At 62.6% G+C, this 228,966-nt stretch carries 196 protein-coding genes, 1 tRNA gene and 1 pseudogene (2 of these 198 only partly in view); 111 read left to right on the top strand and 87 right to left on the bottom strand.

From position 1 onward, the window contains the following. On the top strand, positions 1–2,331 hold the 3' portion of the coding sequence (gene polA / locus F8N82_RS24405; protein WP_038997821.1) for a DNA polymerase I. 432 nt of this gene lie to the left of the window's left edge; only the last 2,331 of its 2,763 coding nucleotides appear in the window; its start codon lies off the left edge, out of view; the stop codon is at positions 2,329–2,331. Positions 2,332–2,633: 302 nt separating this feature from the next. Here polA and yihA read toward each other — a convergent pair whose 3' ends face one another. Then, complete coding sequence (yihA, locus tag F8N82_RS24400) at positions 2,634–3,266, bottom strand: ribosome biogenesis GTP-binding protein YihA/YsxC (protein ID WP_038997820.1); 633 nt, start codon at positions 3,264–3,266, stop codon at positions 2,634–2,636. 193 nt (positions 3,267–3,459) lie between these two features. On the opposite strand from yihA, the gene F8N82_RS24395 reads away from it, so the two are divergent. The 7 genes from F8N82_RS24395 (at position 3,460) to F8N82_RS24365 (ending at position 10,633) form a co-directional block, all read left to right on the top strand. Then, on the top strand, positions 3,460–3,762 hold the full coding sequence (locus tag F8N82_RS24395; protein WP_038997819.1) for a c-type cytochrome: 303 nt from the start codon (positions 3,460–3,462) through the stop codon (positions 3,760–3,762). A 33-nt stretch (positions 3,763–3,795) separates the two neighbouring features. Continuing rightward, the gene (locus tag F8N82_RS24390) at positions 3,796–4,413 is read left to right on the top strand and encodes a c-type cytochrome (protein ID WP_038997818.1); all 618 of its coding nucleotides are present in this window, start codon (positions 3,796–3,798) and stop codon (positions 4,411–4,413) included. Positions 4,414–4,580: 167 nt separating this feature from the next. Then, complete coding sequence (gene dsbA, locus F8N82_RS24385; RefSeq protein ID WP_038997817.1) at positions 4,581–5,210, top strand: thiol:disulfide interchange protein DsbA; 630 nt, start codon at positions 4,581–4,583, stop codon at positions 5,208–5,210. Between the two features lie 12 nt (positions 5,211–5,222). Then, the gene (locus F8N82_RS24380; RefSeq protein WP_038997816.1) at positions 5,223–6,077 is read left to right on the top strand and encodes an endonuclease/exonuclease/phosphatase family protein; all 855 of its coding nucleotides are present in this window, start codon (positions 5,223–5,225) and stop codon (positions 6,075–6,077) included. A gap of 27 nt (positions 6,078–6,104) precedes the next feature. Beyond that, the gene (locus F8N82_RS24375) at positions 6,105–8,099 is read left to right on the top strand and encodes a GGDEF domain-containing protein (protein WP_038997815.1); all 1,995 of its coding nucleotides are present in this window, start codon (positions 6,105–6,107) and stop codon (positions 8,097–8,099) included. A 62-nt stretch (positions 8,100–8,161) separates the two neighbouring features. After that, entirely contained in the window at positions 8,162–8,938 is a 777-nt protein-coding gene (locus F8N82_RS24370; RefSeq protein WP_038997814.1) for an N-acetylmuramoyl-L-alanine amidase, read from the top strand. Between the two features lie 75 nt (positions 8,939–9,013). Further along, positions 9,014–10,633 carry an EAL domain-containing protein gene (locus F8N82_RS24365; protein ID WP_038997813.1) on the top strand — a complete coding sequence of 540 codons (1,620 nt, stop codon included), beginning with the start codon at positions 9,014–9,016 and terminating at the stop codon, positions 10,631–10,633. Positions 10,634–10,645: 12 nt separating this feature from the next. On the opposite strand, the gene F8N82_RS24360 is transcribed toward F8N82_RS24365, so the two are convergent. Further along, on the bottom strand, positions 10,646–12,421 hold the full coding sequence (locus F8N82_RS24360; RefSeq protein WP_095162563.1) for a KinB sensor domain-containing domain: 1,776 nt from the start codon (positions 12,419–12,421) through the stop codon (positions 10,646–10,648). 8 nt (positions 12,422–12,429) lie between these two features. After that, complete coding sequence (gene algB / locus F8N82_RS24355; protein ID WP_038997810.1) at positions 12,430–13,776, bottom strand: sigma-54-dependent response regulator transcription factor AlgB; 1,347 nt, start codon at positions 13,774–13,776, stop codon at positions 12,430–12,432. Between the two features lie 261 nt (positions 13,777–14,037). Here algB and F8N82_RS24350 point away from each other — a divergent pair, with 261 nt between their 5' ends. The 6 genes from F8N82_RS24350 to F8N82_RS24325 all read left to right on the top strand — a co-directional run bounded on the left by F8N82_RS24350 (position 14,038) and on the right by F8N82_RS24325 (position 19,415). Further along, on the top strand, positions 14,038–14,820 hold the full coding sequence (locus F8N82_RS24350) for a BON domain-containing protein (RefSeq protein ID WP_080764868.1): 783 nt from the start codon (positions 14,038–14,040) through the stop codon (positions 14,818–14,820). A 173-nt stretch (positions 14,821–14,993) separates the two neighbouring features. Then, the gene (locus F8N82_RS24345; RefSeq protein ID WP_038997809.1) at positions 14,994–15,278 is read left to right on the top strand and encodes a hypothetical protein; all 285 of its coding nucleotides are present in this window, start codon (positions 14,994–14,996) and stop codon (positions 15,276–15,278) included. 45 nt (positions 15,279–15,323) lie between these two features. Beyond that, positions 15,324–15,488, top strand: a complete 165-nt coding sequence (locus F8N82_RS24340; protein WP_038997808.1) for a DUF1328 domain-containing protein — start codon at positions 15,324–15,326, stop codon at positions 15,486–15,488. 2 nt (positions 15,489–15,490) lie between these two features. Continuing rightward, a complete protein-coding gene (locus tag F8N82_RS24335; RefSeq protein WP_038997807.1) occupies positions 15,491–15,961 on the top strand; it encodes an inhibitor of vertebrate lysozyme family protein in 471 nt (156 codons plus the stop codon). Positions 15,962–16,708: 747 nt separating this feature from the next. Continuing rightward, positions 16,709–18,040: a glutamate/aspartate:proton symporter GltP gene (gltP, locus tag F8N82_RS24330; RefSeq protein ID WP_038997805.1), complete on the top strand. Its 1,332-nt coding sequence runs from the start codon at positions 16,709–16,711 to the stop codon at positions 18,038–18,040. A 145-nt stretch (positions 18,041–18,185) separates the two neighbouring features. After that, entirely contained in the window at positions 18,186–19,415 is a 1,230-nt protein-coding gene (locus tag F8N82_RS24325; protein WP_038997804.1) for a nucleoside recognition domain-containing protein, read from the top strand. Here the strand turns inward: F8N82_RS24325 and F8N82_RS24320 are convergent. From F8N82_RS24320 to F8N82_RS24280, 9 genes are all read right to left on the bottom strand, one after another. After that, the gene (locus tag F8N82_RS24320) at positions 19,397–20,020 is read right to left on the bottom strand and encodes an ABC-type transport auxiliary lipoprotein family protein (RefSeq protein ID WP_038997803.1); all 624 of its coding nucleotides are present in this window, start codon (positions 20,018–20,020) and stop codon (positions 19,397–19,399) included. The two genes, F8N82_RS24325 and F8N82_RS24320, sit on opposite strands and share 19 nt — an antisense overlap. After that, entirely contained in the window at positions 20,017–20,955 is a 939-nt protein-coding gene (locus F8N82_RS24315; protein WP_038997802.1) for an MlaD family protein, read from the bottom strand. Before F8N82_RS24315 ends, F8N82_RS24320 begins: the two co-directional genes overlap by 4 nt. Before the next feature lies 1 nt (position 20,956). Further along, the gene (locus F8N82_RS24310; RefSeq protein WP_371857274.1) at positions 20,957–21,727 is read right to left on the bottom strand and encodes an ABC transporter ATP-binding protein; all 771 of its coding nucleotides are present in this window, start codon (positions 21,725–21,727) and stop codon (positions 20,957–20,959) included. Positions 21,728–21,756: 29 nt separating this feature from the next. After that, positions 21,757–22,902, bottom strand: a complete 1,146-nt coding sequence (locus tag F8N82_RS24305; protein WP_038997800.1) for an ABC transporter permease — start codon at positions 22,900–22,902, stop codon at positions 21,757–21,759. 38 nt (positions 22,903–22,940) lie between these two features. Continuing rightward, complete coding sequence (locus tag F8N82_RS24300; RefSeq protein WP_038997799.1) at positions 22,941–23,960, bottom strand: DUF5924 family protein; 1,020 nt, start codon at positions 23,958–23,960, stop codon at positions 22,941–22,943. Between the two features lie 92 nt (positions 23,961–24,052). Then, positions 24,053–25,429: a M16 family metallopeptidase gene (locus F8N82_RS24295; RefSeq protein ID WP_038997798.1), complete on the bottom strand. Its 1,377-nt coding sequence runs from the start codon at positions 25,427–25,429 to the stop codon at positions 24,053–24,055. A gap of 37 nt (positions 25,430–25,466) precedes the next feature. After that, entirely contained in the window at positions 25,467–27,125 is a 1,659-nt protein-coding gene (locus F8N82_RS24290) for a Na/Pi cotransporter family protein (protein ID WP_038997797.1), read from the bottom strand. A 217-nt stretch (positions 27,126–27,342) separates the two neighbouring features. Beyond that, on the bottom strand, positions 27,343–28,110 hold the full coding sequence (locus F8N82_RS24285; protein ID WP_038997795.1) for a TerC family protein: 768 nt from the start codon (positions 28,108–28,110) through the stop codon (positions 27,343–27,345). Between the two features lie 75 nt (positions 28,111–28,185). Continuing rightward, positions 28,186–29,493 carry a CitMHS family transporter gene (locus F8N82_RS24280; RefSeq protein WP_038997794.1) on the bottom strand — a complete coding sequence of 436 codons (1,308 nt, stop codon included), beginning with the start codon at positions 29,491–29,493 and terminating at the stop codon, positions 28,186–28,188. Between the two features lie 304 nt (positions 29,494–29,797). On the opposite strand from F8N82_RS24280, the gene F8N82_RS24275 reads away from it, so the two are divergent. Further along, entirely contained in the window at positions 29,798–30,199 is a 402-nt protein-coding gene (locus F8N82_RS24275) for a GFA family protein (protein ID WP_038997793.1), read from the top strand. Here the strand turns inward: F8N82_RS24275 and F8N82_RS24270 are convergent, their stop codons facing one another. The 10 genes from F8N82_RS24270 to F8N82_RS24225 form a co-directional block, all read right to left on the bottom strand. Beyond that, positions 30,200–32,158 carry a DUF4105 domain-containing protein gene (locus F8N82_RS24270; protein ID WP_099050699.1) on the bottom strand — a complete coding sequence of 653 codons (1,959 nt, stop codon included), beginning with the start codon at positions 32,156–32,158 and terminating at the stop codon, positions 30,200–30,202. Beyond that, positions 32,155–32,475 (bottom strand): DUF2388 domain-containing protein, encoded by a 321-nt coding sequence (locus F8N82_RS24265; protein ID WP_038997792.1) that lies wholly within the window; start codon positions 32,473–32,475, stop codon positions 32,155–32,157. Before F8N82_RS24265 ends, F8N82_RS24270 begins: the two co-directional genes overlap by 4 nt. Positions 32,476–32,502: 27 nt before the next feature. Beyond that, positions 32,503–32,796 (bottom strand): DUF2388 domain-containing protein, encoded by a 294-nt coding sequence (locus tag F8N82_RS24260; protein WP_038997790.1) that lies wholly within the window; start codon positions 32,794–32,796, stop codon positions 32,503–32,505. A 121-nt stretch (positions 32,797–32,917) separates the two neighbouring features. Next, positions 32,918–33,235, bottom strand: coding sequence for a DUF2388 domain-containing protein (locus tag F8N82_RS24255; RefSeq protein ID WP_150777007.1), 318 nt, complete (start codon positions 33,233–33,235; stop codon positions 32,918–32,920). A 296-nt stretch (positions 33,236–33,531) separates the two neighbouring features. Beyond that, a complete protein-coding gene (locus F8N82_RS24250; protein ID WP_010222590.1) occupies positions 33,532–33,747 on the bottom strand; it encodes a DUF1127 domain-containing protein in 216 nt (71 codons plus the stop codon). 320 nt (positions 33,748–34,067) lie between these two features. Next, positions 34,068–35,561 carry an acetyl-CoA hydrolase/transferase family protein gene (locus F8N82_RS24245; RefSeq protein ID WP_038997788.1) on the bottom strand — a complete coding sequence of 498 codons (1,494 nt, stop codon included), beginning with the start codon at positions 35,559–35,561 and terminating at the stop codon, positions 34,068–34,070. Between the two features lie 178 nt (positions 35,562–35,739). Then, positions 35,740–37,176 (bottom strand): NAD(P)(+) transhydrogenase (Re/Si-specific) subunit beta, encoded by a 1,437-nt coding sequence (locus F8N82_RS24240; protein ID WP_038997787.1) that lies wholly within the window; start codon positions 37,174–37,176, stop codon positions 35,740–35,742. A 2-nt stretch (positions 37,177–37,178) separates the two neighbouring features. After that, on the bottom strand, positions 37,179–37,511 hold the full coding sequence (locus F8N82_RS24235) for an NAD(P) transhydrogenase subunit alpha (protein WP_038997786.1): 333 nt from the start codon (positions 37,509–37,511) through the stop codon (positions 37,179–37,181). Positions 37,512–37,522: 11 nt separating this feature from the next. Beyond that, the gene (locus F8N82_RS24230) at positions 37,523–38,644 is read right to left on the bottom strand and encodes a Re/Si-specific NAD(P)(+) transhydrogenase subunit alpha (RefSeq protein WP_038997785.1); all 1,122 of its coding nucleotides are present in this window, start codon (positions 38,642–38,644) and stop codon (positions 37,523–37,525) included. 406 nt (positions 38,645–39,050) lie between these two features. After that, the gene (locus F8N82_RS24225) at positions 39,051–39,977 is read right to left on the bottom strand and encodes a LysR family transcriptional regulator (protein ID WP_038999662.1); all 927 of its coding nucleotides are present in this window, start codon (positions 39,975–39,977) and stop codon (positions 39,051–39,053) included. A gap of 160 nt (positions 39,978–40,137) precedes the next feature. Between F8N82_RS24225 and F8N82_RS24220 the strand changes: the two genes are divergently transcribed. Together F8N82_RS24220 and F8N82_RS24215 are read left to right on the top strand one after the other, a co-directional pair. Then, on the top strand, positions 40,138–41,319 hold the full coding sequence (locus F8N82_RS24220) for an acyl-CoA dehydrogenase (RefSeq protein ID WP_010222582.1): 1,182 nt from the start codon (positions 40,138–40,140) through the stop codon (positions 41,317–41,319). Positions 41,320–41,332: 13 nt separating this feature from the next. Then, positions 41,333–42,553 carry a CaiB/BaiF CoA transferase family protein gene (locus F8N82_RS24215; RefSeq protein ID WP_038997784.1) on the top strand — a complete coding sequence of 407 codons (1,221 nt, stop codon included), beginning with the start codon at positions 41,333–41,335 and terminating at the stop codon, positions 42,551–42,553. A 233-nt stretch (positions 42,554–42,786) separates the two neighbouring features. Here F8N82_RS24215 and F8N82_RS24210 read toward each other — a convergent pair whose 3' ends face one another. The 10 genes from F8N82_RS24210 to F8N82_RS24165 all read right to left on the bottom strand — a co-directional run bounded on the left by F8N82_RS24210 (position 42,787) and on the right by F8N82_RS24165 (position 55,907). Next, a complete protein-coding gene (locus F8N82_RS24210) occupies positions 42,787–43,965 on the bottom strand; it encodes a PepSY-associated TM helix domain-containing protein (protein ID WP_038997783.1) in 1,179 nt (392 codons plus the stop codon). Between the two features lie 85 nt (positions 43,966–44,050). Beyond that, positions 44,051–46,567 carry a TonB-dependent siderophore receptor gene (locus F8N82_RS24205; protein ID WP_038997782.1) on the bottom strand — a complete coding sequence of 839 codons (2,517 nt, stop codon included), beginning with the start codon at positions 46,565–46,567 and terminating at the stop codon, positions 44,051–44,053. An 89-nt stretch (positions 46,568–46,656) separates the two neighbouring features. Continuing rightward, a complete protein-coding gene (locus F8N82_RS24200) occupies positions 46,657–47,622 on the bottom strand; it encodes a FecR domain-containing protein (protein ID WP_038997781.1) in 966 nt (321 codons plus the stop codon). A gap of 6 nt (positions 47,623–47,628) precedes the next feature. After that, positions 47,629–48,132 carry a sigma-70 family RNA polymerase sigma factor gene (locus F8N82_RS24195; protein ID WP_038997780.1) on the bottom strand — a complete coding sequence of 168 codons (504 nt, stop codon included), beginning with the start codon at positions 48,130–48,132 and terminating at the stop codon, positions 47,629–47,631. A gap of 136 nt (positions 48,133–48,268) precedes the next feature. Then, positions 48,269–48,736, bottom strand: a complete 468-nt coding sequence (locus F8N82_RS24190; RefSeq protein ID WP_038997779.1) for an SRPBCC family protein — start codon at positions 48,734–48,736, stop codon at positions 48,269–48,271. A 28-nt stretch (positions 48,737–48,764) separates the two neighbouring features. Continuing rightward, on the bottom strand, positions 48,765–52,211 hold the full coding sequence (locus tag F8N82_RS24185) for a non-ribosomal peptide synthetase (RefSeq protein ID WP_038997778.1): 3,447 nt from the start codon (positions 52,209–52,211) through the stop codon (positions 48,765–48,767). A 2-nt stretch (positions 52,212–52,213) separates the two neighbouring features. Next, positions 52,214–53,155, bottom strand: a complete 942-nt coding sequence (locus F8N82_RS24180; RefSeq protein ID WP_038997777.1) for a diiron oxygenase — start codon at positions 53,153–53,155, stop codon at positions 52,214–52,216. After that, positions 53,152–53,928, bottom strand: a complete 777-nt coding sequence (locus F8N82_RS24175; RefSeq protein WP_038997776.1) for a DUF3050 domain-containing protein — start codon at positions 53,926–53,928, stop codon at positions 53,152–53,154. The genes F8N82_RS24180 and F8N82_RS24175 overlap by 4 nt, the downstream gene beginning before the upstream one ends. Positions 53,929–54,546: 618 nt before the next feature. Further along, entirely contained in the window at positions 54,547–55,137 is a 591-nt protein-coding gene (locus tag F8N82_RS24170; RefSeq protein WP_038997775.1) for a thioesterase domain-containing protein, read from the bottom strand. Between the two features lie 77 nt (positions 55,138–55,214). Then, on the bottom strand, positions 55,215–55,907 hold the full coding sequence (locus F8N82_RS24165; RefSeq protein WP_038997774.1) for a GntR family transcriptional regulator: 693 nt from the start codon (positions 55,905–55,907) through the stop codon (positions 55,215–55,217). Positions 55,908–56,217: 310 nt separating this feature from the next. On the opposite strand from F8N82_RS24165, the gene lapG reads away from it, so the two are divergent. After that, positions 56,218–56,910: a cysteine protease LapG gene (gene lapG / locus F8N82_RS24160; RefSeq protein ID WP_038997773.1), complete on the top strand. Its 693-nt coding sequence runs from the start codon at positions 56,218–56,220 to the stop codon at positions 56,908–56,910. Positions 56,911–56,920: 10 nt separating this feature from the next. Then, positions 56,921–58,867: a cyclic di-GMP receptor LapD gene (lapD, locus tag F8N82_RS24155; RefSeq protein WP_038997772.1), complete on the top strand. Its 1,947-nt coding sequence runs from the start codon at positions 56,921–56,923 to the stop codon at positions 58,865–58,867. 37 nt (positions 58,868–58,904) lie between these two features. Here lapD and F8N82_RS24150 read toward each other — a convergent pair whose 3' ends face one another. Further along, positions 58,905–59,246 carry a hypothetical protein gene (locus F8N82_RS24150; RefSeq protein WP_038997770.1) on the bottom strand — a complete coding sequence of 114 codons (342 nt, stop codon included), beginning with the start codon at positions 59,244–59,246 and terminating at the stop codon, positions 58,905–58,907. A gap of 158 nt (positions 59,247–59,404) precedes the next feature. Continuing rightward, positions 59,405–74,131 (bottom strand): retention module-containing protein, encoded by a 14,727-nt coding sequence (locus tag F8N82_RS24145; RefSeq protein WP_338918903.1) that lies wholly within the window; start codon positions 74,129–74,131, stop codon positions 59,405–59,407. A gap of 347 nt (positions 74,132–74,478) precedes the next feature. On the opposite strand from F8N82_RS24145, the gene F8N82_RS24140 reads away from it, so the two are divergent. The 7 genes from F8N82_RS24140 to F8N82_RS24110 all read left to right on the top strand — a co-directional run bounded on the left by F8N82_RS24140 (position 74,479) and on the right by F8N82_RS24110 (position 83,312). Then, positions 74,479–75,816, top strand: a complete 1,338-nt coding sequence (locus F8N82_RS24140; protein ID WP_038997767.1) for a TolC family outer membrane protein — start codon at positions 74,479–74,481, stop codon at positions 75,814–75,816. 42 nt (positions 75,817–75,858) lie between these two features. Beyond that, complete coding sequence (locus F8N82_RS24135; protein WP_038997766.1) at positions 75,859–78,015, top strand: type I secretion system permease/ATPase; 2,157 nt, start codon at positions 75,859–75,861, stop codon at positions 78,013–78,015. 1 nt (position 78,016) lies between these two features. Further along, the gene (locus F8N82_RS24130; protein ID WP_167336611.1) at positions 78,017–79,378 is read left to right on the top strand and encodes an HlyD family type I secretion periplasmic adaptor subunit; all 1,362 of its coding nucleotides are present in this window, start codon (positions 78,017–78,019) and stop codon (positions 79,376–79,378) included. 246 nt (positions 79,379–79,624) lie between these two features. Next, positions 79,625–80,524 (top strand): TauD/TfdA dioxygenase family protein, encoded by a 900-nt coding sequence (locus tag F8N82_RS24125; protein WP_038997762.1) that lies wholly within the window; start codon positions 79,625–79,627, stop codon positions 80,522–80,524. Between the two features lie 18 nt (positions 80,525–80,542). Beyond that, positions 80,543–81,562 (top strand): ABC transporter substrate-binding protein, encoded by a 1,020-nt coding sequence (locus F8N82_RS24120; RefSeq protein WP_038997761.1) that lies wholly within the window; start codon positions 80,543–80,545, stop codon positions 81,560–81,562. 5 nt (positions 81,563–81,567) lie between these two features. Beyond that, positions 81,568–82,431 carry an ABC transporter ATP-binding protein gene (locus F8N82_RS24115; protein WP_038997760.1) on the top strand — a complete coding sequence of 288 codons (864 nt, stop codon included), beginning with the start codon at positions 81,568–81,570 and terminating at the stop codon, positions 82,429–82,431. 14 nt (positions 82,432–82,445) lie between these two features. Next, positions 82,446–83,312 carry an ABC transporter permease gene (locus tag F8N82_RS24110; protein WP_038997759.1) on the top strand — a complete coding sequence of 289 codons (867 nt, stop codon included), beginning with the start codon at positions 82,446–82,448 and terminating at the stop codon, positions 83,310–83,312. A 5-nt stretch (positions 83,313–83,317) separates the two neighbouring features. Here the strand turns inward: F8N82_RS24110 and F8N82_RS24105 are convergent, their stop codons facing one another. After that, a complete protein-coding gene (locus F8N82_RS24105; RefSeq protein WP_038997757.1) occupies positions 83,318–84,328 on the bottom strand; it encodes a helix-turn-helix transcriptional regulator in 1,011 nt (336 codons plus the stop codon). A gap of 206 nt (positions 84,329–84,534) precedes the next feature. On the opposite strand from F8N82_RS24105, the gene F8N82_RS24100 reads away from it, so the two are divergent. From F8N82_RS24100 to F8N82_RS24075, 6 genes are all read left to right on the top strand, one after another. Further along, the gene (locus F8N82_RS24100; protein WP_038997756.1) at positions 84,535–85,353 is read left to right on the top strand and encodes a tetratricopeptide repeat protein; all 819 of its coding nucleotides are present in this window, start codon (positions 84,535–84,537) and stop codon (positions 85,351–85,353) included. Between the two features lie 94 nt (positions 85,354–85,447). Then, on the top strand, positions 85,448–85,900 hold the full coding sequence (locus F8N82_RS24095; protein ID WP_038997755.1) for a MarR family winged helix-turn-helix transcriptional regulator: 453 nt from the start codon (positions 85,448–85,450) through the stop codon (positions 85,898–85,900). Continuing rightward, a complete protein-coding gene (locus F8N82_RS24090) occupies positions 85,897–87,978 on the top strand; it encodes an FUSC family protein (RefSeq protein ID WP_038997754.1) in 2,082 nt (693 codons plus the stop codon). Before F8N82_RS24095 ends, F8N82_RS24090 begins: the two co-directional genes overlap by 4 nt. Further along, a complete protein-coding gene (locus F8N82_RS24085) occupies positions 87,975–88,187 on the top strand; it encodes a DUF1656 domain-containing protein (RefSeq protein WP_038997753.1) in 213 nt (70 codons plus the stop codon). The genes F8N82_RS24090 and F8N82_RS24085 overlap by 4 nt, the downstream gene beginning before the upstream one ends. After that, positions 88,184–89,059 carry an efflux RND transporter periplasmic adaptor subunit gene (locus F8N82_RS24080; RefSeq protein WP_038997752.1) on the top strand — a complete coding sequence of 292 codons (876 nt, stop codon included), beginning with the start codon at positions 88,184–88,186 and terminating at the stop codon, positions 89,057–89,059. The genes F8N82_RS24085 and F8N82_RS24080 overlap by 4 nt, the downstream gene beginning before the upstream one ends. Beyond that, positions 89,056–90,456 (top strand): efflux transporter outer membrane subunit, encoded by a 1,401-nt coding sequence (locus F8N82_RS24075; RefSeq protein ID WP_038997750.1) that lies wholly within the window; start codon positions 89,056–89,058, stop codon positions 90,454–90,456. Before F8N82_RS24080 ends, F8N82_RS24075 begins: the two co-directional genes overlap by 4 nt. Before the next feature lie 55 nt (positions 90,457–90,511). Here F8N82_RS24075 and F8N82_RS24070 read toward each other — a convergent pair whose 3' ends face one another. Next, positions 90,512–91,258 (bottom strand): slipin family protein, encoded by a 747-nt coding sequence (locus tag F8N82_RS24070; RefSeq protein ID WP_038997749.1) that lies wholly within the window; start codon positions 91,256–91,258, stop codon positions 90,512–90,514. A 1-nt stretch (position 91,259) separates the two neighbouring features. After that, positions 91,260–92,645 carry an NfeD family protein gene (locus tag F8N82_RS24065; protein WP_038997748.1) on the bottom strand — a complete coding sequence of 462 codons (1,386 nt, stop codon included), beginning with the start codon at positions 92,643–92,645 and terminating at the stop codon, positions 91,260–91,262. A gap of 102 nt (positions 92,646–92,747) precedes the next feature. On the opposite strand from F8N82_RS24065, the gene F8N82_RS24060 reads away from it, so the two are divergent. The 3 genes from F8N82_RS24060 (at position 92,748) to F8N82_RS24050 (ending at position 94,219) form a co-directional block, all read left to right on the top strand. After that, entirely contained in the window at positions 92,748–93,206 is a 459-nt protein-coding gene (locus tag F8N82_RS24060; protein WP_038997747.1) for an aminoacyl-tRNA deacylase, read from the top strand. A 60-nt stretch (positions 93,207–93,266) separates the two neighbouring features. Beyond that, positions 93,267–93,509 (top strand): DUF2789 domain-containing protein, encoded by a 243-nt coding sequence (locus F8N82_RS24055; protein ID WP_038997746.1) that lies wholly within the window; start codon positions 93,267–93,269, stop codon positions 93,507–93,509. Between the two features lie 71 nt (positions 93,510–93,580). After that, complete coding sequence (locus F8N82_RS24050; RefSeq protein ID WP_038997745.1) at positions 93,581–94,219, top strand: hypothetical protein; 639 nt, start codon at positions 93,581–93,583, stop codon at positions 94,217–94,219. A gap of 12 nt (positions 94,220–94,231) precedes the next feature. Here F8N82_RS24050 and F8N82_RS24045 read toward each other — a convergent pair whose 3' ends face one another. The 4 genes from F8N82_RS24045 to F8N82_RS24030 all read right to left on the bottom strand — a co-directional run bounded on the left by F8N82_RS24045 (position 94,232) and on the right by F8N82_RS24030 (position 97,642). Next, a complete protein-coding gene (locus tag F8N82_RS24045; RefSeq protein ID WP_038997744.1) occupies positions 94,232–94,672 on the bottom strand; it encodes a CBS domain-containing protein in 441 nt (146 codons plus the stop codon). Positions 94,673–94,846: 174 nt separating this feature from the next. Continuing rightward, positions 94,847–95,284, bottom strand: coding sequence for a DUF805 domain-containing protein (locus tag F8N82_RS24040; protein WP_176470429.1), 438 nt, complete (start codon positions 95,282–95,284; stop codon positions 94,847–94,849). Positions 95,285–95,300: 16 nt separating this feature from the next. Further along, entirely contained in the window at positions 95,301–95,651 is a 351-nt protein-coding gene (locus F8N82_RS24035) for a hypothetical protein (RefSeq protein ID WP_038997743.1), read from the bottom strand. 134 nt (positions 95,652–95,785) lie between these two features. Next, entirely contained in the window at positions 95,786–97,642 is a 1,857-nt protein-coding gene (locus F8N82_RS24030; protein WP_038997742.1) for a DUF3857 domain-containing transglutaminase family protein, read from the bottom strand. 180 nt (positions 97,643–97,822) lie between these two features. Here F8N82_RS24030 and F8N82_RS24025 point away from each other — a divergent pair, with 180 nt between their 5' ends. After that, entirely contained in the window at positions 97,823–99,796 is a 1,974-nt protein-coding gene (locus F8N82_RS24025) for a TonB-dependent receptor family protein (protein ID WP_224793757.1), read from the top strand. A 178-nt stretch (positions 99,797–99,974) separates the two neighbouring features. On the opposite strand, the gene F8N82_RS24020 is transcribed toward F8N82_RS24025, so the two are convergent. Both F8N82_RS24020 and F8N82_RS24015 read right to left on the bottom strand, forming a co-directional pair. After that, on the bottom strand, positions 99,975–100,277 hold the full coding sequence (locus F8N82_RS24020) for a DUF3077 domain-containing protein (protein ID WP_026001250.1): 303 nt from the start codon (positions 100,275–100,277) through the stop codon (positions 99,975–99,977). 463 nt (positions 100,278–100,740) lie between these two features. Further along, positions 100,741–100,817 (bottom strand) — tRNA-Arg (locus F8N82_RS24015). A gap of 261 nt (positions 100,818–101,078) precedes the next feature. On the opposite strand from F8N82_RS24015, the gene gabD reads away from it, so the two are divergent. From gabD to F8N82_RS24000, 3 genes are all read left to right on the top strand, one after another. After that, complete coding sequence (gene gabD, locus F8N82_RS24010) at positions 101,079–102,521, top strand: NADP-dependent succinate-semialdehyde dehydrogenase (RefSeq protein ID WP_038997740.1); 1,443 nt, start codon at positions 101,079–101,081, stop codon at positions 102,519–102,521. Between the two features lie 184 nt (positions 102,522–102,705). Next, positions 102,706–103,986 carry a 4-aminobutyrate--2-oxoglutarate transaminase gene (gene gabT, locus F8N82_RS24005; protein WP_038997739.1) on the top strand — a complete coding sequence of 427 codons (1,281 nt, stop codon included), beginning with the start codon at positions 102,706–102,708 and terminating at the stop codon, positions 103,984–103,986. A gap of 141 nt (positions 103,987–104,127) precedes the next feature. After that, complete coding sequence (locus tag F8N82_RS24000; protein WP_038997738.1) at positions 104,128–105,336, top strand: response regulator; 1,209 nt, start codon at positions 104,128–104,130, stop codon at positions 105,334–105,336. An 89-nt stretch (positions 105,337–105,425) separates the two neighbouring features. Here the strand turns inward: F8N82_RS24000 and F8N82_RS23995 are convergent, their stop codons facing one another. Together F8N82_RS23995 and desA are read right to left on the bottom strand one after the other, a co-directional pair. Next, a complete protein-coding gene (locus F8N82_RS23995) occupies positions 105,426–106,415 on the bottom strand; it encodes a GGDEF domain-containing protein (protein WP_052251600.1) in 990 nt (329 codons plus the stop codon). Between the two features lie 135 nt (positions 106,416–106,550). Beyond that, positions 106,551–107,735 carry a delta-9 fatty acid desaturase DesA gene (desA, locus tag F8N82_RS23990; RefSeq protein WP_038997735.1) on the bottom strand — a complete coding sequence of 395 codons (1,185 nt, stop codon included), beginning with the start codon at positions 107,733–107,735 and terminating at the stop codon, positions 106,551–106,553. 149 nt (positions 107,736–107,884) lie between these two features. Here desA and dibA point away from each other — a divergent pair, with 149 nt between their 5' ends. From dibA to F8N82_RS23960, 6 genes are all read left to right on the top strand, one after another. Continuing rightward, complete coding sequence (gene dibA / locus F8N82_RS23985) at positions 107,885–109,780, top strand: phosphodiesterase DibA (RefSeq protein ID WP_038997734.1); 1,896 nt, start codon at positions 107,885–107,887, stop codon at positions 109,778–109,780. A gap of 239 nt (positions 109,781–110,019) precedes the next feature. Continuing rightward, positions 110,020–110,202, top strand: a complete 183-nt coding sequence (oscA, locus tag F8N82_RS23980) for a sulfur starvation response protein OscA (RefSeq protein WP_007941032.1) — start codon at positions 110,020–110,022, stop codon at positions 110,200–110,202. 47 nt (positions 110,203–110,249) lie between these two features. Continuing rightward, positions 110,250–111,257: a sulfate ABC transporter substrate-binding protein gene (locus F8N82_RS23975; protein ID WP_038997733.1), complete on the top strand. Its 1,008-nt coding sequence runs from the start codon at positions 110,250–110,252 to the stop codon at positions 111,255–111,257. Between the two features lie 83 nt (positions 111,258–111,340). Further along, on the top strand, positions 111,341–112,159 hold the full coding sequence (gene cysT / locus F8N82_RS23970; protein ID WP_010222098.1) for a sulfate ABC transporter permease subunit CysT: 819 nt from the start codon (positions 111,341–111,343) through the stop codon (positions 112,157–112,159). 14 nt (positions 112,160–112,173) lie between these two features. Next, a complete protein-coding gene (gene cysW, locus F8N82_RS23965; RefSeq protein ID WP_038997732.1) occupies positions 112,174–113,046 on the top strand; it encodes a sulfate ABC transporter permease subunit CysW in 873 nt (290 codons plus the stop codon). 3 nt (positions 113,047–113,049) lie between these two features. Continuing rightward, positions 113,050–114,039, top strand: coding sequence for a sulfate/molybdate ABC transporter ATP-binding protein (locus F8N82_RS23960; protein ID WP_038997731.1), 990 nt, complete (start codon positions 113,050–113,052; stop codon positions 114,037–114,039). 72 nt (positions 114,040–114,111) lie between these two features. On the opposite strand, the gene F8N82_RS23955 is transcribed toward F8N82_RS23960, so the two are convergent. Together F8N82_RS23955 and F8N82_RS23950 are read right to left on the bottom strand one after the other, a co-directional pair. Then, entirely contained in the window at positions 114,112–115,719 is a 1,608-nt protein-coding gene (locus F8N82_RS23955; protein WP_038999659.1) for an alkaline phosphatase family protein, read from the bottom strand. Between the two features lie 100 nt (positions 115,720–115,819). Then, the gene (locus F8N82_RS23950) at positions 115,820–116,770 is read right to left on the bottom strand and encodes a LysR family transcriptional regulator (RefSeq protein ID WP_038997730.1); all 951 of its coding nucleotides are present in this window, start codon (positions 116,768–116,770) and stop codon (positions 115,820–115,822) included. Positions 116,771–116,914: 144 nt separating this feature from the next. Here F8N82_RS23950 and F8N82_RS23945 point away from each other — a divergent pair, with 144 nt between their 5' ends. The 11 genes from F8N82_RS23945 to F8N82_RS23895 all read left to right on the top strand — a co-directional run bounded on the left by F8N82_RS23945 (position 116,915) and on the right by F8N82_RS23895 (position 127,588). Next, a complete protein-coding gene (locus F8N82_RS23945; protein WP_038997729.1) occupies positions 116,915–119,257 on the top strand; it encodes a TonB-dependent receptor in 2,343 nt (780 codons plus the stop codon). Between the two features lie 247 nt (positions 119,258–119,504). Further along, a complete protein-coding gene (locus tag F8N82_RS23940; RefSeq protein WP_038997728.1) occupies positions 119,505–120,299 on the top strand; it encodes an energy transducer TonB in 795 nt (264 codons plus the stop codon). Between the two features lie 28 nt (positions 120,300–120,327). Next, positions 120,328–121,056 carry a MotA/TolQ/ExbB proton channel family protein gene (locus tag F8N82_RS23935; RefSeq protein ID WP_038997727.1) on the top strand — a complete coding sequence of 243 codons (729 nt, stop codon included), beginning with the start codon at positions 120,328–120,330 and terminating at the stop codon, positions 121,054–121,056. A gap of 1 nt (position 121,057) precedes the next feature. Continuing rightward, on the top strand, positions 121,058–121,459 hold the full coding sequence (locus F8N82_RS23930; protein WP_038997725.1) for an ExbD/TolR family protein: 402 nt from the start codon (positions 121,058–121,060) through the stop codon (positions 121,457–121,459). Positions 121,460–121,631: 172 nt separating this feature from the next. Then, positions 121,632–122,213, top strand: coding sequence for an alpha/beta hydrolase (locus tag F8N82_RS23925; RefSeq protein WP_038997723.1), 582 nt, complete (start codon positions 121,632–121,634; stop codon positions 122,211–122,213). Between the two features lie 69 nt (positions 122,214–122,282). Continuing rightward, a complete protein-coding gene (locus tag F8N82_RS23920; protein WP_038997721.1) occupies positions 122,283–123,224 on the top strand; it encodes a sigma 54-interacting transcriptional regulator in 942 nt (313 codons plus the stop codon). Between the two features lie 176 nt (positions 123,225–123,400). Beyond that, a complete protein-coding gene (locus tag F8N82_RS23915) occupies positions 123,401–124,186 on the top strand; it encodes a MetQ/NlpA family ABC transporter substrate-binding protein (RefSeq protein ID WP_038997720.1) in 786 nt (261 codons plus the stop codon). Positions 124,187–124,637: 451 nt separating this feature from the next. Next, positions 124,638–125,303 (top strand): amino acid ABC transporter permease, encoded by a 666-nt coding sequence (locus F8N82_RS23910; RefSeq protein WP_038997719.1) that lies wholly within the window; start codon positions 124,638–124,640, stop codon positions 125,301–125,303. Beyond that, a complete protein-coding gene (locus F8N82_RS23905) occupies positions 125,284–125,943 on the top strand; it encodes an amino acid ABC transporter permease (RefSeq protein WP_038997718.1) in 660 nt (219 codons plus the stop codon). The genes F8N82_RS23910 and F8N82_RS23905 overlap by 20 nt, the downstream gene beginning before the upstream one ends. Then, complete coding sequence (locus F8N82_RS23900; protein ID WP_038997717.1) at positions 125,940–126,713, top strand: amino acid ABC transporter ATP-binding protein; 774 nt, start codon at positions 125,940–125,942, stop codon at positions 126,711–126,713. Before F8N82_RS23905 ends, F8N82_RS23900 begins: the two co-directional genes overlap by 4 nt. Further along, entirely contained in the window at positions 126,710–127,588 is an 879-nt protein-coding gene (locus tag F8N82_RS23895) for a transporter substrate-binding domain-containing protein (protein ID WP_038997716.1), read from the top strand. The genes F8N82_RS23900 and F8N82_RS23895 overlap by 4 nt, the downstream gene beginning before the upstream one ends. A gap of 63 nt (positions 127,589–127,651) precedes the next feature. Here F8N82_RS23895 and F8N82_RS23890 read toward each other — a convergent pair whose 3' ends face one another. Next, a complete protein-coding gene (locus F8N82_RS23890) occupies positions 127,652–130,015 on the bottom strand; it encodes a penicillin acylase family protein (RefSeq protein WP_038997715.1) in 2,364 nt (787 codons plus the stop codon). Between the two features lie 84 nt (positions 130,016–130,099). On the opposite strand from F8N82_RS23890, the gene F8N82_RS23885 reads away from it, so the two are divergent. After that, positions 130,100–130,648 carry a sugar O-acetyltransferase gene (locus F8N82_RS23885; protein ID WP_038997714.1) on the top strand — a complete coding sequence of 183 codons (549 nt, stop codon included), beginning with the start codon at positions 130,100–130,102 and terminating at the stop codon, positions 130,646–130,648. Here F8N82_RS23885 and F8N82_RS23880 read toward each other — a convergent pair. Further along, positions 130,645–131,214 (bottom strand): DUF6436 domain-containing protein, encoded by a 570-nt coding sequence (locus F8N82_RS23880; protein ID WP_052251599.1) that lies wholly within the window; start codon positions 131,212–131,214, stop codon positions 130,645–130,647. The genes F8N82_RS23885 and F8N82_RS23880 overlap by 4 nt on opposite strands. Before the next feature lie 98 nt (positions 131,215–131,312). Here F8N82_RS23880 and F8N82_RS23875 point away from each other — a divergent pair, with 98 nt between their 5' ends. Next, positions 131,313–132,254, top strand: a complete 942-nt coding sequence (locus F8N82_RS23875; RefSeq protein ID WP_038997713.1) for an alpha/beta hydrolase — start codon at positions 131,313–131,315, stop codon at positions 132,252–132,254. On the opposite strand, the gene F8N82_RS23870 is transcribed toward F8N82_RS23875, so the two are convergent. Beyond that, positions 132,255–133,004, bottom strand: a complete 750-nt coding sequence (locus F8N82_RS23870; RefSeq protein WP_038997712.1) for a DUF2059 domain-containing protein — start codon at positions 133,002–133,004, stop codon at positions 132,255–132,257. Between the two features lie 114 nt (positions 133,005–133,118). Between F8N82_RS23870 and F8N82_RS23865 the strand changes: the two genes are divergently transcribed. Both F8N82_RS23865 and F8N82_RS23860 read left to right on the top strand, forming a co-directional pair. After that, positions 133,119–133,751 carry a 2OG-Fe(II) oxygenase gene (locus F8N82_RS23865; RefSeq protein WP_038997711.1) on the top strand — a complete coding sequence of 211 codons (633 nt, stop codon included), beginning with the start codon at positions 133,119–133,121 and terminating at the stop codon, positions 133,749–133,751. A gap of 1 nt (position 133,752) precedes the next feature. Continuing rightward, positions 133,753–134,235, top strand: coding sequence for a DUF523 domain-containing protein (locus tag F8N82_RS23860; protein WP_038997710.1), 483 nt, complete (start codon positions 133,753–133,755; stop codon positions 134,233–134,235). A gap of 105 nt (positions 134,236–134,340) precedes the next feature. Here F8N82_RS23860 and F8N82_RS23855 read toward each other — a convergent pair whose 3' ends face one another. Next, on the bottom strand, positions 134,341–135,111 hold the full coding sequence (locus tag F8N82_RS23855) for a transporter substrate-binding domain-containing protein (RefSeq protein ID WP_038997709.1): 771 nt from the start codon (positions 135,109–135,111) through the stop codon (positions 134,341–134,343). 226 nt (positions 135,112–135,337) lie between these two features. On the opposite strand from F8N82_RS23855, the gene F8N82_RS23850 reads away from it, so the two are divergent. Beyond that, entirely contained in the window at positions 135,338–135,814 is a 477-nt protein-coding gene (locus tag F8N82_RS23850; RefSeq protein WP_038997708.1) for a DUF4399 domain-containing protein, read from the top strand. Between the two features lie 66 nt (positions 135,815–135,880). On the opposite strand, the gene serA is transcribed toward F8N82_RS23850, so the two are convergent. Beyond that, positions 135,881–137,110 (bottom strand): phosphoglycerate dehydrogenase, encoded by a 1,230-nt coding sequence (serA, locus tag F8N82_RS23845; protein ID WP_038997707.1) that lies wholly within the window; start codon positions 137,108–137,110, stop codon positions 135,881–135,883. Positions 137,111–137,282: 172 nt separating this feature from the next. On the opposite strand from serA, the gene F8N82_RS23840 reads away from it, so the two are divergent. From F8N82_RS23840 to F8N82_RS23825, 4 genes are all read left to right on the top strand, one after another. Beyond that, positions 137,283–138,680 (top strand): FAD-binding oxidoreductase, encoded by a 1,398-nt coding sequence (locus F8N82_RS23840; RefSeq protein ID WP_038997706.1) that lies wholly within the window; start codon positions 137,283–137,285, stop codon positions 138,678–138,680. Positions 138,681–138,721: 41 nt separating this feature from the next. Continuing rightward, entirely contained in the window at positions 138,722–139,387 is a 666-nt protein-coding gene (locus F8N82_RS23835; RefSeq protein ID WP_038997705.1) for a fumarylacetoacetate hydrolase family protein, read from the top strand. 150 nt (positions 139,388–139,537) lie between these two features. Next, complete coding sequence (locus tag F8N82_RS23830) at positions 139,538–140,470, top strand: SdiA-regulated domain-containing protein (protein ID WP_038997704.1); 933 nt, start codon at positions 139,538–139,540, stop codon at positions 140,468–140,470. An 86-nt stretch (positions 140,471–140,556) separates the two neighbouring features. Next, on the top strand, positions 140,557–141,468 hold the full coding sequence (locus F8N82_RS23825) for an SdiA-regulated domain-containing protein (RefSeq protein WP_038997703.1): 912 nt from the start codon (positions 140,557–140,559) through the stop codon (positions 141,466–141,468). A 56-nt stretch (positions 141,469–141,524) separates the two neighbouring features. Here F8N82_RS23825 and rpiA read toward each other — a convergent pair whose 3' ends face one another. Next, positions 141,525–142,196: a ribose-5-phosphate isomerase RpiA gene (gene rpiA, locus F8N82_RS23820; RefSeq protein ID WP_010222132.1), complete on the bottom strand. Its 672-nt coding sequence runs from the start codon at positions 142,194–142,196 to the stop codon at positions 141,525–141,527. Positions 142,197–142,332: 136 nt separating this feature from the next. On the opposite strand from rpiA, the gene ilvA reads away from it, so the two are divergent. Together ilvA and F8N82_RS23810 are read left to right on the top strand one after the other, a co-directional pair. Further along, entirely contained in the window at positions 142,333–143,847 is a 1,515-nt protein-coding gene (gene ilvA / locus F8N82_RS23815; protein ID WP_038997702.1) for a threonine ammonia-lyase, biosynthetic, read from the top strand. A gap of 41 nt (positions 143,848–143,888) precedes the next feature. Further along, positions 143,889–144,317 (top strand): DUF2269 family protein, encoded by a 429-nt coding sequence (locus F8N82_RS23810; RefSeq protein WP_038997701.1) that lies wholly within the window; start codon positions 143,889–143,891, stop codon positions 144,315–144,317. Between the two features lie 59 nt (positions 144,318–144,376). Here F8N82_RS23810 and F8N82_RS23805 read toward each other — a convergent pair whose 3' ends face one another. Further along, positions 144,377–145,033, bottom strand: coding sequence for an HAD family hydrolase (locus F8N82_RS23805; protein ID WP_038997700.1), 657 nt, complete (start codon positions 145,031–145,033; stop codon positions 144,377–144,379). Positions 145,034–145,173: 140 nt separating this feature from the next. Here F8N82_RS23805 and F8N82_RS23800 point away from each other — a divergent pair, with 140 nt between their 5' ends. From F8N82_RS23800 to F8N82_RS23790, 3 genes and pseudogenes are all read left to right on the top strand, one after another. Further along, entirely contained in the window at positions 145,174–145,653 is a 480-nt protein-coding gene (locus tag F8N82_RS23800; protein ID WP_010222140.1) for an RNA pyrophosphohydrolase, read from the top strand. 22 nt (positions 145,654–145,675) lie between these two features. Continuing rightward, complete coding sequence (gene ptsP, locus F8N82_RS23795) at positions 145,676–147,955, top strand: phosphoenolpyruvate--protein phosphotransferase (RefSeq protein ID WP_038997699.1); 2,280 nt, start codon at positions 145,676–145,678, stop codon at positions 147,953–147,955. A gap of 35 nt (positions 147,956–147,990) precedes the next feature. Continuing rightward, positions 147,991–148,374: pseudogene (locus F8N82_RS23790) on the top strand (transposase); the annotation flags it as partial. 60 nt (positions 148,375–148,434) lie between these two features. Here the strand turns inward: F8N82_RS23790 and F8N82_RS23785 are convergent. Next, positions 148,435–149,181 (bottom strand): NRDE family protein, encoded by a 747-nt coding sequence (locus F8N82_RS23785; protein ID WP_038997697.1) that lies wholly within the window; start codon positions 149,179–149,181, stop codon positions 148,435–148,437. A 129-nt stretch (positions 149,182–149,310) separates the two neighbouring features. Between F8N82_RS23785 and F8N82_RS23780 the strand changes: the two genes are divergently transcribed. From F8N82_RS23780 to F8N82_RS23770, 3 genes are read left to right on the top strand one after another with little or no spacing between them, the layout of a single operon-like run. Then, entirely contained in the window at positions 149,311–150,093 is a 783-nt protein-coding gene (locus F8N82_RS23780; RefSeq protein ID WP_038997696.1) for a sulfite exporter TauE/SafE family protein, read from the top strand. A gap of 14 nt (positions 150,094–150,107) precedes the next feature. Next, positions 150,108–150,917: a prolipoprotein diacylglyceryl transferase gene (gene lgt / locus F8N82_RS23775; protein WP_038997695.1), complete on the top strand. Its 810-nt coding sequence runs from the start codon at positions 150,108–150,110 to the stop codon at positions 150,915–150,917. A gap of 47 nt (positions 150,918–150,964) precedes the next feature. Next, entirely contained in the window at positions 150,965–151,936 is a 972-nt protein-coding gene (locus F8N82_RS23770) for a thymidylate synthase (RefSeq protein ID WP_038997694.1), read from the top strand. A 110-nt stretch (positions 151,937–152,046) separates the two neighbouring features. Here F8N82_RS23770 and cadR read toward each other — a convergent pair whose 3' ends face one another. Beyond that, complete coding sequence (cadR, locus tag F8N82_RS23765) at positions 152,047–152,490, bottom strand: Cd(II)/Pb(II)-responsive transcriptional regulator (RefSeq protein WP_038997693.1); 444 nt, start codon at positions 152,488–152,490, stop codon at positions 152,047–152,049. Positions 152,491–152,572: 82 nt separating this feature from the next. On the opposite strand from cadR, the gene F8N82_RS23760 reads away from it, so the two are divergent. From F8N82_RS23760 to F8N82_RS23730, 7 genes are all read left to right on the top strand, one after another. Further along, positions 152,573–154,834, top strand: coding sequence for a heavy metal translocating P-type ATPase (locus F8N82_RS23760; protein ID WP_038997692.1), 2,262 nt, complete (start codon positions 152,573–152,575; stop codon positions 154,832–154,834). A gap of 7 nt (positions 154,835–154,841) precedes the next feature. Further along, entirely contained in the window at positions 154,842–155,711 is an 870-nt protein-coding gene (locus tag F8N82_RS23755; RefSeq protein WP_150776883.1) for a LysR family transcriptional regulator, read from the top strand. 157 nt (positions 155,712–155,868) lie between these two features. Further along, a complete protein-coding gene (locus tag F8N82_RS23750; protein ID WP_038997691.1) occupies positions 155,869–156,933 on the top strand; it encodes a putative 2-aminoethylphosphonate ABC transporter ATP-binding protein in 1,065 nt (354 codons plus the stop codon). Between the two features lies 1 nt (position 156,934). Then, the gene (locus F8N82_RS23745; protein ID WP_038997690.1) at positions 156,935–158,659 is read left to right on the top strand and encodes a putative 2-aminoethylphosphonate ABC transporter permease subunit; all 1,725 of its coding nucleotides are present in this window, start codon (positions 156,935–156,937) and stop codon (positions 158,657–158,659) included. 39 nt (positions 158,660–158,698) lie between these two features. Further along, a complete protein-coding gene (locus tag F8N82_RS23740; RefSeq protein WP_038997689.1) occupies positions 158,699–159,724 on the top strand; it encodes a putative 2-aminoethylphosphonate ABC transporter substrate-binding protein in 1,026 nt (341 codons plus the stop codon). A 75-nt stretch (positions 159,725–159,799) separates the two neighbouring features. Further along, a complete protein-coding gene (locus tag F8N82_RS23735; RefSeq protein ID WP_038997688.1) occupies positions 159,800–160,927 on the top strand; it encodes a TIGR03364 family FAD-dependent oxidoreductase in 1,128 nt (375 codons plus the stop codon). 2 nt (positions 160,928–160,929) lie between these two features. After that, positions 160,930–161,484: a phosphonate degradation HD-domain oxygenase gene (locus F8N82_RS23730; RefSeq protein WP_038997687.1), complete on the top strand. Its 555-nt coding sequence runs from the start codon at positions 160,930–160,932 to the stop codon at positions 161,482–161,484. On the opposite strand, the gene F8N82_RS23725 is transcribed toward F8N82_RS23730, so the two are convergent. Together F8N82_RS23725 and F8N82_RS23720 are read right to left on the bottom strand one after the other, a co-directional pair. Next, positions 161,467–162,831 (bottom strand): GTPase/DUF3482 domain-containing protein, encoded by a 1,365-nt coding sequence (locus F8N82_RS23725; protein ID WP_038997686.1) that lies wholly within the window; start codon positions 162,829–162,831, stop codon positions 161,467–161,469. The two genes, F8N82_RS23730 and F8N82_RS23725, sit on opposite strands and share 18 nt — an antisense overlap. Further along, positions 162,824–164,215, bottom strand: coding sequence for a DUF2868 domain-containing protein (locus F8N82_RS23720; protein WP_038997685.1), 1,392 nt, complete (start codon positions 164,213–164,215; stop codon positions 162,824–162,826). The genes F8N82_RS23725 and F8N82_RS23720 overlap by 8 nt, the downstream gene beginning before the upstream one ends. Positions 164,216–164,278: 63 nt before the next feature. On the opposite strand from F8N82_RS23720, the gene F8N82_RS23715 reads away from it, so the two are divergent. After that, positions 164,279–164,800, top strand: a complete 522-nt coding sequence (locus F8N82_RS23715; RefSeq protein WP_338918890.1) for a dihydrofolate reductase — start codon at positions 164,279–164,281, stop codon at positions 164,798–164,800. An 83-nt stretch (positions 164,801–164,883) separates the two neighbouring features. Here F8N82_RS23715 and F8N82_RS23710 read toward each other — a convergent pair whose 3' ends face one another. Then, positions 164,884–166,275 carry an L-cystine transporter gene (locus F8N82_RS23710; protein ID WP_038997683.1) on the bottom strand — a complete coding sequence of 464 codons (1,392 nt, stop codon included), beginning with the start codon at positions 166,273–166,275 and terminating at the stop codon, positions 164,884–164,886. Positions 166,276–166,514: 239 nt separating this feature from the next. Between F8N82_RS23710 and F8N82_RS23705 the strand changes: the two genes are divergently transcribed. The 4 genes from F8N82_RS23705 (at position 166,515) to F8N82_RS23690 (ending at position 171,765) form a co-directional block, all read left to right on the top strand. Next, positions 166,515–167,570 carry a phosphorylcholine phosphatase gene (locus F8N82_RS23705; RefSeq protein WP_038997682.1) on the top strand — a complete coding sequence of 352 codons (1,056 nt, stop codon included), beginning with the start codon at positions 166,515–166,517 and terminating at the stop codon, positions 167,568–167,570. Positions 167,571–167,721: 151 nt separating this feature from the next. Further along, entirely contained in the window at positions 167,722–168,255 is a 534-nt protein-coding gene (locus F8N82_RS23700) for an RNA polymerase sigma factor (protein WP_038997681.1), read from the top strand. 29 nt (positions 168,256–168,284) lie between these two features. Next, positions 168,285–169,229, top strand: coding sequence for a FecR family protein (locus F8N82_RS23695; protein ID WP_038997680.1), 945 nt, complete (start codon positions 168,285–168,287; stop codon positions 169,227–169,229). Between the two features lie 130 nt (positions 169,230–169,359). Continuing rightward, positions 169,360–171,765 carry a TonB-dependent siderophore receptor gene (locus F8N82_RS23690; RefSeq protein ID WP_038997679.1) on the top strand — a complete coding sequence of 802 codons (2,406 nt, stop codon included), beginning with the start codon at positions 169,360–169,362 and terminating at the stop codon, positions 171,763–171,765. A 70-nt stretch (positions 171,766–171,835) separates the two neighbouring features. Here the strand turns inward: F8N82_RS23690 and ilvD are convergent, their stop codons facing one another. Continuing rightward, positions 171,836–173,677 (bottom strand): dihydroxy-acid dehydratase, encoded by a 1,842-nt coding sequence (ilvD, locus tag F8N82_RS23685; RefSeq protein WP_038997678.1) that lies wholly within the window; start codon positions 173,675–173,677, stop codon positions 171,836–171,838. Between the two features lie 315 nt (positions 173,678–173,992). Between ilvD and F8N82_RS23680 the strand changes: the two genes are divergently transcribed. Continuing rightward, positions 173,993–175,666 (top strand): DUF4153 domain-containing protein, encoded by a 1,674-nt coding sequence (locus F8N82_RS23680; protein WP_038997677.1) that lies wholly within the window; start codon positions 173,993–173,995, stop codon positions 175,664–175,666. Between the two features lie 55 nt (positions 175,667–175,721). Here the strand turns inward: F8N82_RS23680 and F8N82_RS23675 are convergent, their stop codons facing one another. Further along, positions 175,722–176,918, bottom strand: a complete 1,197-nt coding sequence (locus F8N82_RS23675) for a class I SAM-dependent rRNA methyltransferase (protein ID WP_010222172.1) — start codon at positions 176,916–176,918, stop codon at positions 175,722–175,724. A 153-nt stretch (positions 176,919–177,071) separates the two neighbouring features. On the opposite strand from F8N82_RS23675, the gene F8N82_RS23670 reads away from it, so the two are divergent. Together F8N82_RS23670 and mutM are read left to right on the top strand one after the other, a co-directional pair. Then, on the top strand, positions 177,072–177,938 hold the full coding sequence (locus F8N82_RS23670; RefSeq protein ID WP_038997676.1) for an HDOD domain-containing protein: 867 nt from the start codon (positions 177,072–177,074) through the stop codon (positions 177,936–177,938). Between the two features lie 3 nt (positions 177,939–177,941). Further along, complete coding sequence (gene mutM / locus F8N82_RS23665) at positions 177,942–178,754, top strand: bifunctional DNA-formamidopyrimidine glycosylase/DNA-(apurinic or apyrimidinic site) lyase (RefSeq protein WP_038997675.1); 813 nt, start codon at positions 177,942–177,944, stop codon at positions 178,752–178,754. 6 nt (positions 178,755–178,760) lie between these two features. Here mutM and ggt read toward each other — a convergent pair whose 3' ends face one another. The 6 genes from ggt to F8N82_RS23635 form a co-directional block, all read right to left on the bottom strand. After that, the gene (ggt, locus tag F8N82_RS23660) at positions 178,761–180,449 is read right to left on the bottom strand and encodes a gamma-glutamyltransferase (RefSeq protein ID WP_176470426.1); all 1,689 of its coding nucleotides are present in this window, start codon (positions 180,447–180,449) and stop codon (positions 178,761–178,763) included. Next, a complete protein-coding gene (locus F8N82_RS23655; protein ID WP_038997674.1) occupies positions 180,449–180,700 on the bottom strand; it encodes a YfhL family 4Fe-4S dicluster ferredoxin in 252 nt (83 codons plus the stop codon). Before F8N82_RS23655 ends, ggt begins: the two co-directional genes overlap by 1 nt. 108 nt (positions 180,701–180,808) lie before the next feature. Then, positions 180,809–181,288 carry a pantetheine-phosphate adenylyltransferase gene (gene coaD / locus F8N82_RS23650; RefSeq protein ID WP_038997673.1) on the bottom strand — a complete coding sequence of 160 codons (480 nt, stop codon included), beginning with the start codon at positions 181,286–181,288 and terminating at the stop codon, positions 180,809–180,811. A 112-nt stretch (positions 181,289–181,400) separates the two neighbouring features. Next, positions 181,401–182,999 (bottom strand): GMC family oxidoreductase, encoded by a 1,599-nt coding sequence (locus tag F8N82_RS23645; protein ID WP_038997672.1) that lies wholly within the window; start codon positions 182,997–182,999, stop codon positions 181,401–181,403. A gap of 27 nt (positions 183,000–183,026) precedes the next feature. Beyond that, the gene (locus F8N82_RS23640) at positions 183,027–183,560 is read right to left on the bottom strand and encodes a hypothetical protein (RefSeq protein ID WP_038997671.1); all 534 of its coding nucleotides are present in this window, start codon (positions 183,558–183,560) and stop codon (positions 183,027–183,029) included. A 24-nt stretch (positions 183,561–183,584) separates the two neighbouring features. Continuing rightward, positions 183,585–185,018, bottom strand: coding sequence for a coniferyl aldehyde dehydrogenase (locus F8N82_RS23635; protein WP_095162136.1), 1,434 nt, complete (start codon positions 185,016–185,018; stop codon positions 183,585–183,587). Between the two features lie 152 nt (positions 185,019–185,170). Here F8N82_RS23635 and F8N82_RS23630 point away from each other — a divergent pair, with 152 nt between their 5' ends. Both F8N82_RS23630 and F8N82_RS23625 read left to right on the top strand, forming a co-directional pair. Beyond that, positions 185,171–185,836: a TetR/AcrR family transcriptional regulator gene (locus F8N82_RS23630; protein WP_038997669.1), complete on the top strand. Its 666-nt coding sequence runs from the start codon at positions 185,171–185,173 to the stop codon at positions 185,834–185,836. A gap of 39 nt (positions 185,837–185,875) precedes the next feature. Continuing rightward, positions 185,876–186,730 (top strand): sulfurtransferase, encoded by an 855-nt coding sequence (locus tag F8N82_RS23625; protein WP_038997668.1) that lies wholly within the window; start codon positions 185,876–185,878, stop codon positions 186,728–186,730. Positions 186,731–186,804: 74 nt separating this feature from the next. Here the strand turns inward: F8N82_RS23625 and F8N82_RS23620 are convergent, their stop codons facing one another. The 5 genes from F8N82_RS23620 to F8N82_RS23600 form a co-directional block, all read right to left on the bottom strand. Next, positions 186,805–187,797 (bottom strand): hydrolase, encoded by a 993-nt coding sequence (locus F8N82_RS23620; protein WP_038997667.1) that lies wholly within the window; start codon positions 187,795–187,797, stop codon positions 186,805–186,807. Between the two features lie 66 nt (positions 187,798–187,863). Then, positions 187,864–188,076 carry a hypothetical protein gene (locus F8N82_RS23615; protein ID WP_038997666.1) on the bottom strand — a complete coding sequence of 71 codons (213 nt, stop codon included), beginning with the start codon at positions 188,074–188,076 and terminating at the stop codon, positions 187,864–187,866. Positions 188,077–188,166: 90 nt separating this feature from the next. Continuing rightward, positions 188,167–188,760: a 16S rRNA (guanine(966)-N(2))-methyltransferase RsmD gene (gene rsmD / locus F8N82_RS23610; protein ID WP_038997665.1), complete on the bottom strand. Its 594-nt coding sequence runs from the start codon at positions 188,758–188,760 to the stop codon at positions 188,167–188,169. After that, a complete protein-coding gene (locus tag F8N82_RS23605; protein ID WP_038997664.1) occupies positions 188,760–190,253 on the bottom strand; it encodes a M16 family metallopeptidase in 1,494 nt (497 codons plus the stop codon). The genes rsmD and F8N82_RS23605 overlap by 1 nt, the downstream gene beginning before the upstream one ends. Beyond that, positions 190,246–191,601 (bottom strand): M16 family metallopeptidase, encoded by a 1,356-nt coding sequence (locus F8N82_RS23600; RefSeq protein WP_038997663.1) that lies wholly within the window; start codon positions 191,599–191,601, stop codon positions 190,246–190,248. The genes F8N82_RS23605 and F8N82_RS23600 overlap by 8 nt, the downstream gene beginning before the upstream one ends. Positions 191,602–191,831: 230 nt before the next feature. Here F8N82_RS23600 and ftsY point away from each other — a divergent pair, with 230 nt between their 5' ends. From ftsY to F8N82_RS23575, 5 genes are all read left to right on the top strand, one after another. Then, positions 191,832–193,352 carry a signal recognition particle-docking protein FtsY gene (ftsY, locus tag F8N82_RS23595; protein ID WP_038997662.1) on the top strand — a complete coding sequence of 507 codons (1,521 nt, stop codon included), beginning with the start codon at positions 191,832–191,834 and terminating at the stop codon, positions 193,350–193,352. After that, positions 193,349–194,020: a cell division ATP-binding protein FtsE gene (ftsE, locus tag F8N82_RS23590; protein ID WP_010222191.1), complete on the top strand. Its 672-nt coding sequence runs from the start codon at positions 193,349–193,351 to the stop codon at positions 194,018–194,020. Before ftsY ends, ftsE begins: the two co-directional genes overlap by 4 nt. After that, positions 194,017–195,045 (top strand): permease-like cell division protein FtsX, encoded by a 1,029-nt coding sequence (gene ftsX, locus F8N82_RS23585; protein WP_038997661.1) that lies wholly within the window; start codon positions 194,017–194,019, stop codon positions 195,043–195,045. Before ftsE ends, ftsX begins: the two co-directional genes overlap by 4 nt. A 112-nt stretch (positions 195,046–195,157) precedes the next feature. After that, positions 195,158–196,012 (top strand): RNA polymerase sigma factor RpoH, encoded by an 855-nt coding sequence (gene rpoH / locus F8N82_RS23580; RefSeq protein ID WP_038997660.1) that lies wholly within the window; start codon positions 195,158–195,160, stop codon positions 196,010–196,012. Between the two features lie 80 nt (positions 196,013–196,092). After that, a complete protein-coding gene (locus F8N82_RS23575; RefSeq protein WP_038997659.1) occupies positions 196,093–196,602 on the top strand; it encodes a DUF1993 domain-containing protein in 510 nt (169 codons plus the stop codon). Positions 196,603–196,665: 63 nt separating this feature from the next. On the opposite strand, the gene mtgA is transcribed toward F8N82_RS23575, so the two are convergent. Then, on the bottom strand, positions 196,666–197,424 hold the full coding sequence (gene mtgA / locus F8N82_RS23570; RefSeq protein ID WP_371857246.1) for a monofunctional biosynthetic peptidoglycan transglycosylase: 759 nt from the start codon (positions 197,422–197,424) through the stop codon (positions 196,666–196,668). A 34-nt stretch (positions 197,425–197,458) separates the two neighbouring features. Here mtgA and F8N82_RS23565 point away from each other — a divergent pair, with 34 nt between their 5' ends. The 4 genes from F8N82_RS23565 to trmB all read left to right on the top strand — a co-directional run bounded on the left by F8N82_RS23565 (position 197,459) and on the right by trmB (position 199,707). Further along, entirely contained in the window at positions 197,459–197,830 is a 372-nt protein-coding gene (locus F8N82_RS23565) for a DUF423 domain-containing protein (protein WP_038997658.1), read from the top strand. Positions 197,831–197,931: 101 nt separating this feature from the next. Next, complete coding sequence (thiS, locus tag F8N82_RS23560) at positions 197,932–198,132, top strand: sulfur carrier protein ThiS (protein ID WP_038999655.1); 201 nt, start codon at positions 197,932–197,934, stop codon at positions 198,130–198,132. Positions 198,133–198,180: 48 nt separating this feature from the next. Then, positions 198,181–198,975: a thiazole synthase gene (locus F8N82_RS23555; RefSeq protein ID WP_038997657.1), complete on the top strand. Its 795-nt coding sequence runs from the start codon at positions 198,181–198,183 to the stop codon at positions 198,973–198,975. Between the two features lie 9 nt (positions 198,976–198,984). Beyond that, positions 198,985–199,707 carry a tRNA (guanosine(46)-N7)-methyltransferase TrmB gene (trmB, locus tag F8N82_RS23550; protein ID WP_038997656.1) on the top strand — a complete coding sequence of 241 codons (723 nt, stop codon included), beginning with the start codon at positions 198,985–198,987 and terminating at the stop codon, positions 199,705–199,707. 75 nt (positions 199,708–199,782) lie between these two features. Here trmB and F8N82_RS23545 read toward each other — a convergent pair whose 3' ends face one another. From F8N82_RS23545 to F8N82_RS23505, 9 genes are all read right to left on the bottom strand, one after another. Next, positions 199,783–200,106 carry a DUF3392 domain-containing protein gene (locus tag F8N82_RS23545; protein WP_010222202.1) on the bottom strand — a complete coding sequence of 108 codons (324 nt, stop codon included), beginning with the start codon at positions 200,104–200,106 and terminating at the stop codon, positions 199,783–199,785. 9 nt (positions 200,107–200,115) lie between these two features. After that, positions 200,116–201,330, bottom strand: a complete 1,215-nt coding sequence (gene hemW, locus F8N82_RS23540) for a radical SAM family heme chaperone HemW (RefSeq protein WP_038997655.1) — start codon at positions 201,328–201,330, stop codon at positions 200,116–200,118. After that, complete coding sequence (gene rdgB / locus F8N82_RS23535) at positions 201,327–201,923, bottom strand: RdgB/HAM1 family non-canonical purine NTP pyrophosphatase (RefSeq protein ID WP_038997654.1); 597 nt, start codon at positions 201,921–201,923, stop codon at positions 201,327–201,329. The genes hemW and rdgB overlap by 4 nt, the downstream gene beginning before the upstream one ends. Continuing rightward, a complete protein-coding gene (locus tag F8N82_RS23530; protein ID WP_038997653.1) occupies positions 201,920–202,354 on the bottom strand; it encodes a DUF4426 domain-containing protein in 435 nt (144 codons plus the stop codon). The genes rdgB and F8N82_RS23530 overlap by 4 nt, the downstream gene beginning before the upstream one ends. Before the next feature lie 24 nt (positions 202,355–202,378). Then, complete coding sequence (gene metW, locus F8N82_RS23525; protein ID WP_038997652.1) at positions 202,379–202,999, bottom strand: methionine biosynthesis protein MetW; 621 nt, start codon at positions 202,997–202,999, stop codon at positions 202,379–202,381. Between the two features lie 7 nt (positions 203,000–203,006). Continuing rightward, on the bottom strand, positions 203,007–204,146 hold the full coding sequence (gene metX, locus F8N82_RS23520; protein ID WP_038997651.1) for a homoserine O-succinyltransferase MetX: 1,140 nt from the start codon (positions 204,144–204,146) through the stop codon (positions 203,007–203,009). A gap of 125 nt (positions 204,147–204,271) precedes the next feature. After that, positions 204,272–204,862, bottom strand: coding sequence for a YggT family protein (locus tag F8N82_RS23515; protein WP_038997650.1), 591 nt, complete (start codon positions 204,860–204,862; stop codon positions 204,272–204,274). Between the two features lie 10 nt (positions 204,863–204,872). After that, positions 204,873–205,691: a pyrroline-5-carboxylate reductase gene (gene proC, locus F8N82_RS23510; protein WP_038997649.1), complete on the bottom strand. Its 819-nt coding sequence runs from the start codon at positions 205,689–205,691 to the stop codon at positions 204,873–204,875. A gap of 38 nt (positions 205,692–205,729) precedes the next feature. After that, positions 205,730–206,416 (bottom strand): YggS family pyridoxal phosphate-dependent enzyme, encoded by a 687-nt coding sequence (locus tag F8N82_RS23505; protein WP_038997648.1) that lies wholly within the window; start codon positions 206,414–206,416, stop codon positions 205,730–205,732. Between the two features lie 66 nt (positions 206,417–206,482). Between F8N82_RS23505 and F8N82_RS23500 the strand changes: the two genes are divergently transcribed. Then, positions 206,483–207,511 (top strand): type IV pilus twitching motility protein PilT, encoded by a 1,029-nt coding sequence (locus tag F8N82_RS23500; protein ID WP_038997647.1) that lies wholly within the window; start codon positions 206,483–206,485, stop codon positions 207,509–207,511. Here the strand turns inward: F8N82_RS23500 and F8N82_RS23495 are convergent. Next, a complete protein-coding gene (locus tag F8N82_RS23495) occupies positions 207,508–208,221 on the bottom strand; it encodes a C40 family peptidase (RefSeq protein WP_371857252.1) in 714 nt (237 codons plus the stop codon). The two genes, F8N82_RS23500 and F8N82_RS23495, sit on opposite strands and share 4 nt — an antisense overlap. 169 nt (positions 208,222–208,390) lie before the next feature. Between F8N82_RS23495 and F8N82_RS23490 the strand changes: the two genes are divergently transcribed. Next, a complete protein-coding gene (locus F8N82_RS23490; protein ID WP_038997645.1) occupies positions 208,391–208,810 on the top strand; it encodes an NINE protein in 420 nt (139 codons plus the stop codon). Positions 208,811–208,859: 49 nt separating this feature from the next. Here F8N82_RS23490 and F8N82_RS23485 read toward each other — a convergent pair whose 3' ends face one another. From F8N82_RS23485 to F8N82_RS23475, 3 genes are all read right to left on the bottom strand, one after another. Continuing rightward, positions 208,860–209,549 carry an SPOR domain-containing protein gene (locus F8N82_RS23485; protein ID WP_038997644.1) on the bottom strand — a complete coding sequence of 230 codons (690 nt, stop codon included), beginning with the start codon at positions 209,547–209,549 and terminating at the stop codon, positions 208,860–208,862. A 1-nt stretch (position 209,550) separates the two neighbouring features. Then, positions 209,551–211,287 (bottom strand): arginine--tRNA ligase, encoded by a 1,737-nt coding sequence (argS, locus tag F8N82_RS23480; RefSeq protein ID WP_038997643.1) that lies wholly within the window; start codon positions 211,285–211,287, stop codon positions 209,551–209,553. Between the two features lie 106 nt (positions 211,288–211,393). After that, a complete protein-coding gene (locus tag F8N82_RS23475) occupies positions 211,394–213,613 on the bottom strand; it encodes a primosomal protein N' (RefSeq protein ID WP_038997642.1) in 2,220 nt (739 codons plus the stop codon). Between the two features lie 171 nt (positions 213,614–213,784). Here F8N82_RS23475 and rpmE point away from each other — a divergent pair, with 171 nt between their 5' ends. The 3 genes from rpmE to F8N82_RS23460 all read left to right on the top strand — a co-directional run bounded on the left by rpmE (position 213,785) and on the right by F8N82_RS23460 (position 216,271). After that, complete coding sequence (gene rpmE, locus F8N82_RS23470; RefSeq protein WP_010222223.1) at positions 213,785–214,000, top strand: 50S ribosomal protein L31; 216 nt, start codon at positions 213,785–213,787, stop codon at positions 213,998–214,000. Between the two features lie 2 nt (positions 214,001–214,002). Continuing rightward, positions 214,003–214,824 carry a thermonuclease family protein gene (locus tag F8N82_RS23465; protein ID WP_038997641.1) on the top strand — a complete coding sequence of 274 codons (822 nt, stop codon included), beginning with the start codon at positions 214,003–214,005 and terminating at the stop codon, positions 214,822–214,824. A gap of 178 nt (positions 214,825–215,002) precedes the next feature. After that, the gene (locus F8N82_RS23460) at positions 215,003–216,271 is read left to right on the top strand and encodes a malic enzyme-like NAD(P)-binding protein (RefSeq protein WP_038997640.1); all 1,269 of its coding nucleotides are present in this window, start codon (positions 215,003–215,005) and stop codon (positions 216,269–216,271) included. 138 nt (positions 216,272–216,409) lie between these two features. Here the strand turns inward: F8N82_RS23460 and F8N82_RS23455 are convergent, their stop codons facing one another. Next, entirely contained in the window at positions 216,410–218,863 is a 2,454-nt protein-coding gene (locus F8N82_RS23455) for a penicillin-binding protein 1A (protein WP_167336610.1), read from the bottom strand. 135 nt (positions 218,864–218,998) lie between these two features. Here F8N82_RS23455 and pilM point away from each other — a divergent pair, with 135 nt between their 5' ends. From pilM to gltB, 7 genes are all read left to right on the top strand, one after another. After that, positions 218,999–220,105, top strand: a complete 1,107-nt coding sequence (pilM, locus tag F8N82_RS23450; protein WP_052251598.1) for a type IV pilus assembly protein PilM — start codon at positions 218,999–219,001, stop codon at positions 220,103–220,105. Further along, positions 220,102–220,956, top strand: a complete 855-nt coding sequence (locus F8N82_RS23445) for a pilus assembly protein PilP (RefSeq protein ID WP_141231046.1) — start codon at positions 220,102–220,104, stop codon at positions 220,954–220,956. The genes pilM and F8N82_RS23445 overlap by 4 nt, the downstream gene beginning before the upstream one ends. Positions 220,957–220,981: 25 nt before the next feature. Beyond that, complete coding sequence (locus tag F8N82_RS23440; protein WP_052251597.1) at positions 220,982–222,223, top strand: type IV pilus secretin PilQ; 1,242 nt, start codon at positions 220,982–220,984, stop codon at positions 222,221–222,223. 4 nt (positions 222,224–222,227) lie between these two features. Then, complete coding sequence (aroK, locus tag F8N82_RS23435; RefSeq protein ID WP_010222231.1) at positions 222,228–222,746, top strand: shikimate kinase AroK; 519 nt, start codon at positions 222,228–222,230, stop codon at positions 222,744–222,746. Positions 222,747–222,845: 99 nt separating this feature from the next. Beyond that, a complete protein-coding gene (gene aroB / locus F8N82_RS23430; RefSeq protein WP_038997637.1) occupies positions 222,846–223,943 on the top strand; it encodes a 3-dehydroquinate synthase in 1,098 nt (365 codons plus the stop codon). Positions 223,944–223,959: 16 nt separating this feature from the next. Next, complete coding sequence (locus F8N82_RS23425) at positions 223,960–225,561, top strand: SPOR domain-containing protein (RefSeq protein WP_038997636.1); 1,602 nt, start codon at positions 223,960–223,962, stop codon at positions 225,559–225,561. A gap of 363 nt (positions 225,562–225,924) precedes the next feature. Continuing rightward, positions 225,925–228,966: the 5' portion of a glutamate synthase large subunit gene (gene gltB / locus F8N82_RS23420; protein ID WP_038997635.1), read on the top strand. The gene runs 1,404 nt beyond the window's last position; the window shows 3,042 of its 4,446 coding nt (coding positions 1–3,042); its start codon is at positions 225,925–225,927; the stop codon falls past the right edge of the window.

Genomic DNA, 228,966 nt, shown 5'->3' with positions numbered 1-228,966 from the left:
CACATTACGCTGGTCAACACCATGACCGGTAGCGTGCTCGACGTTGCTGGCGTGCACGAGAAATTTGGCGTCGGTCCTGAGCACATCATCGATTTCCTCGCCCTGATGGGCGACAAGGTCGACAACATCCCGGGCGTGCCGGGGGTAGGCGAAAAGACTGCGGTGGGCCTGCTGACCGGTATCGGTGGTGGCCTGAGCGACCTGTACCAGAACCTCGACAAAGTCCCGACCCTGGCCATTCGCGGCGCCAAGACCCTGCCGGCCAAGCTTGAAGAGCACCGTGACGCGGCGTTCCTGTCCTACGAGCTGGCAACCATCAAGATCGATGTACCGCTGGACGTCGAAGTCGATGCGCTGGTGTGCGGCGAGCCGGACCGTGACGCGTTGCTGGAGCTGTACACCGAGATGGAGTTCAAGAGCTGGATCGACGAAGTCCAGCGCGACGCCAAGCGGGCCGGCCAGGAAGTCGTGGTCCAAGCGCCGCAGGAAGTGGTCGAGGCTCAGTACGAAACCATCCTCGACCAGGCCCGCTTCGATGCCTGGCTGGAGAAGCTGCGCCAGGCGCCACTGTTTGCCTTCGACACCGAAACCACCGGCCTCGATGCCCAGCAGGCGCAACTGGTCGGCGTGTCGTTCGCGGTTCAGGCCCATGAAGGCGCTTATGTGCCGCTGACCCATTCCTATATGGGCGTGCCCGAGCAGCTCGACCGCGACAGCGTGCTGCTGGCGCTTAAGCCGCTGCTGGAAGACCCGACCAAGGTCAAGGTGGCGCAAAACGCCAAGTACGACATGAACATCCTGGCCAACTGCGCCATCGGTGGCGATCTTGCCAACGGTATCCAGATGCGGGGCGTGGCTTACGACACCATGCTCGAGTCCTACGTGCTCGACTCCACCGCCACCCGTCACGACATGGACAGCCTGGCGCTCAAGTACCTGAACCACACCACCATCGGCTTTACCGACATCGCCGGCAAAGGTGCCAAACAGCTGACCTTCGACCAGATCACCCTGGAACAGGCCGGTCCCTATGCCGCGGAAGACGCCGACGTCACCCTGCGCCTGCACCAGACCCTGCAGAACAAGCTTGCGCAGATTCCGAGCCTGCAATCGGTGCTGGCCGACATCGAGATGCCGCTGGTGCCGGTACTGGCCAAGATCGAGCGCCAGGGCGCGCTGGTCGATGCCAAGCTGCTGGGCGTACAGAGTATCGAGCTGGGCGAGAAAATGGCCGAGCTGGAACGCCAGGCCTTCGAGATCGCCGGCGAGGAGTTCAACCTCGGTTCGCCCAAGCAACTGGGCGTGATCCTCTATGACAAGCTGGGCATGCCGGTGCTCAACAAGACTGCCAAAGGCCAGGCGTCTACCGCCGAAGCGGTGTTGGCGGAATTGGCCGACATGGATTTCCCGCTGCCCAAGGTGCTGATGCAGTACCGTTCCCTGAGCAAGCTCAAGAGTACCTACACCGACCGCCTGCCAGAGCAGATCAACCCGCGCACCGGGCGAATTCACACCTCCTACCATCAGGCGGTCGCAGCCACCGGACGGCTGTCGTCCAGTGACCCGAACCTGCAGAACATCCCGATCCGTACCGCCGAAGGCCGGCGTATCCGCCAGGCCTTCGTCGCCGCACCAGGCTACAAACTGCTGGCGGCGGACTATTCGCAGATTGAACTGCGGATCATGGCTCACCTGGCCCAGGACGAAGGTCTGCTGCACGCCTTCCGCAACGATCTGGACGTGCACCGGGCCACCGCTGCCGAGGTCTTCGGCGTGGAGCTGGAGCAGGTCACCATCGACCAGCGGCGCAGCGCCAAGGCCATCAACTTCGGCCTGATCTATGGCATGAGCGCTTTCGGCCTGGCCAAGCAGATCGGCGTTGACCGTAAACAGTCGCAGGCTTACATCGATCGCTACTTCGCCCGCTACCCAGGCGTATTGGCCTACATGGAGCGCACCCGCGCCCAGGCTGCCGAGCAAGGTTATGTCGAAACCCTGTTTGGCCGGCGCCTGTATCTGCCGGAGATAAACGCCAAGAACCCGGCCCTGCGCAAAGGCGCCGAGCGCACCGCCATCAACGCGCCGATGCAGGGCACGGCGGCCGACATCATCAAGCGCGCCATGGTCGCGGTGGATAACTGGCTGAGCGATTCGGGCCTGGATGCCCGAGTGATCCTGCAAGTGCATGACGAACTGGTGCTGGAAGTGCGCGAAGACCTGGTCGAGCAGGTGCGCGAGCAGATTCGTCCACACATGAGCGGAGCCGCCCAGTTGGATGTACCGCTGCTGGTTGAGGTCGGAGTGGGGTCAAATTGGGACGAAGCGCACTAAAAAAACGCTGAAAATCGGGGAAAAGCTGCGGCATATCGTCGCGGCTTTTGGCCTGGCCTGATGCCGTTAGCGCCGGAAGTTTCCCATCTATCGCAAATAGTTTTTAAACGTCCGGAACTAAACCGGTGAACTGCGACTCAGAGTATCTGAATGGCTGGTGAAGCCCTTCGATGCTCCTATGTTGTGTTAAGTGTTGGCAGATCTCTGGACCCCGCCCTAGCGGTCCGGAACTTGAACCCCGAACTTCCCCCTCCCCATACGAAGTCCGGGGTTTTTTTTGCCCGGCGTTTACCGGGCGGCCCTTATTCTGCGGGCTTGTCCGGCAGTTCCATCCAGCGTGCCAGTACCCCGTAGGCTTCTTCCAGGCCTTGGCGCTTGGGCGCCGAGAACAGCTGGATGGTAATGCTGTCGCCCCAACCTTTGCGGATCTGCGACTGCACTTTGAGCAGGGTGTTCTTGGCCGCGCCAAAGGTCAGCTTGTCGGCTTTGGTCAGCAGGATGTGCATCGGCATGCCGGAGGCGCGCGACCAATCGAGCAGCATCATGTCGAAGTCGGTCATCGGATGGCGCACATCCATCATCAGGATCAAGCCCTTCAAGGCCTCGCGGCTGCCCAGGTAAGCTTCCAGGTGCCGTTGCCAGTGCTGCTTGAGCGGGATTGGCACCTTGGCATAACCGTAGCCCGGCAAGTCGACCAAACGCCGTTCATCGTCCAGACTGAAGAAGTTCAACAGCTGGGTGCGCCCCGGGGTTTTCGAGGTGCGCGCCAGGCTGGCGTGGGTCAGGGTGTTCAGTGCGCTGGACTTGCCAGCGTTGGAGCGGCCGGCAAACGCCACTTCAAAGCCCTGGTCGGGCGGACACTGGTCGACCTTGGCAGCACTGATGGCGAATTTGGCCTGTTGGCAGAGGCCGAGGATGGGGTTTTTGACTTGCATGGGATATCCGGTGTGGGCGTTGCCAGAGGCGGGCTCGGCAAGCGGTGTCGTTTCCGTTTCAGTAACGGGAGTATATAATGCCCCAGATTTTGTGTGCGCATTATCCCAGCGTAGGAGGATGTGCACGGGGGCATCGGATTCAAGCTTGCGCATTAGAACGCAGTGCAGCCCCCAACCCTGAAAGGTCGTTCGCATGACGAAATGGCTGCTTGTTGTCGGTGTCTTGATACCGTTATTCAGCGCTCAGGCTACACAGGATCCCGAGGCGTTGTACAACCGCACGTGTGCGGCTTGTCACGCCGGGCAGCTGCCACAGGCACCGAAAGCGGGTGATCGTGCGGCTTGGGAGCCAAGACTGGCGAAGGGTATGGAGATGCTGGTGGTGCATGTCACCCAGGGTTTCAAGGCTATGCCAATGCGTGGATTGTGCATGGACTGCAGTGCCGAGGACTACCAGGCAATCATCCAGTGGATGAGCCAGAGTCCCGATACATAACTCTTTCACCCTTAGCCGTAGTTGGATTAGCTGATGAACAAACTACTCGTGAGTCTGCTGTTGACCTTGGGCATCACCGGTGCAGCCAATGCCGCAGAGCCTGTCAAAGGGGATGCCGCTGCTGGTCAGGCCAAAACTGCTGTATGTGGCGCTTGTCACAATCCGGACGGCAATAGCCTGGCGCCGAACTTCCCGAAACTTGCAGGCCAGGGTGAGCGCTACCTGTTGAAACAACTGCACGAGATCAAGGACGGCAAGCGCACCGTGCTGGAAATGACCGGCATGCTGACCGCCTTCAATGATCAGGACCTGGCCGACATCGCCGCCTACTTCTCCAGCCAGAAAGGCAGCGTTGGCGCGGCTGATCCGAAGTTGGTCGAGCGTGGCCGCGCCCTGTTCAACGGCGGTGACGTTGAAAAAGGCCTGCCGGCCTGCACCGGCTGCCACTCGCCTAACGGCGCAGGCATTGCCCTGGCCGGCTTCCCGCACTTGGGCGGCCAGCACGCCAGCTATGTAGCCAAGCAACTGACCGACTTCCGCGAAGGCAACCGTACCAACGACGGCGACGCCACCACCATGCGCACCATCGCGGCCAAGCTGAGCAACAAGGACATCGAAGCTTTGTCCAGCTACATCCAGGGTCTGCATTGATCCGCGCTTTAACGCTGGGTTAATACTACGGCGCAAAGATGAAAAGGGTGGCTTCGGCCGCCCTTTTTTGTGCCCGCTGCCGTTACACTAACGAACTCGGGCCTGCCTCGACCTGTCCTACGACCGGTCGCGCCAAGGCGACTCAATAGACTGCTCAGGAGTAAAGCATGCGTAATCTGATTCTCGGCGCCGCGCTGGTCACCGCCAGCCTCTTCGGCATGACTGCCCAGGCCGCCGAACCGGTAGCCTTCGACCAGTATACCGAGCTGAGCAACCCGGTTCCGGTGTCGGTCCCTGGCAAGATCGAAGTGGTCGAGCTGTTCTGGTATGGCTGCCCGCACTGCTACAGCTTCGAGCCTGTGGTCAATCCATGGGTCGAGAAGCTGCCAAAAGACGTCAACTTCAAGCGTATCCCGGCCATGTTCGGCGGCCCTTGGGATGCCCACGGGCAGATGTTCCTGACCCTCGAAGCGATGGGTGTCGAACACAAGGTTCACGCTGCCGTGTTCGAAGCCATTCAGAAGCAGCGCAAGCAACTGACCAAGTTGGACGACATGGCTGATTTCCTCGCCACTCAAGGCGTAGATCCTGACAAGTTTCGCGCCACCTTCAACTCCTTCGCCATCAAGGGCCAGGTCGTCCAGGCCAAAGAGCTGGCCAAGAAGTACGAAATCACAGGCGTACCGAGCATGGTCGTCAACGGCAAGTACCGCTTCGACCTCGGCACCGCCGGTGGGCCGCAAGGCGTGCTGAACGTTGCTGACTACTTGATCGACAAGGAGCGCGCCGCTAAGTAAGCGGCGCCAGCCATGCGCCGCTGGAGAACCGAGCGTGGCGTTGGCCTGCATGACCCGCAGGTCAACGAACATCACCTGCAGGCCAACGGCCTGCCAGAGGACGGTCGGCTGCGGCTGCTCAGTTTCAATATCCAGGTCGGCATCAGCACCGAGCGTTACCGGCACTACCTGACCAAGAGCTGGCAGCACTTGCTGCCGCACACTGGGCGGGCCGGCAACCTGCAGAAGATTGGCGACCTGCTCGCCGACTTCGACCTGGTCGCCCTGCAGGAAGCCGATGGCGGCAGCCTGCGCTCGGGCTACGTCAACCAGGTCGAGCACCTGGCCCAACTCGGCGCTTTCCCTTACTGGTACCAGCAGCTCAACCGCAACCTCGGGCGCCTGGCCCAGCACAGTAACGGTGTGCTCAGCCGCCTGAGGCCGCAACTGCTTGAAGATCATCCCCTGCCCGGCCCGGCTGGACGCGGAGCGATCCTGGTGCGTTTCGGCGAAGGTGAAGACGCCCTGGTCGTGGTGATGATGCACCTGGCCCTGGGCTCCAAGACCCGTGCCCGCCAGCTTGCCTACATTCGCGAACTGATCGGCGGCTACCGCCATCAGGTACTGATGGGTGACATGAACACCCATGCCACTGACCTGCTCGAACACTCGCCGCTGCGCGATCTGGGCCTGATCGCACCCCAGGTTCAAGCCACCTTTCCCAGTTGGCGGCCACAACGCTGCCTTGATCACATTCTGCTCAGTCCAAGCCTGACCCTGGAGCGGGTCGAGGTTCTGGCCCAGCCTATTTCCGATCATCTTCCGGTCGCGGTTGAGATTCGTTTGCCTGATGCCCTTGCTGTGGATACGCTGCCCGCTTTGAGCTAATTGCCATCACCCTCTGCGGACCCAGGCATGACCGACGAAGCCCAGCGCTGGAAAGAAAAATACCTCAAGAGTATCGAACAGCAAGAGAAGCTGGAGCGCCGTTGGGAGGCTCGTCTCGACCTGTTGCGCCGTGGTCTTGTGCGCAGCACCCTGGCCGCCGAAGGCAGCGACCGTGCGGTAGACCAGTGCATGAAGGAAATGCGCGAGGTGATCCGCACCGACAACATGGACGCCGCTCTTGCCGGCTTGATCCCGCGCCTGGAAAAGGCCGTGCTCGATTCCGAGCAGCGCCGGGAGACCCGTATTGCCCAGGTCACCACTGCCCTCACCTCGCTGGTCAGCCAATTGCAGACCCTGCCGTTGCCCAGCGACGTCAGCCGGCCGCTGAAAAAATTTGCCAAGCAGGTCGAGGCCCGTGCCAGCCAATCCCGCGAGATGCCCTTGCTACTGGGCGAGCTGAGCGGTTTGCAGGGCCAGGCGCTGTCGGCGCTGGAGCGGCCGGAAGAGGCGCAGCGCCCCGGCTTGCTGCAGCGTCTGTTCGGTAACCGCGAAGCCGAGGCAGAAACCCTGCAACCGGCGCTCGCAGGCACGGCCGTAGCCGCACCTGAGGTCAGGGAGCAGCCTGCGCCTGTGGTGCATGACCCCCTCGCTATCGATATCGATGAGCTGCAGCCCATGCCGGCTGCTCCAGAGGTACTCACCGAAACAATCGAGCCTGCGTCAGCCGAACCTGAAGTTAGCGAAGTGCCGCAGGTTGAGGCCGTGCTTGAGCCCGAGCCGGTTGCAGAGCGACCAATCGAGCCGGTAGCCGAAGCCGAGCTGCCAGTGCAGGGCGAGCCTGTCCCGCCAGAGACTGAGCAGGATGTACTGGCCTTGCTCGAACACAGCCCTGACGAGCCGCAGACTGACGCGTCAGAAGCCGAGCCCGTGGATGACGAAGAGGCGCAATATGCCCTGCCCGACGGCACCGAGCCAACCTACAGCTCGGTCGCGGCACATATCGAAGACACCCTGCTTGGCCTGCTCGACGACCTGACCCTGCCTGAACGCCACAAGGCCCAGGCGCAGTCGATGCGCGAGCGCCTGGAGCACGGCCTGAACTGGTACGAGCTGCTGCCGGTACTGGATGACCTGGCCGTGCTGATGCTGGCAATCAATGACAGTGGCCAGCACGAATTCGAAGCCTACCTGCAGCAACTCAACGAACGCCTGGAGTCGTTCCAGAGCCATCTGCACGAAGCCAGCGAAGGCCATGCCGACAATACCTCGGCATCCCGCGACCTCGACAGCCAGTTGCGTGAGCAGGTCGATGGTCTGCAAAGCAGTGTGCAGGGCGCGGCTGACCTGGGCAGCCTCAAGCACATCCTCGAAAACCGCCTCGAAGGCTTGCTTGGCACGATGGACGAGCACCAGCAACAGCGCGATCAGCGCGAGCAGGACATGGCCAACCGCCTGCAAGGCCTGGCCGAACGGGTGGCAAGCATGGAGCAGGAAGCCCTGGGCTACCGCGAGCACCTTGAAGAACAGCGCCAGAAAGCCCTCATCGATCCGCTCACCGGCCTGCCCAACCGCGCCGCCTGGTCGGAACGGGTTGATCAGGAAGTGCTGGAATGGCAGGAAAACGGCGGCCATCTGTTAATGGCGATCCTCGACCTCGACCATTTCAAGCGTATCAACGACAGCTATGGCCACCTGGCCGGCGACAAAGTCCTGAAAATTGTCGCCAGCGTGCTGCGCAAGCGCCTGCGCAGCAATGATTTCATCGCCCGTTTTGGCGGTGAAGAATTCGTCCTGCTGATCCCGCAAACCTCGCTGCCTGCCGGCTGCCAGCTGGCGGAAACCTTGCGTGCAGCCATCGAAGCCTGCCCGTTCCACTTCAAGGGTGAGCGGGTGACCATCACCCTGTCCATCGGTATCAGCGCATTTCGCAGCGGTGAACGCAGCGAAGTGGTGCTCAAGCGGGCCGATGAAGCGCTGTACCGGGCGAAACATCTTGGTCGAAATCGCGTCGAACAGGGCTGAGTGGCAAACGCGAGGATACGTTAAGCTTACGCTTTGCAGACTCTCATCACAGTGCCCTCTCCATGAAAGCGTTTTTCACCGCCCTCCTGCTGCTGACGCTGGCAGGTTGCGCCAACGGCTTGCGGATCGACCGCAGCCATACTTCGGTCAACCAGGACGAACGTATCCAGTTCGTCGTCCTGCATTACACCAACGCTTCGCTGGAGCGCTCGCTGGCCTTGCTGACTCACGGCGAGGTCAGCAGCCATTACCTGATTGGCGACTCGCCGGCGACCGTTTATCAACTGGTCGACGAGAGCCGCCGTGCCTGGCATGCCGGTGACAGTCAGTGGGATGGCCGTACCTGGCTCAACTCCACCTCCATTGGTATCGAGATCGTCAACCCCGGCTTTACCGACACGCCAACCGGGCGGGTCTGGCACCCTTATACCGAGGCACAGGTCCAGGCGTTGATCGTCCTGCTCAAGGACATCGTCAAGCGCAACAACATCAAGCCTCGCTACATCATCGGCCACAGCGATATCGCGCCGCTGCGCAAACTCGATCCGGGCCCGATGTTCCCCTGGAAGCGCCTGGCAGACGCGGGGCTTGGGGTCTGGCCGAATGCACAGGCCGTGGCCCAACAGCAGGCGTATTTCAGCGTCAACCCGCCGAGCATCACCTGGTATCAGCAACAGTTGAAGCGCTTTGGCTACGCCATCGAGCAGACCGGTGAGTACGATGTCAGTACCAAACATGTGCTGGCGGCTTTCCAGATGCGCTTTCGCCCGCAGCGATTCGATGGGACGCCGGACGCCCAGACGGCCGCCATGTTGCAGGTGCTCAATAGCCGTCGTTGAGCCCCACCGCCCAACGGGCAGGCTGACTTGACTGGCAGTTGCTATACCTCTTGGTATTCAACTGGATAATTATTGATGTCAGCTGCCCTCTCCGTGCTGCGCCATTTGCTCTATCGTCCCTGGTTACTGGCCACACTCGCGGCTACGGCCAGCGCGGTCCTGCTGCTCACCGCCAGCTTTGGCGTGGCAATGCACCAGATGCAGCAAAGTGAAATCGAGCAGATGAACGCCAAGGGCGAGCGCTTTCTCGCCCGCCTGGAGCAGATATTCGGCCAGCTGCGCGAAGGTGTCGATCAGTTGCAGTCGCAACCGGTGCGAGGTTGCGATGCCAGTATGCTGACGGCGTTGCAGCAGGTCGCCTTCAATTACCGCTTCGTCTACGAGGCCGCTTACGTCGATGGCAACATCGCCTGTTCCAATCGTGTCGGCGAGCGCGCCATCAACCCGCTACGCCCTGCCGATATCCAGGGGCCGACCTACAGTTACTGGCTCAACACGACCACCGAACCCGATGACAACCTGGCGGCGCTGATGCTTGGCCGCGGCAAATTTTTGGTCGCTACTTCCCGCGGGCACATCACCGACGTGGTTGACCTGCCGCCCGAAGGTAGCCTGCTGGTGGTGCTCGACAACGGCACACGAGCGGTACCGGTTCTCGGCCCGCCGCAGGTCTGGCCGCCGTCCGCCGACTGGCCGCCTGCGTCCAGTGGTTCGCTGCTGGAGTTGCCTGACCGGCTGATTTATCGCATGCCGACCAAGTCACCGGACTATCAGCTGGTGCTGATCGCACCCCGCGCGAGCATGCCGCTGAAGATGAACGGCATTCTCTGGTTGCTGTTTCCCGGCAGTCTGGTCCTGGCCTGGTGCATTGGTTGGCTGGTGTTGCAGCTTATTCGACAACGTCGCTCGATGAGTTCAGAGCTGCAAGGTGCGCTGCGTCGTGGCGAGCTGCAGGTGCTCTACCAGCCGATTTTCGAGCTCACCAGCCGCCGCTGTGTCGGGGCTGAAGCCCTGGTGCGCTGGCGTCGCGCGGACGGCACGCTGACCAGCCCGGACCTGTTCATTCCGCTGGCGGAGAACACCGGGCAGATCCGCCAGATCACCGATTTCGTCCTGCAGCGGGTGCTGGAGCAACTGGGCCAGTTGCTGCGCGCCAATCGCCAGTTGTACATCTCGGTCAACCTGGCTGCTTGCGATGTGATGGTGCCGAGAATCGGCCGGGTGGCGGCGCGCTTGCTGGCCTTGCACCATGTCGCAGCCAGCCAGATAGCCTTCGAGGTCACTGAGCGCGGGCTGATCGATGTCGTTGTGGCCCGGGACAACCTGCAAGCCTTGCGCGCTGTTGGGCATCAGGTGCTGATCGACGATTTCGGCACCGGCTATTGCAGCCTGGCCTACCTGCAAACGTTGCCGGTTGATTGCCTGAAGATCGACAAGGCGTTTATCGATGCCCTGGGCCATGATGCGGCCAGCAGCGGGGTGGCGCCGCACATTATCCGCATGGCCCACGCTCTGCAGTTGCGGGTGATTGCCGAAGGCATCGAGTACGAAGACCAGGCCTTGCTGCTCAACAGTGAAGGGGTCAATTACGGTCAGGGCTGGTTGTTCGCCCATCCGCTCAATGCCCGCCAGTTCATCGAACTGATCACCCGCGGCCGGCGTCTCGGGCCCCGACGCATCGACGACGAAGCCTGAGCCGCAGGCGATTCAGACCGGCAAGGCCATATAGAACTGCGTACCCTGGCCGGGTCGTGAATACACACCCATGCGCCCGCCGTGCAGTTGGACAATCTCCTTGCACAGTGCCAGGCCCAGGCCGGCGCCACCCTTTTTGCGTCCGACCTGGACGAACGGCTCGAAGATCCTGCCCTGCTGGCCGTAGGCGATGCCTTCACCGTTGTCTTCGATACTGATGATTACCCGCTCGGCGTGGCGGCGCGCATGCAAGCGGATGCGCCCGGCAGTTGGCGTATGGCGCACGGCGTTGTCGAGCAGGTTGTCCATGACCCGGTCCAACTGCGCCGGGTCGGCCTGGATGCGCGGCAGGGGCGCGGTAAGTTCGACCAGCAGCTCGATCTGCTTGTCGTTGGCCGCAGCGGTAAAACGCTCGCAGGCACGGCCCAGCAATTCGTCGATGGCACAGGGGGTAAGTTCGAGCTTTTGCAGGCCGCTCTGGTAACGGGAGAAGTTCAGCAGGTCATTGATCAACTGGTTCAGGCGCTGCATCTCTTCGCTGATAGTGTCGGACAAGTCCGCTTCCCGCGAGCCAGGGGCAAAGCTCAGGCGCTCGCGCAACAGGCCGAAGGCCATGTGCATGCCGGTTACCGGCGTGCGCAGTTCATGGGAAGCGCGCAGGACGAACTCGCTGCGTACCCGCTCGAAGGCGCGTTGTTCAGTGACGTCGTGCAGCACCATCACTGCGCCGAGGATTTGCCCTTGCGGGTGGCATACCGGGGTCAGGCTGTAGGACAGCAGCCGGGTTTCTTCATCTATTTCCAGGCTGAGGTCGTCGGGTACCCGGTCCAGGGTGCCGCCGCGCAGCACCAGGCGCAGCTGTTCATCCAGCTCCGGGCGTTGCAGCGCATCGCCAAGCCCGGTACCCAGGCGGGTATCTTCCCAGCCCAGCTGGCGCTGGGCGACCGGGTTGAGGTGCTCCAGATGGCCTTGGCGATCGATGATCAGCAAGCCGTCGTCGATACTGTCGAGCACCGCTTGCAAGCGCTGCTGGCCGGCCAGCACTTCGTCGATGTTGGTCGCCTGATGCTTGCGCAAGGCTTCGGCCATCAGGCCAAAGCGACGGGTCAGCTGGTTCAGCTCCAGCGCGTGGGACACCGGCAGGGTGACCTCGAAGTTGCCCTGGCCGATCTGGTCGGCGGCTTTAGCCAGTGCTTCGATCGGTTGGCCGACCCGGCGGGCGATACCATGGGCGGTGACAAAACCGAGAATCAATACTGTCAGGCCAACCAGGCCGAGCAAGCTGCCAATCAGCAGGGCGCGAGCATGGGCTTTCTGCTCGCTTTCGTTGATGTGCTGCAACGCGCGCTTGTGCGACTCGACCAGGTCGGCGCGCAGTAGATTGAAGGCGTGGCCCAGCGGCTGGTCGGCGCCCAGGCTTTGTGCCGGAGCGCTGCTGCTGCGGTAGGCCTGGAGGAACGCCTGGTAATCGATGTTGGCCTTGGCAAAGCCCTGATCGCCAGGGCTGTCATCGTCATGGTTGATGCCTTCGTCCAGCAGTTGCTGGAACTGACTTTGCAAGTTTTCGAGGGCTGGTTTGTCCGGGGCGGCGTCCAGCAGCAGGGTCAATTGCTCGCCCAGGTTCTGCCGCAGCTTCAGGCCCAGGTCGAGGGTTGTCGAGTTTTCTCGCACTAGCGCCTGTTGCGCACTGGCCATTTGCAGCACGCTGACCAGGCCCAGCAGCAAGCCGAACAGGGCGACGGTGATCAATGCTGAAATGCTGAGGAAAAGCCGCGTGCGCAGCTTCATCGCCAGTTTCATAAGTTGTACTGCTTGCGTTTGCGGTACAGGGTCGAGGCGTCGATACCGAGGGTCTTGGCGGCCTGGTCGAGGGTTTCGCTGGTGGCCAGTACCGCACCGATGTGGGCGCGTTCCAGTTCATCCAGGCTCAGCGCTGCGCCAATACGCGGGGCGTTGCTGGCCGGTTGTTCGGCCATGCCCAGGTGGCTGATCTCGACGCGCTCCTGGGCGCAGATGATGCTCGCCCGTTCAACCACGTTGCGCAGCTCGCGGATATTGCCGGGCCAGCGGTAGTTGAGCAGCGCGGCGCGGGCTTCGTCGCTGAATGCGCGGGCCGGGCGTGAGTATTCTTTTACGAAGCGGGCGAGGAAGCGATCGGCCAGGGTGAGGATGTCCTCGCTGCGCTCGCGCAACGGCGGCAGGTGCAGGGTGATGACATTCAGGCGGTACAGCAGGTCTTCACGGAAGCGCCCTTCGCGGACCATGTCCTCGAGGTTGAGGTTGGTCGCGGCCAAAATCCGCACATCGGCGCGGCGGGTTACCGGGTCGCCTACCCGCTCGTATTCCTTGTCCTGAATAAAACGCAGCAGCTTGGGTTGCAGGGTCAGCGGGAAATCGCCGATTTCGTCGAGGAACAAGGTACCGCCGTCGGCCTGGTTGACCCGGCCCAGGGTGCTTTCGCTGGCGCCGGTAAAGGCCCCGCGGCTATGGCCGAATAGCTCGCTTTCCATCAGCTCGGCAGTCAGCGACGGGCAATTGATGGTCACGCAGGCCTTGCGTGCGCGCTTGCTCCAGCCGTGAATGGCGCGGGCCAGTTCACCTTTACCGGTACCGGATTCACCGAGGATGAGGATGTTGGCGTCGGTGGTGGCAACCTGGCGGGCGGTTTCCAGCACCACCATCATCGCCGGGCTGTGCGAGTCGAGGCCGTCCTTGGGTTTGCGCACTTCACCTTCCAGAGCTTCCAGGCGCGCCGACAGCTGACGGACTTCCAGTTGCTTGGCGGTGGCCAGGCGCAACTGATCAGGGCTGCACGGCTTGACCAGGTAATCGGCGGCGCCGGCCTGGATCGCATCCACCGCAGTGTCGACCGCCGAATGTGCGGTGACGATCACCACGCGCATCCACGGCGCCTGAATACGCATCTGCGCCAGTACATCCAGGCCGTTATCTTCACCCAGACGCAGGTCGAGGAAGCACAGGTCGAAGACTTGTCGTTGCAGCAGGGTTTCGGCCTGCGCCGCACTGTTGGCAGTGGCAACGCTGTAGCCTTCGTCTTCAAGACAGTAACGGAAGGTTCGCAGGATGGCGGACTCATCGTCGACCAGCAGAATACGGCCTTGATGCTCCTGGGCTGACTCCATTTCCTACGCTCCTTTAAGAATGATCTAGGTTAGTGTCGGAAAAATCGGGCAAGTTGCATGGTTCATTCTGATTCATTCCGCTGTCTGCATGGTAGCTGTTCGCCCAGTACTTATCTAACTCACTGAAAAACCAGCGGTTGTTGATCTGGAAGGAACTGACACCGGCTCTGCGAGGACAAAAGACTCTGACCCATCGGAGGCTTTTTCATGTCCGCGCCCTATCCGTTGGCAGTCGCTACTGCCCTGTTCCTGCTGCTGCCAATGGTCAGCAGCGCCGCCCAAACGCCTTCTTCCAGCGTGGAGCAGGCGCGCCAGGAAGGTGCCTTGCAAACTGCACTGGCGCTCAACCGTTTGCTCAATCCGTTCAAGATCGAGGTCAAGGTCCTGGGCAGCACGGCGCATTTGCGCGGTGAGGTGGAAAACGAGGTCGAGCGTCAGCTCGCCGAACGCGTGGCCCTGGCCACCCGCGGCATCGAGACAGTGCAGAACGACCTCAAGGTAAATGCCGAACTGATCGAGCAACCGCTGGAGCGGCGCGCCTATGCCCAGCGCCTGGAGGACGCGACCCTCGCCTCGATTATCCGTGCGCGCCTGTTGTGGAGCACCCACACCCAAGCAGCCCCTATAGAAGTGGACAGCCGTGAAGGCGTGGTCACCCTGCGCGGCCAGGTCAGCAGTGCCGAAGCCAAGGAGCTGGCGGGCGTGCTGGCAAGCTCCACCGAGGGTGTTTACCTGGTCAACAACCTGATCAGCCTCAGTGCTGCCGACATGGCCAGGCTGCGCGAAGAGCACCAGGAGCTGATTGCCGATCCGCCGCTTAGCGACGCCTGGATCAACGACAAGGTGCAGACCAGTTTTCTGTATAGCCGCAATCTCGATGGTCCAAACATCAAAGTGGCGACCCAGGATGGCGTGGTGCGCTTGTCTGGCGAGGTGGTCAGCAGTGAGCAGAAGACCATTGCCGTTGAGGTCGCCCGGCAGATTCGCGGTGTGCGCGGGGTGGATGCCGACATGCTCAAGGTGGCCACCAAGGTATCGGGCTGATCATGCAAAACGCACGAGCGCTTGGGCCCGATCGTGCAGGATACGTTTTAGACAGGAACTGACTTTAAAGATAAGTTATTGATTTATAACAATAAAAAATTGTTTCAAAGGCTGGCATGCAGGCTGCAATGACTACACCAAGTCAACAATAAACGCAGCAGGAGGAGCACGGCATGAACCGCCAAACCGCCACCCTAGCGCAGGTTTCCTCGCTTCAGTTGCGCCAGGGCCTGTTTTTCAGCCTGGCGTTGCTGCTGACCCTGATTGCCGGTCAGCTCTATAACAGCTGGGAAAACGCGCGCAGCGCCGAGCAGCTGGTTGCCCAGGCAGCGCTGGTGGCGCAGGTTCAGGCGCAACGCTCCGTTGCCCCGCTGCAGGCCAGGGTCGCACTGTCTACGCCAGTGGCCACCCCTGCCGTTGTTGACACCGCTGCACCACGTGATCGCTGGGTGTTTTAAGCGAGCACCCAAGGACCTCTTCCCAAAACGGTAAGGAGAATCACCATGTTGAGTTGGGCCATCACCTTCCTGATTATCGCCATTGTCGCTGCCGTGCTGGGCTTCGGTGGTATCGCCGGCGCCGCTACCGGTATCGCGAAGATTCTGTTCGTTATCTTCCTGGTGCTGTTCGTGGTGTCCTTCTTCTTTGGTCGCCGCGGTAGGGGCTGAATATGAGCACAACGCTAGGCAGAGCCCTGGTTGCCGCCCTGATCATGGGCGGCAGCGCAGCGGCAATGGCGGCCAATGACGGCCAGGTCCGCGCCAACCAGATTCTTGGCTCGGACCCTGAATACCGGGAAACCTGGCAGGACGTGGTCAAAAACGAAGAGCGCTTGCCCGAATGGGTCCTCAACCTGAGTGGAGCTTCCGAGCAACAGATGTCGGCGGTTGAGGAAGATGGCGAGAAGTATCTGGTCGGACCGTTGTGCGAGTCCGAGCAGAAATGCCTGAACAAGCGTCTGATCGTCGCCTTCAGTTGGGACAAGGACGATGCCTACGGGATGCTGGTGGAAGTGCCCGAAGGCCTGCCGTCCGACAAGTCGCCCACACGCCACGCCGACTACCGTTGGCTGGGCAAGCCGGACGAAGGCATGCAGGCCCTGCTCAAGGAGCAACTCAAGCGTGATCCGAACTGGTACTGAGGTGTTGCTCACACATCAGTACATATATAGAAGCTGAACCTTTTCCCCTTTCAGGCTTCTATGATGCGCCGCCCGAGGAAGGCAGGCGCATGACCAGGGGGCCGGGCTGCTCTGATTGTTTCAGGATCGGAGGGGCCTAGGGGTACAGGGAGTACCTCCGATGAGGGCCGGGTCAGGTGAAGCGGTAGCGGAAGTTCCGGGTCGGGCAACTGCCTTCAGGCAGAAGTGCCCGACCGGACTTCCGTAGCGCTTTTTCAGGCAATCGCCTTATCCCCGCAACAAATTCGTTTTTCCTACCGAAGCTGTCGACGCATATTTTTGCCCGACCGTACATCGATATTTTTTCACCCCGCCGCCCTACCAAAGTCGCAGCGATTTCACGCATTCGGATTGTCGAACAAAGGCCTTTGCCACGCAGGTGGATACCTCTATATCTGCCGGATTATGGCGCTTTGGCCATCGTCGGAATTCCGAACGGTAGGTGAATAACCCATTGTGACGTACGATTTGGCCGATAAACCTCATGCCGATTCGGCATGGGGTAGTCGTTTACGGCATTAGACGGAGCCCCCCCACGTCGGAATAGTTGCGCCTTTTTTCGCTGGCCTGAGCGTTCCTACGCTCGCTTGCGGTGACCTTTTACGATGTCATCGGTAGATAACAACAAACGATACAGATTGCTGGCAACAGCTCTGGGTCGCGGTTATCCGCCTGGTGGCTGTTTCCACTTGAAGAAAAGGTAACGACATGAAGAAGGCAAAGCTAAGCCTCGCCTGGCAGATCCTCATCGGTCTGGTACTGGGGATTGCAATCGGCGCTTTACTGAACCATTTCAGTGCAGAAAAGGCATGGTGGATCAGTAACGTCCTGCAACCTGCCGGTGACATCTTCATTCGCCTGATCAAGATGATCGTCATCCCGATCGTGATTTCGTCGCTGATCGTGGGTATCGCCGGGGTTGGCGACGCGAAAAAACTCGGCAGTATCGGCCTCAAGACCATTATCTACTTCGAGGTGGTGACCACCATCGCCATCGTCGTCGGTCTGGTGCTGGCTAACCTGTTCCACCCGGGCGCCGGCATCGACATGAGCACCCTGGGTACCGTCGACATCTCCAAGTACCAGGCCACCGCAGCCGAGGTTCAGCATGAGCATGCGTTCATCGAGACCATCCTCAACCTGATCCCGTCGAACATCTTCGCAGCGCTGATGCGCGGTGAGATGCTGCCGATCATCTTCTTCTCGGTACTGTTCGGCCTGGGCCTGTCGAGCCTGCAGGCAGACATCCGCGACCCGCTGGTGAAAACCTTCCAGGGCGTCTCCGAAGCCATGTTCAAGGTCACTCACATGATCATGAACTACGCGCCAATCGGTGTGTTCGCGCTGATCGCAGTGACCGTCGCCAACTTCGGTTTCGCTTCGCTGCTGCCGCTGGCCAAGCTGGTGCTGCTGGTGTATTTCGCCATCGCCTTCTTCGCCTTCATGGTCCTTGGCCTGATTGCCCGCCTGTTCGGCTTCTCGGTGATCAAGCTGATGCGCATCTTCAAGGACGAGTTGGTCCTGGCTTACTCCACCGCCAGCTCCGAGACCGTGCTGCCGCGCGTGATCGAGAAGATGGAAGCCTACGGTGCGCCGAAAGCCATCTGCAGCTTCGTGGTCCCGACCGGCTACTCGTTCAACCTTGACGGTTCGACCCTGTACCAGAGCATCGCGGCGATCTTCATCGCCCAGTTGTACGGCATCGACCTGTCGCTGAGCCAGCAGCTGCTGCTGGTGCTGACCCTGATGGTCACCTCCAAAGGCATCGCCGGCGTACCGGGCGTGTCCTTCGTGGTCCTGCTGGCCACCCTGGGCAGCGTGGGTATCCCGCTGGAAGGCCTGGCCTTCATCGCCGGTGTCGACCGCATCATGGACATGGCGCGTACCGCCCTGAACGTGATCGGCAACGCCCTGGCGGTACTGGTAATCGCCCGTTGGGAAGGCATGTACGACGACGCCAAGGGCCAGCGCTACTGGAACTCGCTGCCGCACTGGCGCAGCAAGGAAGCTGTACCGGCTGGCAAGCCTGCCAGCAAGTAAGCGCTAACCTGGCTGTACGAAAAGCCCCGACCTGGTCGGGGCTTTTTTGTTGGACCCGCGATGAAGACGGCGCCTAAGTCGACGTTTATGGCGCGAAGCCAACCCACCCCGCTATCATTTGCGCCATCTTTGGGGGGAATAACGGATGCTCAACGGCCTTTGGCTTGGTTTTTTCATCGTCGCGGCCATCTCGGCCATGGCCCAATGGCTGGTGGGCGGTAACGCCGGGATCTTCGCGGCAATGGTCGAAAGTATCTTCGCCATGGCCAAGCTCTCGGTCGAGGTCATGGTCCTGCTATTCGGTACCCTGACCCTGTGGCTGGGCTTTTTGAAGATTGCCGAACAGGCCGGTATCGTCGAATGGCTGGCCAAGGTCCTCGGCCCGCTGTTCGCCCGGCTGATGCCGGAGGTCCCGCCCGGCCACCCGGCCCTGGGCCTGATCACCCTGAACTTTGCCGCCAACGGCCTGGGCCTGGACAACGCCGCCACGCCCATCGGCCTCAAGGCCATGCGTGCGCTGCAGGAGCTCAACCCCAGCTCGACCACTGCCAGCAACGCGCAGATCCTCTTCCTGGTGCTCAACGCCTCGTCGCTGACCCTGCTGCCGGTGACCATCTTCATGTACCGCGCCCAACAAGGGGCTATGGACCCGACCCTGGTGTTCCTGCCGATCCTGCTCGCCACCAGCGCCTCGACCCTGGTCGGCCTGCTGTCGGTGGCGGTGATGCAGCGTCTGCGTCTGTGGGACCCGGTGGTGCTGGCTTATCTGATCCCGGGCGCCCTGCTGCTGGGCGGCTTCATGGCGTTTCTCGCTACCCTGTCGGCCACTGCGCTGGCGGGCTTGTCGTCGATTCTGGGCAACCTGACCCTGTTCGGTCTGATCATCCTGTTCCTGGTGATCGGCGCGCTGAAGCGGGTGAAGGTCTATGAAACCTTTGTGGAAGGCGCCAAGGAGGGCTTTGACGTCGCCAAGAGCCTGTTGCCCTATCTGGTTGCCATGCTTTGCGCCGTCGGCGTGCTGCGCGCCTCAGGGGCCCTGGAGCTGGCCCTGGACGGCATCCGTCATGCGGTCGCGTGGCTGGGCTGGGATACCCGCTTTGTCGAGGGCCTGCCCACGGCGCTGGTCAAGCCGTTTTCCGGCAGTGCGGCACGGGCGATGCTCATCGAAACCATGCAGACCCACGGCGTGGACAGCTTCCCGGCCCTGGTGGCAGCGACCATCCAGGGCAGCACCGAAACCACCTTCTACGTGCTGGCGGTGTACTTCGGCGCCGTCGGGATCCAGCGCGCCCGCCATGCGGTAGGGTGCGCGCTGCTGGCGGAGCTGGCCGGGGTGATCGCGGCGATCTTCGTCTGCTACTGGTTCTTCGCCTGAAGCTGAGCGGCCTGATTCACCGTCCAGTCGACCAGTTGCTTCATCAACTGGTCGCTGGCTGAGCCGAAGCCGCTGACCACTGCTGCAACCTGCTTTTCGCTCAGCGGCTGGCGTACCTCGAAGCGCTGGCTGGCAAGGATGCGCTGGCTGCGGCCCTGCACCAGGCGGGCGTCGTAGCGGATCACCACGGCCAGGCCATCGGCGCTGTACTCGCTCTGAAAGGCCTGCAGTTCACCGGCAATTTCATAATCGCCTTGCAGGTTGCTGTCGTCGGCGCTCAGGCGCTGCACCCGGCCATCACGCTGGAAGGCATCGAGCATGCGATTGCGCAGCAGCGTCGGCGCCGGGTCGCTCCAGCGCGCGCCTTTGTAGCTGCTGATCAGGTTGCCTTGCGGCACTACGGCGATGCGCGGGCTGTTCAGGGCATCGCTGGCAATCGGCTTGTTGATCCGCAGCGACCACGCTGCGCTGTGCGCCACGCTACGGGTGTTCTGCGCCGAAGGCAGTCGGTAGACATCGGCAGGCTCGGCCTGGGGCAGGATCGAGCAGGCGCTGCTCAGGCTCAGCACAGTGGCGAGGGCAAGGTAGCGGCAGGTACGGCTCATGGCTCGAACTCCTTGTTTTTGTCACGGCCCAGCAGGTAGCCGCTGGGGTTGGCCTCCAGGCGCTGGGAGATACCTTTGAGCGAGGTCAGGGTGTCGCGCAGCTCGCGGATTGCCGGTGCCAGTTGATTGAAGCCCTGGGCGCCGCCGTCGATGGCTTCGCGATTGTCATTGAGCAGCTTGTTGATGGTATCGGTGCTTTGCGCCAGCGACTGCATGGCTTGTTCGGCGCTGCCGAACATCTGCTTGCCCTGGCTGCTGAGCAGGGCGTTGGCGTTGCGCATCAGCTCGCTGGTCTGCTCAAGCATGGCGCCGGCCTGTTTGCCGACCTGGGCCAGTTGCTGGATGCCTTCGCGGATGTCGCCGCGTTGGTCGTTGAACGCACCGGTGGTCTGTTCGAGGTTGCTCAGGGTGTTGCTCAGGCGCGTGACATTGTCCTCGGAGAACAGCTGGTTGGCGTTGTGCACCAGGGCGTTGATGTTGGTCATCAGGTCACTGCTGTCGTCCAGCAGACGCGCGATCGGCGACGGCGAGGCGACGATCACCGGCAGCTTGCCGTCCTTGCCCTTGAGCTCCGGGCTTTGCGGCGTACCACCGCTGAGCTGGATGAACGAGGTGCCGGTGATGCCGGTCAGGGTCAGTTTGGCCTGGGTGTCTTCCTTGACCGGCGTGTCGGCGCTCAGGCGCACCTGGGCCAGGACCCGGCGCGGGTCGTTGGGGTCCAGGCGCAGGCTGGTGACATCGCCAACCTTGATGCCGCTGTACTGCACCGAGCTGCCCCGGGACAAACCGGACACAGCTTCGTTGAAGACCACTTCGTAGTCCTTGAAGGTGCTGTCGACGCTGGACTTGGTCAGCCACAGGCCGAACAGCATGGCGCCGGCCACCACCAGCACGGTGACCAGGCCGATCAGGACATGATGTGCACGGGTTTCCATCTCAGAGCTCCTTGGGCGCTGTAGCGGCCTGGTACGCCGCGCGGCCACGCGGGCCATGAAAGTAGTCGTGAATCCAGGCGTCGTCGGTGTCTTCGACCTGGGCAATGGGCCCGGCCACCAGCACCTTCTTCTGCGACAGTACCGCGACGCGGTCGGTGATGGTGTAGAGGGTGTCCAGGTCGTGGGTGATCAGGAACACGCTCAGGCCCAGGGCGTCGCGCAAGGTCAGGATGAGCTGGTCGAAGGCCGCCGCGCCAATCGGGTCGAGGCCGGCGGTGGGTTCGTCGAGAAACAGGATGTCCGGGTCCAGGGCCAGCGCCCGGGCCAGTGCCGCGCGCTTGATCATGCCGCCGGACAGCGACGACGGGTATTTGTCTGCCGCAGAAATCGGCAACCCGGCCAGGGCCAGCTTGACCCCGGCCAGGTGCTCGGCATCGGCGCGGCTCAGGCCCGCGTGCTCGATCAGCGGCAAGGCGACGTTCTCGGTGACGGTCAGTGACGAGAACAACGCGCCCTTCTGGAACAGCACGCCGAACCGCCGCTCGACCAGCGAACGCTGCTCGTCGCTGGCGTTACTCAGGTCCTGGCCGAAAACCCGCACCTGACCTTCGTTGGGCCGGCGCAAGCCGACGATGCTGCGCAGCAACACCGACTTGCCGCTGCCCGAGCCGCCGACCACGGCGAGGATTTCGCCGCGATAGAGGTCCAGGTCAAGTTGCTCATGCACGCTTTGGGTACCGAAGCGGTTGCAGATGCCCCGGGCTTCGATCACCGCCTCGCGGGCGTTGCTGTTGGCTTCGTTCACCAGCCCATCTCCATGAAGAACAGTGCCGCCACGGCATCCAGCACGATCACCACGAAGATCGACTGGACGACGCTGGAGGTGGTGTGGGCGCCCACCGATTCGGCGCTGCCGCTGACCTTGAAGCCTTCCAGGCAGCCGATGGCGGCGATCAGGAAGGCGAAGAATGGTGCTTTCACCAGGCCGACCAGAAAATGCTGCACGCCAATATCGCTTTGCAACAGCGACAGGAACATCGCCGGCGAGATGCCCAGCGACAGTGCGCAGACCACCGCGCCGCCGATAATGCCGCAGAGCATGGCGACGAAGGTCAGCAACGGCAGGGCGATCAGCAGTGCCAGCACCCGCGGCACTACCAGCAGTTCCACCGGATCCAGACCCAGGGTGCGGATGGCGTCGATCTCTTCGTTGGCCTTCATCGAGCCGATTTGCGCGGTGAAGGCACTGGCGGTACGCCCGGCCATCAGGATCGCGGTCAGCAGCACGCCGAATTCACGCAGGAACGAGAACGCCACCAGGTCGACGGTAAAGATGCTGGCACCAAAGCTTGCCAGTACCGTGGCGCCGAGAAAGGCCACCACCGCACCGACCAGGAAGGTCAGCAAAGCGACGATGGGGGCGGCGTCCAGGCCGGTCTGCTCGATGTGCGCAACCACCGAGGTGACCCGCCAGCGCTGGGGCTGGAACAGGCGCAGAAACAGGGTTTGCAGGATCAGGCCGACAAAGCCGAGGATCTGCAGAGTGTCTTGCCACAGGGTGTCTACCGCGCGGCCGATACGGCTGAGCAACTGGATCAGTACCGAGCGTTCAGGTTGCTTTTGCGGGATGCAGAAGTCCTGCACCGAGCAGTACACCGTCTTGAGCAGCGCCTGGCTGGCAGCCGGCAAATGCGTGGCGGTTTCGGTCAGGCGCGCCAGGCGCTCGGCGCCCAGCAACTCGACCAGCAATGCAGCACCGGCGGTGTCCAGCTTGCCGAGCTGGTCGAGGTCGACCTCGGTAGACGGGTCGTATTGGCCGACCAGGCTGTCGCTGGTGCGCTTGAGGCTGGTGTAGTTGGCCAGGGTCCAGTCACCGACGATTCGCAGCCGTGGCGGGCTGCTTGTGGTGTCCAGGGTGGCGCTGGCGTGTGTAGTCATAGGCTCCATGCAGTCCGACCAACGGTTCGCAGCCTCAGAGCATAGCGTTACTCGGCCGCGGGCGCTTGACCATCGTCAACCACCTTGAAGCGCAGTACGCCGATGACCTGGCCGTCTTCAGTCAGTACCCGCACTTGCCAACGCCCGACCGGGTTGCCGGGGAAGTTCTGCTTGTGGGTCCAGGCCCGATAGCCTTCCTTGCGTCCGCCCTGGATGTCCAGGGCGATGCGGTCGACCTCTTTGCCCTCGAATTGCCAGACGTGGTAGATCCGCTCGTTCAGCCCGCGCGGGGCATTGATCGCGGTAAACGCGTAGAGGCCTGCGCGTATTTCACTGGCCTTGATCTGTTCCAGGCTTTTGCCCGGGGTACGGTTCTCGACCTGGGTGCTGACCGCCACTTCAGTCATCCACAGGGTTGCCGGCGGCACCCAGGAGCGCAGCATCCAGCCGCCGGCACCGACGGCCAGGGTCATCACCACCAGCATGATTCCCCGGCGCCAGTGGCTGATGGGGAAGCTGCTGGCCAGGCTTGGGAACGACAGCAGCATGGCGATGCCCAGGGCCAGCTTGAAGCTCTGCGAGGTGGTCAGGTGCAGGATGATCGGCAGCGCGGTGAGCAGCGCGGCAAACAGGGTCAGGGTGTGCAGCGCCAGGTACAGCCAGCGCCGTGGTGCCAGCCACTTGTAGTACAGCGGGTCGATGATCGAGATCAGCCCGGCTGCGGCGAGGATGCCGGTAAACACCAGTTGGCCGCTGTTCCAGGTGGTGGTGACGAAGAAGAACGGCAGGACGAAGAACAGGCTTTCCTGGTGGATCATCTGCGTCGCGTAGCGCAGCAGCGGCTGGGGGATTTCGCGTTTGAAAACCTTGGCGAAGACCTTGGTGAAGGTGTTTTCCAGCATCAGCCAGATCCAGCTGATGAGCATGACGATGGCAATCCAGCTGGCCAGGCTTTCCTGGCGGTCGACCAGGATGAAGCTGCCGACACCGGAGATGAAACCGCCGAGGGCGATGATCCCAGGGTAGCGCTTGATCAACTCGATCAGGCGCTGGAGGTAAAGAGGCATGAAGGTGTTCGCAAGGTCAGGTAAAAACCTTCACAGGATACTCCATAGCGGGGTTAGTAGAACCTGTAGGACCGGCTTGCCCCACGATGATTTCAGCGGGAACGCCGCCGCCCCCATATCAACACCCCGGCCAACAACACCCCCACCGCCAGCGCCACCCACCCATACAGCTCGTCATAACTGAGCAGCGGCTTCTCGATCCGCACATAGCCAGGCTCGGTCAGCAACTGCTCCAGGGCCCGGTTGGCGTCTGCCAGGCTGATCCTGCGCAACGCCCGCGCCGGATCGGCAAATCGTCCTCCGTCAAAGTCGTTCAAGGCGCCCCAGTAATAATCGGCCAGGGCACTGTTGCCTTGGGTCGACCAGGCTTCGCGGTCGATGGCAGCCTGCTTGATGCGCTGGAAGGTGGCCGGGTCCAGGCCATGTTTGCGCAGGCGTTCGAGCATGGCGGCCAGGGCCTGTTCGGCGGCATCGATATCGGCGCGGTCCAAGTCGGCGCTGAGCACCATCAGCCCGGTATCCCCAAAGCTTTTGCGCTGGCTGAACGGGCCGTAGGAAAACCCGTGCTTGAGCCGCAGCTCGTCGTACAGCGCCCAATCCAGGTAGCGCTGCAGCAGGTCCCAGGTCTGGCCGTGGTCGTTGTCCAGGACGGGCTCGAGGAACAGCCAGTGCAGGCGTGCGCTGTCGCCCAGCCAGCCGCGGGTCAATTCGCGGCGGGTTTCGGCTTTATGCGTGACGCCATCGAGCACCCGCCGCTCACCCGGCTCGACCGCTGCTAGCTCGCCATAGGTGCGTTCCAGGTAGGCTGGCAGCAGACGGTCGAGTCCACCGACGACGATCAGGGTCATGTTGTTGGCCGCGTACCAGTGCTGGCGCAGGTCGTTGACCTCTTCCAGGGTCATGTCCTCGATCGATGAGCGCTCGGCACATTTGAGCCCCAGCTCCACAGCCAGTTGATCGCTGGCCGGGTGGCCGATGTCCTGGCGGTCGAGCCAGCGCTGCAGGTGCGAGTAATGCCCACCGTCTTCGCGCTCGACGATGCGCTTGGACAGCTCCAGGGCCTTTTCATCGATCTGGGTGTCGTTAATTACCGCCAACAGCAGGTCGAGCACCTTGCGCTGGTTGCGCGCCGGCGCTTCGATGACGAAGGTGGTATCGGCGCTGCTGGTATAGGCGTTCCACTCCCCACCCAGGGCTTGCATGCGCTCTTCCAGGCCGCCCTCGCCGCCCTCGTCGATACCGCTGAACAGCAGGTGTTCGAGCAGGTGCGGCAGCTCCTGGCGCTCACAGGGGAAGTCATCGAAGCCGACACCGACCACCAGGCGGATCGACACATGGTTGCGTTCGTAACCTGACTTGAGCACTACCTGCAGGCCGTTGGGCAGCAGGTAGCCTTCGACCTGGGAGCGGTCGAGGGCAAAGCCGGGTGCGCAACCCAGCAGCAGGCATATGAACATCAGGCAACGCATGGCGAGCTTCCTTGCGGGAGTTCTTGGGGTGGAGCAATCACGGTGAATGAGCGTCGTCCGGCACGCTGTCGAGCAGCAGGCCGCCGGTATCGGAGCCGCCCAATACCACATAGGCACTGCTGCAGAACAAGGAGTTCAATCGTTTCATGTCGGCGATCAGTTCCAGGTGCAACGAGCTGGTCTCGATACTCTGCACCACTTTACGTTGCAGTCGGCTGACATGGGCGTGGGCCAGGCGCCGTTCCTGGGCGCGGAAGCGGCGTTTTTCCCGCAGTAGCTGGCGGGCGCTTTCCGGATCGGCACTGAGAAACACTGACAGGCCCAGGCGCAGATTTGCCAGCAACTGGCTGTGCAGGCCGGTAAGTTCTTCCAGGCCAACCTCAGAAAACTCCCGGCGCTGTGAAGTCTTCTGTTGCTGAACTTTGCGCAGCATGCGCTCGATGAGGTCGGCAGCCAGCTTGAGGTTGATCGCCAGTTCAATGATCTCGGCCCAGCGCCGGCTGTCCTGCTCGCTGAGGTCTTCGCGGGGCATTTGCGCCAGGTACAGCTTGATAGCGTTGTACAGCGCCTCGACGTCCTCGCCCAGGCTACGCATCTGCTGGGTCATGGCAGTCTGGGTGCCGCGCAGCACATTGAGCATGGCATCGAGCATGCTGTCGACCAGGTCGCCCATACGCAGGGTTTCGCGCACTGCGTTGGCCAGGGCCAGGCTTGGCGTGGTCAGTGCGGTGGCGTCCAGGTGCCGTGGCCGGGCACGGCCGTTGGTTTCTTCGCGTTCGGGCAGCAGCCAGCGGCACAGGCGGCCCATGGGCGTGACCGTGGGCAGCAGGATCAGGCAGCGCAGGGTGTTGTAGAGCAGGTGAAAGCCGATCACCAGTTCCTGAGGGCTGAAACTCAGGCTGTCCATCCACGCCACCAGCGGATTGAGCACGGGAATGATCAGTACCAGGCCGATCAGCTTGTACAGCAGACTGCCCAGCGCCACCTGGCGGCCGGCGGCGTTCTGCATGCTGGTACTGAGAAAGGCCAGCAGGCCGCTGCCGATGTTGGCGCCGATGACCAGGCCGATGGCCACCGGCAGGCTGATCAGCTCGGCGCCGGCCAGGGTCGCGGTGAGCAACACGGCGGCAAGGCTTGAGTAGGAAATCAGTGCGAACAGGGCGCCAACCAGGGCATCGAGCAGGATATCGCCGGTCAGCGAGGCGAACAGCACTTTCACGCCCTGTGCGTGGGTGATCGGCGCCGCTGCTTCGACGATCAGCTGCAGGGCGAGGATGATCAGGCCCAGGCCGATACCGACACGACCCATTTGCCCGGCGCGGGTCTGCTTGCGGGAAAGAAAGAAGATCACCCCGAGAAAGATCAGCAGCGGTGACAGCCACGACAAGTCAAAGGTCAGCACCCGCGCCATCAGCGCGGTACCGACATCGGCACCGAGCATGATCGCCAGCGCCGGGGTCAGGCCCATCAGGCTCTGGCCGACGAACGAAGTCACCAGCATCGCCGTGGCGTTGCTGCTTTGCACCATTGCTGTGACCAGGATGCCGGCGACAAAGGCCAAAGGTCGCTTGGACATGTTCTGGCTCAGCACCCGGCGCAGGTTCGAGCCGTACACCCGCAGGATACCGGTACGCACGATGTGCGTGCCCCAGATCAGCAACGCCACGGCGGAAAGCAGATTGAGCAGGGTCAGCATTGAAAAGGCCCCCTGTTGAATGTGCCCCAGTGGGGCAAATGGATGATGCCGTGAGCCTGTCCTGCTGCCAGGCGGTTTTTCCCAGTGCTCACTTAAGCTGTAGTCGGCCAATGGCCGTGGCGCCAGCATCGCATAGCCACGGCAGCCTTTGAAATAAAACTGTCATCAAGCCAGATGAAAAAAGGGCCCCGCAGGGCCCTTTTCAACAGCACCGGGATTACTGACCCGGGATGTCCTTGCGAAGTTTCACTGGATCGCTCTGTTGCTTCTTCTTGGCCATGGCCGTGCGCATCTTGATGTTGATCGCTTCGACCGCCAGCGAGAACGCCATGGCGAAGTAGACGTAGCCTTTCGGCACGTGCACGTCGAAGGATTCGGCAATCAGCACGGTACCGACCACGATCAGGAACGAAAGCGCGAGCATCTTCAGCGACGGGTGCTTGTCGATGAAGTTACTGATGGCACCCGCGCAGAGCATCATCACCAGTACGGCGACGACGATCGCGGCGATCATCACCGGTACGTGGGAAACCATACCCACCGCAGTAATCACCGAGTCCAGGGAGAAGACGATGTCGATGATCGCGATCTGGATAATGGTGTAGAAGAACTTGCCGCCGGCGCCGCTTGGCTCGTCGCCGGTTTCGTCTTCACCTTCCAGGCCGTGGTAGATCTCCTGGGAACTTTTCCACAGCAGGAACAGGCCGCCGAAGAACAGGATCAGGTCGCGTCCGGAAATACCCTGATCGAGCACCACGAACAGGTCGGCGGTCAGGCGCATCACCCAGGTGATCGACAGCAGCAGGAGAATCCGGGTGACCATGGCCAGCGCCAGGCCGAAGATCCGGGTGCGCTGCTGCATGTGCTTGGGCATGCGGCTGACCAGGATCGAGATCATGATGATGTTGTCGATCCCGAGAACGATCTCAAGCGCCGTCAGAGTAAAAAAGGCAACCCAGATCTCTGGGCTGGTCAGCCATTCCATGTGTATTCCTTCGAACGATGTAAGCAGAACGCCCCAGGCAATGGGGCGCGGCTGCGGTTAGGTGATTCTGTTGTCTTATAGGCTACTGAACAGGGGGAAAATTCCCATGAGCAGCGCGGCGAGCATTATGCACAGGCAGATCAGCACTGCCCACTTCAGGGTGAAGCGCTGATGATCGCCGAACTCGATGCCGGCCAGGGCCACCAACAGGTAGGTAGAGGGTACCAGCGGGCTGAGCAGATGCACGGGCTGGCCGACGATCGACGCGCGGGCCATTTCCACCGGCGAGATGCCGTAGTGGCTGGCCGCTTCCGACAGCACCGGCAACACCCCGTAGTAGAAGGCGTCGTTGGACATGAAGAAGGTGAACGGCATGCTCACGATTGCGGTAATGACCGCCAGGTAAGGGCCCAGCGCATCCGGGATGACCGCCAGCAGGCTCTTGGACATGGCGTCGACCATGCCGGTGCCGGAGAGGATGCCGGTGAAGATACCGGCGGCGAAAATCAGCCCGGTCACCGCCAGCACGCTGCCGGAGTGGGCGGCGATGCGGTCCTTCTGCTGCTGCAGGCACGGGTAGTTGACGATCATGGCGATACTGAAGGCGATCATGAACAGCACCGGCAGCGGCAGCAGGCCCATGATCAGCGAGACCATCAGCAGCGCGGTCAGGGCGCCGTTGAACCACAACAGCTTCGGGCGGCGGGCGTCCGGGAACTGCGAAACGCTGATTTCGCTGTGATCGATTTCATCGCCCGGCAGGTGCAACTCACCCAGGCGTGCGCGTTCACGCTTGCCGTACATATAGGCGATAGCCAGCAGCGCCACTACACCGGCGAGCATGGCCGGGATCATCGGCACGAAAATCTCCGAAGGGTCGACATGCAGGGCGCTGGCGGCGCGGGCGGTCGGGCCACCCCAGGGGGTCATGTTCATGATGCCGCCAGCGAGAATGATCAACCCGGCCATGATCCGCGGGCTCATGCCCAGGCGGCTGTACAGCGGCAGCATGGCCGCCACGCAGATCATGTAAGTGGTGGCGCCGTCGCCATCCATCGATACCACCAGGGCCAGCACCGCGGTGCCCACCGAGACTTTCAGCGGGTCGCCCTTGACCAGCTTGAGGATCTTGCGCACGGCCGGGTCGAACAGGCCGGAGTCGATCATCAGGGCGAAGTACAGGATGGCAAACATCAGCATCACGCCGGTGGGCGCCAGCTTGGTAATGCCTTGCAGCATCATCGGGCCGATATCGCCCGAGAAACCGCCGAACAGAGCGAACAGGATCGGTACCAGGATCAGCGCGATCAAGGCCGACAGGCGCTTGGTCATGATCAGGTACATGAAGGTGATGACCATGGCAAAGCCGAGGAAGGTCAGCATGGGAGTACTCCAGGCGTAGCGCGTCGAAGGAAGAACGTTTCGGGCGGATCAGCGCACAGGGCGCGGCGCGTGGAATAGCGGAGGGATTGCTGCAGGGAGGCGGACGTAGGAAAGCATCAGTATCACCATTGTTGTTGTTAATTGGGCCGGGCGCCGCATCAATCGAATGGGGCCCTGGCTGACCGGTCTTGTGCCGGTAGTGGGGGCAATCCTAAGACGGGAAGCTTTCAGCCAGCTTTCGCTGGCCCAAACCCGACGAGAGGTGCATTGTTGGCTATCAGCCAGCAGGCAACAGGAGGGAGCGATGCGTGATACGTACGAAGGCGGCTGCCATTGCGGCGCCCTGCGTTACCGGATTCAAGGTCCGTTGACGGATGTTGCCCACTGCCATTGCTCGGTGTGCCGACGGGTCAGTGGCGGTTTGCTGATCACCTGGCTGACCGTGAGTTGCGATGATTTCCAATGGTTGAGCGGTACGCCGCAACGCTACGACTCGTCGGCCAGTTGTGTGCGCTATTTCTGTAGCCGTTGTGGCGCCCATGTTGCGCTGACCACTGACCTGAGCCCGCAGAGCATCGATATTACTGTGACCACCCTCGACCAGCCGGAGTTGGCGCTGCCGAACCGGCATATCTGGGTCGACAGTCGTCTGCCCTGGTTGCACCTGGATGAACAGTTGCCAGAGGAACGCGGCGAGACCCTGTGATCAGGGCAGTTGCAGGCCACCGCTGGCCTTGTGCAAGGCGCGCAGGTGTTCCCCCACCTGCCTGATATTGGCCTCGACCGCTTTGATTTCAGCGGCGCGAGCCGGGCCGAGCAAGGCGCGGACCTCTTTGTCGAGGTCGGCACTGAGGGTTTGCAGCTGTTTTTGCCGCTGGCTGGTTTCACTCAGTAGCTTTTCCCGTTCGCTGGCCTGGGGCAAGCCGTAGCCACTGCTGCCCAGCAGCTCCGCCGGGCGGCTGAGAAAACCGCTGTTGGCGAGAATCTGCTGCAGGGTGTTGTTGGCCTTGCCGACGCTGGCGTCATTGAGCTCCCGCCCGGTCAGGTAACGTTGCTTGACCTCGTCCTGGGCCAGCAGCAACTGGCGGCGCAGGCTGGCTTGCTCAAGTAGCAGCAACGCTGCACTGGTGCGCAGGTCAGCCTGGGCAAACCACTGCTGGCGTTGTTCGGCGGATTGCTCGAGCCAGGCCTCGACGTTGTCCTGCTTGATCGGCAGTTGCTTCTTCAGTACCAGGAACATGGCCTGGTAGCGGTCGCGGTAGGAGTCGAAACGGTAACCCAGGCGCAGCGCCTCGCGTGGGTCGTCGAGCACACTGACATCAGCCAGGCCGCGACCTTCGAGCACTTCGAGCAAGCCATTGGGGACGATGCTGTCCAGGTCGTTCAGGCGTGGATTGGCGGTGCCGCTGCGTAACAGCTTGAGGGTTTCGACCGCACAGTTGTTGGACAGGAAGTAGTAGTTGCCGTCGTAGCTCCAGTGCATCTCGGCGGCCTGGCGCACCAGGCTTTGCAGTTCGTCACGGTTGAGCCTGAGCGGAATCGAGGCCAGGCTGCGCAGTTCGGTCTTGGTGTACTCGTCGATCACCTGGGCCAATGGCAAGACGAACAGTCGCGACGGGTAAGCACCGGTCAAGCCGTCCCAGCTCGACAGCTGCACATCATTGACGAACGCCCGGTACGACAGCACCAGGTGCTGGTCCAGATCCAGGCGGCAGTCCGGCCCGCGCGGACGCCCCGGAGCGCAGATGACCAGGCGCAACATGCTGTGGCCCCAGCGGCTGACCCAGTTCTGGTTGGCTTCGGCCAGCAGGTAATCCACGGCATAGACCCGCTCGGGGTCGATCTCGCCCAGCGGCGATTTGGCAAAGTCATTGCCGGCGTTGAGAAACGGCAATGCGCTCGGGCACGGTGGGTGTTCCGGCGCCCAGTCGAAATGCTCTTTCAGGTACGTCTGCAAAGCCGGCCGGCGGCAGGCAAAGCTTGGGTCAAGCAGGAAGTACTCCATGTTGACCGCAATGAACTCCTTGGGGCTGCTCAGCTCATAGCTGTCGGGGCTGCGGGCCACCTGACGGTTGTGCTGCTCGCGCTCGCCGCGACGGCCGACATATTGCGGCCAGCCAGCCAGGTCGAGCAGGCGCGGGTCGTCGCTGAGGGTAAAACGGCGTTCGGTCTGGCCGCGGCATTGCTCGGGCAGGCCGATTTTGCCCTGGCTGTTCTGCTGCCGGGCGCACTGGGTGATCAGCCGCCGTTGCGCGCCCTGCCACAGGCGGGCGCGGTCATAGATGTGGGTCAGTTCATGCAGGACGGTGGCCAGCAGCTCCTGGCGCACGGTGCCGTGGGGGCGGCCGGTCTTTTGCGTGGCGGCGCTGCCATCGGTAAGGCCCTGCAGCAGGCGGCTGTTGAGTTCCAGGGTGGAGACCAGCGACGCCTGGCCGTAGGCGTCTGCCGGCATGCGGCTGCTCCAGCTGACCTGGATGCGGCGGTCAAGGCGGGTCTTGAAGCGTGGCGGCAGAGCCTGCAGGGCTTCGTCCAGCAACGCCTGGCTGGCCCGCTGTTGCTGCGGGTTCAAACCATTGGCCTGCAGCACCAGCTGCAGGTCGGCCAGTGCCGGGCTGGCGAACAGTATCAGCAGGCAACCCAGCAGCCAGGCACGCACTGGCTTCACAGCGCGAGAATGGCTTCAGCCAGGACCTGGTCGCTGGCCTGGCGCGCTTCTGGAACACGCTGGCGCAGGGTGTTGAAGGCGGCTTCGAGTTGCGCGCCACGGATCTCGCCACGGCTGGCGACGTAGCTGGCGGCATCGTCGCGGGCTTCGCGCACGACTTTGGAGTCGCGAATCGAAGTGGTGGTGTCGGAGGTGAAGTCGATCGAGCGGCCAAAGGCACGAACGATGATGTTGCTGGTGGCCACCAGGGTTTGTGCCTGGGCCACATCGGCCAGCAGCAGAAGGCCAAGGGTGGCGGCAATCAGCGGGTTACGCATGGAACATCTCCGGGAGAACAGAAGTAATCATTGGACGAGAATTGCCTGCGCCAGTTCAAGGTCGCTGGCATGAAGTTCCGGGTTGGCCTGGCGCAGCCGGCTCAAGGCAGCCTCAAGGCGAGCGCCTCGCCATTGGCCATCGCTGGCTACAAAAGCGGCGGCATCGTCATGGGCGGCCAGCAGCAGTTTGCGATCGAAGGGCACCGACGTCACTTTGCTGGTGACGTAACCACTGACGACAAGGTTGTTGGCGGTCAGGTCCAGCGCCTGGGCGGCGCCGCTCCAGCAGAACACGAGCAACAGCAATGACAGATAACGCATGGGTCTCGAACGGCAGCTGAATCAGGCGGCAAAGGCTATCCCAATGCGCTGGTGAGGACCAGCGCAGAGGGTCCGGCTTAGTTGCACGTTGTTACATGCAGGGGGCCGGAAGCGATCAGTTTCAGGGCGCCAGGATGGCCTGTGCCAGTTGTGCGTCGCTGGCTTGCAGGGTTGGAGTCTGCTGGCGGATATGAGCGAAAGCGCTCTCCAGTTTTGCGCCGCGGATGTCACCGTGGCTGGCAACGAAGCTGGCAGCGTCGTCACGGGCGGCCTGGACAATCTTGTCGTCACGGAACGAAGACGACACATCGGAGGTGGCATCGGTGGAGGCGGCGACACCACGAACGACGGTATCGGTGGTGACGACAAAGCTGGTGGCGTTGGCAGTGGAAGCCAGGGCCAGCAGCAGCGCGGCGCCAAACAAGCGTGAATGGAACATGGTCGATCTCCTGGATAGGCTTTTGGTGGTTCTTATGTCAGACGCACGCTCAGCTTGTTGCGCTACTTTTTACCAAGCTGGGTACGTTAAGGGTATCACGCGAGTGTAATCTGCGGATTGGACCGGATCGTAGCAAGATTTATCAACTGTACCTGCCAATATTTTTAAATAAAAAACTGTACCGGTATGTTGCGTAACCGCTCTATTCAGGGCCTTTAAACGACAAAACCCGTCAGCAGTCACCTGCGACGGGTTTTGGGGATTCGAGGTGCCGGCCTTGGCCGGCGAGCCCTGCATTAACGCCAGAAAGGCTTGCTCAGCTCTTCGTAGCGTTGTGCTTCGCTGATACCGGCATCAGCCAGCAGACGCGAGTCCAGGCGAGCCAGTTGGTGGCGGCTGGCGATGCGGCGTTGCCACAGCATCAGGTTGGCCAGCAGGCGCAGTGGCAGCGAGGCCTTGGATTGTTCGGCGGTGTTTTCGAAAACCAGATCGGAACTGAGGGTACGTTCCATGATGTGTCATCCTTCCGCTTGTGGCGGCATTAGGTAGTGATTTAACTGATGCCAATGATCCTCCTCTGTCGTCCATAACAGTAGATACAGTTCACCTACATTGTGATGGGCCAGTTAACTGTTTTAAGCGACTGTTGCACTCGGAATAGGCGCAACTGTACTGGTCAGCACTGAAATGGTGCATTTATGATCAGGAGAGGACGCGAGGAACGGAAAATGGCGATGAAAACACCGGTACAGTAGAACAGTTTTTGTCTGAACTAATAAATCAGTTGCCCGACCGGTTGGCATTGCACACAACCGGCGGGTGACTGTGCAGGTCAGCTGGCGAGCATGCGCCCGGTTTCTTCCAGGTTTTCGTGCCAGGCCAGGGCTTCGCGCAGGATGTGCGGAGTGTGGCCACCGCGTTCGCAGGCGCGGGTGAAGTAGTCGTTCAGCGCGTCGCGGTAATCCGGGTGCACGCAGTTGTCGATGATTACCCGGGCACGTTCGCGTGGCGCCAGGCCGCGCAGGTCAGCAAGGCCCTGCTCGGTGACGAGGATGTCGACGTCGTGCTCGGTGTGGTCGACGTGGCTGACCATCGGCACCACGCTGGAAATCGCCCCGCCCTTGGCAATCGACTTGGTGACGAAGATCGCCAGGTGCGCGTTGCGGGCGAAGTCGCCCGAGCCACCGATGCCGTTCATCATCCGCGTGCCGCAGACGTGTGTGGAGTTGACGTTGCCATACAGGTCGAACTCAAGAGCGGTATTGATGCCGATGATGCCCAGTCGGCGAACCACTTCCGGGTGGTTGGAGATTTCCTGTGGGCGCAGGACCAGTTTGTCCTTGTAGCGTTCCAGGTTGCCGAAGACGTCGGCATTGCGGCGGGTCGACAGGGTGATCGAGCTGCCCGAGGCGAAGCTCAGCTTGCCAGCGTCGATCAGGTCGAAGGTCGAATCCTGGAGTACTTCGGAGTACATGGTCAGGTCTTCGAACGGCGAGTCGATCAGGCCGCACATCACCGCGTTGGCGATGCTGCCGATACCGGCCTGCAGCGGGCCGAGCTTGTTGGTCATGCGCCCGGCGTCGACTTCCTGCTTGAGGAAGTTGATCAGGTGGTTGGCGATACCCTGGGTTTCGTCATCGGGCGGCAGTACGGTGGACGGCGAGTCCGGCTGCTCGGTGATGACGATGCCGACGATCTTGGTCGGGTCGATCGGGATCGCGGTGCTGCCGATGCGGTCATCGACTTTTACCAGCGGGATTGGCGTACGGGTCGGACGGTAGGTCGGGATATAGATGTCGTGCAGGCCTTCCAGGTTGGCGTTGTGCGCCAGGTTGATCTCGACGATCACCTGTTTGGCGAAAATCGCGAAGCTGGCCGAGTTGCCCACTGAGGTGGTCGGCACGATGTGGCCTTGCTCAGTGATAGCGACCGCTTCGATGACCGCGATGTCCGGCAGCTTGAGCTGCTGGTTGCGCAGCTGCTCGACGGTTTCCGACAAGTGCTGGTCGATGAACATGACCTTGCCGTCGTTGATGGCCTTGCGCAGGGTGCTGTCGACCTGGAACGGCATGCGACGGGCCAGAACACCGGCCTCGGTCAGTTGTTTGTCGAGGTCGTTGCCCAGGCTTGCGCCGGTCATCAGGCTGATCTGCAGCGGCGACGTCTTGGCGCGCTCGGCCAGTGCATGGGGCACGGCCTTGGCTTCACCGGCGCGGGTAAAACCGCTCATGCCGACGGTCATGCCGTCCTCGATCAGGCCAGCGGCATCAGCCGCACTCATTACCTTGCTGTGCAGGGAGGACAAGCGGATACGATCACGGTACATGGATTGTTATCTCGGGCTACTTAAGCTAGATGCGCAGTCTAGTGTTTTCGCCTGGCTTCGTCCCGCGACCAAGGTCGAATGCGAAGCCCTGAATTAGAGCCTTCCGTCGGCTGGCCGGGCATGAAAAAGCCCCAGCCGGTACCGCGCTGGGGCTATTTGTCACAGTAGGTTCAGCGGCTTATTCGACCGCTTTGACCATGTCTTCGATGACCTTTTTGGCGTCGCCGAAAACCATCATGGTCTTGTCCAGGTAGAACAGCTCGTTATCCAGGCCGGCGTAACCGCTGGCCATGGAGCGCTTGTTGACGATGATGGTCTTGGCCTTGAAGGCCTCGAGGATCGGCATACCGGCAATCGGCGACTTCGGATCGTTCTTCGCCGCCGGGTTGACCACGTCGTTGGCGCCGAGCACCAGGACCACGTCGGCCTGGCCGAACTCGGAGTTGATGTCGTCCATCTCGAACACCTGGTCGTACGGCACTTCGGCTTCGGCCAGCAGTACGTTCATGTGCCCGGGCATGCGCCCCGCCACCGGGTGGATCGCGTACTTCACGGTCACACCGTTGTGGGTCAGCTTCTCGGTCAGCTCTTTCAGTGCGTGCTGGGCACGGGCCACCGCCAGGCCGTAGCCGGGGACGATGATCACGGTGTCGGCGTTGCTGAGTAGGAAGGTTGCGTCGTCGGCTGAACCGGATTTCACCGGACGGGCTTCCTTGGCGCCCGCCGGGCCGGCCGCTTCTGTCGCACCGCCGAAACCGCCGAGGATCACGTTGAAGAACGAACGGTTCATCGCCTTGCACATGATGTACGAGAGGATCGCACCGGACGAACCGACCAGGGAGCCGGCGATGATCAACATCGAGTTGTTCAGCGAGAAGCCGATACCGGCCGCCGCCCAGCCCGAGTAGCTGTTGAGCATCGAGACCACGACCGGCATGTCGGCGCCGCCAATCGGGATGATGATCAGCACGCCCATGATGAACGCCAGGACCAGCATCAGGGCAAAGGCGCTGTAGCTGCCGGTGAAGGTGAACACCAGGCCCAGGCCGATGGTGGCAAGGCCCAGGACCAGGTTCAGTTTGTGTTGGCCGCTGAACTGTACCGGTGCGCCCTGGAACAGGCGGAACTTGTACTTGCCCGAGAGCTTGCCGAAGGCAATAACCGAACCCGAGAAGGTGATCGCACCAATGGCCGCGCCGAGGAACAGTTCCAGACGGTTACCGGTGGGGATCGGGTCGCTGATGCTGGCAACGATGCCCAGCGATTGCGGCTCGACCACCGCGGCAATGGCGATGAACACCGCGGCCAGGCCGATCATGCTGTGCATGAAGGCGACCAGCTCGGGCATCTTGGTCATTTCAACGCGCTTGGCCATGATCGAGCCGGCGGTACCGCCGACCAGCAGGCCGACAATGACGTAGCCGATGCCATCGGTGGCCAGCTCTGCGCCCAGCTTATAGATGAGGCCGATGGTGGTGATCACCGCCAGGGCCATGCCGAGCATGCCGAACAGGTTGCCGCGCCTCGACGTGGTCGGGTGCGACAGGCCCTTGAGTGCCTGGATGAAGCACACCGAGGCGACAAGGTAGAGAAGTGTTACCAGGTTCATGCTCATGTTTACTTCTGCCCCTCTTGCTTCGCTGCGCCCTTGCCGGGGGCTTTCTTCTTGAACATCTCCAGCATGCGCCGGGTGACGAGGAAACCACCGAATACGTTCACCGCTGCCAGCGCCACCGCGAGGGTGCCCATGGTTTTGCCCAGCGGCGTGACGGTTAGCGCAGCGGCCAGCATGGCGCCGACGATGACGATGGCGGAGATGGCGTTGGTGACTGCCATCAGTGGGGTGTGCAGTGCCGGGGTAACGTTCCAGACCACGTGGTAACCGACATAGATCGCCAGCACGAAGATGATCAGGTTATAGACGCCGTGAGAGATCAGCATGTCTTCCATTGTCTGGCTCCTTATCCGTTCTTGCGGATGACCTGGCCGTCGCGGCACATCAGGCACGCGGCGACGATGTCGTCTTCGAGGTTGATCGTCAGCGCACCGTCTTTGTCGAACAGCAGCTTCATGAAGTCGAGCAGGTTGCGCGCGTACAACGCCGAGGCATCCGCGCCAACCTGGGCTGGCAGGTTGGTCGGGCCGACGATGGTCACGCCCTGCTCCACCACCACCTGGTCGGCGACGGTCAGCGGGCAGTTGCCACCCTGGGCTGCGGCGAGGTCAATGACCACCGAACCGGGTTTCATCTGCGCCACGGTTTCGGCGCTGAGCAAGGTCGGTGCCTTGCGGCCGGGGATCAGTGCAGTGGTAATGACGATATCGGCCTGCTTGGCGCGCTCGTGCACCGCCAGGGCCTGGCGCTGCATCCAGCTGGCCGGCATGGGCCGGGCGTAACCGCCGACGCCTTCGGCGCACTCGCGCTCTTCATCGGTCTCGTAAGGGACATCGATGAACTTGGCGCCCAGCGACTCGATCTGCTCCTTCACCGCCGGACGCACGTCCGAGGCTTCGATCACCGCACCCAGGCGCTTGGCCGTGGCAATGGCCTGCAGCCCCGCGACACCGGCGCCGAGAATCAGCACGCGCGCGGCCTTCACGGTACCGGCAGCGGTCATCAGCATCGGCATGAAGCGCGGATAGTGGTGAGCCGCCAGCAACACGGCCTTGTAACCGGCAATGTTGGCCTGCGACGACAACACATCGAGGCTTTGCGCCCGCGAGGTACGCGGCGCAGCTTCAAGGGCAAAGGCGGTAATGCCGCACTCGGCCATCTTGGCGATGGTTTCGTTGTTGAACGGATTGAGCATACCCACCAGGACGGTGCCGCTCTTGATCTGGGCCAGTTCGCTATCGTCAGGGGCTACAACCTTGAGAACCAGCTGAGCTCCAAACGCATCGGCAGCGCTGCCAATAGTGGCGCCTGCTGCTTCATAGGCACTGTCCGGAACGCTGGCGTTGATGCCGGCGCCGCTCTGGACGGTGACCTGATGCCCCTGGCCAATCAGTTTCTTGATGGTTTCCGGGGTTGCAGCAACCCGTGTTTCGCCCGTCTGCGTTTCGAGAGGAACACCAATGTGCACGTCATTTCTCCTGCGTGATCTTTTGTTGGTAAACCAGTGCACTGCGGATGGTGCGCTGGGGCGGCCGATCAGCACGATCCCGCCGAATTCAGGCGGGGCGCGGCATTTTGCAGGTGATTCCTGAATCGCTTCAACCAGTTTTGAAGGGTGACGGCAATCAAACTACAAGTCACCCTGTGACCGAATGTCGCAAGAACAGGCCTGGAGCCCGCCAAGCGCGGGCTTCAGGGAGATTACGGCAAAAATTGAAATTTTTCCGCCGAATTTGCTGAATGCCTGGCTGAAAGCGCGATTTATGCTGTGAAGGCCGCATAAACCGCAGGGTTAAGGGCTTTTGAGAGGCTGCCTGAAACAGTTAGCCAAAATGCGACATTTCCTTACATCTGTAGGTTTAAAGTTTTGTTGACTACGGGGTCAGATTGTAGCTGTCATCCTTATGGGCTGCGGCGTAGCGGCTCGCCTCCCGCACCAGCCAGTCGCGAAAGGCGCGCAGCGAAGCCGATTCCACCTTGCGCTCGGGGATCATCAGGTAATAGGCCTTGATGCTCGACAGCGCGTGCGGGCTGGCCACGACCAGGCGCCCTTCTGCCAGCTCGCGCTGGATCAAGAAGGGCGGAATCAGCGCCACGCCCATCTCGTGCATGGCGGCCTGTGCCAACATCGAGAATAGCTCATAGCGCGGGCCGGTCATGTCGCGGGCGACGTTCATTTCCAGGCTGTTGAACCACTGGCGCCAGGCGTAGGGTCGGGTGGTTTGCTGCAGCAGTGGCAGCTGGGCTATCTGCTCGGGGCTCAGTTGCTGATTGCCGGCCAGCATTGCCGGGCTGCACACCGGCACGGGGTTCTCGCCCATCAGTCGATGTGACTCGGTGCCCGACCAGTCGGCGTCACCGAAGTAGATCGCCGCATCGAAGCTGGTATCGGCAAACAGGAATGGCCGGGTGCGGTTGGTCAGGTTGACCGTGACCTCGGGGTGGCGTTGCTGGAAGTCCTTGAGCCGCGGCAGCAGCCATTGGGTGCCGAAGGTCGGTACCACTGCCAGTTCGATGACGTTGGCGCCCTGCTGGCCCATTACCGACAAGGTATCGCGCTCCACTGCATCCAGCTGGGTGGCGACCCGGCGGCTATAGGAAAGTCCGGCTTCGGTGAGCTTCACCCCGCGGCGGGAGCGGCGAAACAGTTCGACATTAAGAAACTCTTCAAGCCCGGCGATTTGCCGACATACGGCGCCCTGGGTCAGGGACAGCTCCTGGGAAGCCTTGGTAAAGCTCTCGTGGCGGGCGGCGGTCTCGAAGCAGACCAGGGCCGCAGTACTGGGGATCTTGCGCCGCATGTACATCAACCTCACTAATAGGACGTAAATATGGCCTTTGCGGCCATTACGAAGTGAGAAATTATCACAAGATCATGCGCAATCCTCGTTTGTCTCGTCGCCTGAACGGGCCTAGGATCAATGCACAACAACTCTGGTCCCATTTTTCGAGGATTCGCTCATGGCCGGTAAAGCAAGCTTCAACTGGATCGACCCGCTGTTGCTCGACCAACAGCTCACTGAAGAAGAGCGCATGGTGCGTGACAGCGCTTATCAGTTCGCCCAGGACAAGCTGGCCCCGCGCGTGCTGGAAGCCTTCCGTCACGAGCAGACCGACCCTGCGATCTTCCGCGAGATGGGCGAAGTCGGCCTGCTCGGCGCAACCATCCCCGAGCAGTACGGCGGCAGCGGCTTGAACTACGTGTGCTACGGCCTGATTGCCCGGGAAGTGGAGCGTATCGACTCCGGCTACCGTTCGATGATGAGTGTGCAGTCCTCGCTGGTCATGGTGCCGATCAACGAATTCGGCACCGAGGCACAAAAGCAGAAGTATCTGCCCAAGCTCGCCAGCGGCGAATGGATCGGCTGCTTCGGCCTGACCGAGCCAGACCATGGTTCCGACCCGGGCTCAATGATCACCCGCGCCAAGAAGGTCGACGGTGGCTATCGCCTGAGCGGCAGCAAAATGTGGATCACCAACAGCCCGATCGCCGATGTGTTCGTGGTCTGGGCCAAGGATGATGCTGGCGACATCCGTGGTTTCGTCCTGGAAAAAGGCTGGCAGGGCCTGAGCGCCCCGGCGATTCACGGCAAGGTCGGCCTGCGCGCCTCGATCACCGGCGAGATCGTCATGGACAACGTGTTCGTGCCCGAAGAGAACATCTTCCCGGATGTACGCGGCCTCAAAGGTCCGTTCACCTGCCTGAACTCCGCACGTTATGGCATCTCCTGGGGTGCCCTGGGCGCCGCTGAAGCCTGCTGGCATACCGCGCGCCAATACACCCTGGACCGCAAGCAGTTCGGTCGCCCGCTGGCTGCCAACCAGCTGATTCAGAAGAAACTGGCCGACATGCAGACCGAAATCACCCTGGCCCTGCAAGGCTGCCTGCGCCTGGGCCGGATGAAGGACGAAGGCACCGCTGCGGTCGAAATCACCTCGATCATGAAGCGCAACTCCTGCGGCAAAGCCCTGGACATCGCCCGTATGGCCCGTGACATGCTCGGTGGCAATGGTATCTCCGACGAGTTCGGTGTAGCCCGTCACCTGGTCAACCTCGAGGTGGTCAACACCTATGAAGGTACCCATGACGTCCACGCGCTGATCCTCGGTCGCGCGCAGACCGGCATCCAGTCCTTCTATTAATAGGGAGCCAGCCATGGGCGCGCTATCTCATCTGCGGGTGCTGGATCTGTCGCGAGTGCTGGCCGGGCCCTGGTCCGGGCAGATACTCGCGGACCTCGGCGCCGAAGTGATCAAGGTCGAGCGCCCGGGCAGCGGCGATGATACGCGCGCCTGGGGCCCGCCCTTCCTCAAGGATGCCTACGGCGAGAACACCAGCGAGGCCGCCTATTACCTGGCGGCCAATCGCAACAAGCGTTCGCTGACCATCGACTTCACCCAGCCCGAGGGCCAACGCTTGGTACGCGAGCTGGCGGTCAAGTCGGACGTGCTGATCGAGAACTTCAAGGTTGGTGGGCTGGCGGCCTATGGGCTGGACTATGAAAGCCTGAAGGCGATCAACCCGCGCCTGGTGTATTGCTCGGTCACAGGCTTCGGCCAGACCGGACCCTACGCCAAGCGCGCCGGCTATGACTTCATGATCCAGGGGCTGGGCGGCTTGATGAGCCTGACCGGACGGCCGGAGGGTGAAGAAGGTGCGGGGCCGGTGAAAGTCGGTGTGGCACTGACCGATATCCTCACCGGGCTGTATTCGACCGTGGCCATCCTGGCTGCCCTCGCCCATCGTGATCGCGATGGCGGCGGTCAACATATTGATATGGCGCTGCTCGACGTGCAGGTTGCCTGCCTGGCCAACCAGGCCATGAACTACCTCACCACGGGTACGCCGCCGCGGCGTCTGGGTAACGCACATCCCAACATCGTGCCTTACCAGGACTTCCCTACTGCTGACGGCGACTTCATCCTCACCGTGGGCAACGACGGCCAGTTCCGCAAGTTCGCCGAGGTTGCCGGCCAGCCGCAATGGGCGGACGATCCGCGCTTTGCTACTAATAAGCAGCGGGTTGCCAATCGCGCCGAGCTGATTCCACTGATCCGCCAGGCCACGGTGTTCAAGACCACCGCTGAATGGGTCGCGCAGTTGGAACAGGCAGGTGTGCCGTGCGGGCCTATCAATGACCTGGCGCAGATGTTTGCCGATCCCCAGGTTAAAGCCCGGGGGCTTGCGATCGAGATGCCGCACCCGCTTGCCGGGCAGGTACCGCAAGTGGCCAGCCCGATTCGCTTGTCCGAGACGCCGGTGGAATATCGCCATGCGCCACCGCTGCTGGGGGAGCATACCGAGCAGATCCTCGGCGAGGTGCTGGGCCTGGCGGCATCGGAGATCGAGCGATTGCGAGCCGCTAACGTGCTTTAACACCGTCTCTTCTATATTGAAGAGCTGCTTCAGGGGCTTATTGTCATAAGTTTGAAATAAGTCCTTGACGCCCCTGCAGATGTGCATTCCGAAACCCCTGTCTGCACTGCAGACAGGGGTTTTGTCTTTCTGGCGGTTGCAGATTGCTCTTTCTGTGGTGGTGCGGCGGTGCGACGCTTCGACTTGCCCCTCGATGAGGCCGGTACAGCCAGCACACCAAGTGTCACCAGCACTTATTCAGCTCTGCGCACCTTCCCACTACGCCGCGCCTGCAACTTGCGCCACCAGATATACACCCCGGTCAACGACAGCACTGCAATCATCACCCCGAGCACTGCAATCAACACCTGGCCTGTCATACCAATGATGCGTCCGCCGTGTATGGGTAACTGCAAGCGGTAAAAGCGTTCCCCCAAGGTGCCTTGCCCGGCAATCTCCTTGCCCAGCAAATGCCCGTCAGTCCCATGAAAGAACAACCAGGACTTACCCTGGGCATCGGTATCGTGCTGACCGAACCCCGCGCCATAGAAGTTGTACTCGAAGCTGTAGTACAGCTCACCGATCGGTGCTGTCAGCCCCAGCCGCTGACCCTCCTGCTGCGCCAGCTGGTAGGCCTGTTGGTAGCTCAGCTGGGTCACCCCCAATTGCTCCTTGGGCAGGGCCCCACGGGCTTCATAGACGCTTGGCTCGACCGGTGAGAACAGCGACACCGCCGGTTTGAACACCTGGGCCGGCAAGTTCATCGCCACACTGCTGATCGCAATCGGCAGCAGCAGTAGCCACAACCACAAACCGCCCGCCCTGTGGATATCCATGTTCAGCCGATAGGCATGGCCACCCTTGATCTTCCAGGCTTTCGCCCACTTGCCCCAGAACGGTCGCCCACGGGGCAAGGTCAGCAGCACGGCGATAACGCAGTCGATCACCCACATGATCGCCACCACACCCATCAGCAAGATTCCCCAGTTGCCGGGCAGGGTCAGGCTGTAGTGAAGCTCGAGCATGAATGGCATGAAGTTCTCGCGGGAGAAACAGCATTCGCCCCAGTAGCGCTGGCCCAGGGTCAGACCGCTGACCGGATCGAGATAGAACACGGTGTTCTTCTCGGCATAGGGCTCGCCGCTCGCAGGATCGCTGCGCGGCACCATTGCCATTAGCGCCGCATGCCCCGGTTCGTTCGGGTACTCCATGTACCAGACCTGCAACCGCGGGTGCTCGGCCTGCAACTTATCCACAAGCACCCCGGGTTGCTGCCGCTCACCCATGGCGGGGGCTTCGTAGAAGGACGGGTTGAGCCACTCGTCCAGTTCGTGATGAAAGGCCAGGACGCTGCCGGTAAGGCCGGCCATGGTCAGGAACAGCGCGGTGATCAGGCCGAGGTAGCGGTGTAGCAGTACATAAAGCTGACGCATGAGTAGAGGTCCGGAATAAGTCGCCAGATGCAACAAAGCCAGCGCCCGAAATCAGGTGCTGGCTTTGGCGTTCATACAGGTGAGGTCAGAACTGGTAGCTGACCGTGGCGCTGACATTGCGCTCTTCGCCCATGTAGCAGTAACTCAGGCTGGCACATGAGGCGATGTAGCTTTCATTGGTGAGGTTGTTGGCATTGAGCCGCACATCCACGCCCTTGAGCCCGACCTTGCCCAAGTCATAGCCAACCGAAGCGTCGAACAGGGTGTAGGAGGGCACCTTCATGGTGTTCTCGGCATCCACCCAGCTGTAGCCGACATAGCGCACACCACCGCCCAGGCGCAGGCCATCGAGGGCGCCCTGGCGGAAGTTGTAGTCAGCCCACAGCGAGGCCATGTGCCGCGGTGCCTGGGTTGGCGAGTTGCCCTTGTTGTCGAGGTCGCTGGCAAACAGCGTGCTTGGCATCGACTTGGAGTACTCGATATCGGTGAAGGTGTAGCTGCCGAGGACTTTCAGGTTGTCGGTGACCTGCATGTGCGCTTCCAGCTCCAGGCCCTGGGAACGGACCTGGCCGACAGGACGGTAGAACTCTTCCTGCGGCAGCTTGGAGGCAAGGTTCTCCTGCTCGATGCGGAACACCGAGGCAGTGAACAGATTGTCGGTGCCCGGCGGCTGGTACTTGATGCCGGCTTCCCACTGGGTGCCCTCGGTCGGAGCCAGCGGGTTGCCCGACTGGTCGGCGTAAGAGTTGGGGTTGAACGACTCGGAGTAGCTGATGTACGGCGCAATACCATTCTCGAACAGGTACAGCACGCCGGCGCGACCGGTCAGCTTGGTGCGCTCGTCGCTGATCTTGGTGCCCAGCGGGCGGCTGGCTTCGGCGATGCGATTCTCATCCGAGGTCTTCACCCAGTCCTGGCGCAGGCCCAGGGAGAAACGCCACTGGTCGAGCTCGATCAGGTCCTGCAGGTACACGCCGGTCTGCTGCAGGCGGCGCAGGTAGCTGGTGGGGGCGAAGTAGGTGATCTGCGAGTTGCCATACTGCGGGTCGAAGGCATTGATCGGTGCCAGGGCGCCGCTGCGCCAGTCGACCACGGTCTTGCGTCGCTGGTAGTCCAGGCCCACCAGCGTGGTGTGCTTGGCGCTGCCGGTGAAGTATTCGGCCTGGAGCATGTTGTCGATGATGTAGGAGTGGAGCTTTTCATCGCCGCCGGTGTAGTAGCGGTTCAGCTCGTTGCTGGTCGGCGTGGTCCAGCCCCAGGCATACACCTGGTCCATCTTCACCGTCGAATCCAGGTAACGGAAGTTCTGCCGCGCGGTGAACACGTCGTTGAAGCGGTGCTCGAACTGGTAGCCGAACGACTGCTGGTCACGCTCGTAACGGTCGACACCCGGTTCGCCTTCGAAGAAGTGATCGGAGATGCGCTGACCATTGCGCTGGTGCAGCGCACCATCGGCCGGCACGCCGCCGTGATAACCGCCGTCGGGGTCATGCTGCAGGTACGCCTGCAGGGTCAGCGAGGTATCTTCGCTGAAGTTGATGCTGACGGTTGGCGCCAGGGCGAAGCGTTTTTCTTCGTTGTGGTCGAACTGGGTGTCGGACTGATCGGCCAGGCCCACCAGACGGTAGGCGATGCGCTTGTCGTCATCCAGCGGGCCACTGAAGTCGAAACCGACGCCACGCTGGCCCTGGGTGCCGACGGTGGCCTGCACTTGATGATAGGCCTCGTACAGTGGCTTCTTGCTGGTCAGGGCGACCAGGCCACCGGGCGAGCTGCGGCCATAGAGCACCGAAGACGGCCCCTTGAGAATATCCACCCGCTCGAGGAAGTACGGATCGACCTGCATGGTGCTATAGGTGCCGCTGTCACCCATGGACTTGAGGCCGTCCAGGTAGATGTTATCCACAGAGCCATCGTTGAAGCCGCGCATGGCCACGTAGTCGTAGCGGTGCGTGGCGCCATAGGGGTTGGTCAGCACGCCCGGGGTGTAGCGCATGGCCTGGGCCACGGTCTGCGAGCCCTGGTCGTCCATTTGCTGGCGGGTCACCACCGACACCGACTGCGAGGTTTCCAGAATCGGCGCACTGGTCTTGGTCGCGACCTGGCTGTGGGTGGCGTTGTAGCCTTCCATGCTGCCCAGGGCATTACCCAGGGCGAACTCGCGCACTTCGGTGCTTGGCAACGCCAGCGCGGCGTCCTGTGGCTGCGCCCGTAATACATAGCTGCCGCCATCCTGGCTGAGTGCCTCCAGGCCCGAACCATTGAGCAACTGGCGCAGCGCCTGGTCAGTGGCGTAACTGCCTTGCAGGCCTGGCGAGTGCAGACCCTGGGTCATTTGCGGGGTGCTCGACAGGGTAATCCCAGCCTGGCGGGCAAACTGGTTGAGCACGTCATCCAGGGAACCGGCGGGGATGTTGTATTGCTGGCTGACACTGCCCGCTTGTGCGGCGAGCGCCAAGGCCGGTACAGCAGCGATGCCCAGGGCGGTGCCGAGCAGCGTGGCGCGGATGGCCTTGCCGAGGATACTGCGCGAGGCAGAATCTAAGACAGGTTGAAAATCATTCTTCTTGTTGGGCCGCAGCAGGGGCGAAGCATTACGCATGGAGAGCATCCGTAGAGTCGGTAAGGGCAGAAGGAGTCGCTTACTGTCCTAGCCGGACTCATGGATAAAACCCGCCAAAAAAATTCACTTCAGGCCAGCCGTTCCAGGCGCACCCACCAGCGCGTGCGATAGCTGACCTTCACCGGCAGCGTCTGCGGCAACAGTTGCAGCAGTTTGTCGGTGTCCTCCAGGCGGAACACACCGGACAGACGCAGCTCGGCAATGTCATCGGCGCAGCTCACATAGCCGTGGCGATAGCGCCCGACCTCATTGAGGAAATCGCCCAGGCGCATGTCGCGGGTAACGATCAGCCCTTCGGCCCAGGCGCCGGCGTCCATGTCCTGATTCTGCAGGGGGGTTGCGCCGCGGGCATCGAGGCGATAGCTCTGGCCGGCGTGAATCCATTGCATCGGTCCTGGCGAGTGGATGGCGACGCTGCCCTGGCTGACGCTGACGCGGGTGCAGTCATCGTCCTGGCGTACCACGAAGCGGCCGTCGAAGCCTTGCAGCAAAGCATCACGGGTGCCTACCAGCAATGGCCGGCCCGGGGTGGCCGTATCCTTGGCGCAGGTCAGCATCAATTCGCCGTGCTTGAGACGAATCAGGCGCTGATCGGCCTCGAAAGCCAGATCCACGGCGCTACTGGTGTTCAGTTGCAGCATTGAGCCATCCGGCAGGCGCACGCTGCGCCGCTGACCGGTGCCACTGGCAAAATCCGCGGTCAACGGGCTGATAACCTGCAGATCCTTGCCCAGCCAGGCCGCCGAGCCGAACACCAGCACGCCGCTGAGCAGCTTCAGGGCCTGGCGCCGTTGCAGGCGCTGGCTGCTGTTCTCCAGGGTCTGCAAAGCTACACTGGCACCTGGCACGGCGCGCAGGTTGAGCTCCTGATGCAGGGACTGCACCCGTTGCCAGGCCAGCTCGTGTTCCTGATGGGTAGCACGCCACTGTTCGCATTGCTGCTGCAGCCGCGCGTTGTGGCCGCTTTCGCGCAGCTTGAGCATCCAGTGGATGGCCTGCTTGACCACTCGCGGGCCAGGATTGAGGGTTGTCATGCCGGCTTACGCCTCTGACTCGTAGCGCAGCAGGTAACAGTGATAGAGCGCATCGGCCACATAGCGCTCGACCGAGCGCAGGGACACGCCCATCTGTTCGGCAATTTCCTTGTGGCTCAGGCCTTCGCACTGCGCCAGGAGAAAAGCGCGGCGCACTTTCGGTTTAAGGCCGTCGAGCATCTGCGCGATGCGCTCGAGCAGCTCCAGCAACAGTTCGCGAGTTTCAACCGAGGGCACTTCGGCTTCTGGCAGATGCGCCAGGGCTTCAAGGTAGGCGCGGTGCAGCTCTTCACGGCGCCAGTGGTCGATCACCAGGCCCCGGGCGATGGTGCGCAGGAACGCCCGGGGTGTATTCAGCTCCAGCAGTTCGCGCCGCTGCAACAGGCGCACGAAGGTGTCCTGGGCCAGATCCGCGGCATCGGCGGCATTGCCCAGCTTGCTGCGCAGCCAGGTGTTCAGCCAGCCGTGGTGATGGCTGTAAAGCGTGTGCACGGACTCTGGAGAGGGCATGAAGGTGCGCTGCTGAAGGGGTCATAAATGATAATTAGTCTCATTGTTGGCATCCTTGAACTATTTTGCAACTATTGATCATCCTCGCGGGGCAAGCCCGCTCCTACAGGAGCGGGCTTGCCCCGCGATCCGGTTTCTAACTCAACAGATTCCTCACGTTGTTCATCGCCTCATCGGCAAACCCCTGCAAAAACGCCTGAAAGCCTGGCATTGCCTCGCTACCGCCTTCCCATGGCTCAGCCTGGATGGTCCAGGTTGCCCGTGCCTGGCGCTCGCCCAGCGCCTCGACCTGCATCGCCGCCCACAGGTTGCCGATGTTCAGGCTGGTGTAGATCAGGCTCCAGGTCATGTACATGGCCTGGTCGTCGCGGCTATTGAGCTGCTCGATGACCACGTTGCCGTCCTTGAACAGCTTTTTGCGCACCGAGCGCACGCCGCTGCCGGTCATCTCGATGTGCGCCAGGGCCGGGATGAATACCGGGAAGCCGGCGAAGTTGCCGACGATGTTCCAGACACTGGCGGCCTCGCTGGCGATGTCGACACTGGCCACCACGTGGCAGCCGTCCGGGTTGTGGATAAGTGTGTCGGGTTGAAGTGCTCGCATGGTGTATCTCCTGCTTGGGTGGAAGGTCTCAGATGAAGGCGATGTCGTGCAGGTACTGGCAGCCGCGCTGCAGCAACTGCGGGGTTTTGCGCGGGTAACGGGCGCCCATGCGCTCGACGCCGGCGCGGGCGTTGTCGTGCCGGATCAGCGAGATGTCGCCGATGTCTTCTTCAAAACCGTCCAGGTAGAAGCCCAATACATCGAACAGGGCGTTATCGCGGTCGACCCGCTGCAACTGCCGCTGCCATTGCTCGACGCTGACCAGCTCGAACGACTTGCCGCTGTCACGGAACACCGAAACGTAGTCGCGCCAGCTCAGCGGCTCGGGGTTGTGCAGGTTGAACACCGCCCGTTCGGGCTGGTAGCGGCTGCTGTGGAAGGCGATGAAGCGGGCGAGAAAATCCACCGGCATCAGGTCGAAGCTGAGTTCCAGCGCGGGCACCTGGCCGAGCTGCAGCGAGCCCTTGAGCATCAGCATCAGCCGATTGCGCTGGGGTTGGCAGATACCATTGCGGCTGTCGAAGGTGATGTTGCCGGGGCGGTACAGATTGACCCCTACGCCTTGGGCACGGGCGCGCTGGAGGATGCGCTCGCCGACCCATTTGCTCAGGTTGTAGCCGTTGCGGATATAGATCGGCGGTGTTGCGGCGGGGTCCTCTTCCAGCACCTGGCCATCGGCGTCGATGGCGCTGCACGCCGACAGGGTCGAGATGAAGTTGAATACCTTCTTGCGCCGGCCTTCGCACAGGCGCAGGCACTCGAACAGCGGCTCGACGTTGTCGGCGGCCAGGCTGCGGTAATCCAGCACATGGTTGACCTGTGCGGCGTTGTGCAGCAGGGCGCCGTATTCGCTGTCCAGGTAGTGATACTCGGCCTCGGCCAAGCCCAGGCGCGGCTGGCGCAGGTCGGCCGCAAAGACTTTCACCCGGCTCATGTCGAGCTCGTGCAGGCCGTTCTCCATCAGCGCTGCGGTGAAGCGTTGCTGCGCTGACTGGCCGGCGCTGGCACGCACCAGGCAGGCGACTTCGCTGGCGCCCCAGCTCAGCAGCGCTTCGACCAGGTGCACGCCGAGAAAGCTGTTAGCGCCGGTGACGATCACCTTGTGCACGTCGCCCAGCTGCGCCATCGGCAGAACCTGCAAATCCAGTTCGCGGCAGGCATCGCGTTCGGCCTGCGGGTCGTGGCCGAGCAACTGTGCTTGCTCACCGCTGACCAACATGGCCAGGCGTTGCACCGTGGGCATCTCGATGAAGCGGTTGATCGCAATGCTGCGGCCGAACTGTTCACGAACGGCGAGCAACAGGCGTGATAGCAGGATCGAATGGCCTCCGAGGCTGAAGAAGCTGGCATCGGTGGAGATATCTTGCTCGGGCAGTTCCAGCAGGTCGCTCCACACGCCGACCAGTTGGGCTTCGACCGGCGTTACCGGGCCGAAGTGATGGTTGCTTGGTGCCAACCCCAATGGCATTGCCAGCAGCGCCTGGCGATCGATCTTGCCGTTGGCGGTGTAGGGCATCTGCGCCAGGTGTTGGTAAAAGGTCGGGCGCATGTAGTCGGGCAGTTGCTGCTCGGCATGCAGGCGCAGGCTTGCTTCGCCATCATCGACCGTGGCTTGCGCGCAGAACGCCAGGATCCGTCGCCGACCGTCGATGACCACGGCCACCTGGCGGAACAGGCCGCTGCTGCGCAGGCAATGCTCGATCTCTTCCGGCTCGACCCGAAAGCCGCGAATCTTCACCTGGTTGTCGCGCCGGCCACAGAGTTCGATACCGTCGGTGGTCCATTTGCCGATATCGCCGGTGCGGTACACACGCAACGGCTTGCCGTCGGCAAGGGTGAGGTTGAGGAAGCGCTCAGCACTCAGGGCTGGATTGTTCAGATAGCCCAGGCTTACGCCCGGCCCGGCAATGTACAGCTCACCGGGCCTGTTTTCGGCTACAGGCTGCAGGCCTTGGTCGAGGATCAAGACCTGAGTGTTGTCGATCGGACAGCCCAGGTTGCGGTTGTTGTCCTCAGCCTGGAACACCCGGGTGGTGGCCAGCACCGTGGTTTCGGTGGGGCCGTAAATGTTGTGCAGCCGGCACTGCCCGGCCAGGCGGGCAATCACCTCCGGCTCACAGACATCGCCACCGGTGATCAGGTGCTGCAAACCCAGCGCCTGATCGCGCGGCAGGATGCTCAGCAGCGCCGGCGGCAGGAAGGCATGGGTCACTTGCTGTTCGCGCATCAGCGCCAGCAACTGAGCCGGGTCACGGCGCTGGTCTTCAGTGGGCACCACCAGTTCGCCGCCAGCGATCCAGGTTGGCAGGATGTCCAGCAACGAGGCATCGAAGCCGATGGTTGAAAACTGTAGTGCCCGGCTTTGCTGATCGAGCTGTACATGGGCGCTGTACCAGGCCTGGAAGTGGCTGAGGTTGCGCTGGCTGAGCAACACGCCCTTGGGCTGGCCGGTGGTGCCCGAGGTGTAGATCGCTACGCAGGGGGCGTCTGGCGCCGGTCGCTGGCGCAGCAATGACGGTAACGGCTGCGTCAGCGGCGCAGGCAACTGGCGCAGGTCCAGGCACCGCACCGCCAGGTCATCCAATGGCAGCTGACCGTCATGCAGCAACACGCTGGCGCCGGCATTCTTGAGGATGTAACGCAGACGTTCGGCGGGGTGCGCCGGGTCCAGCGGCAGATACACCGCCCCAGCGCCAAATACGGCGAGCACACTGGCGTAGAGCGCAGCGGACTTGCCCATGCAAACACCGATTACCGGCGCTTCACTGCCCGCCGATGGAGCCGCCAGCCATTGCTGGATCGCGGCCGCCTGGGCGTGCAGCTGTGTATAACTTATGCGCTGGCCGTTGAGGTTCAGCGCCGGGCGCTCGGCATGCACATGCAGGCTCTGTTGCAGGCGCTCGACCAGCGGTACTTCGCCAGCGGCGAGCAATGGCTGATTGTCGCGCTGGTTGAAGCGATGAAACCAGGCCAGTTGCTCCAGCCAGCCGAGGCCCTGTTGCCGATCCTCTTGCCCGGGGCTGATGGCCGGTGCTTGCTGCAGGTAGTCGGGGTTTCGCGAAAACCGACTGACGTGCAGCGCGAGCATTTCCTGCAGGCTGGCGATGGCCTGCAGGCGCAACTGCTGACCGTTGCCGGACAGCTCCGGGGCCAGGTGCTGGCGCTCGATCAGTCGCTGTGCGGTGGCACTGCCGGTCCAGCACAACAGCTCGAGTGTCGGCAGTTCGCCAGCGCTTTGCAGGTAGAGCCCAAGGCGCAGGCTCAACAGCGCGCAGTCGCCCAGGCCGTGCCAGTCGCTGGCACACAGCGCCAGGCTGCCGTCATCGATGAGCAACTGTGGCTGGCGCCACGGGCGTTGTTGCAAGGCCGCGGCGCTGTTGGCCAGGTGCAGCGCGTGCCCGTGGTCGAGCAGGTCCTGGTGCAGCAGGGTCAGTGCGGGGCTGGCGCCGATCAGCAGGATTTCCAGGCGTCTCATGGCTATCTCCTTGGTTCGGGCAGGTAGTGCGCCAAGGCCTGTTGCACGCACGGCGACTCGAGCATCGCGCTGGCTTTGAACAGGCGCAGGATGTTGCACAGCAGCGGATGCCGGTGGTCGATCGGGTAGGCCATCGCCGTTACTTCCTGGCGCAATGCTTGTCGCGCGGTCTCGCTGATCGGCAGGTGATCGATCAGGGTGAAGTCGAAGCCTTTCTGGATCTCGTTGGTCAGGTACTGGGCGAGGAACACCGGCAGGATTTCGGCAATGCATTGCCGATCCGCCTCGGGCGCGCTGTGCCAGTAGATGCGCACCAAGCGTGCCCAGAAGGTTGAATGGCGGCCTTCGTCAAGCAGGTGATCGGCCATCAGCCCCTTGACCGATGGTTTGACCGTGTCGTCGCGGGCAAAGGCGGCGACATCGTCGGTCAGGGTATTTTCGGCGATGCCCACGCAGATCAGCTCCAAGGCGTCGCGCAGGTGCTCCGGCGCCAGCGCCAGGGCCGCAGGAATCGCCCGGCTCAGCTCAATTTCCCGGGGCAGGGCAATCGGCTCGATCGCGGTCAGAGCGATGGTCTGCTGCATGAAGTCCATGGCCACCAGGGCGTGGTAGTCCTCATCCACCACCACGGTCATGGCGTCGTAGCGACAGGCGAACGGAAAGCGAATGGCGAAGCGGTCCTTGGCGATCCGCCGCGCCGTGCGGTCGACGATCTCGGTCTCGAAAATCACCACGTCATTGATGAACTTGTACAGGCTCTGGGCCAGGGCAAAATCGCGCTGCTGCGGGCACTCGCGGACAAAGGTCTCACTGAGCACCAGCGGCTGGCGGCTGAGCGGGTAGATCAGGCGCTGATCGTCCTCGACCAGGCGTCGTGGCCGGGTGCGGATAGTTGCCCGGCTCTCCCAGGTCTCGGCGAAGGAGTGATAGTCGAGGGCGTTCATGCACTGACCTCCGCGACGGTTTCGCGCATCGACAGGCGTAGCCGGTCCCACAGGGCGATACGGCTGTCGACGGCGGCGATGGCGGCTTCCAGCACCTGGCGCTGCTGCACCGGGTCGCCTTTGACCAGTCGTTCGAGCAGGGCTTGGGCGGCGGGGCCGTGGTCTTCGGAGTCGACCTCGATATGCCGTTGCAGGTAGTAGCGGAAGGTCGGCGCCTGTTCGCCAGTGATACCCCAGTCATCGAGGATGCGCTGGAACATGCCTGGGATGACGCTTTCGCGCCCATGCAGGAAGGCCGCAGCGACACTGTGGGCCGGTGCGCCAAGGGCAGTCTCCAGGGTATGGCAGACGAACTGGCGGGCCGCCTCGCTGGCGCCTGCGCGTTGCAGGGCGCTGGCGTAACCCACTCCGTCACGCTGCAGGCCGACGAAGCGCTCGATCGCCGCCGTGTTGGCGCCGACTTCGCGCATGGCGTCCAGGTACAGCTCGAAATGACTGTAATGCCCCTGGCCCAGGCGGTCGTCGGACTCTTCGCCGAGGACGATCTCGTTGATCAGACGGGCGGCGTGGGGATCAAGCGGTGGCAGCCAGGGCAACTGGATGCAGGTCAGCTCCTGCTGCAGTCGCTTGGTCAGCGACATGAAATCCCAGACGGCAAACACATGGGTTTCCATGAACCGCTGCAATACCGGCAAGGAATCTATTTCGGCAAAGATCGGGTGTGCGGCAAGTTCGGCTTTGCGGGCGATAAGAAGCGAAGTCAAAGTATTCATGGGGTTTCCTTGGCACTGGCTAACATCCGGTTAATGGCTCTCATTGGCAGTGTCGAAGTTTTCAATGGTCGAGCAGGGGCCTCGACTAAATTATTCGATAGCGGCGCAATGGCGGGCGTATCGATGCAGTAAGCATCGTTTTCAGCGTTGAACGGGTTCCTGGCGGCCAGGCTGGCCCGTGCCAATAAAAAGTTAGAACAACTTGTAAGTGTTCGGCAATAACTTTGTTAATTATATTTTCTGTTGTTGTTTTTAAAGTGTAAGCGGGTGGATTAAAACTTTTATATAAAGTTTTATTGGCATGTAAGTACTCCTTCCGGCAATAAATCGCCAGAATAAAAACTGCATGAGTGAATGCCTCACTCGGAGCACTAGAACAATGGAAGTCGGACCTGGTTGACTCTTGAGGGCAGCTGATCGATATCGGTCCTTGCCCGGCGCGAGGCTCCTTCTGCAGGTGTGCAATAGGCAGACGACCTGGCCCGCCTGACGGCGATCAGCGGTCGCTGTGCGGGTAAGAGTGTGCCGAAAATGCAGGGGCCGCCATGGCTGGCTGAAACAGGAGGAGACAATTCAGGGGCGAGAGCCCCCGCAGGCAGGGAGGTAGTGGGCCCTGGTTTACAGGCTTAGCAGGCCCAGGTGGGTATTGATGATCTGGATCAGGCGCTGGTTACGCATCGGGTCGTCGCCGGGCTCCTCAGGGAGTTCGATCAGCTCGATTTCGCGGCTGCTGAAGTCATGCCAGCCCAGCATCCGCGGCAGATAACCCGACGGATAAAGGGCTGTGACGGGTACTTTGAGCGCGGCTACCGATTCATCGCCCGTGGTCGCCTGCGGGCTGTCGCAAGTGGAGACAAACAGATGACGGGTCTGCCCTGGATGCAGTTGCTCGGTGTGATTGGCGAGAGCCAAGGCCAGCTGCGCGCCTGCCCCCTGACCGAACAGCGCATGGGGTTTGCGCAGGTACACCTGCAGGCGTTCGACCAATGACGCGACCAGGGCGCAGTTGTTGTACGGGGGTTGCGACGTTGTCAGCTCGCCGTAGGCCAGGACGTTGACGGTCACCAGTTCGATATGGTCATTGAGCGCCACCGACCAGGCGCGGTACTGGCTCAGATGGTCCTGGCTGCAGGCAAGGCAGATCAGGCGAATCTGGGGCGGCTGGGCAGAGCCTGGTACGGTTCTGCGCTGAAGAGTAGGAGCGTGCACTGCCTTTCCTTTCGCTCAAGGTGTGCCCCGAGCGCAATTGCTGCCATTGGCCGGGGTCGCCGGCTGTGGCGGTGGTTTCACTCTGCCGATTGTCGGCTCAGGTAGGCCTTGATCGTTTTCGCCCCGTTGTTCAGGTGGCGTTCGAGAATCCTGATGGCATCTTCAACCGACTTGTCATTGGCGGCATCCACCAGCCCGATGTGATCGTCCTGGGTCAGCTTGCCCAGGCCCATCGAGGATAAGTGAAAGCGCAGGAAGCGTTCTTCTTCATTCAGCTCGTTTTCAATCAGGCGCAAGAGTTTCTGATTGCTCGCCTTGCTGTAGAGGCTCATGTGGAACAAGCGGTTCAGGCGGCCGATTTCGGCATGCCGGGTCTCGTTTTCCAGCTGGGCGATATAGCCGCGCGCCAGGGCAATGTCCTCGGCATCGAGCAATGGAATCGACTGACGCAGCGCTTCAGATTCCAGAATGACCCGCAAGGCATAGGTGTCTACGGCGTCTTCGCCGATCAGTGGTGCGACCACCGCACCCTTGTGCGCCACCACCTGCAACAGCGATTGTGCCTCCAGCTGGCGCAAGGCTTCGCGTACCGGCATGCGGCTGACACCGAACAAGGTAGCCAGCTCCTGTTGGCGCAGGGCCATGCCAGGGGGCAGGCGGCCATCGAGGATGGCACTGCGCAGCCGCTCTTCAATCACGCTACGCGCCAGGTGTGGCGGTACTTGTTCGCCACCCAGGATCTCGCTCAGGGGTCTGGTTTTTCCGGCCACGCTGTCTATGCCTGAAGTCGAAGTGAAAAATTGGATCCAAGATCCAGCAACACTAGTTAGGAGAGAGTTACTTGTCAAACTGTGGCGTGCGCCAACCCTGATTTCTTGGCTAAACAGCAATCAACGGCCGCGTGCTTGCTATCGTGAAGGAAGTTTTTGTTCAAGGGAAGCCGGGTTGCCGCCCTTGCCGGACAGGGGGTTGCCCGTGATCAACGGATTGCTGGCGCAATGATTGTAAGGTGCCATTGTTTTTTCCGGGTCGAGGCCGCACCATCGGCGTTTTTCCACAGGTCTGGGCGGATTATTCGCATTGGCGATACGTTGGGCTGTTCAATTGACCCTGCGCCGGCTTGGCCTGGCGGTGGTGCTCGGCTGCCTGTTGCTCGGCGGCCTGCACGCGGATTGGGATTTCTCCCAGATCAGCCGCCGTGCCCAGTCGTTGTATGGCCCGCTGGGGCCTGGCCAGGGCCGCATCGATGCCTGGCAGAATCTGTTGGCAACCCAGAAGCAGGGCAGCGAAGCCGAACGCCTGAAAGTGGTCAATCTGTTCTTCAACCAGCAGCTGCGTTATGTCGAAGACATCGACCTGTGGCGCGAAGTGGATTACTGGGCAACTCCGGTGCAGTCGTTGATCAAAGGGGCTGGCGACTGCGAAGACTATGCTATTGCCAAGTATTTCAGCCTGCGTCGGCTCGGGGTTCCTGCCGAAAAACTGCGTATTACCTACGTCAAGGCCCTGCGCCAAAACCGCGCGCACATGGTCCTGACCTATTATTCAAGCCCGGAGGCCATGCCGCTGGTACTCGACAGCCTGATCGATGCGATCAAGCCCGCCAGCCAGCGGCCCGACCTGTTGCCAGTGTATTCCTTCAACGGTGAAGGCCTGTGGCTGACCGGTGCGGGTGGCAACAAGAAAGTGGGCGACACCAAGCGCTTGTCGCGCTGGCAGGATCTATTGAAGAAGATGCAGGCCGAAGGCTTCCCCGCCGAGCCGGCTTACTGAAGGAGCACAGATGTCACTGTTCAAACAATTGCTGCTTGCCATCTGCCTGTTCCTGGTAGTCGCCTTCAGCGGCAGCTTCATGGTCAGCCTGGAGAGCTCGCGCAGCCAGTACGTCAACCAGCTGCGCTCGCATGCCCAGGACGCCGCCACGGCCCTGGCGCTGTCGCTGACGCCGAATATCGACGACCCGGCGATGGTTGAGCTGATGGTCAGCTCGATCTTCGACAGTGGTTACTATTCGAGCATCAAGGTCATCGATACGGCCTCCAACGCCTTGCTGGTCGAACGTCATGCCGAACCTGATGCCAACGGCGTGCCGGCCTGGTTCATCCGCCTGATCGGCCTGGAGGCCGCCGGCGGCGACGCCATCGTTAGCCGTGGCTGGCAGCAGGCGGCGCGGGTCGAGGTGGTCAGCCATCCGATGTTCGCCCTGGCCAAGCTCTGGCAGAGCGCCCTGGGCAGCCTCGGCTGGTTGCTGCTGTGTGGCGCCTTGAGCGCGGTGCTCGGCGCCTTGCTGCTGCGTCGCCAGCTCAAACCGCTGGATTACATGGTGGCGCAGTCCCACGCCATTGCCCGGCGTGAATTCCTCAGCCTGCCGGATTTGCCGCGTACCCCTGAGCTGCGCCGGGTAGTGCAGGCCATGAACCAGATGGTCGAGAAGCTCAAGGCGCTGTTCAAGGAGCAGGCCGAGCGCAGTGAAAAGCTGCGGGTCGAGTCGTACCAGGACAGCCTCACCGGTCTTGCCAACCGCCGTTATTTTGAAATGCAGCTCAACGCCCTGGTCAGCAACCTCGAGGAGGCGCGCCCGGGCTACCTGCTGTTGCTGCGGGTCAAGGACCTGGTCGGGCTTAACCAGCGCCTCGGTGGCCAGCGCACCGACCAGTTGCTGCAGGCGGTCGGTCAGCAGCTGCAACGTACCTGCGCCAACTACCCGGAAACCAACAACCTGATCACCCGTAGCCGCGGCGGCGAGTTCGCCGTGCTGGCGCCGGGGTTGGTGCATGAAGAGGCGATCCAGCTGGCCCAGGCCCTGGAAGTGACCCTGCAGAGCCTGGCCGACACCGGCGCCAGCGATGTGACCCCGGTCGCCTGCATCGGCATGGCCCCTTACAACCCGGGTGACGAGCCTCAGGCTTTGCTCAAGCTGGCCGACGAAGCCCTGGCCCGCGCCGAAAACCAACTGGAGCCGGGCTGGGTGTGCCTGGAGCAGGGCACCGCGCCGCAAGCCGGCGATACCCACCACGCCTGGCATACCCTGCTTGATGCTGCGCTGCAGCAAGGGCGTTTCCAGTTGTTCTTCCAGCCGGTGGTGGCCTGTGAAGCGCCGGAGCGCGTGCTGCATTACAAGGTGATCTCGCGGGTGCTCGATGCCCAGGGCCAGGCTATTGCCGCCGGGCGCTTCCTGCCGTGGCTGGAGCGCTTTGGCTGGTCGGCGCGGCTCGACGTGCTGATGCTCGAGCAAGTGCTCAAGCACATGCACACCCACAAGGAAGCGCTGGCCCTGAACCTGTCGGCAGCGACCTTGGCCGACCCCAAGGCGTTGCAGCGGGTCTATGACCTGCTCGGCCAGAATGCCGTTCTAGGCCCGCGTCTGACCCTGGAAATCGGTGAAGAGCAACTGCCGGAACAGGCCGTGCTTGAGCAACTCACGCGGCGCCTGCGCAGCCTTGGTTTCAGCCTCAGCCTGCAGCGTTTCGGCGGGCGTTTCAGCATGATCGGCAACCTGGCGCACCTGGGCCTGGCTTACCTGAAGATCGACGGCAGCTACATCCGCGCCATCGACCACGAACGGCACAAGCGCCTGTTCATTGAAGCGATCCAGCGCGCAGCGCACAGCATCGACTTGCCGCTGATTGCCGAGCGGGTCGAGACCGAAGGTGAGCTCAAGGTATTGCGCGAAATGGGCATTCAGGGCGTTCAGGGACGACTGGTCGGCGAGCCGGCACCCTGGCGTTGAGGCAAGCAGCTGCAGGCCCGCAACGGGCCTGCAAGGCTTAGATCAGACCGCCTTCTTCATTGTCATCGATCAGGTTGTTCAGACCGCCCAGGGCTTCACGGGCACTGGAACGGTTGAGCAGTTTGGCCTGCGCGCCGGGCGGCAGGTCGGTGATGCTGATCACGCCTTTGGTGGTCAGCACTTCGATCAAGTCCTCAAGCACCCGGATCATGTCCAGGTCACTCTGCTTGAGCTGCTTGAGGCTGTTCTCGACGACATCGTCGGCAAACCACGCCTGGACCTCGGCATGGTCGGCTGGAAGCATCTCCGTGTATTCGGCGTAGGGTGCGGCCTCTACCCGGACCAGTTGGCCCTGTGCATCGCGTTGCACGTAGAACATGGGGTATCCCTCTGAATGTCAGTCCGTATCCGCAGTCAGCAGAATAGGCCAAGCTGGACGGGCGCGTAGCCCCGGCGAGCGAGTATGCGCTGTGAATAGGGTGCAGGCAAAGTCCGAAGCGCTGCGCCAGCCCGGGGAGGGCTGGCGCAGGCCGTGGATCAGCTGTTGGAGTGGTCGATCTTGATGGTCGGGTCGGCACCGGTTACCAGCGAGTTGATCGTGGTATTGGCCCAGTTGACGCCTTCCAGCTTGATCGTCACATCGGCATTGGCCAGGCCGCCGGAGGCATTGAGCTTGCCTTCGGAGCTGACCTGCAGAGTCGACTCGCCGTTGACCGTGGTGATCTTCAGGAAGTTGTCGATGGTGCTGGCCTTCTCGCCCTGGAGCAGGTCGCTCAGGTCCAGACGGTCACCTTCGGCAGCCTTGAAGTCCTTGATAACGTCCTTGCCGGTGTCGCCGGCCTTCCACACGAAGGTGTCGGCACCGCTACCGCCGGTCATGATGTCGTCGCCCTTGCCGCCGATGAGGATGTCGTTGCCTTCACCGCCCAGCAGGGTGTCGTTGCCGGTACCGCCAAGCAGGATGTCATTGCCCTTGCCGCCATCGAGGTAGTCGTCGCCACCCTGGCCGAAGAGAATGTCATTGCCGTCGCCACCGAGCAGCGTGTCCTTGCCATCGCCAGTACGTGATACATCGAACTCGCTGACGTGCTCGGAGATGTACTGGTGCAGCACGCGTCCGTCGACATCACTCTGGTTCACGCCCAGCTTGCCGGCCACATAGGCTTGAATGGCTTCGACGCCGTTGCCGGCAATGCCGTCAAAGCTGACCAGGTCACCGAACAGAATGTCATTGCCGTCACCGCCACTGACTGCATCGTTGCCCGGCAGGCTGGCCTCGGTATGGCCAAGAATCGCTTCGGCCAGTTTGCTCGGGTCGATGTTGGCCTGCGGTTTGCCATCGGTGTCATATGGTTTCAGATCGTTGGAATTGACCCCGCCATTGAGGCCGATCGCTTCCACGCTCGAATGCTTGGACAGCAACAGGAAAGACTCTTTGGAGTTGGCGTCGACGTAATACCAGTTCTGGCTCGACAACTCATAGGTGCCATCACCCTGCGCGTGCAACTCGCCCGAAGCGTTGCTGTCGGCGCGCCAGCGATAGCCATCCCAGTATTGCGACGAGAGGTTACCCTGCTTGTCGATACTGATCCGGTTGTAGCCACCGACCATTTCGTTGCTGATGACATTGCCCAGTTTGTAGTTCAGCGAGGCCAGTACGCTATCCATCGAATAGCCCGAGTCTTTGAACGTCGGGTTGCCACGCTCGTTGCCCTGAGAAACATTTGGCTGGCCATCGGTGATGAAGAACGTCTGGTTGCTACCGGTGCTGCCAGCGTCCTTGAGGTTCTGATACCAGTTGGCGGTGGTTTTGAATGCATCTTCGTAGTTGGTATTACCGCCAGGAGCAAGCTTCTTCAGTGCAGCTTGCAGCGCTGCCAGTCCACCATTGTCAGCCAGGTTGATCGAGAAGGTGGTGTTGACCTGGGTGGAGAAGTCCACCAGCAGAATGTTCACCGTACCCGACTGAGCACCTTTGACACTGTTAGCCAGGGTGTTGAACACCGACTCCAGGGATTTCTTCGCCGCGTCCACACCGGCGTAACCCATACTGGCTGAAGTATCGACAATGAACGCCAGGTTGTAATCCTGCCCTGGCGTTACATGCAAGCCATTGACGTCGGCGACCACGATGTCGTTGCTGGTGCCAAAGTCGCGGTTGTCGTTATCGGACGTCAAGTTGGTGGTGGCATAGGTATCCGGGTAAACGGTGACCTTGATAGTGCCCTGGGTGAAGTCAGTGCTGCCGTTGGCCTTCTCGGTGGCCGTCGAGGTGACGGTCACGTCGAACTGGCCCTGGTAGTAGGCTGGTGGCTTGATGGTCAGGCCGTTCAGGTTCCAGCCAGTAACATCGACCGCGTCCTTGCCGACGGTGATGGTATGACCGGCGCCATCGCTCAGTACCGAGCCGGCCGGAATGCCGCCGAGCTTGACGTTGAGGGTTTCCGAACCATCGGTGTCGGTGAGGTTGGTGGAAATACCGACCAGCTTGACGGTGCCATTCTCGGCGCCTTCGTTGAGCTTGTAGCCCTGGTAGTAGCCTTCGCCATTGGCACCGTGCAGCTCGCCGACGGTGACGCCGGCGTTGGTCAGCTCGTTCACGCCCGGGTACATCGGAATGTTGGCGTTGTTCAAGTCGACCGGGGTGCTGCCGTTGACCGACAGGTTGACGTCATAGCTGCCCGGGCCGCTCTGGTTGGCGTGGTAGATATCCAGGGTGTAGTAGCCGCTGATGGTCGGCTTGAACGAACCACTGATCGCACCACCTGCGCCCCAGGTCGCCTGGGCCACGTTCTTGCCGCCGATGGTGATCAGCAGGCTGTCATCGCCAATACCGCTGAAGCTGTAGGTCTTGCCCGCTTCGAGGTAGATCAGGCCGGAAGTCTTCGAGCCCGAACCGCCGACGACGCTGGCGTCCGACTGGGCATTGGTCACCAGCGAGCTGCTGTTGGCCTTGCCCGAGTTGTCGAACACGGTTTTCAGCGCATCGCCGGTGATGCCGTTGCCGTTGGTGCCCAGGCCGCTGAGGCTGTTCCAGGTTTCCTTGACCAGGCCGATCGAATTGACGTTGTTGCTGCCGATGTTCAGGTCAGGCTTGTCGGCGACCGGGGTGATGTCGACCTTGATGGTGGCCTCGTTGCCCAGGCCCTGGCCGTCAGTTGGCTTGAACTTGATCTGTGCGTAGTCGGCTTCTTTGTTGCCCACGCCGGTGCCGCCGTTGGCATCGATGCCCGACTCGTTGCGATCCGGCACGAACTTCAGCTTGCCGGCGTCGATGTCAGCCTTGCTGAAGACCTTGCCAGCGTCCGCTTCGGTCAGGGTTTTCCAGACGTTGCCGTCCTTGTACTGCAGCACGCCGTCGGCGGGCAGCTTGGTGATGGTCAGGCCCAGGTTGGTCGCCGGGGTGTCGGCATCGGTGATGCCGAAGTTGGCCCAGCTCAGCACCAGGTCGGTGTCTTCGGTACCGGTCACAGCGCCGCCCGCGGCCACAGGTGCCTCGTTGCTGACGATGGTGGTGGTGACACTGCCAGCGCTGCCGCTGATCGCCAGGTTCTCGAAGTTGCCGCCGGTGGCCGAGTCGATCTTCACGGTGAAGTTCTCGGCGCTCTCGGCAATGCCGTCGCGGATGATCGGTACGCTGAAGGTGCCGGTGCTGCTACCCGCCTTGATCACCACGGTGGCCACGCCGGTGTAGTCCGCACCATTGGTGGCGGTGCCGGTGTAGGTCAGCTTGATGACCACATCGGTTTGCGCCTTGTTGGTCAGGGTCAGGGTGTAGTTGGCCGAGTCACCTTCGGCCACCGAGGTGGTGCCGCTGATGCTGACGGTGGTGGTGTCGAGGGTATCGGTCACCTGGGTGACGGCTGGCTGCTTGCTGATTGCCAGGTCTTCGAAGTTGCCACCGGTAGCGCCGGTAATGGTCGCGTTGACACTGCCGGCATCGATGTACACGTCATCGGCTGGAGCGGCAACCACGGCCTTGCCTTCGGTCTTGCCGGCTTCGATGACAATGGTCGCACCGTTGCTCAAGGTCACGGTGACCGCGGTCTGCGCCTTGTTGCTCAAGGTCGCGGTGTAGACGATGTTGCCACCTTCGGCGACCGATGGCGTGGCGCTCAGGGTCAGGTTGGTGGTGTCGATGGTGTCGGTGACGCTGGTTACGGCGGACGAACCGTCGATCTTCAGCTCTTCGAAGTCACCGCCGGTGCTGCCGGTGATTTTCGCACTGACGCTGCCGGCATCGATGTACACGTCATCGCCAGGTGCGGCGATGATCACCTGGCCTTCGGTCTGGCCGGCGGCAATGGTGATGGTTTCACCGTTGCTCAGGGTGACCTTCATCTCGGTGCCAGCCGGGTTGCTCAGCTTGGCCACGTAAGTGATCGAGCCGCCTTCGGCCACGGTCGGGGTCGCGGTCAGGGTCAGGCTGGTGGAGTCCTTGGTGCCCGGGCCATCAGTGACGGTGGTGCTGGTGTTGCCGGTGCTGACCAGTTTTTCGTAGTTGCCACCGGTGGTGCCGGTGATGCTGTTGATCAGGGTCGGGTTGGTGGTGTGCACGTTGTTCGGCGCAACGTAGTCCACGGTACCGCTGGTCTGGCCTACAGGAATGGTGATCTGCTGACCGTTGGCCAGGTTGATGACCAGGTCGGAGCCGGTCACCGGCGCGGAGACCTTGGCGGTGTAGGTCACTACGCCGCCTTCGACCACATTGTTGGTGCTGGCGGTCAGGGTGACGGTGCTGGTGTCGATGGTGTCAGTGACGTTGGTCACCGCCGGCACGTTGCTCACGGTCAGCTGCTCGAAGTCGCCACCGGTGGTGCCGGTGACGGTCACGCTCAGTTTGCCGGCGTCGATATAGACGTCATCGCTCGGCGCATCGATGGTGATCTTGCCTTCGGTCTGGCCCTTGGCGATGGTGATGACTTCACCGTTGCTCAGGGTCACCTTCATTTCGGTGCCGGCTGGGTTGGTCAGCTTGGCCACGTAGGTAATCTTGCCGCCTTCAGCCACGGTATCGGTGGCAGTCAGCGACAGGCCGGTGTTGTCCTGGGTACCCGGGCCGTCGGTGACGCTGACGGTAGTGTTGCCCGCAGTGTCCAGCTTCTCGTAGTTGCCGCCGGTAGTACCGGTGATGCTGTTGGTCAGGGCAGGGTTGGTGGTGTGTACGTTGTTTGGCGCAACGTAGTCCACGGTACCGCTGCTCTGGCCGACCGGGATGGTGATTTTCTGGCCGTTGGCCAGGCTGATCACCAGGTCGGAGCCGGTCACTGGCGCGCTGACTTTCGCGGTGTAGGTTACTACGCCGCCTTCGACAACACTGTTGGTGCTGGCGGTCAGGGTGACGGTGCTGGTGTCGATGGTGTCCTTGACGTCGGTGACCGCTGGAGTGTTGTCCACAGCCAGCTTCTCGAAGTCGCCGCCGGTGGTGCCAGTGACCGTCACGCTCAGCTTGTCGGCGTCGATGTACACGTCGTCGCTTGGTGCATCGATGGTGATCTTGCCTTCGCTCTGACCCTTGGCGATGGTGATCACTTCACCGTTGCTCAAGGTCACTTTCATCTCGGTGCCGGCCGGGTTGGTCAGCGTCGCGGTGTAAGTGATCGAGCCACCTTCGTTGACAGTTGGCGTCGCGGTCAACTTGAGGCCGGTGGTGTCATCGGTGCCAGGGCCATCGGTAACGGTAGTAACCGGATTACCAGCGGTGTCCAGCTTCTCGTAGTTGCCGCCCGAGGTACCGGTGATGCTGTTGGTCAGGTCCGGGTTGGTGGTGTGTACGTTGTTGGGTGCAACGAAGTCCACGGTGCCGGAGCTGGAACCGACAGGGATGGTGATCTGTTGACCGTTGGCCAGGGTGATGACCAGGTTCGAACCGGTTACTGGAGCGGTGACCGACGCGGTGTAGGTAACTACGCCGCCTTCAGTGACGCTTGGGGTAGCGGTCAGGGTGACAGTCGAAGTGTCGATGGTGTCGGTCACGTCGGTGACAGCTGGAGTGTTATCCACAGCCAGCTTCTCGAAGTCGCCACCGGTGGTGCCGGTCACAGTGACGCTGACTTCACCAGCGTCGATGTACACGTCGTCTTCCGGAGCCGGAACAGTGATGCTGCCTTCGGTCTGGCCCTTGGCGATGGTGATGGTCTCACCGTTGCTCAGGGTCACTTTCATCTCGGCACCGGCCGGGTTGGTCAGGGTGGCGGTGTAAACAATCGAACCGCCTTCTTCAACCGAACCGGTCGCAGTCAACTTCAGACCGGTGGTGTCTTCAGTATCTGGACCATCAGTAACGGTAGTAACCGGATTGCCAGCGGTCTCCAGCTTCTCGTAGTTACCGCCCGAGGTACCGGTAATGCTGTTGGTCAGGTCCGGGTTGGTGGTGTGTACGTTGTTGGGTGCAACGAAGTCCACGGTGCCGGAGCTGGAACCGACAGGGATGGTGATTTGTTGGCCGTTAGCCAGAGTAATTACCAACGCAGAACCGGTTACCGGAGCAGTGACGGACGCGGTGTAGGTAACTACGCCACCTTCGGTCACGCTCGGAGTAGCGGTCAACGTAACGGTGCTGGTGTCGATGGTGTCAGTGACATCGGTTACGGCAGCAGTCGGGTCGACTTCGACTTTTTCGAAGTCACCGCCAGTGGTGCCAGTGATGGTCACGCTGACTTCACCAGCGTCGACGTACACGTCGTCTTCCGGTGCCGGAACAGTGATGCTGCCTTCGGTCTGGCCCTTGGCGATGGTGATGGTCTCACCGTTGCTCAGGGTCACCTTCATTTCGGTGCCGGCTGGGTTGGTCAGCGTGGCGGTGTAGATGATGTCGCCGCCTTCGGCGACGGTGCCGGTAGCGGTCAGCTTGAGGCCGGTGGTGTCATCGGTGCCTGGACCATCGGTAACGGTAGTAACCGGATTACCAGCGGTGTCCAGCTTCTCGTAGTTGCCGCCCGAGGTACCGGTGATGCTGTTGGTCAGGTCCGGGTTGGTGGTGTGTACGTTGTTGGGTGCAACGAAGTCCACGGTGCCGGAGCTGGAACCGACTGGGATGGTGATCTGTTGACCGTTGGCCAGAGTGATGACCAGGTTCGAGCCAGTAACCGGAGCGGTGACCGACGCGGTGTAGGTAACCACACCGCCTTCAGTGACGCTTGGGGTAGCGGTCAGGGTGACCGTCGAGGTGTCGATGGTGTCGGTCACGTCGGTGACCGCTGGAGTGTTATCCACAGCCAGCTTCTCGAAGTCGCCACCGGTGGTGCCGGTCACAGTGACGCTGACTTCACCAGCGTCGATGTACACGTCGTCTTCCGGAGCCGGAACAGTGATGCTGCCTTCGGTCTGGCCCTTGGCGATGGTGATGGTCTCACCGTTGCTCAGGGTCACTTTCATCTCGGTGCCAGCCGGATTGGTCAGGGTGGCGGTGTAGATGATGTCGCCGCCTTCGGCGACGGTGCCAGTAGCGGTGAGTTTCAGACCAGTAGTGTCGTCGGTGCCTGGACCATCAGTAACGGTAGTAACCGGATTGCCAGCGGTGTCCAGCTTCTCGTAGTTGCCGCCCGAGGTACCGGTGATGCTGTTGGTCAGGTCCGGGTTGGTGGTGTGCACGTTGTTGGGCGCAACGAAGTCCACGGTGCCCGAGCTGGAACCGACAGGAATGGTGATTTGTTGGCCGTTAGCCAGAGTAATTACCAACGCAGAACCGGTTACCGGAGCAGTGACGGACGCGGTGTAGGTAACCACACCGCCTTCAGTCACGCTCGGAGTAGCGGTCAACGTAACGGTGCTGGTGTCGATGGTGTCAGTGACTTCAGTCACGGCAGCAGTTGGGTCGACTTCGACTTTTTCGAAGTCACCGCCAGTGGTGCCAGTGATGGTCACGCTGACTTCACCAGCGTCGACGTATACGTCGTCTTCCGGTGCCGGAACAGTGATGCTGCCTTCGGTCTGGCCCTTGGCGATGGTGATGGTCTCACCGTTGCTCAGGGTCACTTTCATCTCGGTGCCAGCCGGATTGGTCAGGGTGGCGGTGTAGATGATGTCGCCGCCTTCGGCGACGGTGCCAGTAGCGGTGAGTTTCAGACCAGTAGTGTCGTCGGTGCCTGGACCATCAGTAACGGTAGTAACCGGATTGCCAGCGGTGTCCAGCTTCTCGTAGTTGCCGCCCGAGGTACCGGTGATGCTGTTGGTCAGGTCCGGGTTGGTGGTGTGCACGTTGTTGGGCGCAACGAAGTCCACGGTGCCCGAGCTGGAACCGACAGGAATGGTGATTTGTTGGCCGTTAGCCAGAGTAATTACCAACGCAGAACCGGTTACCGGAGCAGTGACGGACGCGGTGTAGGTAACCACACCGCCTTCAGTCACGCTCGGAGTAGCGGTCAACGTAACGGTGCTGGTGTCGATGGTGTCAGTGACTTCAGTCACGGCAGCAGTTGGGTCGACTTCGACTTTTTCGAAGTCACCGCCAGTGGTGCCAGTGATGGTCACGCTGACTTCACCAGCGTCGACGTATACGTCGTCTTCCGGTGCCGGAACAGTGATGCTGCCTTCGGTCTGGCCCTTGGCGATGGTGATGGTCTCACCGTTGCTCAGGGTCACTTTCATCTCGGTGCCAGCCGGATTGGTCAGGGTGGCGGTGTAGATGATGTCGCCGCCTTCGGCGACGGTGCCAGTAGCGGTGAGTTTCAGACCAGTAGTGTCGTCGGTGCCTGGACCATCAGTAACGGTAGTAACCGGATTGCCAGCGGTGTCCAGCTTCTCGTAGTTGCCACCGGTGGTACCGGTGATGCTGTTGGTCAGGTCCGGGTTGGTGGTGTGTACGTTGTTGGGTGCAACGAAGTCCACGGTGCCCGAGCTGGAACCGACAGGAATGGTGATTTGTTGGCCGTTAGCCAGAGTAATTACCAACGCAGAACCGGTTACCGGAGCAGTGACGGACGCGGTGTAGGTGACGACGCCGCCTTCAGTGACGCTCGGAGTGGCGGTCAGGGTGACGGTACTGGTATCGATGGTGTCAGTGACATCGGTCACGGCAGCAGTCGGGTCGACTTCGACTTTTTCGAAATCACCGCCAGTGGTGCCAGTGATGGTCACGCTGACTTCACCGGCGTCGACGTATACGTCGTCTTCCGGTGCTGGAACAGTGATGCTGCCTTCAGTCTGACCCTTGGCGATGGTGATGGTCTCACCGTTGCTCAGGGTCACTTTCATCTCGGTGCCGGCTGGGTTGGTCAGCGTAGCGGTGTAGACGATCTCGCCGCCTTCAGCCACGGAGCCAGTAGCGGTGAGTTTCAGACCAGTAGTGTCGTCGGTGCCTGGACCATCAGTAACGGTAGTAACCGGATTACCAGCGGTATCCAGCTTCTCGTAGTTGCCGCCCGAGGTACCGGTGATGCTGTTGGTCAGGTCCGGGTTGGTGGTGTGCACGTTGTTGGGTGCAACGAAGTCCACGGTGCCGGAGCTGGAACCGACTGGAATGGTGATCTGTTGACCGTTGGCCAGGGTGATGACCAGGTTCGAGCCAGTAACCGGAGCGGTGACCGACGCGGTGTAGGTAACCACACCGCCTTCAGTGACGCTTGGGGTAGCGGTCAGGGTGACCGTCGAGGTGTCGATGGTGTCGGTCACGTCGGTGACCGCTGGAGTGTTATCCACAGCCAGCTTCTCGAAGTCGCCACCGGTGGTGCCGGTCACGGTCACGCTGACTTCACCAGCGTCGACGTATACGTCGTCTTCCGGTGCTGGAACAGTGATGCTGCCTTCGGTCTGACCCTTGGCGATGGTGATGGTCTCACCGTTGCTCAGGGTGACTTTCATCTCGGTGCCCGCTGGGTTGGTCAGCGTAGCGGTGTAGACGATCTCGCCGCCTTCGGCGACGGTACCGGTAGCGGTCAGTTTCAGACCAGTCGTGTCGTCGGTGCCTGGACCATCAGTAACGGTAGTAACCGGATTACCAGCGGTATCCAGCTTCTCGTAGTTGCCGCCCGAGGTGCCGGTGATGCTGTTGGTCAGGTCCGGGTTGGTGGTGTGCACGTTGTTGGGTGCAACGAAGTCCACGGTGCCCGAGCTGGAACCGACTGGAATGGTGATCTGTTGACCGTTGGCCAGGGTGATGACCAGGTTCGAGCCAGTAACCGGAGCGGTGACCGACGCGGTGTAGGTAACCACACCGCCTTCAGTCACGCTCGGAGTAGCGGTCAATGTAACGGTACTGGTGTCGATGGTATCGGTGACTTCAGTCACAGCGGCAGCCGGATCGACTTCGACTTTCTCGAAGTCACCGCCAGTGGTGCCAGTCACAGTGACGCTGACTTCACCAGCGTCGATGTACACATCGTCTTCCGGAGCCGGAACAGTGATGCTGCCTTCGGTCTGGCCCTTGGCGATGGTGATGGTCTCACCGTTGCTCAGGGTCACTTTCATCTCGGCACCGGCCGGGTTGGTCAGGGTGGCGGTGTAAACAATCGAACCGCCTTCTTCAACCGAACCGGTCGCAGTCAACTTCAGACCGGTGGTGTCTTCAGTATCTGGACCATCAGTAACGGTAGTAACCGGATTGCCAGCGGTCTCCAGCTTCTCGTAGTTACCGCCCGAGGTACCGGTAATGCTGTTGGTCAGGTCCGGGTTGGTGGTGTGTACGTTGTTGGGTGCAACGAAGTCCACGGTGCCGGAGCTGGAACCGACAGGGATGGTGATTTGTTGGCCGTTAGCCAGAGTAATTACCAACGCAGAACCGGTTACCGGAGCAGTGACGGACGCGGTGTAGGTAACTACGCCACCTTCGGTCACGCTCGGAGTAGCGGTCAACGTAACGGTGCTGGTGTCGATGGTGTCAGTGACATCGGTTACGGCAGCAGTCGGGTCGACTTCGACTTTTTCGAAGTCACCGCCAGTGGTGCCAGTGATGGTCACGCTGACTTCACCAGCGTCGACGTACACGTCGTCTTCCGGTGCCGGAACAGTGATGCTGCCTTCGGTCTGGCCCGCAGCAATGGTGATGGTCTCACCGTTGCTCAGGGTGACTTTCATCTCGGTGCCCGCTGGGTTGGTCAGCGTAGCGGTGTAGACGATCTCGCCGCCTTCAGCCACGGAGCCAGTAGCGGTGAGTTTCAGACCAGTAGTGTCGTCGGTGCCTGGACCATCAGTAACGGTAGTAACCGGATTACCAGCGGTATCCAGCTTCTCGTAGTTGCCGCCCGAGGTACCGGTGATGCTGTTGGTCAGGTCCGGGTTGGTGGTGTGCACGTTGTTGGGTGCAACGAAGTCCACGGTGCCGGAGCTGGAACCGACTGGAATGGTGATCTGTTGACCGTTGGCCAGGGTGATGACCAGGTTCGAGCCAGTAACCGGAGCGGTGACCGACGCGGTGTAGGTAACCACACCGCCTTCAGTGACGCTTGGGGTAGCGGTCAGGGTGACCGTCGAGGTGTCGATGGTGTCGGTCACGTCGGTGACCGCTGGAGTGTTATCCACAGCCAGCTTCTCGAAGTCGCCACCGGTGGTGCCGGTCACAGTGACGCTGACTTCACCAGCGTCGATGTACACGTCGTCTTCCGGAGCCGGAACAGTGATGCTGCCTTCGGTCTGACCCTTGGCGATGGTGATGGTCTCACCGTTGCTCAGGGTGACTTTCATCTCGGTGCCCGCTGGGTTGGTCAGCGTAGCGGTGTAGACGATCTCGCCGCCTTCGGCGACGGTACCGGTAGCGGTCAGTTTCAGACCAGTAGTGTCGTCGGTGCCTGGACCATCAGTAACGGTAGTAACCGGATTACCAGCGGTATCCAGCTTCTCGTAGTTGCCGCCCGAGGTACCGGTGATGCTGTTGGTCAGGTCCGGGTTGGTGGTGTGCACGTTGTTGGGTGCAACGAAGTCCACGGTGCCGGAGCTGGAACCGACTGGAATGGTGATCTGTTGACCGTTGGCCAGGGTGATGACCAGGTTCGAGCCAGTAACCGGAGCGGTGACCGACGCGGTGTAGGTAACCACACCGCCTTCAGTCACGCTCGGAGTAGCGGTCAATGTAACGGTACTGGTGTCGATGGTATCGGTGACTTCAGTCACAGCGGCAGCCGGATCGACTTCGACTTTCTCGAAGTCACCGCCAGTGGTGCCAGTCACAGTGACGCTGACTTCACCAGCGTCGATGTACACATCGTCTTCCGGAGCCGGAACAGTGATGCTGCCTTCGGTCTGGCCCTTGGCGATGGTGATGGTCTCACCGTTGCTCAGGGTCACTTTCATCTCGGTGCCAGCCGGATTGGTCAGGGTGGCGGTGTAGATGATGTCGCCGCCTTCGGCGACGGTGCCGGTAGCGGTCAGCTTGAGACCGGTGGTGTCATCGGTGCCTGGACCATCGGTGACGGTGGTCACTGGGTTGCCCGCGGTGTCCAGCTTCTCGTAGTTGCCGCCCGAGGTACCGGTGATGCTGTTGGTCAGGTCCGGGTTGGTGGTGTGTACGTTGTTGGGTGCAACGAAGTCCACGGTGCCGGAGCTGGAACCGACAGGGATGGTGATTTGTTGGCCGTTAGCCAGAGTAATTACCAACGCAGAACCGGTTACCGGAGCAGTGACGGACGCGGTGTAGGTGACGACGCCACCTTCGGTCACGCTCGGAGTAGCGGTCAACGTAACGGTACTGGTGTCGATGGTATCGGTAACTTGAGTAACGGCCGGAGTGCCATCTACCGCAACTTTCTCAAAGTCGCCGCCAGTGGTACCGGTCACAGTGACGCTGACTTCGCCAGCATCGATGTACACGTCATCCGATGGAGCAGGCAGGGTGATGCTGCCTTCAGTCTGGCCCGCCGCAATGGTGATGACTTCACCGTTGCTCAGAGTGACCTTCATCTCGGCACCGGCCGGGTTGGTCAGGGTGGCGGTGTAAACAATCGAACCGCCTTCTTCAACCGAACCGGTCGCAGTCAACTTCAGACCGGTGGTGTCTTCAGTATCTGGACCATCAGTAACGGTAGTAACCGGATTGCCAGCGGTCTCCAGCTTCTCGTAGTTACCGCCCGAGGTACCGGTAATGCTGTTGGTCAGGTCTGGATTGGTGGTGTGCACGTTGTTCGGCGCAACAAACTCAACCGAGCCAGAGCTCTGACCGACTGGAATAGTGATCTGCTGGCCATTGGCCAGAGTAATAACCAGCGCAGAGCCGGTCACTGGCGCAGTCACCGAAGCGGTGTAAGTAACCACACCACCTTCGGCAATACTGCTGTTCGCCGTCAGGGTGACAGTCGAGGTATCGATGGTGTCAGTAACTTGAGTAACGGCCGGAGTGCCATCTATGGCAACGTTCTCGAAGTCGCCGCCAGTAGTACCGGTCACAGTGACGCTGACTTCGCCCGCATCAATGTATACGTCATCGGCAGGCGCAGCCACGGTAATGCTGCCTTCGGTCTGGCCCGCGGCAATGGTGATGACTTCACCGTTGCTCAGAGTGACCTTCATTTCCGTGCCGGCTGGATTGGTCAGTGTGGCGGTATAAACAATCGAACCGCCCTCAGCGACTGAACCCGTAGCGGTCAGTTTCAGGCCGGTAGTGTCGTCAGTACCTGGACCATCAGTAACGGTAGTTACCGGATTACCAGTAGTTTCCAACTTCTCGTAGTTACCACCCGTAGTCCCGGTAATGCTGTTGGTCAGGTCCGGGTTAGTGGTGTGCACGTTGTTCGGCGCAACAAACTCAACCGAACCAGAACTCTGGCCAACTGGAATAGTGATCTGCTGACCATTGGCCAGAGTAATAACCAGTGCCGAACCCGTCACTGGCGCAGTCACCGAAGCGGTATAAGTAACCACACCACCTTCAGCAACACTGCTGTTCGCGGTCAGGGTGACAGTCGAAGTATCGATGGTATCGGTAACTTCAGTCACCGCTGGCTGGTTGCTGACCACCAGGTTTTCGAAGTTACCGCCATCGACCTTGTCGATGCTGACGCTGACGTTGCCGGCATCGACATACACGTCGTCGCTAGGCGCTGGCACGGTCACGCTGCCTTCGGTCTGGCCTGCGGCAATGGTGATCACCGCGCCGTTGCTCAGGGTCACGGTCACCGGGGTGCCGGCCGGGTTGGTCAAGGTCGCGGTGTAGATGATCGAGCCGCCTTCGGCCACGGTGCCGGTGGCATTCAGGCTAAGGCCGGTGTCATCGATCGAATCGGTAATGGTGGTGACCGCCGGGTTCGGGTTCGGTACCAGGTTCTCGAAGTTGCCACCGGTGGCGTCGGTGATGGTGGTGCTGACGGTGCTGGCGTTGTTGTAGACGTCGTTCGGTGGCGTCTGCACGTCGACGGTGCCGGTGGTCTGGCCGGCGCCGATGGTGATGGTGCTGCCGTTGGACAGGGTGACGGTCACCGGCGTCTGCGCCGGGTTGGTCAGGGTGGCCGTGTAGGTGATCACGCCGCCTTCAGTGACACTCGGGTTGGCGGTCAGGCTGACGGTGGTGGTGTCGATGGTATCGGTGATCTGGGTCACCGCCGGGGTGGTGTCCGGGGTGATGATCAGGCCTGCGCCGCCGGTGGTGCCGGTGATGGTCGTGGAAATCTCACTGCCGTCCAGGTACACGGTGTCGTTTGGCGGGATGGTCACGCTGACGCTGCCGGTGGTCTGCCCGGCGTTGATGACGATGACCTGGCCATTGGACAGGGTCACGGTCAGGTCGGTCAGCGGTGGCTGGCCCAGGGTGGCGGTGTAGATGATCACACCACCGGCCTCGGTGATCGACGGCGTGGCGCTCAGGCTCAGGCCGGATTCGCGCGTAGGCGTGGTGGTGCTCGGGTTGTTGGTATCGTCCGGGCCACCCAGTTCCTGGGTAGCGGCGCCGGTGGCAAAGCCGATCGGGCCGGTCGGGAAGCCAATGGTCGGGTCGACCGAAGCAGCCGTGGCATCGAGCATGACGAAGCTGTGGCCACCACCGGCCGCGCCGCCGCTACCAGCGGCCGACGGGCCTGCTGCGGTGGCTTCGAGTTCGGTGGTCGGGTCAGCACCGGCGGCGATGGCCTGTTGCAGCTCTTCGACCGAAGGCGCAGCCTGGGCGGTGGCAGCCGCCAGGTCAGTGCTGCTGTCCGGGGTCTCGGCACTCCACTGGGTATCGCGGCCCAGGTCCAGGGTGCGGCCGTCGGCCAGCTCCAGGGTGACGGCGCCGGCCAGGCCGGTGAGCACTTGCTCGCCAGCGAACAGGCGGTCACCTTCGATGAGTACACGTTGAATCCCTTCTGGGGATACGGCGATAACTTGGCCAACAATGCTTTTGACGATGGCAACAACACTGCTCATTGGACTCTCCGGATTACCCGTTCAATTTGGCTTCCATGCCAGCCGGCGCTGAATTGCCGCTTTCTGATGGAATGTTTCAATAGTAAGTTTGGCGCTTTTGACGTCAATATATTGTCGATAACTGTTGGCTATTAAGTTTATGCCAAAGTATTGACCTTCGTGCTGCCATCCTAAACAATCAGCACCGTAATGTCACATTGATATTTGAGCGGCTGCCACTCTTCCTCCGTACGAACCAAGTACCCCTTCGGAAGTTTCCGACATAAGGTCAATTCGGTTGCCATTTTCTAATGCAGCAACGATTTCTGCTGTGATTTGGGACAAGACGTCCCTGGGAAAAAAGTTAAATGCGCGCGTCACTGTTCACTGCTCTTCCTTTCGTCCTCGCCACCAGTTTCGTTCAAGCACAGAGCCTGCCAGAGGCCATGCAGAAAGCCCTCGAGGTACACCCGGAAATCCAGGCCGGGGTCAACAGCCGAATCGCTGCCGATTACCAACTGCGCGCCGCCAAGGGCGGTTACCTGCCACGCGTCGATGTGCTGGCCGGTTATGGCCGTGAAGGCACCGACAGCCCGAGCACCGGCAACCGCTGGGAAACCCTCAACCGTGGTGAGTCGAGCGTGCGCCTGCGGCAAATGGTCTTCGACGGTTTTGCCACGTCGAGCGAAGTCGGTCGTCAGCAAGCCACCGTCAACTCCCGCGCCTACTCGTTGCTGGGGGCGTCCGAGCGCACCGCGCTGACCGTTGCCCAGGTCTATCTGGATGTCCTGACCCGTCGCGAGATGGTCCGTCTGGCAGAAGACAACCTGCGCAGCCACGAACGCATCTACGACCAGATCAAGCTGCGCACCGCCCGTGGTGTCGGCCGCCTGGCTGACCTTGACCAGGCGGAAGCGCGTCTGGCCCAGGCCCGCAACAACTTGATCACCGAGCAGACCAACCTCGCCGATGCCAAGACCAACTACCTGAGCGTGGTCGGTCAGCTGCCGGACGAGTTAAGCAGCCCGGCGCCGTTTGTCGACCTGTTGCCGGCCAACCTCGACGAGGCCCGTCAGCAGATGGTCGAAAGCAGCCCGATCCTGCGCTCGGCGGAGTCCGATATCGCGGCGGCGGAGAAGCAATACGAAGCGGCAAAGTCTACTTTCTATCCGCGTTTTGATGCAGAACTCGGACGGACGGCCGATAACGATCTTGATGGCATGAACGGCCACAACAACGAATGGCAGGCTATGCTGCGTATGAGCTTCAACTTGTATGCCGGCGGCAGCAACAAGGCCGACCTGGAATCCAAGTCGTACCTGACCAACCAGGCGCTGGACATTCGCAACAATGCCTTGCGCCAGCTCAATGAGGAGCTAGGCCTGGCATGGAATGCTATGGACAACGCCAATGCGCAGTTGCCGATCGCCCAGCAATACGTCGATCACAGCAACAGTGTGCGCAGCGCCTACCAGAAGCAGTTCAGCCTGGGCGAACGTACCTTGCTAGACTTGCTCGACAGCGAGAACGAACTGTTCACCGCGCAGCGCCGTCTCGCGGAAGTGAAGAACAGCCAGGTGTTTACTCAGTACCGAATCAAAGCGACCATTGGGCAACTGCTCAAGAGCCAGGGTGTTGTCGCACCGATGGCCGCTGTGGTGCAGAACGACCTTAAACCGAAAGTGAACCTGCCAGGCATGAACTGAGGTTCACTGTTATAGCCAACCGCAACCGTTAAGAGAGCCCGCGTGGAATCAGAAGTCAGTCGAGTCCAACTCAGCCATGATCCACGCAGTCAGCACGACGATCCGTTGCTGGACAGCCTGCTGTCTCTCTGCGTGCTGCACCAGAAGCCCGCCAGCCGGGCCATGCTGACCACCGGCCTGCCGTTGCCGGCCCAGCGCCTGAGCCCGGAGCTGCTGCCACGTGCGGCGGCCCGTGCCGGCCTGCAGGGCCGCTTGCTGCAACGCAAGCTGGAGCAGATCCCGAGTATTGCCATGCCGGCCATGCTCCTGCTCAAGGACGGTCGCAGCACGGTGTTGCTGGGTTGGGAGAATGACGACACCGCGCGCCTGTTGCTCAGCGAGAGCGACGGCGGCGAGGTGCATGTCAGTCGTGAAGCCCTGCAAAGCGACTACAGCGGCCGGGTGTTTTTCGCCCAGCCGCAGCACAAGTTCGACGTCAACCACGGCAACCTGATCCCGCGGGCGCGCTCCTGGTTCCGCGACACCCTCAAGCGCAGCCGCTGGCTGTACATCGACGCCATCGCCGCAAGCCTGGTGATCAACCTGATCGCCCTGGCCGCACCGCTGTTCGTGATGAACGTCTACGACCGCGTGGTGCCCAACCAGGCCACCTCGACCCTCTGGGTCCTGGCTCTGGGTATCTCCGGCGCCTACATCTTCGACCTGATCCTCAAGGGCCTGCGCAGCTTGTGCCTGGACCTGGCCGGGAAGAAGACCGACCTGATCATCTCCGCCACGCTGTTCGAACGCATCGTCGGCATGGCCATGAAGTACCGGCCGGCACGGGTCGGCAGCTTTGCCCAGAACATCCATGAATTCCAGGGCCTGCGCGACTTCCTCGCCTCGCTGACCCTGACCAGCCTCATCGACTTGCCGTTCACCCTGTTGATCCTGATGGTGATTGCCATCATCGGTGGGCATCTGGTGTGGATCCCGATCATCGCCTTCCCGCTGGCCCTGGGTATCGGTTATGCCCTGCAAAAACCGCTGGTGGCGACCCTGGAGCGGACCATGGCACTGGCCTCCGAGCGCCAGTCGAGCCTGATTGAAACCCTCGCCGGGCTCGATGCGGTCAAGGTCAACAACGCCGAAAGCGAACGCCAGTACATGTGGGAGCAGACCATCGGCACCCTCAGTCGCCTCGAGCTGCGGGTCAAGGTGCTCTCAGGCCTGGCGATGAACATTACCCTGCTGATCCAGCAACTGGCGGGCGTGGCGCTGATCTGCGCCGGTGTCTACCAGATCATGGCCGGCAACCTGAGCATGGGCGGCCTGATTGCCTGCTACATGCTCAGTGGCCGCGCCCTCGGCCCGCTGGGCCAGCTCTCCGGCCTGCTGACCCGTTACCAGCAAGCCAAGGTCACCATGGTTTCCACCGACCAGATGATGGAGTTGCCGCAAGAGCGCAACTTTGAAGAGCGCCCGCTGAGCCGTCAGGTACTGCAGGGGGGCATCGAATTTCGCGGCGTCGATTTCACCTACCCCAACCAGCAGAACCTGGCGCTCAAGGGCGTCAATGTGTCGATCCGCCCCGGCGAGAAAGTCGGCATAATTGGCCGCAGCGGCTCGGGCAAGAGCTCGCTGGCCAAGCTGATCGTCGGCCTCTACGAAGCCGACGCCGGCTCGTTGCTGGTCGATGGCGTGGACATTCGCCAGATCGACGTCAGCGAGCTGCGTCACAACATCGGCTACGTGCCCCAGGACATCCAGCTGCTGGCTGGCACCCTGCGCGACAACCTGGTCAGCGGTGCCCGCTATGTCGAGGACGAAATGGTCCTGCAGGCCGCCGAGCTGTCCGGGGTTCACGAATTCGCCCGGTTGCACCCGCAAGGCTACGAGCTGCAGGTCGGCGAGCGTGGCCAGAACCTGTCCGGTGGCCAGCGGCAGAACGTCGCCCTCGGCCGTGCGCTGCTGCTCAACCCGCAAATCCTGCTGCTCGATGAACCGACCAGCGCCATGGACAACACTGGTGAAGAACGCCTCAAGCAACGCCTGCAAGCCGTCATCGAGAGCAAGACCGTGGTCCTGGTGACTCACCGGGCTTCGCTGTTGTCACTGGTCGACCGCCTGATCGTTGTCGATCGCGGGCAGATAGTCGCGGATGGCCCGAAAGCCGCCGTCATGGATGCGCTGAAGAAGGGGCAGATCAGTGTTGCTTAAGATGGATATGGGCCAGATCAAGGACAGCCTGCGCAAGTACTTCAAGGGTTCCGAATCGCTCAGCGGCCAGCCGCTGCCCGAGGTCAACAAGGCGCTGATCGAAGATGCGCCGCGCATCGTGCGCCTGACTATCTGGGCGGTGATCGGCTTCTTCCTGTTTCTGGGGCTTTGGGCCAACTTCGCCATTATCGACGAAGTTACTCGTGGCGAAGGCAAGGCGATCCCGTCGTCGAAACTGCAGAAAATCCAGAACCTGGAAGGCGGCATCGTTGCGCAGATCTACGCCAAAGAGGGCGAAATCGTCGAGATTGGCGACCCGTTGCTGCGCCTGGATGACACCCGTTTCGTCTCCAACGTCGGCGAGACCGAGGCTGATCGCCTGGCCATGGCCCTGCGCGTCGAGCGCCTGAGCGCCGAGGTCGAAGACCGGCCGTTGAAGATCGACGAAGAAATCCGCAAGGCCGCGCCGAGCCAGGCCGCCAACGAAGAGTCCCTGTACCAGAGCCGTCGACAGCAGTTGCAGGACGAAATCGGCGGCCTGCAGGAGCAACTGGTGCAGCGTCAGCAGGAGCTGCGCGAGTTCAGCTCCAAGCAGGGCCAGTACCGCAACAGCCTGCAGCTGCTGCGCCAGGAAATCAGCATGTCCGAGCCGCTGGTGGCCCAGGGTGCGATCTCCCAGGTGGAAGTGCTGCGCCTCAAGCGCGCCGAAGTCGAGAACCGCGGCCAGCTGGATGCCACCTCGCTGGCGATCCCGCGTGCCGAGTCGGCGATCAAGGAAGTCGAGCGCAAGATCGACGAGACCCGCGGCAAGTTCCGCAGCGAAGCCCTGACCCAACTCAACGAAGCGCGTACCGACCTGAGCAAGGCCCAGGCCACCGGCAAGGCCCTGGACGACCGGGTCAACCGCACCCTGGTCACCTCGCCGGTGCGCGGTATCGTCAAGCAGCTGCTGGTCAACACCGTTGGCGGCGTGATCCAGCCGGGCAGCGACCTGGTCGAAATCGTCCCGCTGGACGACACCTTGCTGGTCGAAGCGCGCATCCGTCCGCAAGACATTGCCTTCCTCCACCCTGGGCAGGAAGCGATGGTCAAGTTCACCGCTTATGACTACACCATCTACGGCGGCCTCAAGGCCAAGCTTGAACAGATCGGCGCCGACACCATCACTGACGAAGACAAGAACACCTTCTACGTGATCAAGCTGCGCACCGAGCGCAGCCATCTGGGCAGCGACGACAAGCCGCTGCTGATCATCCCGGGGATGGTTGCTTCGGTGGACATCATCACCGGCAAGAAGAGCGTGCTGAGCTACCTGCTCAAGCCGATCATCCGCGCGCGGGCTGAGGCCTTGCGCGAGCGTTGACAGCATCGCGGGGCAAGCCCGCTCCTACAGGGTTGTGTAGGAGCGGGCTTGCCCCGCGAAGAGGCCCCAACCTCACCATATGCTTATGCACTAAAGGTATTTAAATTCTCTCCCTTATGACTTTATAGTCACTCCCCTGCGTACCTGCCGACCAATCGGCGCGCCGCACGACCGAACCAACACGGAACACCGTGAGTTTCTGATCGATGCGCGCACCTTTGGGCGCGCTCTGCGTGGGAGTGAATCATGTCAGGGGCCTCTAACGCCTTGTCGTCCATCGACAGCGCACAGCAGCAAGCCTTCGAAATCCTGCCGTTCAGTGGTGCCGTCGGCGCCGAGATCATCGGCCTGGACCTGAGCAAACCCGTCAGCGGCGAAGATCTCACCCGCATCCACCGGGCTCATCTTGACCATCACGTGCTGGTGTTTCGCGACCAGCGTATTACCCCCGAACAACAGATCGACTTCAGCCGCCGCTTCGGTGTGTTGCAGGTCCACGTGCTCAAGCAGTTCTTGCTCAGCGGCCACCCAGAAATCCTCATCGTCTCCAACATCGTCGAGAACGGTCAGAACATCGGCCTGGGCGATGCCGGCAAGTTCTGGCACTCGGACCTGTCGTACAAGGAGCTGCCAAGCCTGGGCTCGATGCTGCACGCCCAGGAGCTGCCCAGCGAAGGCGGCGACACCCTGTTCGCCGATATGCACAAGGCCTGGGACGGCTTGCCCGACGCCCTGCGCAAAGCCGTTGAGGGGCGCCGCGCCGCGCATTCCTATACCGCCCGCTACAGCGAGAGCAAATTCGCAGGCAACTGGCGCCCGCCCCTGACCGCCGAGCAACTGGCGCAGGTTCAGGAGGTGATTCACCCGGTGGTGCGCACCCACCCGGAAAACGGCCGTAAGGCGCTGTTCGTCAGTGAAGGGTTCACCACCCGCATCGTCGGCCTGCCCGACGATGAAAGCCGCCAGATCCTTGCCGAACTCCACGCCCACAGCGTGCTTGAGCAAAACATCTACCGCCACCAATGGCGGCCCCATGACCTGGTGTTCTGGGACAACCGCTCGTTGATTCACCTGGCCAGCGGCTGCCCCGCGCACCTGCGCCGCAAGCTGTACCGCACCACCATCCAGGGCGATGCTCCGTTCTGATCTTTCGAGGAGTACAGCATGCGCAAATCAATCAGCCGCCTGGCGGCCAGTATCGGCCTGAGTGCCAGCCTGCTCGCCGGCAGTCTGGTAGCGCCGGCCACGGCCCAGGCCGAAGGTGAAATCCGCATTGCCGAGCAGTTCGGCATTGTTTACCTGCTGCTCAATGTGGTGCGCGATCAGAACCTGATCGAGAAGCACGGCAAGGCGCAGGGCATCGACATCAAGGTCGACTGGACCCAGCTGTCGGGTGGCGCCGCGATCAACGACGCCTTGCTCTCCGGCTCGGTGGATATCGCCGGGGCCGGCGTCGGCCCGCTGCTGACCATCTGGGACCGCACCCAGGGCCGGCAGAACGTCAAGGCCGTGGCCTCGCTGGGCAACTTCCCTTACTACCTGGTCAGCAGTAACCCGAAGGTGAAGACCATCGCCGATTTCAGCGAGAAAGACCGCATCGCCCTGCCGGCGGTGGGCGTCTCGGTGCAGTCGCGCTTTTTGCAGTACGCCGCCGCCAAGCAGTGGGGCGACAAGGAGTACAACCGCCTCGATAAATACACCCTGGCCGTCCCTCATCCGGATGCCACCGCGGCCTTGCTCGCTGGCGGTACCGAGCTGAACGCGCACTTCTCCAACCCGCCGTTCCAGGACCAGGTGCTGGCCAACAAGGACGTGCACGTGGTGCTCAACACCTACGACCTGCTCGGGCCTAACTCGCCGACCGTGCTGTTTGCCACCGAGAAATTCCGCAACGACAACCCCAAAACCTACAAGGCCTTCGTCGATGCCCTGGCTGAAGCCGCCGAGTTTGCCCAGAACGACAAGGCCGCTGCAGCCGACACCTACATCCGCGTGACCAAGGCCAAGATCGACCGCGAGGCGTTGCTGAAGATCATCGACAACCCGCAGTACGAATTCAGCGTGACGCCGAAAAACACCTACCCGCTGGCCGAGTTCCTCTACCGCGTAGGCGCGATCAAGCACAAACCCGAATCCTGGAAAGACTACTTCTTCCAGGACGAGAAACCGCTGCAAGGGAGCTGATCCGGATGAACACCCCATTGCAAGGCCATACGGTCAGCAAGTTGAGCAGCGTCGCCACGCCGCCGCTGCTGCAGGTGGATAACGTAAGCCTGGAGTACCGCATCGCGCAGCGCGTGGTGCGGGCCACCCACCAGGTCAGTTTCGAAGTGGACAAGGCCGACCGCTTTGTCCTGCTCGGGCCCTCGGGCTGCGGCAAGTCGACCCTGCTCAAGGCGGTGGCCGGTTTCATTGAGCCGAGGGAAGGGCAGATCCGCCTGCAGGGCCAGGCAGTACATGGCCCGGGCCCGGATCGCATCGTGGTGTTCCAGGAATTTGACCAGCTGCCGCCATGGAAAACCGTCAAGCAAAATGTGATGCTCCCGCTGCTCGCCTCCGGCGCGCTCAAGCGCAAGGAGGCTGAACAACGCGCCTTGCACTACCTGGAGAAAGTCGGCCTGGCAGGCTTTGCCGATGCCTATCCACATACCCTGTCGGGCGGGATGAAAGCCCGTGTGGCGATTGCCCGGGCGCTGGCCATGCAACCGAAAATCCTGCTGATGGACGAACCCTTCGCCGCCCTCGACGCCCTGACCCGGCGCAAGATGCAGGAAGAATTGCTGCTGCTCTGGGAGGAGGTGCGTTTCACCCTGTTGTTCGTCACCCATTCGATCGAAGAAGCGCTGGTGGTCGGCAATCGCATCCTCTTGCTGTCGCCCCATCCGGGCCGGGTGCGTGCCGAGATCCACAGCCATCAGTACGACCTGCAGAGCCTTGGCGCCAGCGATTTTCAGGCGTCGGCGCGGCGCATCCACTGCTTGTTGTTCGACGATGATGCCCAGGTCGAGCACGACCTGGCATTGGGCTTCGCCGACATTCGCATTGCCTACTGACCGGGAGTTTTGCCATGACCACAACTGTTACGCCGCGTCAGGAATACGAAGTCGTCCTCGAACCGTTGCTCAGTGTCCCGCTTGAGCGCGAACTGCCGCTGGGCCAGCGCCTCTGGCAACAGGGTTGGCTGCGCAAGGGCCTGATCCTGATTCTGCTGGCCCTGGCCTGGGAAGCCATCGCTCGCTACCAGGGCAACGACCTGTTGCTGCCGAGCTTTTTGCAAACCGCCGCAGCCCTGTCCGACGGCCTGCTCAGCGGTGAGTTGCTGGCCAAGGTCGGCGTGTCGCTGGTGGTGCTGCTCAAGGGCTACCTGCTGGGGATTGTCCTGGCTTTCGGCCTGACCAGCCTGGCGGTGTCGACCCAGTTCGGCCGCGACCTGCTCAGCACCCTGACCTCGATGTTCAACCCGCTGCCGGCGATTGCCTTGCTGCCGCTGGCCTTGCTCTGGTTCGGCCTGGGTGACAACAGCCTGATCTTCGTGCTGGTGCATTCGGTGCTCTGGGCCCTGGCGCTGAATACCTACGCCGGCTTTCTCGGCGTTTCCGAGACCCTGCGCATGGCCGGGTGCAACTACGGCCTGCGCGGTTTACGTCTGGTGGTGCATATCCTGATTCCGGCCGCGTTGCCGTCGATCCTCTCGGGCCTGAAGATCGGCTGGGCCTTTGCCTGGCGCACGCTGATCGCCGCCGAGCTAGTGTTCGGCGCTACCAGCGGCAAGGGCGGGTTGGGTTGGTACATCTTCCAGAACCGCAACGAGCTGTACACCGACAAGGTATTTGCCGGGCTGGCGGTGGTGATCCTCATCGGCCTGCTGGTCGAAAGCCTGGTGTTCAATACCCTGGAGCGCATCACCGTGCGCCGCTGGGGCATGCAGCGCTGACAGGCTCAGGCCGACTGATATTGCGCCGCGGCATTGTTGAGGGTTTCGGCAATCTGCTGGCGCAGGCTCAGGGGCTTTTCGACGATCAACCCATCGCCCTGGCTCAGTAGCCACCAGCGCAGTTGCCAGCTGTTGCTGACGGTGGCCTGCAGGCGGTGCCCAGCATCCAGCGGAGTCAGGTGCATGTCGGCCGACAGCGGCGTCTCGCGCACCAGGCGAGCCAGGTTGTCGCTGATCCAGGCCTGCAGTTCGATCTTGTCGGTATCGCCGAACTGCAGGGCATCGCTGCGCAGGTAGGCCTGCAGATCGAAGGCGCGCAGGCCTTCGGTAGGGCTGTCGAGGATGCGCAGCTTGCGAAAGCGATGCACGGCGAACTGGCGAATGTCGGTATAGGGCGCGGCGGTGGCAATCAGGTAACTGACCTGGCCGCGCTGGATCAACGCCAGCGGGTTGAGGGTCAGCTCGCTGAGCTTGTCGTTGTGCGCCGAGTAGTACTGGCAGTGCAACTGGTACTCCTCGAGCAGTGCATGCTGCACGGTCTCCAGAATGCTGTCGGGTACTTCCGGGGCCTGCATGTTCATGTCCGGGCGCACGCTGGCGACCTTGTCCAGCCAGCGCGCCACCTTGTTCGCCCCCGACAGGTGCTCGAGCTTTTGCCGCGCGTGGCTGAAGCGCGGGTCGAGCACCTTGAGCATGCTCCCTGGCAACAACGGGCGTACCGCCTCTTCCACCAGCGCGAGGCTCAGCGCCTCGCTGACACTGATCCCACGCAATTCGATGCAGGCGTTGGCCGCCCAGTGCCAGCCGTACGGGATGCTTTTGTCGTTGCGCTCCAGCGGAAAGATCAGCGACAGCTCATTGAGGTCGCGCTCGATGCTGCGCTTGCTGATGGAGAATCCTGCGTCCTTCAGGCGGCCAACCAGCTCGGCACTGGTAATGCCCGGTGAGCGGCTGGGCAGCTGGCGCAGCAACTCCCATTGGCGGCTGAGGGTGGCACGTGTCGTGGCGGAGGGCAAAAGGCGGCGTCCTTGTCTAGGCTTGCGGTTGTAGCATGGCGCCAGCGCAGTGATATGGCAATTAGCCATTTATGTATCCAGATCAAGGATGAAGCACTTGAGTGCCCTAACTGAATCGTTCGCGACAGGTTTTGTCGTGGCCGTGCGCAGAATCACGCCTCATCACTCCCGCTGTTGGATCTGTGGGTAGTTCAATGAGGACGAACATGTCAGCTGCCAGCAACATCTACCCACTGCTTGAGCGCCTGTTGCCCGAGCGGATCATCCCTGCGCCCGGCCGTCCCGGCCGCTTGCAGCGGTTGTACGCCGGGGTTGGCATGCCCAGCCAGCGGGCAGTGCTGGGCGAGAGTTTCGCCCTGATCAGCCGCCTGGATGAAGCCAGCGACCTGCAAGCGGTCTACGACGACCTCCGCGCCCAGGCCCTGGACGGCAACGTCGGTGCGCTCAACGACCTGGGCTGGATCTGGCTCAACGGCAAGTACTGGCGCGCCGACCCGACCCTGGCCGGGCACCTGCTGCGCATGGCAGCCCTGCAGGGCAGTGCCGCAGCCTGGTTCAACCTGGGCCAGCAGCATTACTTCGGCAAGGGCGTGGAGGTGGCCTATGCCAGCGCGGCGGAGTATTACCAGCAGGCGTTCGAGCGCGGCCTGGAGCATGCCGCCGCTGCCCTGGGCGATCTCTACGAGGAAGAAATCTGCGACAGCGATGGTCAGCAATGGCAGGTCGACCTGCAGCAGGCTTATCGCTGGTTCCTGCGCGGCGCCCAGCGCGGCGACGCACGCTGCCGCTTCGAGGTCGGCTACCGGCTGCTGCATGGGCTGACGGCCAACGTCGATATCAAGGCTGCGGTGTACTGGCTGGAACTGGCCGCCGTGGCCGGGGTGATGCAAGCCGCCGAAGCGCTGGCGCTGCACTTCAGCGAGGTCAACAACGCCCTGCGCTATCTGTTCTGGCGCGAGCAGGCGATCAGCCTGGGCAGCAAGCTGGCGCTGAACATGAAGCTGGACGATCAGTTGCAACCTTGAACATGACGTCTGTCAGCCACTATTGACGGCAGGGGTGGTGATCGAAGAATATTGATAGTTAGCAAACTATGAATATAGCCACGAACCTCCCTTCATGACCCTCGACGCACTGCAACTCAACATCAGCAGCGGTATGGTGGTGGCCGGCCGGCACTGGCGGCGCATCTGCCAGGCGACCCTGGCCGGCTACGGCATCTCCGAAGCTTGCGCGGTCCCTTTGCTGATGATCGTGCGCCTCGGGGATGGCGTGCATCAGGTCGCCGTGGCCCAGGCGGCGGGGCTCGAAAGCCCGTCGCTGGTGCGCCTGCTCGACCAACTGTGCAATGCAGGTTTTGTCTGCCGCAGCGAAGATCCGGTGGACCGCCGGGCCAAGGCCCTGAGCCTGACCGCCAGCGGCCGGGTGCTGGCCGAAGCCATCGAAGGCGAACTGGTGCGCCTGCGCCGCGAAGTGCTGCAAGGCATCGACGAAGCCGACCTGCTGGCCACCCTGCGCGTGCTGCGCGCCTTTGAAGAGGCTGCCCAGCGCACCCCGGGCGTGCCGACATGAACGGCTTTTTCAGCTCGATGCCGCCTGCACGCGACTGGTTCTACGGCGTGCGCACCTTTGCCGCGTCGATGATCGCCCTGTACATCGCCCTGCTCATGCAGTTGCCACGGCCTTATTGGGCCATGGCCACCGTGTATATCGTCTCCAGCCCGTTCGTCGGTCCCACCAGCTCCAAGGCTCTGTACCGCGCCCTGGGTACCTTGCTCGGTGCCGCCGGGGCGGTGTTCCTGGTGCCGCTGCTGGTGCAGACGCCGGTGCTGTTGACCGTCGCCGTGGCCTTGTGGACCGGCACCTTGCTGTTCCTCTCGCTGCACCTGCGCACCGCCAACAGCTATGCGCTGATGCTCGCGGGTTACACCTTGCCGATGATTGCCCTGCCGGTGGTCGATGACCCGCTGGCGGTGTTCGACATTGCCTCATCGCGGGCCCAGGAAATCTGCCTGGGTATCGTCTGCGCGGCGGTGGTCGGGGCAATCTTCTGGCCGCGGCGCCTGACCCCGGTACTGGTTGGCGCCACCGGCAACTGGTTCAACGAGGCGATCCGCTACAGCGATACCTTTCTTGCCCGCGAAGCCAGCGCCGACAAGGTCGGCGGCCTGCGCGCCTCGATGGTCACCACCTTCAACTCGCTGGAGTTGATGATCGGCCAGCTGTCCCATGAAGGCGCACGCTCGCAAACGGTGAAGAACGCCCGTGAGTTGCGCGGGCGGATGATCCACCTGCTGCCGGTGATCGACGCCCTCGACGACGCCTTGCTCGCCCTCGAAGGCCGCGCTCCGGCCCAGACCGAACAACTGCAGCCATTGCTCGACGAGGCTCGCACCTGGCTGCAAGGCACCGCCCAGGACCCGTCGCCGGCGCGCTGGTCTGCTTTGCGTGCACGAATCGAACACCTGCAGCCGAGCGCTGCGGCCCTTGATGAGCGCGCCTCGCTGCTGTTGTCCAACGCTCTCTATCGCCTGGCCGAATGGGTCGACCTGTGGCAGGACTGCTGCAGCCTGCAGCACGCCATCCGCAACGAAGACTTGTCGCCCTGGCGCGCGGTCTACCGGCATTGGCGCCTGGGCCGGCTGACGCCGTTCTTCGACCGTGGGCTGATGCTGTACTCGGTGTTCTCCACCGTCAGCGCAATCATCGTCGCCACCACATTGTGGATCCTGCTCGGCTGGGGCGATGGCGGCAGTGCGGTAATTCTCGCTGCCGTGGCCTGCAGCTTCTTTGCCGCCATGGACGACCCGGCGCCGCAGATCTACCGGTTTTTCTTCTGGACCTCGTTGTCGGTACTGTTCGCCAGCCTTTATCTGTTCCTGGTGCTGCCCAACCTGCACGATTTCCCGATGCTGGTACTGGCCTTCGCCGTGCCGTGCATCTGCGTCGGCACCCTGACCGTGCAGCCGCGTTTCTACCTGGGCACCTTGCTGACCATCGTCAACACCGCCTCGTTCATCAGCATTCAGGGCGCCTACGACGCCAACTTCCTGACCTTTATCAACGCCAACCTGGCCGGGCCGGTGGGCTTGCTGTTCGCCTTCGTCTGGACCTTGGTGGTGCGCCCGTTCGGCGTCGAGCTTGCGGCCAAGCGCCTGACCCGCTTCAGCTGGCACGACATCGTCGGCATGACCCAGCCGGCCACGCTGGCCGAGCACCGTCACCTGGGCGTGCAGATGCTCGACCGGCTGATGCAGCAGCTGCCGCGCCTGACCCAGACTGGCCAGGACACTGGCACGGCCCTGCGTGACCTGCGCGTGGGCCTGAACCTGCTTGATTTGCTGGCCTACATGCCACGGGTCGGCGCGCAGCCGCGCCAGTTGCTGGAGCGGGTGGTGGAAGAGGTGGGTGAACACTTCCAGGCCTGCCTCGATGCCCGCCGTCGCCTGCACGCTCCCGAGGTGCTGTTGCAGAGCATGGAACGCGCCCGCCGCGCCCTGAACCTCAACGATCTGGCCGACAGCGCCGAAGCCCGCGTGCACCTGCTGCATGCCCTGAGCGGCCTGCGCCTGGCGCTGTTGCCCGGGGTCGAGGTGGTGCTGGAGCCGTCCGGCGATCAGCCCCAACTGCCCTATGGAGCGCCGCTGTGATCGGAGATCTGGATATCAGCGGGGTGTTCCTGCCCACGCTGCTGGTGATGATGGTCCTCACCTACTTGCTGTTCCTGGGCGTGCACGCGCTGCTCAACCGGGTGCATTTCTACCGCCTGGTCTGGCACCGGGCGTTGTTCAACGTTGCGCTTTACGCCGTGCTGCTCGGCACGGTCGACCACTTTTGCCGAAACCTGATGCTGCCATGAAAAAACCCTTGTTGACCCTGGGCCGCGTGGTCCTGACCCTGCTGGTAGTGACGCTGGCGACCGTGCTGGTTTGGCAGATGGTCATGTATTACATGTTCGCGCCCTGGACCCGTGACGGGCACATCCGCGCCGACGTGATCCAGATTGCCCCGGATGTTTCCGGTTTGATCCAGCAAGTCGAAGTGCGCGACAACCAGGTGGTCAAGCGCGGTGACGTGCTGTTCACCATCGACCAGGATCGCTTCCACCTGGCTTTGCGCCAGGCCCAGGCAACCCTGGCCGAGCGCAAGGAAACCCTGGCCCAGGCCCAGCGTGAAGCCCGGCGTAACCGTGGCCTGGGTAACCTGGTGGCCGCAGAGCAACTGGAAGAGAGCCAGTCGCGCCAGGCCCGCGCCGAGTCGGCCCTGGCCCAAGCGCAGGTGGCGGTGGATGCCGCGCAACTGAACCTTGACCGTTCGGTGGTGCGCAGCCCGGTCGATGGCTACCTCAACGATCGTGCTCCGCGTGCCCACGAGTTTGTCAGTGCCGGGCGGCCGGTGCTGTCGGTGGTCGACAGCGACTCCTACCACGTCGATGGCTACTTTGAAGAAACCAAGCTGGCCGGTATTCACATCGGCCAGGCTGTGGATATCCGCGTGCTTGGCGACAACACCCGTTTGAGCGGCCGCGTTCAGAGCATCGCCGCCGGCATCGAAGACCGCGACCGCAGCAGCGGCGCCAACCTGCTGCCCAACGTCAACCCGGCGTTCAGTTGGGTGCGTCTGGCCCAGCGGATCCCGGTGCGTATTGCCTTCGATGAAGTGCCAGCGGACTTTCGCATGATTGCCGGGCGCACCGCGACGGTGTCGATCCTTGAGGACAAGGGGCAATGAAACGCCTGTCACTGCTCGGCCTGAGCCTGCTGCTGACGGCCTGCCAGATGGTCGGACCGGATTACCAAGTGCCCAAGGACGCCGCGGTTCAGCGCGCCGACCTGCAGGGCCAACTGCGCCAGGACGCCAATAGCGTGGTCTCGGCGCCAGTGCCGAAAGACTGGTGGCACCTGTACCAGGATGAGCGCCTCAACGCGCTGGTCCGTCAGGCCCTGGCGGCCAACAGCGAACTGCGAGTGGCGGCGGCGAATATTGCCAAGGCTCGTGCCCAGGTTGAAGAAGCCGAAGCCCAGGGTGGCCTCAACGGCGGTGTGAAACTGGGCGCCCAGCGTTTGCAGGAGTCCGGCGAAGCCTTCTTGCAACCGGAGAAAGTACCGGTGGCCAACATCGGTGAGGCGATCATCAGCGCGTCTTACCAGTTTGACCTGTGGGGCACCCTCAAGCGTGGCGTCGAAGCTGCCCAGGCCAATGCCGACGCGACTCAGGCCGCCGCCGATACCGCACGTATCACCCTGGTGGCGGACGTGGTGCGCGCCTACACCCAGGTGTGCGCGGCCAACGAGGAATACCACATCGCCCACGAGTCCCTGGACCTGCAAGAACAGAGCGTGACCCTGACCCAGCGCTTGCGCGATGCCGGCCGGGGCGACGAAACTCAGGTGACCCGCTCGCAGACCCAGTTCAAGTCCCTGCGTGCCGAGCTACCGCGGTACAAGGCCGCGCGTGAGGCGGGCCTGTATACCTTGTCGATGCTGCTGGCCAAGCCGCTCAACCAGTTGCCGGCCGGTACCGGCGATTGCGCCGAGCTGCCGCATATCGCCCAGGTGCTGCCGGTGGGCGATGGCGCTGCGCTGCTCAAGCGCCGTCCGGATATCCGCCAGGCCGAACGCAGCCTGGCGGCGGCCACCGCGACCATTGGCGTGGCCACCGGGCAGCTGTATCCGGACATCAGTATCGGAGCCCAGGTGGGCACCATCGGTATCCTGGAGAACCTCGGCAAACCTGCAACCAACCGCTGGGGCTTCGGCCCGCTGTTGACCTGGAATGTGCCGACCAACGGCTCGCGGGCGCGCATCCGTGAGGCACAAGCTTCGACCCAGGCGGCGCTGGCGCATTTTGATGGCGTGGTGCTCAATGCCATTCGCGAAACCCAGACCAGCCTGGCGCAGTACAGCGCCTTGCTGGAGCGGCGTGATGCCTTGGCCGATGCCGAGCGTTCGGCGCAGTTGGCGGCGGATCAGACCCATCGGTTTTATCAGGCCGGGCGCGAGTCGTTCCTTGCGGATCTGCAGGCGACCCGCACTTACACCGACATGCGCGCGCAGTTGGCGGCGGCCAACACCCAGGTGGCGATGGGGCAAATTGGGTTGTTCCTGGCGTTGGGTGGTGGTTGGTAGATCGCATCGCGGGGCAAGTCGAGTCGTCGCACCGCCGCTTGCCCCGCGATGATGTTCACTTATCCACAAGCCCCTTGAGCATCTCGATCGGCAACGGAAACACAATCGTCGATGACTTGTCCCCGGCAATGCTGCCCAGGGTCTGCATGTAACGCAGCTGCATGGCCCCCGACTGGCGGCCGAGCATTTCCGCCGCCTGCATGAGTTTCTCCGACGCCTGTAGCTCACCTTCGGCATGGATCACCTTGGCCCGCCGTTCCCGCTCCGCTTCGGCCTGACGGGCAATGGCGCGGATCATCGACTCGTTAAGGTCGACATGCTTGATTTCGACGTTGGCCACCTTGATGCCCCAGGCATCGGTCTGCGCATCCAGCACCTGGCGGATGTCCAGGTTCAGCCGTTCGCGCTCGGCCAGCAGCTCGTCCAACTCATGCTTGCCGAGCACCGCGCGCAAGGTGGTCTGCGCCAGTTGGCTGGTGGCCATGAGAAAATCCTCGACCTGGATGATCGCCTTCTGCGGGTCGAGCACGCGAAAGTACAGCACCGCGTTGACCTTGACCGAAACGTTGTCGCGGGTGATGACATCCTGCGGCGGTACATCCAGCACCACGGTGCGCAGGTCGACCCGGACCATCTGCTGGATCCCCGGGATCAGCAATACCAGCCCCGGCCCCTTGACCCGCCAGAAGCGCCCGAGCTGGAACACCACGCCGCGCTCGTATTCGCGCAGGATGCGAAACGCCGACAGCAGCAACACCGCCAGCAGCGCCAGCAAGGCGCCAAAGCCCAGTTCGAAAAACATCTCAGTCTCCTTGCGCCGGTGGTTGTGCCTCGGCGCTGACGTCCAGTAGTACGCCCTTGCGTGTAATCACCCGGACGCGTTGCCCCACCTGCAGTGGCGTCTGGCACTGGGCCTGCCACTGTTCACCCTGCGCCTGCACGGAACCGATGAACGGATCACTGTCATTGACCGCCATCACCGTCGCCAGGCAGCCCACCAATCCGGCGTCGCCGCTGACCAGCGCCCGCTTGCGCGCCTTCATGGCCATGCCCAGCACGCCGCCGAGCAGCAGCGCCGAGAGCAGAGCGAGGGTCAGGATCAACGCCAGGGGGATGCCAAAGCCGGGCACGTCGGTGTCCATCAAGATCACCGCGCCGACCACGAAGGCGACAATGCCGCCAAAACCGACCACACCGAAGCTGGGCAAGAACGCCTCGGCAATCATGAACGCGATGCCGAGCATGATCAGCGCCGCCCCGGCATAGCTCACCGGCAGCAACTGCAGGGCATACAGGGCAATCAGCAGGCAGATGCCACCGATCACCCCGCCCACCCCGGAGCCTGGGCTCATGAACTCGAACATCAGCCCGTAAATGCCGATCATGATCAAAATCAGCGCCACGCTCGGGTTGGTGATCACCGCCAGCAGGCGCGTGCGCCAGTCCGGCTCGCGCTCGATGATGGCCACGTTGGCGGTATGCAGTTGCACCGGCTGGCCGGCGGCTTCGAGGCTTTTGCCATCGAGCTGGCGCAGCAGGTCGGGCAGGTCGTTGGCGATGCGGTCGATGACTTTCAGGCGCAAGGCTTCATTGGCCGGCAGGCTGACCGATTCGCGTACCGCCTGTTCTGCCCAATCGGCATTGCGCCCGCGCAGTTGCGCCAATCCGCGAATGTAGGCAGCGGCGTCGTTTATCTGCTTGCGGGTCAGGGTGTCCTGCTCAGCGCTCGGCGCTTGTTTGTCGCCAGTGGGCGCAGCGGGCGGTGCGGCCGGGTCCTTGGGCGTGCCCGGCAGCCCGCCGATCTGCACCGGCGTGGCGGCACCGAGGTTGGTGCCCGGAGCCATGGCCGCCACATGGCTGGCGTAGAGGATGTAAGTACCGGCGCTGGCCGCCCGGGCGCCGCCGGGGGCGACGAAGGTGACGACCGGCACGGGGCTGGCGAGAATCGCCTTGATGATTGTGCGCATCGAGCTGTCGAGCCCGCCTGGGGTATCGAGGCGGATGACCACCAGTTGCGCCTGCTGCGCCTTGGCCTGCTCCAGTCCGCGAACCAGATAGTCGGCACTGGCCGGGCCGATGGCGTCATCGATACTCAGTACCAGCACCGGATTGCCGGGCGCAGCCACACCGCTCGTCAGGGCGCCGAGCAGCAGAACAAGCAGCAGGTGCCGACACCAGCGAGCGATCACCTGAATTCACCCGGGCTGTGCGTGTCCAATAAGTTTAGTCGGCTGCTTGGGGCAGCACGGCCTAAACTTCAGAAGTGGGGGCGCTGTATCCGGAGGTGCATCATGCGAATGGCAAAAACCCTGCAGCAATGCCTGGACAAGGCCGGCTGCGATTACGACATCGTTCCTCACCCGCACTCATCCACCAGCCTTGAGTCGGCGCGTACGGCCGGGGTGCCCGCCGAGCGGGTGGCCAAATCGGTCATGCTCGACGACCGCCACGGCAACTACCTGATGGCCGTGCTACCGGCCAACCGTCACCTGGACATGAGCAAGGTGCGCGCCACCGGGCCATGGCAAATGACCCGCGAAAGCGGCCTGCCACACCTGTTCGGTGACTGCGAGCGCGGCGCCATTCCGGCGCTGGGTGATGTGTACTCGATCAAGATGCTGCTCGACCCGACCCTGACCCGTCAGGGCGATATCTATCTCGAGGCCGGTGATCACGATCACTTGATCCACATGAATATGGCGCAATACCTGAAACTGGTGCCGAACGCCGAAGTGCGTGAGGTTTGCTGATGATCAACCCACTGCCAGGCTGGCGTCGTGGATGCCCGGCCTGGCCCCAAGGAGTCACGCATGGAATCAAATATTCATCCGTTTTCGGAGCTCTTCAAACAGCTGGGCCTGCCTGATGATGCCCAGGGCATTGACCAGTTCATCACCAGCCATTCGCCGCTCAAGGGCGACATCAAGCTGGTGGATGCACCGTTCTGGACCGACAGCCAGAGGGCATTTCTCAAAGAAAGCATCCTTGAGGACGCCGACTGGGCAGAGCCGTTCGACCAGCTCAACGAGGCGCTGCGGCGTCCGAGAAAATAAACGCTGAGCGGCACATCTACCGGCGAACGGCGTTGCTATGCTCAGGAAAAAACAACAAGGGGATAGCGCTAATGAAAGATCCCTATGCCGCCGGTTTCTGGTGTGCCGTGACCGCCCTGGGCCTGCTGACCGTCGGTTATTTCTATGGCATCAAACAGACCCACCACCTGGGTCAGGCCCTGGTGTTTCTCTACGCCGCCGGAGGCGTGATCGGGGCGCTGGCCCTGACCGCGTTGGCGTGGATTGCCTGGCAGCAATTGCGGGTAAGCAAACGCCAGCTGGCTCAGGGGCGAACACTGGTGGCCATCTGGAACACCAAGGTGGCTTTGCGCCGGGTCGAGACAGTCTTCGACCGTTACTTCTGGGGCAGCTACTGGCAGCCCGGGCGGACCTTTCAGGAGGTAATGGGCGAGCTTGAAGGCACGCCGCTGGAGCAGAGCCTGGAAGCGCTGAAACGCCAATGCCGCGAGCTCGACCGTGAAACCCACGACCACCGCCGCCACTGGCTGGACAACGCCCGCGAGCTTTCCACGGTGGCCACCGCCATGGCCCGTGAACGTTATCAACTGGACTTGTGCGACTCGCAGCAAAGCAGCGGCCGCGGCGCCGCCGTGCTCAACCGCGATCTGGAAGTGCTGGTGTACACCTGGTCGGCGCGCCTGCGCAGCTTCGACCACCAGCTCGATGAGCTGGAGGGCGAATACCGCTGAGCGCGCAGCGAATCAGTCGCCGCGGATGTACTGTTCCAGTTGCAGGATCATGTTGGCCTGCTCGGCGATGGCTTCCTTGACCAGGTCGCCGATCGACAGCAGGCCGAGCAACTCGCCGTTCTCGACCACCGGCAGGTGGCGCAGGTGACTGTTGGTCATCATGTTCATGCAGTATTCGACATTCTGGTGCGGGTCGACGGTGATCACCGGCGCACTCATGATCGCGCTGACCGGCGTGCCCACCGAACTGCGGCCCTTGAGCACCATCTTGCGCGCATAGTCGCGCTCACTGACGATTCCCACCACACGCCCGTCCTTCACCACCGGCAGGGCACCGACGTTCTTCTCGGCCATCAGGCGCAGCGCGTCGAGCACCATATGGTCAGGGCCGATAGTGTGAACCTGGTGGTGCTGCTGAGCTTTTGTTTTTAGAAGCTGTGCCACGGTTTTCATAGAGGCCTCTGCGATGCTGGGAGTGGGTGACGGCAGATAGCTACAGAATCGTGTACAGATCGCCGCAGGGCAAGGGCGAAAGCGGCATCGATGTGATTGAAAAACGTCATGGGCGCAAAAACGCAAAAGCGGCCAATGATGGCCGCTTTGCTTTGAATCTCGATCAATCCGTGATCAAGCGTTTTTCGGGTTAGGGCCGAAACGGTTCGGGCCAGGTTGGCTGTCCTGGCACAGGAAGATCAGGTTGACGATCGGGAACAGCAGCCACCAGCCGCTACGGTCGGTGTCGTGCATGCGTCGAACGGCTACGGCGATGCCCGGGACCAGCACTGCCAGGCTGTACAGGTAGGAGAAGAGCGTGCCGGTAAGGGCCTCGCGGTCGAGATAGGGCACCAGCATGTACACCAGGAAGGTGACCAGGATGAACAGCCAGTATTCCTGGCGGCGTGACCGGCCGGAGAACAGGGCGTATTTCTTCAGTAGTTCAACGTACCAGATGCCGCCGGGCGCAGGTACGGCCGTGAAGGTTGCAGCGGGTTGCGCTGCACCGCAGGCCGGGCAAGTCACGGCGCTGTTGTGGATTTCCTTGGCGCAGCCACGGCAAAAAACCATACTCATGTGTTGTCCCTTACATGACCAGCCAGATTAACAAAATTAGTAAAATGCCTGACAACACCGTGCCGGCAATTGCCATGTAGGTTCCCGGTTTTTTTTTGACGAGGCTGAGCGTGCCCAGGACGAGCCCGGTCAGTGCAAAAAAGCCCATTCCCCACAGGGTGTTACGATCCCAGCTGGCAGGTTCAAACAGCGTAAATACACAGGCGATGCAGAGGATCAGCGAGCTGGCTCCCATCCAGGACAAGGGCTGGCTGGCAGGTTGCGTGGTGGCGGAGAGCGTCTGAGGGGCGCCGCACTGTGTGCAGCTGGGGGCTGTTTCATGGATTTCCATGGCACAACCGCGGCAAAAAACCATTGCCATGACAATTCCTTTTGATCGTTTCCGCGTGCGTGGCGCAGCGGAGGGCGGCGGGGAGTTTATCAAAGACTTCGAAGATGGCGTAAAAGTGACAGCGCCCTGCTGATCTCCCGAGGGATTCGACAGGGCGCAGTACTTCAGCTCTTCTGCACGATCACCTGACTGTTCAGGTCATTGAGCATGGCGTCCAGGGTTGGCTTCATCTTCTCGAAGTCTTTGACGCTGCACACCGCTTTGGGGTTGTGGAAGTCCAGGCGGCGTTTGATCACCAGGCTGTTGCCCTGTTGGGCATACTCGGCGCTGTAGTCAAAGTGCTTGTCCTTGAGGCTCACAGGCTTTGGCGCGGCGATGATCTTGACGTCGGCCGGGAACTCGAAGCGCGCCTGCTCTTCGGTGATGCCGGAGATGCAGGTGAAGTCCTGGGTGCGCTGTTTTTCCGCGATAAAGCCGAAGACGTTCTGGGCAATACCGCCGGCCAGGCTGGTCAGGGTCGGCACGCCAATCGGGCCGGGCAGGTTGACCAGGTTTTCGCTGCGGCCATCGATGCGCATCTCGAAGGCGCCGCTGGTTTCCAGGTCGTCGCTGCTGATCTTGCCGCTGCCGCGCTGGCCATAGGCGGCGAGGATGCGCTGGGTCAGCAGGTCGCGCTCGGCCGGTTGCATGTTGCGCATCATCCAGCGGTTCATCTCGGCAGCCCAGCCATCGATTTTCGAGGCGTGGATGAAGTCGGCGGCGCCGCTGCTGGCTACGGTGTAGGTGGTGCTGTTGTGCACCACGCCGGGCTGGGTGGCCGGGGTGTGGCCGAGTTTGCCGGAGCGGGTCAGCACGGTGGGCTTGTCCAGCACTGGCGCTGGCAGGTAGCCGCTGGCGATGGCTTCGGCGGTGGAGTCCAGGTACAGGTCCAGGCTCGGGATGTAGGTCACCACGTGGTTGATCACGCCCAGGGTCGGCACCTTGGGCAGAGCGTAGGCATTGCCGAGGTTGATCAGCGCCGGGGTGCTTTCGATATTGACCGCGGCCAGCAACGCTTCGAGCAGGGCAACGTGGTCCTTGCAGTCGCCATAGCGGTTGCTCAGCACGGTATCGGCAGCATGCGGGACTACGCCGCCGGCACCGATGTACACCGCCACGTAACGAATGTTGCGGCGCACCCAGTCACCCAGTGCCAGGGCTTTGTCATGCGGGTCGTCGAACTTGGCCGTGAGCTTTTCGGCCAGTTCACGGATGGCTGGCGTTACTTCGTTGTTGGCCCGCGCCGCATAGGCTTTGGCGAACTCGCTGTAATCGGCGAAGGTGGACACGGCCAGGTACTTGCCGTAGTCCGAGTAGGCTACCGCGCCGAGCTCCGTACGGGCGTTGTCACCCTGCACGTAATCCCACTGGTAGACCTTGCGACCAGGCTCGGCTTTCGGGCTGGAAGCCTTGAAGCCTTTGGCCTCGGCATTGAGCTTGAGGTTCTTCGGCAGGTCGTAGATCAGGGTGAACTGCTTGGTCGGGTGGAACTGCGGCATCGCCAGGTCTTCGAACTGGCCGGGGAACAGCGGGGTCTTGCGCTGCTTCTTGAAGCTCAGCACCAGGCGATCGCCCACGGCAACTTCCGGAAAGATCACCACTTTGACCAGGCTGTCGTGGAACATCGGCGCTTGCGACGACTGTTGCTCCTGCTGCTCCTTGATCTGCTCGGGGCTGACCACTACTTTGCGGCCGTCCGGCTTCTGGGTATAGGCCTGGGTGACCTCAAGGCTTTCCAGGGTGCGGTTGTAGTACAACGACTGCTGGGCCTTGGCCTGGATCGCGCGTTCTTCGTTGATCAGCAGGACCAGGTCCTGGGTGGATGCGTAGCTGCCGTCTTCGGCAACCACGGTGCGCAGAATGTCCTTTTCGATGGTGACGGAGGGGTCAGTACCGTCGTCCTTGGCCTGTGCCGTGTTCAAGACGAACAGGCAGCACAGCATCCCGACCAACCGGGTCGGGGTCAAAGCGAACCGCTTCATAAAGATCCTTCTTGCTGGTGTATTCCAGGGATCTGATTCCTTAAATGCGAATCAGTTAGTAGCATTTTGCCTTATCAGTAGCCGGTGCTGCTGTGAAAATTTCTTCAGCGCAGGTTTTTCCTGTGTTTTATGTCTCTAGCGATTCAAGGATTCAGCATGTTTACCAGGCGGCACTCCGTCATGACCCTCCTGTTGCTTGGCGCCGGCAGCGCCTGTGCCGACAGCGTCGAACTGGCGCCGCTGGAAGTGACCTCGACGCGGGTCAATTCCGCCTGGCTGGAGACCCCCGCTTCGATTAGCGCCGTGGACGTTGCCGACAAGCCCGGCGAGCAACTGCTGACCCTTGATGGCCTGCTGTCTGCGGTGCCCGGCAGCGTGTCGCAGAGCCGCTACAACATGGCCCAGGGCATGCGCCTGTCGATTCGTGGCTTTGGCGCGCGTTCAAGTTTCGGCATGCGCGGCATTCGTGTGCTGGTCGACGGTGTGCCGCTGACCATGCCCGATGGCCAGACCGAAATGGACGGCGTAGATCTAGGCCTGGTGGAGCGCATCGAAGTGATCCGCGGCTCGGCCTCGACGCTATATGGCAATGGTGCGGGCGGCGTGCTGGCGATCCAGACCCGCGAGCCTTCGCTGACGCCGCAGTCGACCATCGACGTCAGCGGCGGCGAATATGGCTACCAGCGCCTGCGCGCGGAAACCAGCGGCACCTCCGGCAACTTTGGCGGCCTGCTGGCGCTCAATGTCACCAACCTCGACGGCTATCGCCAGCACTCCACCTCCGAGGCGCGCAACCTCACTGGCAAGCTGCGCTGGCAGGGCGATGCCGGACAATTTGGGGTAACTTTTCAGGCGCTCGACAACCGCTCCGAAGACCCCGGCGCCCTGACCCTCGCCGAAGTGCACGCCAAGCGTGACCAGGCCCGGGCGCAGAGCCTGCTGTACAACTCCGACGAAGACATCACCCAGCAGCGCCTGGCGCTGAACTGGATTGGCGACCTGGGCGAGGCCGACAGCTATCAGTTGCGCAGCTGGCTGGGGCGCCGCGAGTTTGGCAACCGCCTGCCTTACGCCAATGGCGGTCAGACTACCTACACCCGGCTGTTCGCCGGGGTCGGCGGACAGTACACGCACCAGGCCAACTGGTTCGCCCTGGACCAAAAAGTCACCGCCGGTGTCGATCTTGAACAGCAACGCGATGACCGTGAACGGCACAACAACCAGATCGGTGGCGGCACCGGTGCACTGACCCTGCGTCAGCAAGAGAAGGCCGGCAGCGTTGGCCTGTACCTGCAAGACACTATCGAATTGAGCGAGCGCTGGCAGCTGACCCTGGGCGGTCGCTACGACAGCATGCGCCTGGCGGTGGATGACCGCTTCGAGCGCGACGGCGACGACTCCGGCTCGCGCACCCTGGACGACTGGAACTACAGCGCTGGCCTGAGCTATCGCCTGAGCGAGCATTACCTGGTCTATGCCCGCGTCGCCACCTCGTTCGAAACCCCCACGGTCAACGAACTGGCCAACCCGGCAGGTGGCGGCTTCAACCCGAGCCTGCAACCGGCGAAGGCGCTCAACCGCGAACTGGGGATCAAGGGCGAATGGAGCGACTTGCGCGCCGAGGCCGTGGTGTACAGCATCGCGCTTGAGGATGAACTGGTGCCCTATGTCGACGGCGGCCAGACCTTCTATCGCAATGCCGGCAAGTCGAGGCGCGATGGTGTCGAGTTGAGCGCCGACTACCAGCTGCTGGAGCACTGGCGGCTGTCCATGGCTTACAGCTTCAACAACTACCGTTACACCGACTTCAACGGCTTTGATGACAACCGCCTGCCGGGCATCCCGCGTCAGACCTTATTCAGCGAAGTAGCCTACGAGCATGATGGTTTCTATGCGCGCTTGAACATGAACGCCTACGGCCCGCAGTACGCCGACAACGCCAACAGCGCGCGGGTTGCTGGGGTGGCGTTGCTCAACCTGCGGGTGGGCAAGCAGTTCGACCTGGGCGGCCAGACGTTGGAGCCGTATCTGGGTGTGGATAACCTCAGTGACCGTCATTACTACGACAATTTGCGTATCAATGATGGCGCCGGGCGTTACTACGAACCGGGCCCGGGGCGCACCCTGTATGCTGGCGCGCGCCTGAGTTTCTAACCCGGTAGGAGCGGCGGTGCGACGATTCTGCCACATCGCCTCGCGGGGCAAGCCCGCTCCCACACCTATGGTCGGCGATTCTGGTAGGAGCGGGCTTGCCCCGCGATCGCGATCTACCGGCCGCATCGCATTGCGGGGCAAGTCATACCGCCGCTCCCACAAGGCCAGTGGTCAGCGGCTATTCACCCACCCGCTCCTCAATCCCATCCAGCAAGGCATCCACCAACCCTTTGGCCATCTCTACCGAATGCAGGGTCGACCACAAGAAGCCCTTGTGGGCCGGATCAATATCGTCGAAGGCTTTGTAGCCAGTGTCGTAAGCGCAGCCTAAGTAGAGAGAGGCATGCACCAGCGCATCATGGGCGGCGACACCGGAGCAAACAGCGAACAGCGCAGAGTGCCCGGCTTGGCAATTGCCGAAGACGGAGTGGGCGGTGGCGGCGGATTTATCGAGTGGTGGATCTGGGACGATTTTTTTCATGTCAGGTTCTTCCGGGTGAAGCTGACACTGTCATCCGTTACCACACGAATGGGTGGCAGCTGTACGCGGGGTGGTAAACCGGGGAGAACCCTAAACCCGGCAGGCTCGAAAGCCTCCCGCGCACAGCCGCCATAGGCTGTGTAGGGTTCACGACACCGGGTTACCACACCCGATCACCGAGTTTTCGGTGACGGGCAGGAGCCTAGAGGCATGAGTTCCCAGGGACAATCAGACGGGCATCGACAGACCGCGTAGGGTATTTCTTAGGACGACACATTTCGAGACTTCGAAACATAATCTGACATAGACGCGCGCTGGTAGGAGCGGCGGTGCGGCGACCCGACTTGCCCCGCGATTGCGGTCTGCCTGCCGTATCGCATCGCGGGCAAGCCCGCTCCCACACAGGGAGTACTGGGCCGGAAAACAAAAAAGGCCCAGGTATTCACCTGAGCCTTCATTGATATGGCGCACTCGGCGGGATTCGAACCCACGACCCCTGCCTTCGGAGGGCAGTACTCTATCCAGCTGAGCTACGAGTGCAACGCGGGCGCCATGATACCCATCTAGGCTGGCGGCGTCCATCGTCGAAATGACTGTGGTCGATTTCGCACACTCAAGGGGCTATAAGTGACGTTGATCCGAAAAAATTCACCGCACAGCGCTTTTTGTTCTTTTTTTCGAACACCCTATTGTCCTTTCTCCTCGTTGATCCTAGGATTCGTTTGAGATTTCAAACGCTCTCCTTTTTCTACAATCAATAATTCGCTCCGTGCCTGCACGGTGCAGTTAAGGAAGCCCGACATGCAGCTTAAAGACGCCCAGTTGTTCCGCCAGCAAGCCTTCATCAATGGAGAGTGGCTGGACGCGGACAACGGCCAGACGATCAAGGTCAACAACCCGGCAACGGGCGAGATCATCGGCACTGTGCCGAAGATGGGCGCCGCTGAAACCCGCCGTGCCATCGAGGCCGCCGACAAGGCGCTGCCGGCCTGGCGCGCGCTGACCGCCAAAGAACGTGCTGGCAAGCTGCGTCGCTGGTTCGAGCTGATGATCGAGCACCAGGATGACCTGGCCCGCCTGATGACCACCGAGCAGGGCAAGCCGCTGGCCGAGGCCAAGGGCGAGATCGTCTACGCCGCTTCCTTTATCGAGTGGTTCGCTGAAGAAGCCAAACGCGTTTACGGCGACACCATCCCGGGTCACCAACCAGACAAGCGCCTGATCGTGATCAAGCAGCCGATCGGTGTGACCGCGGCCATTACCCCGTGGAACTTCCCGGCGGCGATGATCACCCGTAAAGCCGGCCCGGCCCTGGCCGCTGGCTGCACCATGGTGCTCAAGCCTGCTTCGCAAACCCCGTACTCGGCCCTGGCCCTGGTTGAGCTGGCCACCCGCGCCGGTATCCCGGCTGGCGTGCTGAGCGTGGTCACCGGTAGTGCTGGCGACATCGGCAGCGAGCTGACCGGTAACCCGATCGTGCGCAAGCTGTCGTTCACCGGCTCCACCGAAATCGGTCGCCAGCTGATGGCCGAATGCGCCAAGGACATCAAGAAAGTGTCCCTGGAACTGGGCGGTAACGCGCCGTTCATCGTGTTCGACGACGCCGACCTGGACAAGGCCGTCGACGGCGCGATCATCTCCAAATACCGCAACAACGGCCAGACCTGCGTTTGCGCCAACCGTATCTACGTTCAGGACGGCGTCTACGATGCCTTCGCCGAGAAGCTCAAGGCCGCTGTGGCCAAGCTGAAAATCGGCAACGGCCTGGAAGACGGCACCACCACCGGCCCGCTGATCGACGGCAAGGCCGTGGCCAAGGTCCAGGAACACATCGAAGACGCAGTCGGCAAGGGCGCCAAGGTGCTCAGCGGCGGCAAGCTGATCGAAGGCAACTTCTTCGAGCCGACCATTCTGGTCGACGTACCGAAGAACGCTGCCGTGGCCAAGGAAGAAACCTTCGGCCCGCTGGCGCCACTGTTCCGTTTCAAGGACGAGGCCGAAGTCATCGCCATGTCCAACGACACCGAGTTCGGCCTGGCCTCGTACTTCTATGCCCGTGACATGAGCCGTGTGTTCCGTGTCGCCGAAGCCCTGGAATACGGCATGGTCGGTATCAACACCGGTCTGATCTCCAACGAAGTCGCGCCGTTCGGCGGTATCAAGGCGTCGGGCCTGGGCCGCGAAGGCTCCAAGTACGGCATCGAGGACTACCTGGAAATCAAATACCTGTGCATCAGCGTCTGATCGCAGCGTAAGGCTTTACCTCTGCCAGCGGGGCGCGAGAGCGACGTCTCGCTGGCCTTTTTTACACCGTACATCCAGTGGCCTGGGCCCCTGCAGCAGTCGATCAACGCATGCTGCCCGCAGTTGAATACCGGCCACTCCGACTTGAATCGCGCCGCCTTGTGTGTGGCGAATTGAGGACATTATGAGCAAGACCAACGAATCTTTGATGCAACGTCGTGTCGCCGCTGTTCCACGCGGTGTAGGCCAGATCCACCCGATCTTCGCCGAGTCGGCAAAAAACGCCACCGTCACTGACGTCGAAGGCCGCGAGTTCATCGACTTTGCCGGCGGTATCGCAGTACTGAACACCGGTCACGTGCACCCGAAGATCATCGCTGCCGTTGAAGCCCAACTGCACAAGCTGACCCACACCTGCTTCCAGGTACTGGCCTACGAGCCTTACGTCGAGCTGTGCGAAAAGATCAACGCCAAGGTGCCAGGCGACTTCGCCAAGAAAACCCTGCTGGTCACCACCGGTTCCGAAGCCGTTGAAAACGCCATCAAGATCGCCCGTGCCGCCACTGGCCGTGCCGGCGTGATCGCCTTCACCGGCGCTTACCACGGCCGTACCATGATGACCCTGGGTCTGACCGGTAAAGTCGTGCCTTACTCGGCCGGCATGGGCCTGATGCCAGGCGGCATCTTCCGCGCCATCTACCCGAACGAACTGCACGGCGTAAGCATCGACGACTCGATCGCTTCCATCGAGCGCATCTTCAAGAACGACGCCGAAGCCCGTGACATCGCGGCAATCATCCTTGAGCCAGTTCAGGGCGAAGGTGGTTTCTACGTTGCGCCGAAAGAATTCATGAAACGCCTGCGTGCCCTGTGCGACCAGCACGGCATCCTGTTGATCGCTGACGAAGTACAGACCGGCGCTGGCCGTACCGGTACCTTCTTCGCCATGGAACAGATGGGCGTTGCTCCAGACCTGACCACCTTCGCCAAGTCGATCGCTGGCGGCTTCCCGCTGGCCGGTGTGTGCGGCAAGGCCGAGTACATGGACGCCATCGCTCCAGGCGGCCTGGGCGGCACCTACGCCGGTAGCCCGATCGCTTGCGCCGCGGCCCTGGCCGTGATGGAAGTGTTCGAAGAAGAGAAACTGCTGGACCGCAGCAAGGCCGTTGGCGAGCGCCTGGTCGCTGGCCTGCGCAAGATCCAGGACAAGCACCCGATCATCGGTGACGTGCGTGCCCTGGGTTCGATGATCGCTATCGAAGTGTTCGACAAGGCCGGTTCCCACACCCCTAACGCTGCCGCCGTTGCTTCGGTTGTGGCCAAGGCGCGTGACAAGGGCCTGATCCTGCTGTCGTGCGGCACTTACGGCAACGTCCTGCGTATCCTGGTTCCGCTGACCTCGCCTGATGAGCAACTGGACCAAGGTCTGGCAATCATCGAAGAGTGCTTCGCAGAACTCGCGTAAACTGTGACGCATTAGAAGAAAAACCCGCTTCGGCGGGTTTTTTTTCGCCCAAAGGAAGGCCAGGGGGCTAAGGTTGCCTGTAAGGAGACACCTAGGAAGGTGCACTGGATTGCGTGTAGCGGAATATCGGGAGAGTTGTATATGAGCGTTGTAGAGCCCGCCCAGGCACCTTGTGTGCTGATTGCCGAAGGCGACCCCTGGGTCCGGGACATGCTGAGCCAGATGCTCCTCAGCGTGCGCTGCGATGCGCGTTTGCAGGTGTGTGCCGATGGCTCGCAGGCGCTGGCGGCGCTGGCCAGCAAGCCGGACCTGATCATCGCTGCACGCGAGCTGCCCGGCGGCGACGGCCTCGACCTGCTGCGCAACGTGCGGGCCAAGGGCCGCCAGCCGGCGCTGCCGTTCATTCTCATGAGCAACCGCAGTGACGCCGCCAGTGTGCGCGAAGTGCTGCCGTTCGCGCCGACTGCCTACCTGAGCAAGCCGTTGAACATGGAGTCCTTGCGTCAGCGCCTGGAAGACCTGCTGCTCAGCGCCGGGGAGGAGGTCGCCTGCCCGGTGCCGCCGTTGCAGCCGGGCTCGACCTTGCCACGCTTTCTGGAAGGGCGCCGGGCGACTTCAGATGGCGGCCCGCTGTTTGCCGATGTGAAGCGGGCGATCAAGCGCAGCTTGCAACCCCAGGGCCTGGACCTCAAGGTGCTGGAGGCCGAGATTCGCAACGATCCCCAGGTTACCGCCGTGCTGATCGCCGCCGCCAACAGCGCGGCACTGCATCGCGATGGTGCGGTGCAGACACTGATGCAGGCGCTGAACAGACTGGGCACGACCCAGAGCATGAACCTGATCCTGGGGCTTGCGCTCAAGCGCAGCGCCAAGCTCAGCGACCCGATTTTGTCGCGCCATGCCGAGCATTTCTGGGACTTGTCGCTGCACACCGCCGAATACGCGCGGACCCTGGCGCGCATGCTCGAGCTGGATCAGGAGCGCTGCTATTGCGCCGGTTTGCTGCATTGCCTGGGTGATCTGGCGCTGCTGCGTTGCTTGCAGGAATGGCAGCAGGCCGGGGGTGAGCTGGATGAAGATGGGGTGCAGCTGTCGCTCAACGAGTTTGGCGCGGCGTTCGGCTCGGCGCTGCGTACCCGCTGGCGTTTGCCGCTGGAGCTGCGCGAGCTGATTGCGGCGATCTACCAGTTGGGCGGTGGCGTGTATTCACGCGATGCGCTGGTCATGAACCTGGCTGGGCAGCTGGCGCGCTTGCCGGCGGATCAGGGGCTGGAAGGTTTGGTTGAAAGCAAGACGGCGCGTTTGCTCAAGGTGGGGATGGCCGAGCTGGGCAGGTTGCGCAAGGCTTGAGGGGCCGGGGCCGCTGTGCGGCCCAATCGCTGGCAAGGCCAGTTCCCACAAGGGGCTACGCAGTAGCCCCAGAACAGCGAAAAGGCCCGTCAGCCACTGACAATCTGATTCTTGCCTTGGCGCTTGGCCTGGTACATCGCCGCGTCCGCCCGGGCGAACAGGCTGTCCAGCGACACGTCCGCTTCGCTGATCCCGGTCAGCCCCTGGCTCACCGTCACCCCGAACACCTTGTCATCATGGCTGAAGCTCAAACGCTGAATCTCGCGCTGCAGGCGCTCGGCAATCTGCTGGGCAATCTCCGGCGTGCAGCCCGGAAACACCGCAGCGAACTCCTCGCCACCAATACGCCCGAACTGATCACCGCGACGCAAGACCGCCTTGCCGGTATCGGCGATGCGCTGCAGCACATAGTCGCCTTCCTGATGCCCGTAGGTGTCGTTGATCTGCTTGAAGTCATCGATGTCGAGCAGCAGGAACGCTAACGGCGTTTGCTCCAGCCGCGCGGTTTCGAAGGCGTGCTGAGCGCATTCGAAGAAGTGCCGGCGGTTGCTGCTCTGGGTCAGCACGTCGGTGGTGGCCAGGCGCTGCAGTTCGCCTTCGAGCTGCTTCTTTTCGGTGATGTCCTCGGCCATGCCGACAATGATCACCCGTTGGCTCGGGTCGGCCTGCTGATTGATGAAGCACTTGTCGCTGATCCAGCGCACCTGGCCATTGGTGGCGATGATGCGGTACTCGCGGTCTTCCACCGCGCCTTTGACCAGCACCTCGGCCAGGCTGCGTTCGGCGTAGTCGAGGTCGTCGGGGTAGATGCTGTCGCGCCACTCGTTGAAATCGGCCAGTAGCAGGCCGGCGGGGCGGCCAAAAATGCGTTCGTAGGCGGGGCTGACGTAGAGCACCTGGCGGCTTTCCCAGTCGAATGCCCACAGCACCGCGTTGACGCTGTCGAGCAAGGAGCTGAACAGCTGTTCGCGCTCGCTCAGGCGTGCGACCTCGCCTTGAGCATGCATCAGGGCTAGAAGGGTTTGGGCGGCTTCAGGTGGCGGGTTGCAGGCCAGGGGTGTTGGTTTGTTCTTGACCATTTGCGCGGAAATTCTCACGACTGGGGCGTGCGGCCACGACCCGGCCCGCCACGCGGGCGATGTGCCTGTCAGAGTGAGATTAGGCGGGTAAGTTCCAGTCGGCGCGCCACTGAACGGGCGCGCCGATCAACGGCATCAGGCCAGGGCGGGGCGCAGCGAGTAGGTCTTGAGCTGGGCGGCGAAGTCGCGCAGCGACTGGATCCCGCTGGCCTCGGCTTCGTGCACCCAGTCTTTCATGGCCGCGAGCATGTCGTGGCCGTTGGCGCTGGTGCGTACCCAGATTTGCTGCAGGGCCAGGCGCTTCTCGTAGATGGTCTTGAGTGCCTGGCTGTGCTCGAGCATGGTCTGGATGCGCAGGTGGTGGCGGTCTTCCAGCAGGCTGGTTTCCCGCGACAGCAAGCGCTTGGCACGGCGGAACTGATGGCGCACCGAGTCATCGACCCGGGCCAGCTCCTGCTTGACCAGCGGCGCGATCACCAGCTTGCGGTACTGGGCCATGATCTGGAAGCGGTTGTTGAGGATCGCCATGGCGGTGTCCATGTCCAGCTGGCCCTTGCCTTCGACCCGGTGGGCGATCGGCGCGACGCGCTGCACCTTGGCCAGGCGCAACCAGCAGAACAGCTTGATCCAGGCCCAGCCCATGTCGAACTCCCAGCGCTTGACCGACAGCTTGGCCGAGTTGGGGTAGGTGTGGTGGTTGTTGTGCAGCTCTTCACCGCCAATGATGATGCCCCAGGGCACCAGATTGGTGGCGGCGTCGCGGCACTCGAAGTTGCGATAGCCGACCGCATGGCCCAGGCCATTGACCACACCAGCGGCCCAGAACGGAATCCACATCATCTGCACCGCCCAGATGGTGATGCCGGCGGTGCCGAACAGCAGCAGGTCGATCACCGCCATCAGGACGATGCCGCCGAGCTTGTAGCGGCTGTAGAGGTTGCGTTCGATCCAGTCTTCCGGGCAGTTCTTGCCATAGATGCGCAGGGTTTCCGGGTTCTGTGCCTCTTCGCGGTACAGCTCGGCGCCCTTGCGCAGGACCGTGGACAGGCCCTTGATCACCGGGCTGTGCGGGTCATCGACGGTTTCGCATTTGGCGTGGTGCTTGCGGTGGATGGCGGTCCACTCACGGGTGTTCTGCGCCGTGGTCAGCCACAGCCAGAAACGGAAAAAATGCTTGAGCCCGGCGTTGAGTTCCAGCGAGCGGTGGGCGGAATAACGGTGCAGGTAAACGGTGACACTGACGATGGTCACATGCGTCATTACCAGGGTAACTGCCAGCAATTGCCACACTGACAAGTTGAGCAAACCTTCGTACCACATAGGCTAAATGGCCCTCAAAAACATAGGGAACAGCGGGAAACATTATCCCTGCGCCAGCAAATAAAACCAGTCGGCCTTTTAGATAGGAGGTCACCGGATGTTTCTACCCTATAATCCCCACAAATTTTTGTGGGTTTGCCCGGGACCTTATGTCTGCTTCCATTCGAGACGCCATGCGCATGGCGGCGCTCTACCTTGTGCTTTCGGTACTGTGGCTGGCGCTGTCTGATCAATTATTGAACAGTCTTTTCGATGCGCCTGAGCAGATCGCCCGCTGGCAGTTGATCAGCGCGCACTTCTGGGTGCTGTGCAGTGCCCTGCTGATTTTTGTCTCGCGCGCCCGTTTGCTCAATTTCATCGGCGTCGGTGTGCGCTTGCGCCGTGAGGACCGCGAGCGCCTGCGCATGGCTGCGGCGGTGTTCGACAGCACCCTGGAAGGGGTCTTGGTGACTGACCGCAATGGCCTGATCGTGCACGTCAACCGGGCGTTCATGCAGATCACCGGTTACGACAAGGACGAAGTGCTCGGCCAGCGCCCGAGCAAGTTCAAATCCGGCCGTCACGGTGCACCGTTCTATCAGCAGATCTACGCCACCCTGGCCGAAAAGGGCGAGTGGAGCGGCGAGATCTGGAACCGGCGCAAAAGCGGTGAGGTATACCCGCAGTGGCAGACCATTTGCGCCATTCGCGATGACAGCGGCGAGTTGAGCCACTACGTCGCGGTGTTCAGCGACATCAGCGCGATCAAGCATTCCGAGCGCGAACTGGCGTACCTCGCTCATCACGACCCGCTCACCGACCTGCCCAATCGCCTGCTGTTCAACGACCGCACCGAGCAGGCCCTGGCCGCGGCCCAGGCCAACAAGCGCGGCTGCGCCTTGCTGCTGCTCGACCTGGACCATTTCCAGAGCATCAACGACAGCCTCGGCCACAACATTGGCGACCAGTTGCTCAAGGTGGTGGGCGAACGCTTGAAGGCGCTGTTGGGCAGCGGCGTGACCCTGGCCCGCCTGGGTGGTGACGAGTTCGCCGTGCTGGCCGAGAACTGCTCGCAGGTCGGCCAGGCCGCAGCCTTGGCGCAGAGCATCATCGACGGCATGAAGGAGCCATTTGAAGTCGACAATCAACGCTTGTTCATCAGCGTCAGCATCGGTATCAGCCTGTTCCCCAGCGACGCCCTGAGCGCCGAGCAATTGCTGCGCAATGCCGACTCTGCGCTGTTCAAGGCCAAGACCTGCGGCCGCGCCGGTTATGCGCTGTACACCGAAGAGCTGACCGCCCATGCCCAGCAACGGGTCGAGACCGCCGGCGAGCTGCGCCGGGCACTGGAACAGGAAGAGCTGCGGGTCTATTACCAGCCGGTGCATGACCTGTTTAGCGGCAAGATGATCGGCGTCGAGGCGCTGGTGCGCTGGCAGCATCCGCAGCGCGGGCTGGTGCCGCCCGGGGAGTTCATCCCGATTGCCGAGCGCACCGGGCTGATTGCCGATATCGACACCTGGGTGCTGCGCCAGGCGTGCCTGCAGATGGTGCAATGGCAGGCCGAGGGGCGGGCGCTGGAGTTTGTTGCGGTGAATATTTCCAGCCGTCTGTTTGGCCATCGCGACCTTTATCAGCAGGTGGCGCAGGTGCTGCATGACACCGCCCTGGACCCGGCCTTGCTCGAACTGGAAGTGACCGAGAGCGCGGTGATGGAAGACCCCGAGGTGGCGCTGGAGCAGCTGCATCGCTTGCGTGAGCTGGGCTTGCGCCTGGCCATCGATGACTTTGGCACCGGCTATTCGTCGCTGCTGCGGCTCAAGCGCCTGCCGGTGCAGAAGCTCAAGATCGACCAGGGTTTTGTCGCAGGCTTGCCCTGTGATGAAGACGATGTGGCGATCGTGCGGGTGATCATTGCCCTGGCCCGGAGCATGGGCATGCTGGTGCATGCCGAGGGCATCGAGCAGGCCGAGCAGGCGCGTTTTCTGCTGGAGCAGCAGTGCCAACTGGGCCAGGGCTACTGGTTCGGGCGGCCGGTGCCGGCACAGCAATTGCGCTGGCCCTGAAGGCCTTATCGCCGGCAACGCCGGCTCCCATAAAGGCTCTGCTGGCAAAGGGCCTGTGGGAGTTGGCCTTGCCAGCGATGGGTTGCAGCGCGGCCCCCAAGGTTTTGCTTTTTTAGTTATATAAAAATTCTTAAATAGTATTTTTAAGAATATTCGCGCCCCCCTAAGATTGCCCTCAAGCCAGGCGCAGTCGCTCCCCTTCACGCACTGCACGGCACCCATATCACAGGAGCACGAGCATGAGCGCATCTCTGCGTAGCGTTGACGGTCAGGACGAAGCCACCATTCTGCGCGAAATCCAGAGCGCCCTGCGCGACCTGCGGTTTGGCGCGGTGGAAATCACCGTGCACAACGCCCAGGTCGTCCAGATCGAACGCAAGGAAAAGTTCCGCCTGCAGAACCCCGGCAACAAGCCCAGCTGATTATCGCGCCACCTAATTAGAAAAATACGCCAATCGGGAGCTTCACCATGTCCATCCGCCGTTATGCCCTGGCCGCCCTCGCCAGCGCCGTTTTTGCCGGTTCCGCTATCGCCAAGGACTACGAACTGCTGAACGTGTCCTATGATCCGACCCGCGAGTTGTATCAGCAGTACAACGCCGAGTTCATCAAGCACTGGCAGCAGGCTCACCCGGACGACAAGGTGAAGATCCAGCAGTCCCACGGTGGTTCGGGCAAGCAGGCCCGTGCAGTGATCGACGGCCTGCGCGCCGACGTGGTGACCCTGGCCCTGGCCGGCGACATCGACGAAGTGGCCAAGCTCGGCAAGACCCTGCCGGACAACTGGCAGACCCGCCTGCCGGAGGCCAGCACGCCGTACACTTCGACCATCGTGTTCCTGGTGCGCAAGGGCAACCCGAAAGGCATCAAGGACTGGGGCGACCTGATCAAGAAAGACGTCTCGGTCATCACCCCGAACCCGAAAACCTCCGGCGGTGCCCGCTGGAACTTCCTCGCCGCCTGGGCCTACGGCCTGAAAGCCGGGGGCAGCGAAGCCAAGGCCCAGGAATACGTGAAAGAGCTGTTCAAGCACGTGCCGGTACTGGACACCGGCGCCCGTGGTTCGACCATCACTTTCGTCAACAACGGTCAGGGTGACGTGTTGCTGGCCTGGGAAAACGAAGCCTTCCTGGCGCTCAAGGAAGACGGTGGCGCCGACAAGTTCGACATCGTCGTGCCGTCGCTGTCGATCCTCGCCGAGCCGCCAGTGGCGGTGGTCGACAAGAATGCGCAGAAAAAGGGCAACGAGCAGATCGCCGAGGAATACCTCAAGCACCTGTACAGCCCGGCCGGGCAGAAGATTGCCGCCGAGAACTTCTACCGCCCGCGTGATCCGAAAGTCGCTGCCGAATACGCCAAGCAGTTCCCGAAACTGGACCTGGTGACTATCGACAAAGACTTCGGTGGCTGGAAAACTGCCCAACCCAAGTTCTTCAACGATGGTGGCGTGTTCGACCAGATCTACACGGCGCAGTGATGCCCGGCAGGATAATCGCCGTTCAGTAGCCAGCATGGGCCCGGGATTCGTCCCGGGCTTCGTGCGTTCAACCAGGGACCTTTATGTCACGTCGTATTTCCCCCGTCATACCCGGCTTCGGGCTGACGCTGGGCTACACCTTGGTGTACCTCAGCCTGATTGTGCTGATACCGCTGGCCGCCATGTTCATACATGCCGCCCAGCTCACCTGGGAGCAGTTCTGGGCCATCGTCAGTGCCCCGCGAGTGCTCGCGGCGCTCAAGCTGAGCTTCGGCACTGCCCTTTACGCGGCCATCATCAACGGCATCATCGGTACCCTGCTGGCCTGGGTGCTGGTGCGCTACACCTTCCCCGGACGCAAGATCATCGATGCGATGATCGACCTGCCGTTCGCCCTGCCTACCGCCGTTGCCGGTATTGCCCTGACCGCGCTGTATGCACCGGCCGGCCTGGTCGGCCAGTTTGCCACGGACCTGGGTTTCAAGATCGCCTACACCCCGTTGGGCATCACCCTGGCGCTGACCTTCGTGACCCTGCCGTTCGTGGTGCGCACGGTGCAGCCGGTGCTGGCCGACATTCCCCGTGAAGTCGAAGAGGCCGCCGCCTGCCTGGGCGCCAAGCCGCTACAGGTGTTCCGCTACGTGCTGGCGCCGGCGCTGTTGCCAGCCTGGCTGACCGGCTTCGCCCTGGCGTTTGCCCGTGGCGTTGGCGAGTACGGTTCGGTGATCTTCATCGCCGGCAACATGCCGATGAAGACCGAGATCCTGCCGCTGCTGATCATGGTCAAGCTCGACCAGTACGACTACACCGGCGCCACCGCCATCGGCGTGTTGATGCTGGTGGTTTCCTTCATCCTGTTGCTGCTGATCAACTTGCTGCAGCGGCGCATCGAAACCCCTTGAAGGAGGCCACGTCCATGTCTGCGAATTCTATTGGCGCGGCCGCTTCGGCCAATGCCGCCCGCCGTGGCAGCGCCACTTCACGGCGTATCCTGATCAGCCTGGGCTGGTTGATCTTCGCCCTGTTCCTGCTGCTGCCGCTGGTGATCGTGGTGTCCCAGGGCCTGAAAATGGGCCTGGGTACGTTCTTCGAGGCAATCTTTGAGCCCGACGCCCTGTCGGCGCTGAAGCTGACCCTGATTGCCGTGGCCATCTCGGTGCCGCTGAACCTGGTGTTCGGCGTCAGCGCCGCCTGGTGCGTGAGCAAGTACAACTTCCGTGGCAAGAGTATCCTGGTCACGCTCATCGACCTGCCGTTCTCGGTGTCGCCGGTGATCGCGGGCCTGGTCTACGTGCTGATGTTCGGCGCCCAGGGCCTGTTCGGGCCGTGGCTGCAGGATCATGACATCCAGATCGTCTTCGCCTTGCCGGGCATTGTCCTGGCGACCATCTTCGTCACCGTGCCGTTCGTGGCCCGTGAACTGATCCCGCTGATGCAGGAGCAGGGCACCCAGGAAGAAGAGGCTGCGCGCCTGCTCGGTGCCAACGGCTGGCAGATGTTCTGGCACGTGACCCTGCCCAACATCAAATGGGGCCTGATCTACGGCGTGGTGCTGTGTACCGCGCGGGCCATGGGTGAGTTCGGTGCGGTGTCGGTGGTGTCCGGTCATATTCGCGGGGTGACCAACACCTTGCCGCTGCACGTCGAGATCCTCTACAACGAATACAACCACGTTGCGGCCTTCAGCGTCGCCAGCCTGTTGCTGATCCTGGCGCTCTTCATCCTGCTGCTCAAGCAGTGGAGCGAGTCCCGTATTAACCGTCTGCGCCATAACGCGGCGGAGGAATAATTCATGTCGATCGAAGTTCGTAACGTCAGCAAGCGCTTCAACGCTTTCCAGGCTCTGGACAGCATCAACCTGGATATCCACAGCGGCGAGCTGGTGGCTTTGCTCGGCCCGTCCGGCTGCGGCAAGACCACCCTGCTGCGGATCATCGCCGGGCTGGAAACCCCCGACCAGGGCAGCATCGTCTTCCACGGCGAAGACGTCTCCGGCCACGACGTGCGTGATCGCAACGTCGGTTTCGTGTTCCAGCACTACGCGCTGTTCCGCCACATGAGCGTGTTCGACAACGTCGCCTTCGGCCTGCGCATGAAGCCCAAGGGCGAGCGCCCGAGCGAAAGCAAGATTGCCGAGAAGGTCCATGAGCTTTTGAACATGGTCCAGCTCGACTGGCTCAGCGACCGTTACCCCGAGCAGTTGTCGGGCGGCCAGCGCCAGCGTATCGCCCTGGCTCGCGCCCTGGCGGTAGAGCCCAAGGTCCTGCTGCTTGACGAGCCGTTCGGTGCCCTGGATGCCAAGGTGCGAAAAGAGCTGCGCCGCTGGCTGGCGCGCCTGCACGAAGACATCAACCTGACCTCGGTGTTCGTCACCCATGACCAGGAAGAGGCCATGGAAGTCGCCGACCGTATCGTTGTGATGAACAAGGGCGTGATCGAGCAGATCGGCTCACCGGGCGAGGTCTACGAGAGCCCGGCCAGCGACTTCGTTTATCACTTCCTTGGTGACTCCAACCGCCTGCACCTGAGCGAAGGCCACCACGTGCTGTTCCGCCCCCATGAAGTGTCGCTGTCGCGTCATGAGATCGAGGGCCACCACCCGGCAGAAGTGCGCGATATCCGTCCGCTGGGGGCGACGACCCGGGTGACCTTGAAGGTCGAAGGGCAGAGCGAGCTGATCGAGGCTGAAGTGGTCAAGGACCATGACAGCTTGAGCGGTCTGGCGCGCGGCGAGACCTTGTTCTTCAAGCCCAAGGTCTGGCAGAAAGTGGCCAACATCTGAAGGCTTCATCGCGGGGCAAGCCCGCTCCCACAATTTGATCTCCTGTGGGAGCGGGCTTGCCCCGCGATAGCTTCACCACACCCCAATCTTCACCACACTGTCCTCTCGCGGTTCGCCATAGCGAAACCACTGCCCACGCCGCTCGATTTCGGTATGGCTGATGGTGGTCCGCCGCTTCAAGCCCCTGAGCCATTCGAACAGATAGCCCTGATGGGTTTCGCGTACTTCGGCATACGCGGGATCCGTTCCCAGGTCGTGCAACTCCTGCGGGTCATTGAGCAGGTCGAACAGCTGCGCGCGAAAGCCGTCATAAGCCAGGTACTTCCAGCGCTCGCTGCGCACCATGGTCATCCGGCAACGGTCGATCGGCTGGCCCAGACGCTCGCGAGCCGGGGCCTGGAAGGCGTAGTCGTACTCGGCGATGGCATAGCTGCGCCAGGCGCTGGCCGTGCCATGCAACAAAGGGATCAATGAACGTCCCTCCAGCCGATGCTCGGCACTCGGCAACCCCAGCGCGTCGAGGAAGGTCGGCAGCGCATCGATGGTCTCAACCAATCGCTCATCCACCGTGCCGCGGCTTACATCGGCCGCGGCCCGTGGATCACGCACAATCAGCGGCACACCCACCGCAGGCTCGAGGAGAAACTCCTTTTCGCCCAGGCCATGGTCGCCGAGAAAATCCCCGTGATCGCTGGTGAACACGATCAGCGTGTCCTCCCAGCGGCCATTGCTTTGCAGCATATCGAACAGGCGCCCGAGCTGGTCGTCGATCTGTTTGATCAGGCCCATGTAGGTGGGGATCACTTTCAGGCGCACGTCTTCGCGAGAGAAGTTGAGGCTTTCCTGGTGCTGGCGGAACGCGGCATACACCGGGTGATCGTTGTCTTGCTGAACCGGTATCGCCGCCTGCACCTGGTTGGCGTTGTACAGCGCGTGGTAGGGCGCCGGGGCGATGTAGGGCCAGTGCGGCTTGATGTACGACAGGTGCAGGCACCAGGGCTGCTCGCCCTGGGCCTGGATGAAGTCGATGGCACGGTCGGTGGTGTAGACCGTCTCCGAGTGCTGCTCGGGCAGGCGCGTGGGCAGGTCGGCGTTGCGCATGTACCAGCCGCTGAGGATCTCGCCGTCGTTGCCCTCGGCGGCATTGGCCCAGCTGTGCCAGGGGTTGTCGCCGGCAAAGCCGTGGTCGCGCAGGTAGCGGGTGTAGGGCGCGCTTTCGCGTTTGTCGGCGAACAGCGGGTCGTCGGGGAAGATGCCATCGTGGCGGGCAACGGGCTCGAAACCCACCTCGTTGAGTTGCTCGGCCGTGCTCCCTAGCGGGTCGATGGCCAGTTGTTGCAGGGCCTCCTGGTTCGGCGTGGCGTGGGTCTTGCCCACCAGGGCGGTGCGGATGCCGGCGGGGCGCAGGTAATCCCCGAGGGTCAGTTCATCCAGCGGCAGCGGCACGCCGTTCCAGGCCACCTGATGGCTGTTGACATAGCGCCCGGTGTAGGCCGACATGCGCGACGGGCCGCAAATGGTGCCTTGGCTATAGGCGCGGCTGAAGCGCACGCCGGCGGCGGCCAGGCGGTCGATGTTCGGTGTGTGCAGGTGTGGGTGCCCATAGCACGAGAGGTAATCGCGACGCAGTTGGTCGCACATGATGTACAGCACGTTACGCACGGCAGTGGGGTGGGGCATGGCAGTCACCTGAGCGAATTTCAGCTGACTGTTTTCGCCGCCCGGGGCGCGTATCACAAGCGCATTTGGCGAATGCAGTTGATGCGTGCCGCGCAATGGCTCAGATCGCCAACTGCTCCAGGTTGCAGGCGTCGAGGGCGCGATCGGCCTGATCGGTGAAGATGATTTGCTCGATCATCGCCTCGGCCAGCGGCGACAGGCGCAGGCGCGCCTGGCTGACGATGCCATAGCGGGTGTAGAGCTCTTCGCAGTCATCACTCAGGCCGTCGATGCTCAGCCGCACCAGCTTGCCGTTGGCGTTGTGCAGGGCGTCGCTGTACGCGCCGCAGATGCCGATGGCATCGGAGTTGAGCACCACGCCCAGCAGGCTGTAACTGTTTTCGCACTCGACGTTGGCGACGAAATCCGGGCGACCGCTGAGGTCGGCGATCACCTTGCGCAGGTTTGGCGGGCGCAGGGTGACGGCCAATGGATAGTGCAACAGCTGCTCGGCGCTGACGCCGGGCAGCGCCGCCAGCGGGTGCCCGGCACGGCAGCAGAAGTGCCAGCGCCGTGGCCGCAGGCGCAGGGTCTGGTACTGCGGATCGGCTTCGAAGTGGCGGGTATCGGCGACGAAGAATTCGAACTCCTCAGCCAGCAGGCGCTTGTTCAGGCTCTGCCAGTCATCGACCTGGAACTGCACCCGCGCCTTGGGGTAGCGGCCGATGAAGCCGCCAATCGCCCGTGGCACCAGGCCCGCTGCTGGCGCCGGGCCGCAGCCGAAACGCAGCTCGCCGGCCTCCAGGCCATTGAACTGGCTGATCTCGTTGCTCAACTGGCGCGCGCCACTGACCAGCCGCCGCGCGTGTTCGAGCACCACCAGGCCTTGCTTGGTCGGTGGCAGCTCCTTGTGCGAACGGTCCACCAACTGGCAACCGGCACTGTGCTCCAAGGCCTGGATGCTGCGGCTGAAGGCCGATTGCGAGAGGTTCACCGCGGTCGCCGCAGCGACGAAGCTGCGGTGCTCGGCAAGGGCGATCAGGTGGCGGAGTTGGCGCAGGTCTATATGCATTTTTCACATAAAAAGTATCGGGCAAATGCATTTGCTCTGCCTCTGGTGCACTCCTTATAAAGGCAATCTCTTATGCAGTAAATGTATGTCGAATCATAAATAAATAACTTAAAGGAATATAAATTCCTTTGCCAGGAGCCGCCCATGAGCCCGACCCTTCGCGCTGCACCCTTGTCTTCACGGCGGCTCCAGCGCCTGCCCCTGGCCTTGCTGCTGGCCGGCAGCGCCCATTGGTTGCCGGCCCAGGCCGCAGAAACGCTGAAGCCTGAGGTCAAGGCCGGCGACAGCCAGCTCAAGACTGTCACCGTCACTGCCCGGCGCCGTGAAGAGAGCGCCCAGGACGTGCCGACGCCGATCAGCGTGCTTGACGGCCAGGCCCTGGAAAGCCAGCGGGTATACCGCATCCAGGACCTGCAGCAGTTGGTGCCCAGCGTCAACGTTGCCTACATGCATGCGCGCCAGTCCAGCGTGTCGATTCGCGGCCTGGGCAACAACCCGGCCAGCGACGGCCTGGAAGGCAGCGTTGGCCTGTACCTGGACAACGTCTACCTCGGTCGCCCAGGCATGGCCGTGTTCGACCTGATGGACATCGAGCAACTGGAAGTGCTGCGCGGCCCGCAAGGCACGCTGTTCGGCAAGAACACCACCGCCGGGGTGATCAACATCAGCACCCGCGCGCCGAGCTTCACCCCCGAGCGCAGCATCGAGACTTCGGTGGGCGAGGATGGTTACTTCCAGACCAAGGGCACGTTGTCCGGCCCATTGAGCGAAACCCTGGCCGGGCGGATTTCGGCCTACCGCACCCGCAACGACGGCGACATCAAGAACGAGTTCGACGGCCATACCCTCAACGGCGGTTCGCGCCAGGGCTTTCGCGGCCAGCTGCTGTACAAGCCCAGCGAGCAGTTCAACCTGCGCTGGATCGGCGACTACAACGAAGAGGATTCCAGCGCCGGCACCCGCCTGCTGTACAGCACCGGGCCGACCATCAATGGCGTCAACCGCTATGAAGCGCGGGCCCAGGCGGCCGGGGCGACGCTGGTCGACGGCAGTAAGCGCAAGGTCAATCTCGATGACGATCAGCAGGTCACGGTGTTCCAGGGCGGCACCTCGCTGGAAGCCAACTGGACCCTGGACAACGATTTCACCCTGACCTCGGTGAGTTCCTACCGCTGGTGGGACTTCACCCCGCGCAACGACGATGGCCTGAACGTGCCGGCGGCCTACAACGCCGGGGTGTCGGTGCGCGATAAACAGTACTCGCAGGAGTTTCGCCTGGCCTCGCCCACGGGCGGCTTCTTTGACTATGTGCTGGGCGCCTACTACTTCGGCTCGGATCTGGATAACAAATCCTTCGTTCATTACGGGCCCCAGGCCGATATCTGGAACGGCACGCCAGCCGGGGCACTGGCCAACGTCAGCAGTGTCGGCAAGGGCCATATCAAGACCGACAGCTTTGCCTTGTTCGCCCAGGGCACCTGGCACCTGACCGAGCGCCTGGATTTCACCGCCGGGGTACGCGGCACCTATGAAGAAAAAAGCGCCTGGGTCGATCGCGCCGCGCCTGCGGGTGGTGTAGCGGTTGCAGGGGCTGCGGCAACCGCGCGCCAGGGCCGGGTTGGCGTCTATGATTCGGGCGATCTCAACCAGTACAGCACCAGCCCTTCGGGCTTGCTCAACCTGAGTTATCGCTTCACCGATGATCTGCTCGGCTACGCCACGTTGTCTCACGGCGAGAAGTCCGGTGGGGTCAACCTGGCCGTAGGCACGGCGCCGGTGGCGGGTGCCGATTCGCTGCTGATCGGTACCGAACGCGCCAACAACGCCGAGCTGGGCTTGAAAAGCACCCTCTGGGACCGCCGCCTGCAGCTCAACGCCAACCTGTTCTGGACCGAGGTGCACGGCTACCAGACCAACGCCTACGACGATGCCAACCGCGTGCAGTACCTGACCAACGCCGGCTCCGTGCGCTCACGCGGGGTGGAGCTGGAAAGCACGCTGATCCCCATACGTGGCCTGACCCTGAACCTCAACGGCTCCTACAACGACGTGCGGTACCTGTCCTACAAGGACGCCCCGTGCGCGCCGGAAGTCGCCCTGCAACCGGGTGCCCCGGCGGCGTGCGACCTGAGCGGCCACCAGGTGGTCGGCGCATCGAAATGGATCGCCAACGCCAACGGCCAGTACCAGTGGGACCTGGACAACGGCCTGCAGCCTTACGTCACCGCCACCTACGCGTTCCGCTCGAAGGCGGTGGGCACGGTCGAGGACTCGGACTTTGCACAGATCCCCAGCTATGCCGTGGTCAACCTGTCCACCGGCCTGCGTGGCGACCTTGGCCAGGGCCAATGGGATGTCTCGCTATGGCTGAAGAACGCCTTCGACAAGACCTACTACACCACCCTCTGGAGCGCGGCCAATGGCGGCTATGAAGGCCTGCTCGGTACCCCGCGCACCCTGGGTGTAACTGGCCGCTACGACTTCTGAAACAGGGTTTTGCCATGCCTTTGCCGAATATTTTTCATGCCTTGCGGGCATGGCGTTTCAGGCCTTTGGCGCCAGCCCTTGAATGGCGCGGCTTAGAGCGGTTCGGTCGGTTTGTATATGTGTTTTTGTTCTATCCATAACTTTAAAAATTACTTTAAGACATAAGTAACAGAGGTTGATGATTCATCCCAGCGAAGGCAATTGACCTGCCTTCGATGAAACGCACTCACGTCCCAGGAGTTGATCAATGGGTAATGTCCAGACCGCCGCCAGTGCTCACGATGTGCTTTGGCGCCAGACGCCGAGCGGCGAGCTGGTTGACCTCGGTCGCCCGCTGCGGTTGCCGCTGGCGCAGTTGCGCCTGCAAAGCACACCAAAAAGCGCGCTGAGCCGTCGGGAGAAGATTTTGCTCGGGGTGTTTGCCCTGGCTTTGCACGGTGCGGTGGCGTACTGGGTGAGCCAGGCGCCGACCCCGGTGTTGCCGGTGGTACCGCCGGAAATCCCGCCGATGACCATCGAGTTTTCGCAACCGGCGCCGCCGGCTGTCGAGCCGCCACCGCCACCACCGCCGGCAGTGGTCGAGCCGCCGCCACCGGTGGTCGATGAGCTGGCGGCCAAGCCTGCGCCGAAACCGGTACCCAAGCCCAAACCTGTGCCCAAGCCGGTACCCAAACCTGCGCCCAAGGCGGTCGAGCAACCGCCTGCGCCGCCACAGCCAGCAGCACCGCCTGCGCCTCCCGCACCGCCTGCACCAGCCCCGGTGACGCCGGCTTCGGCCAACGCCGGGTACTTGAAGAACCCGGCGCCGGAGTACCCGTCGCTGGCCCAGCGTCGCGGCTGGGAAGGCACGGTGTTGTTGCGGGTGCATGTCCTGGCCAGCGGCAAGCCGGGTGACATCCAGATTCAGAAAAGCAGTGGCCGCCAGCAACTCGACGACGCCGCCCTGGCTGCGGTCAAGCGCTGGAGCTTCGTCCCGGCCAAGCAGGGCGACGTGGCCCAGGACGGCTGGGTCAGCGTACCCATCGACTTCAAGATCCGCTAATTCGCGCTAACAGAAGAGAGTATTGATCATGACTGTATTGGCATCCCCCCTCGAATCCATCGAAAGCGCGGTGATCTGGCTGCTGGTGGGCTTCTCCGTCGTCACCTGGGGCCTGGCCCTGGTCAAGGGCGTGCAGTTCGTCCGCCTGAAGAACCAGGACAAACGCTTCCACAAGCAATTCTGGGCCGCTTCAAGCCTGGACTCAGCCGCTGAACTCAGCCATGCCCAACCTGGCGCCGCCGCCCGTGTCGCCCAGGCCGGTTACGCCGCCATTGCCGTCGGCGAACCCGGCCAGCAAGCCAGCGACCTGAGCCAGGCGATCAACCACCAGGACCGCCTCGAACGTGCCCTGCGCCAGCAGATCGTTCGTGAGCGTCGCTCGCTGGAAACCGGCCTGGCCGTAGTCGCCAGTATCGGTAGCACCTCGCCCTTCATCGGCCTGTTCGGCACCGTCTGGGGCATCATGGAAGCACTCAAGGGCATCAGCGCCGCAGGCTCGGCAAGCCTGGAAACCGTGGCCGGGCCGATCGGTGCGGCGTTGGTCGCCACCGGTGTCGGTATCGCCGTCGCGGTGCCGGCGGTGCTGGTCTACAACTACTTCCTGCGCCGCCTGAAGCTGACTGCCGCCGACCTCGATGACTTCGCCCACGACTTCTACAGCCTGGCGCAGAAGAGCGCATTCCGGGTACTGGTGCACCCCACCGCGTACAAGGCCGCAGCCGGCCAGCACACCCAGAAAGTGAAGGAGGCATCCTGATATGGCCTTCTCGACCCAGGACAGTGACGAAGTACTCAGCGAAATCAACGTAACGCCGTTGGTGGACGTGATGCTGGTGCTGCTGGTGGTGTTCATTGTCACCGCGCCCCTGCTGACCAATGCCATCCCCATCAACCTGCCCAAGACCGAGGCCGTGGCCCCGGTGGAGCAGAAGGACCCGCTGGTGGTGAGCATCGACGGGGGTGGCAAGCTGTTTATCAACAAGGACGAGATCCAGCCGGATCTGCTGGAAACCAACCTGCAGGCGGCCAAGGTCAAGGACCCGGAACTGCGCGTACAGCTGCAGGCCGACGATGGCGTGAATTATGGGGAAGTGGCGCGGGCCATGGCCTCGATCGAACGTGCGGGTATCACCAAGCTGTCGGTGATCACCGCCCGCTGAGCAACATCTCTCAGGCAATGCTTCAGGGACCGGTCCTTCGGCAGGGGGTGGTCCCTTTTTTTATGGATAAATTTATATTTTGGTTATTAATAAATATCTTCTTATTCCTTTACGAATATAACCACCCCCCTATACTTGGCCTCATGCACGCAAACGCAGCAGGAGGCGTCCCATGCGCAACGAGTCGATCCGTTACCTGATTGTGCCGGGCTGGCAAGGTTCGCCAGACGATCATTGGCAAACCCACTGGCAGCAGGTGCTGCCCAACAGCGCCCGGGTCGAGCAGGCCGACTGGTTGAACCCGCAGCGCCAGGACTGGGTCGCAACACTCGAGCAGGCGGTAGCCGCCGATGAATCTCCGGTCATCCTGATTGCCCACAGCTTGGGCTGCATCACTGTCGCCCATTGGGCTGCGCAAGCCAGCGCGACCCTGTTGCGCCGGGTTCGCGGTGCTTTGCTGGTGGCCCCGGCGGATGTCGAACGCCCGACCTGCGCGCCTGCACTGCGCAACTTTGCACCGATTCCACAGCTGCTGCTGCCGTTCCCAAGCCAGGTGGTCAGCTCCGACAACGACCCGGCCGTGAGCGCCCCGCGGGCCATGCAACTGGCTCGCGCCTGGGGCGCCGAGACCGGCTTCCTCGCCGGTGCCGGGCATATCAACGTCAAGTCCGGGCACCGCCGCTGGGAGCAGGGTTTCGCTTACCTGTACCGCCTGCAGAACCGTCTGCAACAGCACGCCCTACGCCGCGCCTGATCTTCAGGCGCTGACCATTCGCTTTGATTCGAACGCCCGGCCGGAAAGCGCCAAGGGCGGGAGTTTGCCATGAGTAATCACGACACCTTCGGCCAGCCTTTGCTGACGTTTCCCGAGCTGGACAAGAGCCCGCTGAGCATCCGCGCCAAGGCGCTGGTGTTCGTCGACCCGCGTTCGCGGCAATTGCGCGAGGAGCTCGAGCTGCTCGCGCCCTTGGCCTTGCCGGTGCTGATCCGCGGCGAGACCGGGACCGGCAAGGAACTGCTGGCCAGGCAGATTCATCGCGCCAGTGATCGCGGCGGCTTGTTCGTTTCGGTCAACTGCGGGGCGATCAGCCCAACCTACGCCGATGCCGAGCTGTTCGGCTACAGCGCCGGTGCCCACAGCGGCGCGGCCAGCAGCCGGGCCGGCTGGTTCGGCTCGGCCAATGGCGGCACCCTGTACCTGGACGAAATCGCCGACCTGCCGCTGCCGATCCAGATCAAGCTGCTCTCGGCGCTGGAGAACCGTGAAGTCACCCGCGTCGGTGCCCAGCAACCGAACCCGGTGGACGTGCGCCTGGTCGCCGCCTCGAGCATTGACCTGGCCGAGGCGGTAAGTGCCGGCAAGTTCCACGATCGCCTGTATCACTACCTGCGCGAAGGCCAGCTGGAGCTGCCGGCTTTGCGCGAGCGGGTCGGCGATATCCTGCCGCTGGCCGAGTATTTCGTCGGTATCTACAGCCCGCGCCTGAACCTGTCGGTGCCGTTGATCAGCGAAGCGGCGCAGCGGGTCCTTGAACTGCACCGCTGGCCAGGCAATACCCGCGAGCTTGAGAACGTCATTCACTTCGCCCTGCTGGTCAGCAGCGGTGAAGAGATCCTCCCCCAGCATCTGAACCTGCCGACATCCTTGAACGCTCTGGCCAGCCAGTTGGAGCAGTTGCTGAGCCTTGGTGAGCCGGGTGAGCGCAGTGCGCTGCAACAACTGCTGGAGAAGACCCTGTTGCGTCTGGCGCAACCGGCTGCTTGATACCATGCATGGGGTGCATGGCTGAATCCTTTTAAAATGGAATAAGCAGCAAAATAAAAGATATTGTTCTGGTATAAAAAATCTAGGTATTGTCCGCCTCAAGCCAGCTAGCAAAGTGCTGGCAACCCTCACCTTCGCCGTCGCCCGATGGCCGTGTATTCGAATAAGGACTGCGCATGAAAAAGGCTCTGTTGTTGACTGCTCTGGCGGCCGCTCTGTCGGTTGCAGGTTTTGCCCAGGCGGGCGAGAAGCTGGTAGTTGCCGCTACCCCGGTTCCCCACGCGGAGATCCTCGAGCTGATCAAGCCAACCCTGGCCAAGGAAGGTGTGGACCTGGAGATCAAGGTATTCACCGACTACGTGCAGCCTAACGTGCAGGTCGACCAGAAGCGCCTGGACGCCAACTACTTCCAGACCCTGCCCTACCTGAAGAACTTCAACGAAGGCAAAGGCACCCATCTGGAAACCGTGATTGGCGTGCACGTCGAACCGTTCGGCGGCTACTCGAAGAAGGTCAAGAGCCTGAGCGAACTGAAAGACGGCGCGACCGTTGCCATTCCTAACGAAGGCAGCAACAGCGGCCGTGCCCTGCTGCTGTTGCAGAAGGCTGGCCTGATCACCCTGAAGGACCCGAAGAACGCCCTGGCGACCCCGAAAGACATCGCCGAGAACCCGAAGAAGCTGAAATTCCGCGAGCTTGAGTCGGCCATGCTGCCGCGTGTGCTGGACCAGGTAGACCTTGACATGATCAACACCAACTACGCCCTGGAAGCCGGCCTGAACCCGGCTAAGGACGCCCTGGTCATCGAAGGTGCCGACTCGCCGTACGTGAACTTCCTGGTGGCCCGTCCCGACAACAAGGACAGCGACGCCATTCAAAAGCTGGCCAAGGCCCTGACCAGCCCTGAAGTGAAGACCTTCATCGAGAAGAAATACAGCGGCGCGGTACTGCCGGCGTTCTAAGAGGCTACACACACATCCTGTGGGAGCGGGCTTGCCCCGCGATGCGATCTACCAGTCAAATCGCATCGCGGGTCAACCTTGCTCCCACAGTGCATTCAATTCCCCGCATTGACCGCCCGGCGCAATGCCGTCAGCCACTTGATCAGTTCTTTTGCATCGAGAGTGGGGGCGCTATTCATCCTTTGTCTTCCTTGTTGGTGTGATGGGTCGACAGCGCTTGGATAGCATTTGCAGCAGAAAGATCCCGCCATCGCCAAGGATTTCGCAGGTTAGCTGTTTGGGTGATATCAATATGCAATAAGGGTATTTAAATAAATATCTTTATACCTTTAGAGTCTATCTATTGTGCTCACCCGCACTGACAACCCCTGTGTAGAGCCGCCCGTTTACCCTCGGGCCGGTCCGAGATCCTGTCCATGCTGCCACTTGATTGTCTGCCGAGGCTCATCCCATGAGCTTCGATTTCGCCTTTATCCTTAGCACATTGCCGGCCTTTCTCAAGGCAGTGGGCGTCACTTTGCAAGTCGGCCTGATCGCCATCGGCACTTCGCTGCTGGTGGCGCTGGTCAACGCCGCGATCCTGGTTTACCGCACGCCATACCTGCAGCGCCTGGTAAAGCTCTATGTGGAATTGGCGCGCAACACGCCGCTGCTGATCCAGCTGTTCTTCGTCTACTTCGCCTTGCCGGAACTGGGCCTGAAGATTTCCGGTTTCGCAGCGGCGATCATCACCATGACCTTCCTTGGCGGCGCCTACCTGACCGAGGTGCTGCGCGCCGGTGTCGAGGCAGTACCTGTGGCGCAACTGGAATCCGGCCGCTCGATTGGCCTGTCGGAAGGCCAACTACTGCGCCATGTGATCCTGCCCCAGGCGGGCATCCTCAGCTTGCCGGCGCTGTTCGCCAACTTCATCTTTTTGCTCAAGGAAACCACCGTGGTGTCGGCGGTGGCGGTGCCGGAAATTCTCTACACCACCAAGAGCTACATCGCTCTGTATTACAAGACCTACGAGATGCTCGCGGTGCTGACGCTGATTTGCGTGCTGCTGTTCCTGCCTTTGTCGCTGCTGCTCAGCCGCTTGGAACGGAGGCTGCAACATGGCCAGTTCGGGTCTTGAGTTGTTGCTGGTGTCCTTGCCGCAACTGGGCAAGGGCGCTGCGCAAACCCTGGCGATTTCGGCGCTGAGCATCCTCTTCGCCACCCTCGGCGGCGTGCTTTACGGCGTGCTGGCGACCTTGGGCAAACGCTGCGTGAATGTGCTGCTGCGCATCTACCTGGAGCTGTTCCGGGCGATCCCGGTGCTGGTCTGGCTGTACCTGCTGTTCTTCGGTTTGCCGATCTTCTTTGCCGTGAGCATTCCGAGCTTCTGGTGTGCGGTGCTGGTGCTGTCGTTGTGGGGCGCCAGCGAAGTGGGCGAGGTGGTGCGTGGCGCGCTGCAGTCGTTGCCGCGCGGGCAGCGCGAAGCCGGGCTGTCGATCGGCCTGTCCGGCGGGCAGCTGTATGGCTATGTCCTGCTGCCCCAGGCGCTCAAGCGCATGACCCCGCCGACCATCAACATCTACACGCGGATCATCAAGACCAGCTCGCTGGCGGTGCTGATCGGCGTGGTCGATGTGATCAAGGTCGGCCAGCAGATCATCGAGCGCACCTACGAGTCGGTACTGATCTACGGCGCGCTGTTCCTGTTTTTCTTCTTCATCTGCTACCCGCTGTCAGCCGCTTCGCGCGCGCTGGAGCGCCGCTGGACACACGCATGAGCGCATTGATCGAGTTCAAGGGCTTCAACAAATTCTTCGGCGAGCAGCAGGTGCTCGACCATGTCGACCTGCAGGTACGCAGCGGTGAAGTAGTGGTGATCCTCGGCCCCAGCGGCTGCGGCAAGAGCACTTTGCTGCGTTGCCTCAACGGCCTGGAAACAGCCCACAGCGGCAGCCTGCGCCTGGCCGGTGAAGAGCTGCTGGCGCCCGGCACCGACTGGCGCCAGGTGCGCCAGCAGGTCGGCATGGTGTTCCAGAGTTATCACCTGTTCGGCCACATGAGCGTGATCGACAACCTGCTGCTGGGCCCGCTCAAGGTGCAAAAGCGCGAGCGCCGTGAGGCCCAGGCCCAGGCCGAAGCCTTGCTGGCCCGGGTTGGCCTGCTGGACAAGCGCGACGCCTTCCCGCGCCAGCTTTCCGGTGGCCAGCAGCAACGCATCGCCATCGTCCGTTCGCTGTGCATGAACCCGCAAGTGATGCTGTTCGATGAAGTCACCGCGGCGCTCGACCCGGAAATGGTCAAGGAAGTGCTGCAGGTGATCCAGGGCCTGGCCCGTGACGGCATGACCCTGCTCATCGTTACCCATGAAATGGCCTTCGCCCGCGCGGTGGCCAACCGCATCGTGTTCATGGAGGCCGGCAGGATCCTTGAACAGCGCGACCCCGAGAGCTTCTTTACGAACCCGCAGAGCGCACGCGCGCAGCAGTTTCTGGAGAAATTCTCCTTTGTTGAAAGCCTGCCCAAAACACTCGCAAAGGAACTGTCATGAAAACTGCCAAGACTTCGAAACTGCTGTTGTCCGTACTCGGCCTGGCCCTGCTGGCCGGCTGCAACAAAGCTGAAGAGCCGAGCAAGCCGGCCGCCGGTGGCGCCGCGCCGGCCACCAGCTACCTGGAAACCATCAAGGCCCGCGACAAGCTGATCGTTGGCGTATTTACCGACAAACCGCCATTTGGCTTTGTCGACGAGGCCGGGCGCTATGTTGGTTTTGATACCGACATCGGCCGCCAGTTTGCCAAGGACCTGCTCGGCGATGAGAACAAGGTCGAGTTCGTTGCCGTGGAACCTGCCAGCCGTATTCCGTTCCTGCAGAGCGACAAGGTCGACCTGATCCTGGCCAACATGACCGTGACCCCGGAGCGCAAGGAGGCGGTGGAATTCACCAACCCCAATCTGCGTGTTGCCGTGCAGGCCCTGGTGCCGGAAGGCAGCAGTGTGAAGACACTCGATGACCTGGCCGACAAGACCACCATCGTCACCACCGGCACCACCGCCGACATCTGGCTGACCAAGAACCACCCGGACTGGAAGCTGCTCAAGTTCGAGAAAAACACCGAGTCGCTGCAGGCCCTGGCCAGCGGTCGTGGTGATGCCTACGCCCAGGACAACCTGATCCTGTTCAGCTGGTCGAAGCAGAACCCGGGCTACCGCGTACTGGAAGAAAAGCTCGGCGAGGAAGCACCGATTGCACCGGCGGTGAAGAAGGGCAACATCGAGCTGCGTGACTGGGTCAACGCCGAGCTTGCGCGCCTGGGCGAGCAGAAGTACCTGCTCAAACTGTATGACCAGTATGTGCGCAAGGAACTGAGCGATGACACCAAGCCTGAGAGCGTGATTGTCGAAGGCGGTAATTGGCAGGGCTGACCTATCGCGGGGCAATCCCTCTCCCACCGGTGTCGGCAGGAGCGGGCTTGCCCAGCGAAGCTTTCAAGGCACCAGCCTCAAGGTGCTCTGCGCCGGAATCACACCCATCTGCGCCTTGTGGTACCGGCCTTCGATATAGTCCTTGGCCTGGTCGCCATAGTGCTGGTCAAACAATACCCCGCTTTGCCCGACCGGGTTGATGGTCAGCGCCTGGCCGGCATCGGCAAAGTCGATCAGCCGCCGGGTCGATGGCCCATAAGTCACCGGCCACGGTGCCGGGCCGATCTTCGCCGACAGGTTGTTCGGCACTTCATGGGTGCCCGGTGCGGCGAACGGTCCAACGTTGAACAACAGGTTGAGCGGCTTCTGCAGCCCTAAGGGATGGTTGTGGGTCAGGGTATGGGCCTTGCCCCATTGCCAGCCGGTCGGGTCGTTGCCGAAGGTCTCGCGCAGGTGGGCCAGGGTTTTGCCCCAGGCCTGCTTCACCGTCGCCTTGCGGTCACCTTGATCGCTGCTGCCTTGCTTGCCCCACCAGGGTGAATTGGCGTCGGCCGCCAGTCGTGGCAACGCGGCATCGATGGCGCGGGTGCTGATCAGGGTCTGGAACCAGGTGTCGCCCAGTTCATCGTGCAGCGCCGCGTAGGCCAGGTCGTAGAGGAACTGGTTGAACAGCGTGGCACTGACCGAGTCCACCGGATAGTCGCCATTCCACGCCGCCAACTGCTCGACCAGCTCTTTCTCCTGATCGCCCTCGGCCACTTCCCGCAGCACTGCCAGCAACGGCGCCAGGGTGCGCGGGCCGTAGTCGGTGATGGTGTCCAGTTGCAGGGCCTGGCTGTTCTGCTGGTCCCATTTGGTCTGCGGGTCGGCCAGGTGCTGGTTCAGGCGTTGGCCACGGTCGGCCAGGTTGTAATAGCCGGGGATCGGCATGTTCGCGGGCGGCTGGAAGTTGGCCGAGACGATGTAGCCGCTGGCCGGGTTCTCCGCCTGCGGGTTGGCGCTGAAAGGATAGAAGCCGAGCTTGTCGGCCTGCGCCGTGCTGCCATCGAGAATGAAGCCCGGATTGACCCCGGCTGGCCGAATCGGCAACTGCGCTGCCGCCCACCAACCGATATCGCCACGGGCGTTGGCCCAGATCAGGTTGAGCCCCGGTGCCTGAATCTTTGCCGCTGCGGCGCGCATCTTGTCCAGGGTGTCGGCGCGGTTGACCTGGTAGAAACCATCGAGGATCGGGTTCTCGGTTTCCAGGAATGCCCACCACACGGCAATCGGCGTCGGCCCCGCAGTGTCGCCCAGCACTGGATTGACGATCGGCCCATGAGGCGAGCGGCGCAACGTGATGTTCACCGGCGCTTGGTCTTTCACCACGATCTGGTCCTGGGTCTGGACCAGGGTCTGCCACTGGCCGTTGATCTTCACCTGCTCGGGGTTGTCGGGGTTGACCTGTTCGGCAATCAGGTCGACGTCGTCGTTCTGGAACATGGTCAGGCTCCAGCCGAAGTCGCGGTTGTGCCCCAGCGACGCGAAGGGGTTCAGCGCCTGGTGATAGCCATAGAGGTTGAAGCCCGGTGCGGTCAGTTCCGCCTCGTACCACACCGACGGCACGGCGAAACTGATGTGTGGGTCGCCGGCCAGCAGCGGCTTGCCGCTGCGGGTGCGGCTGCCGGCAATCGCCCAGGCGTTGCTGCCTTCGTACTGGGGAATGCCGGCATCGCTCAGGGCTTGCTGGCTGAGTTGCGCCAGCTGCTGCAGGCTTTGCCAGTCGCTGGCAGCCAGGGCTGGCTTGCTGGCCAGGGCGCCTTGCGGGTTCCAGTCCAGGTCGAAGATCTTCAGGTAGTCGGCGCCCAGTTGGTCACGGATGTAGGTCAGTGCAGGTTCGGTGCGAAACGCCGCGGCAAAGCTGTAGGCCATGTAGCCGGCGATGCTGATGGTGTCCTGGGCGGTGAAGGGCCGGGGCTTGATGCCCAGCACGTCGAACTCCATCGGCTTGGGATGGCTGTCCTGCCAGGCATTCACACCGTCCAGGTAAGCCTGCAGGGCAAGCCAGGCCGGCGAGGTTTTGTCCTGGCGTTCGACATACAGCTCAGCCTGCTCGCGAATGCGCAGGCTGCGGAACAGGGTGTCGGTACCTAGCAGTTTGCTGCCGAGGATTTCGGCCAGCTCGCCGCGGGCCAGGCGGCGGATGATCTCCATCTGGAACAGGCGGTCCTGGGCATGTACATAGCCAAGGGCACGGTACAGGTCGGCCTCGTTCTGCGCCTGGATATGCGGCACGCCGCGGGCGTCATAGCGCACGCTGACCGGCGCCTGCAGGCTGCTCAGGATGACCTCGCCTGCGCGTTGCGGCAGCTTGCCGTGCACGTACCAGTAACCGCCGCCGGCGGCCGCGGCAATGACCACGGCGAGTAAGGTCAGGCTGCGCTTCATCGTGACTCCTTGTACTTTTTAGCGGATCTTGTGGTCCGATCATCGAGGTAAAGACGGACAGAGGATAGCCCCAAAGGAGGCCAGATGAATCTCAGTGAAAAGCAGAAAATGCTCAGCGGCCAGCTCTATCACGCCAGTTGCCCGCAGTTGCAGGCCGAACAGATTGCCAACAAGCACTGGATGCAGCGCTACAACAACAGCGCCGACCTGCTCAACGAGCAGCGCCACGGGTTGTTGCTCGAGCATTTCGGCGAGGTCGGTGACGGTGCAGTGATTCGCCCGCCGTTCTACTGCGACTATGGCTACAACATCAGCGTCGGCGCCAACGTGTTCATGAACTTCAACTGCGTGATCCTCGACGTTACCCCGGTGAGTATCGGCGATGACTGCCAGATCGGCCCGGCGGTACAGATCTACACCGCCGATCACCCACTGGACCCGGAACTGCGCCGCAGCGGCCTGGAAAGCGGGCGGCCGGTGAAGATCGGCAGTAACGTCTGGATTGGCGGCGGCGCGATCATCCTGCCGGGGGTAACCGTGGGCGATAACGCGGTGATTGGCGCCGGTAGCGTGGTTACCCGCGATGTGCCTGCGGGTGCGACCGTGGTTGGCAATCCTGCACGGGCGCGCTAGGGCTGCCAGGGGCAGTAGCAGCCCACCGCCATGGTGTGCGTGGCGCTGACTGCCCGGCCCTGGCTCAAGGCGAGCAGGATGGGCTCGATGAAGCTGTTGCTCGAATTGCAGGTCGCGCCTTCGCTGTAGGGGCCGAAGTAGGCCAGTTGGCCGTTGCGGTCCCAGATCGCTACGCCGGGGGTGGCCGGCAGGTGCTCGGCGCCGGGCAGCTCGCTCAGCGGTTTGAGCGCGCTGAGGGTGGCGGGCAACTGGCCGCGGGTCCCGGGTTTCTGCACCACATAGAACTCAACACCCTGGGGGCCGAAGTGCTCGATCAGCTCGCCCAGGTGCTGCTGGTTGCCGACGTTGCACGGGCAGGCCGGGTCCCAGAAGTGCACCAGGCGGATCGGGCCGGGGCCGGCAATGCTCGCCGGCAGTTGCAGGCGGTCGCCGGAGAACAGCGCGGTCTGGTTGTCGAAAGTGCGCAGGTAGCGGCTCTGGAAACTGTCGTAGGCCCACCACAGGCCGGCGCCGCAGAAGGCGACGAGCAAGAGGCCAAGCAGGGTGCGCAGGGGCGAGCGGGGCATGTCGGCAATGTCCGAAAAAAGTCGCCTAGCTTGCCATGCTGGCGGCGACAGATGAATATCACAGGTCAATAACCCGCTTTTGCGTCTGGAAATCTTTTATGCCTGCGTCATTTCAGCCCGACTCCCTACGTGCCAGCCTGTCATCCCTGGCGGCGCGGCAGCCACTGTCGACGCAGGGTCAGGCCTATCAGCGCTTCTACGGGCTCGATCTGCCCGCCCGTGAAGATGCCCCACAGAGCTGGCTGGGGCGTTTCGACGCCGCAGGGTTCGAGGTGGTCGGCCAGGTGTGGTTGCCGGCGGCGCCCGTGGCGACGCTGATTCTGCTGCACGGCTTTTACGACCACATGGGCTTGTACCGGCATGTCATCGATTGGGCGCTGGATCAGCAGTATGCGGTGATCTCCTGCGATCTTCCCGGGCACGGGCTGTCCAGTGGCGAGCGTGCCAGCATCGATGATTTCAGTGCCTACCAGCAGGTGCTGCAAGCGCTGTTCGAGCAGGCCCGTAGCCTGGAGCTGCCGCAGCCGTGGCATCTGTTCGGGCAGAGCACGGGTGGTGCGATCATCGTCGACCATCTGCTGCATCGCGGCGCCGAGTGCCCGGCCCAGGGCGAGGTGATCCTGCTCGCGCCGCTGGTACGGCCACGGGCGTGGCGTTGGTCGAAATTCAGCTACCGGGTGCTCAAGCCGTTCGTCAACGGCATTGAGCGGCGCTTCAGCGAGAACAGCAACGACCCGACCTTTTTGCCGTTCCTGCTGGCCGACCCGTTGCAGCCAAGACGCCTGCCGACGGCCTGGGTGGGGGCGTTGCTCGATTGGGTCAAGCGTATTGAAGCGGCGCCGCTCAGCCCGCGGCAGCCGCTGATCATTCAGGGCGAATGCGACATGACCGTCGACTGGCCGTACAACCTCAAGGTGCTGGGGGAGAAATTCGCCGCGCCGCGGATCCTGATGATTCCCGAAGCGCGGCATCACCTGGCCAACGAGTTGCCGGCGATTCGCGCGCGCTACTTCGAGTTCATTGACCAGCGCCTGGGCTGATCACTTCAGCTGCGAGGTTTCCTGGCCAACCGCAAGGCCGGCACGGATCGCCGCCAGGGCGGCCTTGTAGTAAGCCTTGCCTTCGTCGGACTCGGCAAAGGTGGCGAACTCTTCCAGCTCGGCATCGGACAGGTCGCGATAGACGTACAGCAAGGTGTTGTTCAGTTCGCTGCCGATTTGTTCCATCAGGCGTTGGCGCTGGCCGTCGAGCAGGCCCTGGGCCTGGCCGCCACCGAGCAGGCCGGGGATCATCTGGCTGAGGCTGTCGGCGGCGACCCCGGCAATCGCCAGGCTCACTTCGGCACCGGCTTCGCGGGCCGGCAGGGCCTGGGCCAGGTGGCCGATGATCAGCAGGCGGTTATCGCTGGCCTGGACCTTGGGCAGGCCCTTGGCATTCTTGGCCAACTGGTCGCGACGGGTGGCGAGCAGTTCGGCGGCGACGATCTTGCGCCCCAGCGGCGATTGGAAGAAGGCCAGGGCCGGGGCCGGATCGCTGAGATTGGCGCGCAGCTGGGCCTCGGCGCGTTTATCCACAGCCTGGGCCTGGAAGCGCTGATTGCTGTTATTGACCAGCGCCTGGTAAACCGCAGGCGGCAGGCTGTTGCGATAGCGCTGCTGGGCGGCATCGAGGGCATCGGTGAAGTGGGCGCGCTGCTCGGGCCAGCCGGCGACCTTGTAGAGTTGGTCGAGGCTGTCTGCCCAGACAGGCGTAGTGCAGATCATCATCAGCAGTAAAAACAAACGGCGCATTCAGGACTCCTGTCGGCAGGGCGCTATTGTCCTTGCCATGGCGGGGCTTTGTCGAGAAGCCATTGCATACTCTCGGCCAAGTGGCGCTGTCGGATTTCGCGGCAGATCGATACTATGCGCGACATGCACATATCCCCTGATGACCCCCTGCTGTTGCGCATCGTCGACGACCTGGCCGCCCGTGGCTGGTCGCAGCAAAATACCTTTCTTCCAGAGTCTCTGACCCTGGCGCTGGCGGCCGAGTGCCGCAATCGCGCCGCCGAGGGTGCGCTGGAGCCGGCAGCCGTGGGTCGGGGCCTTGCCCAGGAGGTCCGCGAGGGCATCCGCGGCGACCGTATCCAGTGGCTGGAGCCCGGCCAGGCCGAGCCTTGCGACCACTACCTGGCGCTGATGGACAGCCTGCGCCTGGCCCTTAATCGCGGGTTGTTCCTCGGCCTTGAGGACTTCGAGTGCCACTTCGCCCTGTATCCACCGGGTGCTTTCTATCGCAAGCACCTCGACCGCTTTCGCGATGACGACCGGCGCATGGTCTCAGCGGTGATCTACCTCAACCAGGATTGGCAGCCCGAGCACGGCGGCCAACTGCGCATGACCCTCAAGGGCGATGTCGAGCACGACGTGCCACCGATCGGCGGTTGCCTGGTGGTGTTCCTGTCAGGCGAAGTCCCCCATGAGGTGTTGCCGGCCCATCGCGATCGCCTGTCGCTGACCGGCTGGTTCCGCCGCCGTGGCAACGAGCCGTTCTGAGATGCACAAGGTTCTGGTCAGTGCCTGCCTGCTCGGCCAGCCGGTACGCTATGACGGACGCGCCAGCGGCCATCCGGATTTACTCCAGCAGTGGCAGGCCGAGGGGCGGGTCGTGCCGTTGTGCCCCGAGGTGGCTGGCGGCTTGCCAACGCCACGGCCGCCGGCGGAGATCCCGGGTGGCCAGGGTGCTGCGGTGCTTGATGGCGATACGCAGGTTCTGACCGTCACGGGTGAGGATGTCAGTGCGCAGTTCCTGGCTGGAGCTCAGTTGGCGCTGGCGCTGGTACGCCGCCATGGCATCGGCATTGCGGTGCTCAAATCCGGCAGCCCGTCGTGCGGCAATGCGTTGACCTATGACGGCACTTTCAGCGGCGCCAAAGTGGCGGGAGAGGGCGTGACCACCGCGTTGCTGCGGCGCGCAGGGGTGCAGGTGTTCAGTGAGCTGGAGCTTGAGGCGGCGGAGTTGGCTCTGAAGCAGCTTTGATTCGAAGGCCTCATCGCTGGCAAGCCAGCTCCCACAAGGGCCAGTGCATGCAGCACCTGTGGAAGCTGGCTTGCCAGCGATGGGCTGCGAAGCAGCCCCACTCGTTTACTGCTTCGGCGGCTTGCTCGCATCCATGCCGAACCACTTCTGCGACAACTCGCTCAGCCGGCCATCGGCCTTGATTCGCTGCAGCGCGCCGTCCAGGGAGTTCTGGAACGCCGGGTTACCCTTCTGGAACGGAATCGCCAGGCTCAGGATCGGGCCCACTGTGGCGCCTTTGCTGACGGGCTGCTGGCTGTCGCGAATGGCATACGGCACCAGCAAACGGTCGCTGATCGCGGCATCGATCTGGTCGTTGGCCACATCCTTGATCGGCTGCTTGGCATCCGGGTAACTGCGCAGGTCCACGCCTTCCACCACCCGTGCCTGTTCGGCGAACTGGCTGCCCTGGACCACGCCCAGGCTATGGCCCTTGAGCGCTGCGAGGGTGCTCAGTGGGCGCTTTTCTTCCTTGCGCACAATCAGTTGGGCGCTGGAATAGGCGTAGGGTTCGCTGAAATCCAGACGCTCTTTGAGCTCTGGGGTAGCGGCGATGTGGTTGAGGGCGATGTCGTAACTGCCGCTTTCGACGCCTTGCAGCACGTCCTTGGATTCAACCACGACAAATTCGGCACGCACATCGAGTTCATTGGCCAGCAATTGCCCAAGTTCGACTTCAAAACCGCTGAGTTTGTCGTTTTCCTTGAAACTGAACGGCGCCATGTTGGCTTCTACGGCAATGCGCAGTTCACCGCGGTCGTTGACGTCGTCGATCAGCTCGGCCTGTGCCCATGGGCTGAGCAGGGTGGCAAGTAGTACCCCAATGGCAAAACGCATTTTAGCCCCTTGAATGCTTGGCAGTGAAATCGAGTCGCCGCGACTTTCTGTGTTTGTCACGGTCGAACGCAACTTAAGACCACGTCAGGTGGAGGATGTTTAACCGGCGGCGAAATTTTTTCTGTCGCGGTTGTTAAACATGTTTTGACGCATTTGGACTATGGTAATCCACCGTTGCCGTTCGTTTAGTGGCAAAGGTTATTGAAGTAAAACACAGGAGAAGTGAATGAAAAGCCTATTTTCGCGTGCAGCGGTCGCCGGATTGCTGATGGGTGTCTCGGCCTTTGCCGCTGCCGCCGATGGCCTCAAGAGCCAGGAGCCGCCAAAAGACGCCAAGGTCTTCATCGTTTCCCCGGCCGATGGCGCTACGGTCGACAAGACCTTCACCGTCAAGTTCGGCATCGAGGGCATGGAGCTCAAACCAGCCGGTGATCAGACCCCGCACACCGGTCACCATCACTTGCTGGTGGACGTCGACAAAGAACCTGCGGCCGACCAGGTGCTGCCAACCAGCCTGCTGCCGGAAAACAACGCACCACTGGCGGCCGGCCCGCAAGTGCTGCACTTCGGCAAGGCGCAGACCGAGGTCAAGCTGACCCTGACTCCGGGCAAGCACACCTTGCAGCTGGTGCTGGGCGACAAGTTCCACGTGCCGTTCAAGCCGAGCGTCGAGTCGAAGAAGATCACCGTTACTGTTAAATAACGGCGAAAAGCATCGCGGGGCAAGTCGAGGACTCGACTTGCCCCGCGATTTATTGCGCGAAGAACGTTAGAACAGTACGCGGGAACGGATGGTGCCCTTGATCTGTTGCAGTTTTTCTTGCGCCAGGTCTGAGTACTCGGCATCAACGTCGATTACCACGTAACCGACTTTCTCGTTGGTCTGCAGGAACTGACCGGAGATGTTGATCGCGTTTTCGGCGAACACTTTGTTGATTTCGCTGAGTACACCCGGAATGTTTTCGTGGATGTGCAACAGGCGGTGCTTGCCCGGGTGCGCCGGCAGGGCCACTTCAGGGAAGTTGACCGACGACACGGAAGTACCGTTGTCGCTGTACTTGACCAGCTTCTCGGCCACTTCCAGGCCGATGTTGGCCTGGGCTTCAGCGGTGGAACCGCCGATGTGCGGGGTCAGGATCACGTTGTCCAGGCCACGCAGCGGGCTTTCGAACTGCTCGTCGTTGGAGCGCGGCTCAACCGGGAACACGTCGATGGCGGCGCCGATCAGGTGCTTGTCCTTGATTGCCGCAGCCAGGTGATCCAGCTCGACCACGGTACCGCGGGCGGCGTTGATCAGGATCGAGCCTTTCTTCATCGCGCGGATTTCTTTCTCGCCGATCATCCACTGGGTGGATGGCAGCTCAGGCACGTGCAGCGAGACGATGTCGGCCAGGCCCAGCAGCTCATTCAGGCTGGTGACCTGGGTCGCGTTGCCCAATGGCAGCTTGGTCAGCGGGTCGTAGAAGAACACCTGCATGCCCAGGCTTTCGGCCAGGACCGACAGTTGCGTACCGATCGAGCCGTAGCCGACGATGCCCAGCTTCTTGCCGCGGATCTCGAAGGAGTTGGCCGCGCTCTTGATCCAGCCGCCACGGTGGCAGGAAGCGTTTTTCTCGGGGATGCCGCGCAGCAGCAGGATCGCTTCGGCCAGCACCAGTTCGGCGACCGAACGGGTGTTGGAGTACGGCGCGTTGAACACGGCGATACCGCGCTCGCGAGCGGCGTTCAGGTCAACCTGGTTGGTACCGATGCAGAAACAGCCGACAGCGACCAGTTTCTTGGCGCAGTCGAAAACCTCTTCGGTCAGTTGAGTGCGCGAGCGGATGCCGATGAAGTGGGCATCAGCGATCTTTTCTTTCAACTCAGCGTCGGGCAGAGAACCGGTGAGGTACTCGATGCTGGTATACCCGGCGGCCTTGAGGACGTCCACGGCGGATTGGTGGACGCCTTCGAGAAGAAGGAACTTGATCTTGCTCTTATCGAGAGAAGTCTTGCTCATCTGCGTAAACCTGTGTCCCGGAGAAAAATGGCAGGGAAGTGAAGCTCTCGCAGCATCGGCCTGAAGCACGATCAGCGGGGGGCGTATGCTAGCATGAGTACCCCCCGATACGCCCATCCCTGGGACGTGAAGAGTGCTCAGGGTGACTATGAATAGTTCGAGAGTTCTATCGATGACCGATTCTGCGCTGATTGATGAGCTGATGACCCTTGTAGCGCCTGGTAAGGTGCTGACCGACGCCGCTTCTCTTGAGGCCTACGGCAAGGATTGGACCAAGCACTTCGCCCCCGCGCCCTCGGCCATCGTTTTCCCCAAGAGCATCGAACAGGTTCAGGCCATCGTCCACTGGGCCAACCAGCACAAGGTCGCCCTGGTGCCGTCGGGCGGCCGAACCGGGCTGTCGGCAGCAGCGGTAGCGGCCAACGGCGAAGTGGTCGTGGCGTTCGACTACATGAACCAGATCCTCGATTTCAACGAATTCGACCGTTCGGTGGTGTGCCAGCCGGGGGTGGTTACCCAGCAGCTGCAGGATTTTGCCGAGGACAAGGGCCTGTACTATCCGGTGGACTTCGCCTCGGCCGGTTCCAGTCAGATTGGCGGCAATATCGGCACCAATGCCGGCGGGATCAAGGTGATTCGCTACGGCATGACCCGCAACTGGGTGGCCGGCCTCAAGGTCGTCACCGGCAAGGGCGACCTGCTCGAGCTGAACAAGGACCTGATCAAGAACGCCACCGGCTATGACCTGCGTCAGCTGTTCATCGGCGCCGAGGGCACCCTGGGCTTTGTGGTCGAGGCGACCATGCGCCTGGACCGGGCACCGAACAACCTCACGGCCATGGTCCTCGGTACGCCGGACTTCGATTCGATCATGCCGGTGCTGCACGCGTTTCGCGCCAAGCTCGACCTGACCGCCTTCGAGTTCTTCTCCGACAAGGCCCTGGCCAAGATCATGGGCCGCGGCGACGTGCCGGCGCCGTTCGAGACCGACTGCCCGTTCTATGTCTTGCTGGAGTTCGAGGCCAGCAACGAGGAGGTGGCCAACGATGCCCTGGCCACCTTCGAGCACTGCGTTGAGCAGGGCTGGGTGCTGGACGGGGTCATGAGCCAGAGCGAACAGCAACTGCAAAACCTGTGGAAGCTGCGCGAATACATCTCCGAAACCATCTCGCACTGGACCCCGTACAAAAACGACATTTCGGTAACCGTGTCGAAAGTGCCGGCGTTTCTCAAGGATATTGACGCGATCGTCGCAGATAACTACCCGGATTTCGAAGTGGTCTGGTACGGCCACATCGGCGACGGCAACCTGCACCTGAACATCCTCAAGCCGGAAAACCTGAGCAAGGACGAGTTCTTTGCCAAGTGCGCGACGGTGAACAAGTGGGTGTTCGAGACCGTCGAGAAATACAACGGCTCGATCTCCGCCGAGCATGGCGTCGGCATGACCAAGCGCGATTACTTGACCTACAGCCGCTCGCCGGTCGAAATCCAATACATGAAAGCAGTGAAGGCAGCGTTCGACCCCAACGGGATCATGAACCCGGGCAAGATCTTCGCTGTCGAGTAAGCCACAGGCACAAGAGCATCCAATAGCGCCAGGAGTCGGTAATGAGCTATCAGCACCAGTATGTAGACGGCACGCGTATTCACTTTCCCCTGGGCAAAGTGGTGTGCATCGGGCGCAACTATGCCGAGCACGCCAAAGAGCTGGATAACCCCATCCCTAGCGAGCCGCTGCTGTTTATCAAGCCGGGCAGTTGTGTGGTGCCGTTCGACAGCGGTTTCAAGATCCCGACGGAACGCGGTTCGGTGCACTACGAGACGGAAATTGCCGTATTGCTCGGCAAGTCGCTGTCGACCAACCCCAGTGACGAAGAAGTGCTCGACGCTATCTCCGGCTTTGCCCCGGCCCTGGACCTGACCCTGCGCGACCTGCAGGCACAGTTGAAAGAGAAGGGCCTGCCGTGGGAGCGCTCCAAGTGCTTCGATGGTGCCTGCGTACTGCCTCCGTTCGTGCAGGCCAGTGCCTTTGAAGACCTGACCGACATCGGTATCCGCCTGACCCTCAACGGTGAAGTGCGCCAGGACGGCAACAGTGCGCTGATGCTCAACCCGATCGTGCCGATGATCCAGCACATGGCCACGCAATTCTCGCTGCTGGCCGGTGACGTTATCCTGACCGGTACCCCGGTTGGCGTTGGCCCGCTCAATCCTGGCGACCAGCTGGTGATTGAGCTGCCAGGCGTCAGCCGTTTCGAAAGCCAGGTGCTCTGACTTACCGACGTGGCAGCCAGAAAAACTGGCTGCCATACTGCCCGTCGGCTTTTGCCATTTTTTTCACAATCGATCCGGATAATGCTTGCGGACCTGGCTCTGCGAACGTGCCGGTAATGTGTTATCAACTGGCAAAAAGAGCACAACCCCATGGCCACTCCTCTTCCTTCGAGCAATTCCCTGCCGCCTGCGCGCAAGCGTGGCCTGGCCTTGCGCTGGTCCACCTGGCTGGTTGGCGCGGCGATCATCGGCTACGGCGTGGCGATTGCCATGCATTGGGATGACCGTGGCCTGCTCTGGTTGCAGGAGCGTTTCGAAAGCAAGGTCGAGCAACAGGCCAGCATCTGGTTGCCGGACTACCAGGTCGATATCGACGCCAAAGTGCTGCCAGGCATGGAGGATGATGAAGCTTCCGACCTGTCCTACAATCCGGTGAGCAAAACCTTGTTCGCGGTCATGGGCAAGAATCCCTTCCTGGTCGAGCTGACCCTTGAGGGCGACGTGCTGCGCAAGATGCCGCTGGTGGGCTGGAGCAACCCTGAAGGCGTGGCCGTGCTCGAAGGCGGGCGCCTGGCGATTGTCGACGAGCGCGATCACAAGATGACCATCGTCACCCTCAAAGCCGATACCAAATCGCTGAACATTGCCGACTTCCCGCAGTACGACCTCGGCCCATCTGAAAACCAGAACAAGGCCTTCGAAGCCGTGGCCTGGGACCCTCTGCAGCAGCGCATCATCCTCGGTGAAGAACGACCGCCGGCCCTGTTCACCTGGAGCAGCGACGGCCACAGCCCGCTGACCGGCGACAAGAAGCCGCTGCCAAGCGACGAGCTGGACCTGCGCAACCTCTCGGCGCTGGGCGTCGATCCGCGCACCGGGCACCTGCTGGTGCTGTCCGCCGACTCCAACATGCTTCTGGAGCTGGACGAGAAGGGCGAGCAGGTCAGCTTCATGACCCTGCTGGGTGGCTTCAACGGCCTGAAAAAGCGCATTCCACGCGCTGAAGGCGTGGCGATGGACGAACACGGCACGCTGTACATCGTCAGTGAGCCGGATCTGTTCTATCGTTTCAAAAAGCCCTGATTTCAGATTTTTCCTACGTAAGGTTTTAAGTTTCGCTTCAGTTGAGTGTGGGAAGATTCAGGCTGTCACTTAAAGAGTCCACCTGAATGCGTCGCTACATCCGCCTGCCGCTGATTTTCCTGGTATTGAGCCTGTTCGCCTTGCTCCTGGTCGCTGTTGCCGGGCAGCAGTACCGTCTGTTCGAACGCGGCTGGTTCAACGTCAAGACCTGGTGGCAGCCGTTTGAGCAAAGCATGGGTCTGGACCAGTACAAGGTGGTGCTTGAGGCCAAGCCTATCGATGGCCTGGATGAAGACATTTCGGCGCTGACCTTCGACCCTGATCGCAATAGCCTGTTTACCGTCACCAATAAACGCCCTGAGCTGATCGAGCTGTCGCTGGACGGGCGCATCCTGCGGCGTGTGCCGCTGACCGGCTTTGGCGACCCGGAGGCGGTGGAATATATCGGCCCCAACAGTTACGTGATCACCGACGAGCGCGAACAGCGCCTGATTCGCGTGCGGCTGAACGACAACACACCGTTTCTCGACGCCAAGGATGCCGAACAGCTGACCCTGGGTATCGGCCTCAATGGCAACAAAGGCTTTGAAGGCCTGGCCTACGACTCGGCCGGCAAGCGCCTGTTCGTGGCCAAGGAGCGTGACCCGATGCTGATCTACGAGGTGCATGGGTTCCCCCATGACAACCCCGAGCAGCCGTATGCGGTGCATGTGGTACAGGACCAGAAGCGTGATTCGCGGCTGTTTGTAAGGGATCTGTCGAGCTTGCAGTTCGATGAGCGCAGCGGCCACTTGCTGGCGCTGTCGGATGAGTCGCAGCTGGTGTTGGAGCTGGATGTGCAGGGTAAGCCGCTGAGCACTTTGTCACTGCGCAAGGGCTTTCAGGGCTTGAAGAAGAGTGTGCCGCAGGCCGAAGGCATCGCCATGGACGATGCCGGGACCATTTACCTGGTCAGCGAGCCGAACCTGTTTTACGTGTTCAAGAAGCCGACCGAGTAGGTTTCATCGCGAGGCAAGCCCGCTCCTACAACGAGTGGGCTTGCCCCGCGATGCTGTCAGGCCTTGAGGCTCTTGACCCCTTCCGAAGTCCCCAGCAACAGCAGATCCGCCGGCCGCGCCGCGAACAGGCCATTGGTGACCACGCCGACAATCGCGTTGATCTGGCTTTCCAGCTCGACCGGGTTGGTGATCTGCAGGTTGTGCACATCGAGAATGATGTTGCCGTTATCGGTCAGCACACCCTCGCGGTACACCGGGTCGCCACCGAGCTTGACCAGCTGGCGGGCCACATGGCTGCGGGCCATGGGGATGACTTCGACCGGCAGCGGGAAGGCGCCCAGCACCGGTACCAGCTTGCTGGCGTCGGCGATGCAGATGAAGGTCTTGGCCACGGCGGCAACGATTTTCTCGCGGGTCAGGGCGGCGCCGCCGCCCTTGATCAGGTTCAGGTGCTCGTCGCTTTCGTCGGCACCGTCGACGTAGAACTCCAGGTCGCTGACGGTGTTCAGCTCATACACCGGAATACCATGACCCTTCAGGCGTGCTGCCGTCGCTTCGGAGCTGGCCACGGCGCCGTCGAAGGCGGTCTTGTGCTTGGCCAGGGCATCGATGAAGCAGTTGGCGGTCGAACCGGTGCCGACGCCGACGATGCTCTTGTCATCGAGCTTGGGCAGAATGAAATCGACAGCGGCCTGGGCAACAGCCTGTTTGAGTTGGTCCTGGGTCATGCGGGCTCCGAAGCGGGGAGGAGTATCGTGAAGGCGCGTAGTATAGCGGCTAAAACCCCTGCCTTGCTGTGGTCGCCCGACCGGGCGCTGGGGTAGACTCGCAAACCCCGCCCAACCGCTCAGTGATGCTTTCCCGATGCTCGAACAGTACGTCAAGAAGATCCTCACCTCGCGCGTTTACGACGTCGCCGTCGAAACTCCGTTGCAGACCGCCGGCCAGCTGAGCAAGCGTCTGGGCAACAACATCCTGCTCAAGCGTGAAGACTTGCAGCCGGTGTTCTCTTTCAAGATTCGCGGTGCCTACAACAAGCTGGCCCAGCTCAGTGCGCAGGAGCTGGCCCGTGGCGTGGTTACCGCATCGGCCGGCAACCATGCCCAGGGCGTGGCCCTGGCGGCCCGCGAGCTGGGGATCAAGGCCACTATCGTGATGCCCAAGACTACCCCCGAGATCAAGATCGAAGGCGTGCGTTCGCGCGGCGGCAAGGTCGTGCTGCACGGCGACTCGTTCCCGGAAGCGCTGGCCTATTCGCTGAAGCTGGTGGACGAGAAGGGCTTCGTCTACATCCACCCCTATGACGATCCGCACACCATCGCCGGGCAGGGCACCGTGGCCATGGAAATCCTCCGTCAGCACCCGGGCCAGTTGGACGCAATCTTCGTCCCGGTCGGTGGCGGCGGCCTGATCGCCGGTATCGCCGCCTACGTGAAGTACCTGCGCCCGGAAATCAAGGTGATCGGCGTCGAGCCGGACGACTCCAACTGCCTGCAGGCCGCCATGGCCGCGGGTGAGCGCGTGGTGCTGCCGCAAGTCGGGCTGTTTGCCGATGGTGTGGCGGTTGCGCAGATCGGCCAGCACACCTTTGATATCTGCAAGGACTACGTCGACGAGGTGATTACCGTCAGTACCGATGAGATCTGCGCGGCAATCAAGGATATCTACGACGATACCCGCTCAATCACCGAGCCTGCCGGCGCCTTGGGCGTTGCCGGGATCAAGAAGTACGTCGAGCTCAATGGCGTGAGCGGGCAGACCCTGGTGGCCATCGATTCCGGCGCCAACGTCAACTTCGACCGCCTGCGCCATGTCGCCGAGCGTGCCGAACTGGGCGAGGGCCGCGAAGCCATCATCGCCGTGACCATTCCCGAGCAGCCGGGCAGCTTCAAGGCCTTCTGCGAAGCGGTCGGCAAGCGCCAGATCACCGAATTCAACTATCGCTACCATGCCGACGGCGAAGCGCACATCTTCGTCGGCGTGCAGACCCACCCGGATACCGACCCACGCAGCGCGCTGATCCAGAGCCTGACTGAGCAAGGCTTCCCGGTACTCGACCTGACCGACAACGAACTGGCAAAGCTGCACATCCGCCATATGGTCGGTGGCCATACCGCGCGGGTCAGTGACGAACTGGTGCTGCGCTTCGAGTTCCCGGAGCGTCCGGGGGCGTTGTTCAACTTCCTCAACAAGCTGGGCGGGCGCTGGAACATCTCGATGTTCCACTACCGCAACCACGGCGCGGCTGATGGTCGCGTGGTCGCCGGCTTGCAGGTACCGGATGATGAGCGCCACCTGGTGCCGGCGGCACTGGCCAAGATTGGCTACCCGTACTGGGACGAAACTGATAACCCGGCGTACCGGCTGTTCCTGGGCTGAGCGTCTACGCTTTTGGGCAACGCCTGAGGAAGAAATAAGAAATGGAACTGCTGACTACCCTGAAAACCGCCCACATCCTGGCTACCTTGTTGCTGCTGGGCAGCGCACTGGGGCTGGCGATCTGGACCTTTCTGGCGCGCCGCAAGGGTGACGCCAGTGCCCACACACGGCTGATGGCCCGGCCGCTGGTGTTTGTCTGGCTGTTGATGGGCATCTGCCTGGTGAGCATGCCGTTCACCGGCTGGTGGCTGGTGCACCTGATCGGCTGGCCGCTGGGCCAGACCTGGGTGTTGGGCTCCAGCGTTATCTACACCTTCGGTGCCTTCAGCTGGTTCTGGCTGCTGGCACGGGTCAACCGCCTGCGCACGGCGCCGACCGTGGGCAACCCGAAGTTCACCCTGGCGCTGGCGGTGTTCAGTGGTGTGTGTTTTATCGCCATCGCCGGGCTGATGGGTGCCAAGCCAGTCTAAACGGCGCATGTGGGAGCGGATTCACCGGTCCGGCGCATCGATGAATCCGCTTGCACCTATCAATCGCGCAGGCTGATCACCTGCCAGCCGCGCTGCTGGGCTTCAGCGCGCAGGTTCGGGTCGGGGTCGACCGCCACCGGATGGGTGACCTGTTCCAGCAGTGGCAGGTCGTTCATCGAGTCGCTGTAGAAGTAGCTGTCTTCCAGGCTATAGCCGTTTTCCAGCAACCAGCGGTTCAGGCGCGTCACTTTGCCTTCACGAAAGCACGGTATATCGGTACTGCGCCCGCTGAAGCGGCCGTCGACCATTTCGCATTCGGTGGCCAGCAGGGTTTGCACGCCCAGGCGTTTGGCGATCGGGCCGGTGATGAAACGGTTAGTGGCAGTGATGATCACCAGCTTGTCGCCGGCATCCTGATGCTGCTTGAGTAAGGCCAGGGCCTTGGGCAGGACAATGGGCTCGACGCAATCGCGCATGAAATCGCGATGCCATTCGTCGAGTTGGGCCATTTCCGTTTTCGCGAGGATTTCCAGGGTGAATTCCAGGTAGGCGTTCAGGTCCAGCTTGCCGGCCAGGTAGTCCTGATAGAACTCGTCGTTGCGGTTCTTGTAAGCGATTGGGTCGAGAATACCGCGTTCGCACAGGTAATCCCCCCAGGCGTGGTCGCTGTCGCCACCAAGGAGCGTATTGTCCAGATCGAATAAAGCCAGGCGCATTTAAGTCACTCGCATAACATCTGAAAAGTCTCACAGAATACGGACTTTTGACATCGGTGCACATAAGGTAAACAGGCGCGTTGCTGGCCTTGTGACCTTTGTGGAACAATGCCGTGACATGCGTTTGCGAGGTTGCTGCCGTGATCGACCCCGATGGTTTTCGCCCCAATGTCGGGATCATTCTGACGAATGATCTTGGACAGGTGCTATGGGCTCGACGGATCAACCAGGATGCCTGGCAGTTTCCCCAGGGAGGTATCAACCCCGAGGAAACGCCGGAAGATGCCCTGTACCGCGAGCTGAACGAAGAAGTGGGGCTGGAGCGAGATGATGTTGAAATTCTTGCCTGCACCCGCGGCTGGTTGCGTTATCGTTTACCCCAACGCTTGGTCCGTACCCACAGCCAACCGCTGTGCATCGGCCAGAAACAGAAATGGTTCCTGCTGCGCCTGGTCTCCAACGAGCAACGGGTGCGGATGGACTTGACCGGTAAACCGGAGTTCGACGGCTGGCGCTGGGTCAGCTATTGGTATCCGCTGGGCCAGGTGGTGACATTCAAGCGCGAGGTTTACCGCCGCGCTCTCAAAGAGCTTGCCCCGCGCCTGCTGGCGCGCGACTGACGACGGAGTTCGACCCCGAGCCATGCTCAATACGCTGCGCAAGATCGTCCAGGAAGTTAACTCCGCCAAGGATCTCAAGACGGCGTTGGGGATCATTGTGTTGCGCGTAAAAGAGGCCATGGGCAGTCAGGTCTGCTCCGTCTACCTGCTCGATCCCGAGACCAACCGCTTTGTGCTGATGGCCACCGAGGGCCTGAACAAGCGCTCGATCGGCAAGGTCAGCATGGCCCCCAACGAGGGTCTGGTCGGTCTGGTCGGTACCCGCGAAGAGCCGCTGAACCTGGAAAACGCCGCCGACCACCCGCGTTATCGCTACTTCGCCGAAACCGGCGAGGAGCGTTTTGCCTCCTTCCTCGGTGCGCCGATCATCCACCACCGCCGCGTGGTCGGGGTGTTGGTCATCCAGCAAAAGGAGCGGCGCCAGTTCGACGAGGGCGAAGAAGCCTTCCTGGTGACCATGAGCGCGCAACTGGCCGGGGTTATCGCCCACGCCGAGGCCACCGGCTCGATCCGCGGCCTGGGCCGTCAGGGCAAGGGTATACAGGAGGCCAAGTTCGTCGGCGTGCCCGGTTCACCCGGCGCTGCGGTGGGCAAGGCGGTGGTCATGCTGCCACCGGCCGACCTCGATGTGGTGCCGGACAAGAACGTCGATGACATCGACGCCGAACTGAAACTGTTCAACAACGCCCTGGAAGGGGTGCGCGAAGACATGCGCAACCTCTCCGCCAAACTCGCCACCCAGCTGCGCCCGGAAGAACGCGCGCTGTTCGACGTCTACCTGATGATGCTCGAAGACGCCGCCCTGGGCGGTGAAGTGGTGCAGGTGATCAAGACCGGGCAGTGGGCCCAGGGCGCGCTGCGCCAGGTGGTCGGCGAGCACGTCAATCGCTTTGAGCTGATGGACGACGCCTATCTGCGTGAGAGGGCTTCCGACGTGAAGGATCTGGGCCGGCGACTGCTGGCCTACCTGCAGGAGGCCCGTCAGCTGTCGTTGGTCTATCCCGACAACACCATTCTGATCAGCGAAGAGCTGACCCCGGCGATGCTCGGCGAGGTGCCCGAAGGCAAGCTGGTAGGCCTGGTCTCGGTACTGGGATCGGGCAACTCCCACGTCGCTATCCTGGCCCGGGCCATGGGCATTCCGACCGTCATGGGCCTGGTCGACCTGCCGTATTCCAAGGTCGACGGCATCGACATGATCGTCGATGGTTACAAGGGCGACGTCTATACCAACCCCAGTGAAGTACTGCGCAAGCAGTACGCCGAAGTCGTCGAAGAAGAACGCCAGTTGGCCCAGGGCCTCGACGCCCTGCGCGAACTGCCTTGCATCACCCTCGATGGCCACCGCATGCCGCTGTGGGTCAACACCGGCCTGCTCGCCGATGTCGCCCGCGCCCAGCAGCGTGGCGCCGAAGGCGTCGGCCTGTACCGTACCGAAGTGCCGTTCATGATCAACCAGCGCTTCCCCAGTGAGAAGGAGCAACTGGCGATCTATCGCGAGCAACTGGCGGCCTTCCATCCGCTGCCGGTGACCATGCGCAGCCTGGATATCGGCGGCGACAAGGCACTGTCGTACTTCCCGATCAAGGAAGACAACCCTTTCCTCGGCTGGCGCGGCATTCGCGTCACCCTCGACCACCCGGAAATCTTCCTGGTGCAGACCCGCGCCATGCTCAAGGCCAGTGAAGGCCTGAACAACCTGCGCATCCTGCTGCCGATGATTTCCGGTATCCACGAACTCGAAGAAGCCCTGCACCTGATCCACCGGGCCTGGGGCGAAGTGCGTGACGAAGGCACCGACGTGCCGATGCCACCGGTGGGGGTGATGATCGAAATCCCCGCTGCGGTGTACCAGACCCGCGAGCTGGCACGCCAGGTGGACTTCCTCTCGGTTGGCTCCAACGACCTGACCCAGTATTTGCTGGCGGTTGACCGCAACAACCCGCGTGTCGCCGACCTCTATGATTACCTCCACCCGGCGGTGCTCCAGGCCCTGCAGAACGTGGTGCGTGATGCCCACGCCGAAGGCAAGCCGGTGAGCATTTGCGGTGAGATGGCCGGTGATCCGGCAGCGGCGGTGCTGTTGATGGCCATGGGCTTCGACAGCTTGTCGATGAACGCCACCAACTTGCCGAAAGTGAAGTGGATGTTGCGTCAGGTCAGCCTGAGCAAGTCCAAGGAATTGCTGGCCCAGGCCATGGGCATCGACAACCCGCAAGTTATCCACAGCTCGTTGCAGCTGGCCCTGAAGAATCTGGGGCTGGCGCGGATGATCGGGCCCGGGGTGGGCAAGGCCTTGTGATTTTAGGGCGGCTTTGCAGCCCATCGCTGGCAAGCCAGGCAGTTGAAGGTATCGGTTTCCTGACTGCTGCCGCCTTGGTCATGGCCTTTATCAGAGGCGAATTTAAAAGCAGCGATTCATACATCGCCTTTCTGGGAATGGACCTGCGGATTACAGATTCCGGTCAGAAAGTCGGACGTCGGCGTTTAACCAAACGAGGCTGTTCGGAAATACGTCGATTGCTCCACAACGCAGCGATGTCAGCCAGTCGTTCATTAGCGTGGAAGGGCCTTTACGAGGAGCATCGGCGTAACGGCAAAGCGACGACCCAGGCACTGGTGATCCTCTCCCGAAAGCTTGCGCGCATCGCATTCGCCCTGATGAAAACTCAGGGCGAATACGTTAGCAAAAACGGAAAAGTGGATTGCCCACAACCATAGAATCTCCCACAGGTACTGCATACCGCGGACCTTGGGGGAGCTGGCTTGCCAGCGATAGCGTCAGACCTGCAAACACACCTCCCCCAGATGCCCGCCAAGCGGCCCAAAACTGCGTTCCAGCAACCGCCGCCGACCATCGGCCTCGACGATCAGCACGGTACTGGCCCGCGTCCCGTAGTTCTGGCTGGCAATGAACACGCTCGACAACAAGCGCTCGGTGCCAATCCCCACGCCGGTCTCCGGCAGCTCGCTGTCCGCCGCCGGCAGGTTATCCCCAAGCAATTCCAGCAAGCGCTCCGGCTGCGGATCGGCCAGGTGCTGCTGCAACCCCGCCCGCGCCTTGACCAGCTTCGGCCAGGGCGTATCCAGCCCGGCATTGGACAAACCGTAAACCCCTTCGCCCAGCAGCTGCGGTGTGGCTTGCCGGGCATTCAGGTAACCCAGTTGCGTGCTGTTGGCGACCAGCAGGTTGAACCCCGAATACTGCTGGCTGCGGCTGGCAACCTGGTCCAGATAAGCCTCAACCCCCAGCTCACCGCGCAGAAACGCCGCCACCAGCTCGCCTCGTGAGCGTGCGCCCTGGGGCTGATGCGGGTCGCGGATATTGGTCAGCGCGGCAAAACGGCCATCGGGGCCGATACCCAGCCAGGTGCCACCGGCTTCCAGGTCGCGCCCGGCATAAACCCCGGGCGCATCCTCCCAGGCCCCCAGCACACGGCTGGGGCGGGCGTAGAACTCATCACGGTTGGCCGCGACGATCAGCGGCTGGGCATGGCCCGGCCGCCAGGCAAATACGATCAGACACATAGGTGGACCTCTGTGTTTTTGCCCACTCTACCCATAGCGTCCGACGCGATCCATCGACTTAATGTGTCTTCACTAGAGCCACAGGCCTACCTTCCGTTACCATGCCGGACTGAATTTACGGGGGCGGCAATGGAATTCGTGCTCTATCTGGCGCTGGGCGCCTGCGCAGGCGTGCTGGCCGGGCTGTTTGGCGTCGGTGGCGGCATCATCATCGTGCCGGTGCTGGTGTTCAGTTTCACCCTGCAAGGCTTTGACGCTTCGGTGCTGACCCACCTGGCGGTGGGTACCTCGCTGGCGACCATTGTCTTCACCTCGGTCAATGCCATCCGCGAGCACCACCGCAAGGGCGCGGTGCAGTGGCCGATCTTCGTCTGGATGACCTTGGGCATACTGATCGGCGCCGGCATCGGCGCTAAGACCGCCTCGGCGATCCAGGGCCCGATGCTGCAAAAGATCATCGGCGTGTTCGCCCTGGTGATCGCCGCGCAGATGGCCCTGGACCTCAAGCCCAAGGCCAGCCGCGGCATTCCCGGCAAGCCCGGGCTGACGGTCGCCGGCAGCGTGATCGGCTGGGCCTCGGCGATCTTCGGCATTGGCGGCGGCTCGTTGACCGTGCCGTTCCTGACCTGGCGCAGCCTGCCCATGCAGCAGGCGGTGGCGACGTCGTCGGCCTGTGGATTCCCGATTGCCGTGGCCAGCGCCCTGAGTTTCATGTGGCTGGGCTGGCACGACCCGCACCTGCCGGCGCACAGCCTGGGCTTCGTGTACCTGCCGGCGCTGCTGGGCATTGCCCTGACCAGCATGTTTTTCGCCCGCTTCGGCGCGCGCCTGGCGCATAAACTGTCGCCACGCTTGCTCAAACGGCTATTTGCCGCGCTGCTGTTCTGCGTCGGCCTGAGCTTTTTGCTTTAACGAGAGGAGTCACCATGCTGCCTTATCCGCAGATAGATCCAGTAGCCCTTGACCTGAAATGGATCAAAATCCATTGGTACGGTCTGATGTACCTGGTCGGCATCGGCGGCGCCTGGCTGCTGGCCTCGCGTCGACTGAACCGCTTCGATCCGAGTTGGAGCCGCGAGAAGCTCTCGGACCTGGTGTTCTGGCTATCCATGGGCGTAATTGTCGGCGGGCGGTTGGGCTACGTGCTGTTCTATGACCTGCACGCCTACCTCGCCAACCCGGCGCTGATCTTCGAAGTGTGGAAGGGCGGTATGTCGTTCCACGGCGGCTTTATCGGCGTGATGCTCGCGGCCTTGTGGTTCGGCAAGCGCAACAACAAGTCGTTCTTCGAACTGATGGACTTCGTCGCTCCGCTGGTGCCGATTGGCCTGGGCGCCGGGCGCATCGGCAACTTCATCAACGCAGAACTGTGGGGCAAGGCTACCGACGTACCGTGGGCCATGGTCTTCCCGCCGTTCAGCGATCCGGCCCAGTTGCCGCGTCACCCGTCGCAGCTGTACCAGTTCGCCCTGGAAGGTGTGGCATTATTCCTGATCCTTTGGCTGTACTCACGCAAGCCGCGCCCGACCATGGCCGTTTCCGGCATGTTCGCGCTGTTCTACGGTATTTTCCGTTTCATCGTAGAGTTCGTGAGGGTACCCGATGCCCAGCTTGGCTACATCGCCTTCGGCTGGTTGACCATGGGTCAGTTGCTCTGCGTGCCGATGATTGTCGGTGGCATCTTCCTGATCTGGTGGGCCTACAACCGCAAACCCACGGCCAAGGCCGCCGTTTGATTTTCCACGGCAGGGCGATCCCCTGCCGTCTTTGCTACAGGTAAGCCATGAAACAGTATCTAGATCTGGTCCGCGACGTCATCGAAAACGGCACCCTCCAAGGTAACCGTACCGGCATCCGCACCATCAGCCTGCCGGGCGCCATGCTGCGCTTCGACCTGCAGAAGGGCTTCCCGGCCATCACCACCCGCAAGCTGGCGTTCAAGTCGGCGATCGGCGAGATGGTCGGCTTCCTGCGTGGCGTGAAGAACGCTGGCGAGTTCCGCGAGCTGGGCTGCAAGGTCTGGGACCAGAACGCCAACGAAAACGCCCAGTGGCTGGCCAACCCGTTCCGCCAGGGCCATGACGACCTCGGCGAGATCTACGGCGTGCAATGGCGTCAGTGGCCGGCCTACAAGCGCATCCCGCTGAGCAACCCGGCCGCCATCGAACTGGCCAAGAGCCAGGGCTTCCAGCAGATCGCCCAGGCCGAGGAAGACGGCGAAGCCTTCGTCGTGCTGTACAAGGCCATCGACCAGATCCGCCAGTGCATCGACACCATCCACAACGACCCGGGCAGCCGACGCATCCTGTTCCACGGCTGGAACTGCGCCCAGCTCGACGAGATGGCCCTGCCACCGTGCCATCTGCTGTACCAGTTCCACCCGAATGTCGAGACCAAGGAAATCTCCCTGACCCTCTACATCCGCTCCAACGACCTGGGCCTGGGCACGCCGTTCAACCTCACAGAAGGCGCCGCCCTGCTGTCGCTGATGGGCCGCCTGACCGGCTACACGCCGCGCTGGTTCACCTATTTCATCGGTGATGCGCACGTCTACGAAAACCACCTGGACATGCTCAATGAGCAGCTCAAGCGCGAGCCGCTGGCAGCGCCGAAGCTGGTGATCAATGATCGTGTACCGGAGTTTGCCAAGACCGGTGTGTACGAGCCGCAGTGGCTTGAGAAGATCGAACCGAGCGACTTCAGCCTTGAAGGCTACGAGCACCACGCGCCGATGACGGCGCCGATGGCGGTCTGAGTTCTGCCACTGAACTGGCTGGGCTGTCTGTGGGAGCGGGCTTGCCCCGCGATAGCGATCTGTCCTTCACATCGCATCGCGGGGCAAGCCCGCTCCTACAGGTACCTCAATCAGTGCCCGTGGCTTCTGCCCACATGTGAATGCTCCGCCTCTGGCGCCGTCACCGCGCCATTGACCTCCAAATGCTGCAGGATCGAGCACTGAACCTCCTTGGGGTGGCAGTGCTGACGCAGTTCCAGCAGTTGAGCCTGCAATGCCTGCAGCCCATCGATGCGCGCCTTGACGTGCTGGATATGCTCATCGATCAGCGCATTGACGCTTTCGCACTGGTCATCCGGGCTGTCGCGCAAGCGCAGCAGGCTGCGGATTTCTTCCAGGGTCATGTCGAGGGTGCGGCAGTTGCGGATGAAGGTCAGGCGCTCGACGTGGGCCTGGGTGTACATCCGGTAGTTGCCTTCGCTGCGCGCCGGCTCCGGCAGCAGGTTTTCCCGCTCGTAATAACGGATGGTTTCCACGGCGCAGTCGGTGGCTTTGGCCAGTTCTCCGATCTTCATCTGCAAATACCTCGACAAGTGGCTTGACCCTATAGTGGCTACAGGGTGTTCACTTGGCAACAGGACATTTAAGGATGAACCCATGAATCAGCCTGTCAGCCACACCCCCGGTAAAGCCCCTCACGATCATGACCACAGCCATGATCACGCCAAGCATGAACATGCCGAGCACGCCCACAGCTGCTGTTCCCACGACGCCGCACCGGCCCTGGTGCAGTTGAGCGAGGCGAGCAGTGCCGGTGCGCGGTTGAGCCGTTTTCGCATCGAGGCCATGGATTGCCCGACCGAACAGACCCTGATCCAGAACAAGCTGGGCAAGCTGGCCGGGGTCGAGCAGCTGGAATTCAACCTGATCAACCGCATCCTCGGCGTACGTCATACCCATGCCGACACCGTTGCCATCGAGCAGGCCGTCGCCTCTTTGGGCATGCAGGCTGAACCGCTGAGCGAGTCCAGCGAGGAAGCTGGCGCTGCGCCTGCGCCGGTGAAAAAACATTGGTGGCCGCTGGCATTGGCCGGTATCGCGGCGCTGGGAGCGGAGGCGATTCACTTCGCCGAGCTGGCGCCTTCCTGGGTGGTGGCGCTGGTCGCTCTGGTGTCGATCCTCAGTTGCGGCCTGGGTACCTACAAAAAGGGCTGGATTGCCCTGAAGAACGGCAACCTCAACATCAACGCACTGATGAGCATTGCCGTGACCGGCGCGGTGCTGATCGGCCAGTGGCCGGAAGCGGCCATGGTCATGTTCCTCTTCACCGTCGCCGAGCTGATCGAAGCGCGTTCGCTGGACCGTGCGCGCAACGCCATCGGCGGCCTGATGCAGTTGAGCCCGGACCTTGCCACCGTGCAGCAAGCCGGTGGCCAGTGGCGTGAGCTGGACGTCAAGCAGGTCGCCCTGGGCGACTTGGTGCGGGTGCGTCCCGGCGAGCGCATTGGCCTGGACGGCGAGGTGGTCAGCGGCCAGTCGAGCATCGACCAGGCGCCGATCACCGGCGAGAGCCTGCCGGTAGAGAAGGGCCCCGGCGACAAGGTGTTCGCCGGTACCATCAACCAGGCCGGTGCGCTGGAGTACCGGGTGACGGCGGCGGCCGGGCAGTCGACCCTGGCGCGGATCATCAAGGCGGTGGAAGAAGCCCAGGGCGCGCGGGCGCCGACCCAGCGCTTCGTCGACCAGTTCTCACGCATCTACACCCCGGCAGTGTTCGCCTTCGCCCTGGCAGTGGCGGTGATTCCGCCGCTATTCATGGCCGGCGCCTGGTTCGACTGGATCTACCGCGCCCTGGTGTTGCTGGTGGTGGCGTGTCCGTGTGCACTGGTGATCTCCACTCCGGTGACCATCGTCAGCGGCCTGGCTGCGGCGGCGCGCAAAGGCATCCTGGTCAAGGGCGGGGTGTACCTGGAGGGCGGGCGCAAGCTCGACTTCCTCGCCCTGGACAAGACCGGCACCATCACCCATGGCAAGCCGGTGCAAACCGACCATGTGGTACTTGAGCCGCTGTTCGAAGGCCGTGCCCAGGCGCTGGCGGCAAGCCTTGCCGATCGCTCCGACCACCCGGTATCCCGCGCCATTGCCGTGTTTGCCAATGAGCAGCAACTGCCCCTGAGCGAGGTCGCAGCTTTCGAAGCCCTGGCTGGCCGTGGCGTGCGCGGCGAGATCGATGGCGAGCTGTATCACCTCGGCAACCATCGCCTGATCGAAGAACTGGGCCTGTGCTCGGCGCAACTCGAAGCTCGGCTCGATGCGCTGGAACGTCAGGGCAAGACCGTCGTGCTGCTGCTCGACAAGACCGGCCCGCTGGCGCTGTTTGCCGTGGCCGACACGGTCAAGGACAGCAGCCGCGAGGCGATTGCCGAACTGCATGAGCTGGGTATCAAGACTGTCATGCTCACCGGCGACAATCCGCACACGGCCCAGGCGATTGCCGCCCAGGTCGGTATCGACCAGGCTTTTGGCAACCTGCTGCCGGCCGACAAGCTCAAGACCATCGAGGACCTGTATGCCCAGGGCCATCGGGTCGGTATGGTTGGCGACGGCATCAACGATGCGCCGGCGCTGGCCCGCGCCGAGATCGGCTTTGCCATGGCGGCGGCCGGCACCGATACCGCCATCGAGACCGCCGACGTGGCGCTGATGGATGATGACTTGCGCAAAATCCCGGCCTTCGTCAGGCTCTCGCGCCAGAGTGCGGCGATCCTGACCCAGAACATTGTCCTGGCCCTGGGGATCAAGGCGATCTTCCTGGCGGTGACTTTCGCCGGCATGGCAACCATGTGGATGGCGGTGTTCGCCGACATGGGCGTGAGTTTGTTGGTGGTCTTCAACGGCCTGCGCCTACTGCGTAAATAGAGGATGTATGTTGAGTTCCGAGTTGAAAGCCTTCTACATGGTTGCCCGCCTGGGCAGCATTACCCTGGCGGCGAAAAAACTCGGGCTCAGCCAACCGACGGTAACCACGCAGATCCGCAACCTGGAAAGCCAGTACGCGGTGGAGCTGTTCTACCGCGGCGGCCGCCGCCTGACTCTCAGTGACGATGGCACGCGGCTGCTGCCGATGGTCAAGGCCCTGTTGCAGCAGGAAGCCGACATCGAGTTCTTCCTGCGCAACAGCGGCCAGGGCCAGGGCAGCCTGCGTATCGCCGCCACGGCGCCGTACTACATCCTCGACCTGGTGAAGATCTTCCGCGAGTGCCTGCCGCAGGTGGAGGTGTCGGTGGAGATCGGCAACTCCCAGCAGGTGCTGGAGTTGCTTGAGGACTATCGGGTGGACCTGGCGGCATCGTCGCAACTGGTCGAGGATGCGCGCCTGGTGCGGCGGGTGCTGGGCACCGATCCGCTGGTGGTGGCGGTGCATCGCAACCATGTCTTGGCCAGTCGTGAGTCGCTGCCGCTGTCGGCACTGGCCGGGCACTGCCTGCTGGTGCGTGAGCAGGGTTCGACCACACGCAAGCTGACCGAGCAGATGCTGGAGGCAGCGGGGGTGAAGGTTGGCTCGCTGCTGGAGATTGGCAGCCGCGAGTCGATTCGCGAGGCAGTGCTGCGCAATATCGGCATCAGTATCATTGCCCGTCACGAAGTGCCGCATAACCCCGAACTGCGGGTGCTGAGCCTGGAGGGCGCGCCGGTGATGCATGAGTATCTGTATTGCCTGAAGGAACGGCGCCAGGCGCGGTTGCCGGCGGCGTTTCTGGGCCTGGCTCAGGAAGTTGCGGCGGTAGAGATATAGCTAATCGCTGGCAAGCCAGCGATGCAAGGCGCAGCCTTGCCAATCCAGGTCACACCAAAATCTGCCTATACCACTATCGGCAACTTTTGCCTCTGCGCCACAGAACCTTCGCATTGCCCGCCTAGCATGACCCTCATTCGTTCGATGAGGTCCTGCCATGAACACTGCGGTCGCAAATCCAGGCGCACACATGAAGGTGCGCGGTATCCACAAGCGCTTCGGCGCCTTTACCGCCCTGCACGATGTTTCCCTCGACGTCGCCGCCGGTGAACTGGTGTGCCTGCTGGGCCCGTCCGGCTGTGGCAAGACCACCCTGCTGCGCTGCATCGCCGGCCTCGAGCGCCAGGACCGTGGCAGCCTGTACATCGGCGAGCGCGATATCTCCGAGCTACCACCGCAAGCCCGGGATTACGGCATTCTGTTCCAGTCCTACGCGCTGTTCCCCAACCTCACCGTCGAAGCCAACATCGCCTACGGCCTGGCCGGCAGCGGTCGTGACGAAGTGCGCCAGCGGGTGGCGCAGATGCTTGAGCTGGTGGGCCTGAGCGGCAGCGAGAAGAAGTACCCCGGGCAGCTCTCCGGCGGCCAGCAACAGCGTGTGGCCCTGGCCCGCGCCCTGGCCCCGGCACCGTCGTTGCTGCTGCTCGACGAACCCATGTCGGCCCTCGACGCCCGGGTTCGCGAACACCTGTGCAGCGAACTGCGCCAACTGCAACGCCAGCTCGGTATCACCACCCTGATGGTTACCCACAACCAGGACGAGGCCATGCTCATGGCCGACCGCATCGCCGTGATGAACAACGGCCAGGTCGAGCAGTACGCCACCCCGCAGGAAATCTACGACAAGCCAGCCACGCCGTTCGTTGCCGAGTTCGTCGGCCAGGGCAACTGGCTGCCGTTCCAGCGTCACAGCGACAGCCATGCCCAGGTCGGTGCGCTGAACATGCGCTTGGCCGACGGTGCCAGCCAGGCCCGCAGCGGCCGCCTGTTCTGCCGCCCTGAGGCCATCAGCGTCAACCCGCCGGTGCATGAAGAGAATCTGTTCCCGGCGCGGGTGCGCGAGATCACGTTCCTTGGCAACCGCTGCCGCATGAGTTTCGAACTCAACGAGCTGCCGGGCCATGCCCTGCTGGCCGAGGTCGCCCCCGAGTCGATGCCGCGCCTGGGTTCCCAGGATATCTGGGTCGCCTTGCCGCCGCGCAGCCTGCAGGTGTTTGCCTGAGATGGCCGCGCCAATCGCCATGCCGATCGCACACGCGAAGGCAGCCCAGCGCACCGGTGTTTCGCTGGGTGATCGACTGTTCGTGGTCGGCGGCAAATGGTTGCTGCTGCTTCTGCTCACTGTCGCGGTGCTGATGCCGCTGCTGGCGATCTTCTGGCGCGGTTTCAGCAGTGATGCTGGCCAGGGCGGCGGTCTGGTGGCCGCCCGCGAACTGTTTGCCAGCGCCAACTTCCACTGGCTGCTGGGCAACAGCCTGAAGGTCTCGCTCAGTGTCGCGGCCATCGTGGTTCCGCTGGCCTACCTGTTTGCCTACGCCCTGCAACGCACATTGATTCCGGCCAAGGGCCTGTGGCGCGGCATTTCGCTGTTGCCGCTGCTGGCGCCGTCGATGCTGCCGGCTATTGCCCTGGTCTACCTGTTCGGCAACCAGGGACTGCTGCGCGGGCTGCTCAGCGACAACATCTATGGCTTCTGGGGCATTGTCCTCGGTGAGGCCATCTACACCTTCCCGCATGCGCTGATGATCCTGCTGTCGGCACTGTCGCTGGCCGATGCGCGTCTGTTCGACGCCGCCTCGAGCATGGGCGCCGGGCCTTGGCGCGCGTTTCACAGCATCACCTGGCCGGCCACCCGGCAGGCGGTGTTCGCCGCCTTCTGCCTGGTGTTCACCCTGACCATCACCGACTTCGGGGTACCGGTGGTGGTCGGTGGCGACTATCAAGTGCTGGCGCTGGAAGCCTACAAGGCCGTAGTCGGCCAGCAGCAGTTCGGCCGTGGCGCCTTGATCGGCATGGTCCTGCTGGTGCCGGCGCTGCTCAGCTTTGCCGTCGATGCCTGGTTGCGCCGACGCCAGGGCGACTCGATGAGCGGCCGTGCCCAGGTGTTCCAGCCACAGCCGTCGCGGCGGCGCGATGCCTGCTTCATGGCCGTGGTGATCCTGATCTGCGCGGTGCTGTTGCTGGTGGTGGGCATGGCGGTGTACTCGTCGCTGGTCAAGTTCTGGCCCTACAACCTGTCCCTGTCGCTCAAGCACTACCAGTTCGACGAAACCGCTGGCGGCGGCTGGCTGGCCTATCGCAACAGCCTGACCATGGCCTTGGGTACGGCGTTGATCGGCAGCGCGGTGATCTTTACCGGCGCCTACCTGATGGAAAAAACCAAGGGCCAGCGCGGCTTGAACCTGCTGCTGCGCCTGCTCAGCTTTGTGCCGATGGCAGTACCGGGCTTGGTGCTGGGCCTGGGCTACGTGTTCTTCTTCAACCTCAGCAGCAACCCGCTGCATGTGTTCTACGGCAGCATGGCGCTGCTGGTGGTGTGCACCATCGCCCACTACCTGACCACCGCCAACATGACCGCAACCACTGCCCTGCGCCAACTCGATGGCGAGTTCGAGGCCGCTGCGCTGTCGCTCAAGGCGCCGCTGTACCGGCACTTTCTGCGGGTCACCGTGCCGATCTGCCTGCCGGCGCTGCTCGACATCATTCGCTACCTGTTCGTCTCGGCGATGACCACGGTGTCGGCGGCAATCTTCCTCTACAGCCCCGACACCATCCTCGCCGCCGTTGCCGTATTGAACATGGACGACGCCGGCAACGTTGGCGGCGCGGCGGCGATGTCGACCCTGATCCTGCTTACCAGCGCCACCGTTTCGCTGCTCCTGGCCTGGGCCTCGCGCGGCCTGTTGCAACGCTCCCAAGCCTGGCGCCAGCGCGCGCCGGGTCACTGATTGCCTCTCCCAACCTGTACCGTTCAAAGGAACCGCATCATGTTCAAGCCACTTGCTCTTGCCGCTGCCGTCCTCACTGCGTTCAGTGTTCAGGCCTTTGCCGCCGACACCCAGCTGACGGTCTACACCGCGCTGGAAGCCGAACAGCTCAAGAGCTACAAGCAGGCCTTCGAAAAGGCCAACCCGGACATTGAAATCAAGTGGGTGCGCGATTCCACCGGCATCATCACCGCCAAGCTGCTGGCCGAAAAAGATCGCCCGCAAGCCGATGCCGTGTGGGGCCTGGCGGCGTCCAGCCTGGCGATCCTCGACCAGCAGGGCATGCTGCAAAGCTATGCACCGAAAGACCTCGGCAAGATCGGCGCCAACTACCGTGACGCTGCCAACCCGCCAGCCTGGGTGGGCATGGACGTCTGGGCCGCGACCATCTGCTTCAACACCATCGAGGCCGAGAAGCAGGGCTTGAGCAAGCCGGTGAGCTGGCAGGACCTGACCAAGCCTGAGTACAAGGGCAAGATCGTCATGCCTAACCCGGCGTCTTCCGGCACTGGTTTCCTGGATGTCAGCGCCTGGCTGCAGACCTTCGGCGAGAAGCAGGGCTGGGCGTACATGGACGGCCTGCACCAGAACATCGGCCAGTACGTTCACTCCGGCTCCAAGCCGTGCAAGCTGGCGGCGGCCGGTGAATTCCCGATCGGGATCTCGTTTGAATACCCGGCGGTGCAGCTCAAGCGCCAAGGTGCGCCGCTGGACATCGTCCTGCCCAAGGAAGGCCTGGGCTGGGAGATCGAGGCCACCGCCGTGATCAAGGGCAGCAAGCATGAAGATGCGGCCAAGCGCCTGGCTGATTTCTCGGCAAGCCCGGCGGCCATGGAGCTGTACAAGGAAAACTTCGCCGTACTGGCCCAGCCGGGTATCGCCAAGCCGCAGACCGAACTGCCGGCCGATTACGAACAACGCCTGATCAAGAACGACTTCGCCTGGGCCTCGCAGAACCGCGACAGCATCCTGGCCGAATGGCGCAAGCGCTATGACGGCAAGTCGGAGAAGGTCGCGCAGCAGTAACCGCATCGCGGGGCAAGCCCGCTCCTACTGTAGGAGCGGGCTTGCCCCGCGATAGCATTCTTCAAGGAACCTCAGATGACCGATCTACTCATCGTCGGCGCCGGCATCCTCGGCCTTTCCCATGCCTACGCCGCTGCCCGGCGCGGGCTCAAAGTGCAGGTCTTCGAGCGCAGCGCGACGCCCCTGGGCGCTTCGGTGCGCAACTTCGGCCAGGCCCTGGTCAGCGGCCAGCCGCCGGGCCAGATGTTCGAACTGGCCAAGGCCAGCAGCGGCATCTGGAAGCACTGGGCGAATCAGGCAGGCTTCGAGCTCAAGACCAATGGTTCGCTGCTGTTTGCCCGCACCGCGCTGGAACTCGAACTGCTCGAAGCCTTCTGCGCCGAGCGTGCGCAAAAGCATGGCTACAAGGTCGATCTGCTCAGTAGCGCCGCCCTCAACGACCTGTACGGCGGCCAGTTCCGCCACCACTGCGGCGCCTTGCGTGGACTGCAAGACCAGCAGGTGTATTCCCGCGAAGCGCTGCCGAGCCTGATCCGCTTCCTGCAGCAGGAGCTGGAGGTACAGTTTCATTTTTCTACCCTGGTGCGCGGCATCGAACCCGGTCGCGTATCGACCACGGCGGGGGACTTCAGTGCCAGGCAGGTGGTGGTCTGCTCCGGTCACGACTACCAGACCCTGCTCGCCGAACCCATCGCCGCCCTGCAACCTCAGGTGTGCCGCCTGCAGATGCTGCGTGCCCGGCCGCGCTTCAAGCTCGACCTGCAGCATGCGTTGCTGACCGGCCTAAGCTGCGTGCATTACGGCGCCTACGCCGACCTGCCCCAGGCCCAGGCGCTGAAAGCGCAACTACAAGCCAACAGCCTGCACTTGCTGGAGCACGGCATTCACCTGCTGATCAGCCCGACGCCCTATGGCGAGCTGATCATTGGCGACTCCCATACCTATGGCACTGATGCTTCACCGTTCAATGCCGAGCAGGTCGACAACTGGATGATCGAGCTGGCCGAGCAGACGCTTGGTGGGCGTATCGAGGTGGTCGAACGCTGGCAGGGCGTCTATGGTTCTGGCGGGCCGGGGCCGTTTTCCTTGCTGCAGGTCGCGCCGGGTATCAGTGCCGCATTGATGCACAGCGGTGTCGGCATGAGCGTCGGCCCGGCCTTGGCCGAGCAACATATCGCCCGTTTGCTGGAGGAGAGCACCTAACCATGCGTACTGCCGAACAGATTGTCAGCGAAGTCTTCGCCTTGTATCAGCAGCATGGCAATGAAGACTATATCGGCGAGCCTGTTTCGCAGCTGGAGCACATGTCCCAGGCGGCGCAACTGGCGTTGGCCGAGGGCTATGACGATGAAGTGGTGCTGGCGGCGTTCTTCCATGATATCGGCCATATCTGCGGTGGCGCCGAAGGCGATATGGGCGGCTACGGCGCGGTCAGCCACGAGCGGGTGGGCGCCAACTACCTGCGCCGCTGCGGCTTCAGTGAGCGTTTGGCCAGGCTGGTGGAGTACCACGTCGAGGCCAAGCGCTACCTGACCTTGCGCCAGCCGGGCTATTACCAGCGCTTGAGCGAGGCCAGCCGGCGCACCCTGGAGTACCAGGGCGGGGTGATGACCGAGGTCGAGGCTGATGCCTTCGAACAGGACCCACTGTGTGCGGTGAGCCTGCGCATGCGTCAGTGGGATGAACTGGCCAAGGAGATGGACGTGCCGGTGATTGATCTGCAACTGCTCAGGGGCAAGGCCTTAAAGCTCCTGCACTAGCGCTTCAATCTGCTCCTGACGCTCGGCCTGATTGACCCGCGCCCCCGGATTGAGCGACGACCACTGCGGATGCGCTCGGGCCTTGCTCAGCGCTTGCGGCAGCTTGCCTTCGCGCCAGGTCTGCTCTTGCGGCGCCGCCAGCTTGATCCGTTCCATCGCCGCGTGGCCACGGGCATCCAGGGCGTGGATCAGCTGATGCTGACGCAACGCCAGCAGGCGCAACACACTGTCATCCACCGTCAACTCACGCTGACCCTTGAGCTTGCCGAGCAGGCGCGAGCCATAGCTGCGGGCAGTCTGCAGGGCACCACCGGCAATTGCCCCGGCCAGCGCCGCAGCGCCGAGGGTCAGGCCACCGACCAGCAAATCGACCCCGGCCCCGGCCGCCGCACCGGCTGCCACGCCACTGCCCAGGCGTACACCAAGCAGCTTGAGGGTTTCCGGGTTGAACAGGTCATCGCCCCAGCGCCCGTCGAGCAAGGGCAGGTCGCTGCTGGCGGCGTCTTCCTTGCGAAACGCATAGAGCTTGAGCAGTGCTTGGACGCAGCGTTGTTCGCGCTGGCGCACATCGCGGCGCAGGGCTTCGATGGCGACGGCCTCGGTGCCGGGTTCGGCGACCACGCTGCGCCGGCAGGCGGCGCAATCGAGCAGTAGGTCGGCGACCAGACGCTTGGCGCTTTCACGCCGCGCCTGGCGCTGGGCCTGTTGATCGTCGATCAGGCGTTGCAGTGCGTCACGGGAGTTCTCCAGCATCAAGGCCAGGCTTTCGTACAGGCGGCGCTCGCCGTCTTCTGGCGGCGCGACGCTGTCGAAGCGCACCAGCGCATGCAACCCCAGCCGCGCCAGGGCTTCGCGCCAGTCAGCTTCGCGATGGTCGCTGCTGGCGACGAAATTGAGCACCGGTAGCAACGGCCTGCCGCAGCCGGCCAGCACTTCCAGTTCGTCGCGATACTTGGCCAGCACCGGCTCGCGGGCATCGATCACATACAGGCCGGCATCGCTGGCCAGCAGCTGGCGCAGCACCTTGGCCTCCTGCTCAAAGCGCTGGCGCGCCTCGCTACCTTGCAGAAAGCGCTCCAGTCGCGCCGGGCCATCAAGGCGCTCGCCCGGCCGCTCCAGGCGCTCAAGGTAGTCGAGCAGGGCGATGGCGTCTTCCAGCCCCGGCGTGTCGTACAGCTCCAGCAGCGGCTCGCCGTCCACCGACAGGCGTGCGCCCTCGACATGACGGGTGGTGCTCGGTCGGTGGGATACTTCGCCGAAGCCGACATCGCGGGTCAGGGTGCGCAGCAGCGAGGTCTTGCCGACGTTGGTGTGGCCGACCACGGCCAGTTTCAGCGGCTTAGTCATGGCCGTGCTCCAGCCAGTTCAGCGGGGCGGTGTCGGCGTAGCTCAAGCCGAGCTGTTCCAGGGCCTGGTGCCAGTCACCGAGACGGTCAGCGTCCAGCGCCTGGCCGGGCATTGCCTGCAGCAGCCAGATGCGTGTGGCGCCGGCGTTGCGCGCAAGCTCGGCGAGCAACGCCAGGCTGCCACGGTCGGGTGAGCGGCGCGGGTCGCAGGCAATCGCCAGGCGCGCCGGCGGAAAGCGGCTGAGCTGTTCGAGCAGCTTGTTGCGCGACTCGCGGCTGTCGAGAATGCCGGCGTTGTTTACCGTTGCCGGCAGCGCGGGTGGCCACGGGCGCTTGTCGTCCAGCTCCAGGCCGACCAGCAGGGCGCCTTCGCTTAGTTCTTCACCGATGCCACGAACGATCTGCGGCAGAGCCTCAGGCGCAGCGTCGTTGACACCCAGGCGCTCGCTGCTGGGCATCAGCGGATCACGTAACTGGCTGTAGCCCGGCAGGTTGAGGTCCAACTGCAAGCGCGCCCGGCCACTGCGCCAGCGCCACAGGCATAAACCGGCAAGCAGCAGGCGCGGGACGATGCCATACACCAGCAGCACCCCGAGCAACCAGCCGGCCCAGGCCTGGCGGGCCAGTTCCAGTGCCGGTTGAGTGTCGCCGCTGGCGCGGATCATGGCCACGTCCGGCACGCTGAAACCGAGCAGCGCCGGCAGGGCGCCAAGGGCCTGGGTCAGGGCAACGAAGGTATCGGCGCCAAGAATGGTGGTTTCCCAGACAAAGCCATAACGCCGGGTCGCCAGCAGGATCAGCAGCATCACCAGCGCGGTGCCCAGGGCCACCAGCCACAGGCTGTGCACCAATAGGCCGAGCAGCCAGCGGTTGAGTTTTTGCCGTTGCAGCATCACCAGCAAGGCAGGGGCCAAGTGCGCGGCCTGGGCATCGCGGGCGAATTTTTCGCTCAGCCACAGCCACAGGCGGCCAAGGGTGGCGCCCTGTTCACCAGCGAAGAAAAAGCCCAGCAGCCAGCCCAGCAACAGCAGCAGGTTGAGCCCGAGCAGGCTGCCCAGGGCCCAGAACACGTTGACCGGGCGCAGGCTGTCGCCGAGGGCGGCCAGGGCCAGGCCGGCGCCGCTGAGCACGGCCATTACCACCAGGGCCACCAGTGCCAGGCGTGCGCCTTGTTTCCAGTGTTGCAGGGCGCTGCGCATACCGTCGCGTTCGGCCAGCCACAGGGCGCGGCTTTCGATGCGCGCCGGCAGGTCGCCGCCCGCTTGGCGCGCGCGGCGGTTGGCTTCCTGGTCTTCCAAGGGGCCTGCATGTTCTTCGCGCAGGCGCACGGCTTCGGTGAGCCAGCGTTTGTCCAGGTCAGTCAGTGCAGTCACACGGTCTTCCATTGATCAATTCAGCCCAAAGCATAACCCAGGCATCGAAGATCGGGCTTTGCTATCCTCGCCGACATGAAAACATCACTCCCCCTCAGCCTGATCGCGGCCCTCGCCGAGAACCGTGTGATCGGCATCGACAACAGCATGCCCTGGCACCTGCCGGGGGATTTCAAGTATTTCAAGGCCACCACCCTGGGCAAGCCGATCATCATGGGGCGCAAGACCTGGGATTCGCTCGGCCGCCCACTGCCGGGGCGCTTGAACCTGGTGGTCAGCCGCCAGCCGGGCCTGCAGCTCGAAGGCGCCGAGGTGTTCGCCTCGCTCGATGAAGCTATGCTGCGTGCCGAGCAATGGGCGCTGGAGCAGGGCGTCGATGAGCTGATGCTGATTGGCGGCGCGCAGCTGTATACCCAGGCTATCGAGCGCGGCCTGGCGGATCGGCTGTACCTGACGCGGGTAGAGCTGAGCCCGAAAGGGGATGCGTGGTTTCCGCCGTTTGATCAGGCGCGGTGGAAGTTGGCGTCGAGCCAGGCCAATGTGGCTGAGGGCGACAAGCCGGCGTATCACTTCGAGGTCTGGGAGGGAGAAGGCTGAAAGCATCGCGGGGCAAGTCGCACCGCCGCTCCTACAGTAGGAGCGGCGGTGCGACTTGCCCCGCGATGAACTCCCCGAAAATCTCAGGAGTGCGTCAGTTGCGCATGCTCCTGAGCATCCAGCACTGCTTTGTCAGTCTGCTTGAGCATCTGGCTGGTGATCGCCCCGGCTGTCATCGAACCGTTGACGTTCAGCGCCGTACGGCCCATGTCGATCAGCGGCTCGACCGAGATCAGCAAGGCCACCAGCTCTACCGGCAAGCCCATGGCCGGCAACACGATCAGTGCGGCGAAGGTCGCACCGCCGCCCACGCCCGCTACACCTGCCGAGCTCAGGGTGACGATGGCCACCAGGGTGGCGATCCACAGCGGGTCAAATGGATCGATGCCCACCGCTGGCGCGACCATCACCGCCAACATCGCCGGGTACAAACCGGCACAGCCGTTCTGGCCAATGGTCGCCCCGAAGGAAGCGGCAAAGCTTGCGATCGACTGCGGAATGCCCAGGCGCAGGGTTTGCGCTTCTATGCTCAGCGGGATGCTCGCGGCGCTGGAGCGGCTGGTAAAGGCGAAGGTCAGCACCGGCCAGACCTTGCGGAAAAAGCGCAGCGGATTCACCCCGCTCAGCGCCAGCAACACGCCGTGCACCACGAACATCAAGCCCAGGCCGATGTACGAGACCACCACGAAGCTGCCGAGCTTGAGGATGTCGTCCAGGTTCGAGCTGGCCACCACCTTGGTCATCAACGCCAGCACGCCGTAGGGGGTGAGCTTCATCACCAGGCGCACCAGGCGCATCACCCAGGCCTGCAGGGTGTCGATGGCAGCCAGGGCGCGGTTGCCCTTTTCGGCGTCATCCTTGAGCAGCTGCAGGGCGGCCATGCCGAGGAACACCGCGAAGATCACCACGCTGATGATCGAAGTCGGCTTGGCCCGGGCCAGGTCGCCTACCGGGTTGCTGGGGATGAACGACAGCAGCAGTTGCGGGATATTCAGGTCGGTGACCTTGCCCACATAGTCGCTCTGGATCGCCGCCATGCGTGCGGTTTCGGCGGTGCCGGCCACCAGGCCTTCGGCGGTCAGGCCGAACAGGTTGGTCAGCACGATACCGATCAGCGCGGCGATGGCCGTGGTGAACAGCAGGGTGCCAATGCTCAGGAAGCTGATCTTGCCCAGCGACGACGCGTTGTGCAGGCGCGCCACGGCGCTGAGGATCGAGGCGAAAATCAGCGGCATGACGATCATCTGCAGCAACTGCACATAACCGTTGCCGACCAGGTCGAGCCAGCTGATGGTGGCCTTGAGGATCGGGTTGCCGGCGCCATAAATGGCATGCAGGGCGCCGCCGAACAGCACGCCGAGGACCAGGCCGACCAGCACTTTCTTGGCCAGGCTCCAGTTGCCATGACGGGTTTGCGCCAGGCCTAGCAGCAAGGCCAGGAACGCCAGCAGATTGAGAGACAACGGCAGATTCATTGAAGCTCCAGAGAAAAAGGCGGGCATCGCCTCTGTGTGCGATTGCGAACAGAAATGCTAACAGCATGAAAACCAACGAATTTATATCGAAATGGAATTTATATAGTTGTTTTTGGAATAACGATAGGTCGCAAACAGAATGCTTGTGGCCGCTCAGGGGCGCGTCGGTGTCGCTGTCGGGGCGGTGCGCATTGCAGGCTTTGTTAGCGTGAGCGGGCCACTTTTCTGGAGAAATGCACATGACGTCTGCTCCGAAAATCCTCGCCGCCGGCCTTGCCTTGCTGCTGGCCGGACACAGCTGGGCCACTGAGCTCAAGCATTGGCCGGCCGAGGCTGCCAAGCAACTGGACAGCATGATCGCGGCCAATGCCAACAAGGGCAACTACGCGGTCTTCGACATGGACAACACCAGCTACCGCTTCGACCTTGAAGAGTCGCTGTTGCCGTTCATGGAGAACAAGGGCCTGCTCAGCCGCGACAAGCTCGACCCGTCACTCAAGCTCATCCCCTTCAAAGACACCGCCGAGCATAAGGAGAGCCTGTTCAGTTACTACTACCGGCTCTGCGAAATCGACGACATGGTCTGCTACCCCTGGGTTGCCCAGGTGTTTTCCGGTTTCACCCTCAAGGAGCTCAAGGGCTATGTCGACGAGCTGATGGCCTCGGGCAAACCGGTGCCGAGCACTTACTACGAGGGTGACCAGGTCAAGGCCATCGACGTGCAACCGCCGAAAGTGTTCGCCGGCCAGGCCGAACTGTTCAACAAGCTGATGGAGAACGGCATCGAGGTCTACGTGATCAGCGCCGCCTCCGAAGAGCTGGTGCGCATGGTCGCCGCCGATCCCAAGTACGGCTACAACGTCAAACCGCAGAACGTGGTCGGCGTCAGCCTGCTGCTCAAGGACCGTAGCAGCGGCGCCCTGACCACTGCGCGCAAGCAGATCAGTGCCGGCAGCTATGACCCGCAGGCCAACCTGGGCCTGGAACTGACCCCGTACCTGTGGACCCCGGCCACCTGGATGGCTGGCAAGCAGGCGGCGATCCTCACCTATATCGATGAATGGAAGAAGCCGGTGCTGGTCGGTGGCGATACGCCAACCAGCGACGGCTACATGCAGTTCCATAGCGTCGACGTAGCCAAGGGCGGCATCCACTTGTGGATAAATCGCAAGGCCAAGTACATGGACCAGCTCAACGGCATGATCGCCAAGCATGCCGCGGCGCAGGCCGAAGAGGGGTTGCCGGTGACGGCGGACAAGAACTGGGTGATCGTTACGCCGGAGCAGATTCAGTAGGCGCTTTCGCGGGTCAAGCCCGCTCCTACAGTGGGAGCGGGCTTGACCCGCGATGAAATTCCCACCGCTTCAGAAATAGATATCAATTGCGAATTCATCTCATCTTCTGCTAGCGTGCGCTCCACCTTGAGGTCCACCGCCAGGAAGTACCGTGTCTTCGTGGAATACGCAGATTGCCCGCTTGTTCGCCGAGCACAAGAAAGCGCTGGAAGCCTTTGTTGCACGCCGCACCGGCAATTCGCAGGTGGCAGCCGACCTGACCCAGGAGTCTTTCCTGCGCCTGGCGCGGCTGCCTGCCGACAAGAAGATCGACAACCTGCCGGCCTTCCTCTTCACCATCGCCAGCAACCTGGTACGTGACCACCAGCGCCAATCGATTCGCCGCGAGCGCCTGGACGGCGGCGAGCCCAGCGAGGAACTGGCGTGCGAAACGCCCGGGGCCGACGAGCAATTGTCTGCGCTGCAGGAGCAAGCGCTGATGCACGAGGCCATCCAAGCCCTGCCCGAGGCGACCCGGCACATCTTCCTGCTTTATCATGTCGACGAATGTTCCTACCGGGAAATAGGCGAACGGCTGCAGATTTCCCCGCGTAGTGTCGAATACCAATTGCGCCGTGCGCTGATCGACTGCCGGGCCTTTATCAAGGCGCGGTTGCTCAGTGGCACGCCGGGACCGCGTCCATGAACCGGCCACATGCAGCGACGGATACCCCGATGACCGACCCTCACGCCACGGATGCCGACGACCTGTTCGCCGAAGCCAGTGGCTGGTACTACCGCCTGCAGGCCGAAGACCTCACGGTCAATGAGCGCGAGGCTTTCAGCGCCTGGCTGGCCCAGGGCCCGGCACAGGCTCAGGCCTGGGCCGAAGTGCTTGGCCTGCTGGGTGCCTTGCGTGAGCCGGCGCGGCAGATCCGCAAGGGCCAGCGTGCGCGCTGGCGGCGGCCGCGGCTGCAGGTCTGGGCCAGTGCTGCCGTTGTGCTGTTGATGGTCGGATTGCTGGCCTACAGCCCCTGGCCGGACCGCTGGCGCGCCGACTATGCCACCGGCACCGGCGAGTCGCGCAGCATCGTCCTGGCGGAGGGTTCGCAACTTCAACTCAACACTGACACGGCCGTACAGGTCGAACTGGCTGGTGGCGAGCGGCGGGTGCGGCTGTTGCGTGGCGAGGCCTGGTTCGATGTCAGCCATGACCCGGCGCGGCCGTTCGTGATTCGCTCCGGCGATGGCTGGGTCAAGGTCGTGGGTACGCGTTTCAGCGTAGTCCGCGAAGGTGACCAGACCCGGGTACGGGTGGCTCAGGGCAAGGTCCAGGTCAGTGCCGGCAACACCCGCTCAGTGCTGCTCGAACCCGGTCGTGGAGTCGAGTACCGCGGCGCTCAACTGAGTGCCGAGCACGGCTTCGATGTGGCCGCCGAATTCGCCTGGCGCCAACGCCAGTTGGTATTCCGCGAGCAGCCGCTGGTGGAGGTGGTCGATGCCCTCAACCGCTACTGGCCGGGCCAGACCCTGGTACTGGGCGAGAGCCTGCGCCAGCGCAAGGTCTCGGGGGTGTTCGAGATCGACAAGCCCGATGCCGTGCTCAAGGCCTTGACCCACACCCTGGGCCTGCGCTCCGAGCACTACACCCCGTATCTGCGCGTGTTGCGCGAAGGCTGAAAAATTTCTTACGAAAGTTTCAGGGTTTCCCCAACAGCTAACGTCCTTGATCTCGTAGGCGCAAATAATAAGCACTCTCAGGCAGTGCGGCGCCACTCAACGACTTAGACGATTCTGGGGAGCATCACTGATGGAACACACCACCGCCACCCGGCGCCTGCCCGGCGTGCCGACCCTGCTGAGCCTGGTCATTGCCCTGGGCTGCGGCACACTGGCAATGCCGACCCTGGCTGCGCCCGCCGCGCAAGCGCAGGTCTATCGCTTCGAGATTCCGGCGCAATCGCTGGATGCGGCGCTGGCGGCCTTCAGTGCGGTCACCCGGGTGCAGGTGCTGGTTGGCGCCGAGGTCACTCAAGGCTTGAGCTCCCCGGGCCTAAGTGGCAGTTATCCACAGGATCAGGCCCTGGCCCGGTTGCTCGCCGGCACTGGCCTGAGCGCCAGCTACATCGACCGCGACAGCGTGACCCTGGAAAAACGCCAGAGTGACGAATCGGCGTTGCAGTTGAGCGCGACCATGGTCGGCGGCAAGGTGCTGGGCGCCACCACCGAAGGCAGCCGCTCCTACACCACCGGTGCGCTGACCATCGGCAAGGGCGAACAGAAGCTCAAGGATATTCCGCAGTCGGTGTCGGTCGTCACCCGCCAGCGCATGGACGACCAGAACATGAACAGCCTGCAGGACGCCATGCGCCAGGTGACCGGGGCGACCATCAAGAGCTACAACTCCGGCTCCAGCCTCAACGACGTCTACATGCGCGGCTTCCTGGTCGATCAGGTGCAGGTCGACGGCGTTTCGCAAATGACTGGCCAGGGCGACCTGATGACCAGTTTCGACCTGGCGATGTTCGACCGCGTCGAAGTATTGCGCGGGCCCTCCGGCCTGTATCAGGGCGCCGGCGAGCCTGGCGGCACCATCAACCTGGTACGCAAGCGCGCCCTTGGCCAGTTCGCCCTGAGCGGTGAACTGTCGGCAGGCTCTTATGACCGCTACCACTCGACCGTGGACATCACCGGCCCGCTCAACAGCGACGGCAGCCTGCGCGGGCGCTTCGTTACTGCCTATGAGGACAACAAGTCCTTCGTCGATTACGCCCAGAACAAGCGGCCGATGGTCTACGGCCGGCTTGAGTACGATGTGACCCCGGACACTACGCTGTCGCTGGGCGGCGCCTACCAGAAAAACCACTCCACCCCGGCGTTCGGCCTGCCGGCTTATGCCAACGGCAAGCTGCTCGACGTCAAGCGCTCGACCTTTGTCGACGCCAAGTGGAACGAGCTCGACGAGCACGTTTGGGAAAGCTTCTTCGAAGTCGATCATGCCCTGGAGAATGGCGGCCAGTTCAAGACCTCGCTGACCTACCGCGACGCTGAAACCCCGACCCGCAACTTCACCTGGAGCGATGGCGCGGTCGACCCGGCCACAGGCGCCAGCTCGGCGGTGGCTTACTCCTACTACACCCACATCAAGACCCTGGGTCTGGACAGCTTCGTGACCTTGCCGGTGCAAGCCTTCGGCCGTACTCACGAGCTGACCGTGGGCGCCGAGTACCAGCACCTGGACAAGGATTTCACCTACGGTGGCGGTGAATACTTCGACACCAATGTGTTCGACCCGGGCAGCATCAATATCCCCAAGCAGAAGTATGAAATGGACAACGGCAACTGGTCGAAATCGCACCAGTACGGCCTCTACGCCCGTACCAAGATCAGCGCCACCGATTGGCTGGACGTGATCCTCGGCAGCCGGGTGACCTGGTTCGAAAGCGAGGCGCATAACGCCAACGCCTTCTTCAACAACTTCAACAGCACCGAAAGCAGCATCAACCGCAAGGTCATTCCCTATGGGGCGCTGGTGGCCAAGCTGACGCCGGAGCTGTCGGCCTATGCCAGCTACACCAGCGTGTTCAAACCGCAGACTGACGTTAACGCCGCTGGGCAAACCATCGCCCCACGCAAGGGCAAACAGTATGAGATCGGCCTCAAGCGCGAGTTCTTCGATGGGCGGTTGAATGGCAGCGTGGCGCTGTTTCGCATCTACGACGAAAACCGCGCCGAGCTGGTGGCCAACAACCAGTATTACGAACCCCAGGGCAAGATTCGCAGCCAGGGTTGGGAAACCGAGCTAAGTGGCAACCTCACCGACAACTGGAGCATCAGCACCGGCTACGCCTTCACCATGCTCAAGTCGCTCAGCGGCGAAGACACCAACCAGGGCACCACCATTACCCCCAAGCACAACTTCAACCTGTGGACGCGCTATGAGTTTGCCGATGGCCTGCTGAAGGACTTCAGCGTCGGTGGCGGGGTGCGGGCGGTGAGCGCCACCTACTACAAGCGTGACGTGGACTTCGTCCAGGGTGGCTACAGCATTGCCACGGCTCAGGTGGGCTACGCGTTCAATCAGAACCTGTCGGCGACGCTGACGGCCAACAACCTGTTTGATCGTACTTACTATGAGCGGGTGGACAGTTCGTGGGGGTCGAACTTCTACGGCGAGCCGCGCAACCTGACCTTTACTGTGCGGGCCAAGTACTGAGGTGAGGCTGTCGCGGGTCAAGCCCGCTCCTACACCCGTAGGAGCGGGCTTGACCCGCGATGCTTTGTGCTTACAGCCCGTCCAGCAGCGCCTTGTTACGGACCGCGCCCTTGTCGGCACTGGTCGCCAGCAGGGCATAGGCTTTCAGCGCAGTGGTCACTTTGCGTGGACGCGCTTCGACCGGTTTCCAGCCTTTCTTGTCCTGCTCGACACGGCGCGCCGCCAGCTCTTCATCGCTGACCAGCAGGTTGATCGAGCGGTTGGGGATGTCGATCAGCACTTTGTCGCCGTCCTGTACCAGGCCGATAGCGCCGCCGGCTGCGGCTTCAGGCGAAGCGTGGCCGATCGACAGGCCCGAGGTACCGCCAGAGAAGCGGCCGTCGGTGAGCAGTGCGCAGGCTTTGCCCAGGCCCTTGGATTTCAGGTACGAGGTCGGGTAGAGCATCTCTTGCATGCCCGGGCCGCCTTTCGGGCCTTCGTAGCGGATGATGACGATGTCACCGGCCTTCACTTCGTCGGCAAGGATGCCGCGTACGGCGCTGTCCTGGCTCTCGAAGATCTTGGCGTTGCCTTCAAACACGTGGATCGACTCATCGACGCCGGCGGTTTTCACCACGCAGCCGTCCAGGGCGATGTTGCCGTACAGCACGGCCAGGCCGCCTTCTTGCGAGTAGGCGTGCTCGACGCTGCGGATGCAGCCGTTTTCACGGTCGTCATCCAGGCTCGGCCAACGGGTCGACTGGCTGAACGCGGTCTGGGTCGGAATACCGGCCGGGCCCGCCTTGAAGAAGTGGTGAACCGCTTCGTCGTTGGTCTGGGTGATGTCCCACTTGGCGATGGCTTCTTCCATGCTCGGGCTGTGCACGGTCGGCAGGTCGGTGTGCAGCAGGCCGCCACGGGCCAGCGAACCGAGGATGCTGAAGATGCCGCCGGCGCGGTGCACGTCTTCCATGTGGTACTTCTGGATGTTCGGCGCCACTTTGCACAGCTGCGGCACTTTGCGCGACAGGCGATCGATGTCGCGCAGGTCGAAGGCGATCTCGGCTTCCTGGGCGGCGGCCAGCAGGTGCAGGATGGTGTTGGTCGAACCACCCATGGCGATGTCGAGCATCATGGCGTTCTCGAACGCCTTGAAGTTGGCGATGTTGCGCGGCAGCACGCTCTGGTCGTTGTCGCCGTAGTAGCGCTTGCACAGCTCGACGATGGTGCGGCCAGCCTGCAGGAACAGCTGTTCGCGGTCGCTGTGGGTGGCCAGGGTCGAACCGTTGCCCGGCAGGGCCAGGCCCAGGGCTTCGGTCAGGCAGTTCATCGAGTTGGCGGTGAACATGCCGGAGCACGAACCGCAAGTCGGGCAGGCGCTGCGCTCGTACTCGGCGACTTTTTCGTCGCTGGCGGTGGAGTCGGCGGCAATGACCATGGCATCGACCAGGTCCAGGCCGTGGCTGGCCAGTTTGGTCTTGCCGGCTTCCATCGGCCCGCCGGAAACGAAGATCACCGGGATGTTCAGGCGCAGGGCGGCCATCAGCATGCCGGGGGTGATCTTGTCGCAGTTGGAGATGCAGACGATGGCGTCGGCGCAGTGGGCGTTGACCATGTACTCGACCGAGTCGGCGATGATCTCGCGGCTGGGCAGCGAATAGAGCATGCCGTCATGGCCCATGGCGATGCCGTCGTCGACCGCGATGGTGTTGAATTCCTTGGCCACGCCACCGGCGCGTTCGATCTCGCGAGCCACCAGCTGGCCCAGGTCCTTCAGGTGCACGTGGCCCGGGACGAACTGGGTGAACGAGTTGGCGATGGCGATGATCGGTTTCTTGAAGTCTTCGTCCTTCATCCCGGTGGCACGCCAGAGGGCGCGGGCGCCGGCCATATTGCGGCCGTGGGTGGACGTTTTCGAGCGGTAATCAGGCATGAAGCACTCCTGGCGGCTAATCAGGTAACAAAAAGGGGAGTGAGCTTCTCTTGTCCTTTGCACCGAAGGCAGGTGGCCGCTGGTACGGATGAAGCCGAGATCGCCGCGGGATCGCCGTGCGCTCGGCCAGAGCTCATAAACCCGCCGGGGATGACTGGCGATGAATAGCCCGATTCTACACCGCTGCGGCCTTGAGGGAATGGCGTTGTGATAATTGGCCATTGGCGCAGCCCGCAAGGTAAAGGCCTTGGCGTCGGTTGCCAGGCTTTAGGTAGACTTGCGCGCCTCGCACCCCACTGGCCAAAAGGATTTGCAATGCCTGCGATAAGTCGATCTTTACTGTTCTACCTGGCCATTGGCCTGATTCAGGGCCTGGTGTTCCTCTTCGCCAGGCACATCCAAATCGATATCGCCGGGCTGCCGTTCGGCCTGTGTGCCGCCGTGGTGGTGGCCGGGATCAACCTGCAACTGCTCGGCAGTGCAGTGCTGCAACGCGGTACGGGCTGGCTGGTACTGGGCCTGACGCTGCTTATCGGCTTCATCAGTAGCTGGACCTTCAGTCAGGACACGCTGGGCTGGGTATGGCAGAGCTCGTGGCTGGCTGCGGTTGTCCTCACCTACATCGGCACCGCCTTCATCCTCAGCTGGCCGACCCGCGAAGGCCTGCGGCCGCGTTATGAAGACCTGTTCCGGCATGCCTGGAACAACATCTTCATCGTCCTCCTGGCGCTGTTGTTCACCCTGTTGTTCTGGCTGCTGCTGTGGTTGTGCGGGCGCTTGTTCTTGATGCTCGGTATCCCCCAGGTTGAAGACGTGCTGACTTCGGCGCCAGTAGTGCGCATCGGTCTGGCCGTGGTGTTCTCCCTGGGGATGCGCATGGGCCTGGAGAACGAAAAGGTTATCGGCCTGTTGCGTGGTGTCCTGCTGACCCTGTGCCGTGTGTTGCTGCCACTGAGCGCACTGATCGCCGTACTGTTCAGCCTGATGCTGCCGTTTACCGGCTTGCAGCCGGTGTGGAACACCGGCTATTCGACCACCATCCTGTTGCTGCTGGTGGCCACCAACCTGTTTTTGCTCAACGGCGTGTTCCAGGATGGTCATCAGGCCAATCCCTATCCGGGCGTGCTCAAGCGCCTGGTCGAGGCCTGCTTGCTGTGCTTGCCGGTGCTGGTGGCGCTGGCGGCCTATTCAAGCTGGTTGCGTGTGGATCAGTACGGCCTGACGCCTGAGCGCATCCTCGCCCTGTTGCTGATCGGTGTGATGCAGGTGCACAGCCTGGCCGCACTCTGGGCGGTGTTCGCCTCGCGCCAGGGCTGGCTGCACAGCCTGCGGGTCAGTAACCCGTGGATTGCCCTGCTCAGCGCGGTGCTCGTGGTGCTGTTCTATACGCCGCTGCTGAACCCTTTGCAGATCAGTGCGAACAACCAGGTCGAGCGCCTGCTTAGCGGGCGTACCGCGATTCAGGAATTCGATGCCAGAACCTTGTACCACCATCTGGGCAAACCGGGGCGTGAGGCGTTCAAGGCGTTGGAAGCGCGGCTCAAGACTGACGAGCTGTTCGACGCTGAAGGCCGGAAAAAGCTGCAGTGGATCATGGATGAAGCCCACCCGCTTTACGCCGACGACAGTCACGCCCCGAACCTCGAATGGTTGGGGCCTGAGCAGCCTGGCAGCGAGGCGTTCACCACGATGGTCATGGCCCAGAGCCAATGTGGCGGCAAGGGTTGCTTCCTGTGGGCGGTGGACATGGATGGCGACGGGCGCAACGAAGTGTTGATGATCCCGCGTCACACCTATGCGTCCAGCGTTTTTCTGTTTGCCCGCGAGGGCGAGGGTGAGTGGCGCGAGGTCGGTAGCCTGCACAGTATTCGTGATAACACCGAGCGACTGGTTCAACTGATCCGCCATGGGCAGATGAAACCGGTGATGCCGCGCTACAAGACACTGACCCTCGATGGCGTCGACCTGACCTGGCAGCCTAATCGCTAGCGTTCTACAGGCAAAAAAAATCCCGGCACTTGGCCGGGATTTTTTGCATCGTGCCTTAGCTGTTCGGCAGCAGGCGGCAGGTGATGCTCTTGATGTAGCGGGTTTCCGGGATCGCCGGGTGCACCGGGTGATCCGGGCCCTGGCCGCCGCGTTCGAGCAGCTGGATGTTGCGGTCCAGGTGGCGGGCGCTGGTCAGCAGGATGTTCTGCAGATCGTCTTCCGGCAGGTGCATCGAGCAGGATGCACTGACCAGGATGCCGTCCTTGGTCAGCAGGCGCATGGCCTGTTCGTTCAGGCGGCGGTAGGCGCCTTCGCCGTTTTTCAGGTCTTTCTTGCGCTTGATGAAGGCGGGCGGGTCGGCCACGATCACGTCGAAACGCTCTTCGGAGGCCTTGAGCTCTTTCAGCGCTTCGAACACGTCGCCTTCGATGCAGGTCAGTTTCTCGGCAATGCCGTTGAGCCCGGCGTTACGCTCGACGCCGTCCAGGGCAAAGCCCGAGGCATCGACGCAGAACACTTCGCTGGCGCCAAAGGCACCGGCCTGCACGCCCCAGCCACCAATGTAGCTGAACAGGTCGAGCACGCGCTTGCCCTTGACGTACGGTGCCAGGCGCGCGCGGTTCATGCGGTGGTCATAGAACCAGCCGGTCTTCTGGCCTTCCATGACCGGCGCTTCGAACTTCACGCCGTTCTCTTCCAGGGCAACCCACTCCGGCACCAGGCCGAACACGGTTTCGACGTAACGGCCCAGGCCTTCGGCGTCACGCGCGGCGGAGTCGTTCTTGAACAGGATACCGGTCGGCTTGAGCACCTGAACCAGCGCGGCAACCACGTCATCCTTGTGCTGTTCCATGGTCGCCGAGGCGAGCTGGACCACCAGGATGTCGCCGAAACGATCGACCACCAGGCCCGGCAGCAGGTCGGAATCACCGTACACCAGGCGGTAGAACGGCTTGTCGAACAGGCGCTCGCGCAGCGACAGGGCAACGTTGATGCGGTGCACCAGCAGCGACTTGTCCAGGGCCAGCTTGGCGTCACGCGACAGCAGGCGGGCGCAGATGAGGTTGTTCGGGCTCATTGCGACGACGCCCAGGGCCTTGCCGCCGGCAGTTTCGAGGATCGCCTGGTCACCGGCCTTGAAGCCATGCAGCGGGGTCGCGGCGACGTCGATTTCGTTGCTGTAGACCCACAGGTGGCCGGCGCGCAGGCGGCGGTCGGCATTGGCTTTGAGACGAAGGCTGGGCAGGGACATGACGTCGCTCCGGGAAAAAAGAGCGGGAGTATAACCCGATGCCTGATGCCTCGATGGGAATAGCGACAAATTGCAACAGAGCGATGGCCTTTAGCTTCACCCCTGGCCAGCATGATCGGGTTAGAATCGCCGCTCAGCCCCGAGTGTGTACTTATGTCCCAGGAACTCTCCGCCGAACAGATCCAGCATGCCCTGCAAGGCATCAGCGTACCGCCGCAGCCGCAGATCATGGTTGACCTGCAGTTCGAGCAATACATGCCCGACCCTGACCTGGAGGTGATCGCCAAGCTGATCTCCCAGGACCCGGGCCTGTCCGGTGCGCTGCTCAAGCTGGTCAACTCGCCGTATTACGGCCTGACCAACAAGATCGCCTCGATCCAGCGTGCGGTGAACCTGCTCGGCAGCCGCTCGATCATCAACCTGATCAACGCCCAGTCGATCAAGGGCGAGATGAGCGACGACACCATCGTTACCCTCAACCGTTTCTGGGACACCGCCCAGGACGTGGCCATGACCTGTCTGACCCTGGCCAAGCGCATCGGCTCGCAGGCGGTGGACGAGGCCTATGCCCTGGGCCTGTTCCACGATTGCGGCGTGCCGCTGATGCTCAAGCGCTTCCCCGAGTACATGAGCGTGCTCGAGGATGCCTACGCCAGTGCCGGCGCCGAGCAGCGGGTGGTCGATACCGAGAACCAGGTGTTCAACACCAACCACGCGGTGGTCGGTTACTACACCGCCAAGTCCTGGCGCCTGCCCGAACACCTGAGCAATGCCATTGCCAACCATCACAACGCCCTGGCGGTGTTCAGCGATGACTCGGCGCGCAACAGTCAACTGAAGAACCTGCTGGCGATCCTGAAGATGGCCGAGCACATCTGCGCCTCGTACCGGGTGCTGGGCAACCAGAGCGTCGACCACGAATGGAATACCGTCGGGCACCTGGTGCTCGATTATGTCGGCCTGTCCGAGTATGACTTCGAGAACCTCAAGCAGACCATTCGCGAAATGGGCGGTCACTGATTCATGCCGGAATTGCCAGAAGTCGAAACCACCCGGCGCGGTATCGCGCCTTACCTGGAGGGCCAGCGGGTCAGCCGGGTGATCGTGCGTGACCGGCGCCTGCGCTGGCCGATCCCCGAGGACCTCGACATCCGCCTGTCCGGGCAGCGCTTCGTCAAGGTCGAGCGGCGGGCCAAGTACCTGCTGCTCAACGCCGAAGTCGGTACCCTGATCAGCCACTTGGGCATGTCCGGCAACTTGCGCCTGGTCGAAATCGGCCTGCCGGCGGCCAAGCACGAGCATGTGGATATCGAACTGGAGTCGGGCCTGGCCCTGCGCTACACCGACCCGCGGCGTTTCGGCGCGATGCTCTGGAGCCTTGATCCGCTCAACCATGAGTTGCTGATCAAGCTCGGCCCGGAGCCGCTGACTGATCTGTTCGACGGCGAACGGCTGTTCCAGTTGTCGCGGGGCAGGTCCATGGCGGTCAAGCCGTTCATCATGGACAACGCGGTGGTGGTCGGGGTCGGCAATATCTATGCGACCGAGGCGCTGTTCGCTGCCGGCATCGACCCGCGCCGCGAAGCCGGGTGCATCTCCCGGGCGCGCTACCTGAAGCTGGCGATCGAGATCAAACGCATCCTTGCCTGCGCCATCGAGCGTGGCGGCACCACGTTGCGCGACTTTATCGGCGGCGACGGCCAGCCGGGCTACTTCCAGCAGGAACTGTTCGTCTACGGGCGAGGGGAAGAGCCATGCAAGGTCTGCGGCAGCATCCTGCGTGAGGTCAAGCTCGGCCAGCGCGCCAGCGTCTTCTGCCCGCGCTGCCAGAAGTGAAGCGGCTCAGCGTGGGCTGAGCACTTGTGCGGCGCCCACGCCGCGGGGGTCGCTGGCGGCCTCAACGGTGTGCCGGGTCTTGTCCCAGAACAACACTTGCTGATTGCCATAGCTGCGGCCCAGGTCCTTGAGCTGGTAGCCGCGCGCCTGTAGCTCACGCTGCTGCCCGGCGCTGAAAGCCCCCGGTTCGTGCTCGACCACATCGGGCAGGTACTGGTGGTGATAGCGCGGCACCGCCGGCCACTCGGCAACCGGCCTCCCTTCAAGAAAGCCCATCATCGACAGCAGCACCATGCTCGGAATACGGCTGCCGCCCGGCGTGCCGAAAGCGGCGAACTGGGTCGGGCTCTCGATAAAGCTCGGGCTCATGCTCGACAGCGGCCGTTTGCCGGCGGCCACGGCGTTGGCCTGACTGCCGGCCAAGCCATAACTGTTGCTGCCACGTGGGTCGGCGGCAAAGTCATCCATTTCGTTGTTCAACACCACGCCGGTACCCGGTGCACTGAAGGCGGCGCCGAACGGCAGGTTGACCGACAGCGTCGCGGCCACGGCATTGCCGTCGGCGTCGATCACTGCAAAGTGAGTGGTGTGATCGCCTTCGCGCCAGGCCGGGGCGGGCGGCAGGCTGCTGCTGGGCGTGGCCTGGTGTACGTCGATGCTGTCGGCAAGGCGGGTCAGGTAATTGCGCGCGAGCAACTGCGGCAACGGGTTGGCGACATAATCCGGATCGCCGAGCAGGCCACGGTCGCGGTAGGCCCGGCGCAACACTTCCAGCACATAATGGCTGCGCTGCACCGGCTCGGCGCTCTGCCAGGGCAGGCGTTGCAGCATCGCCAGGCTCTGGGCCAGGGCCACGCCACCGGCCGAGGGCGGCGGGGCGCTGATCAGTTCGCGCTGGCCGGCCAGTTGGTAGCGCAGCGGCTCGCGCTTGGCGGTGCGGTAGTCGGCCAGGTCGTCGAGGCTCCAGATGCCACCCGCCGCCTGTACGCCCTGAACCATGGCCTGGGCGGTCGGGCCGGCGTAAAAGCCGTCACGGCCTTGGCTGGCGATGCGCTCAAGGGTAACCGCCAGTTGCGGTTGGCGGATTTGCGCGCCAAGGGCCGGTATTTCACCGTTGATAAGGAACAGCCGAGCGCTTTCCGGATCGTCGCGCAGCGCGCTCAAGCGCATTTGCGCGCGGTCGCGGTAAATGCGGTCGACAGCAAAGCCCTGGTTGGCCAGGCGAATGGCCGGGGCCAGGGTGCTTTTCAGCGACAGCTTGCCGTAATGGGCGGCAAGATCGGCCAGTGCTGCCGGCAAGCCGGGAATCGCCGCTGCCAGCGGACCATTGATCGACAAGCCCGGCTGGATCTTGCCGTCCTTGAGGTACATGGCTTCGTTGGCCTTGCCGGGGGCGCGCTCGCGAGCATCGATAAAGGCATAGCGGGCAGGCGTGTCGCTTTCGCGCAGGAGGAAGAATCCGCCGCCGCCAAGGCCCGAACCATAGGGCTCGACCACCGCCAGCGCGGCGCTGACGGCAATCGCCGCATCAAAGGCGTTACCGCCCTGCTCGAGGATTTCCCGCGCGGCGGCAGTCGCTTCGGCGTGTGGCGTGGCAATCGCCGCGCGGCCAGGGCCTTGTGCCTGGGCACTGGCCATCCCCAACGTCAGGGCGGCGCCCAGTACCAGTGGGGCAAACCGGGCGACGAACGGCATCAGGCCTTGCCGGTGATTCGGCGGTATTTTTCCATCAACTGCGCCTCGGTCTCAGGGTGAGCTTCATCCAGAGGGATGCAGTCAACCGGGCAGACTTGCTGGCATTGCGGCTCGTCGTAGTGGCCGACGCACTGGGTGCACAGGTTGGGGTCGATCACGTAGATCTCTTCGCCTTGAGAGATCGCAGCGTTCGGGCACTCGGGTTCGCAGACGTCGCAGTTGATGCAATCGTCGGTGATGATCAGGGACATGGGGACTCCGGCCAGGGCTCAGAACCCGGGCATTTGAAAACCAATGGGCATAATTGTGCCGCATTAGCGCCCGCAGTGCACGCGGGCGCCATGGTCAAATCGCCGATGTCACTTCTTGAAGCGTTCGGTCAGGGCCTCGGCCACCACCGGATGGACGAATTTGGTGATGTCACCGCCCAGCGCCGCGATTTCCCGGACCAGGGTCGAGGAAATGAACGAATAGCGCTCTGATGGCGTAAGGAACAGGCTCTCGACGTCGGGAGCCAGCTGGCGGTTCATGTTCGCCAACTGGAATTCGTACTCGAAGTCCGAAACAGCCCGCAGGCCGCGCAGGAACACATTGGCCTGCTGTTCCTTGGCGAAATGCGCCAGCAAGGTGGAGAAGCCGATGACTTCGACATTGGGCAGGTGCTTGGTGACCTCGCGAGCCAGTTCCACCCGTTGCTCCAGCGGGAACAATGGGTTTTTCTTCGGGCTGGCGGCGACCGCAATGATCACCTGGTCGAACAGCCGCGAGGCACGTTCGACCAGATCGCCATGGCCCTTGGTAATAGGGTCGAAAGTACCTGGGTACAACACTCGGTTCATCGCGTCGTCCTGGCAGGAGTGCGTTGGGGAGTCGGATGGTATCGCAGCAGTGGCGGTCGGCCAAGTCGCCCGACCACGCTGAAGGCACTATAGACAGTGCGGCCATTTGTTGTCATCTGCCAGCGCCCAGCCGTTCGGCCAGGGCATCGCTGAGCCGGGCGGTGAGGCCGTACACCGACAACTGCGGGTTGGCGCCGATGCTGGTGGGGAACAGCGAGCCGTCGTGGATCGACAGGTTGCCCAGCTGATGATGCCGGCCCAGGCTGTCGCACACTGCCTGGCGCGGATCCTCGCCCATGGCGCAGCCACCCATGACGTGGGCGCTGCCCAGGCGGGTGCGAAACAGCTCAAGGCTCAGGCTGTCGATCATCTGCCGGGCTTGAGCGAGATTTTTTGCCGGCTGGGCATCGCTGTGCAGGGGCAGCACCGTTTCGGCCCCGGCCGCGAACTGGATCTCGGCCATGCTCTGGAAGGCCCGGCGCACCCCGTCCCAGGCGTAGGGCGAAACCGGGTAGTCGAGCACCGGCGAGCCATCGCCGCGCAATTGCACCTCGCCGCCGACGCTGTCGGGATGGAAGCCATCGCGCAACAGGGCGAGCATTACGTGGGTATGCGCCAGTTGCTCCATGCGCAGGGCGTTGTCCTTGCCGAAGCTGCCCAGCAGGGTGCTGGCCAGTGCCGGCTGCAGCGGTGGTACTTCGAGCTTGTAGCCGATTGGCCCGCTGACGCCGTCACGCCACTGGAAGTGGTCGGAGTAGATCGACTGCGGTGCGCCGTAGAACGGGTTGACCTTGTCCTTGAACAGCCCGGCACTAAAATTGACCAGGTGCAAAAAGGTGCGTTTACCCAAGCGTTCATGGGGGTCGGGGGCGTCCGAACGCAGCAGCAGGGCCGGGCTGTTGATGCCGCCACCCGCGAGGATGTAGTGGCGTGCCTTGACCCGGATCTGCCGACCGCTCGGCTCGACGCAGCGTGGGTCCATGGCAACGCATTGCAGGCCGGTGATCTGCTCGCCGTCGTGTTCCAGGCGTTCGGCGCGGGCCAGGTAAAGCAGCTCGCCGCCGTGCTCCAGGGTCGCCGGGATGCTGGTGACCAGCATCGACTGTTTGGCATTGACCGGGCAACCCATGCCGCAATAGCCCAGGTTCCAGCAGCCGCGCACGTTGCGCGGGATCACCTTCCAGTTGTAGCCCAGCGCTTCGCAGCCGCGGCGCAGCACCTCGTTGTTGGCGTTGGGCGGCATGATCCACGGCTCGATACCCAGGCGCTGTTCCATACGCGCGAACCATGGTGCCAACTCGGCGCTGCTCAGGCCCTTTACGCCATGTTCCCGGGACCAGTGCTCCAGGGTCGGTTCCGGCGTACGAAAGCTCGAGGTCCAGTTGATCAGGGTGGTGCCGCCGACCGCGCGGCCTTGCAGGATGGTGATGGCGCCATCCTTGCTCATGCGGCCGATGCCTTCCTGGTAGAGGCTGGCGTAGGCCTGGTCTTCGAGCATGTGAAAGTCACTGCTGGTTTTCAGCGGGCCTTCTTCGATCAACAGCACCTTGAAGCCGGCTGCGCTGAGCAATTCGGCACTGGTGGCGCCGCCGGCACCACTGCCGATGATGGCAATGTCGGTTTCAAGGCTCAGGTCCTGGTCCAGGCGCGAGGCGTCACGGGTTTTCCAGCCTCGGGCGAGGCCGTCGCGAAACAGGTCGGGTACGGGCATCTTCAGCCTCTTGTGGTTATCGGTGGATCAGATCTTCGGCGGACCGGGGTAGCCGCAATGGGCCCAGGATTCGGGCATTTCGTACCAGGCCATGTGCAGCAGTTGCAGCAGCGAGGCGTGGCCCATGCGCAGCAGGTTCAGCGAGCTGTCCTGCCAGCGTTGCAGGAAGGCTTCGATCTGCGTGCTGCGGGCGTTGTCCCAACTGCCCCAGATGCCGGTCAGTGGCCCGCGGGTGACCGCCATTGCCAGCACATCGAACAATTGCCGGGTCAGCTTGAGCATGGCCGGCGACAGTGCGGCGAGTTTGTTATCCAGCCTGCGTAGCAACGCATCGCGGCTGTCGGCGGCCGGGGTGCCGGCGAGGATCACCGGGATCAGGGCGTGAAGGATCGGCAAGTCATTCTGGCGCAGGGTGATGAAGCCACTGGCCGGCGTTTGTGCCGAGCAACCGCTGAGGCTGGCGCCCAAGCCGGCGGTGGCCAGGAATGCACTGGCGCCAAGGCTGAACTTGAGTAGCCCGCGCCGGCTCAGCGCGGGGAGGGCAGGCAGGCTTGTAGTCATTGTTGTCAGGCCCGAATGTGGTTTTTAGCGAATGAATAGTTTGTACACCAGCTTCTGCAGAGCCTTGCCATAGGGCGGGTAGATCAGCCGTGCGGCGTTGAAACGCTGTTTGGCGAACACGGCCTTGGCCTTGCTGAAGGTCAGGAAGCCTTCATGGCCATGGTAGTGGCCCATGCCCGATGGGCCGATGCCGCCAAACGGCAGGTCGTCCTGGGCGACATGCAGCAGGGTGTCGTTAAGGCACGCGCCACCGGAGTGGGTTTGCTCCAGCACCCGTTGCTGCTCACTGCGGTCGTAGCCGAAGTAGTACAGGGCCAATGGGCGAGGACGTTGGTTGATGTAGTCCAGCGCCTGGTCGAGCGAGTCGTAGGGCACCAGTGGCAGCAGCGGGCCGAAAATTTCGTCCTGCATCACGCGCATAGCGTCATTGACCCCGAGCAGCAGGTGCGGAGGCAGGCGCCGCCCCTGGCGTGGCTCTTGCGGATACAGGTCGACGATTTCGGCACCCTTGTCGCGGGCATCGTCGAGGTAGCTTTGCAGTCGGGCCAGGTGGCGCGGATTGATGATCGCGCTGTAGTCCGGGTTGTCGGCAACGGTCGGGTAAAAGCGCCGTACCACGTTGCCGTAGGCACTGGCGAAGTCATCCAGGCGATCACGCGGCACCAGCACGTAGTCGGGGGCCACGCAGGTCTGCCCGGCATTGAGGGTCTTGCCGAAGGCAATGCGTTCGGCGGCGTCGGCCAGTGGCACGTTGGAAGAGACGATTGCCGGTGATTTGCCGCCCAGTTCCAGGGTTACCGGGGTCAGGTTCTGTGCGGCGGCGAGCATCACTTGGCGGCCGACGCTGGTGGCGCCTGTGAACAACAGGTGATCGAACGGCAGTTGCGAAAACGCCTGGCCAACTTCAGCTTCGCCCAGTACCACGCTAACCAGGTCTTCAGGAAACACTTTGCCAAGCAACTGCTTCAACAGCAGCCCGGTCGCTGGCGTGGCCTCGCTGAGCTTGAGCATGACCCGATTGCCGGCGGCCAGGGCGCAGGTCAGCGGGCCGATTGCGAGAAACAGGGGGTAGTTCCATGGCACGATGATCCCGACCACGCCCAGTGGCTGGTAGTGCACCTTGGCACTGGCTGGCTGAAAGGCCAGGCCGACCTTGCGCCTTGAAGCTTTCATCCATTGGCTCAAATGTTTCTCGGCATGCTGCAGCCCCTGGACGCTGGGCATCAGTTCGGCCAGCAAGGTTTCGTCGGTGCTACGCCCGGCAAAATCCTCGCTGATCGCGGCGATCAGCGCGTTTTTCTGCTCCAGCAGGGCCTGGCGCAAGCCTTTGAGCCATTGCCTGCGTTGCGCTGGCGAAGGCAGCGGGTTGCCGCTGAAGGCCTGGCGTTGGGCGGTGAACAGCGCATCGAGGTTGTCGAGTTCGGTGCTGGGAAGGGAGCGGGTAGCGTCGGCAAGCATGCGAAACTCCACGGCAAGGTCAGTATTTTTCTAGAGTATATACTCTAGTTTTTCGGCATTTGCGACCATTCCTACGACAACTCAAGTACATCCCGTCGGGATAATCCGTAAGATGGTCCTATTCTTTATAAGCTCACTTTCTGGAGCTGATCATGGCCCCGCGTATCAAGACCCGCGAGCGCATCGTGCAGAACAGCCTGGAGCTGTTCAACCAGCAAGGCGAACGCAGTGTCAGCACCAATCACATTGCCGCGCACATGGAGATATCGCCCGGCAACCTGTACTACCACTTCGCTAACAAGCAGGAAATCATCGCTGTGCTCTTCACCCAGTACGAAGAGCTGGTGGAAAGCTTCCTGCGCCCTCCCCAAGGGCGCGTAGCCACCGTCGAGGACAAACGCTTCTACCTCAAGGCGCTGCTGGCGGCGATGTGGAACTACCGCTTTTTGCACCGCGACCTTGAGCACCTGCTCGACAGCGACAAGGAGCTGGCCGCCCGTTACCGGCGCTTCTCCCAGCGCTGCCTGCTGCAAGGCCAGGCGATCTACCGCGGCTTCGTCGAGGCCGGTATCGTTGAAATGGACACCGTGCAGATCGAGTCGCTGACCCTCAATGCCTGGATCATCCTCACGTCATGGGTACGTTTTCTTTGCACCACTCGCGAAAACTCCGCACATTTGAGTGAAGAAGCCTTCAAGCGCGGTGTCTTTCAGGTATTGGTCCTGGAGCTCGGCTTCGTCACCGCCAAGGCGCGCCCCGCCGTGGATGCCTTGTGCCAGGAATTCTACGTTTCGCTTAACCAGGCGCTGGAGCAATAACGCCCGGGCCTTATCCGTTCAATCGTTCAGGAGACTGTCATGCCCCTCGCGCAACTGATCACCGCCCAGCAATTGGCCGAACGCCTGGAGGCGCCGGCGCTGGTGATTCTCGATTGTCGTTTTGCTTTGGAAGATGTTGATTATGGCCAGCGCAGTTACGCCGAGGGGCATATTGCCGGGGCGCATTGTGTTGATTTGGAGCGCGACCTCAGCGGGCCGATCATCAAGGGTGTGACCGGCCGTCACCCGCTGCCGGACGCCGAGAAACTGGTCGAGCGGCTGCGTGGCTGGGGCATCGACAACGACAGTGAAGTTGTTCTGTACGACGACGGCCCGGGCGCTTTTGCAGCCCGGGCCTGGTGGCTGCTGGCCTGGCTGGGCAAGCGCAGCGGGGTATCAATCCTCGATGGCGGCCTTAAAGCCTGGCACGCGGCCGGGCTGCCGCTGAGCCTCGACCCGCCGGCCAAGCGCGAAGGTCATTTCAGCGGTGAGCCGGACGACAGCCTGGTGCTGGATGCCGCACAGTTGGGCGAGCGCCTGGGCAAGCCCGAACTGACCCTGATCGATGCCCGCGGCTTGCCGCGTTTTCGTGGCGAGGTCGAACCCATAGACCCGGTGGCCGGGCACATCCCAGGCGCGCAGTGCGCGGCATTTACCGACAACCTGGGCGCCGATGGCCGGTTTTTGCCGGCCGAGCAGCTCAAGCAGCGTTTTGCCGAGAAGTTTGGCAAACGACCGCCGGAGCAACTGGTGGCTTACTGTGGGTCGGGGGTGACGGCTTGCCACAACCTGTTTGCCCTGGCGCTGGCAGGCTATCCGCTGGGCAGGCTGTATGCGGGCTCGTGGAGTGAGTGGATTACTGATCCCACGCGGGCGATAGCTAAGGGCGACTGAAAAGCATCGCGGGGCATGTGGGAGCGGCGGTGCGGCGATCCGACTTGACCCGCGATGAGGCCCTGGACGTCAGCTCAGTTTCCAGCCAGCCACTGCGGTATCCGCCGCTCCAGGTAATACCCCGGGTTGCGCACGCTGCCATCGACAAACCCCACATGCCCGCCCCGCGCATGCAGCTCGAAGGTGGTCTGCGCCGCCAGCTCATTGGCCGCTGGCAGGCTATGGGCAAACACGAACGGATCGTCGCTGGAATGGATGATCAGCGTTGGCGTGCGGTTCTCGCCCAGAAAATATCGGCTGGAGGCGCGCCGGTAATAGTCCTTGGCATCGGCAAAGCCATTGAGCGGGGCGGTCACCCGACCGTCGAAATCCCAGAAGGTGCGCAGGTTTTCCAGCGGGCCCAGGCGCTCCAGCGCGGCCAGCCCTTCGTGGTGGCCGTGATGCTGGAAGTGGCGCTGCTTGTCTTTCACATAGGCGAGCATGGCGCGCATGAAGTGCGCCTGGTACACCCGGGAAAAGCCCAGGCCGATGCGATCGGCACACTGGTCAAGGCGAAACGGCACCGACACCGCTACCGCCGCCTGCAACTGGCTGGCCGAGCCGGCTTCGCCCAGGTGCTTGAGCAGCACGTTGCCGCCCAGCGAATAACCCACGGCATACAACGGCGCTTGCGGGCGCTGAGCACGCAGATGGTCAACGGCTTCGGCCAGGTCCTCGCTGGCGCCTGAGTGATAACTGCGTGGCAGCAGGTTCGGTTCGCCCGAGCAGCCACGCCAGTTCAGCGCCACGCTGGCCCAGCCACGGTCGGCCAGGGCCTGTTGCAGGCCGATGACGTAAGGCGAGCTGGAGGAACCGGTGAGCCCGTGCAGCACCAGCACCACCGGTGTTGTCGCTTCATGGGGGCCGTGCCAGTCGAGATCGAGAAAATCGCCATCAGCCAGCCACAGGCGTTCGCGCTGGCGGCTCAGGGCGGCCGACTTGCGCCACAGCGGCCCCCATAGCGTCTGCATATGCGGATTGCCCAGCCCCAAGGCAGGTTTGAAAGGGCTGGGGGTTGAGGGAAACATCGTGGCTTACTCGCAGATATGTTTCAGACAAGTGTATGTCCGGTTACTGACAGTTGCCCGGACCGATCAGCCGGTCGCCGGCTCAATCTCGGGCAAGGCGTCCTGTTCGACCGTCGGGCCGACGCTGATTTGAACCAGCGTGTACCAGCAGGTGGGTGGTGACCACCGGTGCCCGTTGTCCAGGGTGAACTCATGGCGATAGGAGGATTCGGCCAGGGCCTGGCCTGAGAGCAGGAACAGGCCGATCAGGCCGCCCTGGAGGGAAAAATGTCGATCCATGACAGTGCTCCTTGTAGTTGAGAACAAGGAGCACTGTCAGGCAGACAGGCAGGAGAAAGGCGTTGGATATCTATTGTGCGAGGTGAGTGCTCAGCCGCGCTGCCAGAGTGCGTAGTACACCTGGCCGGCCTTCTTCTCCCGATGCAGGCGCCAGTTTCCGGGCAGTTGCAGGGTCGATGGCGGGGTTTCGCTCTCGGTGTAGATCCAGGCGTTCTCGGCCAGCCAGTGGCGCTCTTCAAGCAGGGCGCAGGTGGTGGGCAGCAGGCCCTGGTTGAACGGCGGATCGAGAAACACCAGGTCAAAAGCCAGCTTCGGCTCGCCTTGCAGGTAGCGTTGGGCGTCGGTCTGGATCACCTGGCCGCGGGGGCAGCGCAGGGTTTCCAGGTTTTGCCGCAGGCTGGCGATGGCTGCCGGGTTGCTGTCCAGGGCCACGGACTCGCCCGCGCCGCGCGACAGCGCTTCGAGGTACAGCGCACCGCTGCCGGTGTAGGCGTCGAGCACCTTGGCCCCTTCGATGTACGGGGCGAGCCAGTTGAACAGGGTCTCGCGGACCCGGTCCGGGGTCGGGCGCAGGCCCGGCGCGTCAGGGAAGCCCAGGCGTCGGCTGCGCCATTCGCCGGCAATGATGCGCAGTTGGCCCTGGCCGTGGTGCGGCTTGGCCGGTTTTGCGGATGGACTGGCCATTAATGCTCCGGTACGCCAAGCGGCTGCTCAGCGGGTTTGTCAGTGGGTGGCGGCAAGGGTTTTTGCGGCACGCTGGGACCTGCGGTGACGATGACCATCTTGTCAGCAGCCAGGTGTTTGTTCAGCGCGGCCTTGACCTGTTCGGTGGTCAGCGCCTGGGATTGCTGCATGTAGTCTTCCAGCCAGGTCAGTGGCAGGTTGTAGAAGCCGATGGCGCCCAGTTGGCCGACGATGCTGGCGTTGCTGGCATTGGACAGCGGGAAGCTGCCGGCCAGTTCACGCTTGGCGTCGTCCAGTTCCTCCTGGGTCGGGCCGCTCTTGAGGTAGTCGGCGAGGATGTCCTGGACCAGCTTGAGGGTACCTTCGCTGAGCTCGGCGCGGGTCTGCAGGTTGATCATGAACGGGCCACGCACCTGCATCGGGCTGAACACCGAGTATACGCCGTAGGTCAGGCCGCGTTTCTCGCGCACTTCGCTCATCAACCGGGTGCCGAAGGTGCCACCGCCGAGGATCTGGTTGCCCAGCGACAGCGCAGGGTAGTCCGGATCGTTACGGTCGATGCCCAGTTGGGCGAGCATCAGGTGGGTCTGCTTGGACTGGAAGTCGATGTGGGTAGCACCGGCCTTGGGTTCGCTTGGCTGCGCCACCTTGGCCAGGGCCGGACCTTTGGGCAGGGCCGAGGACACCTGCGCGGCAATGGCTTCGGCTTCGCTGCGGCTCAAGTCACCGACCAGGGCGATCACCGTATTGCCGGCGGCATAGGCCTTGGCGTGGAAGGCGCGCAGTTGCTCCAGGGTAATTGGCGCAATGCTCTTGGCGGTGCCGTCACTCGGGTGAGCATAGGGGTGGGTGCCGTACAGGCGCTCGAACAGCTCGATGCTGGCCAGTTTGCCCGGGTTCTGCTTCTGGTACTCGAAGCCGGCCTGCATCTGGTTTTTGATGCGCGCCAGGGCGTCCTGCGGGAAGGTTGGCTTGCCGACCACTTCGGCGAACAGCTTCAGCGCCGGTTCGCGTTTGTCGGCGGCGCTCAGGCTGCGCAGCGAGGCCACGGCCATGTCGCGGTAGGCGCCGTTGCCAAAATCGGCACCCAGGCCTTCGAAGCCTTCGGCGATGGCGGTGACGTCCTTGCCGGTCACGCCTTCGTTGAGCATGGCGTTGGTCAGGGTCGCCAGGCCCGGGGCATCGCCGTCCTGGCTGCTGCCGGCGGCGAAGGTCAGGCGCAGGTCGAACATCGGCAGCTCGCGGGCTTCGACGAACAGCACGCGGGCGCCTTCGGCGGTGTTCCAGGTCTGGATGTTCAACTGCCGGCGGCTTGGCGCCTTGCCGTCCAGCTCGGCCAGCGATTGCAGGGTGTTGGCCGCCTTGGCGGCGGTGGCCGGTTGCGCGGCGTTATCCGACTGCGCAGGCTTGGCCAGGAAGAACGCCAGCAGGCCAATCAGCAACAGCAGGCCCAGGCCGATCAGGGTGTAGCGGGGTGCGCTGCGTTCACTCATGAGCGTTCTCCTCGGGCAGTACATGGGCAACGCTCAGGCGTTCACGGGTGAAGTAAGTGCGGGCGGCGTTCTGGATGTCGGCCGGGGTTACGCTTTTCAGCTCGTCCAGCTCGCTGTCGATCAGTTTCCACGACAGCCCGACGGTTTCCAGCTGGCCGATGGCGGTGGCCTGGCTGCTGATCGAATCGCGGTCGTAGACCAGCCCGGCGATGACCTGGGCACGCACGCGCTCAAGTTCTTCAGCCGACGGCGGGGTGGTTTTCAGCTCGTCGAGCAGCTTCCAGATACCGGCTTCGACGTCGGCCAGGGTCTTGTGCTTTTGCAGGTTCGGCGTCGCCGAAATCAGGAGCAGGCTGTCGCCGCGGGTGAACGGGTTGTAGCTCGACGAAGCACCGGAGACAAGCTCCTGGCCGCGCTCCAGGCGGCTCGGCAGGCGTGCGCTGTAGCCGCCGTCGAGCAGCGCCGAGATCAGCCGCAGTGCATGTACCGTGCGCGGGTCCTTGGCGGTGGCCAGGCCCGGGGCGTTGAAGCCGTAGATCAGGCTCGGTAGCTGGGTTTGCACATGCAGGGTGGTTTCCCGCAGGCCCGGCTCGGCCAGTTCCAGCGGCAGCTTGGCCGGTGGCACAGCACGTTTCGGGATGGCGCCGAAGAAGCGTTGGGCCAAGCCCTTGACCTCGTCGGCGGTGACGTCACCCACCACCACCAGGGTGGCGTTGTTCGGCACGTACCAGGACTCGTACCAGTGGCGCAGTTCCTCGACCTTCATGCGGTCCAGGTCTGCCATCCAGCCGATGGTCGGGGTGCGGTAACTGCTGGCCGGGAAGGCCATGGCGCTGAACAGCTCGAAGGCCTTGGCATTGGGCTGGTCGTCGGTGCGCAGGCGGCGCTCTTCCTTGATGACTTCGATTTCGCGGCTGAACTCGTCAGCCGGCAGGCGTAGGCTGGCCATGCGGTCGGCTTCAAGTTCCAGGGCCACCGGCAGGCGGTCGCGGGCCAGCACTTGGTAATAGGCGGTGTAATCGTCGCTGGTAAAGGCGTTCTCTTCGGCGCCCAGGTCACGCAGGATGCGTGAGGCTTCGCCGGGGCCGAGCTTTTCGCTGCCCTTGAACATCATGTGTTCCAGGGCATGGGAAAGGCCGGTCTGGCCCGGGGACTCATAGGTTGAGCCGACCTTGTACCAGATCTGCGAGACCACCACCGGCGCCCGGTGGTCCTCGCGCACGACGACTTTCAGGCCGTTGTCGAGAATGAATTCGTGGGTGGGTTGCGTATCGGCGGCGAAGGCCGCGAACGGCAGACAAACTGTGCTGAGCAACAGGCCAGCGGCGCGGCGGGCTAGAGCATTCATACGTTGTTTAACCTGTAGGACTGCCCGCTTGGTCTTAGCGTCGGCGGGCTTGGAGGTGCTAGGATACTGATCCGGTTGCCTGAGGACCATGCCTGTCATGGAACCGGCCCGAAGGCTTGATGACAAAATGCTGCGCAAGAACGAGCCGGATTAAAAGTAGACTGTTCTGCGTTAAAAGAATTTAAGAAGCGCCGCAGTGGCGCATCGCTACCCTGAGATAGCCGTCTTCCATGTTTGGTTCCAACGACGACAAAAAGACGCCGGCCGCGGCTGGTGAAAAGAAAGGCCTGTTCGGCTGGCTGCGCAAAAAGCCGCAGCAACCTGTAGCCGAACAGCCGCAAAACCCAATCCCGGTTGAAACCGAGCAACCTGCTGCGTTGCCGGCTGAAACTCCGGCTGCAGTGGCCCCGGCCGAGGTGGCTGCAGCACCTGTTGCTGCTCCTGCACCGGTCGCCGCGCCAGAGCCCGTTACCGTTGCGCCCGTCGCTGCGTCGGTCGAGGTCCAGCCCGCAGCGCCCGTCGGCCTGGTGCTGCCTGTGCCTGAAGAGCCGGTCGCCCTGGTTGCCGACCTTGAGCCGCACACGCCGCCACCGATCCCACCGCGTCAGGAGCCTGCTCCGGCGCCGGTCGTTGAAGCTGCGCCAGCACCTGAGCCGGTGGTGGTTGCGCCGGTCGTCGTTGCACCTGAACCGCTTGTGGCGCCTGCGCCGATCGTTGAGCCCGAGCCTGTAGCTGTTACCGCTGCCGTTGAAGCGCCAGCCCCAGTTGCCGAGCCAGCGCCGTCCGAGCCTGCCGAGCCAGTGCGTAGCGAGGAGAGCAAGGGTGGCTTCTTCGCCCGCCTCAAGCAGGGCCTGTCGAAGACCAGCGCCAGCATCGGCGAAGGCATGGCCAGCCTGTTCCTCGGCAAGAAGGCTATCGATGACGACCTGCTCGATGAAATCGAAACCCGCCTGCTGACTGCCGACGTCGGCGTCGAAGCCACGTCGGTGATCGTCCAGAGCCTGACCCAGAAGGTCGCGCGCAAGCAGCTGGCCGACAGCGATGCGTTGTACAAGTCGCTGCAAGGCGAACTGGCCGACCTGCTCAAGCCGGTCGAGCAACCGCTGCGCATCCACAACCAGGGCAAGCCGTTCGTGATCCTCGTGGTCGGCGTCAACGGCGCCGGCAAGACCACCACCATCGGCAAGTTGGCGAAGAAGCTGCAGCTCGAAGGCAAGAAGGTCATGCTCGCCGCGGGTGACACCTTCCGCGCTGCGGCGGTCGAGCAACTGCAGGTCTGGGGTGAACGCAACCAGATCCCGGTCATCGCCCAGCACACCGGCGCTGATTCGGCTTCGGTGATCTTCGATGCCGTGCAGGCCGCCAAGGCCCGTAATATCGATGTGCTGATCGCCGACACCGCTGGTCGCCTGCACACCAAAGACAACCTGATGGAAGAGCTGAAGAAGGTCCGTCGGGTGATCGGCAAGCTCGATGCCGACGCGCCTCACGAGGTGCTGCTGGTGCTCGATGCCGGTACTGGCCAGAACGCCATCAACCAGGCCAAGCACTTCAACCAGAGCGTTGAACTGACCGGCCTGGCCCTGACCAAGCTCGACGGCACCGCCAAGGGTGGGGTGATCTTTGCCCTGGCCAAGCAGTTCGGCCTGCCTATCCGCTATATTGGCGTGGGCGAAGGGATTGACGATCTGCGCACCTTCGAAGCCGAACCCTTCGTGAAAGCACTGTTTGCCGAGCGGGAGCATCCATGATTCGATTCGAACAGGTCGCCAAGCGCTACCCCAATGGTCACGTTGGCCTGCATGAGTTGAGTTTTCGGGTGCGTCGGGGCGAATTCCTGTTCGTTACCGGTCATTCCGGTGCCGGAAAAAGTACCCTGCTGCGCCTGCTGCTGGCCATGGAGCGCCCAACCAGCGGCAAGCTGCTGCTGGCCGGGCAGGACCTGGGGCAGATCAGCAACGCACAGATCCCGTTCCTGCGCCGGCAGATCGGCGTCGTGTTCCAGAACCACCAGTTGCTGTTCGACCGTACCGTATTCAATAATGTCGCCCTGCCATTACAGATCCTTGGCCTGTCCAAGGCCGAAGTGGCCAAGCGGGTCGACTCGGCGCTCGAGCGCGTGGCCCTGTCGGACAAGGCCGAGCTGTACCCCGGCGACTTGTCCACCGGCCAGCAACAGCGCGTCGGCATTGCCCGCGCCATCGTCCACCGCCCGGCCTTGCTGCTGGCGGACGAACCCACCGGTAACCTCGACCCGCGCCTGGCCGCAGAGATCATGGGTGTTTTTGAAGATATCAACCGCCTGGGCACCAGCGTGCTGATCGCCAGTCACGACCTGGCGCTGATCGCGCGCATGCGCCATCGCATGCTGACCCTGCAGCGCGGCCGCTTGATCGGCGACGGGGAGGCCGGACAATGAGTGCGACACGCAGTCCCAAGGTTTCCGAGCGGGTAGCGCCAAAAGCTGCTGACCCGGCACCGGAGAAGAAAAAGCCCGGCGGTCACGACGATGACGGCCCGGATTTCCGCACTCTGTTGCACGCCTGGCTGGAAAGCCACCGTTCAAGCCTGCTCGACAGCCTGCGGCGCCTGGGCAAGCAACCGATCGGCAGCTTTTTTACCTGCCTGGTCATGGCCGTGGCCCTGAGCCTGCCCATGGGTCTGTCGTTGCTGCTGAGCAACGTCGAGCGTCTGGGTGGCTCGTGGCAGCGCGCGGCGCAGATTTCCCTGTACTTGAAGCTCGATGCCAGCAGCCAGGATGGCGAATCTTTGCGCGAGCAGATCAAAGGCCTGCCGGGTGTTGCCGAGGCTGAGTATGTCAGCCGCGAGCAGGCGCTCAACGAGTTCCAGCAGCAGTCCGGCCTGGGCGAAGCCCTGCGTGAATTGCCGGAGAACCCGCTGCCTGGCGTGGTGGTGGTAACCCCGGCGGAAGTCGACAAGCCGGCGCTGGAAGCCCTGCGTCAGCGCCTGGCGGAGCTGCCCAAGGTCGAAGCGGCGCAGCTCGACCTGGTTTGGGTCGAGCGGCTGGCGGCGATTCTCAAGCTGGGTGACCGTTTTGTCTTCGGCCTGACGGTTTTGCTGGTATCGGCACTGCTTTTGGTAATTGGTAACACAATTCGCCTGCACATCGAGAACCGCCGTACCGAGATCGAGGTAATCAAGCTGGTCGGCGGCACCGACAGCTATGTGCGCCGGCCTTTCCTGTACATGGGCGCCTTGTATGGCCTGGGCGCCGGGGTATTGGCCTGGGGCGTGCTGGCGTTTGGCCTGAACTGGCTGAATGACGCGGTAATCGGGCTCTCCGGGCTATACGGCAGTGATTTTGCCCTGGCCGGTGTTCCATCAGCCGATGGTCTTTCCCTCTTGCTTGGGGCGGTATTGTTAGGGTATATCGGTGCTTGGATTGCGGTCGCCCGCCACTTGAGCGAGCTTGCACCGCGATAGTGTCTTTTTGCTGGTATTGACTCTTTTCATTTTTAGGGAACTTGTTTCGCGGTTCCCGGTCAATGTTGGCAGTGCCTATGGCACGAGTTTAGTGAGTCGGAGGTTTTTTCGTATGACCACTTCGTTGCAACCTGCCTATGCCCTGGTTCCCGGCGCAAACCTGGAAGCCTATGTGCACACGGTCAACAGCATTCCACTGCTGACGCCCGAGCAGGAGCGTGAACTGGCCGAGAGTCTCTACTATGAGCAGGATCTTGGGGCGGCTCGGCAGATGGTGCTCGCCCACCTGCGTTTTGTTGTACACATCGCTCGCAGCTATTCCGGCTACGGGCTGGCCCAGGCCGACCTGATTCAGGAAGGCAACGTCGGCCTGATGAAAGCGGTCAAGCGCTTCAACCCGGAAATGGGTGTGCGCCTGGTGTCCTTTGCAGTGCACTGGATCAAGGCCGAGATTCACGAGTTCATCCTGCGCAACTGGCGCATCGTCAAGGTTGCGACCACCAAGGCGCAGCGCAAGCTGTTCTTCAACCTGCGCAGCCAGAAGAAACGTCTGGCTTGGCTTAACAACGATGAAGTTCATCGTGTGGCCGAAAGCCTGGGTGTTGAACCGCGTGAAGTGCGTGAGATGGAGAGTCGCCTGACCGGTCAGGACATGGCCTTCGACCCGGCCAGTGAAGCCGACGACGACAGTGCATTCCAGTCGCCGGCCAACTACCTGGAAGACCACCGTTACGACCCTGCGCGTCAGCTGGAGGATGCCGACTGGAGTGACAACTCCACCAGCAACCTGCACGAAGCCCTGCAAGGCCTGGATGACCGCAGCCGCGATATCCTCTACCAGCGCTGGCTGGCCGAGGAAAAGGCCACCTTGCATGACCTGGCCGAGAAATACAGCGTGTCCGCCGAGCGGATTCGCCAGCTGGAAAAGAATGCGATGAACAAGGTAAAAGCCTTGATCGCAATCTGATTAGCGATACGGCAATAAACAAAAAGCCCCGACGTGTCGGGGCTTTTTCATGATTCTCCGCCACCCCTGTCGAGACTGTTATGACCATTTCCTTGTACGTCGCTTCTGTTCCTGTTTTCAAGCAAATGCTCAACGCCTTGAGTGATGTTCTGAACAAGGCTGAAGCTCACGCCACGGCGAAAAACATTGATCCGAGCGTCTTCCTCCAGGCTCGGCTGTATCCGGATATGTTTCCGCTGGTTCGCCAGGTGCAGATCGCTGTTGATTTCGCCAAAGGTGTATCGGCGCGCCTGGCTGAGGTCGAGTTGCCGAAATACGATGACAGCGAAACCACCTTTGCTGAACTGCAAGCGCTGATCAGCAAGGTTCTGGCTTTCCTGGACGGTATTGCGCCGGCGCAGATCGACGGCAAGGAAGGCATCGAAATCGTGACCCGTCCGGGCACGCCGAAAGAGAAGCGCTTCAGTGGCCAGGCTTATTTGCTGACCTACGGCCTGCCGCAGTTCTTCTTCCACGTCACCACCACTTACGCAATCCTGCGTCACAATGGTGTAGAAGTGGGCAAGCGTGACTACATGGGCGCGTTCTAAGGCGATTACCCAGTCATCTGCAAACAATAAGAACCCGGTAAGGTGTGCGCTTTGCCGGGTTTTTTATTGGCTCCAGGGCGCCCGGCGCGGGCTGTCCAGCTGGGCCAGATAACCGCTGCCGCCTAGCTGGCGCATCTGCTGGCGAATCCAGCCGGCACGTCGCGCCACATAGGTACTTGGCCGGCTGGCGCTCCAGTTCAACGGGCTTGGCAGCACCGCGGCCAGCAGGCTGGCCTGTTGACGCGACAGCTGACGGGCATCGACGCCAAAGTGGTGCCGCGCTGCAGCCTGCGCGCCAAATACGCCTTCACCCCATTCAGCGCTGTTGAGATAGACCTCAAGAATCCGCTCCTTCGACCATAGCAGCTCGATCAGCGCGGTGAACCAGGCTTCCAGGCCTTTGCGCAACCAACTACGGCCAGCCCAGAGGAACTGGTTCTTGGCCACTTGCTGGCTCAGGGTGCTGGCGCCGCGGATGCTGCCACCACGTTCGTTATGGGCCAGCGCCGCCTGGATGGCGTTGAAGTCAAAACCCCAGTGGTAGGCGAACTTCTGGTCTTCGCCGGCAATTACCGCCAGCTTGAGCTCATCGGAGATCTGCTCCCATGGCTCCCAGTCCCGTTGCAGGTCGATAGGCTGGCCGTTGAACCAGGACTCGACCTTGCGCTCGACCATCAGTGCGGTGCCCGGTGGTGGCACCCAGCGAAACACCAGCACCAGCAGGGCACTGCCTGCGGCAAACCATAACAGGGCTCGGGTGAGGCGACGGAAAATGGAAGACAGCATAGGCGATGGCTTGGCCGAAGCGATGGAGCGGGCCATTATACAGACCCTGTGCTGACTAGGAGTCTTCCCAATGCTTCGTAGCTTTCTGCTGCTTTCGGCGTTTTTCGGATTCACCGGCGTGGCCCTGGGCGCCTTTGCTGCCCATGGTCTCAAAGGCCGCTTGAGCAGCGAATACCTGGCGATCTTCCATACCGGCGTCACCTACCAACTGGTGCACGCCCTGGCCCTGTTGGCGGTTGCGGTCTTGTCGGTGCACCTGCCCGGGCGCCTGATCGGTTGGGCCGGCGGTCTGTTCGCCCTGGGGATCCTGCTGTTTTCCGGTAGCCTGTATGTGCTGACCCTGAGCGGCATCGGCAAGCTTGGCATCATCACCCCCTTTGGCGGCCTGGCATTTCTCGGTGGATGGCTGTGCCTGGGCCTTGCAGCCTGGCGCCTGAGCTGACCCGCGAGTCCGGATCGAGACGAATGGCGCGGCCCGGCCTTGGGTTTGCGCCCTGATCAGGGCTAGAATGCGGGCCCCTAAAAATAATGGCGGCCGTGCGCATGCGCATTCAATTGAACGGTGAACCTTTCGAATTGCCCGATGGCGAAAGCGTCGCGGCCCTGCTCAACCGGCTTGACCTGGCGGGTCGCCGGGTGGCGGTCGAACTCAACCTGGACATCGTGCCGCGCAGCCAGCATGAAGCCACCGCATTGAGCGAAGGCGACCAGGTTGAAGTGGTGCACGCTATTGGCGGCGGCTAGGCCTTCGCGCTTCACCTGCAAGTCCCTCAACCTTCAAGAGGATTACCGATGAGCAATGTTCGTAGCGACAAGCCCTTTACCCTGGCCGGTCGTACCTTCCAGTCGCGCCTGCTGGTCGGCACCGGCAAGTACCGTGACCTGGAAGAAACCCGCCTGGCCATCGAGGCCTCTGGTGCCGAGATCGTCACCGTCGCCGTGCGCCGCACCAACATCGGCCAGAACCCGGGCGAACCGAACCTGCTCGACGTACTGCCACCTGATCGCTACACCATCCTGCCGAACACCGCCGGCTGCTTTGACGCGGTCGAAGCCGTGCGCACCTGCCGCCTGGCCCGTGAACTGCTCGATGGCCACAATCTGGTCAAGCTCGAAGTCCTGGCCGACCAGAAGACCCTGTTCCCCAACGTGATCGAGACCCTCAAAGCCGCCGAAGTGCTGGTCAAGGACGGTTTCGATGTGATGGTCTACACCAGCGACGACCCGATCATCGCCCGCCAGCTGGCCGAAATCGGCTGTATCGCGGTGATGCCGCTGGCCGGCCTGATCGGTACGGGCCTGGGGATCTGCAACCCGTACAACCTGCAGATCATCCTCGAAGAATCGAAAGTCCCGGTGCTGGTCGATGCTGGTGTCGGTACTGCTTCGGACGCCACGATCGCCATGGAAATGGGCTGTGAGGCGGTGCTGATGAACTCGGCGATCGCTCACGCACAGCAGCCGATCATGATGGCTGAAGCCATGAAACACGCCATTGTCGCCGGCCGTCTGGCTTACCTCGCCGGCCGTATGCCGAAAAAACTCTATGCCAGCGCCTCGTCGCCGCTGGATGGTCTGATCAAGTAAGAGCCCCTGATGACTGAATCGCAAGAAACGCCGATCACCACCGAAGGCGAAGAGCGCCAACACCGCCGCATCAAGAGTTTCGTGATGCGTGCCGGGCGCATGACCGAAGGCCAGCAGCGTGGCCTGGATCAGGGTGGGCCGCTGTTCATCCTGCCCCTGGCTGAAAGCCCGGTGGACTACGACCAGGTCTTCGGCCGCTCGGCGCCGCGTACCCTGGAGATCGGTTTCGGCATGGGCCATTCCCTGCTGGAAATGGCCGCTGCCGCGCCGGAACAGGACTTCATCGGTGTCGAAGTGCACCGTCCGGGTGTCGGGGCGCTGTTAAACGGCGTGCTGACCCAGGGCCTGAAGAACCTGCGGGTGTATGACTGCGATGCCATCGAAGTGCTGAACAAGTGCGTGGCGGACAACAGCCTCGACCGGCTGATGCTGTTCTTCCCCGATCCTTGGCACAAGAGCCGTCACCACAAGCGTCGCATCGTCCAGCCGGAATTTGCCGAACTGGTGCGCAGCAAGCTCAAGGTTGGCGGAGTGTTCCATATGGCCACCGACTGGGAGCCCTATGCCGAATACATGTTGGAAGTGATGAACGTGGCCCCGGGTTATCGCAACCTGGCCGAAGACGGCAAATGCGTGCCGCGCCCGGCCGAGCGCCCGATCACCAAGTTCGAACGCCGCGGCGAGCGGCTTGGGCATGGGGTGTGGGATCTGAAGTTCGAAAAACTGGCTTAAGACCTATCGCGGGGCAAGCCCGCTCCCACAGGGGACTTAACATCCCTGTGGGAGCGGGCTTGCCCCGCGATGCTTTTAGCGCCGATCGGCCACCACGCCAATCAACACCAGCACAATCAGCAAAACCGGCGCCAACGCATAGTTGTTGAACTGCGCCAGCCCCTTCACCACCCACGGGGTGGCATAGATCAGTGCCGCACCGCTGCCGATCATCACCAACAGGGCCATGAACGGCACGCGCAAGGCGCCTGCAAGGCCGCCCAGGCGTTGTTCGACCCAGCCTTTGATGTCGGTGCCGAATAACACCAGCAAACAGCCCACCAAGGCCAGGGAAATCTCCGACAGGTTGCTGCGACTCCAGCGGGAAACGGTCGAGAGCAGGTCGAGTACCAGGTCCATTCGCAATCCTTAGGTCAAGAAATACTGCAGCAGGTCGTTGAGGAACAACTGGCCGCGCGCGGTAGCGACCAGTCGCGTCGGTTCGACCTGCAAAAGCCCTTTTTGTTCGGCTTCACGCCGCGCCGCCGCCAACTGCTCCAGTGGCAGGCCGGTGCGCTGGCTGAACAGCACGATGTCCACCCCTTGGGTCAGGCGCAGGGCGTTCATCAGGAACTCGAAGGGCAGCTCATCCACCGGCAGCAGCTTCTCGCCGGCCTTGAAGGCCTTGGCCGGGTTCAGGTAGTCCTTGGGCAGGCGGGTCTTCCAGGTGCGCAGGATGCGCCCGTCCGGGTGGCTGAGCTTGCCATGGGCGCCGGCACCGATGCCGATGAAGTCGCCAAAGCTCCAGTAGTTGAGGTTGTGCCGCGCGGCACGACCCGGCGGGGCGTAGGCCGAGACTTCGTACTGGGCATAGCCGTGGCTGGCCAGCAGGGCCTGGCCGGCTTCCTGGATGTCCCAGAGGATGTCGTCTTCGGGCAGCAGCGGCGGCTGGTTCCAGAACACCGTGTTCGGCTCCAGGGTCAACTGGTACCAGGACAGGTGCGTGGGGTTCAGCGCGATGGCCTGGCGCAGGTCGCCCAGGGCGTCGTCCAACGACTGGTCGGGCAGGCCATGCATCAGGTCGAGGTTGAAGTTGTCGAAGCCGGCATTGCGCGCCATGTCGGCGGCGCGAATGGCTTCGTCACCGTTGTGGATGCGGCCCAGGGCTTCGAGTTTGGCCTGCTGGAAGCTCTGGATGCCAATCGACAGGCGATTGATGCCCAGCTGCCGGTAGGCCTTGAACTTCTCTTGCTCGAAGGTCCCGGGGTTGGCTTCCAGGGTGATTTCGATGTCGCTGGCAAACGGGATGCGTTGCTCCACGCCCACCAGCAAGCGGCCCAGGGCGCGGGCACTGAACAGGCTCGGGGTACCGCCGCCAAAGAAGATCGAGCTGATCGGGCGGCCGTAGACGGCGCCCAGTTCCTGGTCCAGGTCGGCCAGCAAGGCGTCGACGTAGGCTTCTTCCGGTAGCTCAGGGGTGGCGGCGTGGGAGTTGAAGTCGCAGTACGGGCATTTGCGCACGCACCAGGGGATATGGATGTACAGCGCCAGGGGCGGCAGCTGTGGCAGGGCCGCCCGCGGTGCTTGGGAAGTAAAGCCAGCCTCGCCCAGGTGCAGTGGCTGTGCCGGCGAACGATCGGTCATGCCAGGCCCAGACGTTGACGCAACAGGCTCATGGCGCGGGCACGGTGGCTGATCTGGTTCTTGTCGGCAGGGCTCAGTTCGGCGCTGGAGCAATCGCGCTCCGGCACCCAGAACAGCGGGTCATAGCCAAAGCCGTGTTCGCCGCTGGCCTGGGTCAGGATACGGCCGTGCCACAGGCCTTGGCAGAGGATCGGCAGCGGGTCGTCGGCATGGCGGACCAGGGCCAGGACACAGACGAACTGGGCGCCGCGCTGTTCTCGCGGGACGTCCTTGAGCACAGCGAGCAACTTGGCGTTGTTCGCTGCATCGCCTTTGCCATCGGCATAACGTGCCGAATAGATGCCGGGCGCGCCACCGAGGAAGTCCACGGCCAGGCCCGAATCGTCGGCCAGCGCCGGCATACCGGAAATGCGCGCGGCATTGCGCGCCTTGAGGATGGCGTTCTCGACGAACGACAGGCCGGTTTCCTCCGGCTCGACGCTGCTGAATTCGCCAATGGAACGCAGTTGCACGGTGTCACCGAGCATAGCCTGCAGTTCCTTGAGTTTGCCGGCGTTGTGGCTGGCCAATACGATTTGCTGAAAAGTCATCATTGCCCTGGGAAAAGCTCTTGGTTGAAGCTGATGGTTTCGGTTTTGCCGTCAACGCGAACGTTGATGGTGAAGGTACGGGTTTCCTGCTGCTCAACAGGGAACTGGGCGAGATAGTAGATCGCGTCATCTTCGGTGATCTGCTTGAACTTCAGCGGTACCGAGTTGCTGGTCAGGTCCTTGACGGTTCCGCTGACCTGGGTGAACACCGGCTTGCCGGCCTTGATCACCGAGACGTTGATCACGCCCTGGTTCTTGCTGCGCACCAGTTCAGTTGCCTTGGCGGTCTCGGGCGTCAGGAAGGTGGAAATGAAAGTGCTGTAGTGCACGGTGGTATCGCCGAACACTTCCTTGCGCTCGCCCTTGATGGCATCGGCGGCAACTGCCGACAGGCTCAGGCAGGCAACCAGTAAACAGCTCAACAAGCGACCCATGATCGTTCTCCTCCGGTGTGCGGGTTAAACCGCGACCTTGTGTTCGGTAAGGCCGGGGCTGCTGACACGGTAAATGCCGATCTCACCTAGAAGATTAGGCCATAGCTTGCTCGCCCACCCGTGGCGGTGCAAATGGTCGACCGCCAGGCGGTCGAGGACCTGGGCGCGGCGTTCGCTGCACAGGGCCTCGAAGTCTTCGAAGGTACAGAAGTGGATGTTCGGCGTGTTGTACCAGGTATACGGCATGAAGTCGGACACCGGCATGCGACCTTTGGTCGCCAGGTACCAGCGGCAGCGCCAGTGGCCGAAATTGGGGAAGGTGATGATGCACTGGCGGCCGACGCGCAGCATTTCGTCGAGGATCCGGTCAGGGTATTCCACGGCCTGCAGGGCCTGGGTCATGACCACCACGTCGAAACTGTTGCTGGCAAAGTTGCCCAGGCCCTTGTCGAGGTCCTGTTCGATGACATTGACGCCCTTGGCCACGCACTGGGCGATGTTGTCGGGGTCGATTTCCAGGCCATAGCCGGCAACCTGCTTGTGGTCGCGCAGCGACGCCAGCAGTTCACCGGTACCGCAACCGAGGTCGAGTACCCGGCTACCGGCGGGGATCCAGTCTTGGATGATTTCCAGGTCGGCTCTCATAGGGTCCTCAGCAGACGATGCGGTTCATGTAGTTCGTGAATCCCGTGATGTAGCGCGGGGTCGGGATCAGGAAGGCATCGTGGCCATAGGGCGAGTCGATATCCAGGTAGCAGACGTTCTTGCGCGCGGCGATCAGCGCGTCGACGATCTCCCGCGAGCGCGCCGGCGAGAAGCGCCAGTCGGTGGTGAACGACATCACGCAGTAGTCCGCGGTGACATGCGCCAGGGTCGCCGCCAGGTCGCCGCCGTGGCTGGCGGCCGGGTCGAAGTAGTCCAGCGCCTTGGTCATCAGCAGGTAGGTATTGGCGTCGAAACGGCCGGAAAACTCCTCGCCTTGATAGCGCAGGTAGCTTTCGACCTGGAATTCGACGCTGTGGAAGTCGTAGTTGAGCTTGTCGCTCTTGAGCTCGCGGCCGAATTTCTCGCCCATGGAGTCATCGGACAGGTAGGTGATATGCCCGACCATGCGCGCCAGCATCAGGCCGCGCTTGGGGATCACGCCCTGGTCCTGGAACGAGCCGCCGTGGAACTCCGGGTCAGTGAGGATGGCCTGGCGCGCCACCTCGTTGAAGGCGATGTTCTGCGCCGAAAGCTTGGGCGCCGAAGCGATGTCCAGGCAGTGACGCACGCGATCCGGGTAGGTGATGGTCCACTGCAGCGCCTGCATGCCGCCCAGGCTGCCGCCCACCACCGCTGCCCATTGCTGGATGCCCAGGCGATCGGCCAGGCGCGCCTGGCTGTGTACCCAGTCTTCCACGGTCAGTACCGGGAAGTCGGCGCCGTAGGGCTTGCCGGTGAGCGGGTTGAGGCTGCTGGGGCCGGTGCTGCCGTTGCAGCCGCCGAGGTTGTTGAGGCTGACCACGAAGAAACGATTGGTATCGATTGGCTTGCCGCGGCCGATGCAGCTGTCCCACCAGCCCGGTTTGCGGTCGTCGGGGCTGTGGTAGCCGGCGGCATGATGATGGCCGGACAGCGCATGACAGATCAGCACGGCGTTGCTGGCGCTGCTGTTGAGCGTGCCGTAGGTTTCGTAGATCAGTTCATAGGTGGCCAGCGAGCGACCGCAGGCCAGCGCCAGCGGCTCGCTGAACTGTGCCAGTTGCGGTGTTACCAGACCGACCGAATCTTCGGGAAAGACAGTGGACATCGACCCTGCTCACGCTTAAATGAGGCGTAAGTCTAAAGACCACCGGGGTGGGCGGCAAGGAAAGCATCGCGGGTCAAGCCCGCTCCTACAGAAGCGCTGTGGGAGCGGGCTTGACCCGCGAGAGATCAGACCAGCAGGCGCAGAATCTCCGGCATGCCGCTCATCGCCGCCAGGTTGTTGATCACCAGCATGTCGATCAGCTTCAGCGCCATGAACGCCAGGATCGGCGAGATATCCAGGCCGCCCAGGTTCGGCAGGATACGGCGGAACGGCGCGAGGAACGGATCGCAGATCTGGTTGATCAGCTCGGCGCCCGGGTTGTGGCTGCCCGGCGCGACCCACGAGAGGATCACGCTGATGATCAGGGCGAAGAAGAAAATCTTCAGAAACAGCGCGGTCACGCCAATGATCGCCCAGACCAGCAGTTGCAGCGGGTTGCCGGTGGTGCCGTAGGCCAGCAGCAGGGTCAGGCCCATCACCAGCAGTTGGATGATGATCGCCAGCAGCAGCGACGACATGTCCAGGCCGAACAGGCTCGGGATCACCCGGCGCATTGGCTTGAGCAGCGGTTGGGTGGCGCGTACGGCGAACTGGCTGAGCGGGTTGTAGAAGTCCGCGCGGACCAGTTGCAGGACAAAGCGCAGGACCACGATCAGCAGGTACAGGCTGCCGAGGGTCTGCAGCACATAGATTGCAGCGGTGTTCAATCCGATCATTTTCGGCTCCTTAGTTGCCCAGTTGTTCGGCCATTTCGGCCGAGCGGTGCGCAGCGGCACCCAGCGCCTTTTCCACCAGCGCTTCGAATCCATTGGCCTGGAACGACTTGATCGCCGCTTCCGTGGTGCCGGCCGGCGAGGTGACCCGGCGACGTAGTTCGGCGGCGTCGACATCGCTGCTGACCGCCATGTGCGCGGCGCCCAGGGCAGTTTGCAGGGTCAGCTTGGCGGCGGTTTCCCGTGGCAGGCCGAGTTTCTCGCCGGCGGCGGTCATGGCCTCGATCAGCAGGAAGAAGTACGCCGGGCCGCTGCCGGATACCGCAGTCACCGCATCCAGCTGTTGTTCGGTGTCCAGCCACAGGGCAATACCCACGGCCGACAGCAGGTGCTCGGCCTGCTGGCGCTGGGCCGGCGAAACCTCGGTGGTGGCGAACAGGCCGCTGACGCCCTGGCGCAGCAGCGCCGGGGTGTTGGGCATGCAGCGCACGATCGGCTGGGCGCCGAGCCAGTTGTTCATGCTCGCGCAGGTAATCCCGGCGGCAATCGAGACGACCAGTTGCTCAGGCTTGAGGTTGGGCTTGAGCGCTTCGCACACGGCTTTCATCGCCTGTGGCTTGACCGCCAATACCACCACGTCGGCGCCGTCGATGGCCTGGGCGTTGTCGGCGAACATCTCGATGCCGTGCTCGGCATGGATATTCGCCCGCTGCTCGGCGCCCGGATCGCTGGCGCGGATCTGCGAAGCTTCCAGGCCCTGGGCGCGCAGGCCGCCGATCAGGCTGGCAGCCATGTTGCCGGCGCCGATAAAGGCAATACGAGTCTTGCTCATGTCAGGTCCTTGATAGGGAAAGAGGGAAAAAGCATGGGTCAGGGCTGGCCGTAGTCGCGGGCACCGAACAGCGCGGTGCCGATACGCACCCAGGTCGCGCCCTGGGCAACCGCGGCTTCCAGGTCATGGCTCATGCCCATGGACAGGGTGTCGAGGGGTAACTGCAGGCTCGCCTGCAACTCACGGACCCGGGCGAAGGCAGCGTGTTGGGCGGCCTCGTCGTCGGTCGGCTCGGGAATCGCCATCAACCCGCGCAGGCGCAGGCGTGGCAGCGCGGCGATGGCGCAGGCCAAGGCCGGCAACTCCTCGGGCGTGCAGCCGGATTTGCTGGCTTCGCCACTGACGTTGACCTGCAGGCAGATGTTCAGCGCTGCGAGGTTATCAGGGCGTTGCTCGGACAGGCGTTGGGCGATTTTCAGGCGGTCCACGGAATGTACCCAGTCAAAGTGCTCGGCAATCGCACGAGTCTTGTTCGACTGAATGGGGCCGATGAAGTGCCAGGTCAAGGGCAGGTCGGTCAATTCGCCCTGTTTGTTCAGGGCTTCCTGCAGGTAGTTCTCACCGACATCGCGCACCCCGGCAGCGAAGGCTTCGCGCACGGCAGCGGCGGGTTTGGTCTTGCTCACGGCCAGCAGCTGGACGGCCGAAGGCTCGCGCCCGGCGGCCAGCGCGGCGGCACGGATGCGTGCGGCGAGCGTGGAAAGGTTGTCTGCTATGGTGGACATTGATCGATGCCAGCGGCTCTTTGGGTCTGCGGCATTCTACCTGCTTGGCGGCCTTTGGGGAGTCTCATGGATGTGACTGAACTGCTGGCGCTGGCAGTGCGGGCCGCAGCTTCGGACCTGCACCTGGCGGCGGGCGAGGTGCCGGCGCTGCGTCTTGAAGGGCGTTTGCGGCCGCTGGAACTGCCGCCGCTGACGTCGGAGCGCATGGCTGAAATGCTCGGACAGATCATGTCCGAGGCGCAGCAAAAGGATTTTGAAACACATCTGGATATCGACTTTGCCTTTGCCGTGCCAGCATTGGCCCGCTTTCGCGTCAACGCATTCCAGCAGTTGCAGGGTGCCGCTGCCGTGTTGCGGGTGATTCCGGCGCAGGTCAGCAGCCTGGCTGAACTTGGCCTTGGCGATGTGTTTCGGCAAATTGCCGAGCTGTCGGGCGGACTGGTGCTGGTCACCGGGCCCACCGGTTCGGGTAAATCCACCACCCTGGCGGCCCTGGTCGATCACCTGAACCGTGAGCGGGCGCTGCATATCGTCACCCTCGAGGACCCCATCGAGTTTATCCACAGCTCAAAACGCAGCCGTATCAGCCAGCGCGAGATCGGTCGGCACACTCAAGGTTTTGCCCAGGCCTTGCGCGCCGCGCTACGTCAGGACCCGGACGTGATCATGCTCGGCGAGCTGCGCGACCCGCAGAGCATTCGCCTGGCCCTGACCGCGGCGGAAACCGGGCATTTGGTGCTGGCTACGGTGCATACCGGCTCGGCGGCGAAAAGCATCGATCGCCTGGTGGATGTGTTTGCCGCCGAAGAGAAGCAACTGGTGCGCGCCATGCTCGCCGAGTCGCTGCAGGCGGTGGTGTCGCAGGTATTGGTTGAGCGGGTTGGCGGCGGGCGGCTGGCAGCCCAGGAGATCCTCCTGGCAACGCCTGCGGTGCGCAATCTGGTTCGCGAGGGCAAGGTGGCGCAGCTGTATTCGGCGATTCAGACCGGTGGGGCGCAGGGTATGCAGACCCTCGACGCTTGTCTGCAGGGCCTGGTGCGACAAGGGCTGGTCAACCCTGAAAGCGCCCGTGAGCGGGCGCCGGGGCGTTTCTAGCGTTTAGCCAGGGCCAGTTGCTGGCTTTTTGGCAGGACGCGCTTGGCGACCACGTAACGGCTGTTCCAGTACGGCTTGTTCAGGGTATCGATGCTCACCCGCTTGCCGGTGCGTGGCGCGTGAATGAAGCGGTCGTTGCCCAGGTAGATGGCGACGTGGTTGACCCGGCGGCTCTTGATGTTGAAAAAGATCAGGTCGCCCGGCTTGAGGTCGTTGCGATCGACCTTGATGCCGTGGCCGCTGGCCATGGCATTGGAAGTGCGTGGCAGGTCGACTTCATCGATGTCGTTGAAGGCGTACTTGACCAGGCCGCTGCAGTCAAAGCCCTTGCTCGGGCTGCTGCCACCCCAGCGGTACGGGGTGCCAAGCACATTGACCGCACGGCTGAGCACATCGCTGCTCTGCTGCGGCGACATGGCTGCGGCGACCGGCAGCGGCTTGAGCGAGCGCGTGCTGCGCTTGGGGCTGTGCTGGACTTTGTTGCTGCTGACGTTCTTGTGCGCACGCGCAGCAGTGGAATTGGTGGTGTACCCGGAGAAACCGTTGGGTAACCGTTGCTCACGATTGGTGGCGTGGGCAGCCAGTGGCAATAATAGGCAGATGGTCAGCCATGTCTTGAAAAAAGGACGCATAGGCAGGGCTCTAGGTTGGTTAGCGCGCAACTTTATAACAGCTTTTTGATCAAATTCTGATCCGTTGGTCGATTCCAGGCGGCGGCAAAAACCGGCAAAAGCGGCGATTGGCCTGCATTCGAAAGGCGCGGGCCAGACAGGATAGGGGGTTGCGGCGGGTAGGGTGGAAAATGACCACACGTCGGGTCGCCAGAGAAAAGTCACATTTTTTTTTAGAAAATTTATCGATAACCCACAGGGGCTATGAATGAACAGTTATCAGCAGGGTGGTCAGTTACACGACACGCACAGCAAAGTGATCGGTTATCTGCTGTGGATTTTCGGCTTCACGGGCGCGCACCGGTTCTACTACGGCAAGCCGGTCACCGGCACCCTCTGGTTCTTCACCCTGGGCCTGTTGGGCATTGGCTGGCTGATCGACCTGTTCCTGATCCCGGCGATGGACCGCGAAGCCGATCTGCGCTTTCAGCCTGGGCCTTTGGACTACAGCCTGGCGTGGATCCTGCTGACTTTCCTGGGGGTATTCGGCGTGCACCGCATGTACCAGGGCAAGTGGATCACTGGCTTGATCTACCTGTGCACCGGCGGGCTGTTTCTGGTGGGTGTGCTGTATGACTTCTGGACGCTCAATACCCAGGTGTCACTGGCCAACGCGCAGCGGCGTTAAGGCCTGAGGCCTTGTCGCAGGGTGCTGCGCCAAGGCCTTTGGGGCGGGGCTACTGGCGGGTCTGGCGTTGCTGCAACAGCAGGTTGCTGAAGCCGCTGCCGGCCAGTTGCTTTTGCGCCACGGTCAGCTGTTCACGGTTGCTGAACGGTCCGACCAGCACGCGGTACCAGGTTTCTTCCTTCACCGTACCGGACTCCACCTTGACCGCCTGGCCGAGCAGAATGATCTGCGCGCGGACCTTGTCGGCATCGGCCTGCTTGCGGAACGAACCGGCCTGCAGGAAGAACTGGGTGGTGGCCGCTGGCTTGATCACCGGTGGTGCTGGCGGTGGCGTCTGCCCCATCAGCGCGGCCTGGGCACGGGCGGTGTCGATCTTCGCGGCTTCCGCCGGGGTGACCGGAGGTTGCGCCGGCACCGGCGGGGTTTTCTCCGGCACAGCTTCAGGCGGCACGATCACTTCCGATTCCGGCAGCAAGGTATAGAAGTCGTACTTCGGCTTCACCGGCTGCTGCGGGCTTGGCGCGGTCTTGTTGGCTTCGGCGACCTTCTCGGCCTTCTGCTGCTCGGGCTTGGTGCGCTTGACCTCGCCGTTGCCAGGCTCGAGCTTCATCAGGAACACGACGAAGGCGCCCACCGACAGGCCGATTGCCAGCCACAGCCAGCCCGGGATCGGTTGCTTGGCAGGTGCCTGATAGCGACTGGCGCCGCGCTTGGGTGCGGGTTTTTTCTTGGCAGCCAACTTACATGCGCTCCAGGGTTTCCAGGCCGAGCAGTTCCAGACCTTGCTTGAGGGTACGACCCGTCAGGGCTGCCAGACGCAGGCGGCTCTGCTGTTGTTCAGGGGTGTCGGCACCGAGGATCGGGCAGTTCTCGTAGAAGCTGGAGAACAGGCCGGCAACGTCGTACAGGTAGGCGCACAGCACGTGCGGCGTGCCTTTTTCGGCGACGTTGTTGAGGATCTCGCCAAACTGCGCCAGGCGTGCGGCCAGGTCCTGCTCCTGTGGTGCTTGCAGGATGATCTGCCCGTCGACTTCATTGAAGTCCTTGCCCAGCTTGCGGAACACGCCGGCAACGCGGGTGTAGGCGTACAGCAGGTAAGGCGCGGTGTTGCCTTCGAAGTTGAGCATCAGTTCGAAATTGAAGCTGTAGTCGCTGGTGCGGTGCTTGGACAGGTCGGCGTACTTCACCGCGCCAATCCCCACCACCTCGCCGATGGCGCGCAGGTCGGCCTCGGCCAGCTCCGGGTTCTTCTCCTTGACCAGGGCGTAGGCGCGCTCCTTGGCTTCGGTGAGCAGGTCGATCAGCTTCACCGTGCCGCCGTCGCGGGTCTTGAACGGACGGCCGTCGGCGCCGTTCATGGTGCCGAAGCCCATGTGCTCCATTTGCATCGGATGGCCGACGAAGCCGGCGCGGCGGGCAACTTCGAACACCTGGTTGAAGTGCAGGGCCTGACGCTGGTCGACGAAGTACAGGGCGCGGTCGGCTTTGAGTACGTTGCTGCGGTAGCGCACGGCAGCGAGGTCGGTGGTGGCGTACAGGTAGCCGCCGTCGGCTTTCTGCACGATGACCGGCAGTGGCTCGCCTTCGGCGGTCTTGAACTCTTCAAGGAATACGCACTGGGCGCCCTTGCTCTCGACCAGCAGGCCCTTGGCCTTGAGGTCGCTGACGACATTGGCCAGGTCGTCGTTGTAGGCACTTTCGCCCATGACGTCGGCCATGGTCAGTTTGACGTTGAGCAGTTCGTAGGTCTTCTGGCAGTGCGACAGCGAGATGTCCTTGAAGCGGGTCCACAGCTTCAGGCATTCCGGGTCGCCGGCTTGCAGCTTGACCACCAGGCCGCGGGCGCGGTCGGCGAACTCTTCGGATTCGTCGAAGCGTTTTTTCGCTGCGCGGTAGAAGTTCTCCAGGTCCGACAGCTCGTCGCTGGTGATCGGGTTTTCCTGCAGGTAGGCCATCAGCATGCCGAACTGGGTGCCCCAGTCGCCGACGTGGTTCTGACGGATCACGTCATCGCCGAGGAACTCCAGCACGCGCGACACGGCGTCACCAATGATGGTCGAGCGCAGGTGGCCGACGTGCATCTCCTTGGCCAGGTTCGGCGCCGACAGGTCGACCACCACCTTCTGCTGCGGGCCGGCTTTTTTCACGCCAAGCTTGGCGTCGGCCAGGGCTGCATCCAGGCGCGAAGCCAGGGCCTGGGTGTTCTGGAAGAAGTTGAGAAAGCCTGGGCCGGCGATCTCGACCTTGCTGACCTGCTCGTCGGCAGGCAGTGCGGCGATGAGCTTCTCGGCCAGGTCGCGCGGCTTCATGCCGGCCGGCTTGGCCAGCATCATCGCGATGTTGCTGGCGAAGTCGCCGTGGGTCTTGTCCCGGGCGTTCTCCACCTGGATCGCCGGCGTCAGCCCTTCAGGCAGCACACCGTCGGTGACGAGTTGGGTGAGGGCTTGCTGGATCAGCTGGCGAATGGTGTCTTTCATGGGCTTCTCTTTCGACCGCAAGCGCGGCGGCGCTTCGATGCGCAGGTGGAAAAACTGGACATTATCCGTTGCCGGGGCGAGGTTGCCAACCTTTGGGCCAATGCTGTCAGTACAAATCCACCGGATCGACATCCAGCGACCAACGCACCTGGCGCCCGGACGGCATTTGTTCCAACACTAGCAACCAGGCACTGATCAGTCGATGCAAAGGTGCCCGGGCATTGGCCTGGAGCAATAATTGGGCACGAAACCGCCCGGCACGGCGCTCCATCGGTGCTGGCACCGGGCCGAGCAACTCGATGCCGTGCAGGTCCTGTTCGGCCAGCAATTGCTCGGCGGCGCTGCAGGCTTCATCAAGAAAGCCCTCGGCTTGCCCCGGCTTGTGTGCTTCGGCGCGCAACAGGGCCAGGTGCGCGAACGGCGGCAGGCCGGCGGCGCGACGCTCGCTCAGAGCCTGCTCGGCAAAGGCGAAGTAGCCCTGCTCGGTCAGTTGCACCAATAAAGGGTGGTCGGCCAGGTGGGTCTGGATAATCACCTTGCCCGGCTCTTCGGCGCGCCCGGCGCGGCCGGCGACCTGGACGATCATCTGCGCCATGCGTTCGCTGGCGCGAAAATCCCCCGAGAACAGGCCGCCGTCGGCATCGAGGATCGACACCAGGGTCACCCGTGGAAAGTGGTGGCCCTTGGCGAGCATCTGGGTGCCGACCAGGATGCACGGCTGGCCGCGCTGGATGGTGGCGAACAATTGGTTCATCGCATCCTTGCGCGAGGTGCTGTCGCGGTCGACGCGCAGCACCGGGAAATCCGGAAAAAGAATGCTCAGGCGCTCTTCGGCGCGCTCGGTGCCGGCGCCGACCGGGCGCAGGTCGACCTTGTTGCACTGCGGGCACTGGCGCGGTACCCGCTCGTCATAGCCGCAGTGGTGGCAGCGCAGCTCATTGGAGCGTTGGTGCACGGTCATGCGCGCATCGCAGCGCGGGCATTCGGACATCCAGCCGCAGTCATGGCACAGCAGTGTCGGGGCAAAGCCGCGGCGATTGAGAAACACCAGCACTTGCTGGCCGGCAGCCAGGGTCTGGCCGATGGCTTGCTGCATTGGCCCGCTGATACCGCTGTCCAGCGGTCGGCTTTTGACATCCAGGCGCAGGAAGCGCGGCTGCTGGGCGCCGCCGGCGCGCTGGTTGAGGCGCAGCAGGCCGTAGCGGCCGCTGTGGGCGTTGTGCAGGCTCTCCAGCGACGGCGTGGCCGAGCCCAGCAGAATCGGGATGTTCTCCTGGCGTGCGCGCACCAGCGCCAGGTCGCGAGCGTGGTAGCGCAGGCCCTCTTGCTGTTTATATGAGCCGTCGTGCTCTTCATCGATGATGATCAGCCCCGGATTTTTCATCGGCGTGAACAGTGCCGAGCGGGTGCCAATGATGATGTCGGCCTCGCCGTCGCGGGCGGCGAGCCAGGCATCCAGGCGCTCACGGTCGTTGACCGCCGAGTGCAGCAGGGCGATGCGCGCGTTGAAGCGCTGCTCGAAACGCGCCAGGGTTTGCGGCCCGAGGTTGATCTCCGGGATCAGGATCAGCGCCTGCTTGCCGGCTTCCAGGGCTTCGCGGATCAACTGCAGGTAGACCTCGGTCTTGCCGCTGCCGGTGACTCCAGCCAATAAAAAGGCATGAAAGCTGTCGAACCCGGAGCGCACGGCATTGAAGGCAGCGCGCTGCTCGTCGTTCAGGGGCAACTCCGGCTGCGCCAGCCAGTGCTCGTGGCGCTCCTGGGGCAGGTGGCGGCGCACTTCGACCTGGACCAGCTCCTTGGCCAGCAGCAAGTCGAGGCTGTCCTTGCTCAGCATCAGTTTGCTCAGCAAGGTATGGGCAACGCCGTGGGGATGCTGCGCCAGGGTTGCCAGGGCTTCGCGCTGGCGCGGCGCACGGGCGATGCGCGGGTCGTCCTGGCGTGCCCCGGGGGCCACTTGCCAGAAGCGCTCCTGGCGCGCCTCGGCCGGCTCGCCCTGGCGCAGCAGCACCGGCAGGGCCCAGCTCAGGGTGTCGCCGAGGCTGTGCTGATAATACTGCGCGGTCCACAGGCACAGCTTGAACAGCGCCGGCGGCAGCGGCGACACCGGGTCGAGCAGGGCGATGGCCGGCTTCAGTTTGTCGGCCGGCACCTCGCTGGTGTCGCTGATCTCGATGAGGATGCCGATCATTTCACGTCGGCCGAACGGCACGCGGATGCGCATGCCCGGGGTCAGTGCCTGGCGCGCCATGCTCGCCGGTGCCCTGTAGTCGAACAGCCGCCGCAGGGGCGAGGGCAGGGCAAGGCGTAGAATGACGTCGGACACGCGAAAGGTTCTCTGCAGGGGAATTCCAGGGTCCGGCGAGCCTAGCAGACGACCGCCGGTCTAAGCGACAACTTGCGTTGGCTGTTTGCTCTGGTATTATTCGGACCCTATTTTGCGTGCGGTATTCAACAATGGTGTTGAGTGGCGGCACGTCAGCACTGAGGAAACACCATGAAAGCCGATATCCATCCGGTATACGAAGCTGTAGAAGTTACCTGCAGCTGCGGTAACAAATTCGAAACTCGTTCGACTCTGGCCAAGGCCCTGCCGATCGACGTTTGCAACCTCTGCCACCCGTTCTACACCGGTAAGCAGAAGGTCCTGGACACCGGCGGCCGCGTACAGAAGTTCGCAGATCGCTTCGGCATGTTCGGTGCCAAGAAGTAAGATTGCGCGAAGCTGGCCCCATGGGTTTGGCATTGCTGCTGAAAAAGGCGTCCCTTGCGGGCGCCTTTTTTGTGGGCGCGATTTGGCAGTTGCCGGCCCTGGCGTTCTGCGCGGCACCGGTCGATGCACAGGTGGTCAGCGTGCGTCAGGTGGTCGACGGCGATACCTTGCGTCTGAATGATGGTCGCAGTGTTCGCCTGATTGGCATCAATGCGCCGGAAATCGGGCGAAAAGGTCGCCGCAGTGAAGCCTTCGCCGAGGCCGCGCGCCAGCGCTTGCAGGCCCTGGTCAAGGCCAGTGGCGGCCAGGTGGGCCTGGTTCCTGGCGTCGAGGCGCGGGACAAATATGGCCGCACTCTGGCGCATGTCTATGGCCGCTCTGGTGACAATTTCGAGGCACAACTGCTCAGTGAAGGCCTTGGCTACCGGGTTGCGGTGGCGCCAAACGTCTCGCTGACGGGCTGCCAGGAGCAGGCCGAGCGCGCCGCTCGTCAGGCCGGCAAAGGCCTGTGGCGGCAATCGCCATTGACCCCGGCGAGCCAGTTGCGCCAGTCCGGCTTTGCGCTGATAAGCGGCAAGGTGATGGATATCCAGCGCAATCGCGGGGGTATCTGGATCGAAATCGATGATTCTCTGGTGCTTCAGGTGCCGGCGCGCCTGCAGCGCAATTTCCCCTCTACCTTCCTTACCGATCTGAAAGGTCGATCCATCGAAGCTCGCGGTTGGGTGCTGGATCGTTCCCGCAAGGGTGGCCTCAAGCCTGGTCAGCAGCGCTGGTTGCTGCCACTGACCGATCCTTCGATGCTGGAAAGGGTCGAAAGATAAAAAATTGTCTACATTTTTAATTTCGATTGTACACATCGAAACCCTTGCAGGCTGCGGCTCTTGGCGGAAAGTCGTAGGTTAAAGGCCTTGACACAAGTGACCGGGCAGTCTTGTCGGCCCTTTGCTCTTTGCGTATCCTCGGCGGTCCGTCAGAACAGTAAATAGCGGAATGCCCACCATGTCAGATTTGAAAACTGCCGCTCTCGAATACCACGCTCAACCTCGTCCGGGGAAACTGAGCGTCGAGCTCACCAAACCTACCGCGACTGCTCGCGACCTGGCACTGGCCTACAGCCCAGGCGTGGCTGAGCCGGTTCGCGAAATCGGTCGCGATCCGGAGCTGGCCTACAAGTACACCGGCAAGGGCAATCTGGTAGCAGTCATTTCCGACGGCACCGCCATCCTCGGCCTGGGTAACCTCGGTCCACTGGCCTCCAAGCCGGTCATGGAAGGCAAGGGTGTTCTGTTCAAGCGTTTCGCTGGCATCGACGTGTTCGACATCGAAGTCGACTCCGAGAGCCCGCAGGCCTTCATCGACACCGTCAAGCGCATCTCCATCACCTTCGGTGGCATCAACCTCGAAGACATCAAGGCGCCAGAGTGCTTTGAAATCGAGCGCGCGCTGATCGAACAGTGCGACATTCCGGTGTTCCACGATGACCAGCACGGTACCGCGATCGTTACCGCCGCCGGCATGATCAACGCCCTGGAAATCGCTGGCAAAACCCTGGCCGACGCCAAGATCGTCTGCCTGGGCGCCGGTGCAGCCGCCATCTCCTGCATGAAACTGCTGGTGAGCATGGGCGCAGCGATCGAGAACATCTTCATGGTTGACCGTACTGGCGTGATCCACGCTGGCCGTGACGACCTGAACCAGTACAAGGCGGTGTTCGCCCACGCTACCGACAAGCGCACCCTGGCAGACGCCCTGCAAGGCGCTGACGTGTTCGTCGGCCTGTCCGGCCCGAACCTGCTGAGCGCTGAAGGCCTGAAGTCGATGGCGCCGAACCCGATCGTGTTCGCCTGCTCCAATCCTGATCCAGAGATCTCCCCGGAGCTGGCCCATGCCACCCGTAGCGACGTGATCATGGCCACCGGTCGTTCCGACTACCCGAACCAGGTCAACAACGTACTGGGCTTCCCGTTCATCTTCCGTGGTGCCCTGGACGTTCGCGCCAAGCGCATCAACGAAGAAATGAAGATCGCCGCCGCCAACGCCCTGAAAGACCTGGCCAAACTGCCAGTGCCGAAGGAAGTCTGTGCAGCCTATGGCGTCGATGCTCTGGAATTCGGTCGTGAGTACATCATTCCGAAGCCAATGGATGCCCGTTTGATCACCCTGGTTTCCGATGCCGTGGCCAAAGCCGCGATCGAGACCGGTGTGGCGACCCTGCCGTATCCGAAGAACTACCCGCTGAAAAGCGTGGATGACGTGTTCAACGGCTAATGTGGGAGCGGGCTTGACCCGCGATTAGCTGCAACGCGTAGTAAAAAGCCCCGGCTCGTGAGAGCCGGGGCTTTTTTGTGGGTGGGAACCACTATCGCGGGGCAAGCCCGCTCCTACGCCCGCGATGGGGCCTGCCCATCAGAACAGATCGATCGGCGCCGCCTCATCCGCTGGCAGCGGGCTGCCCGGCGCGCTGCCGTTGCCCAGCTCGTTGACCGATGGTGGCGTATCTTCGGCCTTGAATAGCTCGAAGTAGGCATTCGGCGTGCTCGGTGTCGCCGCCCGGCCGCTGACCGGGTCGACGCGCAGGCTGAGGATGCCTTCCGGCTCGGCCGGGGCATGGTTGGGCTTGTCCTTGAGTGCGGCACCCACGTAGCTCATCCAGATCGGCAGCGCCACGGTGCCGCCGTACTCGCGACGGCCGAGGGTTTCCGGCTGGTCGAAGCCGGACCACACGGTGGTCACGTAATCGGCGTTGTAGCCGGAGAACCAGGCATCCTTGGATTCGTTGGTGGTACCGGTCTTGCCGGCAAGGTCGGTACGGCCCAGGGCCAGGGCACGGCGCCCGGTGCCGCGCTTGATCACGTCCTGGAGCATGCTGGTGAGGATATAGCTGGTGCGAGCATCGATGATGCGCTCGGCCACGGCCGGCGGCTGTGCAGCGGCGACAGGCGGGGTGCTGGCAACAGTGCTCAAGCCTTCACCCGGCAGTTGGGTAGTGATCGGCTGCTCGGGCGCGGCAATGCCGGCTTCGACCTGCTCGGTTTGCGGTACCCGCGGCGGGTTGGCGGTGAACAGGGTCTCGCCGTTGCGGCTTTCGATGCGCTCGATCAGGTACGGGCTGATCTTGTAGCCGCCGTTGGCAAAGGTGCTCCAGCCGGTGGCGATTTCCATCGGGGTCAGGGTCGCGGTGCCCAGGGCCAGGGACAGGTTGGGTGGCAGGTCCTGCTTGTTGAAGCCGAACTTGCTGATGTAGTCGATGGTCGGGCCCACACCCATGGCCTGCAGTAGGCGGATCGATACCAGGTTGCGTGACTTGTACAGTGCCTCGCGCATGCGGATCGGGCCGAGGAAGGTGTTGGTGTCGTTCTTCGGTCGCCAGACTTTGTCCAGGTACTCGTCGACGAACACGATCGGTGCGTCGTTGACCAGGCTGGCGGCGGTGTAGCCGTTGTCCAGCGCGGCGCTATATACGAACGGCTTGAAGCTCGAGCCCGGCTGGCGCTTGGCCTGCATGGCGCGGTTGTAGTTGCTCTGCTCGAACGAGAAGCCGCCGACCAGGGCGCGGATTGCACCGCTGTTCGGGTCCAGCGATACCAGGGCACTCTGCGCCCCCGGCACCTGGCTGAACTTGAGGCTGCCATCGTCCAGGCGCTGCACGCGGATCAGGTCGCCGACCTGGGCAACGTCAGCGGGCTGCTGCGGTGCGCGGCCCTGGCTATTGGTGTTGAGGAACGGGCGAGCCCACTTCATGGTCTCCCAGGCTACCGACTCCTGGTTGCCGGCGCGGGTCAGCACCTGCAGGCCGGTCTTGCTGACTTCGGTGACGATTACAGGTTCCAGGCCGCCCAGCGGGCGTTGCTTGCTCAGTTCCTGCAGCCAGGCGTCGCGGGTCTTGCCCGGGAAGCGCGACTCGGGGCCACGGTAGCCATGGCGCTCATCGTAGGCACTCAGGCCGTTGAGTACGGCTTTGTTGGCGATTTCCTGCAGGTCGCTCGGTACCGTGGTGGTAACGCGGAAGCCTTCGGTGTAGGCATCGCTACCGTAGCGGCCGACCATTTCGGCGCGGGCCATTTCGGCGATGTAGGGCGCGTTAACTTCTGGCGTCGGGACGTGGTAGCTGGCGTTGATCGGCTCGGCGAGGGCGGTCTGATAGCTGGCTTCGTCGATTTTGCCGAGTTTGTACATGCGCCCCAGGATCCAGTCGCGGCGCTCCTTGGCGCGCACCGGGTTGGCCAGCGGGTTGAAGCGCGACGGCGCTTTCGGCAGGCCGGCGATCATCGCCATCTGCGCCAGGCTCACATCGCGGATCGATTTGCCGTAGTACACCTGCGCGGCGGCCTCGATGCCATAGGCGCGGTTGCCCAGGTAGATCTTGTTGACGTACAGCTCAAGGATCTCGTCCTTGGTTAGCTCGCGTTCGATCTGCAGGGCCAGGAGAATCTCGTTGGTCTTGCGCGAGAAGCTGCGTTCGCTGCTAAGGAAGAAGTTCTTCGCCACCTGCATGGTGATGGTGCTGCCGCCGGTCTGGATGTGCCCGGACTTGAGCAATTGTGTTGCAGCACGCATCAGGCTGCTGGGGTCGACCCCATAGTGATTGGCGAAATTATCGTCTTCAGCCGACAGCAAAGCCTGGATGAAATGCGGCGGAATGTCGGCGAAACGGATGGGCGAGCGGCGCATTTCGCCGAACTCGGCGATCAGCTTGCCGTCGCTGCTGTAGACCCGCAAAGGGATCTGCAACTGGATGCTTCTGAGGGCCTCTACCGAGGGCAAGCTGGGGCTAAGATACAGAAATGCGCCGCTCAGACCGAGCACGAGCGCGCAGATGACTGCGACGAAAGACCACCAGAAGAACTTCAGCAGGCGTATCAAGGCTTTTGGGCGTCCAGATAGAAGAATGGGTTGCGCGCGGGGCCAGCGGACAAAGGATAAACGCTGGGCATTATAAGCATTTTTCAACTCGCCGCGTTACGCGCGCGGCTGTCGCCAGCAAGGAAAAAACCAATGCTTGGACGCTTCGGCATGGATGCCGGTTCACTCCTGGGGATAGAAATTGCCCCGCCGTCTATCCGACTGGTGCAGTTGCACCGACGCAAAGGCGCCTGGTGCGTGCGGGCCTGGGCGCTTGAGCCGCTGCCTGCAGCGGCCATGCTGGACGGCTGGATCGCCGATCCCGAGATGGTTGGCCAGGCCTTGAAACGTGCGCTGCAACGCAGTGGCAGCCGCAGTCGGCAGGCCGCTGTGGCCTTGCCGGCGACGCGGGCCATCAGCAAGTTGATCGCTTTGCCGGCGGGCCTGAACGATGCCGAAGTCGCGGCACGGCTGCACGATGCCGCCGAGCAGTTCATCCCCTTTGACCTTGACGATACCGCGCTGGATTACCAGGTGCTGGAGCCGACTGCCGGCGATGCGACGAGCGTGCAGGTGGTCGTTGCGGCCTGCCATCGCGGGTTGCTGGATGTGCTGGAGGCCGCTTTTGAAGTCGCAGGGCTGAGCGCAAGGGTGCTGGAGATTGATAGCCATGCGCTGCAGCGTGCTCCAGCGGTGCCGCTCGATGCCGACCTGGAACCGGTGGGGTCGAGCCTGACCGTGGCCTGTGGCCTGGCCATGGGAGGTGTGCGGCTCAATCTGATGCCCTGGCGCGAGCGCCGCCATAAGCTGCGGGTGCGAAGGTTTCAGGCAGGTTGTGCGAGTGTCGTGTTGCTCGTTGCGGTTGCCAGCGGAGTCATCGACCAGCATTTTCGCGGCGTAGTGCAGGAACAGGCGCGGAGCCTGGCTACGCTCAGCCAGCAAGACGCGCAACTGCAGCCTGAGGCTCTGTTGCATGAGCTGCGTCATTTGCGGCGCTTGCAGGCCAGCCGCTATCTGGCAGTGGATGTGTTCGAGCTGGTCGAGCGGGCCATGCCCGACGGTCTGTACCTCACCGCCCTTGGCCAGGAAGCGGCTGTGCTAAAGCTTGCCGGGGTCGCCGGGTCGGCCTCTCTGGTTGCGCAGCTGGCAGACGAGCTGGCGTCTTCACCCTTGATCGGCTCTGCCGAGGTGCAGCAGATTAGTGCGGTCGAACAAGGCCATGCGTTCGAGTTGATCGCAGCCCTGCAGGTTGCGCCGTGAGCCTCTGGGACCGCCCGGCAAGGCGTGCCTGGCCTGTGCAGGTCCTGATGCTGGTGGGGCTGCTGGCAGTGCTGGCGGGCCTGGCTTACGCCCTGCACTTGCAACCGTTGCTGATGCAGGCTGCGCGAGGCGCCGAGCAAATGCCGCTCGAAGGCGCAGGCAGCGCCGAGCAGGTGCAAGCGCTGCACAGTCGCCTGCAGCAAGCCCGTTGGCAATTGTCGGCGGGGGGCGGCGAGCCTGCGGTATTCGAAACCCTGTCCCGCCTGGCCGAGGCCCACGGGGTGGCCATCGAGCAATTGCAGGTGCTCGAAGCATCCCACGCTGAACATTACCTTGAGCTGCCCCTGCAATTACGCCTGCGTGGCACCTTCTCGGCCCTTGCCGCGTTCTTCGCAGAGCTGGCCGCGCAGCCGCGGCTGGTGACTGTGCATGGGCTTTCACTCAAACCAGCCGATGCGCAGCTCATGCACATGGAGCTGCACGTCAGGTCGTACCGGCATCACTCGCTGCAGGCTCTGGCGCAGAGGGAGCAGCCAGAGGCTCCTGAGCTACGAACCGTCGCGGTGTTGCGCAATCCCTTTGCGCCTTCTGCGCTGCAGGCGCATGCCGATGTTTTGCAGCGTCTGGCGCTGGAGCAATTCGAGATGGTCGGTAGCCTCGCCAGTCGCGGTGCGTACTACGCGCTGATTCAGGCCGATGGCCAGGTGCATCGGTTGCAGGTGGGTGACCGGCTGGGCCGTGATCAGGGCCAGGTGAGCGAAATCAGCGAGCGCCAGGTCGACGTCATCGAGCAGGTTTTTATCGCCGGCCAAGGCTGGCAAGCGCGGCGGCGAACACTCGCCTTGCGTTGAAAGGTGCTGACCAGGGAGGTCATCGATGGGCAAGGGAGGTGTTATTGCGGCGCTGATAGGCAGTTGCCTGTCTGCCGGCGCGTTTGCCAGCAAGCAGATGTATGCAGGTGAGCCGCTGTCGCTGAATTTCCAGGATGTCGAAGTGCGTACGGTATTACAGGTGCTGGCGGACTTTTCCGGGGTCAATCTGGTGGCCAGTGACTCGGTGCAAGGTAAGGTGACCTTGCGCTTGCAGGATGTGCCCTGGGATCAAGCCCTGGAGCTGGTGCTGCGCAGCAAAGGCCTGGAGCAGCGCAAGGACGGTAATGTGTTGTTGGTGGCACCGCTTGCCGAACTGGCCGGATCAGCGCGGTCGCGGCGCGAGCTGATTCCGATCCACCACGCCAGGGCCACTGATATCGCCGAACTTTTTCATACCCTGATGGCCCATGAGGCCGGAGGCGCCAGCCACGGCTCGCTGAGTGTCGATGAGCGCACCAATACCCTGGTCGCCAGCCAGTCGCCGGAGCGCCTGGAAGAACTGCGCAGGCTGATCGGCGAACTGGATGTGCCGGTGCGCCAGGTGATGATCGAGGCGCGTATCGTCGAAGCCAATGTCGATTTCGAAAAGAGCCTGGGCGTGCGCTGGGGAGGGGAAGTCCGCTTGGGCAAGGGTTTGAGCCTGGGCAGCGCCGATACCTTTGTCGATCTTGGTGTCGATCGCGCAGCGGCCAGTATCGGCGTGGGCCTGGTGCGTAACAACGTGCTGCTTGATCTGGAGCTCAGCGCCATGGAGAAGACCGGCAACGGCGAGATCATCTCTCAGCCCAAGGTGGTCACCGCCAATAAGGAAACCGCGCGGATCCTCAAGGGCACCGAGGTGCCGTACCAGGAAACCAGCGGCAGTGGCGCCACCTCCGTGACCTTCCGCGAGGCTTCGCTGTCTCTTGAGGTAACCCCGCAGATCACCCCGGACAACCGGGTGATCATGGCGGTCAAGGTCACCAAGGACGAGCCCGACTACCTCAATGCCCTGGATCATGTGCCGGCGATCCGCAAGAACGAGGTCAACGCCAAGGTGCGCATCAATGACGGCGAGACCATCGTCATCGGCGGCGTGTACTCGACGGTGCAAAGTAAAGTTGTCGACAAGGTGCCATTTTTCGGCGATGTGCCGTATGTTGGGCGGCTGTTTCGTCGCGATGTTCTACAAGAGAAAAAATCCGAGCTGCTGGTCTTCCTGACTCCGCGTATCATGAGTGACCAGGCGATTGCTGTGAGTCGTTGATTCTGTGCGAAATTTGATACTTGTGGGGCCCATGGGTGCTGGCAAAAGCACCATCGGCCGCCTGCTGGCCAAAGAGCTGCGCCTGCCGTTCAAGGATTCCGACAAGGAAATTGAATTGCGCACTGGCGCCAATATCCCGTGGATCTTCGATAAAGAAGGCGAGCCGGGCTTTCGTGACCGCGAGCAGGCGATGATCGCCGAGCTGTGCGCGTTCGATGGCGTGGTGCTGGCTACCGGTGGTGGCGCGGTGATGCGCGATGCCAACCGCCAGGCCCTGCATGCTGGCGGGCGGGTGGTGTATCTGCATGCCTCGGTCGAGCAGCAGGTCGGGCGTACTTCGCGCGATCGCAACCGGCCGTTGCTGCGCACGGCCAACCCGGAGGCGACCTTGCGTGCGCTGCTGGAGGTTCGCGACCCGCTGTATCGCGAAATTGCCGATCTGGTGGTGGAAACCGACGAACGGCCGCCGCGGATGGTGGTGCAGGATATTCTCGAGCGCTTGCAGAAGTTGCCGCCCCGTTAAGCCAGGACTATCCTCGGCGACCAGTCATGCCGTGACAGGGCACACCGTTATCGCGCGGTTCGAGCCATCGATGCCGCGCCTAGTTCATTGTGGGGACACATGCAGACACTTAAGGTCGAATTGGGCGAACGTAGCTACCCGATCTACATTGGCGAAGGCTTGCTGGATCAGCCTGAACTGCTGGCGCCGCACATTGCCGGCCGGCAGGTCGCCATCGTGTCCAACGAGACTGTCGCGCCCCTCTATCTCGAGCGTCTGAGCAAGACCCTGGGTGCCTATTCGGTACTGCCGGTGGTGTTGCCCGACGGCGAGGCCTACAAGAATTGGGAAACCCTGCAACTGATCTTCGATGCGCTGCTTACCGCCCGCCACGACCGCCGCACTACCGTGGTAGCGCTTGGCGGCGGGGTGATCGGCGACATGGCCGGCTTTGCCGCCGCCTGCTACCAGCGCGGCGTGGATTTCATCCAGGTGCCGACGACCTTGCTGTCCCAGGTCGATTCGTCGGTGGGCGGCAAGACCGGCATCAATCATCCGCTGGGCAAGAACATGGTCGGTGCCTTCTATCAGCCCAACGCGGTGCTGATCGACACCCGCAGTCTCAATTCCCTGCCGCCGCGCGAGCTGTCGGCGGGTCTGGCCGAAGTGATCAAGTATGGCCTGATCTGCGACGAACCTTTCCTTGGCTGGCTCGAAGAGCACATGCAGCCCCTGCGCGACCTCGATCAGGTCGCGCTGACCGAAGCCATCCGTCGTTCCTGCGCAGCCAAGGCCGCAGTGGTGGGCGCCGATGAGCGCGAATCGGGTGTGCGCGCCACGCTGAACCTGGGCCACACCTTTGGCCACGCCATCGAGACCCACATGGGCTATGGTGTGTGGCTGCACGGTGAGGCCGTTGCTGCGGGCACCGTCATGGCCCTGGAAATGTCCATGCGCCTGGGCTGGATCAGCCAGCAGGAGCGTGACCGTGGTATCCGTCTGTTCCAGAACGCAGGCTTGCCTGTGGTGCCACCGACGCAAATGACCCCGGCGCAGTTCATGGAGCACATGGCAGTAGATAAAAAGGTACTCGACGGTCGTCTGCGTTTGGTCCTGCTGCGCCGCATGGGCGAAGCGGTGGTCACCGACGACTATCCGAAAGAGATTCTTCAGGCCACGCTGGCCGCGGATTACCGCGCGATCGTGGCCCAGCTTTGAGGTTGATGAGCGTCCGATGACTAGTTTGCATGCCGACGAGGCCTTTCTCGGCCATTACCAGTTGAACCACGACCCCTTTGCTGCACGGGTACCGGGTTTCAAATTCTTCCCTGCCCAGCGCAAGCCGGTACTCGGCCAACTGCATCACCTGGCGCGCTACAGCCAGCTGCTGCTGGTGGTCACCGGCCCTCAAGGCAGTGGCAAGACCCTGCTGCGCCAGGCGCTGGTGGCCAGCACCAACAAACAATCGGTGCAAAGCGTGGTGGTTTCCGCCCGTGGCGCCAGCGATGCCGCCAGCCTGCTTGGCCAGGTTGCCCAGTCGCTGGGCGTGGCCCAGGCTGAAGTCCCGGACATCCTTGCCCAGGTGGTGCAGTTGGCACTGACCGGGCAGGAAGTCTATCTGCTGGTGGACGATGCGGAACAACTTGGCGAGTCGGCACTCCAAGCCTTGCTGGAGTTGGCGGCGGGTACCCCTGAAGGGCGTCCGCATGTATTCCTGTTTGGCGAGCCTTCATTGATCGCCGGGCTGGAAGAGCTCAATGCCGAGCAGGAGCGGTTCCACGTCATCGAGCTTGAGCCCTACAGCGAAGAAGAAACCCGTGAATACCTCGAGCAGCGCCTGGAAGGTGCCGGGCGGGGCATCGAGGTGTTCAGCAGTGAACAGATCGTTGATATTCACCAAAACTCTGACGGCTGGCCCGGGAATATCAACCAGGTCGCCCGCGATACCTTGATCGAAGCCATGATCGCCAGCCGTACCACGGCGAAGCGACCATCAATGGGGTTCAATATGCCGAAGAAACATGTGCTGGCGCTGTCTGCAGTTGTCGTGGTCGCTGTCGCGGCCGCCGTGCTGATGCCGAAGAAGGGTGATCAGGCGCCAACTGCTCCTGCCGAACAGGCGCAACTGCCGCTGGGCGAAGGTCAGCCGGGTAATGCCCAGTCGAACAACGGCGGCCCGGCGATCGAATTCGCCGGCAACTCGCAGCCGATGCCGCTACCGCTGGTTGGCCAGTCGCAACCGGTCATGCGTGGCCCACTGGCCGAGTCCACCGGTATGGGTGAAGGCGAAGAATCGACGCCAGCCGGTGAAACCGCGCTGCAGCCTTCTACACCGCCTACCGTCACCACTATCGCACCTCCGGCAGGCGTCACCGCTGGTCCTGCGCCAACGCCAGCCCAGCCGGTTGCGGTTGCACCTGTGCAGCAGTCGGTAGCGCCAGTTGTCAGCAAGCCGGTTGCACCTGTGGCCAAGCCTGCGCCAACCCAGGTTGCAACCGCCAAGCCTGCACCTAAACCTGCCGAGAAGCCGGCAGCCAAGCCAGCAGCCGGTGGTGGCTGGTACACCGGGCAGAAGCCGGGCAATTATGTCGTGCAAATCCTCGGCACCAGCTCCGAAGCGTCGGCCCAGGCCTACGTCAAGGCGCAGGGTGGCGACTATCGCTACTTCAAGAAAACCCTGCAGGGCAAGCCGCTGTACGTCATCACTTACGGCAACTTCACCAGCCGTGATGCCGCCCTGGCTGCAATCAAGGCCTTGCCAGCCAAGGTCCAGGCTGGTAAACCTTGGCCACGTACCGTCGCCAGCGTCCAACAAGAACTGGCCTCGACCCGCTGATATAGCCTGGTGGCACTACCCCCGCCACCTGCTGAGCGACTCCTGAACATCGGTCAAGCCTGCTGCGTACTGCGCGGCAGGCTTTTCTGTCCCAGACTGCCGGCCACAAGCCCATCTTGCAGTCCAGGCTGAAACGCTTCAGACTCAAGCCATGCCGTTACCACGGCGCGCGCTTAAAAACATTCAAAAATGCGACATGGATTTGCGGCAATTCGTCGTAAATTTGTGGGCTTCCCTGTCGCTGTGCAACAATGGCTCCCCTATTGCCCCCGCAAAGCTGGCATTCGTTCGGCGTGGATGGTAAGTGGTTGTACTAAAAAAAGATTTGCCTTGGTGAGAGGCGAACCTGGTGAGAAAGTGTCTATGAAAACAGGTCTGTACCATCCCGAAGAATTCAAGGATAACTGTGGTTTCGGCCTGATCGCCCATATGACGGGCGAACCCAGCCACCACCTTTTGCAAACGGCCATCCAGGCCCTGACCTGCATGACCCACCGCGGTGGGATCAACGCCGACGGCAAGACCGGCGACGGTTGCGGTCTGCTCATGCAAAAGCCCGATCAGTTCCTGCGTGCCGTGGCCCGCGAACAGTTCGGCAATGAGCTGCCCAAGCAGTACGCGGTCGGCATGGTGTTCTTCAATCAGGACAACGCCAAGGCTGAAGCCGCGCGCGCCAACATGAACCGCGAGATCCTCGCGGCCGGCCTGCAACTGGTGGGCTGGCGCAAAGTGCCGATCGACACCAGCGTCCTCGGCCGCCTGGCCCTGGAGCGCCTGCCGCAGATCGAGCAGGTGTTCATCGGCGGTGAAGGCCTGAGCGATCAGGAATTCGCCATCAAGCTGTTCAGCTCCCGTCGTCGCTCCTCGGTGGCCAACGCCGCCGACACCGACCACTACATCTGCAGCTTTTCGCACAAGACCATCATCTACAAAGGCCTGATGATGCCGGCGGACCTCGCCGCCTTCTATCCAGACCTCAGCGACGAGCGCCTGCAAACCGCGATCTGCGTGTTCCACCAGCGCTTCTCCACCAATACCCTGCCGAAATGGCCGCTGGCGCAGCCGTTCCGCTTCCTCGCCCACAACGGCGAGATCAACACCATCACCGGTAACCGCAACTGGGCCCAGGCGCGGCGCACCAAGTTCGCCAACGACCTGATCCCCGACCTTGAAGAGCTCGGCCCGCTGGTCAACCGCGTCGGATCCGACTCCTCGAGCATGGACAACATGCTCGAACTGATGGTTACCGGCGGCATCGACCTGTTCCGCGGCGTGCGCATGATCATTCCGCCAGCGTGGCAGAACGTCGAGACCATGGACGCCGACCTGCGCGCCTTCTACGAATACAACTCCATGCACATGGAAGCGTGGGACGGTCCGGCCGGTGTGGTACTGACCGAAGGCCGCCATGCGGTGTGCCTGCTCGACCGCAATGGCCTGCGCCCGGCGCGCTGGGTCACCACCAAGAACGGCTACATCACCCTGGCGTCGGAAATCGGCGTGTGGGATTACAAGCCTGAAGACGTGATTGCCAAGGGCCGTGTCGGCCCGGGGCAGATCTTTGCCGTGGACACCGAAACCGGGCAGATCCTCGACACCGACGCCATCGACAACCGCCTGAAGTCGCGCCATCCGTACAAGCGCTGGCTGCGCCAGAATGCCCTGCGCATCCAGGCCGACCTCAGCGACGATCAGGGCGTGGCCAGCTACGATGCTGACCAGCTCAAGCAATACATGAAGATGTTCCAGGTCACCTTCGAAGAGCGCGACCAGGTGCTGCGTCCGCTCGGCGAACAAGGCCAGGAAGCGGTCGGTTCGATGGGCGATGACACGCCGATGGCGATCCTCTCGCAGCGCGTGCGTTCGACCTACGATTACTTCCGCCAGCAGTTCGCCCAGGTCACCAACCCGCCGATCGACCCGCTGCGCGAAGCGATCGTCATGTCGCTGGAGATCTGCCTGGGGGCCGAGCGCAACATTTTCCAGGAATCCCCGGAGCATGCCTCACGGGTCATCCTCAGCTCGCCGGTGATCTCGCCAGCCAAGTGGCGGTCGCTGATGAACCTCGACCGCCCTGGCTTCGAGCGTCAGTTGATCGACCTCAACTACGAAGAGAGCCTGGGTCTGGAAGCGGCGGTGCGCAACATCGCCGATCAGGCTGAAGAAGCCGTGCGCAGCGGCAAGACCCAGCTGGTGCTGAGCGACCGTCATATCGCCCCGGGCAAGCTGCCGGTGCATGCCTCGCTGGCCGTGGGTGCGGTGCATCACCGCCTGACCGAGCTGGGCCTGCGTTGCGACAGCAACATCCTGGTTGAAACCGCCACCGCCCGTGACCCGCATCACTTTGCCGTGTTGATCGGTTTCGGTGCTTCGGCGGTGTATCCGTACCTGGCCTACGAAGTGCTGGCCGACCTGATTCGTACCGGCGAAGTGCTCGGCGACCTGGACGAAGTGTTCAAGTACTACCGCAAGGGCATCTCCAAGGGCCTGTTGAAGATTCTCTCGAAGATGGGCATCTCGACTGTCGGCTCCTACCGTGGTGCGCAGCTGTTCGAAGCCGTCGGTCTCTCGGAAGAAGTGGTGAACCTGAGCTTCCGTGGCGTTGCCAGCCGCCTCAAAGGCGCACGTTTCGTCGACATCGAGAACGAGCAGAAGCTGCTCGCCGCCGAAGCCTGGAGCGCGCGCAAGCCGATCCAGCAGGGTGGCCTGCTGAAGTTCGTCCATGGCGGCGAATACCACGCCTACAACCCGGATGTGGTCAACACCCTGCAGGCCGCCGTGCAGCAGGGCGACTACGCCAAGTTCAAGGAATACACCGCGCTGGTCGACAAGCGCCCGGTATCGATGATTCGCGACCTGCTCAAGGTGAAAACCCTGGAGCAGCCGCTGGAACTGAGCGAGATCGAGCCGCTGGAGGCGATCCTCAAGCGTTTCGACTCTGCCGGTATCTCCCTCGGCGCGCTGTCGCCGGAAGCTCACGAAGCCCTGGCCGAGGCGATGAACCGCCTGGGCGCGCGCTCCAACTCCGGTGAGGGCGGCGAAGACCCGGCCCGCTACGGCACGATCAAGAGCTCGAAGATCAAGCAGGTGGCCACCGGCCGCTTTGGCGTCACCCCCGAGTACCTGGTCAACGCCGAAGTGCTGCAGATCAAGGTCGCCCAGGGCGCCAAGCCGGGTGAAGGCGGGCAATTGCCTGGCGGCAAGGTCAACGGCCTGATTGCCCGGCTGCGTTACGCCGTGCCTGGCGTGACCCTGATCTCGCCACCGCCGCACCACGATATCTACTCGATCGAAGACCTCTCGCAGCTGATCTTCGACCTCAAGCAGGTCAACCCGCAGGCGCTGGTTTCGGTCAAGCTGGTGGCAGAAGCCGGCGTCGGCACCATCGCCGCCGGTGTGGCCAAG

This window comes from Pseudomonas fluorescens (genome assembly GCF_902497775.2).
GTDB classification, from domain to species: domain Bacteria; phylum Pseudomonadota; class Gammaproteobacteria; order Pseudomonadales; family Pseudomonadaceae; genus Aquipseudomonas; species Aquipseudomonas putida_F.
This window is presented reverse-complemented; position numbering and strand designations above follow the sequence as displayed.

Bases quoted from the DNA above. Each gene is read 5' to 3' on its own strand.
- yihA (WP_038997820.1), bottom strand. From the start codon at position 3,266: ATGCAAGTCAAAAACCCCATCCTCGGCCTCTGCCAACAGGCCAAATTC.
- F8N82_RS24395 (WP_038997819.1), top strand. From the start codon at position 3,460: ATGACGAAATGGCTGCTTGTTGTCGGTGTCTTGATACCGTTATTCAGC.
- F8N82_RS24390 (WP_038997818.1), top strand. From the start codon at position 3,796: ATGAACAAACTACTCGTGAGTCTGCTGTTGACCTTGGGCATCACCGGT.
- dsbA (WP_038997817.1), top strand. From the start codon at position 4,581: ATGCGTAATCTGATTCTCGGCGCCGCGCTGGTCACCGCCAGCCTCTTC.
- F8N82_RS24380 (WP_038997816.1), top strand. From the start codon at position 5,223: ATGCGCCGCTGGAGAACCGAGCGTGGCGTTGGCCTGCATGACCCGCAG.
- F8N82_RS24375 (WP_038997815.1), top strand. From the start codon at position 6,105: ATGACCGACGAAGCCCAGCGCTGGAAAGAAAAATACCTCAAGAGTATC.
- F8N82_RS24370 (WP_038997814.1), top strand. From the start codon at position 8,162: ATGAAAGCGTTTTTCACCGCCCTCCTGCTGCTGACGCTGGCAGGTTGC.
- F8N82_RS24365 (WP_038997813.1), top strand. From the start codon at position 9,014: ATGTCAGCTGCCCTCTCCGTGCTGCGCCATTTGCTCTATCGTCCCTGG.
- F8N82_RS24360 (WP_095162563.1), bottom strand. From the start codon at position 12,421: ATGAAGCTGCGCACGCGGCTTTTCCTCAGCATTTCAGCATTGATCACC.
- algB (WP_038997810.1), bottom strand. From the start codon at position 13,776: ATGGAGTCAGCCCAGGAGCATCAAGGCCGTATTCTGCTGGTCGACGAT.
- F8N82_RS24350 (WP_080764868.1), top strand. From the start codon at position 14,038: ATGGTCAGCAGCGCCGCCCAAACGCCTTCTTCCAGCGTGGAGCAGGCG.
- F8N82_RS24345 (WP_038997809.1), top strand. From the start codon at position 14,994: ATGAACCGCCAAACCGCCACCCTAGCGCAGGTTTCCTCGCTTCAGTTG.
- F8N82_RS24340 (WP_038997808.1), top strand. From the start codon at position 15,324: ATGTTGAGTTGGGCCATCACCTTCCTGATTATCGCCATTGTCGCTGCC.
- F8N82_RS24335 (WP_038997807.1), top strand. From the start codon at position 15,491: ATGAGCACAACGCTAGGCAGAGCCCTGGTTGCCGCCCTGATCATGGGC.
- gltP (WP_038997805.1), top strand. From the start codon at position 16,709: ATGAAGAAGGCAAAGCTAAGCCTCGCCTGGCAGATCCTCATCGGTCTG.
- F8N82_RS24325 (WP_038997804.1), top strand. From the start codon at position 18,186: ATGCTCAACGGCCTTTGGCTTGGTTTTTTCATCGTCGCGGCCATCTCG.
- F8N82_RS24320 (WP_038997803.1), bottom strand. From the start codon at position 20,020: ATGAGCCGTACCTGCCGCTACCTTGCCCTCGCCACTGTGCTGAGCCTG.
- F8N82_RS24315 (WP_038997802.1), bottom strand. From the start codon at position 20,955: ATGGAAACCCGTGCACATCATGTCCTGATCGGCCTGGTCACCGTGCTG.
- F8N82_RS24305 (WP_038997800.1), bottom strand. From the start codon at position 22,902: ATGGAGCCTATGACTACACACGCCAGCGCCACCCTGGACACCACAAGC.
- F8N82_RS24300 (WP_038997799.1), bottom strand. From the start codon at position 23,960: ATGCCTCTTTACCTCCAGCGCCTGATCGAGTTGATCAAGCGCTACCCT.
- F8N82_RS24295 (WP_038997798.1), bottom strand. From the start codon at position 25,429: ATGCGTTGCCTGATGTTCATATGCCTGCTGCTGGGTTGCGCACCCGGC.
- F8N82_RS24290 (WP_038997797.1), bottom strand. From the start codon at position 27,125: ATGCTGACCCTGCTCAATCTGCTTTCCGCCGTGGCGTTGCTGATCTGG.
- F8N82_RS24285 (WP_038997795.1), bottom strand. From the start codon at position 28,110: ATGGAATGGCTGACCAGCCCAGAGATCTGGGTTGCCTTTTTTACTCTG.
- F8N82_RS24280 (WP_038997794.1), bottom strand. From the start codon at position 29,493: ATGCTGACCTTCCTCGGCTTTGCCATGGTCATCACCTTCATGTACCTG.
- F8N82_RS24275 (WP_038997793.1), top strand. From the start codon at position 29,798: ATGCGTGATACGTACGAAGGCGGCTGCCATTGCGGCGCCCTGCGTTAC.
- F8N82_RS24265 (WP_038997792.1), bottom strand. From the start codon at position 32,475: ATGCGTAACCCGCTGATTGCCGCCACCCTTGGCCTTCTGCTGCTGGCC.
- F8N82_RS24260 (WP_038997790.1), bottom strand. From the start codon at position 32,796: ATGCGTTATCTGTCATTGCTGTTGCTCGTGTTCTGCTGGAGCGGCGCC.
- F8N82_RS24255 (WP_150777007.1), bottom strand. From the start codon at position 33,235: ATGTTCCATTCACGCTTGTTTGGCGCCGCGCTGCTGCTGGCCCTGGCT.
- F8N82_RS24250 (WP_010222590.1), bottom strand. From the start codon at position 33,747: ATGGAACGTACCCTCAGTTCCGATCTGGTTTTCGAAAACACCGCCGAA.
- F8N82_RS24245 (WP_038997788.1), bottom strand. From the start codon at position 35,561: ATGTACCGTGATCGTATCCGCTTGTCCTCCCTGCACAGCAAGGTAATG.
- F8N82_RS24240 (WP_038997787.1), bottom strand. From the start codon at position 37,176: ATGAGCATGAACCTGGTAACACTTCTCTACCTTGTCGCCTCGGTGTGC.
- F8N82_RS24235 (WP_038997786.1), bottom strand. From the start codon at position 37,511: ATGGAAGACATGCTGATCTCTCACGGCGTCTATAACCTGATCATCTTC.
- F8N82_RS24225 (WP_038999662.1), bottom strand. From the start codon at position 39,977: ATGCGGCGCAAGATCCCCAGTACTGCGGCCCTGGTCTGCTTCGAGACC.
- F8N82_RS24220 (WP_010222582.1), top strand. From the start codon at position 40,138: ATGGCCGGTAAAGCAAGCTTCAACTGGATCGACCCGCTGTTGCTCGAC.
- F8N82_RS24215 (WP_038997784.1), top strand. From the start codon at position 41,333: ATGGGCGCGCTATCTCATCTGCGGGTGCTGGATCTGTCGCGAGTGCTG.
- F8N82_RS24210 (WP_038997783.1), bottom strand. From the start codon at position 43,965: ATGCGTCAGCTTTATGTACTGCTACACCGCTACCTCGGCCTGATCACC.
- F8N82_RS24205 (WP_038997782.1), bottom strand. From the start codon at position 46,567: ATGCGTAATGCTTCGCCCCTGCTGCGGCCCAACAAGAAGAATGATTTT.
- F8N82_RS24200 (WP_038997781.1), bottom strand. From the start codon at position 47,622: ATGACAACCCTCAATCCTGGCCCGCGAGTGGTCAAGCAGGCCATCCAC.
- F8N82_RS24195 (WP_038997780.1), bottom strand. From the start codon at position 48,132: ATGCCCTCTCCAGAGTCCGTGCACACGCTTTACAGCCATCACCACGGC.
- F8N82_RS24190 (WP_038997779.1), bottom strand. From the start codon at position 48,736: ATGCGAGCACTTCAACCCGACACACTTATCCACAACCCGGACGGCTGC.
- F8N82_RS24185 (WP_038997778.1), bottom strand. From the start codon at position 52,211: ATGAGACGCCTGGAAATCCTGCTGATCGGCGCCAGCCCCGCACTGACC.
- F8N82_RS24180 (WP_038997777.1), bottom strand. From the start codon at position 53,155: ATGAACGCCCTCGACTATCACTCCTTCGCCGAGACCTGGGAGAGCCGG.
- F8N82_RS24175 (WP_038997776.1), bottom strand. From the start codon at position 53,928: ATGAATACTTTGACTTCGCTTCTTATCGCCCGCAAAGCCGAACTTGCC.
- lapD (WP_038997772.1), top strand. From the start codon at position 56,921: ATGTCACTGTTCAAACAATTGCTGCTTGCCATCTGCCTGTTCCTGGTA.
- F8N82_RS24150 (WP_038997770.1), bottom strand. From the start codon at position 59,246: ATGTTCTACGTGCAACGCGATGCACAGGGCCAACTGGTCCGGGTAGAG.
- F8N82_RS24145 (WP_338918903.1), bottom strand. From the start codon at position 74,131: ATGAGCAGTGTTGTTGCCATCGTCAAAAGCATTGTTGGCCAAGTTATC.
- F8N82_RS24140 (WP_038997767.1), top strand. From the start codon at position 74,479: ATGCGCGCGTCACTGTTCACTGCTCTTCCTTTCGTCCTCGCCACCAGT.
- F8N82_RS24130 (WP_167336611.1), top strand. From the start codon at position 78,017: ATGGATATGGGCCAGATCAAGGACAGCCTGCGCAAGTACTTCAAGGGT.
- F8N82_RS24125 (WP_038997762.1), top strand. From the start codon at position 79,625: ATGTCAGGGGCCTCTAACGCCTTGTCGTCCATCGACAGCGCACAGCAG.
- F8N82_RS24120 (WP_038997761.1), top strand. From the start codon at position 80,543: ATGCGCAAATCAATCAGCCGCCTGGCGGCCAGTATCGGCCTGAGTGCC.
- F8N82_RS24115 (WP_038997760.1), top strand. From the start codon at position 81,568: ATGAACACCCCATTGCAAGGCCATACGGTCAGCAAGTTGAGCAGCGTC.
- F8N82_RS24110 (WP_038997759.1), top strand. From the start codon at position 82,446: ATGACCACAACTGTTACGCCGCGTCAGGAATACGAAGTCGTCCTCGAA.
- F8N82_RS24100 (WP_038997756.1), top strand. From the start codon at position 84,535: ATGTCAGCTGCCAGCAACATCTACCCACTGCTTGAGCGCCTGTTGCCC.
- F8N82_RS24095 (WP_038997755.1), top strand. From the start codon at position 85,448: ATGACCCTCGACGCACTGCAACTCAACATCAGCAGCGGTATGGTGGTG.
- F8N82_RS24090 (WP_038997754.1), top strand. From the start codon at position 85,897: ATGAACGGCTTTTTCAGCTCGATGCCGCCTGCACGCGACTGGTTCTAC.
- F8N82_RS24080 (WP_038997752.1), top strand. From the start codon at position 88,184: ATGAAAAAACCCTTGTTGACCCTGGGCCGCGTGGTCCTGACCCTGCTG.
- F8N82_RS24075 (WP_038997750.1), top strand. From the start codon at position 89,056: ATGAAACGCCTGTCACTGCTCGGCCTGAGCCTGCTGCTGACGGCCTGC.
- F8N82_RS24070 (WP_038997749.1), bottom strand. From the start codon at position 91,258: ATGTTTTTCGAACTGGGCTTTGGCGCCTTGCTGGCGCTGCTGGCGGTG.
- F8N82_RS24060 (WP_038997747.1), top strand. From the start codon at position 92,748: ATGCGAATGGCAAAAACCCTGCAGCAATGCCTGGACAAGGCCGGCTGC.
- F8N82_RS24055 (WP_038997746.1), top strand. From the start codon at position 93,267: ATGGAATCAAATATTCATCCGTTTTCGGAGCTCTTCAAACAGCTGGGC.
- F8N82_RS24050 (WP_038997745.1), top strand. From the start codon at position 93,581: ATGAAAGATCCCTATGCCGCCGGTTTCTGGTGTGCCGTGACCGCCCTG.
- F8N82_RS24045 (WP_038997744.1), bottom strand. From the start codon at position 94,672: ATGAAAACCGTGGCACAGCTTCTAAAAACAAAAGCTCAGCAGCACCAC.
- F8N82_RS24040 (WP_176470429.1), bottom strand. From the start codon at position 95,284: ATGGTTTTTTGCCGTGGCTGCGCCAAGGAAATCCACAACAGCGCCGTG.
- F8N82_RS24035 (WP_038997743.1), bottom strand. From the start codon at position 95,651: ATGGCAATGGTTTTTTGCCGCGGTTGTGCCATGGAAATCCATGAAACA.
- F8N82_RS24030 (WP_038997742.1), bottom strand. From the start codon at position 97,642: ATGAAGCGGTTCGCTTTGACCCCGACCCGGTTGGTCGGGATGCTGTGC.
- F8N82_RS24025 (WP_224793757.1), top strand. From the start codon at position 97,823: ATGACCCTCCTGTTGCTTGGCGCCGGCAGCGCCTGTGCCGACAGCGTC.
- F8N82_RS24020 (WP_026001250.1), bottom strand. From the start codon at position 100,277: ATGAAAAAAATCGTCCCAGATCCACCACTCGATAAATCCGCCGCCACC.
- gabD (WP_038997740.1), top strand. From the start codon at position 101,079: ATGCAGCTTAAAGACGCCCAGTTGTTCCGCCAGCAAGCCTTCATCAAT.
- gabT (WP_038997739.1), top strand. From the start codon at position 102,706: ATGAGCAAGACCAACGAATCTTTGATGCAACGTCGTGTCGCCGCTGTT.
- F8N82_RS24000 (WP_038997738.1), top strand. From the start codon at position 104,128: ATGAGCGTTGTAGAGCCCGCCCAGGCACCTTGTGTGCTGATTGCCGAA.
- F8N82_RS23995 (WP_052251600.1), bottom strand. From the start codon at position 106,415: ATGGTCAAGAACAAACCAACACCCCTGGCCTGCAACCCGCCACCTGAA.
- desA (WP_038997735.1), bottom strand. From the start codon at position 107,735: ATGTGGTACGAAGGTTTGCTCAACTTGTCAGTGTGGCAATTGCTGGCA.
- dibA (WP_038997734.1), top strand. From the start codon at position 107,885: ATGTCTGCTTCCATTCGAGACGCCATGCGCATGGCGGCGCTCTACCTT.
- oscA (WP_007941032.1), top strand. From the start codon at position 110,020: ATGAGCGCATCTCTGCGTAGCGTTGACGGTCAGGACGAAGCCACCATT.
- F8N82_RS23975 (WP_038997733.1), top strand. From the start codon at position 110,250: ATGTCCATCCGCCGTTATGCCCTGGCCGCCCTCGCCAGCGCCGTTTTT.
- cysT (WP_010222098.1), top strand. From the start codon at position 111,341: ATGTCACGTCGTATTTCCCCCGTCATACCCGGCTTCGGGCTGACGCTG.
- cysW (WP_038997732.1), top strand. From the start codon at position 112,174: ATGTCTGCGAATTCTATTGGCGCGGCCGCTTCGGCCAATGCCGCCCGC.
- F8N82_RS23960 (WP_038997731.1), top strand. From the start codon at position 113,050: ATGTCGATCGAAGTTCGTAACGTCAGCAAGCGCTTCAACGCTTTCCAG.
- F8N82_RS23955 (WP_038999659.1), bottom strand. From the start codon at position 115,719: ATGCCCCACCCCACTGCCGTGCGTAACGTGCTGTACATCATGTGCGAC.
- F8N82_RS23950 (WP_038997730.1), bottom strand. From the start codon at position 116,770: ATGCATATAGACCTGCGCCAACTCCGCCACCTGATCGCCCTTGCCGAG.
- F8N82_RS23945 (WP_038997729.1), top strand. From the start codon at position 116,915: ATGAGCCCGACCCTTCGCGCTGCACCCTTGTCTTCACGGCGGCTCCAG.
- F8N82_RS23940 (WP_038997728.1), top strand. From the start codon at position 119,505: ATGGGTAATGTCCAGACCGCCGCCAGTGCTCACGATGTGCTTTGGCGC.
- F8N82_RS23935 (WP_038997727.1), top strand. From the start codon at position 120,328: ATGACTGTATTGGCATCCCCCCTCGAATCCATCGAAAGCGCGGTGATC.
- F8N82_RS23930 (WP_038997725.1), top strand. From the start codon at position 121,058: ATGGCCTTCTCGACCCAGGACAGTGACGAAGTACTCAGCGAAATCAAC.
- F8N82_RS23925 (WP_038997723.1), top strand. From the start codon at position 121,632: ATGCGCAACGAGTCGATCCGTTACCTGATTGTGCCGGGCTGGCAAGGT.
- F8N82_RS23920 (WP_038997721.1), top strand. From the start codon at position 122,283: ATGAGTAATCACGACACCTTCGGCCAGCCTTTGCTGACGTTTCCCGAG.
- F8N82_RS23915 (WP_038997720.1), top strand. From the start codon at position 123,401: ATGAAAAAGGCTCTGTTGTTGACTGCTCTGGCGGCCGCTCTGTCGGTT.
- F8N82_RS23910 (WP_038997719.1), top strand. From the start codon at position 124,638: ATGAGCTTCGATTTCGCCTTTATCCTTAGCACATTGCCGGCCTTTCTC.
- F8N82_RS23905 (WP_038997718.1), top strand. From the start codon at position 125,284: ATGGCCAGTTCGGGTCTTGAGTTGTTGCTGGTGTCCTTGCCGCAACTG.
- F8N82_RS23900 (WP_038997717.1), top strand. From the start codon at position 125,940: ATGAGCGCATTGATCGAGTTCAAGGGCTTCAACAAATTCTTCGGCGAG.
- F8N82_RS23895 (WP_038997716.1), top strand. From the start codon at position 126,710: ATGAAAACTGCCAAGACTTCGAAACTGCTGTTGTCCGTACTCGGCCTG.
- F8N82_RS23890 (WP_038997715.1), bottom strand. From the start codon at position 130,015: ATGAAGCGCAGCCTGACCTTACTCGCCGTGGTCATTGCCGCGGCCGCC.
- F8N82_RS23885 (WP_038997714.1), top strand. From the start codon at position 130,100: ATGAATCTCAGTGAAAAGCAGAAAATGCTCAGCGGCCAGCTCTATCAC.
- F8N82_RS23880 (WP_052251599.1), bottom strand. From the start codon at position 131,214: ATGCCCCGCTCGCCCCTGCGCACCCTGCTTGGCCTCTTGCTCGTCGCC.
- F8N82_RS23875 (WP_038997713.1), top strand. From the start codon at position 131,313: ATGCCTGCGTCATTTCAGCCCGACTCCCTACGTGCCAGCCTGTCATCC.
- F8N82_RS23870 (WP_038997712.1), bottom strand. From the start codon at position 133,004: ATGCGCCGTTTGTTTTTACTGCTGATGATGATCTGCACTACGCCTGTC.
- F8N82_RS23865 (WP_038997711.1), top strand. From the start codon at position 133,119: ATGCGCGACATGCACATATCCCCTGATGACCCCCTGCTGTTGCGCATC.
- F8N82_RS23860 (WP_038997710.1), top strand. From the start codon at position 133,753: ATGCACAAGGTTCTGGTCAGTGCCTGCCTGCTCGGCCAGCCGGTACGC.
- F8N82_RS23855 (WP_038997709.1), bottom strand. From the start codon at position 135,111: ATGCGTTTTGCCATTGGGGTACTACTTGCCACCCTGCTCAGCCCATGG.
- F8N82_RS23850 (WP_038997708.1), top strand. From the start codon at position 135,338: ATGAAAAGCCTATTTTCGCGTGCAGCGGTCGCCGGATTGCTGATGGGT.
- serA (WP_038997707.1), bottom strand. From the start codon at position 137,110: ATGAGCAAGACTTCTCTCGATAAGAGCAAGATCAAGTTCCTTCTTCTC.
- F8N82_RS23840 (WP_038997706.1), top strand. From the start codon at position 137,283: ATGACCGATTCTGCGCTGATTGATGAGCTGATGACCCTTGTAGCGCCT.
- F8N82_RS23835 (WP_038997705.1), top strand. From the start codon at position 138,722: ATGAGCTATCAGCACCAGTATGTAGACGGCACGCGTATTCACTTTCCC.
- F8N82_RS23830 (WP_038997704.1), top strand. From the start codon at position 139,538: ATGGCCACTCCTCTTCCTTCGAGCAATTCCCTGCCGCCTGCGCGCAAG.
- F8N82_RS23825 (WP_038997703.1), top strand. From the start codon at position 140,557: ATGCGTCGCTACATCCGCCTGCCGCTGATTTTCCTGGTATTGAGCCTG.
- rpiA (WP_010222132.1), bottom strand. From the start codon at position 142,196: ATGACCCAGGACCAACTCAAACAGGCTGTTGCCCAGGCCGCTGTCGAT.
- ilvA (WP_038997702.1), top strand. From the start codon at position 142,333: ATGCTCGAACAGTACGTCAAGAAGATCCTCACCTCGCGCGTTTACGAC.
- F8N82_RS23810 (WP_038997701.1), top strand. From the start codon at position 143,889: ATGGAACTGCTGACTACCCTGAAAACCGCCCACATCCTGGCTACCTTG.
- F8N82_RS23805 (WP_038997700.1), bottom strand. From the start codon at position 145,033: ATGCGCCTGGCTTTATTCGATCTGGACAATACGCTCCTTGGTGGCGAC.
- ptsP (WP_038997699.1), top strand. From the start codon at position 145,676: ATGCTCAATACGCTGCGCAAGATCGTCCAGGAAGTTAACTCCGCCAAG.
- F8N82_RS23785 (WP_038997697.1), bottom strand. From the start codon at position 149,181: ATGTGTCTGATCGTATTTGCCTGGCGGCCGGGCCATGCCCAGCCGCTG.
- F8N82_RS23780 (WP_038997696.1), top strand. From the start codon at position 149,311: ATGGAATTCGTGCTCTATCTGGCGCTGGGCGCCTGCGCAGGCGTGCTG.
- lgt (WP_038997695.1), top strand. From the start codon at position 150,108: ATGCTGCCTTATCCGCAGATAGATCCAGTAGCCCTTGACCTGAAATGG.
- F8N82_RS23770 (WP_038997694.1), top strand. From the start codon at position 150,965: ATGAAACAGTATCTAGATCTGGTCCGCGACGTCATCGAAAACGGCACC.
- cadR (WP_038997693.1), bottom strand. From the start codon at position 152,490: ATGAAGATCGGAGAACTGGCCAAAGCCACCGACTGCGCCGTGGAAACC.
- F8N82_RS23760 (WP_038997692.1), top strand. From the start codon at position 152,573: ATGAATCAGCCTGTCAGCCACACCCCCGGTAAAGCCCCTCACGATCAT.
- F8N82_RS23755 (WP_150776883.1), top strand. From the start codon at position 154,842: ATGTTGAGTTCCGAGTTGAAAGCCTTCTACATGGTTGCCCGCCTGGGC.
- F8N82_RS23750 (WP_038997691.1), top strand. From the start codon at position 155,869: ATGAACACTGCGGTCGCAAATCCAGGCGCACACATGAAGGTGCGCGGT.
- F8N82_RS23745 (WP_038997690.1), top strand. From the start codon at position 156,935: ATGGCCGCGCCAATCGCCATGCCGATCGCACACGCGAAGGCAGCCCAG.
- F8N82_RS23740 (WP_038997689.1), top strand. From the start codon at position 158,699: ATGTTCAAGCCACTTGCTCTTGCCGCTGCCGTCCTCACTGCGTTCAGT.
- F8N82_RS23735 (WP_038997688.1), top strand. From the start codon at position 159,800: ATGACCGATCTACTCATCGTCGGCGCCGGCATCCTCGGCCTTTCCCAT.
- F8N82_RS23730 (WP_038997687.1), top strand. From the start codon at position 160,930: ATGCGTACTGCCGAACAGATTGTCAGCGAAGTCTTCGCCTTGTATCAG.
- F8N82_RS23725 (WP_038997686.1), bottom strand. From the start codon at position 162,831: ATGACTAAGCCGCTGAAACTGGCCGTGGTCGGCCACACCAACGTCGGC.
- F8N82_RS23720 (WP_038997685.1), bottom strand. From the start codon at position 164,215: ATGGAAGACCGTGTGACTGCACTGACTGACCTGGACAAACGCTGGCTC.
- F8N82_RS23715 (WP_338918890.1), top strand. From the start codon at position 164,279: ATGAAAACATCACTCCCCCTCAGCCTGATCGCGGCCCTCGCCGAGAAC.
- F8N82_RS23710 (WP_038997683.1), bottom strand. From the start codon at position 166,275: ATGAATCTGCCGTTGTCTCTCAATCTGCTGGCGTTCCTGGCCTTGCTG.
- F8N82_RS23705 (WP_038997682.1), top strand. From the start codon at position 166,515: ATGACGTCTGCTCCGAAAATCCTCGCCGCCGGCCTTGCCTTGCTGCTG.
- F8N82_RS23695 (WP_038997680.1), top strand. From the start codon at position 168,285: ATGACCGACCCTCACGCCACGGATGCCGACGACCTGTTCGCCGAAGCC.
- F8N82_RS23690 (WP_038997679.1), top strand. From the start codon at position 169,360: ATGGAACACACCACCGCCACCCGGCGCCTGCCCGGCGTGCCGACCCTG.
- ilvD (WP_038997678.1), bottom strand. From the start codon at position 173,677: ATGCCTGATTACCGCTCGAAAACGTCCACCCACGGCCGCAATATGGCC.
- F8N82_RS23680 (WP_038997677.1), top strand. From the start codon at position 173,993: ATGCCTGCGATAAGTCGATCTTTACTGTTCTACCTGGCCATTGGCCTG.
- F8N82_RS23675 (WP_010222172.1), bottom strand. From the start codon at position 176,918: ATGTCCCTGCCCAGCCTTCGTCTCAAAGCCAATGCCGACCGCCGCCTG.
- F8N82_RS23670 (WP_038997676.1), top strand. From the start codon at position 177,072: ATGTCCCAGGAACTCTCCGCCGAACAGATCCAGCATGCCCTGCAAGGC.
- mutM (WP_038997675.1), top strand. From the start codon at position 177,942: ATGCCGGAATTGCCAGAAGTCGAAACCACCCGGCGCGGTATCGCGCCT.
- ggt (WP_176470426.1), bottom strand. From the start codon at position 180,449: ATGCCGTTCGTCGCCCGGTTTGCCCCACTGGTACTGGGCGCCGCCCTG.
- F8N82_RS23655 (WP_038997674.1), bottom strand. From the start codon at position 180,700: ATGTCCCTGATCATCACCGACGATTGCATCAACTGCGACGTCTGCGAA.
- coaD (WP_038997673.1), bottom strand. From the start codon at position 181,288: ATGAACCGAGTGTTGTACCCAGGTACTTTCGACCCTATTACCAAGGGC.
- F8N82_RS23645 (WP_038997672.1), bottom strand. From the start codon at position 182,999: ATGCCCGTACCCGACCTGTTTCGCGACGGCCTCGCCCGAGGCTGGAAA.
- F8N82_RS23640 (WP_038997671.1), bottom strand. From the start codon at position 183,560: ATGACTACAAGCCTGCCTGCCCTCCCCGCGCTGAGCCGGCGCGGGCTA.
- F8N82_RS23635 (WP_095162136.1), bottom strand. From the start codon at position 185,018: ATGCTTGCCGACGCTACCCGCTCCCTTCCCAGCACCGAACTCGACAAC.
- F8N82_RS23630 (WP_038997669.1), top strand. From the start codon at position 185,171: ATGGCCCCGCGTATCAAGACCCGCGAGCGCATCGTGCAGAACAGCCTG.
- F8N82_RS23625 (WP_038997668.1), top strand. From the start codon at position 185,876: ATGCCCCTCGCGCAACTGATCACCGCCCAGCAATTGGCCGAACGCCTG.
- F8N82_RS23620 (WP_038997667.1), bottom strand. From the start codon at position 187,797: ATGTTTCCCTCAACCCCCAGCCCTTTCAAACCTGCCTTGGGGCTGGGC.
- F8N82_RS23615 (WP_038997666.1), bottom strand. From the start codon at position 188,076: ATGGATCGACATTTTTCCCTCCAGGGCGGCCTGATCGGCCTGTTCCTG.
- rsmD (WP_038997665.1), bottom strand. From the start codon at position 188,760: ATGGCCAGTCCATCCGCAAAACCGGCCAAGCCGCACCACGGCCAGGGC.
- F8N82_RS23605 (WP_038997664.1), bottom strand. From the start codon at position 190,253: ATGAGTGAACGCAGCGCACCCCGCTACACCCTGATCGGCCTGGGCCTG.
- F8N82_RS23600 (WP_038997663.1), bottom strand. From the start codon at position 191,601: ATGAATGCTCTAGCCCGCCGCGCCGCTGGCCTGTTGCTCAGCACAGTT.
- ftsY (WP_038997662.1), top strand. From the start codon at position 191,832: ATGTTTGGTTCCAACGACGACAAAAAGACGCCGGCCGCGGCTGGTGAA.
- ftsE (WP_010222191.1), top strand. From the start codon at position 193,349: ATGATTCGATTCGAACAGGTCGCCAAGCGCTACCCCAATGGTCACGTT.
- ftsX (WP_038997661.1), top strand. From the start codon at position 194,017: ATGAGTGCGACACGCAGTCCCAAGGTTTCCGAGCGGGTAGCGCCAAAA.
- rpoH (WP_038997660.1), top strand. From the start codon at position 195,158: ATGACCACTTCGTTGCAACCTGCCTATGCCCTGGTTCCCGGCGCAAAC.
- F8N82_RS23575 (WP_038997659.1), top strand. From the start codon at position 196,093: ATGACCATTTCCTTGTACGTCGCTTCTGTTCCTGTTTTCAAGCAAATG.
- mtgA (WP_371857246.1), bottom strand. From the start codon at position 197,424: ATGGCCCGCTCCATCGCTTCGGCCAAGCCATCGCCTATGCTGTCTTCC.
- F8N82_RS23565 (WP_038997658.1), top strand. From the start codon at position 197,459: ATGCTTCGTAGCTTTCTGCTGCTTTCGGCGTTTTTCGGATTCACCGGC.
- thiS (WP_038999655.1), top strand. From the start codon at position 197,932: ATGCGCATTCAATTGAACGGTGAACCTTTCGAATTGCCCGATGGCGAA.
- F8N82_RS23555 (WP_038997657.1), top strand. From the start codon at position 198,181: ATGAGCAATGTTCGTAGCGACAAGCCCTTTACCCTGGCCGGTCGTACC.
- trmB (WP_038997656.1), top strand. From the start codon at position 198,985: ATGACTGAATCGCAAGAAACGCCGATCACCACCGAAGGCGAAGAGCGC.
- F8N82_RS23545 (WP_010222202.1), bottom strand. From the start codon at position 200,106: ATGGACCTGGTACTCGACCTGCTCTCGACCGTTTCCCGCTGGAGTCGC.
- hemW (WP_038997655.1), bottom strand. From the start codon at position 201,330: ATGACCGATCGTTCGCCGGCACAGCCACTGCACCTGGGCGAGGCTGGC.
- rdgB (WP_038997654.1), bottom strand. From the start codon at position 201,923: ATGATGACTTTTCAGCAAATCGTATTGGCCAGCCACAACGCCGGCAAA.
- F8N82_RS23530 (WP_038997653.1), bottom strand. From the start codon at position 202,354: ATGGGTCGCTTGTTGAGCTGTTTACTGGTTGCCTGCCTGAGCCTGTCG.
- metW (WP_038997652.1), bottom strand. From the start codon at position 202,999: ATGAGAGCCGACCTGGAAATCATCCAAGACTGGATCCCCGCCGGTAGC.
- metX (WP_038997651.1), bottom strand. From the start codon at position 204,146: ATGTCCACTGTCTTTCCCGAAGATTCGGTCGGTCTGGTAACACCGCAA.
- F8N82_RS23515 (WP_038997650.1), bottom strand. From the start codon at position 204,862: ATGATCGGATTGAACACCGCTGCAATCTATGTGCTGCAGACCCTCGGC.
- proC (WP_038997649.1), bottom strand. From the start codon at position 205,691: ATGAGCAAGACTCGTATTGCCTTTATCGGCGCCGGCAACATGGCTGCC.
- F8N82_RS23505 (WP_038997648.1), bottom strand. From the start codon at position 206,416: ATGTCCACCATAGCAGACAACCTTTCCACGCTCGCCGCACGCATCCGT.
- F8N82_RS23500 (WP_038997647.1), top strand. From the start codon at position 206,483: ATGGATGTGACTGAACTGCTGGCGCTGGCAGTGCGGGCCGCAGCTTCG.
- F8N82_RS23490 (WP_038997645.1), top strand. From the start codon at position 208,391: ATGAACAGTTATCAGCAGGGTGGTCAGTTACACGACACGCACAGCAAA.
- argS (WP_038997643.1), bottom strand. From the start codon at position 211,287: ATGAAAGACACCATTCGCCAGCTGATCCAGCAAGCCCTCACCCAACTC.
- rpmE (WP_010222223.1), top strand. From the start codon at position 213,785: ATGAAAGCCGATATCCATCCGGTATACGAAGCTGTAGAAGTTACCTGC.
- F8N82_RS23460 (WP_038997640.1), top strand. From the start codon at position 215,003: ATGTCAGATTTGAAAACTGCCGCTCTCGAATACCACGCTCAACCTCGT.
- pilM (WP_052251598.1), top strand. From the start codon at position 218,999: ATGCTTGGACGCTTCGGCATGGATGCCGGTTCACTCCTGGGGATAGAA.
- F8N82_RS23440 (WP_052251597.1), top strand. From the start codon at position 220,982: ATGGGCAAGGGAGGTGTTATTGCGGCGCTGATAGGCAGTTGCCTGTCT.
- aroB (WP_038997637.1), top strand. From the start codon at position 222,846: ATGCAGACACTTAAGGTCGAATTGGGCGAACGTAGCTACCCGATCTAC.
- F8N82_RS23425 (WP_038997636.1), top strand. From the start codon at position 223,960: ATGACTAGTTTGCATGCCGACGAGGCCTTTCTCGGCCATTACCAGTTG.